Below are 209708 nucleotides of genomic sequence, written 5' to 3'. Positions count from 1 at the left end.
GGTGCATCCGGGAGGATTCGAACCTCCGACCGCTCGGTTCGTAGCCGAGTACTCTATCCAGCTGAGCTACGGATGCATAATCTAAAATGGCGGTGAGGGAGGGATTCGAACCCTCGATGCAGCTTTTGACCGCATACTCCCTTAGCAGGGGAGCGCCTTCAGCCTCTCGGCCACCTCACCATATTTTAGTTACACACGATTTGTTTTTTCAAACATCTCGTCTCTGTGTGGCGCACATATTACTTTCCTAGACTTAGAAGTCAAACAATTTTTCCAATCTTTTTGCATTCCACAGTCTGTTTGCACATTTCACAAGCAAGATGATTAGTTTAACACCGAAAAAGAACTTTTTCAGCCCTTAAATAACTTACTTTATGAATAAAAATGTGAAGAGAAAAATCACTTTTTTATCCAAAAATTATCATACTAGGACCATTGCGTGGCGAAATTATAAACAAAAACAAAAAAGAAGTTGATAGCAATGATTCATGACTTTCAGTCAAATGAGTTTAGCTAGAAAATAAATGTGTATTTAAGGGAGTGTATTATCGAAAAAGAAGGGTAAGACAAGCGTCCATTCTTGCTGTGTGGTCAATCATTGGACGCTTATTCATTATTATTGATTATCTGGTTGAGTCTTTTCGGCCTGGATCCGTTGATAAATTTCTTCACGGTGAACAGAAACTTCTTTTGGGGCATTAACACCAATACGAACTTGGTTGCCTTTAACACCCAATACAGTAACTGTTACCTCATCGCCTATCATGAGTGTTTCACCAACTCGACGAGTCAGAATAAGCATTCTTTGCTCCTTGAAATATTAAAAGAGTCGGGTCTCTAGGTATCCCCGCTATTGTCCATCACACACCGTGAAAACGTAAAGCAATGACATTCACCTAAAGCATTGATGCCATCAAGGCAAGCATTCTAATTATTTACAAGCAAAATATAGCACTACAAGCAATACATTAACAATGCCGCAACAGATTTAAAGTTGCCTTATATTTCTACAAGGCAACTTTAGTAAGTATTTACAGTCGCGATTCAACCCACTCTTCAACGCTGGCCATCGCTGCAGGTAATGCATTTACATCAGTACCACCTGCTTGAGCCATATCAGGGCGTCCACCACCTTTACCACCTACTTGCTGTGCAACATAAGAGATTAAGTCACCTGCTTTAATTTTAGCAGTCAAATCATTAGTTACACCAACGATCATACTGACTTTATCACCACTTGTTGTCGAAAGCACGATAATCGCAGATTTCAACTGGTTTTTCAGATCATCAACCATGGTTCTCAATAGCTTAGGATCAGTATCCCCTAATTGGTTCACTAACAATTTGACGCCTTTCACATCTTTTGCTTTGCTGCTTAGTGAAGCACTTTCTTGAGAAGCTTGTTGATCTTTTAGTTGCAAAATCTCTTTTTCTAACTGACGAGATTTGTCCAATGCAGATTTCACTTTCTCAACAAGGCTATTAGTATCACCTTTTAGTAGGTGAGCAATTGCCGAAAGTTGCTCTGATTGATGATGAACACTTTCAATCGCCATTGCACCTGTCGTCGCTTCAATACGACGAACGCCTGCTGCTGTTCCAGATTCACTCAGAATACGGAACAGGCCGATATCACCAGTACGGCTTGCGTGTGTACCACCACATAATTCAATAGAAAAATCGCCCATGCTCAGCACGCGAACACGCTCTTCATATTTTTCACCGAATAATGCCATAGCCCCTTTCGCTTTCGCACCCTCTAAATCCATCAACTCAGTTTCAATTTCTGAGTTTTGACGAATTTGAGCATTGACGATGTCTTCTACTTGGCGAAGTTGCGCTTGTGTCATGGCTTCAAAATGAGAGAAGTCAAAACGCAGGTACTTGTCATTAACAAGAGAGCCTTTCTGAGATACGTGCTCACCCAGAACTTGACGTAATGCAGCGTGTAATAAGTGTGTTGCAGAGTGGTTCAAGCGAATAGCATTACGCCTTGCGCTATCAACCACAGCGGTAATGCGATGGTTAACCACTAATGAACCTGATTCGACTTTACCGATATGGCCAATGGCTTGGCCATACTTTTGTGTATCTGTCACATTAAAACGCGCATTGTCATTATTTAAGAAGCCAATATCACCAACTTGGCCACCTGATTCTGCGTAAAATGCGGTTTTATCAAGGATGACTAAGCCTTCCTCACCTGCATTCAAGCTATCAACAGGTTGACCATCTTTATACAGCGCAGTTATAGTCGCTTGTTGTTCATCATATTGATAACCAGAGAACTCACTACGCTTATCAACTTTAATTAATGAATTATAGTCAGCACCGAAACCGCTAGATTCTCTCGCACGACGGCGTTGGTCTTCCATTGCGCGCTCAAAGCCTTCTTCATCAACTTTGATATTGCGCTCACGGCACACATCTGCGGTTAAGTCGATTGGGAAACCGTAAGTATCGTAAAGACGGAATGCGGCCTCACCATCAAGGGTATCCCCTTTTAAGGATGCCAGTTCTTCATCAAGTAATTGCAAACCACGTTCTAAAGTACGGGCGAATTGCTCTTCTTCAGTTTTAAGAACTTTTTCAACCATCGCTTGTTGACGCTGCAACTCTTCGGCTGCAGAGCCCATGACATTAATCAGTGGAGCCACTAATTTGTAGAAAAATGTTTCTTTTGCACCAAGCATGTAACCATGACGAACTGCACGACGAATAATACGACGCAGAACGTAACCACGGCCTTCGTTTGATGGAATAACGCCATCACTAACAAGGAAAGCACAAGAGCGAATATGGTCGGCAATAACACGTAGTGATTTATTTTCCAGATCGGTTGCCCCAGTTGCTTTCGCTGCCGCTGCAATTAATTCACGGAAAATATCGATGTCATAGTTTGAATTGACGTGTTGCAATACCGCAGAGATACGCTCTAAGCCCATTCCTGTATCAACAGAAGGCTTCGGTAGAGGCTCCATGGTACCGTCTGATTGACGGTTAAACTGCATGAAGACGAGGTTCCAGATTTCAATATAACGGTCGCCATCTTCTTCTGGGCTACCTGGAGGCCCACCCCAAATATGATCGCCATGATCATAAAAAATCTCAGTACAAGGACCGCAAGGACCTGTATCGCCCATCTGCCAGAAGTTATCTGATGCATAAGGCGCGCCTTTGTTATCACCGATACGAATGATGCGCTCCGCTGGAACTCCAATTTCTTTGTTCCAGATATCATAAGCTTCATCATCTGTAGCATAAACAGTGACCCACAACCTTTCTTTTGGCAGACTAAACCATTCTTCGCTTGTCAGTAATTCCCACGCAAAGCGAATTGCATCATGCTTAAAGTAGTCACCAAAGCTGAAGTTACCTAACATTTCAAAGAATGTGTGGTGACGAGCCGTATAACCTACGTTTTCTAAGTCGTTATGTTTACCACCTGCACGCACACAGCGCTGTGCAGTTGTCGCTCGGGAATATGCTCTCTTATCCAGACCAAGAAATACATCTTTGAACTGGTTCATCCCTGCGTTTGTGAACAATAGTGTCGGGTCATTGTTAGGCACTAGCGAACTGCTGGTGACCACCTGGTGACCTTTTGTATGAAAAAAGTCGAGAAACGCTTGGCGGATCTCAGCGGTGCTTTTACTCATATTTATCCCGATATCAAGCTGGAAACAGAATTATGAATTGTTGAGATGGCATGTAACATCACCTCTAATCAACTCTCCGATTAAAAAGTGACTGATAAGATAAAGTCTCTTTGTCTAGAAGTAAAATTATAGCTACATCCATTCGTGGCTTTCATTGTAAAGCGTCTAGATATTTTCTGAAAGTATGTTTATACCTCTGGTCAGCGTATTTTTCCACAGAAAAACTGTTGAATAAACTATTATTGTGATTGAAAAAAACAAAAAAGGCGCTACTCAATAAGAGCAGCGCCTATAATCTAATGACTAATCAATTCACTAGCTAATAATTAAAATTCTTCTGGTGTTTCTTCTTCATCAGAATCACTGATAAAGTCTGTTGCAGCGCTGCTAAATTCACCGGTGTGATTGAGTAACATTTCACGCAGTTTTGTATCAATTTCTTTCGCGACTTCAGGATGCTCTTTTAAGTAAGTTGTTGAGTTAGCTTTACCTTGGCCAATCTTATCGCCGTTATAGCTATACCAAGCACCCGCTTTTTCAATTAGCTTGTGTTTAACACCCAAGTCAATTAACTCACCAAAGGTATTAATCCCTTCACCATAAAGAATTTGGAATTCTGCTTGTTTGAATGGTGCCGCAACTTTGTTTTTTACCACTTTAACGCGTGTTTCACTACCAACGATTTCTTCACCGTTTTTCACAGCGCCAATACGACGGATATCTAAGCGAACAGATGCGTAGAATTTCAGTGCATTACCACCCGTTGTGGTTTCTGGGTTACCGAACATCACACCAATTTTCATACGAATTTGGTTGATGAAGATCAGAAGCGTATTTGAGGTTTTTAAGTTACCCGCTAATTTACGCATTGCCTGACTCATCATACGCGCAGCAAGACCCATGTGAGAATCACCAATCTCACCTTCAATTTCTGCTTTAGGGGTTAATGCAGCAACGGAGTCAACGATGATCACGTCAACAGCACCTGAGCGGGTCAGCGCGTCACAAATTTCAAGCGCTTGCTCACCCGTGTCTGGTTGAGAACACAGTAAATTATCGATATCAACGCCGAGTTTTTTCGCATAGATAGGATCAAGTGCGTGCTCAGCATCAATAAACGCACAGGTTTTGCCACTGCGTTGTGCCGCAGCAATAACTTGTAATGTTAGGGTCGTTTTACCTGAAGATTCTGGACCGTAGATTTCAACAATACGACCTAATGGCAGGCCACCAGCACCTAATGCAACGTCTAGCGATAAAGAACCTGTTGAAATGGTTTCAACATCCATTGAGCGGTCTTCACCAAGACGCATAATGGAACCTTTACCAAATTGCTTTTCAATTTGACCCAGTGCAGCAGCCAGTGCTTTTTGTTTGTTTTCATCAATAGCCATGTTTACTCCCTAAGTGCAATGGCTTTGCCACTGCGAATAAAACGATTGAATTCGATTTGTTGGAACTAAGTATACTGTATAATCATACAGTATCAAGGAAATTTTTACTTTAATATACTCAAAAGTGTTTCCAGTGCATAACCTGTTGATTGTAAACGCACTTGATTTCTATCTCCTTGAAAAACACGATGCACAGTGATAATTGACACTGTGCCATCTGCTTGTTTTTGGGCAAAACCAAACCATACTGTACCAACAGGTTTGTCGATACTACCGCCACCAGGACCTGCAATACCACTGACTGAGATCGCAAAATCGGCAGCGGCTTCTTTCAATGCCCCTGAGGCCATTTCCTCAACCACTTGCTGGCTAACCGCACCAAATTGCAGTAAAGACGCATCTGCCACACCAATCATTTGGTGTTTGGCTTCGTTGCTATAAGTGACGAAGCCACGCTGGAAGTAATCTGAGCTCCCAGAAATATCCGTCAGCACCTTTGCAATCCACCCGCCTGTGCAGGACTCCGCAGTGGTAACGGTTTTACCTTGTGCTTGAAGCTGTTGCCCAACCTGAATACTTAATGTTTCGAGTTGCTTCTCATCTACCATTACGTAATCCACCCTTTACATCATTTTTTACGAGCACGATCCCAAATCCATAAGCCAGCAATCGCAATCGTGAATACTGCACCAAAGCCAATGCCTGCATTCACTACAGATAAACCACCTTTAATTGCCAGTGAATACAAGCCTAGCATGATCAGCATCGCGCTATTTTCGCCTAAATTTTGCACTGCAATAGCGTTCCCTGCACCAACCGTTTCTTTACCCTTCTCTTGCAATAAAGCATTTAGAGGAACAACAAATAGCCCGCCAAATACCCCTAAAATAATCAAGATAAAGTAGGATGGAATAATATTAGTTTGCAAGGAAAGTAACACCACCATCACGCCAATAATAACCCCCGCAGGAATACAACGGTAAACGGTTTTCAAAGTAATAAACTTAGCCGCAAGCCCAGCCCCTGCAACAATCCCCACTGCAACCATGGCATTTAATATGGTTGGGGTTGTGTTATCTTGTAAACCTAAAGCCACAGGTACCCAAGCAACTAATAAAAAACGTAATGTAACCCCTGCTCCCCAGAACAAACTGGTTCCGACAAGGGAAAAACGGCTTTCCTGATTTGCCCATAAAATACGGCACGCTTGAAAGAAATCAGTGACCAGTAATTTGAGATTCCAGCCTTTTCCGGGTCTCGCCGCCACAAGGTGTGGAATAAAGAAGTTAGCGATTACAGCCAGCGCATATAAAATAGCACATGTCCCTAGCGCTAATAAGAGATTGATATCAGAGAGCATTCCACCAACAACAGAGCCCACTAAGATTGCCGCAATCGTTGAAGCTTCCATCACACCATTGGCTTTAACTAGGTTATCTCCCCCAGTTAATTCACCTAAAATACCGTATTTAGCAGGTGAATAAGAGGCCGCCCCAATCCCTACTAACCCATAACAAAGAAATGGGTTTAACCCAAAGCAAATCCCAAGTGCCCCAATAAATTTAAAAATATTGGAGAACAACATCACGCGGCCTTTGGAGAATCTATCAGCAATTTGCCCAACAAAAGGGGCTAAAACGATATAAGTAAACACAAATACCATTTGCAGAATAGGATGGCTCCACTCTGGATAAAATTCAGCTTTGAGTTGCGCTAATATGGCAAATAACAGTGCATTATCCGCAAATGCAGAGAGGAATTGAGACGCCAAAACAGCTTTCATCCCTCGACTCATTAGCGGTAAATTAGGGGTACTTTCTTGCATATTAGGCATCCTTTAAGGCCATTTGTTTCAGTGTGACAAAATCCGTTTTCCCGCTACCTAACACAGGTAATTCTTTTACCAAGCGAATATCGCGAGGAACTGCAAGCTCTGTTAATCCTCGGCTTTTCGCTGCTGCCGATAAGGCGCTTCTATCTAACTCTTTATCGGTAGTAAACAAGACCAAGGCTTCACCTTTACTGCTATCGGGTTTTGTCACGACGCCATGATTCGCATTTGGTGATAACATGGCGACCATCTGTTCGATACTTTCAAGGGAAACCATTTCCCCTGCCAGTTTCGCAAAGCGTTTAACACGGCCTTTGATAGTGCAGAAATTTTTATTATCTAACTCAACAATATCACCCGTGTCGTACCAGCCATCTTCTACCTCACCCTGCGCATTTTCAGCACTTGGTGTTTCGAGTACACCAGGCGCTTCAACACGTAAATATCCTTTCATGATATTAGGGCCTTTAAGTTGCAGTTTGCCGCCATTTTCGATGCCAGAAATAGGGATAATACGCGCTTCCATTTCGGGTAAAATTTGCCCTACCGTCCCTTCTTTTGCCGCCATTGGGACGTTGATAGAGACAATTGGCGCGCATTCGGTCACACCATAACCTTCAAGGATGCGAATACCGAATTTTTCAAACCAAATTTTCTTCGTTTTATCCGAAAGCTTTTCTGCCCCTGCGACCACATAGCGTAAACGGGCAAAATCATATTGATGAGCAAAACGCGCATAATTCCCCAAGAATGTTGACGTTCCGAATAACACGGTGCAGTTCTTGTCATACACGAGCTCAGGAATAATGCGGTAATGAAGTGGGCTTGGGTATAGAAAAACGCGACTCCCCGAAAATAGAGGAATAAATAACCCGACTGTTAAACCAAATGCGTGAAACAATGGCAACGAAGACATAAAACGGTCACGAGGCGTAAAGTCAGCAATTGTTTTAATTTGCTCAACGTTTGCCATCAAACTGGCATGGCTATGCACGACGCCTTTTGGTGTCCCTTCAGAACCAGAGGTAAACAAGACAATGGCTTCATCCGATGCTTTTCGTGGAACAATGGCTTTGCGCGGGTTAAATAAATGCTTAACAATCCATAGCTTATCTTGCAAAGTTACTGTGTCTTTTAAATCTTCAAGGTAAATCCAGTTCGCTTCCGGAACCTGTTCTGGAATATGCGTGAGGTTACCTTTTTCGAGAAATTGCCGTGAAGTGAATACCACTTTCGCCGCTGAAGCTTTGAGGGCATTACTAATCCCATGACTACCAGCTGTGTAATTCAACATCGCCGGGACACGCCCTCTCATCAATGCCCCAAAAATCGCTGCCGCCGTCACCGTTGCATTTGGCAGCAAAAGGCCAACACGTTCGTTTTCATGGGTATAGCGCTCAATGATACGCCCCACTCCTAACGTTTTTTTCAGTAATGTTTGGTATGAATCTTCTTTGAATGCGATGTCTTCAATACAAGGCGTACGGCGACCAAAGCGCTGCACACTGTCGATAAACTCTTCAACCAGCGTCACTTGTGGCCGACAAGCCATGCGTGCAGATTTCATAATTTGATAAAGATGTTCGCCTGCTAGCGCACGGCGCTCAACCGATTTTGGTGCTTCTGGCATCGGAATAATTTGTGCAGGTAATATATGTAACGTAATTTTTGGAAACCATTTTAGCGGGATAATCCCTTTTAAACGCCCAAAATGACTACGTTCAGCCCCTTCAATACGAATAGGGACAACCTTTGCTTCTGATTTGGCGGCGACAAATGCTGCACCTTCATAGATTTTCATCAAAGAACCATGCACCGAAATTCGCCCCTCAGGGAAAATAACGATCGGTCGCCCTTTTTCTACCTCTTTAACAAGGTGTCGAATACCTAATGGGTTAGCAGGGTCAAGCGGGACAATATCCGCATAGGGCTTAAGGCGCTTCACCATTTTAGGCGTAGCAAAGGTTGAGTAAACGGCAAATACAGGTTTTACGGGGAGAAAAAGTGCGATCAAAACACCATCGAGAAAAGAGACGTGATTAGGGGTGATCAAACATTTATCTTGATCAAACTCTTTCGCATCACCAACAACTTCAACACGAAATAAAAACGTAAGGATGGCTTTGATTATTTTCACCAACATAATGAATCCCTATATTATGATTATATTTTTGTATGCTACCAAAATATTGTTATGCCGTAATAACACTTATCTTACTGAGTAGAACGATCTCCACTAGGGGCATAATCCGAAAACACCTAATATGAAAAGTGCGCACCAATAATGAGTTTAAGATAACTTATTGAGTTGCGCGATAATTTCATCAATTGGCTGAGTCGCATCAATAATATGGTGAGCTGTTGCTCGGTAAATAGGTTCCCGTTGCTGCATAACCTCTTCAATTTCTTCGACTAAAGATTTACCTGTTAAGCTTGGGCGTTGTTCAGCCTGCGGTTCAGCGGCAAGTCGTTTAGCAAGAACATCAGGTTTAGCATTTAAATAGATAACAGTACCATTATCTCGCATTACCTGTTGATTTTCCTCAGCAAGAATAATTCCGCCCCCTGTAGAAACAATCACATCATCTTGTACAATTGATTTTAATATTTCACTTTCTAACTGGCGAAAATAATTCCAACCATGTTGCTCTACGATTTCTGCAATACTTTTTCCTGATTTTTCAAGTATTAACTTATCTGTATCAACAAATTGGTATCCCTTAGATTCGGCAAATAATTTCCCAATTGTTGTTTTACCTGAACCTCTTGGACCGATAATGTAAAACATTAATTTCCATCCCATCATCATGAATACTAATAAAATTTAGCTATTCATTTGCTTATAAATGCTGCCAAACACAGCAAACCATAAAAAAGAAAGCCACACTTCACTTGTGTGGCTTTATAACTTTCTTTCACTTCTATGGGCGATTTAAAAAATCGCCATAACCAATCCATTTGTAGGTTGTTAACGCATCCAGCCCCATAGGACCTCGCGAGTGCAATTTTTGCGTGCTCACTGCAACTTCCGCACCTAGGCCAAACTGCCCACCGTCTGTAAAGCGCGTACTCGCATTCACATAAACAGCAGCTGAATCAACACACTGCACAAAGTAATCGGCTTGGCTAATCGACTCTGTCAAAATAGCATCCGAGTGTGCAGTGCCATAATGGCGAATATGGTCGATAGCCGCGTCCACATCAGCAACAATTTCCACATTTAAATCCAAAGATAGCCACTCATCGACTAAGTTTTCGGGTTTAACATCAACCACTTTTGCAGGGCCTTGTTGTAAAAATGGCATCGCTTGCTCGCTCGCGTGCAGAGTCACTTGTTGCTCGGCCATTTTTTTGCTGAGTAATGGCAGGAATTCAGCGGCGATATTCTTGTGGACGAGCAATGTTTCAAGTGAATTGCAAGCGCTTGGACGCTGCACTTTTGCATTAATAATCACGTTGATCGCTTTGTCAAAATTGACAGACTCATCGACAAAAGTATGGCACACACCAATTCCGCCAGTGATCACGGGAATGGTTGATTGTTCACGGCATAGCTTGTGTAACCCTGCACCACCTCGCGGAATTAACATATCTACGTAACGATCTAATTTCAGTAATTGAGCCACTAACTCGCGATCAGGGTTATTAATTGCTTGTACTGCTTCTGCTGGTAACCCACTATTTTTCAAGGCTTTTTGAATAACACTAACAACTGCCAGATTCGTATTGTGGGTTTCTTTGCCCCCACGCATAATCGCCGCGTTGCCAGTTTTTAGGCATAAAGAAGCCACATCGACAGTGACATTAGGGCGTGCTTCGTAGATAACACCAACCACACCCAATGGCACGCGTCGGCGCTGGAGATCCAAGCCACTATCAAGTTTGCTACCATCAATGACTTGGCCTACAGGGTCTGCAAGTTGGCACACTTTACGCACATCATCAGCGATATTTTTTAAGCGTTCAGGCGTTAACAACAAGCGGTCTTGCAGCGCTTCAGTCATGCCACTCGCCCTTGCTTGCTCCATATCCTTTTCGTTTGCAGCCAAAATAATGGCACTTTCTTGCTCTAATAAATCCGCAATTTGCTGTAGTGCAGCATTTTTTTGTTTGGTGCTTAGCTGAGCTAATTGCCATGATGCAGCCCTTGCTGCTTTACCCATTGTTTCTAACATAATTAACTCACTATCATATCATCGCGATGAACAGCCACAGAGCCGTGTTCATAGCCAAGTATCTTGTTTATGTCTTGAGAATGTTGACCTGCAATCATTCGAAGTGCATCACTGTTATAATGAGTGACACCATGTGCAAGGTCTTTACCTGCCATGTTGCGGATTCGGATCACTGCGCCACGAGAGAAATCCCCCTCGATTTTCTTAATGCCTTTTGGCAATAATGAGCTACCTTTTTCCATAATCGCCAGTTGAGCACCATCATCAATGTACACATCACCCGCAGCTGGCGCACCGAAAATCCAGCGCTTACGGTTTTCCATTGGGTTTTTCTGCCCGTAAAAACGGGTTCCCACTGGGATATTTTCGATGACCGCGTTAATGACATCGGGTTTATTGCCTGCGGCAATCACCACATCAATACCCGCACGACCTGCAACATCCGCAGCTTGTAGCTTAGTGGCCATTCCGCCCGTTCCTAAGCCACTGACACTACCACCCGCCATTTCCCTGAGTTCATCATTGATACCATACACTTCGGGGATTAATTTTGCATCTGGGTTGCTGCGGGGATCTGCATCATACAAACCCTCAATATCTGTCAACAAGAGCAGTTTGTCTGCATCCCCGAGAATGGCGGCAAGTGCCGATAGGTTGTCATTATCACCCACTTTTATTTCCGCAGTTGCAACCGCATCATTTTCATTAATGACAGGAATAATGCCGTTATCAAGCAATGCTTGTAAGGTATCTCGCGCATTTAAAAAGCGTTCTCTGTCTTCCAAATCCGCACGGGTCAGTAACATTTGCCCAATGTGAATGCCATAAATGGAGAATAATCTTTCCCACAATTGAATCAAACGACTTTGACCGACCGCCGCGAGCAACTGTTTAGATGCAATGGTAGCCGGCAGTTCGGGGTAATTTAAGTGCTCGCAACCTGCGGCAATTGCCCCAGATGTCACGATAATAATACGGTGCCCTTTTTCATATTGCTGCGCACATTGTCTAACCAACTCAACAATATGAGCTTGGTTTAAACGGCGCGAGCCCCCTGTAAGTACACTGGTGCCTAACTTAACGACCAGCGTCTGGCTATTTTTCATCATTTTTCTGCCATTAGGATTAATAAAACAAAAGTAGGTATCATTTTTATCAGGAGAAGCGCGTTATGCCAACAGGCATAACGCAAAATTCAACAAAAGTTGGTTTAAAACAAATTTATGCGCTTAATTCCAGTTTTAATTCTGACATTAGCGGTGAAGGGAAGAGGCTTAACTCAAGGTCAGATAATTGCTTAGCGAGGTTTTGATGAAAAGAGATCAAATTCTTTTCAACAGCCTCGGTGGTTGCACCGTCTTTTAATGCTTTAACCTGCCAACTACCATGCCCATTGTATAGCCCTAAATGATAGGTAAACTCAAAGCCTGTATCAGTAGCAACTAGCTTTAACCACCACCCCCAAAATTCACGTTTCTCAGGCACTATGTTGGCATTCACACACACAACCAAGCTATCAAATATGTAGCAACCCTTTAAGCATTGTTTTTCTCTTAAATACGGACCTATCGCTGCAAATTTCTTTAAATATTTTCCATTTGTGTAATCAGTCGGTAAAGCCATGTTAAGGATCTCCTTCTTGGGAAGATCCCTTTTTAACAAATGGGAAAAAATAAGCAAGTTATTAAATTATTTTAAAGTATTTTTGCTTTTAACCAATTCGTTGTTTCACTTAACGCTTTCTCAAAATTAGCGAACACTGGATGGCTTGGTAACATAATGGCATCCGCATCCATAGAAGAACGTTTAATCAGATCCGCTTCCGCTTTTGGGCTATAAATATCGTCTTTCAAGCTGACAGCTAACATAGGAACCTTACTTCTTCTGCCTAAAAGCCCCTGATTTTTCAAAGAATAACAACTAAGTTCGTGGCGTAATGCAGATCCATCAACTTGGTAAATCCCCAGACGACTGGCGAACACATCCAAAACCATCCGAGGAATATCTCGTTGATATTTCTCTTCGTGCAATAAACTGTGCACAATTGGACCTATCACAGCGACCCCTTTGATTTTCTCAGGGCACATATAAGCTAATCTTAACGCTATGTTTGCGCCAAAACGCATTCCAACTATGCCAAAGCGTGTATGGTCAATCCATGCAATATCATCAATTTGGCGAACAATTTGCTCATGTAACGTGGTGGTTTCTTGGGTGAGCTTGTATTTGTTCGAATAACCAATAGATGGCATATCCAGCGTGAGCATAGCAATCCCCAATGGCTCAAGGTAATCACGGAAATAGCGACAAAAATCAATTTGTAAGCTATCTAACATACCGCAAATCATTACCGTTGGATAAGGGCCTTGCCCCTGAGAGGGAATATGCAAAAAGCCGCAAACCTCTTTACCGCCATCCACTTTGAAAGGAATTTTCTTTAAACGGTATTGAGAAAATTTAGCGGCGCTATCATAGGCTTTATTCGCAAGAAGAATAGCTTGATCTGCAAGTTCATCACCTTTGATAAACGGGTAAGCGGCTATGCTATATAAATTTGCTGCGCGCAGCCACGCATTACCCGCATCAACCCCCTTCTCGAACTCTAAGGCTTTTTGTTGCCAATGCATCGCTTGTTGAGACCATTCAAAACACCAATTGCCTGAACGATTACCGATGACAGTATCGAGTTGGTTCTCATTACTCCGTGGCGCATTCGAAATCGCAATACGGCTAAGCACATCTTCTATTTCTAATGCGTCAATTCCACGCCAAATCCACATCAAGCGGTTAATCATGCGATACCAGCCCGCATGGTGAGAACCACTCAGCACACTGTGCTCTTTGAGCTGAGGCAGTGTTTGGGCGGAATATGAGACCAGTGTCGATGTTTCAACCTGTCTGATTTTAGGCTTAAAGAGTTTTTCGGATAAATTTTGCTGAGTCATCCCAATTACCTGTATACCGTCGCTGAATGGAACCAAAAAATAAGGGGAATGCACATAATGCACTCCCCAAATTATATCGTGTTTGACTCAAAAATTTTAGGTATTAATGTGTTCTAGCAATCAATAAAATCCATAAGGCTTTATAATTACAGTGTTTTTACCTAACTTTAAGTGACAAACAGATTTATTTATCTTGTTCACACAGAGGCTTAACAAAGACAACGCCCATATCCCAAGGCTGTTCAATCCAAGTATCTTGAGGGATATCAACCACATAGTCATCAACTAATGGACGACCAGCTGGTTTTGCGAAGATAGTCACAAAGTGTGCTTTTGGATACATATCACGAATAGCTTGTGCAGTACCGCCAGTATCAACTAAATCATCAATGACGATAAAGCCTTCACCATCGCCTTCAGCGCGCTTGATAACAGTTAATTCGCGTTGGTTATCATGGTCATAGCTAGAGATACAAACGGTGTCAACGTGACGAATTCCCAGTTCACGTGCAAGAAGTGCACCAGGGACAAGTCCACCACGGCTAACCGCGATAATACCGGTCCATTGTTCTACTGGTAATAAACGTTGTGCGAGTTTACGGGCATGTATTTGCAACATATCCCACGTTACGACATATTTTTCGCTCATATAATTCGGGTCCCGACTGCTGAGTAAATCTGAAATGTGTCTTGCGGAAAAAAGGTTGCGCGAGATTATAGTGATTCGGCGCGCTAAAAACCAGTAAAAAGCATCATTCGCCATCAATTATTATCATTTACACTGTCCATTATTCAAAAGAAAGTGTTATCCTGAGTTTATAAAAGAGGCGGCCTTTAATTCGAAACTTCAGGCTGTTAGGTCATAATTACAGCAATGTTCCTTTTAAAAATCGAAGCTGAAACTCGCGTTGACTGTCAATCGGCTGCTGTCTAGATGATTCAGGGATTTTCCCTAAATAGTTCAAGTTATAGCTAGGCGGCAAATGAACAAATCCAAGGAGCATACATCAGTATGTGACGTAGGTTTGTGAGTGCAGACAACAACGCTATAGCTTGAAATATAACGGGAAAATCATAGGAGATACACGTGTCTGACTTAGCCAAATTATCCCCCCAACCACTGTGGGACATCTTCGCTACCATCTGCTCCATTCCACATCCTTCATATCATGAAGAAGCTTTAGCGGCACATATCGTTGATTGGTCAAAACAAAAAGGCTTCCACGTTGAGCGTGATGAAGTTGGCAACATTTTGATCCGTAAACCTGCAACTGCGGGCTACGAAAACCGTAAAGCCGTGGTGTTACAAGCCCACTTAGACATGGTGCCGCAAAAAAATAACGATACGGTGCATGACTTTAAAGTTGACCCAATCCGCCCGTATGTAAATGGCGAATGGGTGACTGCTGAAGGAACCACATTAGGCGCAGATAACGGTATTGGTTTAGCATCTGCACTGGCTGTTTTAGCTGATGACAGCGTTGAGCACGGCCCAATGGAAGTGCTGTTAACCATGACCGAAGAAGCGGGTATGGAAGGTGCGTTTGGCTTAAAAGCAGGCTGGTTACAAGCGGATATCTTAATCAACACCGACTCCGAGGAAGAAGGCGAAATCTACATGGGTTGCGCTGGTGGTGTTGATTTCACAACCACTTTTGACCTAACTCGCGAAGCATTACCAGAAGGTTATCAAACCTTTACCTTGACCTTAAAAGGTTTAAAAGGTGGCCACTCAGGTGGTGATGTTCATTTAGGTTTAGGTAATGCAAACAAGCTGTTAGCACGTTTTCTTGCAGGCCACGCAGAAGATCTCAGCCTAAAACTATTAGAGTTTAAAGGCGGTACAGTACGTAATGCTATCCCACGTGAAGCACACGCCATTATTTCTGTTCCAGCTGGTAAAGTCGCTGATCTGACGGCACTAAGAACACGCTACGAAAGCATTCTGAAAAATGAGTTAGCCGCTGTTGAACCTAACTTAGTGCTGTTGTTAGATGAAACACAAAGCGACTTAAAAGCGCTGTCTGATGACTGCCAACAACACTTTGTTTTCTTCTTAAATGCGGCACCAAATGGCGTTATCCGTATGAGTGATGTCGCAAAAGGTGTCGTGGAAACCTCACTAAATGAAGGTGTCGTACGTATGACGGAAGATAAAGCAGAGGTCATCTTCCTCGTTCGTTCACTCATCGATAGCGGTAAAAATTATGTCGTTAACATGCTGACTTCTGTTAGTAAATTAGCGAAAGCCCAATATCGTGCAGAAGGTAGCTACCCAGGTTGGCAGCCAGATGCAGACTCTGCTGTGATGCATTTGGTGAGTGAAACCTACAATAAGTTATTTGGTAAGATCCCAAATGTTATGGTGATCCACGCAGGCCTTGAGTGCGGTTTATTCAAAAAGCCATATCCAGATATGGACATGGTCTCCATTGGGCCAACCATTCGTGGCGCACACTCACCAGATGAACGCGTTCATATCGCCAGTGTTGGTGAGTATTGGAAACTGTTAACTGCGGTGCTAAAAGCGATCCCAGTTAAAGGCTAATCCACTGATATTGAATAGAATGCTCATCCTTTTGATGAGCATTTTTTTAAAGTTCAAGTAATAACTGCCGCTCTAATTGCGGGCTTTGTAACATGACATGTAACCCCACCAACCTCACCCCTCGCTTTAACCGGCGATTTTCCCAAACCTGCTGTGCGAGTTGTACTAAATCTTGTTTATTTAAAATGGGATACACATGCTCCTGTGTTGTTTGCTGAAAGTCATCAAACTTGAATTTCACCCCTTGACGGGCGATGCGCAAATCGGGTTTTACTTTTGCTAAACGTAACTGCAATTCTTCATACAACTTATCTAACAACAAAAGACAATCATCCCATTGATGAATATCTTCAGCTAATGTCCGTTCAACCCCCACGGACTTTCTCAGCCTATCGGGGTTTACAGGGCGCTCATCAATGGCATGGCAACGTTCCCAAAGTGCTTGACCAAATTTCCCCATGCTTTTGATTAACGTAACCATATCAAATTGCTGCACATCCGCACAGGTATTCAGCCCCATATCCGCCAATTTTTGAGCCGTCACTTTGCCGACTCCGGGGATCTTTTTTAATGGTAATGTGAGGACGAATTGATCCATATTTTGTGGCGTGATAACAAACTGACCATTAGGTTTATTCATATCCGAAGCGATTTTCGCTAAAAACTTGATAGGTGCGATCCCCGCTGATGCAGTTAACTGCAATTCATCAAAAATTTGCTGACGAATAGCTTCTGCAATCAAAGTTGCAGAGCCATGCAACTGCGTACAATCCGTCACATCTAAATACGCTTCATCAAGGGAAAGAGGTTCGATTAAATCGGTATAGCGCGCAAAAATCTTGCGAATATGAATAGAGGTTTCTTTATACAGTGCCATATGCCCCGGGACGACTTTTAGGTGCGGGCAAAGCCTCAAGGCAATAGCCGTCGACATCGCGCTGTGTACGCCATAGCGGCGCGCTTCATAGTTGGCTGTACTGATAACTCCCCGACGATCCGCACTTCCACCAACCGCAATAGGGACATTGCGTAGGCTTGGGTCATCGCGCATTTCTATCGCCGCATAAAAGCAGTCCATATCAATATGAATAATTTTACGCACGGGTTCACTCATAAAAAAACCAATCAACTGATTAAATATACAGTATTTTTATTAGCCATGCAATTACGAGGAAGTACGATATCAAGCTCATTTTAATCTCTTCTAACTCTCTGTTAATAAAAACCAATTCATTTTATTGTCATATTTAACTGCCACACTTTATGGGTAAAAATAAATAAAGTTAGTCTTAAAAAGAGTCCTAATGGATTACAGATTAATAAAAAAGTAATACAACAGACTGGCTTATTTCCCTCACAACTCGTTAAAAATTATTTTATGGACAATACTCATGGCAATGATATCCGCATTAAAATTTAACCCGTTAGCGATCATTGGGTTGCTACTTCTGATCACTCAAAACTCATTTGCATTCACCACTCAAATGGCTTCACCTCAAATTGTTGCGCACCGCGCTGGTACGGCAGATGCACCTGAAAATACGATTTATGCTATTGATCTTGCAAAGAAAAACAAAGCGGATGCCATTTGGTTAACCGTCCAGCTCAGCCAAGATAATCAATTAGTGTTATATCGCCCAAGTGATCTTGATTCTCTAACAGATAAAAAAGGCCCTGTTTCGGCCTATTCCGCAGAGCAACTTAGCCATATCAATGCTGCATACCAATTTAATCAAAAAAACAACCAACAATTACCCGCTGCAACCACCACAATTAGCACACTAGAAGCCATATTAAAAAAGTATCCAGACACCACCTTTTATATTGACTTAAAATCCCCTGACGCCAACCCAGCCACTCAAGCCAAAGCTACTCTAGCCTTATTGGAAAAAACAAAAGCATTCAATCAAGTACGCTTTTACTCTACCAATACCGATTTCTTAACCGCGCTAAATCAGCTATCCCCTAAAATTCAGACCTTTGAAAGCCGTGATGAAACTCGTACCATTTTGGCAAATAGCATTATGAACCATCAATGTTCAGTTCCAGACACAAAACCAATCAATAAAACGGATAAGCCAGCTTCTCGTTGGTATGGTTTTGAGCTACATCGTAAAGTTGAAGTTGTTGAAAAATATACGCTAGGTGAGGCTCGCTCCCCGGCAACACTTTCATGGGATAAATCAGCGATAGAGTGCTTTAAACGTGATGGTGACGCTTATATCATTGTTTTTGGTGTAAATAACCAAAGCGATTACCAGTTGGCGAAAGAGATAGGTGCTGATGCAGTAATGGTGGATTCACCGAAGGCTTTTAATAAATAGATATCTAAAAATAAACCTTAACTGTTAAAACAACAGTTAAGGTTATGCAAAATAAAAATTCGCTTTAGATTATACGGTTCTTTTCTAACAGTTTTTTCCGAGCTTCATCACGTGCCATACGTTTTTTACGTGCATCACAAGGTTCAGGGCACTCACACACCTTTTCAACGCCAATGCTGCTTAAGCCGCCACAGCTACCTTGGATACTCTTACGTTTAATAATATAGCCCAACGACATTCCCAAAAAAGCCAGTAAAAACAGTGCAAAAGTTGCAATAAATATGTTTAGCATACCTTTAGCCTCCCAAAGTTACTGTTTCTTCGTTAAAAAGGGTTCGAATGCCTTAGTATAACGCTCTTCAAAACCTTTATCTGTCTTAACTATCATAAAAACAGGCACATTCATTTTTTCAGCAAGTGCTAAACCGGCTTCTGGCCCTAAGACATTTAGCCCTGTAGATAAGCCATCGGCACTCATGCAATTTTCAGCAAGCACAGTGATAGAGACTAAGTTATGAGTAATTGGGCGGCCTGTTTTTGGGTCAATCGTGTGAGAAAAACGAACACCATCTTGCTCAAAATAATTACGATAATCACCTGATGTTGCTATTGAGCGATCACCTGGCTCAATAATTTCCTGTGCGGTTTGGCTCACTCCATCCGTTGATGGTTTCTCAATGGCAATGCGCCATGGTGCCTCTTTACCATTTTTACCTTTCGTACGCACTTCGCCACCAATATCGACCATATAGTCATTGATGCCTTGTGACTCGAGATACTCGGCTACAACATCTACACCATAACCTTTAGCAATAGAAGACAGGTCAACATATAGCTCTGGTATGGTTTTAATCAGGTTATTATCTTGTACTGAAAGCTTTTCGATTCCTACCCATGCACGGCGTTTAGCAAGTTCTTCATCTGAAGGTGCTTTCGTCACGCGGCCTTCTGGGCCAAACCCCCATAAATTAACTAATGGCCCAACCGTCACATCTAAAGAACCATCTGTTTGTTTATTAATTTCAATCGCTTTTTTCACTACTTTCGCGGTTGCAGCCGACACTGGGAAAGGCGTATTCACTTCCTTGAATTGATTAAAACGACTTAATTCTGAGTCTGGACGATAAGTTGACATTTGGTCATTCACTTCTTCCAAACGCTTATCAATTTCGGCTTGAATCGCTTCAGGTTTTGGTTCTGAAGAGTCAGTGACATATTTAACCGAGTAATACGTCCCCATCGTCTGCCCTTGCAGATTTTGTTGCTCTGGCCCACCACAAGCCGTCAGAAACAGCGCAGCAACAAACAGTAAGATTGGGGTATAAATTCTTTTGTTCAGCATTATTTTCTCCGCGTCAATCATGAGCGCGTATTGTTAGTTTCGCTCAGACTATTAACACACTTTACATCGTCACCCATGCAGAGAATGTTCAAGTCAAAATATCTCTTAAGCTATTAATAACCAATTAAATAATTAGCAATTAACAGTATCAACATAAATGATAAAGAGGGAAGTATTTTCCCTCTTTATTTAATTAATGCTCGTACTTTACTTGGTAAGTACGATAAATCCAATAAAATTACTTAACCACCGAAATCATCAAGTAAGATATTTTCATCTTCAACACCCAAATCTTTCAGCATTTTGATCACCGCGGCATTCATCATTGGCGGTCCACACATATAGAACTCACAATCTTCAGGTGCAGGATGGTCTTTCAAATAATTTTCATACAGAACATTATGAATAAAGCCTGTGTAACCGTTCCAGTTATCTTCTGGTAATGGGTCTGAAAGCGCCACATTCCAAGTAAAGTTTTCATGTTCTGCTGCGAGCTCGTCAAAATCTTCTGTGTAGAACATTTCGCGAACAGAGCGCGCACCATACCAGAAACTGATTTTACGTTTTGAGTCTAAACGGCGTAATTGGTCGAAAATGTGTGAACGCATCGGCGCCATACCTGCACCACCACCAATAAAGACCATTTCAGCTTCTGTTTCTTTCGCAAAAAACTCACCGAATGGACCTGAGATTGTCACCTTATCACCTGGCTTTAATGACCAAATATAAGAAGACATAATTCCCGGTGGAACGTCAGGGTTGCGCGGCGGAGGCGTCGCAATACGTACGTTCAACATAATAATACCGTGCTCTTCAGTGTAGTTAGCCATTGAATATGCACGCACCGTTGGCTCTTTAACTTCAGAAACATAACGGAACAAATTAAACTTATCCCAGTCTTCACGATATTCTTCAGGAACATCGAAATCTTCATATTTTACAACATGTTCTGGGCATTCAATTTGAATATAACCACCCGCACGGAAAGGAACGACCTCTCCTGCTGGAATTTTCAGTTTTAATTCTTTAATGAAAGTGGCTTTATTATCGTTAGAGATAACTTCACACTCCCATTTTTTCACGCCAAAAATTTCTTCTGGAAGCTCAATTTTAAGGTCTTGCTTCACATTCACTTGGCAGGCTAAACGGCAGCCTTCTTTGGCTTCACGTTTATTAATGTGCGACAGCTCGGTCGGTAAAATATCCCCACCACCGTCTTTGATTTTCACACGGCACTGACCACATGAACCACCACCACCGCAAGCTGATGAGACAAAAATACCTTGGCTAGATAACATACTTAATAATTTGTCGCCCGCAGGGGCTTCAAAGCTTTTATCTGGGTCGCCATTAACTTCAACTTTGATGTTCCCCGTATTGACTAACTTGGATTTGGCAAACAGAATTAAACCTGTCAGCACCAAGACAATCAGGGTAAACATCACTACACCTAGAATAATAATTTCCATGAATTCTTCTCGCCTTTATAGCTGCACACCGGAGAAGGACATAAAGCCCAATGCCATCAAGCCGGTCGTCACAAAGGTGATACCTAACCCTTTTAGACCCGCGGGGATATCTGAGTATTTCATCTTCTCACGGATAGCAGCCATCAATACGATAGCAAGCATCCAGCCGATCCCTGAACCGAAGCCATAAATAACGGATTCGCTAAAGTTATAATCGCGCTGAGCCATGAAAGATACGCCACCAAAAATTGCACAGTTAACGGTAATCAATGGCAAGAAGATACCTAACGCGTTATACAACGATGGAAAATAACGATCCAAAATCATTTCGAGGATCTGAACCAACGCCGCTATCACACCAATAAAGGTAATAAAATTCAGGAAGGATAAATCCACCCCTTCGGCTATCGCCCCATCACGCAGCACTAGGTTGTACACCAAGTTATTCGCAGGAACAGAAATTCCGAGGACAACAGTGACCGCAATCCCTAAACCAAACGCCGTTTTAACGTTCTTCGATACGGCAAGGAATGTACACATTCCCAAGAAGAAGGCTAATGCCATATTTTCAATAAAAATGGATTTAACAAATAGGCTTATATAATGTTCCATTTGATTAATCCTTCTCTATTTGAGCCGGTTTCAGGGTACGTAAGCCCCAAATCAGCATACCGATAATAAAGAATGCGCTTGGTGCCAGTAAGAACAGGCCATTTGGCATATACCAGCCACCGTTTTGCAGTGACTCAAATACTGTGATGCCAAACAGTTTACCGGAGCCGAAAAGCTCACGCAGGAAACCGACTAAAACAAGGATCACTCCGTAACCAAGGCCATTACCAATACCATCCATAAAACTTTCAATTGGTGGCGCTTTCATGGCATAAGCCTCTGCGCGCCCCATCACGATACAGTTAGTAATGATTAAGCCAACAAAGACAGAAAGCTGCTTTGATATCTCATAGGCATAAGCCCGCAGAATTTGGTCCACCACGATAACCAATGAGGCAATGATGGCCATTTGTACGATAATACGCACACTGCTTGGAATATAGTTTCGAATCAATGAGATAAAAAAGTTAGAGAATGCAGTAACCAGTGTCACTGCAATGGTCATCACCAACGCGGTTTCTAACTTAGTCGTGACCGCCAATGCAGAACACACACCCAAAACCTGTAAAGCAATCGGGTTATTATCAAATAGCGGCCCAAGAAGGACGCGTTTTACTTCTTTTGAATCAGCCATTATTCAGCGCTCCTTCACGTACTTTTTTCAGGAACGGACCAAAGCCGTTGTCACCTAACCAGAAATCAAACATATGTTGAATACCGTTTGATGTCAGGGTCGCACCCGAAAGACCATCAATACCGTAAGGGCTATCGGTTGCACCAGTACGCATGATTTTAATTGCTGGAATACCTTGTTCATTAAACAGTTTTTTACCCGGCCATTGTGCTTTCCACTGCGGGTTATCTACTTCACCACCCAGACCGGGTGTTTCCCCGTGTGCGTAGTAAGTGATACCACGAGATGTCACACCGTCAACATCAACAGCGATAAAGGCGTACATCACTGACCACAACCCTGAGCCATAAACGGGTAAAATGATTTGTGAAACTTTACCTGCATCATCTTTTACCAAGTAGATTTCAGCACTATTCGCACGGCGGCGAATTTTCGCGATGTCTTCCTGTGGCGAAAGCGCAATACTACTTTCATCACTACGTAGTTCATCATTAAGAACAAAACGCCCTGTGCTATCTGATAACTCGTTAGTTTTGAAGTTTAAAAGTTTTGGCTCAATACGTTCTGCATAGACTTTTTGAACTTCATCTGCGCTCATTTTAGGCGTAGAAAGCCCTGCAACACTTAAAATGTTACGTTGGGTATCTAACTGAATTTGTTCCTGTTGCTGTGGTTTTAAACCAACCGCAGCCCCAGCGACAATGATTGAACACACGAGGCACAGAATAAACACAACAAGGAATGTTCTGCCGACGCCATCGTTATTGATTGGTTTTTCATTAGCCACGAGCTTTTCTCCGCTTAATATTTGCTTGAACGACCAGATAGTCAAACAGAGGAGCAAACAGGTTGGCGAACAGGATAGCTAGCATCATCCCTTCTGGGTAAGCTGGGTTAACCACCCTGATAAGAACACACATTACGCCGATCAGAATACCGTAAGCCCATTTACCTTTATCCGTAAACGAAGCTGAAACAGGGTCTGTCGCCATAAAAATCATACCGAATGCAAAGCCACCTAATACCATATGCCACCACCATGGCATTGCAAACAGCGGGTTAGTGTCTGAACCGATAAGATTAAACACATAAGACATTGCGATCATGCCCAGCATCACACCGGCCACAATACGCCATGATGCAATGCGGAAGAACATAATCAACGCACCACCGATAAACAGCATCAATGTCGATACTTCACCGATAGAGCCAGGCATGTTTCCTAAAAATGCTTGCATCCATGTAATAGGCTCGCCGCTAACGGTATTCATTAGTGCGTGCTCGCCACCCGTTGCCCACTGAGACAAAGGCGTTGCACCAGAGAAACCATCCGCCGCAGTCCAGACTAAGTCACCCGAGATTTGTGCTGGGTAAGCAAAGAATAAAAATGCACGACCTGCTAATGCTGGGTTTAAGAAGTTACGCCCTGTTCCCCCAAAGATTTCCTTCGCAACAACCACACCAAAGGTAATCCCAAGTGCTGCCTGCCATAATGGAATCGTTGGCGGAACAATCAATGCAAACAAAATGGAGGTAATAAAGAAGCCTTCATTGATTTCATGGCCGCGGATCATGGCAAATAACACTTCCCAGAACCCACCAACTAAGAAAACAACAGCATAAATAGGAAGGAAATACACTGCACCAAGCAGCATTTTACTTCCCCATCCTGCATCCATTGACAGTGATGCGCCTAAAAACTGCGCTAAGCTATAATGCCAATCACTTGCAATAATTTGCTGTAATTCAACGCCGCTATAGAGCTGATGCAATGCAGGGATCGCTTGGTTTCCTACATTATACATCCCCCAGAACATCGCAGGGAAAACAGCGAGCCACACCAAGATCATCATACGTTTAAGATCGATAGTATCTCGAACGTGAGAGCGGCCTTTAGTGACTGTACCCGGCGTGTAGAAAACAGTCGAAACGGCTTCATACAGCGCATAATATTTCGCTAACTTTCCACCGGGCTCAAAATGGTGCTCATATTTTTCAAATAAATGTTTCAGACCCATGGAATTACCCTTCTAGCTCTATCTTGGACAGCACATCACGCAGCACAGGACCGTATTCATACTTCGCTGGACAAACGTAGGTACATAAACCTAAATCTTCTTCATCCAGCTCTAAACAGCCTAGCTCTTGTGATGTATCAGTATCCCCCGCAAGGAGATCGCGCAATAAATGCGTGATCATGATGTCCAGCGGCATAACACGTTCATAGTTACCAATCGGTACCATTGAACGCTCACCACCGTTCATCGTCGTCGTAAAGTTAAAGCGTTTATTTTTCAGGAAATGCCCAATCGTTGTGCGGGTAATGGTGAATTTATTTACCCCAGGCATAATCCATCCAAATAACTCTTTTTCACGACCTTCTGCGAGAACAGAAACTTGGTTATGAAAACGACCAAGATAGTGATGGGCTTCATCACAGGTAACCCCCCAAAGTACAGACCCTGAAATAATGCGGTTTTCACCTGATTTGAGTTGCCCTTTGGTCAATTCATATAAGTCAGCCCCAAGGCGGGTACGCAGTAAACGTGGTTTTTCAACTTGTGGACCCGCTAAGGAAATCACACGGTCAGTGTATAAGTGACCCGTAACAAATAGCTTTCCAATAGCGATAACATCTTGGTAATTCAGGCTCCACACTTTTTTCTTGATACTCACAGGTTCTAAGAAATGAATGTGAGTACTAGCTAACCCCGCTGGGTGTGGCCCGCTAAATTGGGTATAGGTGATTTGGGCTTGGCTGTTAACCTTCGGTAAATCTCCCTCTCCATGGCATACATGGATTTTACCTTCCGTTAAGCGGCTAAGAACCAATAAACCATCATTAAATGCTTGCGCATTTTCGCAAATGATTCCAATAGGATCAGCAGCTAATGGGCTGGTATCCATTGCAGTCACAAAAATAGCAATCGGCGAAGAACCCGGTTGTGGAGAACGGCTAAATGGACGCGTTCTTAAAGAGGTCCACATACCTGATTTAATTAGGTTATCTTCGACTTGTTCACGCGTTAATACGGGGAGCTCATCACGCGAATATGCAGCAAAAGTGACTTGCTCATCACCTTCGATTTCAATAACAACAGACTGCAATACACGACGCTCACCACGATGAATAGCAACAATTTTTCCGCAGGCAGGGCTCGTAAATACGACCCCAGGGTTCTTTTTGTCTTCAAAGAGAACCTGTCCTTTTATTACACTCTCACCTTCTTTAACCAGCATCGAAGGACGCATTCCGACATATTCCTCACCTAGCAGTGCTACGTGTTGAATTTTCGGGCCGTCTTCTATCACTTGGGCTGGCTCACCTGCGATGGGAAGGTTGAGGCCTTTTTTAATTTTAATCATAAGATCTGCACAAGTTTATCAGTTAAACCCTAAGCTAACGATTCAGCAATGAATGATAGCGACTCAGTCATAAAAACTACTCAAGTCACTTTCGTGACTTGAGCGAGTATTCTCACAAAATTGTTACTAAATTCTTGTCTTCTGCCAGTCGTAATTTTATCAGTTTCAGCTCACGCTGTCCGTCTAGAGAAGTGACATAGTTCAAGCAAATTGCATTATTATTTAATTTTTTCCATTAACAATTCGGTATTAACGAACATTAGACTCATGTTTATCGATGACTGTTTATTATTTAAACAATAAAGATTCATTTAAAAACTATTAACAACCTATATTAATTTTTAAACAGCTCGTCTAAAATGTGTAAAACATGTGTTATTTTTAATCAATATCACCTTCAATATTTGGCTTAAGCATGAAAACAAGTAAATTAATTTGTGTCGTATCCCCATTTGTACTCATGTATACATCGGTTACTCAGGCAGATAACGCTTCATTTTTGTTAAAGAATGAATCACGAGCGAATCTTGACTCATCGATATTTATACAAATATTTAAACAAGAAGGTGTACTTGAACTCTACCAAAAAACACCATCAGGCAAATATACCTTGTCGAAAACCTATCCAATTTGTAAGTTTTCTGGTGGGTTAGGGCCAAAGAAAATAGAGGGTGATCTTAAAAGTCCTGAGGGTTTCTATCAAATTACGACGGAGCAGCTCAACCCTAATAGTCGGTATTACCGATCTATCAATATTGGTTTCCCTAATGAGTTTGATAAAGCCCAAGGGTACAGCGGAAGTTACCTGATGATCCACGGCAGTTGTGTGTCAGTGGGTTGTTATGCGATGACGGATAAATACATGGGCGAAATCTACCAAACAGTAGAAACCGCATTGCTAAATGGCCAATCAACAATTAGCGTGAATATCTATCCGTTTAAAATGACGAAAGAAAATATGCTGCGCTATCAAAATTCAAGCCATTATACGTTTTGGAAGCAGCTACAGCCCGCTTATGAATATTTCAACCAAACAGGAAGGCTTGCACACGTTTCGGTAAACTCAGGAAAATATGCTGTCATGGGCTTACCGGATACCCCAACAAAACTGTTGGGGATGAAATCACAGTATGCGCTGACCAAGGTGGAATAACACAAAGTTGCCTGGCTCAATCTTTTGCCAGTCTTCATTGCCAGTCAAAGGTTGAGTTGCAATCACAGAGACAATATCTGTTGGTGTAGTGCACTGTGCAAAATCAATTTCAATATCCTGATCGAGCAACTTTGCCATACCAAATGGTGCTTTACGCGTGATCCAATGTAATTTCGTTGAGCTAAACGCCATCAAGTATTGCCCATCAGATAGCAACATATTGAAGACACCTTTGCGACGCAGTTGCTCTGCTAAACTAGCAATAAAACGAAAAACACTTTTCCAGTTCGATGGTTTTCGTGGGTATTTTTCACTTAATTGCTGCAAAATCCAACAAAATGCCCATTCACTATCGGTTTCCCCAATCGGCCAATAACGCCCTGTATCAAGGGAACGGTATCCTTTAAGCTGCCCATTGTGTGCATAAGTCCAATTACGCCCCCAAAGCTCTCTGGTAAAGGGGTGAGTATTCACTAACGACACATCCCCGCGATTGGCTTGGCGAATATGTGCCACAATGCTTTCAGACTTGATAGGGTATTCCTGCACGAAACGCGCAACAGGAGAGGTAAAGCTCGGTTGTGGATCTTTAAATGTGCGACACCCGAGACCTTCGTAGAACGTAATTCCCCAGCCATCTTTGTGTGGGCCTGTTTGCCCTCCACGAGAAATTAACCCACTCAAACTAAAGGTAATATCAGTTGGAACATTGGCACTCATGCCAAGTAACTCGCACATTTTAAAGCTCCTACAACGACTAAATCGTTACTTCACCATCTCTTTTTCAATTAATTGAATAAGGATATGGATAACTTTGATATGGATCTCTTGAATACGGTCTGCATAACCAAAATGAGGGACACGAATTTCAATATCCGCAGTACCTGCCATTTTCCCGCCATCTTTTCCTGTTAATGTGATGACTTTCATACCTTTTTCACGAGCAGCAGCAATGGCTTTGATAATATTTCCTGAGTTACCTGACGTTGAAATTCCCAGTAACACATCACCTTTCATACCAACTGCTTCAATAAAACGAGAAAAAACAAACTCATAACCGAAGTCATTGCTCACGCAGGATAAATGGCTAACATCTGAAATCGCAATTGCAGGATAGCCGGGGCGATTTTCACGATAACGGCCTGTGAGTTCCTCCGCAAAATGCATTGCATCACAGTGTGAACCACCGTTACCACAAGATAATACCTTACCGCCTGCTTTAAAAGAGTCCGCTAATAACACCGCCGCTTGTTGAATAGCTTCAATATTCGCTTCGTCACTTAAGAAATTCGATAACGTCTCAGCCGCTTCAGTCAATTCACCACGGATTAGATCTTGGTACATGAGGTTTCCCCTTAATTAAGAATACGTTATTGAGAATATAGCCAACTTACATCCAAAATAATTCACATAAAACAGACCACTTCGTGGCACAAATTTAGATGGATATCAGTCATTAAGCTTTAATACTCAGATTGTTACACAGGGGACGCTTTGTTTCTACTTTTGATTGTGCGGTCTTGAACCCGTCGACAAAAATAACGTTTAGTTATACTTAATAACCTTATTTTCTTTAATGGCGATTATTTTAATTTCAACTTTCCCAGCCATTATTTGGTGTTTTTGTGAACTGAGTTGTAATTAAGATGTAAATATATTGCTAATCCTTTATTACTAGGTATAGATTGAGATAACAAACAGGTCAGACCTCTTACAAGTCGACAGGAGCTTCACTATGATCCTTCTTAGCATTGTGTTATTTCTCGCCTTAATCGGCGTACTCTGTTATCACAGAACTTCCCTTGTACTTAGTACAGCGCTGCTATTAGCCTATACTGCCGTCATGGGTGTGTTAAATATTTGGAGTTACTGGATATTGCTGCCAGTGGCTCTAGTCTTATTTCCTTTTGTTTTCTCTCCTGTACGCCAATCCTTTTTCTCTGCGCGTGCCATGAAAATGTTCCAAAAAGTCATGCCACCGATGTCGAGAACTGAAAAAGAGGCTATCGACGCAGGAACCACATGGTGGGAAGGTGACCTTTTCCGTGGTGCACCAGACTGGAACAAACTGCATAACTACCCAAAACCACAGTTAACCGCAGAAGAACAAGCATTTATTGATGGCCCAGTAGAAACCGTGTGCGGCATGGTGAATGACTTTGAAGTTAGTCATGAACTTGCCGATTTAACACCTGAAGTCTGGCAATACCTGCGTGATCACCGCTTCTTCGCTATGATCATCAAAAAAGAATATGGCGGACTCGAATTTTCAGCTTATGCTCAATCCCAAGTATTACAAAAACTTGCAGGTGTATCAGGCATTTTAGCTATCACAGTCGGGGTTCCTAATTCATTAGGTCCAGGTGAATTACTGCAACATTATGGTACTGATGAGCAAAAACAACGTTATTTACCGGGTCTAGCAACAGGTGAAGAAATTCCATGCTTTGCTTTAACCAGCCCTGAAGCAGGTTCCGATGCAGGTGCGATTCCCGATTCAGGCGTTGTCTGTATGGGTGAATGGCAAGGTGAGCAAGTATTAGGTATGCGCTTATCATGGAATAAACGCTACATTACCTTAGCACCGATTGCGACTGTACTCGGCCTTGCGTTTAAATTGTCAGATCCAGACAAATTATTAGGTGGTGAGAAAAACCTCGGCATCACCTGCGCATTAATCCCAACCAACACGCCGGGCGTCGAAATTGGTCACCGTCATTTCCCACTGAATATTCCATTTATGAATGGCCCGACTCGCGGAAAAGACATTTTTGTTCCTATCGATTACATCATTGGTGGGCCAAAAATGGCCGGGCAAGGCTGGAGAATGTTAGTGGAATGTCTATCTGTTGGACGTGGTATCACCTTACCATCTAACTCAACGGGTAGCTTAAAAAGCATCGCTATCGCGACGGGCGCTTACTCTTATATTCGCCGCCAATTCAAATTACCGATTGGTAAAATGGAAGGTATCGAAGAACCCTTAGCACGCATTGCAGGTAATACTTACTTGATGGATGCCGCTGCAACCTTAATCACCTCGGGTATTATGTTAGGCGAAAAGCCCGCAGTCCTTTCGGCTATCGTTAAGTACCACTGCACCCACCGTGGCCAACGCGCCATTATTGATGCAATGGATATCACGGGTGGTAAAGGCATTTGCTTAGGGGACTCAAACTTTGTTGCGCGGGCTTACCAAGGTGCCCCGATCGCAATCACCGTTGAAGGCGCAAATATCCTCACACGCAGCATGATTATCTTTGGTCAAGGTGCAATCCGTTGCCATCCTTTCGTCTTAGAAGAGATGGCGGCAGCACAAGATAACAACCTGCACAAATTTGATAAAGCCGTATTTGGTCACATTGGTCACGTCATTAGCAACCAATTCCGTAGCTTCTGGTTAGGTTTAACTAACGGTCGTGGTAGTCATGCACCAACGAAAGATGAAACACGCCGTTATTATCAAATGTTAAATCGTCAAAGCGCCAACTTAGCTTTATTATCGGATGTCGCAATGGGTGTGCTAGGCGGTAGCTTAAAACGTCGCGAACGTATTTCAGCTCGCTTAGGGGATATTCTTAGCAACCTGTATCTTGCGTCTGCATCCTTGAAACGCTATGAAGATGAAGGTCGCCAAAAAGCGGATTTACCACTGGTAAAATGGGCTGTTGAAGATTGTTTATATCAGTCTGAAAAAGCGATTGATGATCTGCTGAAAAACTTCCCGAACAAAATGGTGGCAGCGATTATGCGAGTAACCTTGTTCCCTACAGGCCGTGCGATGTCCATGCCATCAGACAAACTTGACCATAAATTGGCACAGCTGTTGATGGAACCATCAGAAACCCGTGACAGATTAGGCCGTGGCCAATACTTAACGCCAACGGAAAACAACCCTCATGGGTTAGTGAACCAAGCGTTATATGACATCATTGCTGCTGAGCCTATTTTCGAACGCATCTGCCGTTTGAAAGAACGTAAACTGAGCTTCACCCGTTTAGACAAACTGGCAGATCAAATGCTGCCTGAAAATGTCATCACGCAAGAAGAAGCCGATATTCTACGTAAAGCAGAAGCAAGCCGGTTACGTACAATTAATGTCGATGAGTTTGAATTTGATGACTTAGGAGTGCTTCCGTCAAAAAAGTCCCCTGATGAACCGTCAAACGAAGACGCGAGTAAGAAAAAGAAAGCCGCTTAGTTTATAGATAAGTAATAAAGCTCAAGGAGCAACCTACTCCTTGAGCTTTTTGTTATTACTATTAATAGAACAAACTACACCGAAAACTTAACTTGAAAATATAAACAAAGAAAAAAAGAGTATTAACCTCATATTTAAATTATTCCAAAAATATCAATTAATCAGTAGTGGCTCCCTTATATTCACATGCGAAAAAATATTGTAAATCACCCAAAAGAGTAGTTTTTGCTTTCTTCAAAATAAAAAAAAACAGCGACCTAAGCGCTGGTTTTTTTCATCACATTCTCAGTTTTTAAAGTGATAGCTCTAACACTAATAATTCTTCTATTGTTTGGCGACGGCGAATTAATTGCGGTTTACCCTCAACAAACATCACCTCTGGTAATAATGGGCGGCTATTATAGTTTGAAGACATCGATGCGCCGTAGGCGCCTGTGTCGTGGAAAACCAAATAATCCCCTACTTTGACCTCAGGTAACGCGCGAGTCACTACAAGCCCGCCTTCAAGCTGAGTAAATACATCACCAGATTCACATAAAGGGCCTGCGATGATGGTGTCTTTTAGTTGTGACTCATCCGCTGCGCTTCCATCCGCCGGTAAAACTGAAATATGATGATAACTGCCGTACATCGCTGGGCGCATTAAATCATTAAAACCACTGTCGACTAGGACATAATGACGGCTGCCCATATCTTTAACAGCACGCACTTCCGCCAGCAAAACGCCCGATTCTGCAACTAAATAGCGACCCGGTTCGATTTCAAGTTCTATTGTGTGTCCTAGATGCTGTGCTATGCGCTGGCGCGCGTTATCCCATAAACTATAATAATGTTGCACATCAATTAATTCATCGCCTTCACGGTAAGGTGTCGATAACCCACCACCCGCTGAAATAGCATGAAGATCCACACCAGCAGTTGTGACCAGTGCCACCATTGAATCACATACATCTGCAAGGTGTTGATAATCAACGCCTGAACCAATGTGCATATGAATACCGATCAACGATAAATTGTAATGACGAATTTTCTCAAGTGCAGCTGGCAAATCTTCATGCCAAATGCCGTGTTTGCTGTTTTCACCGCCAGTATTGGTTTTTTGGCTATGACCATGACCAAAGCCTGGGTTAATACGCAGCCAAACTGGGTGCCCCGCTTTTTGCTGACCAATTTGGTCGAGCATATCAATTGAGCCTGCATTGACAGGTATATCCAGCTCCGTCACTTTAGCCAGTGTGGCTCTATCAAGCACGTCCGCAGTAAACACAATTTCTGAATTTTCACGACCCGGCTTGAACCCCGCCACCAGCGCACGTTCGATTTCCCCTAAAGAAACTGAATCGACTTTCACGCCCTGCTCTCTCATTAAGCGCAAAATGTGGATATTTGAACTGGCTTTTTGTGCAAAGCGCACCGTATCAAAGACTTGTAATTGCTTAATACGCTCAATGATGACTGCACTGTCATATACCCAAACAGGAGTACCATATTGTGCTGGTAACGCGCGTAAATATTCAGGGGTTAAATACTGGCTTGAAGTGGTTGCGAATGAAGTCATTATGTTTCTCGTTTGCAAGTTTTTATTATATTAAAGTCTATTATTCAGAGAAAAGATGGGAAAAAAAATATCCATTTTGCTAAAGTCTATTCATATTTGATATAGCTTTAATTTTGAGGTGAGAAATGCAAGCCATTTCGTGGCGACATATTGAGATATTTCGTGCTGTGATGACCGCTCCTAACTTGACGGAAGCCGCGGCATTGCTGAATACTTCACAGCCGACCATTAGCCGTGAACTGGCTCGCCTTGAGCATTTACTGCAATTTAAGCTATTTGATCGCGTCAAAGGACGCTTGCAACCCACCGCGCAAGGGCTGCGATTTTTAGAAGAAGTCGAACGTTCTTATTATGGATTAGAGCGCATCAAAAACTCGGCAGAAACAATACGCCGTTTTGAACATGCCCAAATTTCAGTGACTTGCTTACCCGCTTTTGCTCAATCCCTTTTGCCGTCAGTCTGCCAATCTTTTATGGAAAACTACCCCGATGTCAGTATCACCGTGATCCCTCAGGAATCTCCTGTCCTTGAAGAGTGGCTTTCAGCCCAGCGCTATGACTTTGGTTTAACAGAACATTTGCAAATGCCACCTGGTACTGAGCAACAAACCCTTGGAAGTTTAAATGAAGTGTGTGTGTTACCTGCGGGACACCCTCTCACACAAAAAAAGGTCTTAACCCCCAGCGATTTTCAGCATCAGCGGTTTATTAGTTTGTCTTTAACTGACAGCTACCGCCAATTAATTGACTCAACATTTGCGGAGCAGCAAATTGACCGAAAAATGGTGATGGAGACGCATTCTGCCTCGTCTATTTGTGCGATGGCTCTAAAAGGCATTGGAATTTCCATTGTTAACCCACTAACAGCGTTGGATTTCCACCAGCAATCTTCAGGTAAGCTGGCTCTGCGCCCTTTAAGCTTTTCAATCCCATTTACAGTCAGTTTAATTAGGCCTATTCACCGGCCATCATCGCAACTCACTGATATTTTCACACAACACTTAAAAAAACAATTTAACCAGATTGAACAGCATTTAGCGTTGGCCTTGCTGCATCAGTGATAACCAATGGGGCGAAGTACTAAACCAGTTAGCAAGGTAATCAATCACTGCACGTAGTGAAGTTGGCATTTTTTGTCGACTGGTATACACAGCGTAAATACCTAATGGCATTGGTGTGTAATCAGGTAATAATTGAATTAATTCACCTGAATCCAAATACTTTGCTACTGAATAATAAGGCTGCATAGAAATACCAGCCCCATTTAAGGTCGCTTCGGCGATAAAAACAGACTCATTGGCACTCAATCTTCCATCCACTAACACTGTGTGTTGTTCCCCCTCTTTTTCAAACGCCCATAAACTACGACCAAAGAAGTTATAGGTTAGGCAATCCATTAAAGCTAAATCTGCCGGTTTTGCTGGTCGCGTTTTTCCTTCCAAAAAACGGGGGGATGCACAGATCACGGAATAACAAGTTGAAAGTGGTTTGGCAATCAGGCTTGGTTCTAGCTGGTTAGTAATACGGATCGCTAAATCAATTCTTTCCTCAATAAGGTTCACCGATTTATTCGAGATTTGCATATCAATCGCCATATTGGGGTACTGTTGCATAAACTCGGTTATTGCAATAGAAAGTGCGCTTTGGGCAATAGATTGTGAACAACTAATGCGTACTAGCCCTGATAGTGCTTGGTTATCATGCTCTTGTTGCACAGGCACGGTTTGTGAAATCGCATTTAGCTGTAATGATTGTTGGTAAACTCCCTCCCCCGCCGAGGTTAAACTAAGCCGCCTTGTTGTACGGTTTAATAACCGAACCCCCGCCCATTGTTCCATCTCAGATAAATAGCGCGTCACCATCGCGCGAGACATATCTAGCTTATCTGCCGCACGACTTAGGCTGCCACTTTCCACAATAGTGATAAACACTTCTACTGCTTTTAATCTATCCATAACCCACCAATTCGATCGATTTATGCAACAAATAAAGCCTAATTATGCTGTTTTTCCCACCATTATTACAATCTAATATACACACCAAGCCAAACAACGCTTACCTACATCACTTAATTTTAGGATATAAAAATGAAACTCACCTTATTAGCAGCAACGACATTATTCGCAACTACTATGCACATGGCACAGGCTGAAAAGCTCACACTAGATGTGTATAACCCAGGCCATAACAGTGTTTTCCCTGTTTCTTCTGAAATTATTAGCGGCCCAACTGAAGTGGTTTTAATTGACGCTCAGTTTCAAAACAACGACGCACAAAAATTAGTCGATAAAATCCAAAAGCTGAATAAAAAATTAACAACCATTTATATTAGCCATTCAGACCCTGATTATTATTTTGGGTTAGAAACACTGACAAAAGCCTTCCCTGAAGCAAAAGTGGTTGCAACTGCCGAAACAGTTCAAGCCATTAATGCAACTAAAGATGGCAAACTGGCCTATTGGGGTGGAGAGTTAAAAAATGAAGCGCCAAAACATGTTATTGTTCCTGAAGTCATTAAAGGGAATAGCTTTACCGTTGATGGTGAAAAATTAGAGATTAAAGGCCTCGATGGTGCATCACCAGACAGAACGTATGTGTGGGTGCCCTCTTTAAAAGCGGTCGTGGGTGGCGTATTAGTTTACGATAACCTCCATGTATGGGTGGCAGATACCCAAACTGAAGTTTCACGCCATAACTGGCAACAAGCTTTAGAAAGTATTAAAGCACTTAAACCCGAAACTGTTGTACCAGGGCATTTTACTGGCAATTCTAAGTTTGATATTGGCACCGTTACATTTACTCAGCAATATTTAAGCGACTTTGAAACTGCGACAAAAGCAAGCAAAAAGGCAGATGAGCTGATTAAAAAAGTAGAAACGCAATACCCTAATTTAGATGAAAAATCGAGCTTAGAGCTAAGTGCCAAAGTGATTAAAGGCGAAATGCAGTGGCCTCAATAAGCCAATAAATTATCCCCTATTTCGTTTGTTTTCGTTCTTATTGTAACTTATCAATACACATTAAGAACGAAACTCTCTAGGGGGGTACATTACGATACAACCTTAAGTCTATTAAGAATATAATTCAGCGAGACATTATCATGAGCAATATTACCCTACATTATATTTATGACCCTTATTGCGGCTGGTGTTATGCAGCCGCACCATTAATTGAAGTTGCAGCAAAACACCCAAACATTGATATCGAAATGCATGGCGGTGGCATGTTAGCAGGCAGCTCCCGACTGCATTTAGATGATAATTTTCGCCAACACATTATCCAATCAGATAAACGCATAGCATCAATGACAGGGCAAGTTTTTGGTGACGATTACCTCAAAATGCTGCATGAACCTAACTTCATTATGGACTCAGCAATACCGCAAACCGCGATATTAGCAGCAACAAAGCAAGGGAAAGGCTTAGAGATGCTAAAGGTAATCCAAAAAGCTCACTATATTTCAGGTCGCCACATTAATGACACCGCTGTCCTATTAGATTTAGCGCAGAGTATTGGGTTGGATATTACCCAATACACCACCGATTATGCACAATGTGAGCAAGGTGAAACGATGTCTCACATTCAAGGGAGTAAAACACTATTAGCGCAATCGGGTGCATCTGGCTTCCCTACATTGCTGATTCAGCAACAAGAACAGTGGCTACGGGTTCCATTGCAAAATTACCTCGGCGCCCCTGAAAAATGGCAGCAATTCTTAGATACCATGGTGAATGCTGCTAAATAACCAAATGAGCAAATAACTTGGCTGTGTAATGCACCTATAACTGAATAAGTGATAAATACAGCCAAATACTCGCACTCGTCAAAATAGCAGGGCCAAAAGGAACCGTTGAACTTCCCACACTGACACTACCCCCACTAATCAAATACGATTTTCCATCAGTAACATTGAATTTAGGTAAAACCCAATACCTTACGCTGTAATGCAATAACCCTAATGTAGCAGCTAGACCTAAAAAATGCGGTAAGTTGATCATGCCAAGCCATGCAGCGCACGCAGCAATCAGTTTAAAGTCACCCCGCCCCATTTGTGGTTGTTTTTTGATTTTTTCCATCACCGTGGTCAATGCAAGGATAGCAATATAAGCCACCACAACAGCATAAATGGCCGAAACAACATTCCCCGCAGGCGAACTTATTTGATATAACAACCCGATGAACAAGGATGGAAACGTGAGTGCATCTGGTAAATACCCTGTTTTATAATCAATAATAAATAGTAAAACGGTGAAATTTAAAAACACAAAAGAAAATAGAATAATAAGTAAATGACTAAAAGAGTAAAAAACCACAAACCCTAATATTGAATAAATGAATAGCAATGAAAAATAACCAGCTTCAATTGGTGGTAATTTGAAATATTTTTCAGGAATATAAAGCAATAACTTACGACTCAATATTACCGATAATGCCACCAAGATTAAAACCAGATAAATTTTCTTATTTACCATAACATTAGATAAATTAACATAAAAGCAGCCCCACTCTGCCTTCAGTTTAAATAAAATAATCATTATTTCATTAAATATGAAAACGATTTTTTCTAAAATAGAACACCATAAGTCGAGCATATTAACCCCTTATTCCATTATGGAGAGAAAAATAAATATACTGAGAAAAATTCACAACCTAAACACTTTAATTCCGTTCAATATAATCAGTTTATTCGATCCTAAATTTTTTCTTTTGATTTATCAGCCATGTCTAATTTAGTAACGATGGCACAGACGTACTATAAAAGCCTTTTTTTTCGTTATAAACTAGGCTACAGAGCTTGAGTTTTTTGATTCAATCCCCATATTCACCAGAGTTATCATTTTAATTAATTAAGTCTGTACTAAGGAAACGTCATGCGCATTCCACGCATTTATCACCCTGAGCTAATACAAACCAATACAACCATTCCGCTTGGTGATGATGCAGCAAACCATGTGGGCAGAGTTCTTCGCATGACAGCAGGCCAAAAGCTTGAGCTTTTTGATGGTAGCAACCAAACGTTTAATGCCGAGATTACGGAAGCTTCAAAGAAACACGTTCTGGTCTATATTGAAAGTGGCAACCTTGATGACAGAGAATCCCCCCTCGACTTGCATTTAGGTCAAGTCATGTCCCGTGGGGAAAAAATGGAATTCACTATTCAAAAATCCGTTGAATTGGGCGTAAATACTATTACCCCTTTAATTTCTGAACGTTGCGGTGTGCGTTTAGACGGTGAGCGACTTGAAAAAAAATTACTGCAATGGCAAAAAATTGCGATTGCAGCTTGTGAGCAATGTGGTCGAAACCGTATCCCCGAAATTCGCCCTGTACAAAGCCTTGAAGCTTGGTGTGCAGAGGATGACGGTGCATTTAAAGTCAATCTTCACCCAAGAGCGACAGAAAGCATCAACACCTTACCGACTGAATTAAAAAAAGTAAGACTGCTGATTGGCCCAGAAGGTGGGCTTTCAGCGGATGAAATTGCCATGACAGCGAATTATCAATTTACCGATATCCTGTTAGGCCCTAGAGTACTTAGAACAGAAACGACTGCGCTAACCGCTATCACTGCACTGCAAGTGCGCTTAGGTGATCTGGGTTAAGGAGAAAAAATGATCAAGCTCGGTATAGTGATGGATCCTATTTCATCCATCAAAATTAAGAAAGACACCAGTTTTGCAATGATGTTGGAAGCTCAGCGTCGTGGTTACGAAATCCATTATATGGAAATGAATGACCTCTATTTGCACCAAGGTGAAGCTCGCGCACAAACTAAAATTGTTACGGTCGAAGAAAACCCAGCCAAATGGTACGAATTCCATGGGGAGCAAGATATTGCTCTCGGTTCCCTTGACGCCATTTTAATGCGCAAAGACCCACCGTTCGATACCGAATTTATTTACGCAACGTATATTTTAGAACGCGCTGAACAAGCGGGCTCATTGATTGTGAATAAACCGCAAAGCCTGCGTGACTGTAATGAAAAATTATTCACCGCTTGGTTCCCTGAATTAACGCCAGACACGTTAGTGACTCGTAGCCCACAAAAATTAAGAGAATTCCATCAAAAACATGGGGATGTGATTTTTAAACCCCTTGATGGGATGGGCGGCGCATCAATTTTCCGTTTGAAACAAGATGACCCTAACGTAGGCGTGATCATTGAAACACTGACAGAACACAGCTCCCGTTATTGTATGGCGCAAAACTTTTTGCCTGCCATTAAAGAGGGTGACAAACGCGTGCTCGTCGTTGATGGTGAACCTGTGCCATATTGCTTAGCTCGCATCCCTGCGCAAGGCGAAACACGGGGTAACTTAGCGGCGGGTGGCCGTGGTGAAGCACGTCCTTTAACAGAAAGTGATTGGGCGATTGCACGTGCCGTTGCGCCAACATTGAAAGAAAAAGGTTTAGTTTTCGTTGGGTTAGATATTATTGGTGATCGCCTGACTGAAATTAACGTCACCAGCCCGACCTGTGCTCGTGAAATCGAAGCTGCTTTTGATATTTCTATCACGGGTATGTTGATGGATGCCATTGAGCGTCGTTTGAAAAAATAAATCATACAATGGCTAAAAGGGCAGTTTTCGCCTTTTTAGCCACTGAATTAAGTAAAAATGAATGGAGTTTAAGTTTGAATCTACAAAACCATTTTCTTATCGCTATGCCATCCCTTACAGATCCTTATTTTGAGCAATCTGTGGTGTATGTGTGTGAGCACAACGAAAAAGGCGCAATGGGTTTAGTCATTAATAAACCCATTGATGATTTCTCAGTCGATACTATGTTGAAAAAGCTCGAAATTACGATATCGGATAAAGTGAATAAACGTAATTTGCAACGCCCTGTCATTGCAGGTGGCCCTGTCGCAGAAGAGCATGGTTTTATCTTACATACGCCAATTGGTGGCTTTTTATCGAGCCTGCATCTTAATGATGAGGTGATGGTGACCACTTCAAAAGATATCTTAGAAACCCTTGGTAGTGATCAATCGCCGGAAAACTCTTTAGTAACCTTAGGTTACTCCAGTTGGGAGCCAGGGCAATTAGAACGGGAAATCATGGAAAATAGCTGGTTGACGGTTGAGGCCACCCCGAAGCTCATTTTTGATACGCCTATTAACGAACGCTGGGCTGCCGCCGCAAATTTACTTGGCGTAAATATTCATACGATTTCCATGCAAGCGGGGCATGCATAATGTCAGGAAGAACACTATTAGCCTTTGATTTCGGGACAAAAAGTATTGGTGTTGCGATTGGACAAGAAATCACTGGCACAGCACGCCCATTAACGTCTCTCAAAGCGAGCGATGGCCGCCCTGATTGGCAACAAATTGAAAAGTTACTTAAAGAATGGCTTCCACAATTGGTTATTGTCGGCCTTCCCCTTAATATGGATGGCACGGAGCAACTGGTCACCAGCCAAGCACGTAACTTTGCTAATCGCATTCATGGCCGTTTTGGTGTCAAAGTCGAGTTGCATGATGAACGACTTTCCACTGTTGAAGCAAAAGCAGGTTTATTTGAACAAGGTGGCTACCGCGCGTTAAGCAAAGGAAAAGTGGATTCTGCCTCCGCGGTGGTGATCCTTGAAAGCTGGTTTGAGCAACATAGTTAATTTTGCCCAATTTTGCAGTTATTTTTCACGGAAACCTCATGCAGAGGTGCCGTTCTAACACGATTTGCTTTACACTATGGTCAACAGTCGCTATTCATGCATGCCATGAATAAAATAGTTTTGAATTAAACCATAATGAATAAACACATGACCATTCAAAATAATATCTCTGATGTTACCGCACGTATTCAAACTGCTGCCGAAGAATGTCATCGTTCCCCCCAAGACATTACGCTGCTGGCTGTCAGTAAAACCAAGCCTTGTGAGGCTATTTTAGAGGCCATTGAAGCAGGCCAACGCCAATTTGGTGAAAATTACGTCCAAGAAGGCGTTGAAAAAATTCAATATTTCGCAGATAGAACTGACCTTGTTTGGCATTTTATCGGCCCATTACAATCGAATAAAAGCCGTTTAGTGGCTGAACATTTTGATTGGTTCCACACGCTCGACAGAGCCAAAATTGCTCAGCGCCTGAATGACCAACGCCCTAGCGATAAAGCGCCATTAAATGTCCTCATCCAAATTAATATTAGCGATGAAAACAGCAAATCTGGCATAACGTTAAACAACGTTGCAGAGCTTGCAGCCCAAGTTGCAGTGATGCCAAACCTTGTATTGCGGGGTTTAATGACGATCCCTGCTCCTGAAACAGACTATGACCGTCAATGCGAAGCATTTCGTCAAATGGACAACGCATTTAAACAATTACAAGCGATTTACCCAACTGTCGATACGCTGTCGATGGGAATGACTGACGATATGCGTGCGGCCATTCACTGCGGTTCAACCCTTGTGCGCATAGGAACCGCGATTTTTGGCGCACGCCAATATCATCAATAATAAAGGAGAACAGAATGCAACACCGTAAAATTGCTTTCATCGGTGCCGGAAATATGGCTCATGCAATCATTGCAGGGCTGGTTGGCCACGGTTACCCCGCCTCGATGATCACCGTTTGTTCTCCAACACCAGTGCGTCGCGACAAAATAGCTGCACAATATGGCATTATTAGCAGTGATGATAACCTTGCCGCTGTTAAGCACGCCGATGTCATTGTATTAGCAGTCAAACCACAAATGATGAAAGACGTTTGTGAGCCACTGCAAAACGCCACTGATTTTGATAACAAACTGGTGTTAACCATTGCAGCCGGTATCCCTGCTGAGCGCTATAACGATTATTTTGCGCATCAATTGAATTTAGTGCGCATCATGCCAAATACCCCATCTTTGGTTGGTAAAGGTGTGAGTGGGTTATTTGCACAGGCCAAGGTGACTGAGCAAGACAAACAATTTGCACAGGAATTAATGCAAAGTGTCGGTTCAACAATTTGGTGTCAAAAAGAGCAAGAGATCAATAACATCATTGCAATTACTGGCAGCTCCCCTGCTTATTTCTTCCTGTTTATGGAAGCGATGCAACAAAAAGCGGAACAACTTGGCTATGATGCAGAACAAGCGCGTGAATTAGTGTTGAATGCCATTGAAGGTTCCGTTGAACTGGCAAAATCCCAGCACGACACCGCTTTTTCAACCTTACGTGAACAAGTCACCTCTAAAGGCGGTACCACCGCGATGGCTTTAGAGCAATTTTACAATGATAACCTTCCGCAAACTGTTGCTAACGCGATGCAAAGCGCCATCAACAGAGCAGAAGAAATGGAAAAACTTTTTTAATTAATCGCGGAATTCACCATGCAGACTTTAGTATTTGTCGTTACCACCTTGATCCAGCTCTATATTTTTGTGTTATTACTCCGCGTTTGGATGCAGTGCGTTCGTGCGGATTTCTATAACCCATTTTCCAAGTTCGTAGTCAAAGCCACACAGCCTATCGTCGCACCGCTACGCCGTGTGATCCCTGCGATTCGCTCAATCGATACCGCATCGGTTGTTGTTGCCTTTGTTTTAGCCATTGCAGCGATTATTTTTGGTATGTGGGCAACTAACTTACTGCCTATCTTAGGCGTGACTGTTCTTCCGATGGGGATCATTTTACTTCTGACATACGCAGGTAAATTGATTTTCTGGATGATATTGATCCGCGCAATTTTGAGCTGGGTAAGCCAAGGCCGTAATCCTGTTGATTATTTATTATATCAATTAACTGAACCGTTAATGGCGCCAATTCGCCGTATTATCCCAGCAATGGGTGGGTTAGATTTCTCCGCAATGATTGTGATGTTTATCTTAATCGCTCTGAATTATTTGCGTGTGGACATTTCCCTGATGATTGACCCATCATTGACCGCGATGATGTATTCTATTGGTATTATGTAAAACGAGTTTTAAACGATGCAAAAAGTTGTTTTAGCCACCGGTAACCCGGGTAAAGTGAATGAATTAGCCGACTTACTTCGCGATTTCGGTATGGATATCGTTGCACAAACGTCATTAGGCGTTGAATCTGCGGAAGAAACAGGCTTAACCTTTATTGAAAATGCCATTCTGAAAGCTCGGCACGCAGCGGCACAAACGGGTTTACCCGCCATTGCCGATGACTCAGGGATTTCGGTTGATGCCCTTGGTGGCGCACCGGGGATTTACTCAGCCCGCTACGCTGGTGAAGAAGCAACAGATGAGCAAAACCTCGTAAAACTACTGGAAGCCATGAAAAATGTGCCTGATGACCAACGTCAGGCGCAATTTAACTGCGTGTTAGTTTATTTGCGCCACGCCGAAGACCCGACACCATTAGTCTTCCATGGCCGCTGGCACGGTATCATCACCCGTGAGCGCAAAGGCCAAGGCGGCTTTGGTTACGATCCTATCTTTTACGTACCCGAGCTTGGCTGTACCTCCGCTGAATTAAGCAAAGCAGAAAAGCAAGCCGTATCCCATCGTGGTAAAGCCTTAGCAATGATGTTGGATGCCCTGAAGAATGCATAAGTTGCCACCACTGAGCTTGTATATCCATATTCCGTGGTGTGTGCAAAAGTGCCCATATTGCGATTTCAATTCGCATACTCTAAAAGGGGAGATCCCACAAAAAGAGTATGTTGAGCACTTATTAGCTGACTTAGACGTTGATGCAAAACTAATTGGCGAGCGCCTCGTTAAAACCATTTTTATTGGAGGGGGAACACCGAGTTTGCTGACGGCAGAAGCCATGCAAGCATTAATGGATGGGGTTCGCGCTCGGGTTCGATTAGACCCGAACGCAGAAGTCACGATGGAAGCCAACCCCGGAACCGTAGAAGCAGACCGATTCTCAGGCTACCAAGCAGCTGGTATCAACCGTATTTCAATCGGTGTACAAAGCTTTGGCAACGATAAACTGATCACGTTAGGGCGCATTCATGGCCCTGATGAAGCAAAACGTGCAGCAAAACTGGCCACTAACCTCAAGTTACGTAGCTTCAACCTTGATTTAATGCATGGCTTACCCGCACAAACACGAGATGAAGGTTTGTCAGATTTAAAACAAGCGATTGAACTTGCACCACCCCATTTGTCTTGGTATCAGCTGACTATTGAACCCAACACGCAATTTGGTTCAAGGCCACCGACGCTGCCTGATGACGACACCTTGTGGGATATTTACACTGAAGGTCACAAGTTATTAAGTGCAGCAGGTTATGTACAGTATGAAACCTCAGCCTATGCAAAGCCGGGGTATCAGTGTGAACACAACCTCAATTACTGGCGCTTTGGGGATTACCTCGGTATTGGTTGTGGTGCTCACGGCAAAATTACCTTTGAAGATGGGCGAATTTTACGTACGGTAAAAACCAAACACCCTCGGGGCTATATGGAAGGTCGATACATCCACCAGTCTTATGATGTTGAAGCCGAAGATAAACCATTTGAATATTTCATGAACCGCTTTCGGTTACTTGAAGCCATGCCCCGTCAAGAGTTTACCCAATACACAAGTTTGCCTGAATCAACCGTAAGGTCTGCCCTTGATGAAGCCTTAGCCAAGGGTTATATCACTGAAACCGATGATGAATGGCAAATTACAGAACATGGAAAATTATTCTTAAACTCGCTGTTGGAACTCTTTTTAGGCGAAGAATAACAGAACCAATCAGTGAAATGATGAAAGCCCGCGAGATAACTCAGCGGGCTTTTTATTAGAGATAAAAATCAAATCGACAAAAATAACAATAAGGGTATTTCATATTGCCGCCATCACAAAAATAGCGGCAGATATTCATTAAAGCGCGTTAACAACAGCATTAACTTGTTCTGTTAAGCTGACAAAACCACCACCTGATAAATACCACAGGTCAGATTGCAAGTAAGTGATTTTACCGTCTTTGTATGCTTTGGTTTCTTGGATATTGCTGTCTTCAAAGACCGTTTTTTCTAATTTACCTGCGCCGATAGCTTCACTACGGTCAACAATTAAGATGACATCTGGGTTTGCTTGCGCAATGGCCTTGGTATCGACAACACGGCGTTTTGATTTATCCGCATTTTCATCAATTTGCAACTCTGCACGCTGCGCTTTTACTACGTCATAAACCACGGCTTGGTTACTTGGAATTAATTTGCCATCGTTGTGCATTAACACTAAGACTTTCTTCTTAGAATCTGCCGCTTTTTTCTGAGCGTCAGCGATGGTTTTATCTAATTGAACGATTTGTTCATCAACAGCTTTTTGGTTACCGTATAAATCGCCAATCACCGCAAAATTCGCTTTGACTGATTCAATATAATGTTTGCTGTCAGACCCTAAATTAATCGTTGGGGCGATTTTGGATAATGCTTCGTATGACTTCCCTTGACGACCTGTGATGATGATTAAATCGGGTTTTAACTGTTCTATTTTAGCTAGGTCAGGTTGTTTCATGCCACCCGCATTTTCCATTGATGCAGGAATGCTGCCTTTCACATAAGCAGGTGCATTTGCCGTTGGTAAAGCCACCACGTTATCGCCTAAACCAAGTTTCTGCATTGAGTCGTATACACCAAAATCAAATAAAACCACTTTTTTGGGTTTTTTAACGACTTCTGTTTCACCCGAAATATGCTTAATCATCACTTTTTCAGCGCCTTGCGCAGTGACAGCATTTGGTGTGAAAGCAGCAGATTCAGCGCCAAGCGCGAAAGGAGCAGAGAATGACAATACAGAAACAAGTAAAGCAGGAATGAACTTTTTCATTTAAACGATCCCAATTAAGTCATTAAGCCAAACCCGCATTGTAAAGACCGAGACTTATATGTCAATCAAATAAGAATCAATTTCATTTTCATTCCCATTAATGGAATTGGAATCACAATTATCAATCCACATAATAACGCCCATAAATAAAAAAACAGCCATGCAGTCAATACAGGGCTGTTTTTAAGGGGTTAAATAAACGAATTAATTGGCTTTTATAGAATTCAATAAAGAAACGCGTTGTTGCTCGATACCAGTGACTTTTGAACACACTTGAACACCGAACAATTGGAAGCTTTTTTCTTGTTTTTTCCATTCAGTTTCAAGCTCTTGCTGTAAACCGCCTAGATTACCCAGCATGCCTTGCAGGGCTTTATTCGCATCACCACCCGATAATAGTTGCTTGCGACCCATTTCGTTGATGCTGTCTTGTAAAATACCGCCTAAGCTTTCATTCACCAGCTGTTTGCCTTTTGCTTCCGCATTTTTCATTGCTTCATGATGAAAGGCATAGCCATTCGGGCGGGTTTCAATAATTTGGTTGATTTGGCTATTCAGGTCTTTTTCTAACTTAGTCAAACGCTTACGCACATTACTGTCGCTGCCAATGACTTTAACAACCACTTTATCTACCGTTTCACGTGACGTTGCCAGTTTTTTCTCAGACTCTTGTTTTATCCAAGGTAAATCATTACGAATAGTCGATTGGTAGCGGATCGCCTGCTGTTTTTGCGCCTCAGTCGCCGCAATATTTTTGCCATTTAAAGTGATATCACCATTAGGTGTAATCACTAAATCACCACTGCGGCCAATCACTTGCACGCTTTCTGGCGTCATGAAAATATCATCATTCGGTGTCACTGAGCAGTTATAATCCGCAGCTTGGCTTGCTGCACTCGCTAACAGTGAAAATGCAATTAATGTACGGCGTAACATAACTTCTCCTAGAAGGCGTTGAATTAATCAGAAAACAGAACGCCCAATTCGTTTTGATAATAGCTCTAAAGCGGCACACCCGACCAAAGAGTTCCCTGCTGCATCAAGTTCAGGTGACCATACCGCCACAGTAAATTGGTTAGGGACAACGCAAACAATGCCACCACCGACGCCTGATTTTCCGGGCATTCCAATACGAAATGCAAATTCACCAGAGCCATCGTACATCCCACATGTCATCATCAACGCATTGATTTGCCTTGATTGTAGTGGAGTGATAATGGGGTCTATGGAGCAAGATGACATTCCTTGCGATGTTAAATAGGAAAAACATCTCGCTAATTCAACACAGTTCATACTTAGAGAGCAATAATGAAAATAAGTTTCGAGCACCGTCAAAACATCGTTTTCAAAGTTGCCAAATGATTTCATTAAATAAGCGATTGCTGCATTACGGCTTGCGTGCTCCATTTCAGAACGTGCAACGACAGTGTCGTAGCTAATGTCCGGCTCGCAAGCTAACTTTCGGACAAACTCTAACATACGCTGTTTTGGCGCGCTTAAACGTGACTGCAACATATCGGCAATCACAATCGCGCCAGCATTAATAAACGGGTTCCGTGGAATGCCTTTTTCCATTTCAATTTGAATTAATGAGTTAAATGGCAGCCCCGACGGCTCTTTGCCAACACGGCTCCAGATTTCATTTTCTTCATAGCGTGTCATCGCCAATGTTAGGCTCAACACTTTTGAAATGGATTGAATGGAAAAACGCTGATGGGCATCCCCTGCGGTAAAAACCTCGCCATCAAGCGTGGAAACGGCAATGCCGAGATGATGGGAAGGCACACAGCCTAAAGCAGGAATATAGTTGGCAACACAACCTTGGCCTATGAGTGGCCGAACTTGGTCTAGAATGTCGTTAAGTAGCTGGTTAGAAAACAGTGCGCTCAAAACTTTTACTCCAGAAAATAAAGGCACCCAAAACTTGGATGCCTCTTCAAACACTGAGAAACTCAGCCTATTTATTTAGCGTGATTTAATCAACCAAAAAGTGATTATTCCCACCAAACATCAAACAGTTCAGAAACAACAACGTCGTTCATCCCTTTTGATTTTAACCAATTTTCAACGATTTGGCGGTGTTCTTCGGTACATTTACCAATTTGCTGTAGGCAAACAATCCCTTCCCAGCTCAGGTAGCCGCTTGCTTCAAACGCTAAACCGTTTGGTTCGATAGCTTCAGCAATCAGTTGGTCAACGGTAGTGTCAACTTCTTCGATCGGTGTACCTTCTTTAAAACTCCATTTAACCGTAAAACCTAACTCTTGGAATTCATCCAAACGCATTTTTTTACGTAAACGACGACTACGTGGTTGTTTAGCCATTATTTGGTCCTCTCAAACATTAAATCCCATACACCGTGCCCTAACCGCTGGCCGCGCTTTTCAAATTTTGTTTCTGGTCTTGATTCTGGACGAGGAACATAATCACCCGTTGGTGATAAGTTTTTATACCCTTCGACACTCTTCATGACTTCAAGCATATGCTCTGCATACGGCTCCCAGTCGGTCGCCATATGGAAAACGCCACCGACCGCTAATTTGCTGCGAATTTTTTCAGCAAATGGCGCTTGAACAATACGGCGTTTATTGTGTTTTGCTTTATGCCATGGGTCAGGGAAAAACAATTGAACCATTGCAAGGCTCTCATTTGGCACCATGCAATCCAGCACTTCGATAGCATCATGGCACATCACACGGACATTGCTGACGTTTTCTTCTTTTGCCGATGCTAAACATGCCCCCACACCCGGAGCATGAACTTCAATGCCCAAAAAGTTTTGCTGTGGATTTTGCGATGCCATGGTCACTAATGAAGCGCCCATACCAAACCCAATTTCCAATGTTACTGGATTTGAGTTATTGAATACTTTGGTGAAATTAAAGGGTTCATTGATAAAATCAATCCCCATTTCAGCCCATTCTTTTTCTAATGCGTCTTCCTGACGTTTTGTCAGACGCCCTTGACGGCGGACAAAACTACGGACACGGCGCATAACCCGCCCTTCTTCATTATATTCGGGGGAGATAACATTATTGATCATAATAAAGGTTCTAAAAAATAGTTGCCCAATTAAGTTAATGTGCCAACGATCAAGTTGTATAAGGCTAGTAAATAGCAATTATGTTTAAATTACCCTTGATGATTCAAGCTATTAGGTTAACAACCTAATCACAAGTGATAGGGTAAGAGTAGGAGTTTAGCAAAACTTCCACAAGGATGCAGTTGATAATTGGCTAACTTTACACTAAACCACACAATAAGCGGTTTACAGCCCACCGTGTCTATGTTGCAATCCTTAGCATTATTAAAAATATCGATAAAAATAAAGTGTTCAATGGAAGCTCAACAATTTTCACGTGCAGTGCTCAACTGGTATCACAAATATGGACGCAAAACGTTGCCATGGCAGCAGGAAAAATCCTCTTACCATGTATGGCTATCCGAGGTGATGCTGCAACAAACCCAAGTCAGTACCGTTATACCGTATTTTGAGAAATTTATTTCTCGTTTTGAAGATATTACCGCCCTCGCCAATGCGCCTCTGGATGAAGTTCTACATTTATGGACAGGCCTTGGTTACTATGCCCGTGCGCGCAATTTGCACAAAGCGGCAAAAGTCGTTGCCGATCAGTACAGTGGAAAATTCCCAACCACTTTTGATGAAGTATTAGCTTTGCCGGGAGTTGGTCGCTCCACTGCGGGGGCTATTTTATCGCTGTCCCAACAGCAGCATTACCCTATTTTAGATGGCAACGTAAAACGCGTGCTGGCTCGTGCTTATGCCGTTGATGGCTGGCCGGGAAAAAAAGAGGTAGAAAACCGCCTGTGGGAAATTAGCACCGATGTTACCCCCAATGATGGCGTGGAATTTTTTAACCAAGCGATGATGGATTTAGGTGCGATGGTTTGCACCCGCAGTAAACCGAAGTGCGAGCTTTGTCCGCTCAACTTTGGCTGCGTGGCTTATGCCAACCATTCATGGCAAAACTATCCGGGGAAAAAACCGAAGCAAAAAATCCCTGAAAAAACCGCTTGGTTTTTAATTATGCAGCATGAAGACAATATATGGTTAGAGCAACGTCCTCCTTCTGGTATTTGGGGCGGGTTATTTGCTTTTCCACAGTTTGAATCTTCAGAACAATTAACAGCGTGGCTGGCGGAATCAGGCCTCTCCCATGAGACTCCTGAGCAATTAATTGCTTTTCGCCACACGTTTAGCCATTTCCATTTAGATATTATCCCTGTAAAAGTTAAGATTCAGGCATTTAATTCTGCCATGGATGAAGGCAAAGGACTCTGGTATAACTTACACCTAGGCGCAACTATCGGCCTTGCCGCCCCAGTTGAAAGTTTATTAAAACAGCTCGCCTTACTACCTGATATTTGAGGAAATTTTAATGAGTAGAACGATTTTTTGTACATTCTTACAACGTGACGCAGATGGGCAAGATTTTCAACTTTACCCAGGTGAATTAGGGAAACGTATTTTTAATGAGATTTCTAAAGAAGCATGGAGCCAGTGGATGACTAAGCAAACCATGCTAATTAATGAAAAGAAACTCAATACGATGAATCCTGACGATCGTAAAATGTTAGAACAAGAAATGGTCAACTTCCTATTTGAAGGCCATGATATTCACATTGACGGCTATACACCTGAAAAATAATCTGTCTGCCTACCTATTCTGTAGGTAGGCTTTTGCACCAATACTGTGAATCGTATGAAAAAACTATTTGCGCTGAGTTTATTGATCCCTCTAATTGTTTCGTGTTCCAGCAACCAAAAAACGGACTTTAACCCTGATTATGTCAAAGACACCAATGGGTTTGATATTTTAATGGGGCAGTTTGCCCACAATATCGAAAACATTTGGGGGATTAAAGAAGTCCTTATTGCAGGGCCAAAAGATTACGTTAAATATACGGACGAATACCGTACACGTAGTCATATTAATTTCGATGCAGGGACCATTACGGTTGAAACCATTTCAGCTGTAGAGCCATCGCAACACCTCAAAAAAGCTATTGTCACCACCTTATTGATGGGTGATGACCCCAATTCTATCGACCTCTATTCTGATATTAACGATATCCCCTACAGTAAAGAGCCATTTTTATTTGGTCAGGTGTTAGATAACACCGGGGAAGCCATTCGTTGGGAATGGCGAGCAACAAAATTTGCAGATTATCTGATTGAAAACAAAATACAGCGTCGCCAATCTGGCATGAATATCGTTTGGTCAGTCACAATGCAATTAGTGCCTAACCATCTAGACAAACGTGCCCATAAATATTTGCCGTATATTAAAAAATCGTCAGCAAAATATGGCGTTGATGAATCGTTAATTTTAGCGATCATGCAAATCGAATCCAGTTTTAACCCTTATGCGGTCAGCCGCTCAGATGCCTTGGGACTAATGCAAATTATGCCGAACACCGCTGGGAAGGATGTTTTCCGTTCCCAAGGGAAATCAGGCGTACCAAGCCGTAGCTACTTGTTTGACCCGGAAAAGAACATTGATACGGGTACGGCTTATTTAGCTATCTTGCAAAACAGCTATTTAGGCGATATTCGCAACCAAACCTCTCGTCGTTATGCTGTTATTACCGCATACAATGGCGGTGCAGGCAGTGTTCTGCGGGTGTTCCATAGCGATAAAAAACAAGCCGCTCAGCGCATAAACAATTTAGAACCGGGTGAAGTGTATGAAACCTTATCGACAAAACACCCTGCGGCTGAGTCACGCAACTATTTAATCAAAGTGAACAAAGCCCAGAAAAAATATCTGCGCTAACATGTCTGCGCAAATGAAAACACCCGTTAAATAACGGGTGTCCTTCATTATCCTGATTATTTTTAGGGGTTTTCGTTTAAAAAGTAGCTAAGGTGTTGAAAAAAAGCGCATACAGTCGAAAGTTTTTATAAAGCGCCTTGACTCAACTGATGGAATCAGGTTTAATACGTTCCGTTGCCCGGATAGCTCAGTCGGTAGAGCAGGGGATTGAAAATCCCCGTGTCCTTGGTTCGATTCCGAGTCCGGGCACCACTTTTACTCTTAAAGTGGTCCTAAAATTAGTTTTTCTTTATTCATTCAATAGCCTAGTATTTACACCTTACCGAGCAATACCAAGCCAAGATTAAGTTAAAAACTCTATAGTATTTTTACTGTGCTTGTCACCTAGTGCTCAAATATTTCTTGTACTCTTTCCAAAGAACCTATACTCATCCCCAACATTTAGAGACAAAAAAAGAAATAACATAATGTTATGTTGTTTACAGCGATGAATTAAAAAATTCAAGTTAATTGATAAAACACAGCTATCTCTATAATAATAAAAAAACAATTGCTATCGTGTTGTTTTTTATTATAAGTATAATCCCAAAATGGTAAATTAACCACCAACGTTATAATAACACTATTTGGAATGAGTCGAAAAAATAGGAATATTGTTCGGCTTTAATCATAAATCACCCAAAATAGCCCTACTCTTCCTACAAACCATTCAATTATTCAGCACTTCACCATTACTCTGTAATAGGTCTCTACTATTGCTGCTCAGCCAAAACGATGATCGAACTTTCATAGCTACCCACTTTAATTGCCTCACTTGCGCCTTCTAAGCTTCCATTAACATTCAATATCTTGATGTTTTCACCTATATTAATAGTAGGAGACTCTTCATTATTAATTTTCACCTTTACTTTAAATGGACCTAATTTTATGCTTTCCCCTTGAATAATAGAAAATTTAACATTCGCATCTCGCGAGCATGATGCATTTAATTGATAGGTGGCATTTTTACCTATATAATCCTCACTATTAACAGTTCCAAAATCCAACCCATCATTATTACCACTTAGATAACAATTTGTAGGTACAATGACTTCTCCATCTCCATTATCCGAACCTCCAGTTCCTGATTTGTTGGTTCTCACACAACTACTATTAATAACATTAGTTGGACAAATAAAAATATTATATTGAGGAGCAAAATTATAATTTGAAGTTAAATTTAAAACAGTCATATAACCATATTCCATTATAGACCAATTATTATATCTATCACCAGAGGTCCAGGAAATAGGCGTTCCCCAAGCAATATAATACTCGGGCACATCAACTGGAATTGTTAATTGACTAAGCGTAGGATCATCGCCTTTAATTTCATTACAATTTTTATTAACCATCACACTTTGCTCTGGAGCATAATAAACGCCAACTATATTAGCTGCTTTATTGGATGAATGGCTGTATAATGATGTGCTATTTTCTGTATAATAGCTTGCGTAAAATGAAGGTATAAAATAACACTTCCCAGTTGAGGATATTGAAGTTGTTAAAGCTCCAGAACCTCTCAATCTGATAATTGCTGTGGTATTATTATACCTATATAAGCTAAACCTCACTCGAGTACCAAATGGAGAGTTACCCGTATATGCAGCTCCTTTATCGATAAGGTTAGGAGTTCCGCCCCCTAACACTTCAGCAGAAAATGGTACAGTTATCGCTCCCTGCATGAACTGTGCATAATTTGAAGAAGGCCAACCTTGAGAGGAACTAGCATAGTCTATCCAATAACCTGCATACACTGATGAGGAAAAGCCGTAAGCAAAAACAGTTATTAGCGCGACTAATTTGATATGTTGGATATAGTATGTAGCAATACCGCCAACATAAGAAAGCAAACACTTTAGCATATTAAAAATAGTCCTAATCAGCTAGTAAAATAAAAATTTATTACTCATAATCAACATACAAAACTCCAGATGCATAAAATTCACCATATAAGGGTTCAGCATTTGAATTCACTACTGGCTTAACAATAATCACGGGCTTATTAGAATAGTTAAAAGAAAACGATTTATATGGCGACAATAATTCACCATTAACTTGCATCATTAACCCCAATGTATTATTAGATGTCGCTATAAGATTATCAGAAAATTTAGCTGACTCAGATTCAAAGGTTAACTTTAACTTAGGATTGTTTATATTTTCAGAACCACAATCCAGATTATAGATCACCTCTTTTTCATACCGGGGATTAGTAACATCATTATAGTTTATTGTTTTAAAATCAACTGTTATTGGAAAACCTTTTCCATCCACACCATATACATCACAGCCTTTCTCTATAACATTAACTTTCATTTTTATAGAAAACGACTCTCCAAATGCGGCAAAACTAAATAAAAAAACAAAGACTAAAACCACATTACTTAAAAAAAATTTCATCCTCATAATAAGCCCTATAATATATATATTTTCTCACGCAGAGGTAAAGTAAAATAAATCAATAATCATACATTTTCATACAATTACATATCAAAAAACAAACCACAAAACAAAATAAAATAAAATAAAATGATGTGTAGCTCAGGATATTATCGACTTTCATTCTACACATTTACACTTGTGAATTTCCCTTATCCCTCTATATTAAAGTAAATTCAATATTAGAGAATTAATCCACAATAATATAGTCGAATAAAAAACTAGCTAATATGAACATAATACTCATTTATTATTACGTACACGTTATCTCTTTTACTCATAAAACATTTCAAACGCAATAAGTGCCGAATAGGCAGCTGGTACGAACGGCCCCATTTTCACTGGTGTCACGTAATACGTTAATTGGCTTTGCCCCGATGGTAGCAATTGAGGTTCACTTTCCTCCCCCATCGGTAATAACTTCCCGCTAGGTGTGCTAACAGCCAATCCCACCCCTTTGGCCCCCATCACCTGAACAATGTTTCTATTAAACGATACTGTCGGTGCCACAAAACGAACTTTCACGGCTGGCTGCGTTGAACTCCACGCTATCATTCCAGTTTGAACATTTTCAAGTCGGGTCGCCGTTTCTAAACAATCCTCCAATTCAATTTGAAACGGAACAGAAAGACCTTTGCCATTACGCTGTAAGGTAGCTGTATCCAAGTTCCCCATATCCACAGTCTGGTAGCTCGATATCATTGCCAAACGACATGGACTTTCCGTCAATGTCCCTTTGACATAGACCACCCCGTGCTGTCCATCAACATTCCAGTTATCAGCTGAGCGATAGATATTACCATTACTATTTGCCATGCTAGGTACATTGATAATACCCCCCAGTACTACCGCTAGTAGGCCACGACAAAGTCTAAATTTTCTTTGTTGACTAGCCATCTGACACTCCTTGCTCTCTATTACGTTAAGCACCGCCAGTTAGGCGCTAAAAAACATTATTAACTTTTATTACTCTGCACAACATCACACGTCTGCGACTGGCAACGGAACGTCAAAGTTGGGCGGCCACCAAAATCATTAATGTAGGTCAGCACAGGGCTACTGCCCAATAAGCTTACGTTAACCCCCAAATTATCTTGACTAAATGGGGGAACCATCACGGGTGTAAACTCTTTGCCGTTCGTTGATTTCGTATTGGCAGTCGCGTTAATAATTGTCACGTAATACGGTGTCGGATTTTTCAAAATGTACTGTTCGCCTTGTTTTTCTAAAGTTAATTTTTCTTGCCACGGTGTGTTATTTTTTTCTGGAACTATCGCCTTAGGGCGGTAAAACAACTTCACTCGTGTCTGTAAGGCAATTTGCAAAGTATTCGGTTTATCACTTTTCGGCGGTATTTCCCTCAAATTAAAATAAAACAATGATTCACGGTCTTGTGGTAATGCATTAATTGCTGGTAGCGCCTCTATTTTTACTTGGCTTGATTTTCCTGGCTCTAAACGCTGTACAGGCGGCAACAGCACTAACGGCGACTGAATTTTTTGCCCTTCCGTATTTTCAATCCAACCTTGCGCTAAATACGGTAACTGCTTATTGTTATTGGAAATATTTAATGAAACCGATTTTTGATTCCCGTCGAAAATAACACGAGTGCGGTCCATGGATACCGCACCATTAGCGGTATTGAATAACATAGTGCAGCCGATGAGACTCAAAACAATACTCGAAGCGATTTTTAATTGCATAGTGATTTACCTTTATCAAATAGGGAAAAAACTCACATTCCCTAAAGTACAACCTGATTGAGACCCACGTCGTTCTCTGGGGGTCATTTCTTATGTGAATGGCTTACCCTTTAGGTTCAGCCAGTGCTATTGGGATACACGGTAGCAACAAGGTATTTTGTAGCGTTCCGAACTCATGAGGGAAACGTACTTCGCACGCTTTGTTCTCCCCCCACATCACAGTCATCACATCAGCAGGGTTAATACCGCTAATGTAGGCACTACCCATATCCCCAACAATACCCGTATTTTGACCTTTGCTATTTTGTACTTGCGCTCCAAAAGGTGGATGACTACCGTCAGACAAACGCAACACAGTCATCGCTTTTTGGCCTGAAACGACCGCAAAGTGCCGATAACCCACAGCGCCTTCCGTTAAGGTTGCTTGCACAACGGATTGCTGCGCATCCACGTTATCTGGCAATGTATTTAAATCAATCTGCGCCTTGCTACGGTAGTAACTGCTCACGTCACCAACCACTGCTTTACCAAACATATTTGAGGTAATTGGTGCGCCAATCCCTTTAATCGGCACGTCGGCTACGCCATCAGTATCAACCAACAGCCGCGTACCGCCTGGAGTATTGATACGATGTAAGTCCCCGCCTTCAGCCGTTAATGTCATACCACCGCTGGCCGAAACGCCAAACGCACTATATTGGTTATGCATATAACTAGCGTTTGCGGCGAAACGTGCCACATCTGACTGATGGGTTATAAATGCACTTCCCATCCCGCCTTTTTTACTGCTGCCTGCACTAAGTTGATAGGTTGTCCGGTCATCAATGCGATCGTAATAGGTAGCTCGGCTAGTAGTGTCGTAACGGCTACTATTCAGGGAGTACCCGACGTTTGCCCCGTTACTTAATGGGAACGACGCGGATAAGAAAATACTGTCATCCTTAACTCCGTTATACTCACTGCGATTAGCTGACAAATTAACACTGACATTTTTAATCGACCCGATATCCATATACTTCGATAACATAACACTGTAATAATCGTTATCCGGTTGATCCCAATAGGTTTGATGGTTGTAGTTCAGGTACAATGACATCCCAAGATCAGCAAAATTTTTATTAAGCGATACGGTGTACATCTCTTTATTGCCCCCGAAACGCTCCCCCGCTTTTAAAGCAGCCAAGAAATCCGACATGGACATAAAATCGCGTTCGGAGAAACGATAACCAGCAAACTGAATAGTACTGTCTATGGTCTCAAAGCGTTTCGAGTAGTTAATACGATAAGAACCCCCACTGACACGGCTTTCACCCGGTAAACGCGCTAACGACTGGGTCACATCAAATGATATGGCTCCAAATGCTAATAAATCACGCCCTATACCCAACGACATCGCATTATAGTTTTGGCTGTTAAGGCTCCCTCCAAACAGAGACCAACCGTTATTGACTCCCCAAGAAAACTCTCCGGTAACAAAACTGTCACCTTCACTGTGACGTTGGTAATTCGTTGGTTGCCCTAAAGCTAATTTGTATTGAATTTGGCCTGGGCGTGTCAAATACGGTAAGTTTGCCGTATCTACCTGAAACTCTTGTGTTGAGCCATCTTGTTCCTTGACAGTCACATCCAATTTACCGCTTACGGCATCACTCAAATCCTGAATGCGGAACGGCCCTGGAGCGACTTGTGTTTCATATAAGACTCGGCCTTGTTGACTCACTGTCACCGTGGCATTAGTTTTAGCAATCCCTGTCACTTCTGGGGCATAGCCACGTAAATTTGGTGGCAACATATTCAAATCGGAGCGCACACTCGCACCAATAAAACGAAACGAGTCAAATATGCTGGATACAAGGTAATCTTCACCTAGCACCAGTTTTGCTGCTAAGTTAGGTAACGCTCGATAGGCATAAAAACGGTTCCAATCAAAATCTTTACTGACGGTACTGCCAGATCCAGTTGAACGGTTTAAGCGTCCTTGCCAATCTGCACGAAAACGCCACGCACCGATATTCACACCAGCAACCCCGTTACCGTTTAAGGCATAACTGTCTCGTCCGCCGTTATAGGCATTATTTGTGTTACCATTCACGTTGTAATCAAACATTAATGCTGCAATGCCTTCGTCCCAACGAGATGGTGGATCCCAGTTCGGTGCCGTATACTCCAAATAGGCCTGTGGGATACTCACGTACAAGGAAGACGTTGCTAAATCACCACGCACTTGCATGCCGGGTACGCTATCCACTAATAAACACTGTCCCTCATGCCAAAATGTGGCCTCTTTTTGAATATTTGACTGAAGCCCTAATTGACTCGTAACTTCAGGTGAAAGACACGGAATACTCCCCTCAGAGTCATTCTCAGGGACATAAAATGGAATAGAGACTTCAGGTAGCTGTTCTTCATTCACTTTGAGTGTAAAGGAATAAGTACCTGGCATAATATAACCAGCACGGGAAAATTGGTTCAGGTCAATGTTATTTTTGTCTTCTAAATCAAGTACATCAGTATTAAACTCAAACGCCTGCGTAGCAAATACTGGTACCGAGAGTCCATACAGCGATAAAGCAATCGCGAGGCTCAGCCCCTTTTTGGGGAGAACTGAAGATTGTGTTGAAGACATAAATAACATCCCTAAAAATCAAGTAAAAAAACAAAAAAAAGCAGGACATTTTTTTAGTAATATTCAAGCTTAAATCGCAATGCACCTTGGTATTCCCCTGGCCGTAATATATGGGTGTCAGAAACGAGTCGTAACCCGTAATGCAACACAGAATTACCTGGTATGATGGATTGTTTTTGTGTGGACTGGCCGGGATAAATTGGCTTTCCGTGCACGTCTTGCAGTGATAATGCGATACCTCTTGCATCCCCCGAAACAGAAAACCATTCACCGTTCACTGGCCCATCAAAAGTAACGGAAAACATTTGCCATCTATCCCCTGCATGCGGAGTTAATGTGCAACCAATAAGCGCAATTGAAAAAGGGTGCACAGGTCCTTGTCCCTCTTGACGTATTGCGCCTATTGGCAACACCCCCATATCCACTGTTTGTTCATGCGAGCCTGTATCAATAGCACAGGCAGAATTGACGATACTGCCATTCATGCTAAAGCGACCAAAAATAGGCGAAGATTCTGCCTGCACATAAGGCAGAACCACAAGTTGACTCAAAAGTAATACAGTATTAATTGAGATAGCGTTCATTATCCCTTCCCTGTTCACTAAAAATTGCCCTTCAACAATAGTCTCAGGGCAAGACACTTTCGCTTACTGGTAAGCTAAGGTGAAATTTGTGACTGCAGAGAAATTACCTGGAACAACTGTTGCACCTTTCAAACCTTGCAGTGCAGCAGTAAATTTCAGCTCGTTATCACCCTTTATATATTTTTGACTATGCTCACTGTTTACTTTGATTTGTTCACCAGTGGTATTCATAATTTTGACTGCTGCGCCTGAAGCTTCGCCAGTAATTTGCAGCATGCCTGTATTTGTCTCTCCATCAACTAATTCAGAACCGTTAAACGTAACTTTAACGATATTATCGCCTTTCAAGTTACAGCCTTCTAATTGAATAGAAAATGGCTGAGCACTTGATGATCCCCCTGCGGTTAGAGTTACATCAGACACTTGACCTAATTCCACTTCTTGGTTTTCTTCACCTGGTGCGATAGAACACGGTGCAGAAATAATAGAACCAGTGAACGTTACATTACCGCTACCTAAATTTGCAGCTAAAGCAGAAGTACTCATTACGCCAGAAATTAAAGTTGCTAAAATAATTTTTTTCATATTACCCTCAGATATTGACATATATAACACCATACTTTTTAGTATGGTATTTTCCAAAATAGATACTATTAAATTAACTAAGTATCACACTAATAAAAATAAACAGGCTCAGACATAGATATAACTGTCTTTAAAACAGAAGCATCACTAGAATAATTACTTTTAACTTCAGATATAATACTATTAATTAAACTTTCAAAAGGAATAGCTAGTACAATTGAAACATTAAGCAGCAAATCAAGAGTCATTTTATTAACACCTCTTTCATAACGCGATATTTGCTGTTGAGAAATATTTAATCGCTTAGCTAATTCTCGTCCGCTAATTCCAAGCTCTTTTCTTTTCTTTTTAATAACAAGGCCACTATAAGCTGAAAAAAAATTATCTGGAATATTGGACCAATTAAAATCCTGGTCAAATTTATTCATAAAAAATTTCTCGAATCATACTAATAACTAACTTTTTAGTTTCAGTAATTCATATGAATTTAATTTATTAAAATACACATTCATTAAAATATACAATTATTAAAATAAATAAATTAACAAATGATTAACGATGCTCAACAACTCATACGTTACCATTAATAATTTAATTTATTTTTTAATTTAAAATCGGTTACTCAAGCTTGGATACAATTATAAGGAGTGATTATTTCAAAATCAAATTGACAAATCAGAGTTTTTTAAAAAAATCATTGTGTTTACATATTTTACAATTCATTCCTTTTATGAAAAAACAATGAATTATACTTATTTCATAATACGAATAATATCTCTTCCCATTGGTACACATAAAGCGAGTAGACAAACAAGCTACATCCCACACAAAATAAAGTATTTAAATCTAACATTCACATTTTTTCATAATTGATTATATTTTGTATTCATTTTCATAAGGTAAAGTAATGAAAACACATATAAAGAGTAATTTTTTTTAAAGAAAAAATACCAAAAACAACATAAAAAACCGTAATGCACTGAATTTATTGAATAAATAAAAAACACGCAATAAGAGTTGAAATTGAAGGTAAAATTGAATAAATAATAAGTTTTGATACAAAAGATTCCTTGTTAGTGAGAAACCTATGACGTACTCCTATGTTACCGCCCCCCTTTTTTTGCTTTGTATCTCTCCTCATAATCTCTACACTTGATACTTAGATATCACAGTGACACAGGCAAACTCGGATTTTTTGATGGAATTTAGCATCTATGATTAGACGAAAGCTAGACTCCATTACTAAGCATATCAATGAATCTCATAGATATCGTTATTTTAGAGATCACAGGGCTATATAGTTTTTTGGCGATACCGCAAGTCTAGAGGAAAAAGAAGAAAGTGTTGATTACACTATGATTTCATTCGAAAAAACTTAACTTTATGGAGGAATGTGCGGCTTTATTTAAACTCATATTCATAATACGATGGCGCACCGAAATTTTAATGATATTGAATTGACTTGATGAACAAAATCTTACCTTCATCAAATCTAACAATGCGACTTTTGCCGCATTGCTCTTACCAATCAAACAACGCCTACCCTATCGTTCCCCTTGGGTATCCACTAATAAACGCTGATTAATGTATTCAATAGTTTCCTCTATTGTCATGATCTTATTCACCACATTGGTAATACCCTGACCAATAATCACTTCAGCTTGGCGCAAATTAAACAACTTGCCGTTTGGAATGGAAGATTCACGGATCCCACCGTTAATTTCTTGATAAGCCAATGGCATCCACGGATAGCGATGGCAAATTTCTTGGTTATGGCTGAAATCTTGGTGATTGCTGTTCCCACCCAATAAAATCAGATGATCCATCACGATAGGCGAATAGAGCCAGCGATAAAACTGCTCTGCGTAATGTGATTTTTGGCTGTAACGAGAGACGCCAAGCGCCCCACCCCCGAGCTGAGGAAGCCCGCCAGGCACTGGCGCATAGCCAATTTTAGGGAAAATATCACTGTGAGCCACATCATTGAACAGATTCATATAGGCAATCAACATGGCAAGCTCACCTTGCTCAAATTGCCTAACTGACTCACTCCACCACTTTTCATGAATGTTTTCAGTGACAGAAACTTGGTGTAAGTAATCACTTAACACCTTGCCTGCCAAGGGCATTTCTAATCGAGGGATATCCCCCTCCCCAATTAACCGCCCACCTTCAGCGTAGTAGCGTAACAAATATTCACTGGCGATAAGACCTGCACTTCCCAGTGTTGTTGATGCACCAATTGGTCGGGAAAATTGCCCTTTCTCATGTAGCTCTGTAAAAAACTGCGTAACTTGGTCGTATTCATGAAAATTAGCCGGCACAGTCAATTCATTGCCTGTTTTCTCGTAATACATGCGTTTTAGAATCGGGTCTTCAAACAAGTCTTTTCGATAAAACAGCAACTGTGCACTCGCATCAAACGGCATAGCATACGCAGTATCCCCCACTAAACTAAATTTTTGTTGAGTTGGAGTCGAAAAATTACTTAATAAATCCGTCACTCCGTCCCCAATTTTATCGAGTGGCTGTAATATGCGCTCTGCAAACCAAGGAAAGCAGGCCATATCAATACGCAATAAATCATAATAAGGGTGTAGATGGAGCTGGCCTAATATTTGGTAAACTTCATCATATGGGTGTATGGCTAAATTCACCTTAATACCTGTTTGGCGATAAAAATGGGGCAATAGCTTTTTAAGCGCATTGGTTGAAGGGCTTGGCAAAATAAGGAGATTCAAGCTCGGCTCAACGGTATTAACGGTGCTCAGTGCTGGCGTTGCAGTATACAAATTACCACTTTGGTTCCGCACATAAACCGTATTTTCACCCGCGACGCCACTTTCCTGCACATCTTCTTTCATTAATTCATCGACAACTTCCAGCCCCAATTGCGCATAGTTCATTGGAAAGCAATGCAACCCTTTTAATATTGGTGGGATATTACCACTTAAGGCGAAAATGGCAGGGCAATCACTGTGGCTACCAAAAAAGCTGGCTTGAGTTAAAAAGCTCGCTTTTTCAATATCTTCAGCTACAAATAAGTCCGGTATTTGGTCTAAGGTAAAAAAATCAAAAGCCGCTTTGTACGATTCATCATTCGACGCACGGATCACAACATATTTTTTATTCGGTGCTTGTTGTTTCAGGCTTTTTTGTAACTCACTCACAAATGTTGAGTGCTCTAACTCACCGTGTTCATCACTAAAAATTCCCACTAGTTGGCTGCGGCTTGTCGCAATTTGATGGCAAATGGCATCAGCGGCTTGAGAAAAATCTAACGTGAAAAAGTGGTGGGCATTAGCTGGTTGGCGATAAATAAATACGATTTGAGAAGCGGGCAGTTTTAACGTGTCAAAATAGGTATTTGCGTCTTGCAAGCAACTCACTGCAACCACCTGTTTATACCCACCCGCCGCAATTTTTTGTAATGCATCTAGCTCTGTAGTTTCAAGATCATCCGTCAAAAATAGATCATAGGTTATCTCTGGATATAAAGAGATTGACTGCCTAAATGAATTAAAAAAGATTGCATATTTATCGGACACTAACTGCGGTAGCAGTATCGCGACTTTATGGCTCTTATTAGTTCTCAACAATTGTGCTTGTGTATTGAGCTGATACCCCATTTGTTTTGCCGCTTTATACACCGCTTCAATTTTTTCCACACTTACATTTCCACGCTTATTCAAAACGTTAGAAACCGTTCCATGAGAAACACCCGCCAATTTTGCAATGTCTTTAATTGTTGCCATTTGTCTTTTTCACCTTAGTTGCTTCTCGCAATAGCATACCTGAATTATTTATCACGACTACCGATAATTAATTTGAACGTTCCAAAATCAATCCGCTGATATAACAAGCAAATAAGCCAAAAAACATCATTTTTATATAAATTCGAATGAAAAACAAAAATAAACAAATTAATCAAATAGATAGATATTTTAATTTGAATGAGATCACTGATCTAAACATCTATTATTGGCAAAATAAGTCACTCAGATTAATATTGGAACGTTCAAATGATAAAATTGTAGATTTAACACCAGCACCAGGGATTTAATAAAATCAAATAAAACAATAATATAAAGGTAATTATCATGAAAATTCACTTTTTAGGTACTGCGGCATCAGAGGGCATCCCAAACCCTTTTTGTCGTTGTGAGCATTGCCAAAAAGCAAGGCAACTTGGCGGTAAAGATATCAGAACCCATTCATCAGCGATTGTTGACGACCTGATGTTGATCGATGTATCCCCAACATTTAGCTACCAGCTTATGCGCGATGGAATGGATGCAACTCATTTTGAAAGCCTGTTATTCACGCACACTCACCCCGACCATTTTAATGTGGGCGATCTGTTCAGTAGAATGGAAGGCTATGGCTTTGAAATTCATCATCCACTTCATATACTTGGCAATGATCGTGCGATCAACGGTTGCCTTGAAGTGTTACCGGGGTACAGTAAAGAGCGTTTCGCTTTTCATTGCTTAATCCCTTTTGTCACCGTTGAAAGAAACGGATATAAAATTACGCCATTACTGGCAAACCATGCGAAATGGGAACTTTGCTATGTTTATCATATTGAAAAAGATGGCAAAGCAATTTTCTATGGCCACGATTCAGGCTGGTTCCCAGAACTGACTTGGCAATGGCTTGAAAACAAACCTCTGGATATTGTTGTATTCGAATGCACCTATGGCCTAAATGGCAATAATCGCACCGATAACCATATGAGCTTAGAAACCGTTTTTGCAGCACAAGAAAGACTGCAACAACAAGGTTGTTTGCATTCTGATACCCAAATTGCCGTTTCTCATATTTCACACAGTGGTAAATTACTGCATGAAGAATTAGTGGCGGTTTGTGCTCCTTATAATATCCGTGTCGCATATGACGGATTAACGTTAGAAACACATTAAGAGGGAAATAAAAATGGATATGAAAATTACTTCCCGCTTACTGATTATGATGTTTGTCCAATATTTCATGCAAGGTGCATGGAATATGACTATGGGGCTGGTATTAAGCACCTATGGAATGGCACATATTATTGGTAATGCTTATGCGTTATTAGGTGTCGCGACCATTATTTCCCCGTTATTTATTGGTATGGTTGCTGACCGTTTCTTTGCATCACAAAAAGTGATGGGGATCCTTCACTTAATTAATGCCGCCGTTATTTTATGTGTGCCTCAATTTATTGAAGCACAAAACAGTGGCATGACCCTATTTTTGATCTTCATTATTGGTCTGCTGTTTTACCCAACAACCGCGCTTTCTAATAGCATTAGTTTCTCCCATATTAATGGCGTGAAATATTTCCCTATCATTCGAGTATTCGGTACGTTTGGTTTTATGGCTATCGGGTTTATTTTAGGGGAAATGGGTTTCTCTGGCAGCACAATGACATGGTATATCGCTTCTGCCGTTGCGGTCGTATTAGGTTTTTACTGCTTTACACTGCCAAATACACCACCAAAAGCCAAAGGCAAACCGTTCTCTGCACGCGATATTTTATGCCTAGATGCACTTTCATTATTTAAAGACCGCTATTTCGCCATTTTAATGTTTAGCATCTTTGTATTAATGATCCCAAAAACAGCTTATTCCGCCTACATCCCTGTGTTTATTAAAACACTCGGGTTCGACAATGCCGCATCGATTATGCAAATCGGTATTGCTTGTGAAGTCCTGTTTATGTTCTTCCTATCGTTCTTCTTAATGAAATTTGGTTTTAAAATCACCTTATTATTAGGGGCAATTAGCTGGATTATTCGCTCTACCTTATTTGCCTATGCTGCGGTTGATACCAGTTTGTACTTTATCGTGTTTGGTTTGATGCTTCAGGGATTATGTTGGGACTTCTTCTTTACTGCTGGCGATATTTATGTCGACCGTAAAGCAAAACCAGAAATCCGCGCACAAGCCCAAGGGTTACGCTTTATTGTTTCAAACGGCTTCGGTTTATTATTTGCCTCCACGATTTGCGGGCAACTATTTAACTCAACGGTTACAGAAAAAGGTAGCGAGTCCTTACCACAATGGGAAACCTTCTGGCATTACCCTGCTATCGTCGCCGCTGTCGTTAGTGTGTTCTTTATCTTCTTCTTTAAAGATGATGTATCTAAAAAGAAAAATAATGACGATAAAAAAGCACCTGAGGGCGCTGTAGCACCGTAATTTGAAATATACAGAGGTAAGCCATGGATGCTCTTATACAGTTTGTCGACACCATTGGCCCTTTGTCACTATCCAGTATCGCTAAATTACTCGCCGCCTTTATTTTAGGCGGCTTTATTGGCTTAGAGCGTGAATCAAAGGGAAAACCTGTCGGCTTTAAAACTTGTGTCATTATTGCCGTTGCCAGTTGTTTATTAACCATTGTTTCCATTCAATCTGCCGAATATTACGCCAATATTTCAGATAATATTCGCAGTGATCCAATGAGATTAGCTGCACAAATAATCAGTGGCGTGGGTTTTCTAGGCGCGGGGGTTATTTTACATCGTCGTGATGATGCGATTTCTGGATTAACAACTGCGGCTATTGTTTGGGCTTCAGCAGGGGTTGGAATTGCTTGTGGGTCAGGCTTTTATTGGCACGCATTAATTGTCACCGTTCTTTTTTTCTTAGCGATTCAACTTAGCCCGCAAGTGGCATTGTTTCAGATGAAAAATCAAAAATTAGGTAAGATTAAAGTTCGAATGTTGTTTACCCACGAGGATGGCGTTCCCTTACTCATTGAGTATTTAAAACAGCATAAAGACATTATTGAAAACCTAACAATACGCGATATTAAAAAAGAGCGAGTTGAAGTGAATTTAAAGCTGGTGGTTCGCCAAAAAACCACATTGCCTGAATTTTATTGCTCGTTAAAACAGTTATCCTATGTGCATTCTGTTTCTTTAGATCACTAATATTCAACCATTGTATGGCACAAAACCCGCGACTAAAGCGGGTTTTGTCGTTATAGGATTTCTATTAGGTTTTACAAATGCTTTAAATCCTCGGGAATATTTCTCTTCAAAATACGCCAAAAATCCTCTGCGGTTTTATTTAAGCGAGTGTCCATGCGGTAGATGTATGCTTGGATTGGAATGGTTAACTCTGGGGTATCAAGACAAACCAGCTTTTTTTCTTTCAACTCATTGACCACTGAATAAATCGGCAACCATGCGATGCCATGACCGTCCAACGCCATATTTTTCAATAATTCACTCATGGATGACATAAACAACGTTTTCGAACTGATTGTACCGAACTCACTTAACCGACGGTTAACTAATCGGCCCATATAAGAGGCATTGGTATAATTCAACAAGGGAACTTGTGGTTGGTAAATATCAAATAACGGCTTGCCAAATTCATCTGCGGCACAGATAGGGTAAAGCTCAGACTCAAAAACATTTAAACATGAAAATGGCGACTGCATTAAATCCTCATCGTAAAATGAGATAATAAAATCACTTTTTCCTTCCCTTAACGCATTCACCACCTGCACCACATCAATGGCTTCAACATGATAGACAAATTCTTCGCCATAACCAGACAACGCATGAACAAGTTTGGGTAACAATGTTAATGATAAAGAATGTGCTGCCGCAATTTTAATATTAGGCAAACTCAAAATATTATGGCCCGATAACTCATTCAAATTACACTCTAATTGCTGTAACAAGCTACGCGCTTGAGAGTGGAACACTTTGCCCTCTTCAGACAACTGCAAGGGTGAAGTGGTTCTATCGAATAGTTCCACGCCGATAGCTTCTTCTAACGCCTTAATACGCCGACTAAAAGCAGGTTGAGAAATATTTCTCTGCTCAGCAGCATGGGAAAAATGTCGGCAAGATTCCAAGGTTAAAAAATCGTATAGCCACTTTGTTTCTATATTTTTCATGTTATTAAGCCTTAAGCAGACTCGCTGTTAAAATATAAAATAATAATGAGATTCTTATTGGTATATTTAGTTAACCATCAGTTAAATTATCATGCATAGATTGTATGTCTGTTATTTGTATTATGCATAAGGCTATCGTTTTAAACATTAATAAAAATCAAAATTTATTTTTTATTCACTAGAACATTATCGTCAAACCCAATTATATTCAGGTTTTACCTTTCATTTCATTGCGCTCCTTCGAGTTAACATTAAAATCTTAATGCATATCTTGCATCATCCCATACTTACTTGCATTTCTCTTACCTAAAAAACATTGCTAAAAATTAGTCACTGATTAATTAGAACTAATCGTTAATAATTAATTAAATAATGTATTTCATGTTAAATAAGTTAAGTAACATCGCGTTTAATTTATCTTAAATCAAAAAAAGATAAAAATCGCAGGAGCGTAATAATGAAAGGTTTAATTGGTGTATTAGGTGGAATGGGTCCAGCAGCAACCGTCGATTTATTTAATAAGTTTGTAACATATACAGTTGCAAATAAAGACCAAGAACATATTCCATTAATTATTTCATCCATTCCTGATATTCCAGATCGTACAGAAGCATTGCTAAACCACGGGGTATCACCACTCCCTTTAATGACTGATTACTTAAAAAAACTTGAAGATGCAGGGGCGGAATGCATTGTAATCCCTTGTAATACAGCACATTTTTGGTTCGATGAGCTAAGAAATGCATGCCATGTCGATATGCTCAGTATTGTTGAAACCACCATGCAAGAAGTTCTATTAACTAAGAAAAAAAATATCGGTTTATTAGCTACGAATGCAACCATGTATATGGGGCTTTATCAAAAAAGTATTGAACAAAAAAAATTAAACTGCATAACACCTGATGATGAAAGTCAGAAGTTAGTGATGAAAAGTATTTACTTATTAAAATCTGGAAATAAAGATGCAGCAGAAAAAATCATGAAGTCACAAGCTGAATTATTATTTTCACGCGGAGCTGACGTCATTGTTTTAGGCTGCACTGAAGTTCCCGTTATTTTAGCTAATGAAGTCAATAAGCATCCCGATAAATATATAGATTCAACCGGTTCTTTGGTTAGAGCAGGCATTCATTGGTATGAAGGCCGAGTGGGAAAGTCACATTTAATAACAAACCAAAATTCACAATAAATATTTAACCATTATTAAAAATAATCACTTTTATAAATTCTATTACTACTGACAGTATATTGTCTATTGGAGACGATTATGGTTTGGCTAGAGATCATTGTTGTACTAGGTGCAATTTTCTTCGGTATACGCATGGGCGGAATTGGTATTGGCCTATGCGGGGGATTGGGATTAGCGGTATTAACTATTGGATTTGGTTTGCCAATAGGCTCTCCCCCTGTCGATGTTATTTTAATTATTATGACCGTTGTTGTTGCAGCATCCGCATTGCAGGCAGCTGGAGGGATGGATTATTTAGTTCGCCTAGCCAGCACATTTATGCGTAAAAATCCGAAGTACCTAAATATTATTGCGCCAATCACCACGTGGGTGATGACCATCATGGCAGGTACAGGTTTTATTGTTTTCTCAATGCTTCCTGTCATTGCTGAAATCGCCAAAGACTCGGGTATCCGTCCTTCTCGTACACTGGCAGGCTCTGTTGTTGCCTCACAGATTGCTATTTCAGGCTCGCCGATTAGTGCTGCCATGGCGGCAATGTTAACCATTATGGAAGGCAATGGTGTTACATTTATTGTTGTTATGTCAGTATGTTTACCTGCCTCCTTTGTTGCTGCGATGGTTGCTGCATTTATTGCATCACGCCAAGGTTGTGAATTGGAAGATGATGAAGTTTATTTAGATCGTTTAAAAAAAGGGTTAGTCCATAAATACGAAGAGAAAAAAGGCGAAAGCACCACCCGTGAAAAATTTTCAGTCGTGGTTTTTCTCATCGCAACCGTTGCGATTGTGATATTGGCCGCTTTTCCACAATTACGCCCAGGTTTTGATATCGGCAAACCGATGGGTACCCGCGATATCATCATCATCTGTATGCTCAGTGCAGCCTGTTTGATGGTTATTTTCTGTAAAACATCACCAAACTCTATCGTTTTAGCACCAACGTTCCGTTCAGGAATGAGCTCCCTTGCAGTCATATTGGGGATTGTGACATTAGGCACCACTTTTGTTGATGCTCATATGGATCAAATCAAAGCTATCGCAGGGGATGTGTTATCTGCCTACCCTATCTTGTTAGCTGTGGTGCTGTTTTTTACCTGTGCATTGCTGTATTCCCAAGGGGCAACCACGCCGCTAATCATTCCATTAGCAATTGCTTTGGATGTACCAACATGGGCTATTTTAGCGTCATTCGTTGCTGTCACGGGGGTGTTCGTTTTACCAACTTACCCAACGTCTTTAGCTGCCATCGAATTTGACTCCACAGGTTCAACCCGCGTCGGAAAATATATTCTTAACCACCCCTTTATGCTACCGGGGCTCGGTGGAATTATTGCAGGGGTTGCCTTTGGATTTATTATCGCGCCGATGATTGTTTAGCTTGATAAGTGAGGGTTTCATCCCTCACTTATCACTATAAATAAAACACCGATTTCCTTACAAAATGAAGTTATTAATTGGTATTTTTTGGCTTTATTCTGAGTTGAATTGATTAAATACAATGCAGGATAGAGCCCTTTTTTCTTTCAAATCGTATTTATTCATACTCAATTTTGATAAAAATTTAATTTGAAGCATCTGTTGCTTTCACATCTAACTATAAAATTATTTTTAATAAATAAAATAGTGGTTTATTTTCAATTTTAAATCACTTTATTCAATGAAAATGAAATTAATTTTCATATAAAAATGTGAGCTGAAATGTTTTTGCATGAATTATCCACTTCTGAAAACAGTTAAAATAATTATACTCGGCTTCATATTCATTTCTTAATAAAGCTAACACGAGGGATGAATTTTATTTTATTACTTATTTTTCATTGTGTTAGAAACTTGTGATTGACGTTCCCTCCCTCTTTTGAAGGTGCCCTGAAAGCAATTAAAATTAAGAGTTAAATCACAAATCTTAGTTTTTCTTCTTCGCTCTTTCAAAAATGACGACGTCGTCATATTAAAAATAAATTATTTTATCTATAACATTAAAGAACCATTTTTCTTACATTCGTATCCAAATTTATCGTTAAGCGTAAAAATTAAAGCAATTTAGAGATAAAAAAAACGCTTAATGTTGACGTCAACATTAGGGCTAACAACTAGAAAGAGGTTTTAGAACATGAGTAACCTACCTGAAAAAATGAAAGCCGTTGTTTGTCATGGTCCCCATGACTATCGCTTTGAAAATATTAAAAGACCTGCGGCTGGCTTTCGTGAAGTTGTCATTAAAGTCGATGGCTGTGGGATCTGTGCAGGTGACTGCAAAGCCAATGATGGCGCACAAATGTTCTGGGGTGATGACCCGTGGATCAAAGCCCCTGTCGTTCCAGGTCATGAATTTTATGGCCGCGTAGCCGAATTAGGCGAAGGATCCGCTGAAAAATATAAATTAAAAGTGGGTGACCGTATCCTCGCGGAACAAATCGTCCCTTGCTGGGAGTGCCGTTTCTGTAAGTCAGGTAAATATTGGATGTGCGAAACCCATGATATCTACGGTTTCCAAAAAGAAGTTGCAGATGGCGGGATGGCAGAATACATGCGTTTTTCTGAGCGCGCTATTATTCACAAAATTCCCGATGAGCTTTCCGATAAAGACGCCGCATTAATCGAACCAATGGCCTGTGCTATCCACACTGTTCGCCGTGGTGATATCGATTTAAATGACGTCGTCGTCATTGCAGGCGCAGGTCCACTTGGCCTGTGCATGATCCAAGTTGCAAAACTTAAAACCCCCAAAAAATTAGTCGTCATTGATGCTATCGACGAGCGCCTTGAATTAGCGAAAAAATTTGGTGCTGATGTGGTGATCAACCCACTGAAAGAAGACGCCATTAAGTTAGTCAAAGAGATGACGGAAGGCTACGGTTGCGATGTTTACATCGAAGCAACAGGCGCCCCTGTTGGTGTGACTCAAGGATTAGAAATGATCCGTAAACTTGGCCGTTTCGTTGAATTTAGCGTATTCGGTAAAGAAACCACGGTTGACTGGTCAATTATTGGCGACCGTAAAGAACTCGATATCCGCGGTGCGCACTTAGGCCCATACAGCTATGAGGTTGCTATCGATCTCTTTAGCCGCGGCTTAGTTAATGCTGATGATATCGTTACCCACTTCTACTCTATCGATGATTGGGAAGAAGCCTTTGTCATGGCGAAATCTGCCGACTCAATTAAAGTCGTCATCAAGCCATAGGCATAACTAACTGTTTGTAATAATTAATAATTTTAATAAACACTAAATAAGTAACACCCTACATATAATTAAATGCTCTTTAGGAGAACATCTTATGTTGAGTAAATTCAAAAAGTTAGCTGTAGCAGCAAGTGTCCTGACTCTAGGTATGGCGTTCAATGCTACGGCAAAACCCGTTTCAGTTGGTATGTCGTTTCAAGAATTAAACAACGAATATTTCGTTACGATGAAAGAAGCTCTGGAGAGCGCAACTGGTGATATGGGTGCTCAGCTGTATATTTCTGATGCGGCACATGATGTATCGAAACAAACCAGCGATATCGAAGATATGTTACAGAAAAAAATCGATATTTTGTTAATCAACCCAGCGGATAGCGTTGGCGCAGAAACAGCAGTATTGGCAGCGAAAAAAGCGGGTGTTGTGGTTATCGCTATCGATGCGCAAGCGAATGGTCCAATTGACTCTTTCGTCGGTTCTAAAAACTACGATGCAGGCTTAATGGCAGGTAAACGTTTAGGTGAAGCACTGGGTGGAAAAGGTGAAGTCGCAATTTTAGATGGTATCCCAGTTGTGCCAATCCTCGAGCGCGTTCGTGGCTTTGAAGCAGCAATGAAAGAATATCCAAACATTAAAATTGTTACCAAACTGAATGGTAAGCAAGAGCGTGATACTGCGATGAACGTCACAGAAAACATGCTGCAAGCTAACCCGACTTTGAACGGTATTTTCAGTGTTAACGATGTTGGCTCATTAGGCGCATTAGCCGCTATTGAATCTTCTGGTCGTGATGTGAAACTCGTCAGTGTTGATGGTTCACCTGAAGCCGTTGCTGAAATTGCGAAAGGCAACTCACCGTTTATCGCAACATCTGCGCAATTCCCACGTGACCAAGTTCGTATTGGCTTAGCAATGGGTCTGGCAAAATATTGGGGTGCTAACGTACCAAAAGAAGTACCGATTGATGTTAAATTAATCGACAAAACAAATGCAAAAGATTTCCACTGGTAATCGAATGTTGACTCACTAATTGTATTGCACCTGTACTTTACGTATTAGGTGCAATACCTCTACATAACAATTAATAATTAAATGCATATTGGAATCACTTTATTCCAAATGACTTTGTTACCCATTTTTAAGCGGTTAAGAAATATAGGGAAGCAATATGATGCAATTATTAGCATTACAAGATGTCAGTAAAACTTTCCCTGGGGTTAAGGCGTTAGATAATATTAATCTCTCCCTTGAAAAAGGTGAGGTTCACGCATTATTAGGTGAAAATGGCGCAGGTAAATCTACGCTAATGAAAGTTTTATGTGGAATACACAAACCTGATAGCGGAAAAATTCTGATCGAAGGTAAAGAGCATACATTCCATAACTACAGGGATGCAATTAAGGCAGGCGTTGGCATTATTTTCCAAGAATTTTCCCTGATCCCTTATTTAAATGCATTTGAAAATATCTTTTTAAATCGCGAGCTAAAAAATAAATTTGGTTTATTAGATAGAAAACTGATGCGCCAAAAGTCTCAAGCCTTATTGGCCGATCTGGGTGTTAATATCGATATTGATGAACCAATTAGCCACTTAAGTATTGCTGAGCAACAATTTATTGAAATAGCCAAAGCACTCTCTTTAGATGCCAAAATTTTAGTATTAGATGAGCCAACGGCGACACTAACACCGAATGAGGCGAACCATCTATTTGATGTAATGAGGGACTTAAAAGCCAAAGGCGTTGGCATGTTTTTCATTTCTCATCACTTAGAAGAAATTTATGAAATATGCGATACCATCAGCGTACTACGTGATGGGCAATATATTGGCTCGCGCAAAGTTGATGAAACGGACTTAGACGTCATTATTGAAATGATGGTGGGTCGTGAAGTAGAAAATATCTATCCGCATAAGCGTGAATTCACCCAACAAGAAATTATTCTTGATGCTGAAATTCAGCGGTTTGCGAATAGCCCAGTGAACCACCTGCAATTGAAAAAAGGTGAGATTTTAGGGTTAGCAGGCCTTGTTGGTTCAGGAAGAACCGAAACTATTCTCGCCATGATTGGTGCGGATAAGGCGTATAAGAAAAAAGTCGTTTTAGAAGGCAAAGAAGTCAAAATTAAATCTGCGGCAGCCGCGCTGCAATTAGGTATCGGCTTATTACCTGAAAGCCGTAAAACCCAAGGTTTAGTTTTACCGTTCTCAGTCAATGAAAATATTTGGCTGAATAACCATGCTCAAAAATTATTTTTAATTCAAAATAAAAAAGAACTGACTTTATCCATTGATTTAATTTCTCAAGTAAAAGTTAAAACACCAGAGCCTCATACTGCGGTTTCCACATTAAGTGGTGGTAATCAGCAAAAAGTTGTTATTGCTCGCTGGCTAAATAAACAAGCCAAAATTCTTATTTTCGATGAGCCCACTCGAGGTATTGATGTTGGGGCAAAATCAGAAATTTATCAGCTAATGCGCTCACTCACTGAAAAAGGGATCTCCATTATTATGATCTCTTCTGAATTACCTGAAGTTATTGGTGTGAGTGACAGAGTTTTGGTCTTTCGTGATGGTGAAATTGCCGCTGAGTTAAGTGGAGAAGATATTAACTCGACTCAGATCATGGTACATGCGGCTGGCAATATTATATAGGATAACGACTATGTCTAATCAAAGTGCAATTCCTTTAACTAAACCTAAATTTAGTTTTTCTAGATTAACAAAAATACCTGCATTTTTGCCACTTGTTGGTTTAATTCTTTTATTTACTTGTATGTCCATTTTTAATGAGCATTTTTTAACGGTAAATAACCTTTCAACGATTGCGCGCCAAGTTTCAATTAATGCCATCATCGCTATTGGGATGACCTTTGCTATTTTAACCGGTGGTATTGATTTATCTGTAGGTGCCGTTATGGCGCTGTCAGGTACTTTAATGGCTGGCCTAATGAAATATTACGGTATGGATCCCTATGCAGCCATTGCACTGGGATTATTGTCAGGGATCGCATTTGGCTTTATTAATGGGATTTTAGCCGCTTACGGTAAAATGCCGCCAATTATCGTCACATTAGGTGCGATGATTATTGCGAAAGGTTTAGCGTTAATTTATACCGGCGGCTATCCAATTTCAGGGTTACCTAAAGAATTTGCCTTCTGGGGTCGCGAAGAGTTAATGGGTATTCAAGTACCGATCTTATTAATGCTTGGCCTTTATCTTATTTTCTATGTCGTGTTAAACCACGTCTCATTTGGCCGCTATATTTATGCCATTGGCGGAAACGAAGAAGCCGCTCGCTTAAGCGGTATCCGTGTTGAACGTTATAAAATGCTGGTATACGTTATCAGTGGTTTTACCGCCGCATTTGCAGGGTTAATTTTTACATCGCGTGTCATGAGCGGGCAACCTAATGCTGGGGTCGGCTTTGAATTAGATGCGATTGCCGCAGTGGTATTGGGCGGTGCTTCCATCGCCGGTGGACGCGGCATGATCATCGGTACTCTGATTGGTGCTATGATCCTAGGAGTTCTCAATAATGGATTGAATTTACTGGGTATTTCCCCTTATGTTCAATACATTGTCAAAGGTTTAATTATCTGGGGTGCAACATTTATTAGCTCTATGAAACGCTAAGTTTTTCAGGATCCAACTTTATCGGTTAATTGCTTGTCGATTATGACAACCAATTAACCGATTTTTTAATCACTAATTAAAATGAAATATAAAACAGTAAAGGTATTACCGAGGAAAAATAATCGGATAAATAGCCCCTTTACGAGGCAATTTTTTATTATTAATAAATAACAAGCTTACCATTAACAAAAATTTGTTTGGCTTCATGGTCTTTATTAGTATCACGCTCGATTTCTGAGAATAGTAATTCTGTGGTTAATTCACCAAGATAAACGGAATCATGATGAACACCAGAAATAGACAAATGATAGGTATCTGCATAAGGCGGTAAATCGACTGAAAAATAACGACAGGACAACCCTAATTCTGCAATAATTTTATACATCCCCGCGGTAATAATTCCATTCAGCCCAACAATGTACATACCCGGTGTGTAAAGTTCTTGAACCTTTTGTCTTAAATAAGCTTCATCTTTCTTATTAAACATATAACTGCTATATAAAACATTAAGATTTTTTCTATTTTGAAAGCTTGCATATATCCCAGACAAACGAGACAAACTAATTTCCGAATTTTTAGGGCCAGAGATAATTAATGTGTTTTCGCTATTTTGTTCATTAAGAAACTTTCCTGTTAACGCCCCAATTTCAAAGTTCTTTAAAAATAACCCTGAATATTTTTTTTCGTAACCATAAATTGCACGGTCGACAAACACTAACGGCACATTATGCTGATCAATTAATGAAAGATAGCTGGGCTGATAATCTTTATCATCACGTACAGGGGATAGCAAAATACCACTTGCCTTGTAACTAACTAAGGTTTCTATTGCGGTTTTCTCTGCTTTTTCATCACTATCCGAATCAAAAATCATCACTTGGTACCCTTTCTCCTTCGCTAAACGAGAAACGGTCTGAATGAGTACCACATAGAAAGGGTTAAATGTACTGTCTGTAACCACACCAATTATACGGCTATTTTTATTTTTCAGATTTCGTGCAAAAAGATTTGGAACATAATTAAGTTCTTGAGCAATTGCTAATATTTTGTCTCTTGTTTCTTTCTTTACCATTTCAGGATGGTTAAATGCACGTGAAACGGTAATATCAGTAACATTTGCACGCTTAGCTATATCAATTATTGTTGTTGAGCTATCTTGTTTTGTCATAATTATATTAGTCAACCTTTAATGACGCCCCTGATTGATATAGTGAAATTTCTTTAAGCTATTATCAGAGAAGATGAAATGCGATTATTCATTATACCGTATTGAAGGTGAAGATAAATCGTTTTTCTTCAATAATGGCACAATAATCACTACCCCAAAGGGTGATGTGCACCATAAAATGAAAAATAATTAAATTATAAAAAGCAAATGGATTTATTCTATTTTTAATTCAAACCACATCATTCAAATTATATTTAGCTCATCAAATACTGAATAGAGCATCCCAAGAGAAACAATAACAACCAAGCTCGCAAAAATATTTTTAACTAATTTCAACGAAATATAATTGATGATGACTCTCCCTATTAACATGCCAATAATACAAGAAACGATAAATATAAGGCTAATTTCCTTAGGGTATTGAAATCCATTCAAAATATTAATTAGAATACTCACGCTGCCAATACAAAAAATGACCATTAATGAAGTGGCAATAATGCTTTTTATATTTAAGTTGGACACTTTTCGTAAAGCGGGAACGATCACAAAACCGCCGCCAACACCTAACAATCCAGTTAAAAGCCCCGCAATAATTCCTATCCCACCCAATATGGATGCCGTTTTTATATTCCAAATAAACTTGCCTGTTTCTTGATTGATTTGGCAGGGGGCATCGTTTAGTTCAGTTAATTGGCTGAAAAAAGTACGATACGCAACAAAAAGCATCACAAGACTGAAGGCTAGCGTCAACCAAATAGGCGTAATTATTTGGGCCAGATAAATACCATATTTAGCAAAAGGAATGCTAACTATGGCTATCCATATAGCTGCTTTATAACGTATTGTTTTATTAATAAGCCCTTGAATAACACCAATAAAAGCAGCCAATGTTATTGCCAAAAGCCCAACAGGGGCAGCAAGCGCCACCGTCCAATTTTGGCTAGCCATCAACGCAGGAACTGCTAAAATACCACCGCCGGCCCCTGTTACCCCTAGCAAGCACCCAATCAGTAAACCTTCAAGAATCAATAGCAGCATAACAATCAGTTTATTCGTGTTATAAAAAAGGGAAAATCACTTTAAACCGAACGCCTAATTAATACAAAATATTTGGTTTAAAGTTTCTACAGCTTTAGCGAAAGATAGTTCTCCCGCCATCACTTTTATCAATCGAGACTCTTTAAAAACAGCAATTGTTGGGACAGATTTAATACCGTATTTAGGCGCTAATATGGGGGACTGAGCAATATCAACCGTACCAAATTTAACCGAACTTTTTTCAAAGTGGCTCGCTAATTGCTCAAAAACAGGCTTCATATTTTTGCAAGGTATACACCATGATGCCGAAAAATAGACAACAACAATGGGTGAGTCTTGCTCCTGCGGGTTATATAATGTGCGTGAGAAATTTTCACTATCTAACAATAAAATATTAGACATTTTGATCACCTAGGCTGGTATTGATATCCGTTAATTTCTTGAACTGTACCATAAATAACAGCATGATTAATGGCTTAAAACGCCATTCAATTCAACCTTACTATGTTGTTCATTATTCTAATTTTTACAGATAAACTGCATACAATACATTTTAATTAGAGGGAGGAAGGCGATGCTACACCAACATTCAAACTCACAGTTTGAACTCAATCTAGATTCAAGCTGCCAAGAAGAAATTGACACACGCATTCTAGTGCCTTTCGATTACAGTTTAATCAGCGCCTACAACAATAAACTCAGTGCATTTCCTCGTAATGTAACTCACTGTAAAAACCTCAGCGTTCTCAATCTATCCTGTAACCAGATTCAATCGATTCCTGCTGAAATAGCAAAGTTAACACAGCTCAAAATGTTAGATTTAGGGCACAACCATATTGCCGAAATTTCCGATGAAATAGGTAAGCTGCATCAATTGCAATTTGTCTATTTGAGCGATAATGGCATTCGCACTCTGCCAAATTCATTATCCCAATTAAAAAATCTCGTTTATTTCAATGCAACGGATAATCTATTAACTGAGATACCCTCTTGGTTTTCTCAGTTACAAAACCTTAATGAACTGCGACTGTATAATAACCAAATAGAGAGCTTGTCCGCCTCTCTTTCTCAATTACCCAATGTGCATGAAATACACTTGATGAATAACTGTATTTCAGAACTTACGGATAATATTTCAGGCTTATCTTCTCTTCGTGTTCTGGATCTGAATCAAAATAAAATTCACACGATCTCCCCTGCAATATCTGCGCTTAAGAAATTACATACTTTAAATTTAAGATTTAATCAGTTAGCTCAACTACCAAAATCAATAGGCGAAATGGCATCTCTCCAATATTTAGATTTACGTGCCAATCAACTTCAAACATTACCCGACTGTTTAATAAATTTGACTAGCCTAATTAAGCTAGATTTACGGTGGAATAATTTTACTGAGGAACCGAAAGTGGTTGAAGCACTGAGAGATAAAGGCTGTACCGTTTTTATTTAATGATGACTTTAAGCGTGCCGCAGTCATGACACTACGGCACTGCTGAGAATTATTTTTTGAATTGATTCACAAGCTCATTCACATTACCACCCGCTTGCTCTAACTGCTTAATCACTTCTTTTATTAACCATACGTTCATGGTTGCAGTATCATTTGTGTCGCCTTGGTAACCTAGCTCTGCGGCAAGTTTTTTCCGAGCCGTTAAACTGTTATCCAAGCCTAATAATGTTAATAAATCAACAATCGACACTTTCCAATTCAGTTTTTGCGGATAACTTTTTGCCAAGCCTTCTAGCACAACTATGGCATCAATTTTATTATCTGAAATAGCATCATTACTGATATTAATATTGGCTCTAATCGCTTCTGTCATGGCAGCTACAGGGTCTGCACTATTTTCTATTTTTGCATCCGCGGGTTTAAAAACCTTAGTTAAAATCTCTTGGAAAAAGCTCATAAGTGCCCCTCTCGTATTGTGCTAAAGGATAATATTCTTCATATAAACTATAGCACCTCATAGTGAGAAATCTATTTTTCTGGTTATATGCTGGGGTGGATATCTTTAGGTTATCAAAGTTCGATGACGGTATTAACTACAGACTAAATAGATCGCTTGAAGGTTAGGATAAGTTAATTATTCTTTATAAAAATTTATAATAACGTTGCTTAATTCTTAGCATTGATGTCTCAACTGATATTTTATCTTTAGGATTATCAATGAGATAATTATCTGATAAATATTGCATAAATTCTATAAAAATAGGTATTGTCATTTCCGTACTTTCCAACCCACCAACGTAAAACTCAACAGAATCAAAGTCATTTGGGTCATCATAATCACCATCCAATGCAAAATCGAATCCTTCACCTTCACCATTGCTAATGCCATGAGATGCATCATAAAGGAATTGCCTATAGGTCATTTTTTCCCTTTTAATCAATGATTCGAGCAAATAATAGAGATCTCCCCCCTCATGACTTATTAAATAGTTTTTTGTTTTTTTCAACCAACGAATGTCCATTAACTTTCACCTCCAGAAAATATTCATTTAAAGTTTATTACTAATATACCTTTTTTAAGATTAGCTAGTATCACCGTGATATCAAAACCGCCTTTGCCTGCATTGATACCCGTTTGTTTATCCACCGATTGATAATCACTGTGCATCTCGGTTTTATTCACATTCACCGATGCCGTGGTATTTAACCCTGTGCCAATACTCCCCGACAGGCTACCGCCTTTTTGCTTCGAATCGTATTTGTCGGTGGTTTGTTCGGTGTGTTTGAGTAAAAAAAAAAGAAAAATAACAAGATAGGATTGGAATATTTGGATAGGTGACTAAATAAGAAGTAACAAAAACCAGAAAGTATACAGTGGGTTACTTAACGAATAGAGGTAAACCCAACCCTAGTCCACAACTGACACTCAGCGGTAAGTGGCTGAATGAGTTGGGATTTGAGGTGGGAACCCACTTTTCCCTCACACGCCAAGCCGGACAGTTGATTATCCGGTTGGCTAAGAGCGAATAAGACGGCTAAGGAGATCCCAGTGTGGGGCTGGGATCTTATATACTAGCTTGCAAATGTATAAAATTTATCAGAAATAAGTAATAAACCTGACCTAACCATATCATCTAATAGACACTTCAATTCAGCATCATTGTCTAATTGAAAATACTGACTTAAACGCCATAAATCAAACATATCAGGTTCGGTAATGTTGCAATGAATATCTACTACCTTTGCACTGGATGAATCACCTTGATAAAATTTGATTCCTTTCCCATGTTTTGAAAAGTTCCAAACATTATCATCAACTCGGATAGTTCCATGTTTAGGGAAATCCAATAAAAATTGATAATCCTTTACGTTAGGATACTGTTCCATAAACGATGTGACTAATTTCTTTTGGATAACAACAAAATTTCTCAATGTTGCATCACTTATTGGGATTAGCATGCTATCTCCTAGCTCTTGCTTCTGCTGCTTCACGTAATAATTGATCGCCTTGCTCTTTTGTTACTGTATTAATTCTAACAGGAATATCTTTAATGCCAGCCTTTCTTGCCGCTTCAGCTCGATGGTGACCGTCAATAATAATCATTTTTCCATTAACAACAGCAACATCAATTGGTTCATCTTTGTTGAAACCATTAACTTTCATATCTTTCACTAAGCGTTTAACTTGCGAGCCTGACATTTCAGTATTATCTTGCCTCCCAATTAAAGTGCTAGGCGAAACATTTTTATACTGTTGTTGGTTTGGCTGGTTAGTTTGTGGATCTTTGTTTGTATTCTTACTTCCACCTTTGCCACTCCCAATACCAGCGCCAATCCCTGCTGCTGCCATCGCTAAATCGCGTTCTTTCGTGGTTTCTTCTGAGCCGCCTAACTGTTCAGCACGATAGATTGCTAAATTACGAGAGCCTTCTAGGTTCGGTAATGTGCCTCTAATCTCAGCCCATTCCTTCTGCTCAGCGTCAGTGAGGGCTCCAATACCACCATTATTATGTGCTTTATCTTGTAGCTCTTTCGCTCTTTCTGAGTAGATTTTTTGCCACTCTTTGAGTTCTTTTGCGACAGCAATACATTGGTCAGGGCTATCACAGGTATTTATTTGCTCCTGAACTTTATCGTATTCCTTTCGATAAGTCTCTCTAACCTCAGCACGGCAACTACTATCACCGTTGCATTTCGCGAACTCTTCACTTCTGGCTTTCGTCTTTTCAGGGCTTAAATGGTTATTCTCAACTTAAAAGAAGAGTAAAAAGGTTATCATCACCGCAGGGTAAATAGCCTCCGGCAATTCAACATAATACAGGGGGATTATGCGCAGTTGATACAACCCAACCACGCACAATCAGCATTATGTCTTGCGCCCTTTGGTGATTCTGATGGCTCCTTTCATTAACAAATAAGTACACCAAGTGTAAAATCAGGCACTATTTAGATTAAATCTTCACCATTAAGAAGAATAACTACATTATCTTTACCAAGTTCTTCTCTTACTAATGCAGCTATTTTATCCGTTGATATTATTAAAGATTTATTATTTACAGACATATAAAAATAGGACTTTGGATCCAGACCAAATTCATTTGATATTTCAATATCTATATGGTCAGGAATGCCTGCATCAGACAAGTAATAATGCTCAGGGAATATATCAGAATATTGTTTATGCCATCCATCTAGTGATTTTTGTAAATCAATAAAAGGAAGGTTGGTAAAGCATGTTAATCCTATTGACATATTTACCTCACTTCATTCTGATCACATTGCCTGATTTATCAACAATAATGATTTTATCCAACCCCATTATTGGCCATTTTGTAAACTGCTGATTTAATTCAGGAATAGTGACTTTCGTATCTGAGATGTTGATCACTACATTTGTCGTTTGATCTCTTTCAATCTTACGTTTAACCTCACTATATATATTTCTGACACTATTTGACTTAGGAGCATAATTATCAAAAATTTCACCATTAATTCTATAATCTGGTTTTTTATCACCAACAACAGTTGGGTTTTGCTCTACGTTAAATCCTGACTCAGATAATATTTTTGCACTTTCATTTTCCCGATTAAGTGAACGGATATTTTCTTTCGTCATTTGTGGAGTGACTTTTGTAACAGCGCCTGTTAATGTCCCTTCAGACTTAGTAATTGCATTACCGATTGTACCAGTCTGCCAGACATTGTTTTCAGGAGAAACAATTCCACTATTCGGCTTACCAGTAGTAAATTTATTTCCTAGATAGCCACCTGATATAGCTGCACTACCAAGACCAACATTGATTAAGCCATCAGCAATTTTCCCATCGGCAATTTGGGCAAAACCCGTTCCTGTTTGATAAGAACCGCCTGAAATCAGCGCCAACCGCATTATTTGGCTAACTCGTCCCGGCCCAGCCAATAACGCATCAGTACCAATCATCGCTTGCCATTCCTGCCTAGCTTGGGTGCTTAATTGGCTTAATGCTCGGTTATATTGCTCATCTAAGTTAGGCACATAATGACTGGTTTCTTTCAATATCTCTACTATTTGTTTTTGTGCATCCGCTTCACTGACCCCTCTTAGCTGCAATTGCACGCCAATAGCATTCAAATATTCAGCTAAAACAGCCTGCTCTTTTTCATTCAATAATCCTTTGCCATTTCTCTCAATCAGGCTATTTGTGTATTTGTCTTTATCCATTAAATAAATAATATCTAAGGAAGCCGACTTAAGGTTTTTTCCTGCCTCTTGGTCATCAAGCGCTTTGTCTAGGATTATCCTTTCATCTTTACTTAAGTGGTTATTCTCAACCGTGGTCTTCCCGGCCTCTGCGGCATTTGCTGCACTTGACGTATCGCCGCCGACTAATCCACCCGCTATACCCGCGGCCAGACTCGCAAAAGCACTCACTGTCGCTTTTTCGTCTTCCGTCAGCTCGCCGACTTTTTTACCGTACAGTTCTACCGCCAACATACCAACCGCTTCGGCCGTCATTGCACCTAACGATTGCGCGCCTGCATTTTCACCTTTTGCCAGTGCTAATGCAACATTCGCAATACCGTGCGCCGCTATACGACCCTCTTTATTTTCAGCTGGGATATGTTGCGCTATTTGATTCGCGATATACGGCGCACTCGCATTCGCCACCGCTTTATTTACATCCCCATTCACCAATCCTTGGATTAAGGCTGTGCCCGACTCCACAATGCGGCGATTATCACCACCCACGCCCCAACCGGATTCATTCACTTTCGCCTGAATAACTTGCTCGTGAATATAGTTATCAATAGCCTCATCGCTGGCCACTTTCCCTTGTACTTCAAGCGCTTTTTTCGCAGCCTCACGCTCTTGCTGTGTCGGGATGTTCTTGCTCTCGTTCGCCTCCTTCGTGGCTTTTATGGTCGCATCCGTCACCGCAATATCTGTAATCTGCTTACCTAACTCGCCGACTAGCTGCGTTTTCTCTATCCGCTTCTGCTCTTTCTCTTTGTCAAAAATCGTGTTCAGTTTCTCGTGGGCATTGTCCGTATCACGGCTTAACGCATTGACATCCTGTTTCTGATTATCCTTATCGCGGATAACAATCTCACCCTCCGACACCGCCGCATGCGTGGTATTGCTGTCTTTCCCTTTGTTATTCACATTGGTCAATAACGAACCTGCCGCATTACCCGCTAACTGGTCTTCAAATGGTGAGCCTCCCGTGCTAAACCCGCCACTTTGGCTATCCACTTTGTACTCGGCTTTGTTTTTGATATCCCCAAAGCCCAGTGTGCCCGTGTCGAGTTTGTTTTTATCGGCCTTGGCCGTGCTGCCAATCACCGCACCATCGAGCTGCGTGTGATTGCCCACCATGATATCAAAACCGCCTTTGCCTGCATTGATACCCGTTTGTTTATCCACCGATTGATAATCACTGTGCATCTCGGTTTTATTCACATTCACCGATGCCGTGGTATTCAACCCTGTGCCAATACTCCCCGACAGGCTACCGCCTTTTTGCTTCGAGTCGTATTTGTCGGTGGTTTGCTGGCTCGATAAAGTTAAATCGCCGCCAACATTGGCTTTCACTGTCTCGCCACTGACCTGCGCACCTGTTAATGTGGTATCTTTGCCGCTGTTCAAGGTCAGTTGTTTACCTGCATCCACCTGTGTATCGGTGTAATACTCGCTATTACCTTTTTCGAAACCGCTGCCTTTATTGACGCTGGCATTGACGTTCCAACCGCCTGAGCTGATACCCGCACCAATTGAACTGCCTGAGCTTGAGTTTTTGCCATCCACTGTTTGCGTGTTACTAGCACTGGTTAGGTCGATATCATTTTTTGCCGTTAACGTGATGCTTTTATCTGCGGTTAACTGGCTGCCTTGTACTGCCAAGTTGCCTTGGCTGCCCTCTTTTTTACCTGTGGCCGTAAGGTTAATATTGTCCCCAGCGCTCAGGCTGCTACCAGATGCAGTATTTTGCTGCGTTTTTGTCGTGGATTTTGACGAGCTACTGCCATAAGACACGTTCACACCAAAGGCATCGGTGACACTACCGCCTTTTTTCAGCCCAGCCAACTCACCGGCTTGTTCTGCTTGAACACCTTGTAGACCCGCTTTCATCCCTTTAAGTGCCGCTAATTGGCCATCGTCTTCCTGTTTCGCCGATTTCGCTGTCTGCGCCATACCGTCTAACATACTGCCCGCAGCACCACCTAATGACACCGTGAGGCCGCTAGACTTACTTTCCACCGTCGTTATATCGGTTCGGCTATTTTCAGCGGCCGTAATATTCACGTCACTGCCTGTGATATTAATATCTTTCGCGGCGATCACATCACTGCCATGGATGTTCGCTGAATCACCAGCCTCCAGTGTCACATCACCTGCGGAGCTGCCGATTACGCTGCCTTTTTTCAAGTTACTGTCACTATCAGTCGTGACTTTTTGAGACGTTGACCCGACAGTTAAGCCCAAGCCACCTGTACTCATCAGCCCTGATTTTTTCGTCTTCGACATGTGCGTTTCATGTAACGCCTCATCAGATGTGGTGACATTCAGCTGATTACCCGCATTGACGGTAACATCGTTAGTTCCCAGCACATTGCTGCCCTGAATATTGACGTCATTACCTGCGGTCATTTTGACGCTATCGCCACTTAACGTACTGCTGATTGCCGTACGCTCGTTGACTTCATCATGGGTTTCTTTTGTGGTGCTCGATAGAAAACCTTTATCTGTGTGTTTGGTGTGCTTAGCATAGTCACTGCTTTCCACCCCAGAGGTCAGGTTAATGTCACGCCCCACATTCACAGCTAATTCGCCGCCACTGGACACATTCGCTGCGCGAGCGGAGAGGTCTTGCCCTGCTGACAGTGTTAAATCCCCTTTAGTTTGGATTTGGGTGCCCACTTCAGTGCTATTTTCGCCGCGGTAATAATTCGTTGAATTATGCGTGTAATCAAAAGCCGAACTCACATCCCGCGTTTCTAAGCTGATATCACGCCCAGCGATAATGGACGTTTTACCTTCTACGCCTAAATTGCCGACATCCGTTGCAATCAAGTTGATATCTTGTACGGCTTTTAAGGTCAGTTGGCCGTTATCCCCTGTAACATAAATACTGGCAGGGCGGTCAAGCCATTGAGAATTGCCTTCGCCACGCTGTGCAGTTTCACTGAGAATGTCGCGCCCAGCTGAGAGTGATACGCTATCTAAACCGCGGATTTCACCACCCACATTGTTTATATCTTTCAATGCGTTGAGTTGAACGTCCTTCCCTTGAATGCGCCCGCTGTTTTCAATGTTTTCTGCACGTAAATCCGTTAATTCGCGGCTGTTAATTTCACCACTATTGAGCAAGTCGCCCGTGATATTGGCAGACACATTGCGCCCTGCAAGTAGTGCTCCATTGCCGTTTAGATCGCCTTGGCGTGCACGAACATACACCTGCGGTACACTTACCATCTCAACACGGCCATCAGGCAAGGTGACTTCTTTATTCACCATCCATACGATATCGCTGGTCAAGTTAGCCATTTGCTCAGGCGAAAGTGCAACACCCGGTGTTAGGTTAAACTGTTGACCAAATGCCACACCGTTAGTTAGCAAGGCACGATACTGCTCTTCATCGCTACTATAGCTGCCCAGTAACCGCTGACCGGTGGTTTCAATTAGCTGGTCACGGACTAAACGCTGCTCATAATAACCGTCACCTAAGCGCTTATGCAGTTGCTCATTGGTGACGATATCAATGCTGGATAACCACTTTTTGTAGTTAGTGAACCGTGAGTCTGTTTCAATCAAGAATTGGCTGTCAGTGCCGGGTATGACGTTGAACAGGCTGTTATCTGGTAATTGGGTGTTTGGCCCAACAGTTCTGATCACGGTATCGAGGTTATCTTTACCTTGAGGCGCTTTTTCTGCCGTGATATTTTCCCCTGCACCTGCATCACCTACCCCTTGAACGTCAGTACCATCCCCCACATTGGCATCACCTGCCTGCGCTGTCGCACCAACGGTTTTATCGTCGCTCACGTCAGTTTTTGCTGAAACTGACGGTAATTGCGCTACTTCAGCCTGTTGGCCTGCTGCAAGCTCAAGAGGCGTATTTTTACCGTCTTTTAATGTGGTTTCCGCCAGCAACGCCCCTTGGTTATCCGTTATCGTTGATTCAGACACGGTATCCGCTGCGCCATCGAGTAGGTTGACTTTCACACCATCCAAGTGAGTTTTATTAATTCCCCCCGCTTGCTCTTTTACTTCCAGTAAATGCAGCGGTAAATCCTCTTCACTATTAATACCTTGGTATTTTGACGTGCTGGTACGCGTTTTCCATTTTTTGCCACCTTTGTAGCGATAAATGGTGTCACCGTCCTCAACGATACGGCGGATGCCTTGCGCTTCTTCGTTGTTCAGACCATAACCCGTTAAAATCAGGTTTTGGCCTGCTACGATACGTGAGTTCTCATTATTCAGTTGCTGCCCGTCAATGGTTAAGTGTTTACCACTGGTGATTAATGCCGCATCGCGTTTAATGACCTGTGTTTCATACACAACACGGTCATAATCGTATTCGTAAAAATCTTTTGTCCAGTTACCATTTTCAAACATCCGCCAGCGATTGGATTTTTCATAGTGAATACCCACTTCTTTGTTGAGCGTACCATCATCATTAATCGCATAACGGGTTTGGTTACCATTACGTGGCTGAATTTTATAACGCTTACCATTACCGTAATCGTACCAATCGAAGTGTTCACGGCTAACTTCAACCGGTTTTTCAGTCAGCTCTAAATGAATATCTTTATTTTCAAGTAGAGAGGTTTTGAGAGTGAGATTGCCATCCGCTTCAATATTTGCACTGTGGTTTTTCACGCTTTTAGCATGGCCCGTGGCTTGCAGCTTGTCATTGAGCACACCACCGATGGTTAAATCACCATCACTGTAAATTAAGGCGTGGTCGCGGTTCACCAGTTCAGAAACCGCTAAGTTAACTTCTTTGCGCCCTGCAATAACAGCCGATTTATCCCCTTGCTTATCATTCAATAAGGTATTGACTGCTATCGATAAGAAATCGCCATAAATACGCCCTGTACCGACGTTATCGAGTTTTTTTGCCACAATGTGGGTCAAGGTGCCATCAATTAGCCCTGTATTGAGGATGTTGCCACTGGCGTTGATTCGCGTATTGTGACCACTGATTTCCCCAGATACCTGATTAATGACCGTCGTCGTACTCAATGCAAACTCACCAAGGCTAGATATTAACCCATAGTTTGTGAAGCCTTGGGCAAAATTAGCGGTTAAGCGTTCCCCCGCCTGAATGCGCCCATGGTTTTCAAATGCTTGATTGATAGCCAATGTCAGTACTTTTTGGGCAATAAGTTTCCCTTCACCGGTGAAGGTGTTTGCAGATACACTCGCAGAACCGTTGCTAACAATCACCCCTTGCTGGTTTGTGAGCGTTAAGGCTTTCCCTTTCGCATTATCAGCAACAGTCAAATCTGACCCTGCGGATACCATGCCTTGGTTATTATTTAAGGATTGAGCGATATTTGCCTGAATAGTTTGCCCTGCACGTACTGCACCACGTTGGTTATTCAATTCCGTCGCTTTTAGCGTGACATTTTGCCCTTCAATCCCTTGCCCTGCTTGGGCGGTATTTTGGTTATCAACATTCGTTGCTGTGATATTCAGGTTATCATTGGCTTTAATCCAACCTTGTTGGTTATCAAGCTGTTGCGCTAAAACTAATTCAACGTTATTCAGCCCTTGAAGGGTACCTTTGGTGTTATTCAGGTATTGGCTGGCAACCTGTAAATCCGCCCCAGACAAAATTTGCCCTTGTTGGTTATCAATACGTTGCGTAATCATCAGGTGGCTATTTCCCTGTGATTGCAATGTTCCTTCGCGGTTATTCAGGGTGGCGCCTGTGATTTGTGCTGAAGACTGGCTTAAGAGTGTACCTTTTTGGTTATCGATATGATTAGCATCAATATTTAAACCTTGTTTACCTTGCACAAACCCTTGCTGATTCTTCAGGTCATTGGTTGTTAGGGTGAGTTGCCCTTCACTCGCCAACACGCCCTCTTGGTTCAATACATCGTTTTTCTGAGTATTGATATCCAATAAGCCACCTGAATAAATCCGCCCTTGCTGGTTATCCAAGGCCTGAGAGGTTAATGCACTTGTCCCCGCACTTTGGATTTGCCCTTGCTGGTTCGTTAATTTGCCACTGTTGAGCGTGAGGTTTCCACCACTTAACAACCCACCACTTTTTTGTGTGTTGCTATTGTTAAGAAGCTGCCCATGAGTGTCCAAAACTAACTGCTGGCCAGCTTGAATCCGCCCTTGTTGGTTATCAAGCTCGCCACTGTTTAGGCTTAACCCGAGACTGGCTAAAATTTCCCCTTGGGAGTTATCGACACGGTTTTTCAGTGTGTCTATTCTGATATCACCTGCTTGAATATGGCCGTGTTGGTTAATCAGCTCACCAACCGTTAACGCCAGTTTTTGGCTAGCAAAAATCCCTTGCTCGTCTGTTTTGGCGGTGTTAGTTAAACGTTGGCCTTGGGTATCAAGGTCGATAGATTGTCCCTTGATCGTGCCTGCAGTATTATCCAACTGCTGAGTTTTCATCGAGATAGCAGATTGGCTACCAATCAAACCTTGCTGGTTAGTTAACACTTGGCTATTAAGCGCCAATTGGCCTTTTGCCACAACACGGCCTCTTTCGTTATCGAGATCCCCCGTGGTTAACGTTAGCCCGCCCTGTGCATAAATACCTTTATTATCATCACTTTGTGTATTATGTAATTGCTCGCCATGGGTATCAATCTGCATGTCACTACCAGACTGAATGGTTCCTTGCTGGTTTTCAATTTTACCGCTGTTTAACGTGAGTTTTTGTTGCGCTAGCAATACCCCTTCGGTGTTATCAAATAACTGGTTTTGGGTATCGATATTGAGGGTATTGGCCTGAATGTACCCTTGCTGGTTTTGCAGGGCTTGGTTACGCATCTGCAATAGTTGTTCAGCTGCAATTAGCCCCGCTTGGTTATTGATATGATTCGTAATATCTAATGTGCTATTTCCATGGCGTGCGACAACCTTACCGTGTTGGTTATCCAGCTCATTCGCGGTGATTTTCAGACCATTTTCACCCACCAGGGCACCATTTTTGTTAACTAACTCATTTTTTACATCAAGGGATAGGTGCCCCTTATTTGCTGTTAAGATCTGGCCATCTTGGTTATCAAGGGAATCTGTTGTGATTGTAAAGTCACCATTACTGCCAATTTCACCTGATTGGTTGTTTAGCCGCCCTTGCAGCGTGATTTTTCCTGCTTTATCACCGGTTTGTAATAATTTACCGTTTTGGTGTTCAAGTGTGTTTGCCGTGATTAAAACCTGATCAGCCTGAATGATCCCTTGGTTTAATGACAGCGTTTCACCTTGAATATTCAAGGTATTCGCAGCCAGTAGCTCGCCCTTATCACCATCAAGCGATTGGCTATTTAAGGTAATGTCCCCCATACTCGCAATCACTTTTCCTGTGCGGTTAATCAGTGATTGGGTATCAGCAAATACTCCTTGACGCCCAGTTAAGGTACCCCCCGTGTTATCCAGTACCTGTTGAATTTGTAGGTTTAATGCCCCCATTCTTGCACTGAATATTTTACCTTGTTGGTTTCCTAACGTATTTGCCGTTATTTGCCAAGAACCATTACCACTGATGTTACCCGCTTGGTTATTTAGGTGCTGAGAAACGAGAAGTGAACCTTGTTGCTCACCGAGTTGGGTCATTGTACCTTGCTGATGATTTAGGTTTTTCGCTGTCAGCTGAATGTGATTGGCTTGTGTATTTCCTGCGCTCAAGTCAATGTCTTGCCCATGCAGTACAAGCTCCCCATCCGCAACAATTTCCCCGTGCTGGCCTTGCACTTTTTCAGCAACAATCAGCATGTCCCCTTGCTTGCTAATCACCTTACCATCCACATTAGTGAATTGTGGGGCATTCAACGTGAAATCATGCTCGGCAAAAAGTGTCCCTGCGGTATTATCTACGCTGTCTTTTGCATTAATAAACAATGCGCCCGCTTTCGCAGCAACGACGGTACCTTGTTGATTCGCCAACGCGTTCACATCCAGATGTAAAGCGCCTTGGCTACTGATATTACCCGCTTGGTTATCAAGGGTTTGAGTCAGTTTTATGTGGCCTTTTTCACTGCCCGTTTGCAGCATTTTCCCACGTTGGTGGGAAAGGTTTTTCCCGTCTATCTGAATATTGTCAGCTTGGGTAATTGCGCCATTAAGGTTGAGATCCTCTCCCGTTAAAGCCAGCTTGCCTTTGGAGAGAATTTCGCCTTTCTCGCCGTCTAGCTGCTTAAGAGTTAGCTGGTTATCGCCAAAGCTCGCAATAAGTTTGCCTGACTGATTAATCAAACGATTTGCTGCAAGTTTAATACCTTGATTACCTAACAATGTGCCTTGGGTATTATTCAATGCTTGTTGAATATTCAGGGATAATTGCCCTAATTTCGCTGCAATAATTTTGCCGTCTTGGTTATTCAACGCATTGGCTGAAATCTCAACCTGTCCATTGCTGGAGATTTCCCCACGCTGATTATCAAAATGATTTTGAATGCGTAGTTCCGTTTTCCCTTCCCCAACTTGCAGTAACGTTGCACCTTGATGAGAAAAGTTATTGGCTAAAATAGTGATTTGATTAGCTTGCGTAAACCCATGATTTAAATTGATATCCTGGCTTTCAATACGCAGTGAATTTTGTACAAAAACCGTTCCTTTATGGCCATCCATCTGGTTTGCGGTGAGTAATGCAGCACCTGATAAACTGCTGATTTTTCCTTGTGTATTCACCAGTTGGTTGGCTTTGATGGCTAAATATTTATCGGTTTGGATCACCCCCTGCGTATTATTCAATTTTGTGGTTGCGGTGATCTCTAACTGTTTGTTAGCACTGGTGAATAATTTACCATCACTGTTATCAAGGTTATCTGCCTGTATGCGCAGATCACCTTTGGATGACATGCTTCCCTCATGATTATCCAAGGTCGTCGCAACGTCCACTGTCATGGCTTTATCGCCTGTTTGTAGGAGATTTCCTTGGCGATGAGAGAGCGCATTGGCTTTTAAGGTGATTTGCTCAGCTTGAGTCGTCCCATTATCCAAATTCATGGATTGCCCTGCTAAACTTAGCCCGCCACTGGTCAGAATTTCCCCTTTTTGCCCATCCAGTTTGTCTGCATTGATGCCGAGCCCCTGCTTGCCAGAGGCTAAAATCGTGCCTTGTTGGTTGTTCAAGTTTTGGCTTTGAATATCGACCTTGCCATCACGATTTAGCAGCTGCCCTGACTGGTTATTCAACTGCTGGGTGGTGATAGAGGTATCACCCGCAAGGTTAATTTCCCCACTTTGGTTATCAAGTACTTGAGTCCGTAACGTGTTTTTCGAATTACCCGTTTGAACCAATTTACCTTGCTGATTGTGAATAAATTCAGGGGCAATTAACGACAAGTCTTTGGCAACAATTTCCCCTTTTTGGTTATCAATCCCTGTTTTTGCCGTTAATGTGGCTTTATCCTTTGCCTGCAGATGTGCTTCTTTAGTGCGAATTTCTTTTGCTGTCGATGTCAGCGTGATGTTTTGAGCTTGAGTATTTGAGAACGAAAGATCAAGTTCACTCCCTGTCGCAGTTAACGATCCTTTAGCGACAATATCACCTTGAAGTGTAACGTTTTTATCACCTTTAACCGTTAAAGAGCCCGCCGAGGTTAGTTTACCTTTACTATCAACCCCAGCTGCAAGTAAGGCGGTTTTGTCACTGTTGATTTGTGCGGCATTTAAGGTGGTGTCACGCCCTGCAACCATTTGGCCTTTATCGGTGTTAGTGATGGCCTGTTTAGCATTAAGACTCACATTTTGCTGAGCTAAAACAGTACCTTGGTTATTAATGGATTGCTGGCTGTCAATGGCTATATTTTGGCTTGCCGTGATCACCCCCGAGTTCCCCACTTTACCATCCGCTGATAAAGTGATGTCCCCAGCTTCTGCCCCAATATGCCCCGCATTTCTTACACCTACGCCATTTTCTGTTCCACGCATTTTGATGGTATTCGCATACATTCCCCCCAATGCGGCAACATCTAAAGCAAACTCAGGTTTATCGCCCGTGGTGGAATTATCTGTTTTAAGAATAGTTTTTCCATCCGCAGCAACGGTGTTTTTCCCTGTGGTAATTACTAAATCTTTAGCGTGTAATTTGGCATTAATATTGACTGACCGAGCGATTAACGCCGTATAGTTGGTGCCATTACCGTTGTACCCCTTACCAACAATATTGATACTGCCCTTATCGACTTCAAAGCCTTTGATTTTACCATTTTCAATCAAAGTTTTACCTGCCGATAGTAAAGCTTTATCCGCATTGATAAACCCACAGCCATTACAGGTGATCCCCGCAGGGTTGGCGATAATTACATCGGCTTTTTTCCCCGCGACTTCAATAAAACCATTGAGTTGGCTCGGGTCACGGCTATTGACCTCATTTAAGATGATTTTCGCTTCACCCTTTGACAACCACTCGTTGCCTTGGATCATTCCACCCAATTGTGTGTTTACATCGTGGCGACTGTTATTCAAGATTGCCCCTTTGTTATCAACATCAAATTGGCTGTATTGGTTACGTGAAACCCCATCGCGATTAGGGGCTTGAATATTCACTTGAGGTAACCCATTTTGGGTATTCACAATCGTCGGCTGCTGATTGCCTGGTGCATTACCATCCGCTTTAATATTGGATGCAGAGGCGCTCATACTCACCATACCCAACGTCAACCAAAGACTGGTAACAATGGGTTTAATTGACCAGCGGATTCGGCTATTTGCGGTTTTTTCAACACGATTTTCTGTTTGGCACGCAGGCCCTGCTTGATGGCTGCGAGTAATATCCGCAACGACCATCACCATTTGGCGCGCTGCATTAAAAATTAAGCGGTAAAATAACTTATTCATCCTGAGATACCTTAATAATTCCAGTTAACAGAAAATGCAAACGTCGCCGGATCCGTTTTAAATCCGTCAGGTTTAGAGAATGGCGTACCAATAGAGAGGTCATAGCTGAGGTTCGCGGCACTGATTGCCCCTCGTAGGCCAATTGCGCCCCCCGCAAGGTGATTGCCAAGATTACGGTATGTGCCGTGCCCACCAATTTCCCCATAGTCTGCACCAAGATAGAGCTCTTGGTTCGGAATTGGTGTTACCCATGAAAGGGTATTTCTTAACGTCCATCCTTGGTCTGCACTGAGTGTGCGTTCCCCATCAAACCCCCGAACCGTCCAGCGGTTACCGATACTGAATTGATCTTGAGGAGTTAACTGCCTGTCACTAATCTGGCGTAAATATTGGGTTTCAAAACGCAGTTGTTGCTCTGAAATTCGAAAAGGAATGCTTGCGGAGGCTGTAAATTGCATCACTTTTGCCAGTGCTGTGGCATATTCCCTTGAGTTGGGATCGTTCGTTTCTTCAAAAGCAGGCATCGCACCAAACCAACGCGTCCCATGTTGATAACTTGCGCCCGCCGTGATCGTTGACTGCCCGATATATTGGCGATGATTAAGGCCAAGTTTCCAAGAGGTGGTGCGGCGCTTTTGGTTTTCAATTTCGGTATCACGAACAAAGTTGCGTGTTTCACGTAAGTTAACATCATACGTTGCCGTTGTTTTTGCTGTTGCATCGCGATATAGCACATTGCTGAGCTGCAAGTTTAAGCTCTTACTTTTCCCACGATATTGAATATCGTCATTCATACCCGCAATTGTTTGTGTGTATTCATAATCACTTGCTGTGGTCGCAAATTGCCAATAACCAAAAGGAACAGAATAGTGTGCACTGTAGTTCGTCGTATCTTTACTGCTTGAAAAGCTCAAGTCACGGGTTGCAGTAATGTAGAAAAGATCGCTGAGTGAGGTAGGGTTATCCAAGGCAAGCATGATACCTGCTTGGTTTTTACCCGTACTTTTTGACCCAGTGTTATCTGCCCATGCGCTCGCATGCCAATAGCGTGACTGTTGTCGATTAATCACAATTTGCGTTTCACCCGGCCCATCCCCAGGGATCATTTCCATTGAGGCTTGTACCGTCGGCAAGCGTTGTAAATTTTCAAGCCCTTGTTCTATATCACGTAAATCTAATAAGTTCCCAGCATGTGCTGGCATCGCGGTATATAACGTACTGTATTGAGAAGAGCCATCAGTAAAGAGAACTTTTTGTACCTTGCCAGGTAAAACCACCAATTTAAGTGTGCCCGTGGATAAATCTTGCTCAGGTACCAACACTCGTGACGTGATCCAGCCATGGCTGATCAATCGATTCTGCACGTCTGTAATTAAGAGATTGATACCATCAATACCAATGCAATGCCCAACTGCTTGATTGGCTAAACGTTGTACAGGAACCCAATGAGGTAGCCCTTCCTGCCCTGTTATTTCAACCTGCTCAATCGTAAAACAAGGGGTTTCTTCAGGGAATTGCAGTTGTGCTTTTACAATAGGGCCAAGCAAGCTGACATCAGGTGCCTTCGCTTCAAACTGTTGTTGCTGCGCTTGCTGCTGCTGTGTCTGCCGATTAAATAGGTTATCTGTGTTATCAGGTTTCAATAATGAGGCTTTTGCGACGGTAGGGAAACAAAAGGTAAATAAAATTGATCCATAGATAAAATTACGCTTAAAAAACATTATTTTTGTTAATCACTATGATTTAAGTTAGGTCGATATACGCAACTTTACATAATTTAAGTTAAATTACAATCGGACTAGCTCCTGCATTTTTATTACTCTCTTTAGCATTTCACTTAATGAATTGATTTAAATATAAAACTAATTTGTAAAAAAGTTTTTCATTAAAAAACAATAGAAAAATCACCTTATTTAAATGGCATTAAATTGACTATTAAATCTGATAAATTCAGCACAAAAATTATTTTCACCCCAATTTTGTACTAAAAAAATAAAACATAACTAATAATCACCCAAAAAATGAGTAAGATTATCTTATTAATTTAGGTTTTGTTGTGAGCTGATACTTAGTCAGTGAAAATCACTAAAAAAGAACAATAAGGGCAATAATTTGCCCTTATTAAAAGATAAATGACGTGATTTTTAGCTATTGCTGATATTGATTTTCAACGCTGCGGCAATCGCTAAAGGGGAGAAAGTAATACTTGCAGCAAATAATGCGGCGAGAATGGCAAAATAGCCATCTAATGGCATTTTGAAGCTATGGGCTTCCATGGTACCTGTCGCATAAATCAACACTGGAATATATAAAGGCAATACCAGTAAACTGACTAATACGCCGCCTTTTTTTAATGACACCGTCAACGCTGCACCTATCGCGCCAATAAAGCTTAAAACGGGGGTACCCAGCAGTAATGTTCCTGCTAATACCATTAGTGTATCGCCATTAAATGACAACATCAGCGCCGCTATCGGTGATAATAAAATCAGCGGTAATCCCGTTACTAACCAGTGCGCGATGACTTTTGCGAAAACAGTGATAAATAGAGGATGAGGCGCCAACAACAGCTGCTCAAGGGAGCCATCAAGGTAATCATCTTTAAATAAACGCTCTAAAGAAAGCAAAGAAGACAAAATTGCAGCAACCCAAAAAACACCTACCGAAATACGCGATAATAACTGAGGCTCAGGCCCAATGCTCAGTGGAAAAAGCGTAATGACAATCAGGAAAAACCACAGTGGGTTAACGAGCTCGGAAAAGCTGCGAAAGGCAATTTTCAGCTCTCGTCTAATTAATAACCAAAACATTATTCACCTCCCCCTGTCAGCTTTAATGAGCCAAATTGCCCTGACATCGCTTGGTGAGAGGTAAACAAAATAATGCCCCCTTGCTTGGCATGTTGATGAAAACGCATCGTTAACCGTTCAACTCCCGCCACATCAATTGCCGTAAAAGGTTCGTCTAGAATCCACAATGGTGCTTCACTTAGCCACAAGCGTGCGAGGTTCACCCGGCGCTGCTGCCCCGCCGAAAGCTGGTTCACAGGGATATCTTCAAAGCCAATCAGTGAAACTTCCTCTAAAGCCTGCCATATGCTCTCGCCCTCAGGCTCTTTGTGATGCATTTGATGATAAAACTTGAGGTTTTCATATGGTGTAAGTAACGATTTAACTGCGGGTTTATGGCCTAAATAGAGCAAGTGCCGAGTAAATTCTTCTTTAAGTTTATCAATCGGTTGATTTTGCCAGCACACATCCCCTTCGTCAGGCTTAAGTAAACCCGCCATCATCCGTAAAAGCGTAGTTTTCCCTGCGCCATTAGGCCCTTCAACCTGCAAAATTTCACTGGGGTGAACAGTAAAGTCGAGCTGTTGAAATAAAATGCGATTTTGACGATGGCAACTGACTTGTTGTGCACTTAGCATGCCGCTGATTTCCTGTTTATTATTCTAAGGTTTGGCAATTTTGTTCAACAGCATATCACTGATAGAATCACTCGATATTGCTTCACCGCAAAGCACTTGCATCAAAACTTCAGAACCTAAAGTCGATAATGAAAATAACATGTCGGGTTTAAGCAAACGGATTTTATCCATATTGCTTTCTTGGTTGATCAAGACAACCGTTTTCACTGTGCTATCGCTGCCTGCTAATTCCCTAACGCCTAATAAAGCAAATGTGCTGAGTGAGTCACTGTCCGTCATGATAAGCACGCACTTTGCATGTTTGACATTCGCCGCGGCAAGTAGCTCCGAACTGGTTGGGTCACCGGTGACAATATTGTCTTTTTCAGGGTAATGGCTACGGTGATTTTCTTGGCAAATAACCGCCACAGGTAGCTCGCGTTTTTTTAACCCTTGATACACATTGACTGCCATTGGCGTGCTACCAATCACCACATAATGATTTTTCATATACGAAAACCTCTTGCGCACAATTTCTTTTGTGCCTTTTGCCAATATGCCAACAACATACACCACTGAAGTCGTAAAAATAGTGATCCCTAAAATAATCACCGTAACAGTAAAGACCCTTGCATCGAGTGTCACAGGCACAATATCGCCAAAACCAACGGTCGTCATGCACACCAATGCGAAATAAAAGGCCGTGGTGCCATCTTTTACAACCGGTAGGAATTCATTGCCGATATAGAGAGTGCCAAAAATGGAATATAACAATAACGAGATAATACAAGTAATTGCCACAAAACCAGCACTGGTTAGACTGTGGTGATGATAAAGCTTCCAAAATAGCCCTAATGCGATAAATAAGGCCAAAGAAAAATAACCTTGGTGAATATTTTCTTGCGCGAGTCGTAGGTCAACAAATGAAATTATCCCTAATAAAAACAGCGAAAAAATCCACGCGATACGTGCGCCGTTTAACATAAAGAGGGAAAGAAAAATAAGTGAAATGCCAAGTAAAAAGCGCGGAATATCCAATAATTTCATAAATCCTAATGATTTTAGCCATTCGGTAAAACCATTTTCACGCCAATCAATGTAATCCGTATAAGCGCTTAGAACAGGTTTTAAAATCATCGAACCATCAATGATGACCAAGATAGAAAGCACTATCCTAATCGTTAAGGATGATCTCAAAAAAGCCACAAACGCGTTATCTAACATGACGGACTCTCACCCTTTCTCAGCAAACCATTAAAACTTTTTATATACCATAAATATAACAAAAGATAATATCAATTCGGTTAGCCCGATAACAAACGATAATTCGTTATCTTACTATTTAGATTATGAATGATAAAACATCGTCTATAATTGAAAGTCACCCCACTAGGTGAGCGGCTAAAATGGATTGTACGCAACGCCATTTCGCTAAAAAAACACAAGATTAAGAAATACTTAAAGATTTACCTTTGATGCTCAAACTATTATTGAACTTAAGTTTGGCCAGTAAATCTAAACACCGATTTTTCGATTATTTTTCAATATTACTTCGCGATTAAAGAAAATAAGAGTTTAAAAACACTATGCTCAACACTACACGCACAGAGAAATTTAGCTGGTTATCACTGTTCTGGCTATTAATCTACTTTTGGTATTTCTCATCGTTATTGCAGCTTTATGTGGTCGTCACAGGCCAAAGTAACAGTATCGGGTTAAGAGATTCCCTGCTGTATAGCTCATTATGGTTAATCCCCGCTCTTCTTTTCCCTCGGAAAATTAAGCTTGTCGCAGGGGTTATTGGGGTTATCTTGTGGCTATCTTCTGTGGTTGCCCTGGCTTACTTTGTGGTTTATGGCCACCAGATATCACAAAGCGTGATGTTTGTGATGTTTGAAACCAATACCAATGAAGCAGGGGAATTCCTCAAACAATACTTTAGTTTTAAAGTGGTTGGCGTCATTCTTGCCTATACCTTAGTGGCTATTTTCTTGTGGTCACGCCTAAAACCGGTTTATATACCGAAAAAAGGCAATGTGGTTGTTTCCTTGCTGATATTGGTCATTTTGTTTGGTGTACCGTATTACAACAAAGGCATCAAACAAGATAGACCACTGGCAAATGTGGCTTCCTATGTGAATAGCAAACTGGCTTACGCCGCACCGTGGCAATTCGTTAGTGGTTATTTCCTTTATAAAAATCAGTTAGCCAATATGGAAGAACTGATCCGCGATAACAGCAAAATTCCACCACTTGCGAACTTTGTGGATACCAATGGTAATACACCACGTACTTTCGTCTTAGTGATTGGTGAGTCCACCAGCCGCGACAGAATGAGCCTGTACGGTTATCAGCGCCCAACGACCCCTGAGTTAGCCGAGTTGGCGAAAGACTACCCCGCTAACTTATCGGTATTTAATGATGTCGTGACTCCGCGTCCGTATACCATTGAAGCGCTCCAACAAATTCTCACGTTTGCGACCCAGACTGAGCCTGAATTGTTTAACTCCCGCCCTTCTATCATGAATATGATGAAACAAGCTGGCTTTAAAACGTTTTGGATCACCAATCAGCAAACCATGACAGAGCGAAATACTTTATTGACGGCCTTTTCTCGCCAGACCGATAAGCAGTATTACCTCAATAATGATATGGCTCAGAGCTCGCGTATCTACGATGACGTGGTGTTCGACCCTTTCAAAGAAGCCCTTGCCGACCCAGCAGAAAAGAAATTTATCGTGGTGCATCTGCTAGGGACCCATATGCGTTATGAATTCCGCTACCCTGAAGATAAAGCGGTGTTTACGCAAAGGGACAGCTTGGTACCTGCTAACCTGAAAGATGACCAAGTCAAAGACTATAACGCCTATGATAATGCACAGCATTACAATGATTATGTGGTGTCGACCTTAATTAAAGACTTTGATTCTTCTAAAGAAAATGGCTTCTTAGTCTTTTTCTCTGACCACGGGGAAGATGTCTATGATACACCACCACATGAGATGTTAGGCCGTAGTGAAGGTAAACCAAGCAAGGTTATCTACAATGTGCCCTTCCTTGTTTGGCAATCACCTGAATGGTTAAGTACCCATCAGTTTGATTTAAATGATAAAACAACCCGCCCATTCAGCACGATGGATTTTATCTACGCGTGGTCTGACTTAGCGGGCTTCAACTACACAGGTTATGAACCAGAAAAGAGCCTGTTTAGCACAGAGTTTAAACCTCAGCCTCGTTATATCGGTGACCCTGATAATAAATCCTCAATCATGCTTTATGATGATTTGAAGAAGTAATATCATTACAAGTAGATGGAGTGCATTGCATTTCATCTACTTGCCTACCTTAAGCAATGCTTTTTAGTTCATGTGTATCTTCGCGGTTTATTTTCCCATCTTGCAAAATAAAAGTAACTTCACCACGCCAGAACTCCGCTAAGAAAATATCATCGAGCGATTCAATACCTTGAAATTCAATCTGTTGCTTTAACCAAGCTTCATCCCTTTCTATCGATTCCAACTCACTGGTTCTTATCACACCATCTTTCATTAAAATAACCGAAGGCATATTTTTTTCATCACAAATGATGGTCAGTTGCCCGTCAGGCTCAATTTGTGCATAGTAAATTTCTTGAAATGAATGAATACCTTGGGCATGAATACGCGATGAGATATTGATGATATCTATTTTATTTTTTTTCTTGAGTATATTTTCCATAATGAATTGCCCCTTTTTAATAATCGGTATTGGGTTGCCAATCGCCACATTACGGAAAAAGTTCACTTTTTTTGTTAATAAATTCAAAGAGCTAATAAATAAGACACCAATCATTAAAATCGTTATATATTGATACAGCGGTATCGTATCACTATAAATCACCCCTCCGATAATTCCCCCTAAAACAAAATTACCAATAAAATCAATCGGAGTCATTTGGGAGAGCTGTGTTTTTCCAGATAAATTCATATGGGTAATAACGATAGCGAAACCAATAATGAACTTTAAAATGATAAACGAATAATAGTACGTCATATTGCTATCCTTTTATTTACCTAATTTAAAACGTTTTTTTGCTTTTTATGCCATCAGTTTAGCCTGTCTTCTGAGCTTTAGGTGCAATAACCCCCTTAACCATTAAAAACCATGAATATTCAGCATAAGGGAGAAATTAGCAATGCCAGACAACAATAAGTCACTTTTATATTTCAAAAATTCGCCTATTCATTTTATTAAAACCTTAAATTCAACTATATTAAAATATGAGCATAAGTATCAATGCTGATAAATGGTTTTAAACTCATTTAATTCTAAGGGTATGTTTATGAACAAAAAAATCATCGCTTCATTATTTTTTGCCGGTCTACTTACTGTCATAACAGGCTGTGATGATTCATCTAAACCTAGCGATACTGTTAAGCAAGCTGAAGAAAAAGCTCAACAACTCAAAGCTGATGGTGAACAAAAAGCCAATGAACTTACCGAAGCAACAAAAAATAAAGCTGAGGAGCTGAAACAAGATGCTTCTGCACTTGGTCAAGAAGTTAAAACAGATGCCATCAATAAAGCTGATGAAGTGGCAACTGACGTTAAAGAAAAAACAGAATCCATCAAAGCTGAAAATGATGCAAAAACAGAGAATAAGTAATATTTAAAAAAGTACGCTAAGCGCGCTGCAATCGCACTTAATCATTACCCCAAATGCAGGTTTTTTACCTGCATTTGCCTGTTTTATCTATTACATCCTAAAAAGCACCAAAACCTACCTGTTCCAATGGCTATCTCGTTATATAGTAAACCTTCTTTTATTTTATAACGTCAAAACTAGGACTCTCCATGGAAATCAAACACAGCCTTGGCCATGCAAACCCTGCACTGGTCGCAGATGCTTTTGACCTACGCCAGCAAGTTTTTACTCAAGAGCAGGGCTTCCCCGCTGACATTGATGTGGATGAATATGATGATACCGCGCTGCATGTGGTTTTATATTTAAACCAGCAACCTGCAGCGGTTTTGCGCTGTCTATTTATGGATGCTGGATTGATCAAAGTGGGACGTGTTGCTGTGCAAAAAACGCACCGCGGCAAAGGCTTAGGCCGCGAAATGATGAAGTTTGTCCAGCAATATGGCGCTGAAAATCAGTATCAAAAAATCGGCCTTTCTGCCCAACACACCGCCATTACCTTCTACCAAAGCCTAGGCTATAAAACTGAAGGGGAAATGTACGATGAGGATGGCATGGATCATATTTTTATGAGCTTATCTTTAAACCGTTAACCCTGCCCTTGAAATTACCGCTCTCGCCTCTATATTAATACTAGGTCAATTATTAACCAACCAGAGGTGTACCATGGCGAATGGCTGGGCAAATGAAGATGCGGTGCAGGAACAAATTGATGCCACGCTAGATGACGCGATTGCGAAAGCACGTGGCCAATTGCCTTCAGGTGAAAGTGCCAAATTTTGTGAAGAGTGCGGCGAGCCTATTCCTGAAGCACGCCGCTTGGCGGTATTAGGCGTGAAACTCTGTCTAAAGTGCCAATCTGAACTAGACAAAAAACAAGCCGCTTTTAGTGGTTACAATCGGCGTGGGAGTAAGGATAGTCAATTGAGATAATACGCTTTTATTATCAAGCAACTCGCACTTTACAACAAGTTAATAGTGACTTTCACCCATCTTCCTTAACTTATTGGTAAAACATGTAAATTTATCATTCTTAATGATTAATAAATTGATAATTAACATGATATTCCATCCCTTTAATCAATCTTATTTCCCCCTATTGTTGATCATTCATCCATATCATGGCAGTATAACCGCCTATTTTTTAACTTCCCAAGGTGGCAAAGACTCGACATTTATGATTTTTTCGGCGGTTTTCACTGCCAACAACACCACGTATAACGCGTTTTTATTGTTCTTTCTATTACGTTCCCTTAGGGAATATTTTCGCAATTATCCATTGTTTCATTAAGAAGGACAGGTCGTTGCATACCGTTCTCACTCTTGGTATGCCAAAAATAAAATAAAACAAAAGAAGGTTGTTATGAGTCAAATTGCTACTGATTCGAAAAAAGTTCGTTCTAAAATTAGTCCCCCAGTGTTTTATAGCTCTGCCATTATTATTTTGGTTATTGTAGGCTTTGCCGCACTGATGCCAAAAGTCGCAGAATCTCATCTAAGTCATCTTCAACAAAACTTGTTTAACAACGCCAGTTGGTTCTACATCCTTGCTGTAGCCATCATCCTTCTGAGTGTGACTTATCTGGGACTCTCCCGTTATGGGCAAATAAAACTGGGGCCAGACCACGCGCAGCCAAATTTTAGTTACGTGTCGTGGTTTGCCATGCTGTTTTCCGCCGGTATGGGGATTGGCTTGATGTTCTTTGGGGTCGCCGAACCCGTGATGCATTACCTCAATCCGCCTGTCGGTGAGCCACAAACTATTGAAGCGGCAAAAGAAGCCATGCGTTTGACCTTCTTCCACTGGGGGTTACACGCTTGGGCGATTTACGCCATTGTTGCCTTAATTTTGGCGTTTTTTAGTTATCGCCACGGGTTACCCCTGACACTACGCTCTGCACTGTATCCCATTATTGGCGATCGCATTTATGGCCCTATTGGCCATGCCGTTGATATCTTTGCAGTCGTTGGTACGGTGTTTGGTGTTGCCACATCATTAGGCTTCGGTGTATTGCAGGTCAATGCGGGTCTAAATCACTTGTTTGGCTGGCCGGTGAATGAAATGGTGCAAGTGGGGCTAATCGTCACATTTACCGCACTGGCAACGCTTTCTGTGGTTTCAGGGCTGGATAAAGGCATTCGTATTTTATCCGAACTTAACTTGGGTCTCGCTTTCTTGCTGCTGTTGCTGATTGTGATACTGGGGCCGACGGTTCTGTTATTAAAATCGTTTGTGGAAAATACGGGCGGTTATCTTTCTGAGATTGTGACCAAAACCTTTAATTTGTACGCCTATGAACCTAAATCAAGCGATTGGCTAGGTGGCTGGACGTTACTGTATTGGGGTTGGTGGTTATCATGGTCACCGTTTGTGGGGATGTTTATCGCGCGAATTTCCCGTGGCCGTACTATCCGTGAATTTGTCATGGGCGTGTTATTCGTGCCTGCTGGGTTCACATTGATGTGGATGACGTTCTTCGGTAACACTGCCATTGACCTTATCAAGAACCAAGGAGCGGTAAAGCTCGCCGAAACCGTGCAATCGGATGTCTCCCTTGCCTTGTTTGAGTTCTTGAATTATTTCCCATTTTCCTCTGCATTATCATTTTTCGCCATGTTAATGGTGGTGGTATTCTTTGTCACCTCGGCGGACTCAGGGGCGATGGTGGTCGATACACTGGCCTCTGGCGGTGACTCTAATACCCCAATTTGGCAGCGTATTTTCTGGGCTGGGCTGATGGGCGTCGTGGCTATTACCATGTTACTGGCGGGTGGCTTACAAGCGCTGCAAACCCTCACCATTGCCAGCGCCTTACCGTTTGCCATGGTCTTGCTTGCCTCTATTTATGGGTTATTTAAAGCGCTGCGCGTGGATGCCTATAAGCGCGATAGCCAGCAATTAGCGACGATTGCGCCGACGGCAAGCCGTAACCCAATCCCATGGCAACGCCGCTTGCGCAATATTGTCTATTTCCCTAAGCGCGCCCATGTGAAGCGTTTTATGGAAGAATCTGTTAAGCCGTCAATGGAGATGGTTTCCGAGGAATTAGCGAAGCAAGGCACGGTTTGCCATATTCATACAGACAGAGACGACAGAATCGGTTTTGAGGTAGATTTAGGCGACGATATGAACTTTTTCTACGAAGTTCGCCTCCGTTACTATGTTCAGCCATCTTTTGCCTTAGCGGGTATGGGCACGGAAACAGATGAAGAAAAGAGTGAAGAACAACGCTATTACCGCGCCGAAATTCACTTAAAAGAAGGCGGCCAAGACTACGATGTGATGGGCTGGGCAAAAGAGCAGATCATCCACGATATTCTCGACCAATATGAAAAACATATTCACTTCTTACACTTGTTGGGTAAGTAGTTCATCACCGAACTATTATCTCGAAATATGTAGATGAAAATGCACTGGCGGCTCAAAAATGGGTCGCCAATTTTTTGCTCAATATTCCCCCATCTCTCTCCATATACTAATGCTTGCCATAAAACTCACAAAGAATCATTAGCGAACAGCGTAATAAAACAGAAATTTTTTTTAATCTGCGAGTTACATTCAACAAAAATACAATAACATTTATTTATTATTGATAATTTTACTTAAGTGCAAAATAATCCCTATCTCATGATAAAAGGAATAGATTATGGCGATAGGCTTTTTTTTGCGAGTGGGTGATAGAACAACTTGCGGAGGACAAATACTCACCGGTGACCAAACATTTTCTTGGTACGGTGTAGCGGGTGCAAGGGAAGGCGATCTCGTCAGTTGCGGTAAGCATTCTGGGCGTTTTTATATTATTGGTGGGTGTAACAGCGTTTGGAATGAAGACCGAAAAGTCGCGGGAACACTAGAAAGTATCAGCTCATGTCCTTGCCGAGCACGGTTTATTCCATCAATTCAAGATTGTTATAGCGACGAAAGTGGGTCAACCGAACTAGCCTCAACAACCCCACCCGCAATACCGCCTAAAATTTGCATTAGTTGCCTTATGAAAGCGGCAGAATCGGGTCAAATGCTAGTCGTGAGAGAAGGATGACCCCATGCATAACCAACATCCTCTTTTTAACTATCTGGAACGTTACCCCGCAGCCAAACATTATTGTTTGATTTGTGGTTTACAGTATGAACGTTACTTTGATAAAGCACTGCAAAATACGCTCAGCGCAGCAAGTCCGTTATTTCGGCAACCTTCCGATAGCGAAATCGCTTGGGCGGGCCCATGGTTAATTGACGTCACCCTGCAAGGGAGTTTGCTGGCTGATTTAATGCAATTAGAAACTGAATCCGCCGCACTAACATGGCTCATTAGTGAGTTCCCCATTGATAAACTGGCTATTCATTTATCTGAACGGCTTAATGTCAGCTTACCTGATGGGAAAACCGCCTTATTTCGCTTTTACGACCCTCGCGTCACTCACAATATGCCCCAAGTGCTCACGAATGAACAATTCAATGAAATAACCGCACCACTCATTGCATGGTATTACCGTTTTGAAGGGCGATTTTATGCATTACAAGGAGGTGGTTTAAATGCAGTTTAGCGAAGAGCAATTAAAGAGAATTGCCAATATTGAGCAGAGCGATTACGTCAAGCAAGTGAGTGCGGATTTTTGTCAACACCACTTGAATAAAATTAAGAACCTCGACACGCTAAACACACGCTTAGAGTCTGCGTTTCGCTATGTGCTTTCCCTAGGGTTCACTCAAGAACCGTTAATTCGGTCATTTTTATTTTACGAGGCTTGCTGCCCCGGCTTTCATTTAAAGCCCGAAATTAGAGATATGCTTGAGGAAAAAAATCGCGTGCCAGAGCAGCAGTATCAAGATTTTTTACGGATAGCCATGAAATTGATTGAATGGAGAACTTAACATGCCAATTCCATTAATAGTTGCAGGCGCAGGCTTAATGACGCTGGGCGGGCTCGCCGCCGTAACCCAAGAAGCCTCAAAAATCGGTTTTCCCTCTTCGTCAGGTAATAGTGATGATGAGTGGGGAGATAATATAAGCTACGGTGATAAAATACGTGAATACGAAAGTATCGCCATTGGTGGTGAACTTGGCGATGAGGCTCCCAATGATAAAGGAAAAGGCGGTCAAGGGGCTGCCACTGGCGCTGTAACAGGCTCATCGATTGGCGTTGCTGCAATTGAGGCTAGCAAAGGGTGTAAAGATTGCCCTGCGGTTCCGTATATTATTCCTCATGAAAGTAATATAACCAATACACGCTCACCAAAAGCTTATGAATATCAAGCAAGGATATGTAATACACAAATCAGAACCGTTGCTACTCCTGCAGGGCAGTTTAAATATATTGATGAATGGAAGTGCACAATCCCAGTTCCAACAAGAACCAAAAATCCTTTAGTGGAGTTTGACGGCTGGGTGCCCAGTGAATATAACTTTATTGAAACTAAAGATAATTATGATTTTTTCTTCAATAGCCAAGGCGAGCCAAATATATTTATGGGTGAGCATAATAAAATCCTTAAGCAAGCCGGAGAACAAAACTGGTTATGCTTTAGCCAGTTTAAAAAAAGGTCATTTATTGATTGGCATTTTTCACATAAAAAAATGTTTGAGCTTTGTGAGGAATTATTAGAACCATTACCACAAGTACGAACACACTTTTCACCATAATTTTGAGGTAGTTATGAATTTATCGATTAAATTAGATATCGAGCTACATGAAGAAATGTCAATCCCCCTATTAATTGATATTTTTAGTCATATGATTTTAACCTGTGAGTCGATCACTCATGAAAATGAAGACGCATGGTATTTAACAGGCGATACTTTAGAAGAAGCATTACAAAAGAAAGCTTTTAACCAATATACACCAACCGATTTATTGAAGAATATTCCTTATTTTGATTGGGCAGAATCTATATGGGCTAATGAAAACAAAGCATTAGATATAAAATATACCAGTTGTGGGCTGATATATAATCTAGAGTTTAAACTACGTAATATTAATGCACTTAGCCAAACAGCTATAGTTAATGCACTAAATTATTATATTGATACATATAGAATAATTTGCATGCGAATTGATACGAATAAATATAGATACAATAAAAAAAATGTTTTCCCAGATAGGCTCCCCGTTGGCTGGATGCTTTATCTCAATAAAAAAATAAGCCAACAGCAAGTACCTATGGTTGCTGAACTTATTCATATTGAAAATGAGAAAAACAATGGCACATTGATTATCAGTACTGACCATGTATTTGATGGCTCAGATAAAGACGATATCAAAAAAGCCAATGAAATCGAAATTCAGTTAACTGGATTAGGGTTATTGCCGTTGATACGTGAGATATACAGTTAATTTAATTGACAACCTTGGCTAATCAGTTTCCCCCACCTCAGGTAGTGACGATGAGAGTGGGGAAATGCGAGCTATGACGATAGCGTTTGTGAACATCAACGTATTTTACATACCTGAAGGACTAGCTATGAAGCTCTCATTAACTATAGAAATCTATTTAAATAAGGAAAATTATTCAATTTCTGATGTGGTAAATGATTATTTGTTTTTTTCAAAGTTTACAAATGAAATTGCAGGTCAGTCTAGCTGGTACCTTACAGGAAGCTCAAAGAAAGGAGCCCTAGAGAAGAAATTCATTGAAAATGATAATATAAACAAGGAGATCGAACACAAATTCATTAATAAACTAACAAAATCTTCTCCTATTTATGGCTCCGCGATCTGGAATGGAGATAAAAATAGCCTACAAATAAGTAATTATCTAGCCAGAAGCTTTGATAATTATGATGTTAGCTTAAGCATGAAGTTGGAAAACAAGAAAAACATACAATATACGATTAAAAAATCAATATTAAACTTAATGGAAAATTATATTAAAGTAGGGAAGATATTAATTCATACAAATCAATATCACTTAAATGAAAAAAATGTATTCCCTGATAGACTCCCCGTTGGTTGGATGCTGTATTTAAATAAACATATCACGCAAGAACAAGTCCCTATGGTTGCTGAGCTTATTCATATTGAAAATGAGAAAAATAATGGCACCTTGATTATCAGTACTGACCATGTATTTGATGGCTCAGATAAAGACGATATCAAAAAAGCCAATGAAATCGAAATTCAGTTAACTGGATTAGGCCTGCTGCCGCTTTATTCTGAAATTTATAGTGAATAGTAAAAAGGTATGTGATGAATTTATCAATTAGTTTAGATATTGAGTTACATGAAGAAATGTCAATCCCCCTATTAATTGATATTTTTAGTCATATGATTTTAACATGTGAATCAATTACTAATGAAAAAGAGGACTCATGGTATTTAACAGGCGATAGTCTGGAAGAAGCATTACAGAAGAAAGCCTTTAACCAGTATACACCGACGAATTTATTAAAGGATATTCCTTTTTTTGATTGTATAGAATCTATTTGGTCTGGTGAAAAAAAAGCTCTTGTTATAAAAGGAAACAGCGTAAATTTGAAATATAATTTAGAGTTTGATTTACGCGAAATACCAAATGTAAGTATAAATAAAGTAAAGGATATCTTACACCATTACTTTGATGAATTTAATGTATTATGTGTTCGTGTAGACATTAATGACTATGAATATAAAAATCGAAATGTTTTCCCAGACAGACTCCCCGTTGGTTGGATGCTGTATTTAAATAAACATATCACGCAAGAACAAGTGCCTATGGCTGCTGAACTTATTCATATTGAAAATGAAAAAAACAATGGCACATTGATTATCAGTACTGACCACGTGTTTGATGGCTCAGATAAAGACGATATCAAAAAAGCCAATGAAATCGAAATTCAGTTAACTGGATTAGGGTTATTACCGTTGATACGTGAGATATACAGTTAATTTAATTGACAACCTTGGCTAATCAGTTTCCCCCACCTCAAGTAGTGATGATGAAAGTGGGGAAATACGAGCTATGACGATAGCGTTTTCATACACCGTAAGGAGCAACAATAGCCATCTCATTGATTATAAAGATTTACTTGAGTAAAAAAATTACACAGCGCAGGATGCAGTTGATAACATCTTATGCTTTTCAGAGTATATAAAAGAAATAACTCATACTGAAAGCTGGTTTTCATCTGGATACAGTCCAAAAGAGGCGTTAAAGCATAAAATAATTGATAGAGGCGTAATCGATCACAAGGAAGTCGAGTTACTTATAAAAAAATTATGTAAGACTCCCCCCATATTTGTAACCTCAATTTGGAATGGTAGTGGTGGTATCAGGATACAAAATTATATATGCAGCAGCACGGATAATTTTTTGATTACCTATTCTTTAGAAATTGAAAATGAAATGGGCTTGACAATAAAAATAAAAAATTTGTTGCAAAAAATATTAAACAATAAAGATAATATTGCTGTTATGTTTGTTCATACAAATCAATATCACTTAAATGAAAAAAATGTATTCCCAGATAGACTCCCCGTTGGTTGGATGCTTTATCTCAATAGAAAAATTACGCAAGAACAATTGCCTATGGCCGCTGAACTTGTTGATATTGAAAATGAGAAAAACAATGGCACATTGATTATCAGTACTGACCATGTGTTTGATGGCTCAGATAAAGACGATATCAAAAAAGCCAATGAAATCGAAATACAACTAACTGCGTTAGGGCTACTTCCACTTTATACTGAAATTTACAGCTAAGCGTAAAAGGGGAAAAGATGGATTTATCAATTAGTTTAGATATCGAGCTACATGAAGAAATGTCACCCCCCCTATTAATTGATATTTTTAGTCATATGATTTTAACATGTGAATCAATTACTAATGAAAAAGAGGACTCATGGTATTTAACAGGCGATACCCTTGAAGATGCATTAAAAAAGAAAGCCTTTAATCAAAACACACCAACCAATTTATTAAAGGATATTCCTTACTTTGATTGTATGGAATCAATATGGGCTAATGAAAACAAGGCATTGATATAAAGTATACCAGTTCTGGATTAATCTATAATCTTGAATTTGCTATTGATGATATTAACTACATCAAAAAAAATTCTGTAATAGAGGCCATAAATTATTATTTTAGTGTCTATAAAATCGTTTGTATGCGGATTGATACTAATGGGTATAGGTATAATAAAAAAAATGTTTTCCCAGACAGACTCCCCGTTGGTTGGATGCTGTATTTAAATAAACATATCACGCAAGAACAAGTCCCTATGGCTGCTGAGCTTATTCATATTGAAAATGAGAAAAACAATGGCACATTGATTATCAGTACTGACCATGTATTTGATGGCTCAGATAAAGACGATATCAAAAAAGCCAATGAAATCGAAATTCAGCTAACAGCATTAGGGTTATTGCCGTTGATACGTGAGATATATAGCTAAGTATATTTTAGTTATTCAAGTTATCTGCTTTGGATAATGATCTTCCCTCCTCATTCAGTACTGGTGATGAAGAATGAGGAGATAATACAAGCTACGGTGATAAAATACGTGAATACGAAAGTATCGCCATTGGTGGTGAACTTGGCGATGAGGCTCCCAATGATAAAGGAAAAGGTGGACAAGGGGCTGGCGCTGTAGCAGGCTCATCGATTGGCGTTGCTGCAATTGAGGCTAGCAAAGGGTGTAAAGATTGCCCTGTTATTCCGTATGTTATTCTTCATGAAAGTAATATAACCAATACACGTTCACCAAAAGCTTATGAATATCAAGCAAGGATATGTAATACACAAATTAGAACCGTTGATACTCCCGCAGGGCAGTTTAAATATACCATATATTGACTGGCATTTTTCACAAGAAAACATGTATAGGTTTTGTTCAAGGATTTTTGATTCTTATCAACAAGTACGAACCCATTTAACGCCATAAAAAGGTTACTTTAAAATGAAGCTAAAGTTAGATGTTGATATTAAACTAGGTGATGAACTAACAAGTGAGAAACTCTCCGATATTTTTCATTCCATGATAGATTTTGTAGAGAATGTTACGTTACCTAATAATAATGAATGGTTTTTTTCTGGGGAAAGCTTAGAAGATTCAATGAAAAAACCAGCATTTGAGAATGGTAGACCATCTTCTATTTTAAAAAATAAAGAGAATATAGAAATTATAGAATCTATATGGGCAGAAGGTAACTCTTTAACAATACAACACGCTACACTTAGTAATCAATACATATTAAGATTTAATATTAGAAAAGTTAAAAGCTTAAGTGTTTCAAATACATTAAAATCGCTACATAAAATTTTATCTATTTTTGATGTTATATGTTTCAAAATAGATACAAATAATTATGCATACAATCAAAAACAAGTTTTCCCAGACAGACTTCCCGTTGGCTGGATGCTGTATTTAAATAAACATATAACACAAGAACAAGCGCCTATGGCTGCTGAGCTTATTCATATTGAAAATGAAAAAAATAATGGCACCTTGATTATCAGTACTGACCATGTATTTGATGGCTCAGATAAAGACGATATCAAAAAAACCAATGAAATCGAGATTCAGTTAACTGGATTAGGGTTACTTCCTTTAATTAAAGAGATTTACAGTGCTTGAATTTAAGCTTAAAAATTGAAGCGGTGTATATCACATCACACACTCTAAAACCGAATACCCCAAGATAATCCATTAGTAAGAAATGCCCCATCGATAACTCATTTTTATAAGTATCTCAAAGAGATACCTAACTAACCAAGTTCCAGCAATAATGTCACAGTGCGAAATATGGCGACAGCAAATTAATTTTCTAGGTACAAATTAATTTTCTAAATAGTTCGTGCTGTGACTAGGCGCTAAACGAGGATATCTTGGGGAGCATACATTAGTATGTGACCCAAATAGCCGAAAGAAGCCAACACCGCTAAAGCTCGAAATATGACGACAGCAAATTAATTTTCTAGATACAAATTAATTTTCTAAATAGTTCGAACTCTAGCAAGGCGGTAATTGAGGATAGCTTGGGGAGCATACATCAGTATGTGACCTAAATATCCAAAAGAAGCCAACACCGCTAGAATTCGCAATATGACGAAGGCAAACTAATTATCTAGATACAAATTAATTTTCTAAACAGTTCGAACTCTAGCAAGGCGGCAATTGAGGATAGCTTGGGGAGCATACATCAGTATGTGACCCAAATAGCCGAAAGAAGCCAACACAGCTAGAGTGCGAAATATGACGAAAATTAGGCGCTCTTTCTCTTATCAGCAACAATATTGCTATAATCCGGGCTCTCTAACGCAATCAGCTCATCCAACAACGCCGTCAATTGCTGCATTTTCTCTGGCGAGAATGCCAGCTCAATTTTTTGATAGCCAGCTTCGACTTCTTGACGTGCTTTGTCGTACAGCTCTTGCCCTGCTGGCGTTAGCGAAACGTAGAGTTTGCGTTGGTCATTCAGTGGCTTTAAGCGGAAAATTAAACCTTCGCGCTCCATACGGGTTAAGATCCCCGTCAGGCTTGGACGGAGAATACAGGTTTGAACCGATAACTCATGAAAATCAATTGAACGGTTATCAGCTAAAACGCGAATGATACGCCATTGCTGTTCAGTCAAATTATACGACTTTAAAATTGGTCGGAAAAAACCCATTGCGGTTTCTCTCGCCTGCAATAATGCAATTGTCAATGATTCATGCATAAGCTTAAAACTCACCACTTAATTAATGTTATGTAATCCCAATTTAGGTGCTTTGAGATTGTGCTTTTAGGCTCTCTACAAAGAAAAGCCCCCTAGTTTCAACACACCTCACTCACCTCTGTTCAAGAGTAGCATGCTCAAATAACAATCTCAAAGAAAAACCCCAAAATATTAATGAGTAAATAATTTTTTAATCATTTATGAAGTTAAATATTTGTAATTAAAAAAAATTTGAAAAAATAATAAAATAATTAATAACAACAACTTACATGTTGACCATTAGATTTTGTTAATGCGATCACAATTAAAATTAACATTTACGTAAAGTTATTGCTAATTTCGAAATTATACTTTATTAATATGTTAATAATTACTCGAAAGTTGAATTCTCTTCATTAAGGAGTTGTCAATGAAAGGCACAGTATTTGCCGTTGCCCTCAATCATCAAAGCCAACTTAGCCATTGGCTCGAGGCATTCCAGCAAGCCCCTTATAAAACCCCACCAAAGACCCCTGTGTGGTTTATTAAGCCGCGCAATACGCGCATCAATTCTGGCGAACAAATTCTGCACCCTGCGGGTGAAGAAGTGCAAAGTGGTGCAACCCTCGCACTGGTAATTGGCCAAGATGCACGGAAAGTGAGCAAAGCGGATGCCATGAAATTTATCGCTGGGTTTGCGCTTGCAAATGAAGTGAGCCTACCAGAAGACACTTTCTACCGCCCTGCTATCAAAGCAAAATGCCGTGATACCTTCTGCCCAATCGGCGAGCTGGTGAAAACGTCCCTGAATGCCCCTGTTGATATCATTACTCAGGTAAATGGCAAAGAAGTTGATCGCTGGTCAACAAAAGATTTGATCCGCGACGCCAGTGATCTAGTGGCGGCCCTCAGTGATTTCGCCACCTTAAAACAAGGGGATGTGATCTTGATGGGAACCCCACAACAACGCGTGACTATCAAGCCCGGTGATGAGGTCGTGGTTCAAGCAGAAGGCTTCCCTAGCCTGAAAAATACCGTAGTCGCGGCAGGAGGAAAATAATGAAGCACGCAAAAATCCTTTTTAAAGGGACGGAATATGCCGTCACTGTCGGCGATAACGAAGCCATTACATTACCCAACGGAGACGTTGTCGCCGGTGATTCCGCAGATGTAACTTGGTTACCCCCTGCACAAGGTACCCTGTTCGCCCTTGGTTTGAACTACGCCGACCACGCCGCAGAATTAGAATTTAAGCCACCTGAAGAGCCGTTAATTTTCTTAAAAGCAGAAAGCAGCTTAACAGGGCACCGCCAAGTATCTGTTCGCCCAGATAATGTTGAATACATGCATTATGAGTCTGAGCTGGTGGTAGTGATTGGCAAAACCGCACACAAAGTATCGAAAGAAGACGCGATGGACTATGTTGCGGGTTACACCGTGTGTAATGACTACGCTATCCGCGACTATTTAGAAAATTACTATCGCCCGAACTTACGGGTAAAAAGCCGCGATACCTTAACGCCGATTGGCCCGTGGTTAGTGGATAAAGACGATGTGAAAGACCCGCATAACCTTGCGCTGTATACCTATGTGAATGGGGAGTTACGCCAAAAAGGCACCACGGCAGATTTAATTTTCGATATTCCATTTTTAATTGCTTACCTCAGTGACTTTATGACACTGCAACCGGGCGACATGATTGCGACAGGCACACCAAAAGGGCTGTCTGATGTCGTGCCAGGTGACGAAGTCATTGTTGAAGTTGAAGGTGTTGGCCGACTGGTTAATACCATTATCAGCGAAAAAGACTATGAGGAACGAGTGTAATGACTAAGATTAATCATTGGATCAACGGTAAAAACGTTGCCAGCAAAGAATATTTCCAAACCACGAACCCTGCTACTGGCGAAGTGCTCGCTGAAGTTGCTTCTGGTGGTCAAGACGAAATCAACCAAGCGGTTGCCGCCGCAAAAGAAGCGTTTCCAAAATGGGCTAACACGCCAATGAAAGAGCGCGCCCGCTTAATGCGCCGTTTGGGTGAACTGATCGACGAAAACGTCCCGCAAATCGCGGAAATGGAAACCCAAGATACCGGTTTGCCAATCCACCAAACTAAAAATGTGTTGATCCCACGCGCTTCACATAACTTTGAATTTTTTGCTGAAATTTGCCAGCAGATGAACGGTCGTACTTATCCGGTTGACGACAAAATGATGAACTACACCCTCGTTCAGCCAGTGGGTGTGTGTGGGTTAATCTCTCCGTGGAACGTGCCATTTATGACCGCGACATGGAAAACGGCACCGTGTTTAGCTCTTGGTAATACCGCGGTGTTAAAAATGTCTGAGTTATCGCCGTTATCTGCAAACCGCCTTGGTGAATTAGCCCTTGAAGCGGGGATCCCTGCGGGTGTTCTGAACGTGGTTCAAGGCTACGGCAGCACAGCAGGCGATGCATTAGTGAAGCACCATGATGTTCGCGCAGTGTCCTTTACAGGCGGCACGGCAACAGGCCGTATGATCATGCAAAACGCGGGTCTGAAAAAATACTCAATGGAACTAGGCGGTAAATCCCCTGTTCTGGTATTTGAAGATGCAGACATCGAACGCGCACTGGATGCAGCTTTATTCACCATTTTCTCTATCAATGGCGAGCGTTGCACCGCAGGTTCACGTATTTTCATTCAAGAAAGCATCTACCCAGAGTTTGTGAAACGCTTTGCTGAGCGCGCAAACCGCCTGATCGTCGGTGACCCGAACGATCCGAAAACCCAAGTGGGTGCATTGATCAGCGAACAGCACTGGAACAAAGTCTCTGGTTATATCCGCATCGGTATGGAAGAAGGCGCAACATTATTAGCCGGTGGCCCAGATAAACCAACGGACCTGCCAGCTCACCTTAAAGGCGGTAATTTCTTACGCCCAACCGTTCTGGCTGATGTCGATAACCGTATGCGTGTGGCACAAGAAGAGATCTTCGGCCCTGTAGCGTGTTTAATTCCGTTCAAATCGGAAGAAGACGGTTTACGCATGGCGAATGACATCGAATATGGCCTTGCTTCGTATATTTGGACGCAAGATGTCAGCAAAATTCTACGTTTATCGCGCAATATCGAAGCGGGTATGGTGTTTGTTAACACCCAAAACGTCCGCGACCTGCGCCAACCATTCGGCGGCGTAAAAGCCTCTGGTGTTGGCCGTGAAGGTGGCGAGTACAGCTTCGAAGTGTTCGCCGAAATGAAGAACGTGTGTATCTCCTACGGAGACCACAATATCCCACGTTGGGGTGTGTAATTTATTAAGTCATTTTTATTATCAAATAGATACCTATAAAAATTTGAACTGTAAATGATTCACAACAAATAATAGCTACAACAGATTATGGGTAAACTCGTTCCTTACCCTAAATAGTTTGAGTTGTAGCTAGGCGGCAAGCGAAATCATCCCTATGAGCATACATAAGTATGTGATTAGGGTGGTTTTGTGCAGCCAACACCGCTACAGCTCAAAATATAACGGGTAAGAGAGGATGAAATGGGTAAACTAGCTCTGGCTGCAAAAATAACACACGTCCCATCCATGTACCTATCTGAACTACCAGGTAAAAACCATGGATGCCGCCAAGCCGCTATCGATGGGCATAAAGAAATCAGCCGTCGCTGCCGTGAATTAGGCGTGGATACCATTATTGTTTTTGATACCCACTGGTTAGTGAACAGCGCGTATCACATCAACTGTGCCGATCATTTCAAAGGTATTTATACCAGTAATGAACTTCCACATTTCATTCGCGATATGGAATATGAATATGATGGTAACTCCGCATTAGGTCAGATGATTGGTGAAGAGGCTCGCAAGCTCGGTGTTCGTGCTCAAGCACATGAAATTCCAAGCTTAACTCTCGAATATGCCACCTTAGTTCCAATGCGCTATATGAATAGCGACCGCCACTTTAAAGTGATTTCAATCTCTGCATTTTGTACGTCACATAGCTTTGAAGACAGCCGCAAGTTAGGCGAAGCCGTCCTCACCGCCATTGAAAAATACGATGGTACGGTGGCGGTATTAGCCAGTGGTTCGTTATCACACCGCTTTATCGATGACCAAAAAGCGGAAGATGGCATGAATAGCTACACCCGTGAATTTGATGAGCAAATGGACAAACGTGTCGTCAAATTATGGCGTGAAGGCCGTTTCCAAGAGTTCTGCAAAATGCTGCCTGAATATGCGGACTACTGCTACGGCGAAGGCCATATGCATGACACGGTTATGTTGCTTGGCATGTTAGGTTGGGACAAATATTCAGAGAACGTAGAAATCTTAACGGATTTATTCGCAAGCTCCGGTACTGGGCAACTCAACGCTGTGTTCCCGCTACCAAGCTATATCACTGATAAGCAAACGGAAACTGCGTAAGGAGTTGTTATGCCACATTTTTATGCAGAATGTACCGAAAATATTCGTGAAGAAGCTAAGCTTCCCGAGTTATTTACCAAAGTCAATGAAGCCCTTGCTGGGACTGGTATTTTTCCATTAGGCGGTATTCGTAGCCGTGCAATTTGGTTAGATACATGGCAAATGGCGGACGGTAAACATGATTATGCTTTTGTGCATATGACGCTAAAAATTGGTGCAGGTCGCTCCCTCGAAGATCGGCAAAAAACGGGGGAAATGCTTTTCGACCTGATCAAAGCGCATTTTGCAGATTTAACGGCAAAGCGCCTATTAGCCCTGTCATTTACCATGGAAGAGCTTGATCCTGTATTGAACTACAAACAAAACAACGTTCACGCCTTATTCAAAGCGTAATCGTTGAGCGCAAAAAGCGAGGGCACGATGGTCAAAAGTTTCGATAAACGCATCCCACACTGGTTGATCCCATTATTAGGATCATTGGTGGCATTTGGGCCATTGTCTATCGATATGTACCTTCCTGCCCTGCCCCAGATGGGCATTGCTCTTCATGCAACACAAGGGCAAATGCAGTATACCCTTGGGGCATTTTTTGCGGGTTTCTGTGTGGGCATGCTGTTTTACGGCCCGCTCAGTGACCTACTGGGTCGGCGAAAAATGTTGTTGAGTGGGCTGGCTATTTTTACGGTGGCAAGCCTGTTATGTGCCCAAGCGACGGATGCCAATACCTTGATTATCTTCAGGGCATTACAAGCGTTTGGTAGCGGTGCTGCCATCGTGATGGCAAGGGCAATCGCGCGGGATGTTTACCCTGCGAATGAATTACCGAAAGTGCTGTCATTGATGACGTTAGTCACCATGATTGCGCCGTTGTTAGCGCCCTTACTGGGCGGCTTCTTATTAATTCATTTTCAGTGGCAGGCAATTTTTTATCTGTTGGCGTTAGTTGGTTTGATTTCGGTGAGCGCTATTTTCCTGCTGTTGCCCGAAACCTTAGTCCACCAGCGTACATCAGAGAATTTACTTTGTGTGGCATTTAAAAACTACACACAAGTGCTCACAGACCGAGAAGCACTGAGCATTATCGGCACCATGGCATTCTCTTTTGCCGGGATGTTTGCCTTTATCAGTGGTTCACCGTTTGTGTACATCAACTATTTTGGGGTATCTGAACAGCATTATGGCTTGTTGTTCGGCTGCAATATTTTGGGGATGATTGTGATGTTATTGCTGAACGTCAAACTGCTAAAAATTTACAGTTTAACGCGCATACTCACTATGCAAAGCGGCTTTCAATTAGCATTTGGTCTGCTTTTGCTACTTTTTTACCAACAAAGCCTCCCCATAATTGTTATTCTTGTGGTGCTGTTCCTATCGATGGTCAACGCTATCGGCACCAACAGTTTGTCACTGTTACTGCAACATCGCGGCAAAATTGCCGGCAGTGCAAGCGCACTTGCGATTTCAATTCAATTTGCGTTGGCGGCACTGGCGAGTGTTGCGGTTTCTGTCTTACAGGATGAATCCCCTTTTGCTATGGCACTTGTGATGGCGATTTGTGCTGGGTTAAGTTTTGCTAGCCAACGTTTATCGGCTAAAAATATCCGCCCGCAAATCCAATCCGTGTCTTCGGAGAAAAACGAAAAATGAGCATAAACACCAACTCTACATTATTCCGCCAACAGGCTTATATCAACGGTCAATGGGTTGATGCCCAAGACAAAAGCGTGTTTGAGGTGACTAACCCTGCGGATAACACGGTGATTGCCAAAGTCAGCAATGTGGGCGCAGTAGAAACCCAACGCGCTATCGAAGCGGCCGAAAAAGCCTTACCTGCTTGGCGAGCAAAAACCGCCAAAGAGCGTAGCCAAATCTTAAATAAATGGTTCCGTTTAATGATGGATAACCAAAAAGAGTTAGCGCAACTGCTAAGCGCAGAACAAGGCAAATCGATGACAGAATCGATGGGTGAAATTGCTTACGGTGCTAGCTTTATTGAGTGGTTTGCTGAAGAAGGTAAGCGTGTTTACGGTGAAAGCATCCCGTCACCATTACCGGGTCGCCGCCTTGTGACCATCAAACAACCTGTGGGCGTTGTCGCGGCAATCACGCCATGGAACTTCCCGAATGCGATGATCACGCGCAAAGTGGGTCCAGCCCTTGCGGCAGGCTGTACGATGGTGCTGAAACCTGCGGCCGAAACGCCACTGTCTGCTCTTGCATTAGCGGTTCTTGGTGAAGAAGCAGGCATCCCTGCTGGGGTATTTAATATTGTTCCAGGCACTGACGCACCAGCTATTGGTGGCGTGATGACTTCAAGCCCAATCGTGCGCAAGCTGACATTCACTGGCTCAACCCGTATTGGTAAATTATTGATGGAACAGTGTGCCAACACCGTGAAAAAAATGTCATTAGAACTTGGCGGTAACGCCCCGTTTATCGTGTTTGATGACGCCGATTTAGATGCGGCAGTTCAAGGCGCTTTAGCCGCAAAATTCCGTAATAGCGGCCAAACTTGCGTATGTGCAAACCGCATTTTAGTTCAAGAGGGTGTCTATGATGAGTTTGCGGCTCGCTTAGCCAAAGCGGTTAATGCATTAAAAATTGGCCCTGCAACTCAAGCCGACTCCCAACAAGGCCCATTAATTAACCAAGCGGCTATCGACAAAGTTTCCGAGCACATTGCGGATGCTGTTTCTCATGGGGCAAAAGTGATTGCTGGCGGTAAAGCAGCAAGTTTAGGTGGCTTGTTCTTTGAACCTACGGTTATCACTGGCGTGACAAAATCCATGAAAGTCGCCAAAGAAGAAACCTTTGGCCCATTAGCACCTTTATTTAAATTCCGTGATGAAGAAGAGGCTATCGCCCTTGCCAATGACACTGAATTTGGCTTGGCATCTTATTTCTATTCACGGGATATCGGCCGTATCTACCGCGTTGCTGAAGCATTAGAAAGCGGCATGGTGGGTATCAACGAAGGCATTATTTCGAATGAAGTCGCCCCATTTGGTGGCATTAAGCAGTCTGGACTGGGGCGTGAAGGTTCACGCTACGGCATTGAAGATTATCTGGAAGTGAAATACCTCTGCTTTGGTGGTCTTTCTAACTAGTTAATTAGCAGACTATTTTTCAAAAAATCGCAGATAAAACCTAAGCTCGAAGTATAACTTGAACGGATAATTTTAAATCCAAATTGTTAGCTCTAAATAATTCGAGTGAGAACAAGGCAGCTAATGCAGTTCTCACTCGAAGTATGACGAGCTGAGGTACAAAAGGAAAATAAGATGTTACAGAAAGATATAATCTTGCAAATAGCGCAGCGTCTAAATCAAGCAGAGAAAAGCCGTGAGCAGATCCGCCAGATTTCTTTAGATCACCCTGAAATGACGATCGACGATGCTTATGCCGTTCAAAAAGAATGGGTTGGGTTAAAAATCGCTGAAGGGCGTGTGCTTAAAGGCCATAAAATTGGGCTGACATCAAAAGCGATGCAGGCGAGCTCGCAAATTGATGAGCCAGATTACGGTGCGCTACTTGATGATATGTTTTTTGATGACGGCTGTGACATCCCAACTGACCGCTTTATCGTACCGCGCATTGAAGTTGAACTCGCGTTCGTTTTAGCAAAACCACTGCGTGGGCCAAACTGCACTATTTTTGATGTTTATAACGCCACTGACTATGTGATCCCCGCGCTTGAGCTGATCGATGCCCGCTGCCATAACAATGATCCTGAAACTAATCGCCCACGTAAAGTGTTCGATACTATCTCTGATAACGCCGCAAACGCCGCGGTTATTTTAGGCGGACGCCCAATTAAACCACGCGATTTAGATATGCGCTGGATCAGCGCCCTGCTTTATCGCAATGGTGTCATTGAAGAGTCAGGTGTTGCAGCAGCAGTGCTGAATCACCCTGCCAATGGGGTTGCATGGTTAGCCAATAAATTGGCGCCACATAATGTTCAACTTGAACCCGGCCAGATCATTCTTGGGGGTTCATTTACCCGCCCTGTCCCTGCACGTAAAGGCGATGTATTCCACGTCGATTACGGCAATATGGGCTCTATAAGCTGCCGTTTTGTATAAGGAAATCACGATGGACATCTTAGAAAATAAATTTAAAAAAGCGTTAAAAAACGGCCAACCTCAAATTGGTTTATGGCTGGGTTTATGCAGCCCATACAGTGCCGAATTATTAGCAGGTGCAGGCTTTGACTGGTTGTTGATCGATGGCGAACACGCGCCGAATAATGTGCAAACCACATTATCGCAATTGCAAGCGATCGCCCCTTACCCATCACAACCCGTTGTTCGTCCACCGTGGAATGATCCGGTGATCATCAAACAACTGTTGGATATTGGTGCGCAAACCCTGTTGCTGCCAATGGTGCAAAACGCCGAACAAGCGAAGCAAGCAGTACGCGCAACACGCTACCCACCTGCTGGGATCCGCGGTGTTGGCAGCGCACTGGCGCGCGCTTCTCGCTGGAATCGCGTCCCTGATTACCTCACTCGTGCCAACAATGAAATGTGCGTGATCGTGCAGGTTGAAACCCGTGAAGCAATGAATAATCTACCTGAGATCTTAAAGGTTGAAGGGGTTGATGGTGTATTTATCGGCCCTGCGGATCTTAGTGCTGACATGGGTTTTTCAGGTAATCCTAACCATCCCGAAGTCAAAGCCGCAATCGAAAAAGCGATTGTACAAATTCGTGCCGCTGGCCTTGCCCCTGGCATCTTAATGGCAGCCCCAGAGGTCGCTGAACATTATCTGAAACTCGGCGCATTGTTTGTTGCTGTCGGGGTAGATACCACGCTGTTAGCGCGTACTGCCGAAGCCCTTGCCGCAAAATTTGGCAAAACGGTCTCGGAAGTGACATCCAGTACACCGAGTGTTTACTAACTAAGCCTGCTCATTTAGATAACTTTTTACCCTACAGACAAACGGTTTATCTAAACGAGTGAAATATTAAAATCGCAATAAAGGGCAGACACCACCATGACTGCCTCATCGTCCCTTGTACCTATAATAATTTTCAGAAGAAAGAATTGAGGGCCCTACAATGAGTAATCAACAACTTGCAAGCACTAACCCTGCTGATCAACATAAAAATTTAACCGAGCCTCAGCAGCGGGTAATTAATAAATTATTCAAACGGCTGATCGTCTTTTTATTCGTGCTGTTTGTCTTCTCTTTCTTAGATAGGATCAATATCGGCTTTGCAGGTCTCACCATGGGGAAAGACATCGGTCTAACCTCAACCATGTTCGGTTTAGCCGCCACCTTGTTCTATGCCACTTACGTTATTTTTGGTATCCCAAGCAATATTATGTTGGGGATTGTTGGTGCGCGTCGCTGGATAGCCACCATCATGGTACTTTGGGGGATTGCTTCAACGGCGACCATGTTTGCCACGGGACCGACAAGCTTGTATGTCCTGCGGATGTTAGTGGGTATCGCTGAAGCCGGCTTCCTTCCGGGGATTTTGGTTTACCTCACTTACTGGTTCCCTGCCTATTTCCGTGCCCGTGCTAATGCCCTATTTATGATTGCGATGCCTGTCACAATGGCGTTCGGTTCACTGGCTTCTGGCTATATTTTAGGAATGGATGGCATTTTAGACCTAAAAGGCTGGCAGTGGTTGTTCCTGCTTGAAGGCTTCCCATCCGTCATTCTTGGTGTTTTGGTCTGGTTCTATCTGGATGATTCACCGAAAAAAGCCAAATGGTTGACGCAAGAAGACAAAGACACACTGCAAGAAATGATGGACAAAGACCAACTGGAGCTCGTGCAGCCACAAGGGTCAAAAAGCCACAGTGCCCTGCAAAATACCAGTTTATGGAAAGAGATTTTCACCCCTGTTATCTTGATGTATACCGTCGCATATTTCTGTTTAACCAATACGTTAAGTGCGATCAATATTTGGACGCCACAGATCATGCAGAGCTTCAACCAAGGCAGTAGTAATGCCATGATTGGTCTGCTTACCGCGATACCGCAATTTTGTACGATTTTGGGGATGATCTACTGGAGCCGCCGTTCAGATAGGCTGCAAGAACGGAAGATGCATACTGCCTTACCGTATTTATTCGCCGCGGCAGGTTGGGTTCTCGCCGCAATGACGAGTCATCCAATCATTCAATTGATTGGTATTATCATGGCATCGACGGGTTCCTTCACCGCGATGGCGGTATTCTGGACAACCCCAGACCAATCAATCAGTTTACGTGCTCGTGCCATCGGTATTGCGGTTATCAATGCGACAGGTAATATAGGTTCAGCCGTCAGCCCATTACTCATTGGCTGGCTGAAAGACCAAACCGGTAGCTTCAACTCTGGCTTATATTTCGTCGCAGGTTTACTGGTCGTCGGTGCGTTGTTAGTCATGGTTATTCCAATGAAAAACTCACGCCCAAGAGCAACGCCTTAATATTTTAATGATTCGAATGTTTTGAATGTCTTAATAATTTATGCTGCATAATAATTATTAAAGGGTGTCAGTAATATATTTGTATCCAAACTGCTACAAGCCGAAACATGGGGATGCCCAAAATAGTTCGGCTTGTAGCTAGGCGGCAAACGACGATATCTCGGGGAGCATACATAAGTATGTGACCCGAGTAGCGGAGTGTAGCCAACAACGCTACAGGTCGAAATATGAAGGGCATGATTACAAATATAGATATTGGAAAGGACTACGACGAAACCCAAGGCACTGACGACGTCCACTACCAAACCTTCGGCAACATGGCTGCCTTTTTTGGTCGCGACATGCAGGCACATCGCCATGATGGTTTCTTCCAGTTGCACTATTTGGTCACTGGCCACATTACCTTGCAGCTTGATGAGTTACGCTATTCTGTCCAAGCACCGCTGTTTATTTTAACGCCACCGTCTGTTGCCCATGCATTTTTTACCCAAGAAGACACGGATGGTCATGTGCTGACTGTGCGTCAAGATCTCATCATGCCGCTGCTTGAATCCCTTTACCCTGCTCATCCTGACTTGGTGGATATTCCTGCTATTTGCTTATCTGTTGCTGACAAACCTGATGATATTGATGCTTTCAATCATTATTGGGCATTAATGGCACGTGAATCAGCGAACAGCTTCGTGGGGAAAGATCAGGTTTTATCCTCTTTAGCCCAAGCGCTATTTACCTTTCTGTTAAGGTCTATCCCCTTAGATGAACACCCGACGAGTGGCGTTAGGGGCGAACATCGCTTGTTCCAGCGATTTAACCAGTTGATTGACTTGCATTATCATGAGCACCTCGCTGTGCCTGACTATGCAAAAAAACTGGGTATCACAGAATCTCGCCTCAAAGATATGTGCCGACGATTTGCAAATCGCCCGCCTAAACGGCTTATTTTTGACCGTATTTTACGTGAGGCGAAGCGGTTACTTATTTTCTCAGACAGCCCTGTTTCTGAAATTGCCTACCAGCTTGGGTTTAAAGACCCTGCTTATTTTGCTCGTTTTTTTAACCGATTAGTCGGTTCCTCTCCAAGCACTTGGCGTGAACAAAATATCCATTAACCGACTCAACTTTTTCCTTCCTCCGAAAAATTTTTATTGCCGCTGAATCGCTCAGCGGCAATGTCATTTAATTTTACATATTAAAAACATTTTTATCTCTTATTCATTTTGTTTTAATTTTCTTAATTTCGCATAACAAGAACGACAAAAAGTGAAATGATAGATCAAATTTCAACCGCATATGTTTAATTATCATTCTTTTTATTAATATATAAATAAACATTAACATCATGTTATTTAAGTAATTTCAATTAAAAATAATAATTACATTAATATTAAAACATCGGTAAGATCACATTTCTTTTATAAACATTCAATTCCAACGAAAAGTACCAGCAAACCTTTCGAAAGTCTCTTTAAAATCAACACAGAAAACGATTCAATTAAGAAACACAAAACAAACATAAAATTAACATATTTCGCTTGCACCTTTGTCCCCTATCAATGCAAGCCCTCATTGTGAGATAACGAGGTAGACATGAAACCAGAAGATTTTCGTTCAGACGCTAAACGCCCTTTTAATAGCCAAGAATACTTAAAAAGCCTACAAGATGGCCGTGAAATCTACATTTATGGCGAACGCGTAAAAGATGTCACCACTCACCCTGCTTTTCGTAATTCAGCGGCTTCCATAGGACAGTTATATGATGCGCTCCATGATAAAACGACTCATAACCAGCTTTGCTGGAACACCGACACAGGTAACGGTGGATACACGCACAAATTCTTCCGTTTCGCGAAAAGTGCAGATGAACTGCGCCAACAACGTGATGCCATCGCAGATTGGTCACGCCAAAGCTACGGATGGATGGGACGCACTCCAGACTATAAGGCGGCATTCGCCAGCTGTTTAGGTGCCAACCCTGAATATTATGGCCAGTTCGCAGATAACGCGCGCAATTGGTACAAACGCATTCAAGAAAGCGGCTTGTATTTTAACCATGCGATTGTTAACCCACCAATTGATCGCCATAAGCCTGCTGATGAAGTGAAAGACGTTTATATCAAACTCGAAAAAGAAACTGATGCAGGTATTATCGTCAGTGGCGCAAAAGTAGTTGCGACCAACTCAGCGCTAACACACTATAACTTTATCGGTTTTGGTTCTGCACAAGTGATGGGCGATAACCCTGACTTTGCCCTGATGTTTGTTGCACCAATGGATGCCGACGGTGTGAAATTAATTTCTCGCGCATCTTATGAATTAGTGGCAGGCGCAACTGGCGCACCATTTGATTACCCACTTTCCAGCCGTTTCGATGAAAATGATGCCATCTTGGTGATGGATCATGTGTTAATTCCATGGGAAAACGTCCTGATTTACCGTGACTTCGACCGCGCACGTAACTGGGCAGTACAAGGTGGATTTGCACGTTTATTCCCATTACAAGCTTGTGTCCGCTTAGCGGTTAAATTAGACTTCATTACCGGATTGTTACAAAAAAGTTTAGAATGTACAGGTGTTATTGATTTCCGTGGTGTACAGGCTGATCTGGGTGAAGTGGTTGCGTGGCGTAATCTGTTCTGGTCATTGACTGATGCAATGACTTCAGAAGCAAAAGCATGGGAAGGCGGCGCATTCCTACCAGATACTCAAGCTATCCAGACTTACCGTGTAATGGCACCAATGGCCTACACCAAAATTAAAAATATCATTGAAAGTAACGTAACGAGTGGGCTGATTTACTTACCATCCAGCGTTCGTGATATGAACAACCCAGAAATTGATAAGTACTTAGCAAAATATGTACGCGGTTCAAACGGAATGGATCACGTCGAACGGATTAAGATCCTCAAACTCATGTGGGATGCAATTGGAAGTGAGTTTGGTGGTCGCCATGAACTGTATGAAATTAACTATGCAGGTAGCCAAGATGAAATTCGTCTGCAATGTCTGCGTCATGCACAAGGTTCTGGCAACATGAAAGCCATGACAGATATGGTTGATCGCTGCTTATCAGATTACGATCAACACGGATGGAAACGTCCACACCTGTATAACAACAATGATATTAATCAGTTAGATTCGCTGCTGAAGTAATCAGTAGCAGGAGGTCAATATGTCTTTAGAAAATGAACATCGCCTGCGTTTCAGAGATGCGATGGCAAGTCTCGGTGCAGCAGTGAACATAGTCACCACGGATGGCACTGAAGGTCGCTGTGGAATTACAGCAACCGCAGTCTGTTCAGTTACAGACACGCCACCGACTTTGATGGTATGTGTCAACCGCAACAGTGCAATGAATGCGGTGTTTCAAAAGAATGGCCGCCTGTGTGTGAACGTGCTTAGCCATGACCAAGAAGAGTTAGCATGCCATTTTGCGGGGATGAAAGGTTCCACAATGGAAGAGCGTTTTAGCTGGAACGTGTGGGACAACGGTATTTTACAGCAACCTTTACTGAAAAATGCCCTTGCCAACCTCGAAGGTGAAATCACCCAAGTACAAGACATTGGTACGCACTCTGTTTACATGGTTGAAATGAAACAAATTATTGTGAACGATACCGGTCATGGGTTAGTTTACTTTAAACGTAAATTCCACCCAGTTGTGCATCAAATTCTTGAGCCTACAGCTTAACAGAGAATCTAATTCATCAGGCCCCCTAACCGGGGCTTTTTTATTTAACTAAACATAATAATTGCAATTAACCCAATTAAACTCAATTTATTTCCTCTAGCTATTTGTTCTGCACTTTCCACTTTAAATAATATAATGATTTACTCTAATTCAGTTTAATTGACATATCCCGAATTACGGGTATAAACTGACACCATACAGTTGTATTCCACCATAAATAAAAACCCATCCTAAAATGAAATATTTAATTAATCAGCATGTTACCTATGACAGTTATCAGGGGCTGTTGTATACGAGTGACGTTGACGATGCAATTAAGCTGACAACAACGTTAAATCGTTTACTTTTAGTATTAGCACAAAATAACGGGGAAGTTTTAGATAGAGAAACTTTATTGCGCCGAGTTTGGGAAGAACATAACCAAGTTGTTTCTGATAATAATTTAAATAGCAGCGTCTCTGTTTTACGCCGCCATTTAGCTTCTTTTTTCGATGAGGAAGTTATTTCAACTATTCCCAAGGTAGGAATAAAGTTTTCTGCTGATTTAACATTTATCACCCCCGAAGAACAACCTGAAGAGCAATCCGAAGAACAATTAGAAGAACAATTAGAAGAAACAATTTTAGAAACTACGCCATCACTTTCTACTTCTTTTGAGTCACCTTTAGAAAGCGCTGAAAAAGATGAAATAAAAACTGAAGTCGCTGCCAAAAAGCCCTATATTTTAAATAATCGCTACCTCGAAATAACATTGGTTGTCGTTATTATCTTTTGTTTGCTTTATCTGTTTAAAAGCTACTTTTTTGCTAGCCGTACAGAGTACCCAGAGGTTGGGCAAATTGATCAATGCTCAATTCGTTATATAAATAGTTACCATAAAGCAGATACTCGGACTATGAGCTTCGCAGTATTAAAAGAAAGGCTTGAAAACTTAGGCATTAACTGTAAAAAACCTGCCACTGTTTTTTACTACAATGTGGGAATTATCACTAAAAATAAAAATTTCAACGATGACTATCTCTTTTTATCTTACTGCCCTAAAACGGCAAAAGATGGCGCCACGATAAGCTGTGAGAATTTTTATGTCAAATAACAAACCTATACGCCTTGTTTTTTTACTTCTCACTGCCATCGCTTTAGTTTTTATTAGTTTATATTCTTACATTAAAATTAATACCCATGTTGTGCCTGACTGCCGCGCAACCTTGAAAATTGACATTTCAGACGATCGTTCTAGTTTAAGTGGCTATTATTTATTGAGTGTCATTCCAAATGCAGAGAATAATAATCAGCATTCTTTTATCATGACGGGTGAAATTAATTTTAATCATAAAAAATACATTATCTCTCGTAAGCTGCTTATTGAGTATAAACAACAAGGCAGCCATTTTTTTTCTCGTGTAAAAAATATCTACATTGACCCTAATGACCAAGCTGGCGATGATATTTATATCCGAGGCCTCCCACAGCTTAACCAAATTTACTTCACTAGAGTAAAGCGTTTAAACGATAAAAATTATATTTTTGAAGAAAACTACTCGCCAATGTTTATTTGTACGATTTAATCACCACAAGTAATCATCAAATAAAATCATAAAAATGCATCAAATATTCTAAATTTGATGCATTTTTTTTTGCATTTAAAAAAAGGCACATTAAAACACCTTAAAGACACAAAAATTAATTATTTACCTCAATATTAATAAAGCATAAAAATATTAAAGAACATTAAAAAACATTAAAGAGCAGAGTTAATGTTCATATTGACTTAAAATATAAGAATTTTATTTCAATATACACCTACTAGGGGTAATCTTTACTCCGTCGAATAGACTACGTTTCAAATATCATTTCCTGATATGACCTGATATGAAAGTACGAATGGAAACAAGTTTATAAAAGGCCCAATTTTCTTTTATATACAAATAGTTATATCCCAATGATGGGTAAGTAAATGAATTCCTATAATGCCCCTTAATTTAGGGACCTCATTATAGAAGTTGTTAATTTTTCTCTTAAGGATTTTAGTATGAAATTAAATAAATTATCTGTTGCTGTTTTATTTGCTGCGTCAACACTGTCTAGCGCTGTATTAGCAAGTGGTAACTCGGGTGAATTACATTTCAGCGGTCAAGTGGTTAATGCACCATGTAATATCGAATCTGAAAGTACTAAACAAGAAGTCCCTTTTGGTCAACTTTCTCGTGCCTCTTTAGAAGCAGGTAATGCCGCTGAAAAAGATATCGCGATTAAAATCAAAGACTGTAATTTCGATGAGTTCAGCAAAGATACTGAAGGTAAATGGGTCGCAGTTAAAGACATCAAAATTACTTTCGGTGGTAAAAACTATGTTGGTACTGACAAAGAGTTCTTAGGAACAACAGGTTCTGCAAAAAATATTGGTGTTCAAATTAAAGACTTTAAATTTGATGAAGCAAAATCTGTCATGAACCAAATTCGTAATAAACAAGGCGAAAACGTTTTAGAATTTACCGCATTAGCAAAACGCGTTGATGGTGCAACAGCCGTTACTGAAGGTGAATTTAGCTCGATTGCTGATTTTAAAATCACATACGAGTAATATTTTTAAAGGGAGGGTTATTCCTCCCTATAAAAAGGTTCATTATGAAAAAATATATTTATTTATGGACGACATTATTACTGAGTCCTCTAAATTCCTATGCAACAAATTCTAACGTGGGGCATGTACAAGACGGACTTCGAGGTGAGGCAGTCATGCAAGGTTATATTGTTGCAGCGCCTTGCTCTATTGAAACAGACAGCCAATATCAATATATCAACTATGATTACGTTTCTAATTTTAGTATTAATAAAATAGAAGACAGAAAAATAGCACGCAAACCCTTTTATATAAAATTAAATAACTGTATCAGCGAGTATGATAATAATAACCACAAAGGCATTAAAATTCGCTTCTTTGCACCTCAAGACATATATAGCAATGCCATAAAACTTTCAGGCCCTAAACCCGGTGTTGTTTTATATATTTACGATAGCAATGACAAATTATTAATGCCAAACAAACTCTATTCCATATCCGATAACTATATTTATTTCGATCATAAAAGCAAAGAAAGTTATTTGAAATATGAAACAGAACTAGGCACAAGTAATAATGAAATTACACCTGGGGATTACTTTACCACTATTAAATTCAACGTTACTTACGATTAATAAACACACTCATAATTAATTTGATGAAAAAAACATGGTTAAACTTAATATTTATTCCTACATTATTGTGACGTCTTTTTTATCGTCTATTTCGTCAATCGCTTATGCGGTCGAATTTAATACGGATATGTTAGATACCGAAGATACACAGAATATTGATTTTAGCCAGTTTTCTCAGGCCGGATTTATTATGCCTGGCACTTACCATTTAACCGTCAAAGTAAATAATGAAAGTGTGGGCAGTGCGCAAGATATTACAGTGATTGCACCGCAATCCCAAGAAAGTCACTTATTCAGCACGGTTTGTATTCCTTTCAATATTCTGGATCGTTTAGGACTAACATCAGACGCCATCAAATTAGTCCAATACCGTGATGATGGAAAATGCTTGGATTTATCCGCGCTCGAAGGTGCATCCTTAAATGTGGACTTATCCACCTTAACGCTTTCCATTTTAATTCCACAAAGCTATTTAGAATACACCGACCCAAGTTGGGTACCCCCTTCCCGTTGGGAAGAAGGGGTTAATGGCTTTTTATTGGATTACAACCTAACGGGCTCTTTAACGCGCAGAAATTCAGGCTCACGTGAGTCGTATCTTTCAGCCAACGGAACCACGGGGCTGAATATCGGTGCATGGCGCTTCCGGGGCGATTACCAAGCTAACTACCGCAAATCCACTGGGAGCTTTGAAAACCAATACAGCGATGTCGCCTTTAGTCGAGTATTTGCGTATCGCTCAATTAAATCCATCGCGTCAATTTTAACGTTGGGTGAAAACTATTTTTACTCCGCTATTTTTGACTCTTGGCAGTACACCGGTATTTCCCTTGAAACCGATGAAAATATGATGCCCCCAAAATTAACGGGGTATGCTCCTGAAATTATTGGTATTGCTCAAACCAATGCGACGGTGATAGTCAAAAGTCATAATCGTGTTGTGTTAGAAACTACCGTGCCTGCGGGGCCGTTTCGTATCCAAACACTCGATAGCTCCATTCGTGGGACGCTAGATGTCACGGTGCGTGAAGAAAACGGTGAAGAGCAACAGTTTAGTATTACCACGGCTGCGTTACCTTATTTAACGCGACCGGGACAAATCCGCTATAAATTTGCAGCAGGGAAACCGCGTTTTAACGGTCGAGAGCTTGAAGGGGATTTAACTGCGTCAGGCGAGTTATCCTATGGGTTAAATAACCTGTGGTCTATTTATGGCGGTTCGGTTTTATCGAAAAACTACCAAGCCTTTTCAGCAGGTTTTGGCCGTGACTTATTTACCTTCGGTAGTCTGTCCTTTGATGCCACCCAGTCACATGCGCAGTTAATCGATAAAACATTAACTGGGCGAAGCTACCGCCTCAGTTATTCCAAATCGTTTGACGAAGCCAGAACCGACATTACGTTCGCAGGGTATCGTTTCTCGGATGAAACCTACCGCTCCTTGCAGCAAACGTTGGATGAGCGCCGCACAGGCAATGAAGCCCAAGCACAAAAAGAAAGCTACCAAGTGAATATCAACAAATATTTTGATGATTTCTCGTTGGGGGGCAACTACCAATACAACACTTATTGGAATAGCGAAACCGAAGAACAGTACAGCTTATACCTGAGCACCCTGTTGAATTGGGCGGCTGTAGGGCTGAAAAATATTAACCTCACCGCATCGGCAACTCGTTCAAAAAGAGCCGGCTACCAAGATGATGCGGTCAGCTTATATTTTACTATTCCATTATCCCAAGGCAGTAGTTTTAGCTTTTCGGAAGGTTACACACGGGATCAAAATGGCAACCATAGCTCAACTCACAATGTGGGATACAGCGGGTATAGCGATCAGCGCAGCTATAACTTGAATGTGGGCTACCAAACAGGGAGCAACCAAGATGACCAAACCAGCTTCAGCGGCTATTTAAGCCAAAACCTGCCGTATGCCTCGATTTCAGGGAATGCCAGCTATGTGCCAAATGAATACCACAGTGTGGGTGGCTCAATTAATGGCGGGTTCACTTTAATTAAAGAAGGCATTGCCATGCACCAAGCGGCCTATGGGGGCACGCGCCTCGTCGTCGAAACGCCGGGGGCATCGAATGTGCCACTCAGTGGTGGCGTGTATCAAACAAACCACTTTGGCCTTGCCGTATTACCTAATGTGAGCAGTTACCGAAAAACCAGCGCATCGATTAATACCAGTAAGTTACCAAAGGATGTGGAAGCGTTAGAGACCGTCACGGATGCCACATTAACTCGCGGAGCCATTGGCTATCGCAGCCTGAATGTTATTCAAGGTGAAAAAACCTTTGCGCGCTTAAAACTCGCCGATAACAGCTACCCACCGTTTGGTGCCAGCGTGCGTAATAGCAGCAATATTGAGCTCGGCATTGTCGGCGAGCAAGGTATTACATGGATTGTCGGCATTCGAGCCAAAGAATTATTAAATATCTATTGGGGAAATAAACTTCAGTGCAGTGCACACGTTCCTGACGTCATTAACCCTCAGGAAGTTTACCCCACAATCATTTGCCGTTAAGAAGAGAACTAAGATGAAATTGAATCGCCCTTTTTTACAGTTGACTACAGCATTTACGCTCGCAGTAAGCGTCTTGAGTACAGCTCAAGCTGCCGTCACGCTTGATCGTACTCGTATTATTTTTGATGGTAATCAGTCCTCTATCAACATTACCATCCGCAATGACAACCCAGAATTACCTTATTTGGCACAGTCATGGTTAGAAAATGCGTCAGAGCAAAAACTCGAAACGGGCCCGATTATTGCCACACCGCCTATTCAACGTATGGAGCCAAAATCCACCAGCTTAGTGCGTTTAAGTACCGCACCTGATGTGGCGAAATTACCCCAAGACAGAGAGTCCCTGTTTTATTACAACCTGCGTGAAATTCCACCGAAATCATCTGAAGCTGGTGTGTTGCAAATTGCATTACAAAGTCGCGTCAAACTGTTTTATCGCCCAGAAAGTATTGTGGCACAAAGTAAAACAGATTGGCCAAAACACATCACTCTCACACCTTCGGCAACGGGCTACACATTAAATAACCCCACACCGTTTTATATCACGGTGATTGGTATCGGAAACAGCCAAAAGCAATCGGAAGAGAGTGATTTTGAAGCCACTATGGTGCCGCCAAAATCGAACCAAGTCATTAAATCAGCTAAATTTTCAACCCCTTACCTGACCTATATTAATGATTATGGTGGGAAGCCAACACTGGCATTCAAGTGCCAAGCATCACAGTGCAGTGTCACGGAATAATATGTCAAAAATAAAAAGGAGCAGAACAATGAGATTAGGTTACTTAGCGCTATGGCTCTTTGCAATTCCCTCGTTTGCAAAATCCACTGCGCCTGTCACTACGGGTACCGTCTATGTCAATGCGCGTATTGTCACTGCTCCTTGTCTACCTGTTATTTCATTGAAATTGAATGAAAATACGTTGCTTGCACAAACTTATCAATTGGAAATAAATTTTTCCCATTGTCGCCAAGCGACACAACAGCACGCTTGGGCGCCTTTAACCTTAAAGCTAGGCACGCAAAAGTATGCGCTCTCACAACCCCTGCGCAATAACACCTTTATGTTATCGCTTCCGGCCAATAAGGCAGCTCAACGTTTGGAAATAAATTATGACTAGATACGCAATCTTTTTATTTAGCCTTTTATTCCTAACAGCGAATAATAGTTCTGCCAACAGCCTCACGGTGTATTTTGAAGGGGTATTAGTGCCTTTGGGTTGTCGCCTCAGCGATGATGACGCACAGAAGAAAATTTACCTTTCTGGGCTACGTTTTTCATCCCTAGAAACCTTGGGGCGCTCTGAAATACAGCCTTTTAAACTTGATATCGTGGACTGTTCAACGATGGCGTTAAATAAAACCATCAAAATCACCTTAAATACCCAAAATACCGAAGTACACAATGGCATTAATTACCTAAAAACAACGGGTGAGTCCAATGTGTTATTGGCGCTGACCGACAGCAATGGCAAAGAGCTCGACCTGAATACAAAAATAGATGTCAGTAAGGTCACTGAATCAGGAAAGGGGTCAATTAACACCCTGTCATTTGGCGTGTATGCACAAAAACCCTTTAATGCACGTTTAAAAACCGGTGGGTTTGCCTCGACCGTGACGTTCAACCTTGATTATCAATAAGGAGAATGAAAATGAAACTGACACGTTTTGTATTTCCTTTCGTGGGGCTATTAATTTCCTTTGGTACGCAAGCCGATATATTACTGTCGCTGTCTGCCAAGTTGGTGCGTCCACCGTGCGTGTTAACCGCCGAAAATGGCGAAAAAGAGTTATTTATTAACTTTCGAGAAGTCGCATTAGATAGATTATCCGAAGAAAAACAATCATTTGGAATTTTAATTAAGCAATGTGAGCTACGTAAAAATTTGCAAGTTTATCTTTCACCAAAAGAAGGCAATACCCTGATCGTCAATAATGAAACGGTACTGGCGACCTCAATTAATGGGTTGGGTATTCGTTTCTCAGAAGAAAATAAAAGCACGGCGCTGAACTTGAACAAATGGGAAAGGATCGCCCCCACTATTAGTGGAGATACAGGGAAAATCGTTATTCAGTCGCAACTTGTGACTAACCAAGCCTTAGAAAACCTGAATGCAGGGCCATTTAGCGCGGCCTTATCTGTGATGGTTGATTACCTGTAATAGTGGGAAACCGTATGAAAATGTTAAGAATTTATTCGCAATTACTTTTATTATTACCGCTGTGTTTAAGCAGCCTACATGCGCAGGCAACCCGCTACGCAGCCGCTGGCGGTGGTTATAAAATGAATTTAGTTTCAAGCAATTCTGTTGTTGCAAGTACTCCAATAATTGGCACAGATAATAATGAATATTTTCTAATTGCCCCACCCAATAAAACAGGAATTGTTATCGATGACACCAGCTCACAACCTTTTGGGCAAGTTAAATGCACAGTTAACTTCCTCGAAGGAAATTACAGTGCAGGGCTCCCTTTGAATTATGCTTATCACCGTGTATTTGCTTATATGCCAGAAGCCGGGTTTTCATTGAAAGGATTAAAAGCCTATAAAATTAACGCAAATACTTTTTTCACCCTTTATTCTGATAATGGTATCACTAATGGGTGGCGAAATATTTCAGGGCGCGGATGTTCAGATGAGGAAATGGGGCCATTAGATACCTCTTTCTTTACTGTTCAATTTCCGTTTGAAGTGAGGGTTTATGTTAAAGAAATTCCTATTGATGGAAAAATTGTTATTCCTAATGCAATGATTGCAGGTTATACCCGTTTATTCCAAAACACAGGAACACCAACTCTTAACGTCCCTGCGGATAAGGCCAGTGTAAAATTAGATCTCACGACATCGGTGGTTAATTACCCCTCAAATTGCCGTTCTAGTATTGATAATCTCAATATTGACCATAAAACACTGGATGCCTATGAATTTAATAGTAAGGAAACACGTACTGTTACTTACACTTGTGAACGTGTTCAGCCCGTTAAAGTAAAATTAAAATTAGATTATGCCACTGACACTGACCCAGAAAAACGCGTTCCACTAAAATCAGGCAATAATACGATTTACTCTGATGTCACGTTGTTTGATGAGCAAACTAATCAAAGTGGTAAAACTATTGAAACAACAATAGATAAAGTCAAAAACATTCGTATTGAAAGCAAACTTTCAGGTTCAGATGCAGAACCAGGGGACTACAAGGGTAATGCTTGGTTAATTGCTACCTTTATTTAATGCAGCGGTAATGCACTATGATTATGATATCTCGCTCATTATTTATTGGCGTATTTGTTATTTGGCATTTAGCCAGCCTAATTTATATTGATAGCTTAGGAAGTTTACGCCAATCACTTCCACAAAATATCATTAGTTGGCTTGCTATTGCCATGTTGATTTCGACTATTTCATTTACGGTATTTTATCGAAAAAATAAAATTGTTATTACCGTACCTGCAATTTGCTTTTTTATTGCGTTAATTTTTTTAGCAATTGGACTTGCTTATTCAAGCGATATAAACAGTGAATTGATTTTTTGGTATTGGTCTGGCATTACCATTGGCGTATTATTTTATATTACTGGACTACAAATAAAAGACAGGTGGCGGGTACAGTCGTTTTGTATTTATTGCAATATTGTATTTTCAGCTATTCAAGCCTGTTTGACGGGTTACCAATTTTTCACTCAGCCTGATATTTTTTATTTCGCAACGGATATGCGGTCAAATGGTTTGTCGCAACAAATTAATATATTGTCAGTAAGCGTAGCTGCATCATGCTTGCTTGCGATGATGACACTTATTTTATCGCAATTTACCTTAGTAAATTCCAAGTATGAGAATATAAGGGCGATTGCGTTAGGCTGTGCAATATTTTTATTTACTTTAACACTTGTAACCTTGCAATCCGTAACAACATGGTTAAGTTTTATTGTGGCAATTTTTATATTTGTTTGCCTTTTCTACAAAAAAAATCAATTAAGGGTAATTGCAAGTTACTTTATAATGGCTGTGGCAATGTTTATTGGTATTTATCTTATCAAACTCTGCCCACAGTTTATCAGTACTGAAGTGATTAACCAGTTTCATTTAAAACAAATGTTACGGTTTTCGGTTACCCTCTTTTTAGAGCAACCTGATGATATATGGGATCCTTCGTTAATCCCTAAAAATGGCTATGGCAGAACAGCGCTCCCATTTTTAAGTTCAGAACAATATATTGTTCCACATTCACATAATGAAATTTTTCTTTGGATTATGAAAGGTAGCAATATTAATTTACTTTTTATGGCACTACTGATCACGGGGAGTATTTACATTATTTTCCAGTCTTTTATTAAATATAAAAAAAATGGTAATGGATACTCATTAGCCATGATAATTGCCATATTCCCCATTGTAATCCACAGCAATGTTGAATATCCGTTTCTTTTATCGGTATTACACTGGGGAACTATTATATTATTTTTATCTTTTTCAGACTCAGCATTTTCATTAAAAGAACAATCATTATTTTATATTAACAAAAATTTATCAAAATTATTTAGCGTTATGATATCAATTATTGGGCTTAGTGTATTTATTGTAGGGATAGCTTTATTTAATGGAGATAATAATATTTATTCCAATAATGATATCGAATTAACAAACCATGAGAGTTAATTAAATACACACCTGCTATCTCTCGCGGATTTGATTCATTATTACTTGATTAGAGTTATATTATGACAAAATATCATACAGACATCTCAAATTCTTATATTGGGCAGAAAATGCGCAAGCGTCGTTTGCAAATGGGCTTAACTGGCGACAATTTAGGTAGACAATCGGGGTTAAGCCAACAGCAAATATCCCGTTACGAGCGAGGCGTACAAAACTTCACGATCCGCCGACTTTGTATATTCGCCAATATTCTACAATGCGATTTAAACTATTTCCTTGAACAAAGCTATACCGAAATAGACGTCACTGTAGATAAGTTCTTTTAACGTTTTTTAAATATGCGGGCTAGCACCACTCGAGTTTAGGTGTTAGCCCGCATATCACCTCTCAACGTTAGTAATTTATCCCTTTTCTGATTGCATAATTTATCGCCCTCTTATACGTTTAAGCTCAAATCCTAAACTCGCACCATTTTCTGGTTAAAAGGCTCGAATATGACAATCACCCTTATCGTGGTATTTATTGCGCTATTACTTTTAGTGGGCTGGGGAATTTCTATCTATAACCGCCTAGTTAGTACACGTAACCAAGTCAGCAACCAATTTGCGAATATCGATGTCATTTTAAAGCAGCGAGCAGACCAGATCCCTCAACTTGTCACCATCACTGAAAAAGCGATGGAGCATGAAAAAACATTATTTACGTCATTAAGTGATGCGCGCCAAAGCTACTTTAATGCCAAAGGGTTAAATGAAAAAATTGCTGCATCGAATGAAATGAGCAGCGCTCTGCGCAGTATTATCGCTATCGCAGAAAATTACCCAACGCTAATTTCAGGCGAACAATTTACCCAATTACAAATCGCCTTAAGTGATGTGGAAAATAAAATAGCTCAACGCCGAGAAGGCTTTAATGACGCAACAACCGAATACAATACGGCAATCCAAATGTTCCCTGACAGCATTATTGCCAATGCATTTCGTTTTACGCAATTACCCCTATTGGAAATTGCCGAGGACGAAAAACAATACCATGGTGTTCAATTCAAATAGCCTTCACTGGGTGAACAAAAATGTATTTTTTACTAGGTGCCGCAGTCGGTGCGTTAATTTTATTTCTTGATAAGCAATTTTCGATAAATAAAAAGATCACTTGGGGCATCATTCCCTTTTTTAGTATGGCCTTTGGTATGTGGGTCTCAATCTCCCCGACTCAGGGGGATTACCCGAGCATCCTGTATTACGTTGTTGTAATGGTGATTACTTTTTTTGTTTCCCGCCATTTGGTTAGGATCACGGAATCGGGTATTCAAGCCTACCAACGGATGCAAAATGAAGGCTCATCGAAATTTGCTGCGTTCGTTAAAGTTGTGGTGGGAACATTATTAGCCACCTGTTTAATGGCAGGCTTTTTTATCGACATGCGCATCTTTTTCCTCGCGTTTGTCCTCACCTTTGTTTTTAAATTTATTGAAAACACCCCCACCAAACGTTTTTTAAAATTCCAAAAGAACTTAGCCACCTCAAAAATACGTTCCGTTGCCATGGGGTTAGTGGAAGTTGAAGGGAAGATCACGTCCGGTACAGAAATCAAAAGTGAATTGGGCAATAAAAGCTGCTATGGCTCATTTTATTTTGAATACTCCGTTTCTAAAGATAAAGATGGCAAAAAAAGTTATACGCTGCAAAACAGTAAAAAACGTATGCATCACTTTACGTTGACCGATGATACTGGCTCAATCAACGTTGAATGTGATCCTGATTATTTTGTCTATCCAGGTTTATCACCTCATGCAGATATGGAAAGTGGCAATCGCCGTTATACTGAATATATTTTAGAACCCAAAACTAATTATTTATTAATCGGTACCGCTGATTCGGATGAAAATGGTCAACCCATTATTATTCGCAAAGCTCCGCATTTATTGCTGGGTGTGTCGCCCTCAGATTTTGTGGTCAGTTGGAACAAAGCACGGCCTTTGCGCCGTAATTTAGCGCTCACCGTTATTGCTGCACTTTTACTGATTGGAACGATTATTATCACGCCAATGGATTACCAAAATGGTCAATTACGGATGCATTTCGGCCAAATTTCATGGCTAGGTGATGACTAATATGGAAAAAATCATTTTCTTTCTCATCATCGGAATCGTCGGTTTTATTTTTTTACGTTATTTGGTGAACATCTATAACAACATTATATTCTTAAGAAATAACTGCTATAAAGCGTTTGCCAATATTGATGTATTATTAAAAAAACAGGTGGAATTATTGCCTGTGCTGACCCAAGTTGCAGACCAAGCCATGGCGCACGAAAAACAGCTATTTAGTGAATTGATTCAGAGCCGACAGCGCTATTTAGACAGTAAAAAAATAGAAAGCAAAGTCGATACAGCAAATCACATTGCCCCTAAAATAAAACCATTAATTGCTATCGCGGAAAAGTACCCGCAGCTCATCAGTAAATCGGCACTATTAGAATTGCAAAAACAAGCGAAACTCGTTGAAGACCAAATAGCTGACCGCCGTGAGTTTTTTAACCAAACCGTCACGCTCTACAATACGGATATTCATGTGTTTCCAAACCTGATTTTTGCTGTGTTATTTCGCTTTAAGGATATCCCTTTGCTGTATGGTCAACAGGAGTCTACATCATGATTAGTATCCCTTTTTCTTGGCTGGGTTTTACCGATTGGTTATTAGATCAAGAGGCGGGAATTATTATCATGTTTGCCACATTTGGCACTCTGTTTGCGTCTATTGTCAGCTTAATTATTCTCAATGTATTGGGACTAAAAAAACTGTCAGGCTATGTGGCAGGTTCTTTGTTTTGTTCTGTTTTTATCAGCATGATCGTCATGATCCCATTAATGTTATTGTTTGGCCTTGAAGAAACCATTAAATTCCAACTAATCTGGCTAGTGATTGTTGGCAGTTGTTTGCTATTTTTCTTAACCAACCAAAATTATTTAAATAGCTACTTCAATAAAGCCGTAGACAAAGCTAACAATGAAATCAAAAATAAACAGAAAAAATCTAAGAGCAAATAAGGCACAAAAACAGAGCAAGACTCTCTTGCTCTGCCCAATTATTTTACAGGCTTAAGCTTGCTCTGTTTCCAAACGTTGCACATAACGGTAATGTGAAAAGGTCACAAAAAGTGCCACTAAGGCGATTGAAGCCCCTAAAATAAAACCACCTGAATAGCCAACCGCAGCCGTCAGCCCCACTAACATCATTGAACTGACTAGCTCACCAATATCCCGTGTACTCTGTACTGCCGTCATATCCGTTCCTGCTTGGTGATATTGCGATGCAAATTGCATCCCAGCGGTCATTATCGCCACCGATGTGACTCCCGCAGATAACGAGCCAAAAGTGATACACAGTGCAACCATGCTAATAGATACCCCATTAAACGATTGCAACATCCACAATAAAGAGGAAATCAGCGCAAACAATAAGCCAAATGAAAAGGCACGCCAAACGCCAATTTTGCCAATTAACCATGCCCCTCCGCCGCAACCGAACACTAAAGTGACCATCCCTCCAGCCATCCCCATCTTGCCGATTTGCGCCAACGACCACCCAGCATCGTTTAAAAACAATTTTGCCAAACCAAACCCTGACACTGCCGTCACCGCAGACAATAAGGTCAACAGTAATAAACGCGTTGCCCCACGGCGCTTAAACGTGTTGAATAAGCTCGCTTTTTCGTCCGAATTTGTGGTTACCACTGTATTTTTTAAGGGACATAATGAGATGAACAATAAGCTGAGTAACGGCACGCAGGCTAATATCCCCAATGCCATATGCTGACCTAAGCTTTCGCTCATGATCATTAAACCAGCTCCGCCAATAAAGAAACCTGCCATCACACCCGCAATCTGCACTGCATTAATTTTTGACAACATCGTGCCACTGACTTGTTCCGCAGCCATTCCGTCTGTTGCAATGTCCTGTGTTGCACTTGCCAGTGAAGCAACAAATAGTAACACCACACAAGGGAGTGCATTTTCAACGGATAAACCTAATGTACTCAGCGCAAACATCGCCAGCGTGACAATAATTTGCATGGGAATGATCCAGCTTTTTCGGCGACCAAGCTTTTTCCCCCAATGGTTGTCCACGAATGATGCCCACAAAAATTTCACCACCCATGGCAAGCCCACCAGCGGTAAAAACGCCAATACTTTCAATTCCCCGCCATCATGGCGCAAGAAGGTCGGCAATGCGTCCATTGCAATCCCCATTGGGATCCCTTGAGCAAGGTAAAGCAGGCCAAGCGTCAACACTAACTGTTTATTTTGTAAAAGATCTTTCATATTAACTCCGTGCACGTTTTGCTGTGCATGACAATGTCTGACAACCGAAAAAACCGATAAGCAGCCCCACTGCGCTATACAGCACAGTGAGGTCAATACGTGAAAATGGGGTTGAATGGGAAACCCAAGAGGTAATAAGTGCGGCAAATAATAGGCTGGCCGATAACACGCAAATCATGGCTAAACTGACGCGTACATTTTTATATAGCAAACACAGTAGCAAGCAGGCAGCCCAACACAGGAAAAAAGAAGAGGATGACAACAGCAAAAGCCACGGAGCCAGTGCAAGTAAAAGGCTACTTGCCAATAGCAACCCGCCACAACTCCCCACAATGAAGCGTGCTGATAGCGTCTCCATTCGCCGCCAACACCACATTGCCAACCCTACCGAGACTAATATCAAGGCACCGATGCCCGCCATAAAATGCAATGTGCTGGCAAGGCTTTCACCTTGAGGCCACCATTGGTATTGCCCATAATGCACAGGCTGGACGGCAATAAAGGCCCTTGTCCAGCCACTTTGCTGGGCAGAATCACGTATACCGACAAGCTGTTTTGTGGTGCTATCAAACTGGTATTGTTCAAAGTTCGCAGTGGAAAGCTGCCCTACTCGTACCCCGCCAATAATCCACTTTTCACCTTGAAACCCTACCGTTTGGGGAATAAAAGACGGCGCGATTTCCCCTAACGTCGCAATAACGGATGCCACCGTGCTTTCAGCTACAGCCATCGGGATTTCTATTGCATCAAACCCGCCCATCAGGTTTTTCATTATCATTTGAGGGGATTCAGGTGCCGCCCTTTGTGCCAATGAAACCGTGCCCAAGGCACCTAATCCAGAAAGTGCCCCAGTCAACGCAAAGAGAATCAGCCACGGGTAGCACCAAAGCCCCAGCCAGCTGTGCAAATCATGAAAAAATAACCGTAAACTTGTTCGCCTCGGCAAACGCAGCATCGTAGCGATACGCTTGCGTTGAATGAACCACCCAGTGATCAGCAAAACAGCCAGCGCAAAACCAAATAAACTGAGAAAAATACGCCCAGGAAAATCAAGAAAGAGGTTTTTATGCAGTGTGACCAACCACATCGCGGGGGTATTTTGTTCGATTGGCTCACCGTTAATGGCGCTAAAGCTGGAGTCGCACTGCCCCATGCCTTGGCAAAAGGTAATAACAGGGTTATTCCCTTGGGGCAATTGGATCATTTTTGCATCAGGCTGCAAAGCAACTAGCCTATCCATCGGTAATATTTGTCCTGATAATGGTACGCCATTCCACCATAAGCGCAGTGCATCACTACCCAAACTCCAGCAACCACTAAATAAGATAACAAATAAAAAAATGCCGAAAAATGCCCCTGCACTGCGGTGCAACGCATCTAAACGGTGAGTTAAAGAACGAGTTTGGCGAAGGCTCATAATACGCCTCCTAACATAAATACCAGCGGTAACGGCCACCAGCTATAGCTGCGTAATAACGCGCGCTGCCAAGTCGGTGCCGTCAGGTTGTACACTAATAGCCCCATCGTGACCAAAATACTAATAAAAACAGCAGCATATAGTCGGTTAATTGGGTCTAATGATGGGTAAAAGCGTGCTATCAACATCGATAGCACGGCACCGCCCATGATTGTCCCAATAACGGACAAGGCACTCGCTAATTTCATTAAAAATCAGCCTTTAAGGTGAACATCACATTCCGTGGGTCGCCATAACGGTTATTCCATTGTGGAGAGAACAGCCCAGAATAGTAACGACGGTCAAATAAGTTATTTACGTTCACCGCGGCTGACCATGTTTCATCAATTTGATAGCCTAGACGCGTATTGAAAATCGCGTAGCCACCTTGGCGTAATGTTACGTTTCCATTGCTGGTGCTATACGCACTTTGTGCCTGCATCCCGCCACCTAAGCTCCACTTACGTTCATCCCAAGGGAGGTCGTAATTTGACCAGACACGCAACATATGGCGAGGCGTCAAGGTGTTGTAAGAATCCCCTTTGCGCTGGCTATCATCACGGTATTTCGTGTCGGTATAGGTATAGCCCACGGATAAGTCCCAGAATGGCGTGATATACCCAATACCTTCAAGTTCAAAACCTTGGCTACGTACTTTTCCGCCACTAATGAAATAGTTATTAAAGCCCCCCGTTGGGTGCTCAGGGTCGATTTGTGGGTTATTTTTGATATCGATTTGGTAAACAGCGCCCGATAAATTCAAGCTGCCATTTAATAAAGAACCTTTAATCCCCGTTTCTAAAGTTTGACCTTCAACAGGCTTGAGCATTTTACCGCTCCATGTTTTCCCTGTTTGAGGTTGGTACACGGTGGAGTAGCTGTTGTACCAAGACCATTGCGGTGCAAAGTCCCAAATCACCCCACCATAAGGGGTAATGCGGCCATTTTCTGTGAAATTCGAGGTCGGTGTTTTAACATCCCACCAGCTATCACGCGCACCAACAATCACCGTGACAGGCTCCACCACTTTAATGCGGCTCATGCCGTATACACCTTTTTGGGTGGTTTTGGTGGCACCCGCTGAGCTATAGGCACCAATTTTCGGTTTCGGCACACTGTGCGGATCCCAACGATACACGTTCACAGGCACATTCAATGCTGGATCAAGATTGGCACTGTATTGTTTTTCACTGGCATGAGAATAGCTCGCGCCCACAATAACATCATGCTTTAAGCCCCAACCATCCACTTTGCCATTCACGCTGGTGTCTAAACTGGTTTGTTCATTACGGAATTTATAGGCCCCGCCCATCAACATCGCACCATCACCAGTGACTGGGTCAATGTTACCCCATGCCCCTGCGTACAAGAGACGTGCGTTAACATGTTGATATTCAGCGTTTAATTTATATTGCCAATCATCATTGATTTGGTGCTCAATACCCGCAAAGCTGCGTGAGGTGTCCCATTTGAAGCGATCCCAATCCACATCCAGATAGGTTTTGCGTGGAAGATGCAAATCACTGCCATCTTTCCCCATCGGTACACCCGCCATATTGGTCACTGAATCAATGGTTTGGAACTGAGCGCCCATACGTAATAATGTGTCTGGGGTGATATCGATATCGACCGTGCCGTACATCAAGCGAGTTTGTTGGTCAGACACATCATAGAAATAATCTTTATCTTCCCACGCCATGACAAAGCGCCCGCGCACTGAACCAGAGTCATTGAGCAAGCCGCCCACATCCACTTCACCACGGTAGCGATCCCAACTGCCTGCGCTAAGGCTCAGTTTTGCCATATTCTCTTTCGGAGCGTGTTTACGCACCATATTGACCGTTGCCGCAGGGTTTCCCATGCCATGCAATAAACCATTTGAGCCACGCAAAATTTCAACTCGCTCATACACCGCCATATCTTGAGGTGAGCTTGCCATATTCCCTAAAAGGGCAGGCACACCATCAATTTCGAATGAATCGATTTGGAAACCCCGCACATAATAAGCGGTGGTCAGTTTCACATAAGGTGCACTGGTCACCCCTGTTGCACGTTGCATAACATCATCAAGGGTTTGGAGATTCTGTTTCTCGATTTGCTCTCGGTCTATCACACTCACCGACTGCGCGACTTCTCTTGGCTTCAGTGCCATTTTGCCTAAGGTCGTAACGCCAGGCTCGATATAGTCATCATCTGAAGCCGAAGATGCCGTCACTTGAATAGCGTCGTGCTTAGGTTGCACTGCGGGCTCAGCATATGCCATCAAAGACCAACTTGCAGTGGCACACAGTAGCGCACAAGGCGTTAGACGGGAGATCCCAAATATTTTGATGTTAGACACGGACAGCATTTCCTACCCTTAAAAAGTTAAATGATAATTGTTATCAATTTAGCAATTAATGGCAGGGGATACTTTCGACCGCCGGAATTTGTCTATGGTTTTCCGGCGAGGTATTTACTATTTTTTAAGTTGATTAGGAGACATGCCAAAACGCTTGCGAAATGCGACCGAGAAATGTGCGGGGGTATAACCCACTTGATAGGCGACGGTTGAAATGTTGGCGTCATTTAAACTCAGTAATTGAAATGCGGTTTCCAACCGATACTCCTGCAACCAGCCGTAGATACTATTACCAAATAACTGGCGAAACCCTTGCGTCAATTTGCGGGTATTCAGCCCCAATCGCTTGGCTAATTCATCTAAACTAGGGGGAGACTCCATTTCCTGAATCAGTATTTCTTTTGCCATATGCAAATTATCAATATCTCTTTGTCGCAATGTGGTCAACGAGTGACTTTCTTGGTGAGATAATGAATGATGTAGGCACAATGCTGTAATTTCGGCGACTTTTGCGCCTAAATAGAGCTGACGGACAGCCGCATGGATCGGCTGGCTAAACAGTTGGTGTGTCATTGCTAACACATTGGGCGGTATCGCCAAGCGCACTAATTTGGGTTTGTGAGGGTGATAACAAGATGTTGGCAATTTGAGTTGTTGCAGCTCTAACCATTGAGGGGAAATATCAATCATGGTGTATTTCATAGGCTGCTGACTATAAAACTGGTTATTCAGCTGGTAGCTGTTTGCACTACTGGATAAAATCAGCGATGGAGAGTTCACATCCACCCGCTGCCCTGCACTGCTGTGGCATGCCATCATACCTTGATGGATAGCCACAATCTTTAGTCCTGCACTTTGTTCTTCCTCAATCCCTAAGTCGCGGTTAATGAAAAACTCCCCTCGGCGAACACGAATAAACTCCCCAACACAGTGTTCTTCATGTGTTGAGTGGGCTTGAGTGAATGCTTTCTCGATATGCTGCGACATAGTAACTCTTGTGAAGTGAACAAATATGCAGCTATCTTGGCAAAAAAACATCAAAATAACAATAATTATCATTCGCAATAAAATAAAAGAGATTTTTTATTTTATTGCGAAGATTTGGCTATATCCTTTCGGGTTTAAACGCAAATAAAGCAGCAATGTCACTACAACAAAGATAACGTGCATCCCCCACACCCAGATAAAACTTTGGCTTAATTGGTGCAACCACGCCGCTAACAATGGGCCAAATGCCGCGATAATAAACCCGCCCGCTTGCATTAATGCGGTTAATGCCCCCGCACTAACAGGGTGGGGAATATGGTCCAGTGCCGTAATAATACTCAGTGCAAAGCAGCCACCTAACCCAACACCTAATAACGCTACCCATAAAAAAGGCATTTCGCGAGCAAACAACATTAACCCGAAAAAACCAATAGCTTGGCAACTTAACGTCGCAATAAGCCAGAAACGACGGTCGATATTATGGGAGGCGAGTACAGGGATCATCAGAGCTGACAAGGCTTGAAACACGGTCAGCATGGCAACAAAAGAGCCGCTTTGAGCAGTACTCATTCCCTGTTCTTGGAAAAAAGGTGCTAGCCATGTTACCACTGTTCCATAACCCGCATTGATTAACCCAAACCCTGCTATCAATAGCCATGCCCGTGGTTTTTTAAAAAATGCCAATACCGAAACGTGACTAACACTCGTTTTATTCATAGTGCGAATATTTAGCAGGATAGCAATTAACGCGATCAGTGCAGGTAAGGCAAGCCATGCCAACGCACTTTGCCAATGGCCTGTTACACTGTCTAAAATTGGCGTTAGCTGTGCGCCTATCGCACCGCCCGCCATTAACGTCGCAGAATAAAGCCCCGTCATCATGGCCATTTTTTGTGGAAAATGCCCTTTAATAAAACCGGGGAAAACCGCTTGAATATAAGCGGCTCCCGCGCCACACAAAAATGCGGTAAACAGCAATATGTGACCATTATCGGCAAAATAACGGGAAAAAGAACCCAAAAATAGCAATAGCATCGCCAAAGCAATTCCGCTTCGCTCGCCTATTCGTTGGTTTAGTGCGGGCACAACCAATGCACCAATCCCCATCAATAACATCGGCAATAACGTGAGGAGCGAAATGCTTTGGTAGCTCATCCCTGTGGTGTGAATAATACTATCGATGACAGGGCCGGGGCCCGTCATAAAAGGCCGTAAATTCAGCCCAACTAATACAATTGTGACCACTAATGCGAGGGAGTTCGACGCTGTTTTACTCATTATCCTTGCTGTTCCCACCACATTTGATACAACGCCGAGCGCGGTGCATCATTTGGCCTTAACTGCTCAAATTTAAAACCCAACTGCTGCTCAGGTGCCACACGCAGTGCTTTAGCAATCTCTGCTGTCGATAGACCAAACGGCTCTGCATCTTGGTTTGAATAGCCATATACCACTCGAGTAATCCCCGCCATGCGCATTGCTGCTAAGCACATTGGGCAAGGTTGCCCGCTAGCATAGACAACGCAATCTTCCAGTTTAACGCGGTTCAACGCCTTCCCTGCTTGGCGTAATGCCATTAACTCCGCATGTGCGGTGGGGTCGTGTAACTCAAGCATTTGATTTACCCCTGTCGCCACCACTTTACCTTGGCTAACCACAACAGCACCAAATGGGCGACCTCCCGTCTGAACATTCTCTTCAGCGAGGGAAACGGCTTGCTGTAAAAATTGTTTATCAGACATTATTTCGCCCCCGCCTTTTCAAGGATTTCAATTAAGTTACGGTAGCCTTTGCTTTTTGCTAACGTTAAAGGCGAAATTCCTGAGCCATCCGCTAAATTCACATCAGCCCCGCCATCAATCAACAGCGTGACAATCTGCGCGTATTTGTCGCTACCATCCCCCAAAATAATCGCTTCAATCAATGCCGTCCACCCTAGGCGATTAATATGGTTTACATCTACGCCCGCACCAATCAAGGTTTTGACGGTATCGATATGGCCACGTTCTGACGCGGGGATCAGCGCAGTACCGCCATAACGGTTAGTGCTTGTTAAATCAGCCCCATTTTTCAGGGTTAACAGCAAAATATCTTGTAGCCCACGCGCCCCTGCATAGAGATACGGTGAGTCTTGCATATTGTCCTTCGCATTCACATCTGCGCCGTGCTCAATTAAATAGCGTGCCACAGCGACACGGTTTTCATGGGTGGCTGCCATTAATGGAGTACGTTGCCGCAAATCCCGTTGTTCGATGTTAGCCCCTTGCTCGATTAGCGTTTGGACTTGGCGTAGATCCCCTTGCTCAGCCGCACTAACTAGCATATCAGATTGTGATTTTGCCATGCCTTTCACCATAAATATCAATGAAATTGAAAGAATACCCAGTAAATAAACCAACCACTTAACACCTAACACTGTTGTTTTCATGATTTATCTCCTTCTCATCTCTTTAATCTACTCAAAAAGTATGCTATTTAGAAATTAAATAACCAAATGGTAGGTATTAAATAAATGAATCCGTTGCTCAATTTAGTGCTATTGAACACCTTTGTTGCCGTTGCCGAAACCGGGAATTTCACAGTGGCTTCGCAACATTTAAATTCAACGCAATCAACTTTGAGCCAGCAAATTCAGCGGTTAGAAACCTTGGTGGGGCAACCACTATTTGTTCGAGGTCACCGTATTTTAACCTTAACGGAAACAGGTGAAATCCTGCTAAGTTACGCAAAAAACATCTTAGCCTTGAACGATACCTTTTTTATGAAGATCACTGGCAGTGCGGTGATCCACACTCTACGCCTTGGTTTTCCCGAAGATTTAGCATCAGGGCAAGTCACCCCCACCCTCGCCGCATTTATGCAGGCGAATCCAAATGTACGATTAGAAGTCACCAGCGGTTTAAGCCGCCAGCTCCAGCAACGCTATCAACATGGGGAACTGGATTTAATTATCGTGAAGCAGAAAAAAGGGGAATTTAAGAGTGACTACTGTTGGCCGGAGCCACTGTGTTGGCTAACCAGCAATCAGCGCCAATTACGCAATAGCGATTCTGTTCCGCTCATTGTTTTCCCAGAGAATGGGTTATACCGCAATGATATGTTTAAGTTATTAGATAACGATCAACGCCCATGGCACATCACCTATACTTGCTCAAGCCTTGCGGGCATTCAAAGCGCCATTACCGATGGCCTAGGGATAAGTTTGCTTCCATTGCGTGCTAAATTGCCACAGCACCGTATTTTGACGGAAGACGACGGTTTCCCTGCTGCACAAGAAATGGAAATAGCCATGCATTTTCACAGTAATGCCTCAGATACCCTCACAGAACTTGCTGAAAAGCTGGCACAACAGCTGGAGCAACGCTAATCGTGGAAATGTTATTTGATACCTTGATTGAGTTAGAAAAAAAGCTGCACTTTTTCGCTAATCGGCAAAATATCGATTTTCTTCAAGATATCCTGCATCCCGACTTTTTTGAATTTGGCCGTTCAGGTGGCACAACGGATAAACTCGATACCTTGGCCTCGTTGATTGATGAAACATCCAAAACGATTTATTCAGATGGCTATCACTGCACATTATTGAGTGAGAGTACGGTATTGATAACATATATGAGTTTTGAATTACATCAGGGAGAAAAAACAAGGCAGACTAATCGCTCGTCTATTTGGTTAAAGAATTCAGCAAATCATTGGCAATTAAGGTTTCATCAGGGAACGCCAGCAGATAATTAACAAAGACATTAACACTCGTCATGCTCTCGTTGAAGTTACTAATTCCCCTATTTTTAAAACTGCCTTCACAGGCTAATGAAACCCCATAAAAAAATCCCCCTGCAAGCTGCCTCACAGGGGGATTACAATGTAAAACTTAGTCTGTATTAATTACAGAACATCAACACAGTTCAATTCTTTGAAAGCTTGTTCTAAACGAACAACCATTGAATCTTGTGCTTTACGCAGCCATACACGTGGGTCGTAGTATTTTTTGTTAGGTTTATCCGCACCTTCCGGGTTACCTAACTGACCTTGCAGATAGCCTTCGTTCTTTTTGTAGTACTGTAAAATACCATCCCAAGTTGCCCACTGAGTATCCGTGTCGATGTTCATTTTGATAACACCGTAGCCGACGGCTTCTTTGATTTCAGCAGCACTTGAGCCAGAACCACCGTGGAATACGAAGTCTAAGCTGTTGTGTGGCAGGTTATATTTTTCTGAAACGTAGTCTTGTGAGTTACGCAGAATTTTTGGCGTTAATTGAACGTTACCTGGTTTATAAACACCGTGAACGTTACCAAAAGAAGCAGCGATGGTGAAACGTGGGCTCACTGCATTCAGTTTTTCGTATGCGTATGCAACGTCTTCTGGTTGAGTGTACAGCTCAGAGCTGTCCATACCTGTGTTATCAACACCGTCTTCTTCACCACCAGTACAGCCTAATTCGATTTCCAGCGTCATATCGATTTTAGCCATACGCGCTAAATATTTAGCACAGATTTCGATGTTTTCTTCCAGTGATTCTTCTGACAGGTCAATCATGTGAGAAGAGAACAGTGGTTTGCCCGTTTTCGCGTAGTGTTTTTCACCTGCGTCTAACAGACCATCAATCCATGGCAGTAATTTTTTCGCACAGTGGTCAGTATGCAGAATAACTGGCACGCCATAGTGCTCAGCCATTTGATGCACATGATAAGCACCTGAAATAGCGCCTAAAATTGCAGCTTGTTGGCCTTCTGCTTTCAAACCTTTACCTGCGATAAATGCAGCTCCGCCGTTTGAAAACTGAACAATAACTGGCGCACGCACTTTTGCAGCCGTTTCGAGTACGGCGTTAATTGAATCCGTACCAACACAGTTCACCGCTGGCAATGCAAAGTTATTTTCTTTGGCAACTGCGAAAACTTTCTGTACATCATCACCCGTGATAACACCCGGTTTAACAAAATCAAAAATTTTAGACATGTGAAAAGGTCCTGTGGTAAACAGGCAGCCTACGCTGCCTGTTGTGTATGAACAATTAATTACGCTTTAGCACGTTCTTCTAGCATCACAACGGCAGGGAGCTTTTTGCCTTCAACGAACTCAAGGAAAGCACCGCCACCCGTAGAGATATATGAAATTTTGTCTGCAATACCGAATAAATCGATAGCGGCTAATGTGTCACCACCACCCGCGATAGAGAATGCATCACTTTCGGCGATAGCTTTTGCAACGATCTCTGTTCCTTTACGGAAGTTAGGGAATTCGAATACACCAACTGGGCCATTCCACAGAATGGTTTTGGCGTTTTTCAGGATTTCAGCCAGACGTTCCGCTGATTCATCACCTAAGTCCAGAATTTGCTCGTCGTCTTTAATTTCAGTACTTGATTTCAGAGTCGCTTCAGCGGTTTCAGAGAACTCAGTGGCAACACGGACATCTGTCGGTACTGGAATTTGGCAGTTAGCCAGTAATTTTTTCGCTTCAGGGATTAAGTCAGCTTCATATAATGAACGACCAACATTGTTGCCTTCTGCTGCGATAAAGGTATTTGCGATACCACCACCAACAATCAGTTGGTCAGCGATCTTAGACAGTGAATCTAACACAGTCAGTTTTGTGGAGACTTTAGAACCACCCACAATCGCAACCATTGGGCGCGCTGGGTTACCCAGTGCTTTGCCTAATGCTTCTAACTCATTGCTTAACAATGGACCTGCGCACGCAACTGGTGAGAATTTTGCCACGCCATGGGTCGATGCTTGAGCACGGTGAGCCGTACCAAACGCATCCATCACATACACGTCACATAATGCAGCGTATTGTTTTGACAGTGTTTCGTCGTCTTTTTTCTCGCCTTTATTAAAGCGAACGTTTTCCAGAACGACTAACTCGCCAGCAGCAATATCAACGCCATTTAAGTAGTCTTTGACTAAACGAACTGGGTAATCGATTTTATCTGTCAGGTAGTCAACAACAGGTTGCAGTGAAAACTCTTCGTTGTACTCGCCTTCAGTCGGACGACCGAGGTGAGAAGTGACCATAACTTTAGCGCCTTGCTTCAGAGCAGCTTCGATTGTTGGTAATGAAGCACGGATACGTGCATCAGAAGTAACTTTGCCATCTTTTACAGGAACGTTTAAGTCAGAACGAATAAAAACACGTTTACCCGCTAAGTCTAAATCGGTCATCTTAATTACAGACATGGTGAATCCTCTTGTTGATTCTCTATAAAGTTTCCATCAACTACTGGGCAGAGGCGAAAAGGTTATCATGCCCTGCTGTCTGTCAGTAGCTAATTAGTTTAAACCTGTTCGTCGAAACCGACAGCTGCCATCGCTAGCGTTGTATCTAGCATCCGGTTAGCAAACCCCCATTCGTTATCACACCAAACCAGGGTTTTTATTAAATGTTTTCCGCTAACTCGCGTTTGCGTACCATCTATAATAGCACTGTGTGGATCATGATTAAAATCCATCGAGACTAACGGCAATTCTGTGTAGTCCACTATACCACGAAAATGCCCCTGTGCGGCGCTTCGCAGTAGTTGGTTCACTTTTTCAACACAGACATCGTCATGTACGGTAACACTCAAATCAATCGCTGTCACATTGGTTGTCGGCACACGGACAGAGATAGCTTCAAAATGATCTTTGAATTTCGGAAAAATTCGCGTAATACCCGCCGCTAATTTGGTATCAACCGGAATAATAGATTGGCTGGCAGCACGCGTTCTTCGTAAATCTTTATGATAAGCATCGATAACGGGTTGGTCATTCATTGACGCGTGGATAGTCGTTACAGTCCCTGACTCAATCGTAAATGCTTCATCAAGTAATTTAATAATTGGGATAATACAGTTAGTGGTGCAAGAGGCGTTTGATACAATCTTGTCTTTGGCCGTTAAGTTTTCGTGATTAACGCCATAGACAACTGTGGCATCAAGGTCATCAGTGCCTGGGTGGGAGAATAGCACTTTTTTAGCGCCTGCCGCGATGTGCATTAAGCCATCATCTCGCGAGCCATAAGCACCACTGCAATCAAGGACAATATCAATACCGAGTTCTTTCCACGGTAACCCCGTGATATCGGTTTGGTGAAATAAACGAATGTTATCGTCGCCGACTTGTAAGAGTGAGCCATTCAGTCTCACATCCCACGCAAAGCGCCCATGACTGGAATCATACTTCAGCAAATGCGCGATGCCTTCCGGTTCAGCAAGTTCGTTAATTGCAACGACGACTATCTCTGCCCGACGGCTCGATTCATATAACGCTCTTAAAACGCTTCGACCTATTCGACCAAAGCCATTTATTGCCACCCTGATTGCCATTCCACACCTTGTATATGAGCAAAATCACACGGTTGCTAAGGATAACTGACTCACACTCACTCTACTGCTCATTTTAGCTGTTAAACATCAAAAGTGTGCTGTAGTCGACACTTTTTAAAAATTTTTTCATTGAATTTCATTTCACTGAAACGGTTCAGCTAATCTAGAATTAGATTAAGGGATAAAGTGATAGAACGCAATAGAAAATCATCGATGGATGCACAAAAAAACAACGCCTAACGATCTGCTAGGCGTTGTTCAGCAAAATAAGATTATGCGGGGCATTCAACACATGAATACCCCATCATTAAATCACTTATTTCAGAAGCGATTTCGCTGCTTCAACGGCTTTTTCTACCGTGATGCCGAACTCTTTGTACAGTTCTTCCGCTGGTGCAGATTCACCAAAGGTATGCATACCGATGATAGCACCGTTTAAGCCAGTGTATTTGAACCAGTAATCAGCAATACCTGCTTCGATAGCCACACGAGCGCTAACATTTGCAGGTAAAACAGCTTCGCGGTAAGCAGCGTCTTGTTTATCAAATGCATCCGTAGATGGCATAGAAACAACGCGAACTTTGCGGCCTTCGGCTGCCAGTTGGTCAGCAGCTTTAACCGCTAATTCAACTTCAGAACCTGTTGCGATGAAGATAAGCTCAGGTGTACCTGCGCAATCTTTCAGAACGTAAGCCCCTTTCTCGATATTCGCTAATTGCTCAGCGGTACGAGGTTGTTGCTCTAAATTCTGACGAGAGAAAATCAGTGCGCTTGGACCATCTTTACGCTCAACCGCATATTTCCATGCAACCGCAGACTCAACTTGGTCACACGGACGCCATGTGCTGACGTTTGGTGTCACACGCAGGCTTGCCAGTTGCTCAACCGGTTGGTGAGTTGGGCCATCTTCACCCAGACCGATAGAGTCATGAGTATAAACGAAGATGCTGCGAATTTTCATCAGCGCAGCCATACGCACAGCATTACGCGCGTATTCAACGAACATCAGGAAGGTTGCACCGTAAGGAATGAAACCGCCGTGTAATGCGATACCATTCATGATGGCTGACATACCAAATTCACGTACACCGTAATGGATGTAGTTACCCGCTGGGTCTACGTTCAGCGCTTTAGAGCCTGACCACATGGTTAAGTTACTTGGTGCTAAGTCAGCTGAACCGCCCATAAACTCAGGTAATACTTTACCGAAAGCTTCCAGTGCGTTTTGTGATGCTTTACGGCTAGCGATGTTGGCAGGGTTTTGTTGCAGGGTTTCAACGAATTTTTTCGCTTCTGCATCAAAGTTTGCTGGTAATTCACCGTTCATACGACGGGTAAACTCAGCCGCTAGCTCAGGGAATTCCGCGGTATAAGCAGCAAATTTCTCATCCCACGCTTTTTGTTTCGCTTCGCCCGCTTTACGTGCATTCCAAGCTTCATAAATATCTTGTGGAATTTCGAACGGACCAAATTTCCAGCCCAGTGCTTCACGTGTTGCTGCAATTTCAGCATCACCTAATGGTGCACCGTGAACAGATTCAGAACCCGCTTTGTTTGGTGAGCCAAAACCAATGATGGTTTTGCACATAATCAGCGTTGGTTTGTCTGCTTTTTTAGCTTCATTTACCGCAGCATTGATTTGCGATGCATCGTGACCATCGATGTCACGAATAACATGCCAGCCATAAGACTCAAAGCGTGCAGCGGTATCATCAGTAAACCAACCTTCAACTTCACCATCGATAGAGATGCCGTTGTCATCATAGAATGCGATCAGTTTATTTAATTTCAGTGTACCCGCTAAAGAACATGCTTCGTGCGAGATACCTTCCATCATACAACCATCACCCATGAAGACATAAGTGTGGTGGTCAACAACATCATGGCCAGGACGGTTGAATTGCGCCGCTAATGTGCGTTCTGCAATCGCAAAACCGACTGCGTTTGCAATACCTTGGCCTAATGGACCGGTTGTTGTTTCAACACCTGGAGTATAGCCATATTCTGGGTGGCCCGGTGTTTTAGAGTGTAATTGGCGGAAGTTTTTTAACTCTTCGATAGATAAGTCATAACCAGTGAGGTGCAGCAAGCTATAAATCAGCATTGAACCATGGCCGTTTGACAGTACAAAACGGTCACGATCTGCCCAGTGTGGGTTTGCTGGGTTATGATTCATATGGTCACGCCACAGTACTTCAGCAATATCAGCCATGCCCATTGGCGCGCCAGGATGCCCTGATTTTGCTTTTTGAACCGCATCCATACTTAGAAAGCGGATAGCATTAGCAAGGGTTTTACGAGTCGTCATCAGTATACTCCAGGTAGGATAAAAACGTACTTAAACCAATTTTTACAACGCAATACGGATAGTGCTACTTTGATTTCGCCGCAACGAAAAACGTCAATTTACCGATGTAGCGCGATTGAAAGTAACCCAATTCTATCCATACCGCAATATTTGCTATGTTCATGGCAGCAGATCGTGAATAAATTGAACTGCCGCAAAGCTGAATCCATTCCATTGCGCAAAATATCCCTTAAGGCTTACATTTTTGCGCAAGTGACTAACCTTATTAAACCTGAGTTCACTGTCTGGGATCAAGGTGATTTATGCATCTAGCACATTTAGCTGCCACATTAGTGATAATTGGCAAACTTTTAAGCAAAAAAGTGCCTCAATATGCCCGAATATTTTTGTTTTGATTTAAGTAGAAATACGCAAACCCTTCCCATCATGGAAGGCTAATGAATTAAAAAAAAACCAGTAACAATAAGCATTACTGGCTAATCATATAATATGAAATTTTAAACAGGCTAATCGCAGTTGCCTATAGAATGGTATTTATCAAAAATAACAATGTACTTACGGCTTTTTTTCTTTAAAGCCGTATTGCGAAATTCTTGTTGAGGTAAAAGGTGAAGAACTAATGGCTGCTCATCGTCGTCCACCTCGCAACTTTCGTGGACTAACACCCTAAAATAGGTATTTCCCGTATTTTTTAATACGCCCGCATTTCCATCCATGGCATATTGGAAATCAACTTTTTTCGGTCTAACCACAAAATAGGTTTCTAAACTCACCGTGGGGTAAAATAACGATTGTTGATTCGAAGCCGGATCAGTTTCAACATCCAGCGCCGTTTCACTAATCACAATTTTATAATAACGCTCTTTATCGTCTTCTTTACCGCGATAAAAAATCTTAAAATATTCTTGCTCCCTGGGTAATAAGATTTTTTTTAAGGGAGTAAAAATAATTTCCCCCTCTTCTATTGGCTTTCCTTGTTCTTTGCTCTCTGGCTTATCTATTTGATAAGCACTAAAGGTATATAAATTGACCTTTTTTGTATCATTGATATAGGACTTTGAGAAAAAGCTTTTATTTGGTTCAAGTGCTGAAATATCCGAGCTTAGATATAACGCATGCGCCTTCCCAAAGAATAACAGTATCACCCCAAATAATATGAACTCGTAAAATCGCTTATAGATGCACATCGGGCCCCGTCCAAATCGCCTTCACAACGACAGTTCCACTAGCAGACACCGTACCCAACCAATCAATGCCATCCAAAGTAAACAACGAATTAGACTCATTCATTGGAAAGCGTAAATCTAAATAAGTCCGATAAAATGACCCTAAGTCTTGGTTAGGAATATCCCACGGCGTTTCTGCCCATAAGGCATTATTCATCGATATTTCCGTACCATCACAACTTGAACGATAAGACTCTTCGGCGCCTGATGCATTTTTAAATGACAGGTAAGCTGAGAATGGCACGCGAAATTTATCATCGTCAGAACTGAACAAACAGAAGTTTTGCCCGCTGACATTAACGGTTGGGCCTTCGACCCTAGCCGTAATAGAGTCAGCCTGCCGAGGGCCACTGGTCGTCACAATATAATTAAACTCAATCGGCGGTTCTTCAGGGCCAATTTTACCTGTCTTTGACGGGTTTGGAATATAATCCGCTGGCACAATGCTGATGCTGTAATCCCGAGGCTTGATCACTAACTGGTTTGATGGTGTAAATTCATAGTACCCTGATTGTGGGGCAGCCGCAGGGTTAGTAAACGAAAAGGTAAAAAAGTCTTGGCTATTGGTAAAATCCACATTATTCGTCACGAGCTGCTTAAAAAACGTATTGGAAAAAAAGATAGAAACATATTGGTTCGAACTTTTAAAATACGTATTCGCAGCATAGGTTGAATTATAATTACGCCAAATATTCGAGCCATCATCAGGCCCAATTTTTATTGATGCCCCCGCAACCGTAAATGGGATCAGGGTTGAGTTTACTTTTAAGCTCAGTAACACGTTGGCAAAAACATCCCCTGATGTTTCATGTTTCACGACTTGGCAAATCAAACCATTCACTTTATCAACAACGCCAATTCGGCAAAATTGCTCCCCTGGCCCTAAGCTTGGGTTCCCATTACTGTCAATGTAAACCTCTTGCATTGCCCCTGTTGAGCTAAGCTTAATATGGGCGGATTTGGTGATAGTAAATTCGTGAGATGCAATAATTCGCCCGCCGACACTTTGGCAACTTTCCCCTTTCGCTGGGTCATAATCCAAGTCGGTCATGCATGCACGGTAGCTATAGGTTTCAACCGCACCAACAGCCATCTGCCTAAAGTATTGATAGGTTGATTCGCTAAAAATGCCTCGTGCGTATGCCCCTTCACCCAATGTATTGTCCTGAACGATTTTATATGCGCCATTTCGGCCGACATATTGTGCAGGCCAATACCCTGTATCACGGTTGCAATAATTACGCATACAGCGGTTGCCGATAAATGGGCCATCAATAGGCGAGTTTTCAAACCAAATATCCACATTTTGGTTTGCCCGAATCGAAGTATTGGTGTAGCCCATATAGCCTAAACTTTCTTGGCTTTTTGCTGAATAACGGGAAAATTTATTCGCGCCAGTAAAGCGAGGGTCTAACGACCTCGGCGTGACAAAATATTCATCATCCACGCCATTCTCAACAAAAACAATGGAGTTACTCAGTGCAACGGCACCCGCCGTTGAACTGAATAACATACTGAAAATAATGCTACTAAGAGAAAAAAAAGAAATCGGTTTCATCATCATAAAATTCTCATTGCCTCAATGCGACTGTGCGCTGCGGGTCACAAGTCACATCACCCAACCACAATGCGCCGCGAGCTCCCTCTAAATTTAAATCGGCCTCGCAAATGGTTTGCTCATCTTCTTGTAACAATGAAATAACCGGATAACGCACATCCACATCCATTGAAAACTCACCATTGTGGTCAGTTTTGGTTCGACCAATATGGTTACGAATAGACGCATATTTAATAAATTCACCATTAGGCGATTTTAAACGGCCAAATACCGTTACTAACTGCCTAACCTCTGGCTTATATATTGCAATATTCCCAGGGTATAAAGTGACTGACTTATTTCGCCCAGACACAATGTCAAAACTGTCTTTAGACTTCGCATCATTCATTAATTGGATGTCATAATCTGAATAAGGCGATAAAGGAATAAACGTATTTTTTCCACTAATTGGGTAACTTTGCCCATTAACTCGTGCGGTCATACTCCCTGCCCCATAAATATCCGAATTAATGATGACGCCCGACTTCCCTTGCTGCCCGCTAGGCATAATTGTGCCATCGCTATAGGCTAAAGAGCCGCGAGACGTAAAATTACCATTTAATCTCTGGTTATCAGGGCGATTAACCGTCAGCATCCCTGAGTTATATTTTGTCTCATAGGAGGCATACCCCATCGTTGAGAAATCAGACTCACCATTATTTTTATCGCGCACCAATTTAGAAACAGATCCACCAATATCGGTAATCACCGAATCTTCAAAGCGTTTATTCGCGTAAATATTGGCTTTCATATTGCCATTACTTGACGATAGGCCGGTGCTTAACCAAGTCGATAACGGCAATGAAAAATCAAGGCTAATAAATTTTTCATTGATACTTTTTTGGTCATCATAGTGGTAACGCTGGACGCCCGTTCTCAAACCAACCGTACCATAGCGGCCTGAAAATAAGGTATTGGAATACTCATAGTTAATTGAGTCACTGCCAATACGTTTATCTGTTGTACTGCTAATGGTAAATGCCCCCGAACGCTCAACAACCTTATCAAGGTTCAGCGTCGCACCATAAGAGTAACTATTTGAATCATAAACTGGCAGATCCCCTTTAATAACCGCTTTTTCTTTTGAAGCCCAAACAGAACCATAACCGTCAGGTACGCTGGTAGATACTGTAGCAATATTCCTAAAGCTCCCATGATTCTCAACCATGCCTTGCCAAGAAATAGAAATATATTGGTTTAATGAAAGGTTAATACTGCTTTCATTAATTAAAAAATTGTCATAACCGTAGTTCGACATTTGAACATTTAACCCAGATAATACAGGGAAGCTTTTTGCAACAGACGCCCCTAATAAATAACTTTTTTCTAGTGGTTGGCGATCTGCTTGTTTCCCTCTGACATAACGCTTTTTATCAAAGTCGATATATCCGCCATAAACTTCCCAGTTAAGCTTGTCAAAATCAGCGCCACTTGAGCTAAATGACTTATTAATTGTTTGCCGTTGTGAAGTCACAACCTTTCCATCTACAACAGTTTCAATCGTGACGTCATAAATACCAAACGGCAAAATACTGGTATCTACCTCATAACTTCCCATTGGAAAGTTTTGGATATTGAGTAATTTTTCATCACGGTAAATACGCACTTCACCTGGGCTATTTAAAAAAACATAAATTGGTGTCAGGGAATATTTTTTGTTAACGACAACACTTGAAGCATTATTACCAATAGATGCCGCATATATTTTGCTGCGATTTAAGGTGGTTAAACTCGCAATAGACTGCAAATTCCACGTACTCATTAACCCAATGGCAAAACGCAAGCCATCAAAGTCACGCTCATACATTGCACGGTAAAGCTCAATCTCAGAATTAGACTTACCAATACTGTATGCCGATGCATTTACGTTTATATGGTGCTCAGCAATCGCAAATAGCGTATCTAAGTTAAAATAGCTACTTGATGAGTTTTTCCCTTTTTTTACCTGACTTTCAAAAACCCCGAGATCATAATTAGCTACCGTAGAAAAGGACTCAACGGAAGAATCGCCTAATGAAAATTGCCTGACTTTTTCATTGGGTGCAATTGCCTCTTTATTAACATCAAGAGATAAGTTAAACGAAGCAATATTCAGTTGTAGAATTGCGTTCTTATCAACTTCAATATTATTAAGTTCGTTAAAGAATGCATCTTTTTTACTTTCTAAACTTTCAAGTAATAGTGGCTGTATCTTGGGGCCTTTATTGACATCAATAAAATGAATATTCGCAAGTTTAATCTTACCTTGATCTATAATAATGATTGCATCCGCAATTTTATCTTCACTCTGATTTTGCCCATTCTCCCCTTTCAAACGTAAGAAAACAGGCACAGACATTCCTTCCTCTAAAGCCATGACAAAAGCAGGTGGAATAATATATCCACCGACTTTAATTCGTTTAATTTCTTTAGCAGAAAGTGCATTTGAAAAAACAAAGCTCATGATTGATAACGCAATAATACTTTTACGCATAATTAAGACCCAATCCTAATTATTTGACAACAATAAACTCCCCTTTGTGCCAAATACCAATACTTGTTTTTTTATTGTTTATATCAACCAATTGAAGATTAACTGCTAAATTTGGCATTAGGTAATAACGCTCACGACAAATACCATCGTTTCCTAATTTTATTTTTTCAGTTAAACAAGGCCCTGATGCAACAATACGAAAAGAACTGTTTCCCAGATTTGCAACTTTATTTTTATCATATTTATATTTAAAGTTCTCAACTCGTGGAGCCACAACCAATATGGTACTAATTGTTGCTGATGTGGTCGCCGATGCTGACTTGGCACTTTTCGTCATTCCACTCTCACTAATTGGATCATCCGTCCAATTTAACCTGTAATAACGTTCCTGATCATCTTTCGGGCCTTGGTAAATAATTTTAAAGAGATCTGTCGCTTTACCCGGAAGAATAATATTCGCTGGTGTTGACAATATTTCATTAGGATCGTTAATTGGAATGGTTTTCCCATCAGCTAAAGGTGAGTCTATTCTTTCAATACTTAAATTAACCAACCTCGCCGCATCAACGGTGTTTTCAATTTCTTTTGATAATGTTTCTTCATTTGAAGAAATAATTTCCGTAATATTACCAACATTAACAGCCAAACTATTTTTTAGTGGTAGCATTGATAATAAAATGACTGCGAATGCAATTTTTTTCATTATTTTAACTCGAATAAAAACGATAAAGATTTATTTCCTTATATTATCTTTATCGTAATATAGGATTTATTATTTAATTAATGGAAAAGTTTATGGAGTAACGAAGTCACCTTCCCAGTTTGCAGTAAACTGAACTTTTACATCACCATCCCAAACACCATCATCAAGGTCTTTGAACTCTGCCGCTGCACCTGCTGCTTTAGCATTAGCAATAACGAAAGTGAACTCACCACGGTCGGTAGCGCGGTCTGAGCTATTATAAACGCCATCAGCAGCTAAGTTATCTAAGCCAGAAGTAACCCCATCTGCAACATCAATTAATGTTGTTTCAGTTGCTGTATTTAAATCAGTGCCATTCCATTTAACACCCACTTCTAATGTAGAGTCATCTGTGGTTCTTGCTAAAGTATTTGCAATAATTTTAGACGTTAATTTAAAGTCTGTAGCACCTGATTGGCCTTGAATAGCAACATCAAATGCACCATTTTGTTGGTTAAAGCTTTTTTGACCTTCAGCATAATTAAAGGTTAAGCTTTTCAGTGGGGTAACAACTAACATACTTGTCGTATCTTTAATTGCTGTTGCTTGCCACGTTGCTGTCGCTTGAGCGGTACGAGTATCAGCATTTGCAACAGTCGCAAAAGAAGCAGCAATAATCCCAGATAATAATACAGATGATATTTTTTTATTAAACATATTGTTCTCTCTAATTAATATTTAAAATATAACAAACAAAAAATTACATAGTATAAAAAACACTTAAATGTGTTTTTTATAAAATATAATCTGACCACGTATTTTAATTTTATAACGATAGTTATTTTTCTTTACTAGAAACGAAATCCATTAAATACCGACTTAATGAATAGTTTTCTTTTTTATCCATTTCATTTTTTAAATTATTCTCATTCTCTTTTTCATTTTGCACAAAGAGAATAAGGTCTACCCAACTTTTATCGAGAAAAGTTAATAGTTGATGTAATTGGTCTAGTGTTAATGGCGTTTTCCCTGTTTCATAACGAGAGATTTGTTGCTGACTTACGTGCATTAACTTTGCTAATTGCTTACCGGTTAAATTTTTTTCTCGTCTAGACTTTCGTAAGAAAAAACCAGCATAATAACTTAACTTATTTGATTCCATAAGCATTTCCAAAACTTTCCCAACGGTGAAATAAAGCGAATGACACTATAAAATGCGATTATTAATATATTTATGTTATTAACCAAATAATTCAAAATTTAATTATTCGTAACTAATTTGTTCTTAATAATATAAATGGATACAATTTCGTGTAAAAATGTTTAAAACTATCAAAATAAAACAGATCAATAGTCACAGTCTATCAATATATTTTTTTCGCAACATTTCCTCGACAAGAAACGACAAAAAACACGTAATCAGAGTATTCAATTAATAAGTAACTATGTGATTAATAGATTAATTTTAAATGTTAAAATAATGTTTTTAATATACGGAAAATAAGTTATAGATATAATTACTTATTTTTTGAAATATATTTTACGGACACCTAATCTAATAGGTATTTTCATTTTGTTACAAATTGGAATGAAGTGTATTATTTGAATGGAGATTTAACACCAAATACGAGTATTAAGGTTTTTTACCTGAAAAAAATTCGATATCTAGTGTTAAGATCGAGTACGCCAAGTTTATCCTTGGGGAAGTAAAATGTACTCTTTGCTTTTCAACTTTTCGAAGCATTATAAAAATCTGAACAACGGCTAAAATAACATTTCCAACTGAAATAGTTCATCAATGATATAAAAAAAACGCATTTTTGAACGCCACAATAACGCATAAAAAAGCATCTAATTACCGCTATTATATTAATAATGAAATAAAATGAGTTACTGTTCGAAATCAAAAATAGGCGCCTTACTAGCAGTATGCATTGCAAAATCGTCATATACAAAAATAATAAACGCATTCTATGCGTATATCACCTGTTCATTACGATATGAATCAGTGAAATAAAATGTATCAGGAAGAGAGGTGCCGATGGTAACACTGAGGAGCTAGCACAAATAAAAGTCATAAAAAAAGCCCCGAGCTAATGCTCAGGGCTTTCAATGTTTGGCGGAACGGACGGGACTCGAACCCGCGACCCCCTGCGTGACAGGCAGGTATTCTAACCAACTGAACTACCGCTCCGAATGTCCCCCTGTTGGGAACGCATGCATATTACGAACACTTCATTACGCAGTCAATACTTTTTCTTGAAAAATCGCGCAGTTGAGCAGTTTTTAGCCTTTAATTGATGTAATAACTAATGCTTTCTTTATTACGCTTATTTATCTCAAATCAATCACACTTAGTGTAAGCTATCTTCTTCCTCATTAGACTGCCGCCACAAGCAAGGTTTTCCACCTTTTTTATCAACTATATCCAGTCGTGCTTCGTGAGCAATAAGCTCTTCATCGGAAGCATACAACACCGCCAGACCACTTGATGGACGCTCAATACGCTGAATTTCATACGCTTGCTCATTATTTGCTGATTCGGCATCCATCGAAAATGATAACGATGTCTGCCCCCCCGTCATTGCAAGGTACACATCCGACAAAATTTCAGCATCGAGTAACGCGCCGTGCAACATACGTTTTGAGTTATCAATTAAATAGCGATCACATAACGCATCTAAGTTATTTCGTTTACCCGGAAAAAGCTTTCGAGCTAACACTAAGCTATCAGTGATAGTACAGAAATCGGCTGTTGGTGGGATACCTTTATTGAGTTTACGAAATTCATAATCCATAAAACCAATATCGAAGGGTGCGTTGTGAATAACGAGCTCTGCGCCACGAATAAATTCAAGAAACTCATCAGCAATGTCCGCAAATACGGGTTTATCCTGTAAAAATTCATCACTGATCCCATGAACTTCAAAAGCTTCAGGGTCGACTAAACGGTTAGGCTTAATATACACATGGAAATTACGGCCAGTTAAGCGCCGATTAATCACTTCAACTGCACCAATTTCAATAATGTTATGGCCTTCATAATGAACACCCAGTTTATTCATACCTGTGGTTTCAGTATCGAGGACAATTTGTCGGGTTATCGCCGTGCTCATAATGGTATTTTGTGTCAAACTAGTGGTGAATGAATAATATAGAGTGTACCAGAAATGACAAAGCAGGTAGAAATTTTCACGGACGGTTCCTGTTTGGGTAACCCAGGACCAGGCGGGTACGGTGTTGTCCTTCGTTATCAACAACATGAGAAAACGCTGAGTGACGGTTATTTTATGACGACGAATAATCGTATGGAGCTACTTGCCGCTATTGTTGCTCTTGAGTCCCTCAACAGGCCATGTAACATCATCCTAACAACGGATAGCCAATATGTTCGCCAAGGGATAACTCAATGGATCCATAGCTGGAAACGAAAGCAGTGGCGAAAAGCGGATAAGTCCCCCGTCGTGAATGTTGATTTATGGAAACGACTTGATGAGGCAATTCAACGTCATACAATAGATTGGCGCTGGGTTAAAGGCCATGCGGGGCATCCTGAAAATGAAAAATGTGATGAATTAGCACGCGCGGCTGCATCATCACCAACCAAAGAAGACACGGGTTATCAACCTGCGAAAGATTAAGCGCTAGGTGTTTTTGTACGCTTGCTTAGCTCTTTTGCCGCACCTAATGCCGTTCCTATTTTTACTTTTGGTTGTTTAAATTTTAGTGGCGTGGGCGTAAGCGGATATGTCCGTTTTCGCGCCACGATGACACTCAGCACACCAATTCCACCACAATTTTTGTTAACTCGCCGTTGTGGACTCATCCATGGAATGACATGGCAATTTCGATGATATAATACTTCATAATTTAATAAACTCAGCCAATCAAATACCCTAACCGATGGAAAGAAGCGACTACAATAGGGCTGTTTTTTTCGCAATACAGGAACCAATTTAGCTATCCCAGCGAGGCTAAATGGGTTAAAACCTGAAATAATCAACCAACCATCATCCATTAACACCCGATCAACTTCTCTCAATAACCAATGCGGATCATGGCTATACGCTAAACAATGAGACATTAAGCATGCATCAATTGACTTAGCAGCAAAGGGCAAAGCCTCAGGTTGTGCCATAAGGTGAAAACGAGGATCATTCTCCCCCACATTAAACTGATGGGAGATTAGACATTCTTCGGTATGGATTTCAGTGCTTAAATGCCCTAACTTAAGGAGATGAAAACCAAACATTTTCGGCCACCAAGGACGAAGTTGGTTTTCCAGCGCTTGTCGGTATTGTTCACCAAAAGGAATATCAGACCAACTAACGGGCATTTGAATTTTTTTATCAATACGCGCAGGCTTCATGAAATTCCCCTATTAAACAGTTTTCGAGGTCATTATGGAGTTAATCCGAGTCCCCGCTTTAAATGATAATTACATTTGGGTTTTAGCGGATAACCAGAAACAGTGTATCATCGTTGACCCTGCAGAGGCAGAGCCTGTACTCGAGATAATCACCCAAAAGCATTTAACCCCTGTCGCCATCTTACTTACTCATCACCATAACGACCATACTGGTGGTGTGGAAGAAATTTTAAACAAGTTTACAACCTTGCCAGTATTTGGTTCTAAGGAAACAGCCAATAAAGGTGCAACTGAGTTAGTTGAAGATGGTGACGACATCATTATCAACCAATTTAACTTTCACATTATTTCTTTACCAGGACATACGCTAGAACACATTGCTTTCTACCAAGCTCCCTACTTATTCTGTGGCGATACCTTATTTTCGGCTGGTTGTGGTCGTATCTTTGAAGGTACCCCAAAGCAAATGTACCAATCAATTCAAAAAATTGCTGCACTTCCTGATGACACACAAATTTGTTGTGCCCATGAATATACTTTATCAAATCTAAAATTTGCTCATCATATTTGGCCTGAAAATGAGGCAATTACCCAATATTTACAAAAGATAACGCAAATGCGTGACAAACATCAACCTACAGTTCCTACCACATTGAAAACTGAAAGAAAGATAAATATTTTTCTTCAATGCGATAATCAACAATTACAGAAAAAACTACAGGTTAATATACAAAACCCACCGTTGAGAGCTATTTTTACCCTGTTACGTCAATTAAAAGATCAATATTGAAGTTTATTGATTGTCATCTTGGGGTGGGATAAGTATTATTGTTCGACTTTTAAACATTAAAATGAAGAACAATAGAAAAAATGAAGATAATTGCGACACTTATCGCCATTGTTCTGCTCGCGGGATGTCAAACCGCCCCAAAAAAAGCCAAGCAGAATAAACCCCCTGTAAATCATACAATTGAAACCATTGCTTCACATAACCAAGCAGCTAGTCGACAACAATCTAAAGTTGATTATGATTTATGGGGCTATATTAGTGATGAATTAAATATGGACATCCCTGATAACCCACAAATTAGGGAAATGGCTAACAGCTATATGAATAAACAAAGTTTTGTCTACGATGTGGCATTAAGGGCTGAGCCTTATATGTACCTCATCGTAGACGAAATTAATGAGCGTAACCTTCCGATGGAATTAGCGTTAATTCCAATTATTGAAAGTTCTTTTAATCCAAAAGCGACCTCTCCTGCACAAGCCGCGGGTTTATGGCAAATTGTACCAATTACAGCCCGTTCATATGGGTTAAAACAAACGCAATGGGTTGATGAACGTAGGGATGTTCTTTCATCTACTAATGCGGCATTTGATTTACTTGAAAATTTGAATGTTATGTTTGGCCATGACTGGGAGCTGACCTTAGCGGCTTACAACTGCGGTGAAGGTTGTGTGCAAAACGCAATTAAAAAGAACGAGGCGGCTGGGCTGCCAACAGATTTTTGGTCATTATCTTTACCTAAAGAAACTAAGCAGTACGTCCCTAAAATTTTAGCGTTAAGTAAAGTACTGAAAAACCCTGAGCAATACCAAGTTAACTTGCCTAAAAGTAACAAAAATAGGGCATTAACCCAAGTTGATGTCGGCCAACAAATTACCCTATCCCAAGCCGCTGAACTAGCAGGGTTAACCGTTGAATCCGTCAAAACCTATAACTCAGGTTATACACGTGGTATTACCGCACCTGCGGGTCCACACTATATTATGTTACCCACGGCCAAAGCTGAGCAATTCAAAACCTCACTGACCGATCAGGAAGTTTTAGAAACAATTCGCCTTGCTGCAGTGCAAAATCAACAAGTTAAAGCAATAGCACAACCAACCGCTATTTCTGCGGCTCGTCAAAATCGCGCTAAGATCACCACATATAAAGTTCGTAAAGGCGAATCTATTGCCAGTATTGCCAAAAAATTCAATACGACCGCAAAAAATATTCAACAGCTAAATGGCCTTAAAACTGCCAGCGTGATAAAACCGGGTCAAACCCTCAAAGTGTCTGAGCCAGCTCCTGTTTCTAATAGCCGTAAAAGTACGATATACAAAGTTCGTAAAGGTGATTCTTATTACAGTATTGCCAAGCGCCACGGGATAAAGCTTAATGATTTAATGACCTGGAATTCCGGCGTCAAAATGGCAGATTTAAAACCTGGAGTTACGTTAAACCTTTACCTCTAAATTATTTATACCTTGAAAAGCCTTTGCTTCTTTTTGCAGGGGCTTTTTAATATCCCCTCCCCGGTCATAAACCATTTAAATACTCTAAATGGAGTAATACTTTTTATAACATGTTTTGTATAATCTTTTACCTCTAATTGTATTAAGATAAGGCATGTATGAAGAGCATTTAAATATACCCATAAATTGCGTTTAGTCAGAGTAAACAGTCAGTGCATTACCTCGCGAGTTGATCAAAGCAGAAAAAACAGTTGATATTAGATGACTTATGTAATAATAATGATATTATTACTTCGAAAAAAAAGCAGTTTTCACTACTAGTCTGTATTCGAATATCACTTATGTTAATAGTTTAAACTTTCAAAAATTTAATGAAGCTATAATAAGTTTATATTTTTCAATATATTAACAAATTATATATTCACATTAATCTTAAGTGCTTTTAATTAGTTTATATGGCAGTATTATTGATATAAAAAGATACATAGCAAAAGTCAGATTCGCCTGCGGAGGTGATTATGGATGAATATTCACCCAAAAGACATGATATAGCAGAACTTAAGTACTTGTGTAACAGCCTGAATCGAGACGCTATTTTAAGCTTACAAAAAACGAATACACACTGGATTAATGATTTAAGTTCTCTGCAAAGTGCGGCGCTTAATGAACTCATAGAGCATATTGCTGCGTTTGTCTGGCGCTTTAAAATAAAATACCCAAAAGAAAATCTTGTTATCTCATTAATCGAAGAGTATCTCGACGAGACTTATGATCTATTTGGTAGCCCAGTCATCACATTGAGTGAAATTATTGATTGGGAAACAATGAATCAAAACCTTGTCGCCGTGCTGGATGATGATCTAAAATGTCTCACCAGCAAAACATAAAGATATTATTTATCTTTAGTCTAACTATAACATTGTATATTACCGAGTTATTTTTCATAAAAGAAAGGGCGTTATGACCAAATTTGATTATCTGATGCGTTTAAGAAAATGCACAACACTTGAAACACTTGAGCGAGTCATTGAAAAAAATAAGTATGAATTATCTGATGATGAGTTAGAGTTATTTTATTCAGCAGCCGATCATCGCCTTGCTGAACTTACTATGAATAAACTCTACGATAAAATCCCAGCTTCTGTTTGGAAATTTGTTAGATAATATTTCTTTAACACGTGCAGATAGTAAATGGTTATAGCCGGTAGGTAAACTTATCGGCTAACTGAATCATTAGTTCAATAAAATATTGGCATTATTTTAATGCTAATAACTTCTTTTACAGCTTATTTTTCATTCCTAATTTAATTCACTTCTCATTTTAACAATTCATGCCATATTTTTAACGTTATTCTATTTATGAACTAGAAACTACAAAAAATAAAAGCTAACTTTACATTTATATAAAATTTAAACGTTAAATAAATTAAAAATAATTTTATTATTGAGTCGTTACGGATTTAATACATTGAAAAATTTGAAGAGTAAAACATAAGGGGAATTTTGGGTGGGAACCCTGCCAGCGACATCCCGGCACACACGACCCCTGCTATGGCTGCTTCCTTCCGGACCTGACCAAGTTAACAAGTTAGCGTTGCGGGAGAACCAACAGGGCCCCCATTGAATGCTTCTTTCAAAGCAGGGGCATTATGCTTGATAGCAGCTAAAATAGCAAGAATACAGCGGCTAAGTGCTGATTTATTACACAAAAAAACAAATTATTTTTTATGCTAGTCCGCAAAAAATTAAGTTTCAGCTTGTGGCCTTTAATTAGCAGGCACCATCAGTAATTCAACATTTTTGGTTATGCCATTATTAATTACTTCAACAACTGAATCAGTAATATAGAGTAATTTACCATCCGCACTAACCGTTGCACTCACTGTTAGTTTCCCTTCTGGCCTTACCTCATTTTTATGATAGGTTAACTCAAATGGGATAGTTGGTCGGCTATTTAGCGAGTCATAATACTTTTGCGACAAGATAAGCGCAGGCAAATCCGCAATAGAGGTATCAGCTAAAGTCACCGTCACAGTTGAGCCTGCTGGCAAAGCCGAACTTTGCACAATAACAACACGCCCTTCAATTTTTCCAGAATCGACGGCTTGGTTATTATGGCTAGCTTTACCATTAAGTGCTTTTTCACTTGGCTTTGTGCCATTCCCTTCACAGCCAATGAGTGAAAAAACGATTATTAGGCTAACAAGGTAGCGTAAAAACATCATAGTTATTACCTATAAGACAATGTTTATTAAAACATTTTTAAAAATTGAAATTAGAGAATCTTTTTTTGATGTGGGAATTGAAAAAAGTATAACCAATTTGAATAAAATAATAAAATAATATTTCAAATTGTAACTATAAGTAAGCGTCAATTTACCCATACACAATCTGTCTACCTATTTTGGTAAAATAATGGGAAAATACCGCTATCTCATTATTTTTAACTGTATTAAGGTAATTATGAGCCCAGAATTACAGAACTTAATTAGCCTCATTGAGCTAGAAAAAATTGAAGAAGGCATTTTCAGAGGGCAAAGCGAAGACCTTGGTTTACCACAAGTTTTTGGTGGCCAAGTTGTTGGTCAAGCGATGTATGCTGCCGAGCAAACACTTCCTGAAGATCGCTTCATTAACTCTTTTCACAGTTATTTTTTACGCCCCGGTGATAGCTCTCGCCCAATTGTCTATGACGTGGAAATTTTACGTGATGGTGGAAGTTTTAGTGCACGGCGTATCAGCGCCATCCAAAACGGTAAACCTATTTTCTTTATGACGGCGTCATTTCAAACCCAAGAAGACGGTTATTCGCATCAAAACTTGATGCCTGACGTTCCGCCACCTTCCCAATTAATTTCTCAAGATGATATTGTGCAAGCGCTAGCCGATAAATTGCCAGAAGCTGTCAAAAAATATGCGTTAAGGCCTAATCCTTTCGAATTTAGGCCAGTAGAATTCTACAGCCCATTCGATGCGCCACCTCAAGAGCCATTCCGTTATATTTGGTTTAAGGCTAAAGGGAAACTTCCAGATATTCCATCGTTACACCACTATTTACTGGGTTATGCTTCCGACTATAATTTCCTACCCGCAGCTTTACAGCCTCACGGCCGGGGCTTTATGGAAAGAGATCTACAAGTCGCCACCATTGACCATTCCATGTGGTTTCATCGACCTTTTAAAATTGATGATTGGTTACTTTATGCTGTCGAGAGCCCATCAGCATCTGGTGGAAGGGGTTTTGTGAAAGGTCAAATCTACAATCCTCAAGGTGAGCTTGTTGCTACAGCGGTGCAAGAAGGTGTGATACGCAAGAGGCAATCGCGCTAGACAACCTATATTGAGAAGTAAGTAATTACTCACTTATTTAACTAAAAAGGTAATGGCAGTGTCGTGCATACTGCCATTATCAATTTGAATAGAACACAGTTTTATCCTGAATTCATAGATAGATGAATGTGATTGCCTTAGTTATAAGCACTCTCACCGTGGGAAGTAATATCCAAACCTTCCCTTTCCTTTTCGACACCAATTCTTAGCCCTGATGTCTTAGCGGCAATCATAAAGGCAATAAACGCAACAATGGCAGTCCAAACAACACAGACCAAAATGCTAAACGCTTGGATGCCAACTTGTTTTAGCATTGTGATGCCTTCTGCAAAGCCACTTCCTCCTAATGCACTCGAGGTAAACACCCCAGTCAACAAGCAGCCTAAAATCCCGCAGACACCATGAACGCCAAAAACGTCACAAACATCATCAACTTTCAGCTTGCGTTTTAGTATTACCACACCCCACAAACCTGCAATCCCTGAAAGTAACCCAATCACCAATGCCCCGCCTACACCAACAGTTCCAGCCGCAGGGGTTACACCGACAAGCCCAGCTAAGCAACCTGAGCACGCCCCTAATAAGGAAGGTTTCTCTCTAAAAATCCACTCGGCCAATGTCCATGATAAAATTGCGCCAGACGCCGCAGCAACAGTGTTAACAAACGCTAAAGCCGCGATACCATCTGCGCTTCCCGCAGACCCTGCATTGAAGCCAAACCAACCAATAAATAGAATTGATGTTCCCATAAATACCATCGGTAAGTTATGAGGTTTAATCGCCTCTTTTCCTAAGCCTGTACGATGCCCCAGTAAGTAAGCACCAACTAAGCCCGCAACTGCCGCATTAATATGCACCACTGTTCCTCCCGCAAAATCCAATGCACCATCTTGCGAAAGAATACCGCCCCCCCACACCATATGCGCCATGGGCAAATAAGCAAAAGTTGTCCAAATTACCGTAAAAATTAACACGGCTGAAAACTTGATCCGCTCACCTAAAGCGCCAACCACCAGCGCCACAGTTAAACAGGCAAAAGCACCTTGGAATGCCACATGAACAAACTGAGGGATCGTGGCAGATAAGCTTTCCACTGTAATACCCTTTAACATCACAAGGCTAAAACCGCCAAAAAATGCATTCCCTTCGCTGAACGCTAAGCTGTACCCATAAATAATCCAAATGACTGAAACCAACGCGAGGATCACCGTCGTCTGCGCCATGAGTGAAAGGACGTTTTTACTTCTTAGTAACCCGCCATAAAACAATGCGATACCCGGAACAATCATGAAAATCACTAAGGCCGTCGCTATCATCATAAAAGCATTGTCTGCTTTATCTAATCCCCCTTGCGAAGCCAAAACAGTCATTGGAAAACTACTTACTGCAATTAATATGTATTGAAACCATTTACGCATCGTCGTTCTCCTAAAGTGCTTCGTCTTGTTTTTCACCAGTACGAATTCGTACTGCTTGCTCTAATGGCAAAATAAATATTTTCCCATCACCAACTTGGCCGGTATGTGCTTTTTTCTCTACAGTTTCAATCACTAACTCGACTAGCTCATCAGGAACCGCAATCTCCATTCTCACTTTAGGTAAAAAATCGACGGTATATTCTGCGCCTCGGTATAGTTCCGCATGCCCTTTTTGCCGACCAAAACCACGCACTTCAGTGATGGTCATTCCTTGAATACCAATTTCAGATAGCGCCTCACGCACTTCATCTAACTTAAATGGTTTAATAATTACGATGATATATTTCATTCTTGCTCCTATCAGTCATGCTGATGACACACTCATCCTCGATGAGCGTCATTAACTTAAGAGCAAATCCCATGCCAAAAAATATTTATCTTTAAAATTCAAATAGAAATGACAAAACAAAAAACCACTCGAGTGAGTGGTTTTATGGAATGCATCATAATCGTGCAGAATAATTAGCTAGGAACAACCTCGATTTCAGCATCACAACGGGCATTTAAGGATTCACCAACTTGTTGTAACTGGTACATTTGGTAATAGCGTCCTTTTTGTTGCAAAAGATGCGAGTGAGTACCTTTCTCAACAATTGCACCACGGTGTAGCACAATCACTTCGTCAGCATCAACAATAGTTGATAAGCGATGAGCAATCACTACCAGCGTTGTATTTTTACGAATAACACGCAGCGCCTTTTGAATCGCTTGCTCTGTACCTGAGTCGATATTTGCAGTTGCTTCGTCTAAAATAAGAATTTTAGGTGTCACCACTAACACCCTTGCCATCGCCAATAACTGCCGCTGCCCAACCGATAGCGTGTTACCTTGCTCACCAAGTACCGTATCTAAGCCATCAGGAAGCTGGCGAACTAAGCCCGCAAGCTGCACAGTTTCCAGCACTTCCCATACTTTTTCTTGGCTGACATCACGCCCTAACGCTACGTTGTCAAAAAATGAAGATGCTAATACGACAGGGTCTTGTTGGACCATAGCAATTCCATTACGTAACGCTTGATGCGATAACGTATGCAAATCACGGCCATCAAGCAATATTTCGCCCTCTTGCCACGGGTAATACCCCATAATCAAGTTAGCAATCGTGCTTTTACCGCTACCCGTATGACCAACCAACGCAATAAAATGGTTATTCGGCACATGCAGGTTAATATCATTCAAGACTAATTTGTCGTCACGGTAGGCAAAAGAGAGATGCTTAATCGTGATTGAGCCGCCTTGTAATGGTGCAATACTTTCACCATATCCTTGCTGTGGGCTATCCATTAATTCAAAAACACGCTCGCCTGAAACCACCGCCTGCTGCAACATTGATTGCTGCGAGGTTAATTCAATCAGTGGCTCATTTAATCGACCTAGATAATTGATAAAGGCGTATAACACCCCGACACCAATGGTTGTAGTCCCTTCAACCCCAAATAGAAATAGCAATCCACACAAAATAGAGGCAGAAAATAAACTCAGTAATGGCCGTAACAGTAAGCCATCCAACTTTAAGGCTTTCATTCTTGCTAGGTAGTGATTTTGGCTCACTTCCTGCATTTTTGCACCAAATCGAGCTTGCTGTAAAAATTGTTGGATAACCGTCATGCCATTAATGACTTCGTTAAAGCCGTTATTAATATCCGCAAGATACGAACGAACTCGACGAACAATCGGCGTACTTAGGCGCTGATAAGCTATCATCACAACAAGCACAGCTGGGAAAATCATGACTGCAACGGATGCCATTCGCCATTCGAGGGAAAACATTGCCACTAACATGGCACAAATCAGTGCTAAGCTACGAAATACAGTTGGAACAACCATAACAAACAGGTCTTTGATCACCTCTGTATCATTGGTGACGCGAGAAATTAACTGCCCAACTGGTTGTTTATCAAATGCACTTAATGGCTGCCTAAGCGCCGCATTCATCACGTCGGTTCGCAAGTTTTGCACCACGCCAACAGCCGCTTTATTGAATAAAATGATTTGGTAATAGTGAAGTAGTGCAGCAATTACCTGTAACAATATGAAGCCAACAGCCATGTATAAGGTCAATGGCATAATGATTTCTTTTTTAGCGACCATATTATCAATAAAATAGCTAACGAGCAGAGGACCGCTGACCTCCGCGATTGCCGCTAACCATAACATGCCAATGGCAATTCCCATCGTACCACGATAGGCTTTTCCATATGAAAGGAGCCGTTTCAGTGCAGGCCAAAGTGGTTTTTTCTGGCTCATAATTCACCATCCAAAGCCGCTTCAATCTGTTGATAATGATACATATCTTTATACCAGCCTGACTGAGCGATAAGAGAGTCATGCTCACCTTGAGCCGTAATTGTCCCTTGGGATAGCACTAAAATGTTGTCGGCTTCCACTAAAGCAGATAAACGATGCGCACTAATAATTAGCGTGCGCCCTTGCCGCCAGCGGCTTAAATTTTGCAAGATAGTAAACTCTGTCTGCCCATCCACCGCGGAAAGGGAATCATCCAACACCAATATTTCGGCATTTTGCAAAATCGCTCGCGCAATAGAAATACGTTGTTTTTGCCCACCGGAAAGCATAACGCCCCGCTCACCCACTTGTGTGTCGTAACCTTCAGGCAAACGTAAAATATCATCATGCACACAGGCGATTCGAGCTGCTTCTTCGATTTCAGCTTGCGTGGCATTCGGCCTGCCAAGGGCGATGTTTCCTGCCACAGTATCAGAAAACAAGAAAGGAGATTGGTTCACAATTGACAACCTTGCGCGCCATTCATCTAATTTAATTTCAGGTAACGGCAAACCTTGATAGCAAATACGCCCTTCAGTCACATCAAATTGGCGCTGTAATAACGTTAATAATGTCGATTTCCCTGAACCAGTCGGCCCACAAATTCCTAAAAACTGCCCTGGTTTTAAGTTGAATTGCACGTTGTGTAGCGAGTTTCTAGCTGCTTCTGGGTAGCTAAAAGTGGTAATGTTCACACTCAATTCACCTTTTTCGGGCTGTAATGAATGCGAGCCATCGTTAATCACCAGTGGCTCATTTAATAAACTTAAAATTCGACTATAAGCGGCACTACCGCGCTCAACAATATTAAACATCCAAGCCAGTGCTAACATCGGCCAAATCATTAACCCTAAATACATAATGAAGCTGGTTAGCTCACCTAAAGTGAGGGTTCCTTCTAAAACCATCCAGCTGCCACCCGCAATGGCGAGTAGATTCGCCATGCCTATAGCCATAAATATGGTTGGGTCAAAACGTGCATCAATTTTGGCGACATGCATATTGCGGCGACCAGCTTCGGTCGCGACTTGCTCAAACTGGTTAGATTGGTGATCTTCAAGGCCAAAAGCTTTGATCATACGAATGCTGGTTAGGCTTTCTTGTGCATGGTTATTTAATGATGAAAATGCACCTTGGGCATGTTTAAACCGATGATGAAGCTGATCCCCGTAGCGTTTGATAACGACCGCCATTATTGGCATTGGGATCAACGCCAGCAAGGTTAATTGCCAGCTAATTTCAACACTCATCATGATTAAAACAGCACATCCCATAACCAATGAATCAACTAACGTTAATACCCCTTCACCCGCCGCAAATACGACACGGTCAACATCATTTGTCGTTCGCGCGATAAGATCCCCTGTGCGATATTTCAAGTAAAACGCTTGATTTTGCAGGCTTAATTGACGATAAAACTTCTGGCGCAATTGAACTGCCAACTTATAAGAAGCACCAAATAGCCAAAGCCGCCAAACATATCGCAAACCGTAAACAATTAATGCAATGAATAACATCAGCAAGACATAGTTGACCAATTGGCTTCTCTGCATGGTTTCTTTACTAATCCCATCAACCACTACCCCAACAATACGAGGAGGAATGAGTTGTAAGATAGCAATGACTATCAAAAAGCAAACAGCGCCGAAGTAGCGCCGCCATTCACTTAAAAAATACCACTTGAGTTGTGAAAATAATCGCACGTATTACTGCCTTGAATAATGTTAATTAATTTATACGCTTTAAGCTGCCTTACTCCATCATTTCATGGAAAAGCTAATCAGGGATCGGTAAAACAGTTGTATATTTGATTTTTTCCATCGCAAAGCTTGAAGTGACATCAATTAAACCATGCACACCATTAACCAATTTTTTATAAAAAAGGTCATAGGATTTCATGTCATGTACCTCAACTTGCATCAGGTAATCATACTCCCCCGCCATTCGGTAGAACATGAGTACCTCTGGCATCTGACTAACAAATGACACAAATTGCTCATACCACTCACTATTATGATGCTGTGTTTTTATCGTTACGATAACAGTTAGGCCTAAACCAAGTTTTTCACCATCAAGCAGCGTGACTCGCCCGCGAATATATCCTTCATCTTCGAGGCGTTTTAGGCGCTTCCAGCACGGTGTAGAGGTTAAATTAACCGCTTCAGCGAGCGTATTGAGGGATAAGCTACTGTCATTTTGCAATAAGCAAAGCAGCTTTTTGTCTATTTTATCTAACATGAGTGGTCTCTTGGCTTAGGTGTGAGTGCTTTTGTTATGTTTTTAGTATTGGAAACCTTATTATGCAAAACACCATCATTTAAAAACAATAATAATGTCACCAATTCGCTTTATTATAGAATAATTTTATACAAATTAAACAATAATAGAATAAATAACACACCAAATGGATTAAACCTGTAAAAATAAGTCTGTTAATTGTGTTATCACCTCGCTAACATAGAAAACTGAAATCTCGTTTTCTTGAATGACATGAATTATCACCAAGGAGTGACTATGAAACGCGCCGTTGTCGTCTTTAGTGGCGGACAAGACTCAACAACTTGTCTGATCCAAGCCTTAGAAAATTATGATGAGGTGCATTGTGTCACCTTCGATTATGGGCAACGACATCGTCAAGAGATTGAAGTTGCACAGAAACTCAGTGCATTACTAGGCGCAGCCGCTCATAAAGTTTTAGATGTCACGCTACTTAATGAACTCGCGGTGAGTAGTTTGACGCGAGACAACATCCCTGTTCCTGACTTTGAAGAAAGTGAGGCAAGCGGCTTACCAAGCACCTTCGTACCTGGGCGCAATATCTTATTTCTGACTCTTGCGGCAATTTATGCTTATCAAGTCCAAGCAGAAGCGGTGATCACCGGAGTATGCGAAACAGACTTTTCGGGTTACCCAGATTGCCGAGATGAGTTTGTTAAAGCACTTAACCACGCTGTCAGTCTTGGTTTAGCAAAAGATATTCGTTTTGAAACGCCCCTTATGTGGTTAAATAAAGCCCAAACATGGGCACTGGCTGACAGCTATGGTCACCTAAGTACCATCAGAGAACAGACTCTGACTTGCTATAATGGTATTCAAGGAGATGGCTGCGGTGAATGTGCTGCCTGCCACTTAAGAAGCAATGGCTTAAGTGAATACTTAAGCCAAAAGGAAGCTGTTATGAATTCATTAAGACAGCTACAAGCCAAATAAATATACCACTCCATCTGCCTACCTAATAAACAACATGAGGTAGGCTTCATTTGCTAGCTGATAAAATCATCCACGACCGAATTAAACGCCCCCAGCTTCTCGCGTAATTCTTCATCGATCACAATGGCTTTGTTGGTTAAGTTATCAATAAACACAAAGGTGACATAAGCATCAGATACGACTTCTGATTGACCTGCTTTAGTACGAATGATTTGTTGATAACACACTGCACTTTTAGAGCCAATTTTATCCATGCGTGTCACAACGGTTAACTCATCTCCCAGTAATACGCCTTGAATATAGTTCACATTGATATTCACAGCAGCCATGGTTAAATTGCTTTGTATTGCCCAACTAATAAAGTTGCGTTTATTCATCCATTCCCAGCGGTCCGCTTCATAGAACTCTAAATAACGTGCATTATTCACATGCTGGAATACATCAATATGATAACCATGAACTTTAATTTTTGTTGCCATAACTACTCCGACCAGTTTATTTTCTGATAACATAAAAATAACAAATGTACGGAAAATATGCTGAATAAATGTCACGAATAAGACTTAGCTCGCAAATTATTTACCATCAAACAATAAATGTGATTAATAAGTAGCCATAACATAAGTGGCTCCTCAATCATTTGAATGAGGAGCCATGTTATTAAAGCATCAGTTTATTTTTGTTTTTCTCTAAAAATGCAGGGCCAATTCCTTGTACTTCCAAAATATTTTCAATGGAATTAAATGCACCGTACTTTTCCCGATACTCAACAATTGCTTTTGCTTTTTGTTTTCCTATTCCATTCAATTTTTGAGCGAGTTCTTCCGCACTGGCGTGATTAATACTCACTTTGCCCGATTGGTTAATATCGGTGCCTTTTGTGTTTTCAGTAGACTCGGTTGGTTGAGAGAGTGTTGTGGCGGGTTTTTCTGCTGTATTTTTTTTCGCCCATGTTAAAGGTGATAATCCCCCCAATAAAAATAAGCATAATGTTGTGACTAAACTACGTTGAACAATTGTTTTCCATGACATGGTATTTCTCCTTTGTGTGTAGAAACATCACAGTGCCAGAGAAAAGTTATTGGCGCATTTAGCGAAAAATAAAAATGCGAAAGGCCACCCAGAGGTGGCCTTTTAATAGCATGCTTACAACTTAAGTTGCGAAGCTACTCGCAATTATTCAAGGTTTAGTACTTCAATTTTCGCGTTTTCACGTAAATTGAGCATTAGGGCTTCATTCACGGCAGAGCTCATCGCACCTTGGTATTCACGAGATAACTGTTTCAGTTCATCTTCAGTTGGTTGACCTAAAGTAACTTTGTCCAGCTGAATAACCACATAGTTATCAGACTCATCACGCGCAAGTGAGTACGCAGGCTTACCATCAACAGGTTGAGCCATTTCCATTGCAGCGTTAATCGTCGCGCTTTGTGGTATTAAGCGAGAAACAGTTTGCACATCAGCAAATTTAACACCTGCTGTATTTAAGGCCTCTTCGCCTTTACCTGCTTTCAAGTCAGCCAATAGCTTGTCTGCGGTTGCTTTAAGTTCTGCATCTGCTTTTTGGCGCTTAACTAATGTTTCAATCGCAGGTTTAACTGTTTCAAACGGCTCAGTGCTTTCTGGTTTATATTCTGTCACACGGACAACAAATGCACGGTCACCTTCAACGTTAATTACGTCGGAGTTAATCCCTTTAGAACCGTTTTTATCAACCAGACGGTCACTAAAAACTTCATTGATAACTTTAGGGAAATTCAGAGCTGCTGGTGGATTGTTACGATCAAACCAATCTGTTGTGACGGCTTTTAAGCCTGAAACAGATTCAACTGAAACTAATGACTCCATATCACTCGTTGCAGCTTCACTGACTTTCTGTTGTAAGTCGTAGAACTGTTTGATGTTTTTATCTTGAAGCAAGCTAACTTTAATCGTTTCGGAAACGTCTTCAAACGGCTTCGTTGACTCTGGCTTGATATCATCTAAACGGAAAACAACGTAGTTATCCTGCGCTTTAACAGGAGCCGAAAGTTGGCCTTTTTCTGTTAAGTTTGCAGTGATAATTTCGCTCGGCGTTGAAGCTGCTTCCATCCAGCCAATCAGGCCTTTGTTACCTGCACTGAATTTATCCGTCGATTTTTCAGCGGCTAACGTTGCAAAGTCTGCACCCGCTTTGATTTCATTGATGATGTCGTTTGCTTCTTTTTCAGAAGCCACTTGGATCATACTGTATTGTTTTTGCTCTGCCTGAGTATAATTTTTCAGGTTTTGCTCATAATACGTTTTCACTTCTTCATCAGAAACCGTAGCTTCTGGCATAGATGCTGCATCCATTTCAACATAGCTAACCTGTACTTTTTCAGGTGAGATAAAGCTATTTTGATTAGCATCATAATACGCTTTCAGCTCTTCTTCAGAGACTGTTTGCTTCGCTTGAATGTCAGCTAAGGACAAGGTTGCAGTGCGAATTTCGCGCTCTTGCATAAATAATTCAGCGTAAGCTTTCACTTCTGATGGCAAAGCGAAGTCCGTCCCAGTGAAGGCTTTACCTAACTGAGCACGTGTTAAATCTTGGCGAATTTGCGCCGCAAAGCTGTCCGCATTGATGTTGTAACGGCTTAAGATTTCACGATATTTATCGCTATCAAACCGACCATCTGTTTGGAAGATTGGCATAGAAAAAATGGACTGCTCAATCTGCTGATCGCTTGCTGAGAGATTCAGTTCATTAGCATATTGATTAATCAATTCATTATTAATCAAATTATCAAGCGCTTGGCGACGCAGCAAATTCATGCTTTCTTCGTTGCTAGCCACTTCAGAGAATTTGTCTCCCAAGTAGTCTTGCAATGATTGGCGTTCCTGCTGAAAAGCCTGCTGTAACTGTTCCCTGCTAATTGGCTGTCCATTAACTTCTGCTGCTTTGTTGGCGCTATTGCCACCTAAGCCGCCCATCATAACGCCTGTCAGCACGAATGACAGCATAATGAGCCCTAGCAAAATTTTAATAAAAGGACTGTTCGCCTTCGTGCGTAGATTTTCCATCATAAAAAGGCTTAACTCCGCTTTGTTGAATTCAATTTCCTAATAATACGCTAATCTTAACTCAGAAAGAAAAAAAAGCGCACCATTTCCATGGTGCGCTTATATATTAGCTGATTAAAGGCATTCCGTCAGTTTGAGTTTTCGCAAAAATGCAAGAAAGACAAACTAAAATACTTAATTAGCTATTAACAGCGTCTTTAAGACCCTTGCCTGGACGGAAAGCTGGAACTTTCGCCGCAGCGATTTTAATCTCTTTACCCGTTTGTGGGTTACGGCCTGTACGTGCCGCACGCTCACGAACAGTGAAATTACCAAAGCCAACTAAAGCAACATCGTCTCCTTTACTTAAAGAACTCGTTACAGTAGCAACGAACGCGTCAACAACGCGGCCTGCCGCAGCTTTAGAAATATTCGCATCAGAAGCGATTTGATCAATCAGTTGAGCTTTATTCACTCTTATCATCCCCATTATTAGTTGGACTATAAATCACCAAATTAACTATAGCAGCTAGCTTCTATTCGTACAGTTAATTAATGATTTAGCCGTTATATCAATCCTGATTACCAATGGCAAGAGAACAGATTGCATACAAACAATTATCAGAATCATCGTTAAATTAGCGATGAAAAAAAAGGCTGACAAGCCCTAAATTAGCTGTCAGCCTTACTTTTATACAAACTTCTTGATTCAGCTCACTCTTTTCGCTTTCTTTTTAACAACCTCAGCCCCAAAAGGCGGGTTAACTAAAGCTAAAGAAAGAACTTCTTCAATGGTTTTCACTGGATGAATTTCCAAATCAGCGATCACATTTTGAGGAATTTCCTCTAAGTCACGTTCGTTTTCTTTAGGGATTAATACGGTTTTTATTCCGCCGCGGTGTGCAGCTAATAATTTTTCCTTTAACCCACCAATTGGGAAAACTAACCCTCTTAATGTGATTTCACCTGTCATTGCCACGTCTGCACGGACTGGATTACCTGTTAAACAAGAAACCAGCGCTGTTGACATCGCAATACCTGCGCTTGGGCCATCTTTTGGTGTAGCGCCTTCAGGGACGTGAACATGGATATCGCGTTTTTCATAGAAATCGCTGTTAATACCCAGTTTTTCAGCACGAGCTCTCACCACGGTTAATGCCGTTTGGATTGACTCTTGCATTACTTCACCTAAAGAACCCGTGTAAGTCAGTTTGCCTTTACCCGGTACACACGCCGTTTCAATAGTAAGTAAATCACCACCTACTTCAGTCCACGCTAAACCAGTCACTTGGCCTACACGGTTTTCGGTATCTGCTTGGCCGTAGTCAAAACGACGAACACCCAGATAATCCTTTAAGTTATCTGCGTTGATTTCGATGTGCTTAAGTTTTTTATCCATTAATAATGCTTTAACGGCTTTACGGCACAATTTCGAAATTTCACGCTCTAAACCACGCACACCCGCTTCACGTGTGTAGTAACGAATAATGCTCATTAATGCGCTATCATCGATGGTTAACTCGCCTTTTTTCAAGGCATTACGTTCAATTTGTTTCGATAATAAATGTTTTTTAGCAATATTCAGTTTTTCGTCTTCGGTATAACCAGAAAGACGAATAACTTCCATACGATCCAGCAGTGGCGCAGGGATATTCATCGAGTTTGACGTTGCAACAAACATAACGTCAGACAAGTCATAGTCCACTTCTAAATAGTGGTCGTTAAACGCAATGTTTTGTTCTGGATCAAGTACTTCCAACAATGCTGATGCAGGATCGCCACGCATGTCTGAAGACATTTTGTCTATTTCATCCAGCAGGAACAGTGGGTTTTTCACCCCAACTTTAGCCATTTTCTGGATAAGTTTACCCGGCATTGAACCAATATAGGTACGACGGTGACCACGAATTTCCGCTTCATCACGTACACCACCTAATGCCATACGGGTGTACTGCCGACCTGTTGCCTTCGCAATAGATTGACCCAGTGAAGTTTTACCAACCCCTGGAGGCCCTACCAAACAAAGAATTGGCCCTTTTATTTTGCTTACTCGGCTTTGCACTGCCAGATACTCTAAAATACGGTCTTTTACACGCTCAAGGCCGTAATGGTCGGTATCCAACACTTCTTGCGCTTTCACCAAATCTTTTTTAACTTTGCTACGTGCATGCCATGGCACTTGCACCATCCAGTCGATGTAGCTACGAACCACCGTGGCTTCAGCCGACATCGGAGACATCATTTTCAGCTTCTGCAATTCTGCTTCTGCTTTTTCTTGTGCCTCTTTTGGCATTTTCGCTTCTTCGATTTTACGTTTCAGCGATTCATATTCGTCTGGCGCATCGTCCATTTCACCCAGCTCTTTTTGAATGGCTTTCATTTGCTCATTCAAATAGTACTCACGCTGGCTTTTTTCCATCTGCTTTTTAACGCGATTACGGATACGTTTTTCCACTTGCAGCAATTCAGTTTCTGATTCCATCATCGCCATCAGGAATTCAACACGTTCAGCAATATTTGCCATTTCAAGAACGCGCTGTTTATCCGCTAATTTCAGCGGCATATGGGATGCAATGGTATCTGCAAGTTTATCAAGTTGGTCTTGTTCGATGGAGTGCAATGCTGTCAGCACTTCCGGTGGAATTTTTTTGTTAAGCTTAATATAGCTTTCAAACTGGCTCACAATCGTGCGGTACAGCACTTCATTTTCTTTTTCATCAAGAATCGATGATGGAGCCCCAGCAGTGGTTTCGTCGTAAACGGCACCTTCAGCGTGTTTATCTTGTTCAGACGCTAAATACTCAGCTTGCGCGAGGAAATACTCGCCGTTATCTGTCAAACTAGTTATACGTGCACGTCTTAGGCCTTCAACCAAGACTTTCACTGTGCCGTCTGGCAGTTTTAGCATCTGAATAACAGATGCAACCGTACCAACAGCAAATAAATCATTCACCCCAGGCTCATCAGTTGAGGCTTCTTTTTGCGCAACCAGCATCACTTGTTTGTCATGATCCATCGCTGCTTCCAGACTGTGAATGGATTTTTCACGTCCAACAAACAGTGGGATCACCATATGTGGGTATACCACTACATCACGCAGAGGCAATACTGGTATTTCAATGCGTTCGGAACGCTCTGGATTCATAAAGCTCTCTCTTCGTTTAGCTCACGCTAGTTTAAGGGTTTCTGTCTCTCGCTTGAAAAATACTCTCAAAAACAAGGAAACCACACCTCAGAATATAAACTATATGGGGACAAGATTTTAGCATTCAATGGTTAGTTGAACATAAAAAACAAAATGAGGGATATCCCTCATTTCGTTTGATTATTTCTTGAACGCTTTCTTAAAGATTAGTTATCGCCTGATGCTTGAGCATCCGGCTTGCTGTAGATCAATAAAGGTTCTGATTGTTCGTTAATCACATTTTCATCAACGACAACTTTTTCGACATCCGTCATAGAAGGGAGGTCATACATGGTATTTAACAGCGCAGCTTCAACAATTGAACGTAAACCACGGGCACCCGTTTTACGTGCCATTGCTTTTTTCGCAATTGCTTTTAATGCTTCTTCACGGAACTCAAGCTCAGTTCCCTCAAGACTAAACAATGCTTGATACTGTTTAGTTAACGCATTTTTTGGCTCTTGTAGAATTTGAATCAGCGCTTCTTCACTCAGCTCCGTCAAAGTCGCGACGACTGGCAGACGACCAATAAACTCAGGAATTAAACCGAATTTAATTAAATCTTCTGGCTCAGCTTGCGTGAGCAATTCACCTTCTGTTGCTTTATCTGACTCACCTTTGACTTCAGCAGCGAAACCAATACCTGAACGGGTATTTAGACGCTGGCCAATCACTTTATCTAAGCCAGCAAATGCACCACCACAAATAAACAGAATTTTCGAGGTATCTACCTGTAAAAATTCTTGTTGTGGATGCTTACGCCCACCTTGTGGAGGAACAGCTGCAACCGTACCTTCGATAAGTTTCAAAAGCGCTTGCTGCACACCTTCACCCGACACGTCACGGGTAATGGATGGGTTATCAGATTTACGAGAAATCTTATCAATCTCATCGATATACACGATACCACGTTGTGCTTTTTCGACATCGTAATCACATTTTTGCAGTAATTTTTGGATGATGTTTTCAACGTCTTCCCCCACATAACCTGCTTCGGTTAGTGTGGTCGCATCTGCCATCGTAAATGGCACATCCAAATAACGTGCTAAGGTTTCAGCCAGCAGGGTTTTACCGCTACCCGTTGGGCCGATTAACAGGATATTACTTTTGCCTAATTCAACACCATCGCTAGTTTTATCACCATTACGTAAACGTTTATAATGGTTATAAACCGCAACCGCCAAGACTTTTTTCGCTTTTTCTTGGCCGATGACGTAGTCATCAAGGTGCTGCCTAATTTCATGTGGCGTAGGCAATTCACTACGCTCACGATGTGGCGCAAGTTCTTTAATTTCTTCACGGATGATATCGAGACATAAGTCTACACATTCATCACAAATATAGACTGACGGACCGGCAATCAGCTTACGTACTTCATGCTGACTTTTTCCGCAGAAAGAACAGTAAAGCAGTTTGCCCGTTCCCTCTTTGCGTTTCTCTGTCATCAGTTGACCTCACTTTTATTCATATTGCCTTGTTTTGTTTAACTAAAACAGTAAACACAGCAACGATTTTCTTAAAATAGTTTATGGTATGAATTAATTATACCAAAAGTTAACCAATTAACGGCTACTATAAATTTGGTCGACTAAACCGTACTCTTTCGCTTCATTTGCCGACAAGAAACGGTCGCGCTCAGTATCACGGCTGATTTCTTCAATGGACTTCCCTGTGTGGTGAGCCATGAGTTCATTCATGCGTGTTTTCACTTTTAAAATTTCTTGTGCGTGGATTTCGATATCTGTCGCTTGGCCTTGATAGCCACCTAACGGTTGGTGGATCATCACACGAGAATTTGGCAAGCAAAAACGCTTACCTTTTGTACCAGCTGTCAACAAAAATGCACCCATAGAGCATGCTTGCCCCATACAAATGGTACTAACATCTGGCTTAATAAATTGCATGGTATCATAAATAGACATACCTGCCGTAATCACACCACCCGGTGAGTTGATATACAGCTGGATATCTTTTTCAGGGTTTTCTGCTTCAAGGAATAACATTTGAGCGACAATTAAGTTCGCCATATGATCTTCCACTTGACCCGTCAGGAAAATAATACGTTCTTTTAATAGACGTGAATAAATATCATATGAGCGCTCGCCTCGAGAGGTTTGCTCAATGACCATTGGCACAAGAGCCATTTGGGATGCTAACTGTTCCTGACCGCCAAAATGTGACATCGAAATCTCCTATTAAAAACTTTCTGGTGCTTGCGCCTAATTGCTATCTACTAACCATCATATTGAGCAAAAAGAGTGTGGCATAACAACGTGTTTTAAAAATACCTCTAGCGGCAAGCTTGCACGAACTGCTTATTTCTCTATTTTAGCCTATATTGGCTGATTACAGGTGAAATAAGAAGAAAATGCCGCAAACTGTGCTGAAATCAATAAGACTCTCTTTTAACGAGTTTAACACAAGCCTGTTTACTTACACGGTATTATCCCATTAGAAAACCATAACTGATTTTCAAAAGTGGCGAAATAACTCTTTTGGTTGAATTCGCCTATTTCTATGATATTTGCTCTTCAAAATAGTTCAAATCGCAAGCGAAACTGAATACATGCTAATTGAAGTGTTAGGGATATAATTAGGGTTTAAATGTGATTTTCAAGGTCACCCTATCTTAATTCACAAAAAAGTCGTTATTTAAAAGCTTTAATTGCAAAAAAACCCGCAGTAGAGCACCACGGGTTTTATTTTGTACAGCAAGAAATAAATTAACCAGCTTGAACTTGGTTCATCAGCTCAGTGAAATTAGTTTCTTTTTCAGTGACTTTAGCAACCGCCAGAACAGTCTCAACCGCTTGTTCTTCTAATGCTAAGTTACGAACGCTGTTCATCAGCTCTTCGTTTTTGCTGTAGTATTCGATAACTTCAGCTGGATCTTCGTATGCAGATGCCATTTCTTCGATCAGTGTTTTAACACGATCTTCGTCAGCTTTCAGTTCGTTTTTATTGATCACTTCACCTAACAGTAGACCGATAACAACGCGACGTTTAGCTTGTTCTTCAAACAGTTCACGTGGTAATTCCATCGCTTGCTGTTCGTTGCCACCAAAACGCTGTGCCGCTTGACGACGCAGAACATCGATTTCACCATCAATAACAGCAACTGGAACTTCGATGTCGTTCGCTTTGATCAGACCATCAAGAACTTGTGCTTTAACACGGTTACGAATGGCATTTTTCAGCTCACGTTCCATGTTTTTACGTACTTCAGCACGCAGGCCGTCTAAAGTACCATCAGCGATACCGAAACGCTTGATGAATTCTTCAGTAAATTCTGGCAGTTCACGTTGTTCTACTTTCTTCAGAACGATAGCGAATTTCGCTGCTTTACCTTTCAGGTTTTCAGCGTGGTAATCTTCTGGGAAGTTAACTTCGATATCGAATTCTTCACCTGCTTTGTGGCCAACAACGCCTTCTTCAAAGCCAGGGATCATGCGGCCTTCGCCCATAACCAGTGCGAAGTCTTCAGCTTTACCGCCTTCAAACTCTTCGCCGTCGATAGAACCAGTGAAGTTGATAGTGATGCGTGAATCAGCTGCTGCTGCCGCATCAACTTCTTTCCACTCTGCTTGTTGTTTACGCAGAGTATCTAGCATGTTTTCCAGGTCTTCGTCTTTAACTGAAACCGCTGGTTTTTCAACTTCGATAGTGTCTAAACCGGTTAATTCGATTTCTGGGTAAACTTCAAACTCAACCGCGTAAACGAAATCTTTACCGTCTTCGATTTGCTCTGGCTTGTAGCTAGGCGCACCTGCTGGGTTGATTTTGTTTTCAATGATTGCGTTGATGAAGTTACGTTGCATCACATCGCCCAGAACGTCTTGCATAACAGACGCGCCGTAACGCTGTTTAACGATGTTCATTGGTACTTTTCCTTTACGGAAACCATCAACACGTACTTTCTTAGCAACGCTAACCAGCTCGCTATTTATTGCTTTTTCAATATCAGTGGCAGGAACGGTGATTGTTACACGACGCCCAAGGCCTTGAGTCGTTTCAACAGAAACTTGCATCTTCTTACCTCAAAATAAATCTTAGTGATCGGTCTACTCCAGAGTTATGCCATTAAGCAATTAATGGCGTTCTCCCTTCCAGAACCGGGGGGCGTTACTTTCATAACGGTCAATCCCTGATATCAGAAGCGTCCCGAAACCTTACTGAAAATTAGACGCAGCATTATACCGATGCCAGCGCCCTGAGTCGAGAAAAGCCGAGAAAAGAAGCGATTTTTCCTCTTTATTTGTGACTTTTCTGACTAAAATTTTTATTTCTTCACCAAAATTGAAGAAAAAACACCCAGCAAACTCGTTTTGAGCTCGAAGGATAATGCCAATAATCACCCATCAAGGTCAATTGGCAGTACTAATTAGCGGTTAACGCCGCCAACACCACGACAAGCAGGTGATTTTAACGCTGTATCAGCCAGTTCGTCCCATTCTTTTGGTGTATAGGTATGCAGTGCAAGAGCATGAATGCCCCCCGCTAATTCATCCGCTAAAATAGCATAGATTTCGCGATGACGGCCAAGCATTCGTTTATTTTCAAATTTATCAGTGACTAAAATAACTTTGAAGTGGCTTTCAGAGCCCGGCAATACATTATGTTGATGGCTTTCATTAATGACATCCAAATGACTTGGCTCGAAAGCATTTTGTAATTTTTGGCTCACACGCGACTGCATACTTTGTGATGCATTGGCGACCATAAAATACTCCTTAATTTGCGGCTCACACTAGTATTGATAAGTGCAGTAAACTATATTGCACATCTCGATTATTGCTATCTTCTTATTATAGAAATATCCGATAATGACCTGACAATGTTATGATATCGACACGTTCGTGCGAATTTTTTCAAAAACTGTTGTCTAATAGTTCAGGATAATTTAGCCACTGGATTTCACATCGTGTGGCGGCTACCCGCACCATAACGAAACATTTTCAATTAGGAAAGATGAACTGGAAAAAATTATGTTAAAAAAACTGTGTTTTCCACTTTTTGCGTTGTTTCTACTTGCTGGATGTGCAACTAGCAGCAACACGCTCTCACTTGAGCCAAAAATTGCTTTACCTGCTAAAAATCCAACTCTTAATGCAACTTCAATTAGTGTGAGCAGTGTAGACAATCGCACCAATAAATCATTAGCCGAAGTCAATCGTAATGGTAGCCTAGTCGTGCTCAATCCATCCCGTGATCCGCGCTATTTAATGCAAGAAGCTGTTGAAAAACAAATGGCTGCACGTGGTTTTATGGTTACATCACCTGCCAACGTTAATTTAGTCGTTCAATTAAACAAATTAGATACGAAAGTGGCTGAGGGAAGTCTGCGCCACAATATTACCGTGAACTCTAGCGTCAGTATTACAGCAACTGCGCCAAATGGCTCAACAAAAACTCGCTCATTCACCCGCAATTTCAATACCCAAGAATTGTTAGCAGCGAATAATGCAAAAATCGAAGCGGCAATTAACAGTGCATTATCTGATTTAATTGCGGACATGGCATCCGACCAAGAAATCACCGATTTTATCAGACAAAATTCACGCTATTAAGCGGGCGAATATCCCAATTTAGTATTAAGCTGTCCAAGTTAACTCTTGGATAGCGTTGCGCGGTCAATACCTCTACAGCGCTATGTATTGCAGCAAAATCACTTTAGGCTTAGAGGGAATAATGCCTCGTTTCACACTTCCGAATAATATTACCTTAATCCTTTTAGGGTTCGTCTCAGGCTTACCTTTAGCGCTGACTGCGGGGACATTGCAAGCTTGGTTAACCGTCGAAAATGTTGATATCAAGACGATTGGCTTTTTTTCCTTAGTTGGTCAAGCTTATGTTTTGAAGTTTTTGTGGTCACCCATGATGGACCGCTATACCCCACCATTTCTCGGTCGCCGTAGAGGCTGGCTGTTAACCACACAAATCCTTCTTATTATTAGTATCGCCGCAATGGGGTTCATGAATCCTTCCGAACATTTGTGGTATCTCGCCGCATTAGCTGTCACCGTCGCCTTTTGTTCTGCATCCCAAGATATTGTATTTGATGCCTATAAAACGGATTTATTGACTGCTGAAGAAAGGGGAATTGGGGCCGCAACCTCAGTGATGGGGTACCGGATCAGTATGTTAGTTTCTGGTGGATTAGCCCTTTGGCTCGCAGATAAGTTCCTGACATGGAAACAGCTTTATCTCGTCATGGCCGGGTTAATGATTATCGGTGTAATCGCCACTTTGCTAGCAAAAGAACCTGAAGAAAACAGCGCGCCGCCTACCTCATTAAGAAAAGCGATTTATGACCCGTTAGCGGAGTTTTTCAGCCGTAACAACGCATGGCTCGTCTTATTATTATTGGTATTTTATAAATTAGGTGATGCCTTTGTGATGGCGCTCAATACCAACTTTTTACTGAATGCACTGGGCTTTAGCCTTAGTGAAGTTGGTACCGTGAATAAAACCGTCGGAATGGCTGCCACTATTATTGGTGCACTCTTAGGTGGTTATCTAATGAAAAACATGAGCTTATTTAAGGCTCTGTTTCTTTTTGGCTTACTCCAAGGTGGGTCTAATATTGGTTATTGGTTCCTCGCCGTCACGCCGCCTAATATCATGACGATGGGCTCCATTATTTTCCTTGAGAATATCTTTTCAGGAATGGGCACTGCGGCGTTTGTCGCCCTTTTAATGACGCTGTGCAATAAATCCTTATCCGCAACGCAATTTGCACTTCTTTCCGCGCTTTCAGCTGTAGGGCGGGTATATATTGGCCCAGTCGCCAGTATTTTCGTCAGTAACTATGGCTGGCCACTATTCTATTTGATCTCTATTGGTGTTGCCGTTCCTGGGATCTTACTGTTATTAGCCTGCCGAAGTTCTTTACTCTACACGCAAGCCACAGGGCTATTCCAGCGCCGAGAGCTATACGCAAATGGCTATCGTTTCGCTGTTTACGCCCTACTTGCTGCGGTAACTTGCCTTGCGATTTGGCTACTTTCTCTATTAGCATTTTCTTTTAGTGGAATGAAAGTATATCTATTCACCACACAAATTGAATTTTGGTTAGCTATCCCAAGTTATCAAAACATCCTATTTAATACTGGCATTAGCATCGGTGCTATCAGTTTAATTATCGGTGGTAGTTTAGATTTCCTCGCTGTTCGCAAAACCGTCAAGCAATAAGCAATAATTGGTTTTCCTTTCATTCTTACTTATCTATTTAGCTGATTCCCTAAGACTAACTTATTAGTTTAGGGAATCTGATCATTTCAGAAAAATAGCCCTTTCGCACAAAATACACTTAAATCACTTTTTGATCGTGACTTTGATCACCCAACCAATGAAAAATATTTCTTAATTACAATTTTCAAGCTTAATATATCACATGTTAGAGGCTAGCTAGATAACACGTTAACGAATAGTGCACTACTCAATCCCATTAATTAATTAACGAAAATAATCTATTATGAAAAAACTCCTTTGTATTGCCGCCTTAGCTTCTGTGGCAGGTACGGCATATTCTGATGATCTTTTGGGCTATCAAAATGGTTTTGCTGATATCAATATTAACTATTTAGATTGGTCGCACCGTACTGAGACCAAAACGGAGAAAACGACTCGTAAGAAAGATTTCGCGTATATTGAATTAGAAGGTGGTGCTAATTTTAATTGGGGTGAACTTTACGGCTTCTTTGATGTGGAAAACCCGCTCCATACACAACATACCGATTCAGGGCGTAATAAGCGCTATACCATCAAAACGACAGGCCGTTTTTATTTAGGTGATACAGGTTTTAATCTGTACGGCCACGTTTATGGCACATGGTCATTACCTGGAACAAAATATGGCGGTAATTTCCATGATATCAACACATTATATGGCATTGGTTACAATACCGCTTTTGGCGATTTATGGTTTAAGCCTTTTATTGCCCTAAACTATACTGATCAAACATTCTATTCAGGTAATAATGGTTATACCGCAGGGTGGGTAGCTGGATATAATTTCAGCGCATTTGAAGAAAACTTCATGATAACCAACTGGCATGAAATGGAATTTGCACGCAATAAGCGCTACAACGGCGGTAAGCGAAATGGCATTAATGGTGCCATGGCTTTTTGGTGGAATGCGACACCACATTTAGCTGCGGGTATACAATATCGCTATGCTGACAATAAATTAGGCGATACTTTTTATCAAGACGCAATCATTTATACATTAAAGTATACGTTCTAAAAGTGTTCTAATGCGTTATAGAAAATTGTATCGAGATTTAATTTTTTTCTTTTTAAATCAAATCAATAATAATTTTTCTTAACAATTCTGCCGATAAAGTGGATAAAATAGCTTTATCGGCAAGAAAAAACGTAATTTCCCTTACCGTATTGCTTATCATTCATATCAGTTTTGTCATTTTTTCAGTTCTTTTGTATATATTTTCCTTTGAAAAATTACTAAGATAATTTAGTATTAAAGGGCTTTTATCAATATATACTTATAACCCGTATCAATTTTAACTTTTTCTTTATAAGTTCTTTACATGTGATCATATTAACATAAAGAGCTAACAATTCCGTTTCTTTGCCTTACAATCATTTACACTCGCATAACCTTACCGTAAAATGCCCGCACTGATGAAACGACAATTAGAATCTTGTCATTTGGGGTCGTGGATGAGACTTATGAACTACAAAAAAAGTATCGGAGCAATCTCGCTAGTTGCAGCAGCCTTATTATTAGGCGGTTGTGATATGGTGTTGATGGATCCAAAAGGCGCCGTAGGCGTGAAACAAAAAGAGCTAATTCTTATTGCAATTGGCTTAATGCTGCTTGTTGTTATTCCTGTTATTTTTATGACGATTATCTTCGCCAGAAAATATCGTGAATCCAACACGTCTGCTACATACCGTCCAAACTGGGCTCACTCAAATAAAATTGAGTTAGTCTGCTGGACTGTTCCTATCATCATTATCATCATTCTGGGTGCTATCACTTGGAAGACGACACATGAGCTGGACCCGTATCAGCCATTAGTGAGTGATCAGGAACCTGTCACAATCGAAGTTATTTCGGCTGACTGGAAATGGATCTTTATCTATCCAGAGCAAGGCATTGCGACAGTTAACGAAATCGCATTCCCTACTGGTGTGCCAGTTAACTTCAAAATCACGTCTGATTCGGTAATGAACTCGTTCTTCATTCCATCTTTAGGTGGCCAAATCTACGCGATGGCGGGTATGCAAACTAAACTTCATTTAATCGCCAATGAACCTGGTACTTACAAAGGCTTCTCAGCAAGCTATAGTGGCCACGGCTTCTCTGATATGAAGTTCAACGCAATTGCAACCCCTGACCGCCAAGGCTTTGATGAGTGGGTACAAAAGGTAAAAGCGTCTCCTAAGACAATGGATACAATGCAGGCATTCGACGAAGTCGCTAAGCCAAGCACAAATGTTCCTGTTACCTACTTCTCTAGCGTGAAACCTAACCTTTATAACGACATCGTTCTGAAGTTTGGTCATGAGCACCATAAAGGTCACGCTCCTGTAGAAACCAAAGAAGAATCTACAGGTCATTCTATGCATATGAGCCATAACGCTCATGCAGCAGGCGCTGAGGAATAAGGGCATGTTCGGAAAATTAACACTAGATGCAGTTCCGCTCCATGAGCCGATCATCGTTGTCACACTGATTGCTATTGTCCTTGGTGGGCTTGGCTTAGTCGGTGTGATCTCCTATTTCGGTAAATGGAAATGGCTGTGGAAAGAGTGGTTAACCTCGGTTGACCATAAAAAAATTGGTGTCATGTACATCATTGTTGCGATGGTCATGTTGTTCCGTGGCTTCGCGGATGCTGTCATGATGCGTGGTCAGCAAGTTCTCGCTTCTGCTGGCCAAGAGGGCTTCTTAAACCCTCATCACTATGACCAAATCTTTACCGCGCACGGCGTTATCATGATTTTCTTCATGGCAACCCCATTTGTTGTCGGTCTGATGAACCTCGTTGTACCTCTGCAAATTGGTGCCCGCGACGTTGCCTTCCCATTCCTTAACTCATTGAGCTTCTGGTTCTTTGTAGTTGGTGTTGTCTTAATCAACATCTCTTTAGGGGTAGGTGAATTTGCGCAAACAGGTTGGTTAGCATATCCGCCATTATCAGGCTTGGAGTACAATCCGGGGGTCGGGGTCGATTACTGGCTCTGGAGTCTCCAGATATCCGGTATTGGTACGTTATTAACAGGGGTTAACTTCATCGCCACGATTATCCGTATGCGTACGCCGGGTATGTCGATGATGAAAATGCCTGTATTCAGCTGGGCTGCGTTATGTACTAACGTATTGATTGTTGCTGCTTTCCCTATTTTAACTGTTACTCTGACGCTTCTGACGTTAGACCGTTATTTAGGTACCCATTTCTTCACTAACGATATGGGCGGCAACATGATGATGTACATCAACCTGATTTGGGCATGGGGTCACCCTGAGGTGTATATCCTTGTTCTGCCAGTGTTCGGTGTATTCTCTGAAGTTGCAGCAACTTTCTCGAAAAAACGTTTATTCGGTTATACCTCATTAGTTTGGGCGACAATCGTTATCACCGTTATGTCCTTCATCGTATGGCTGCACCACTTCTTTACGATGGGTTCAGGTGCGAACGTCAACGCCTTCTTCGGTATCGCCACAATGATCATCGCAATCCCAACAGGGGTTAAGATCTTCAACTGGTTGTTTACGATGTACCAAGGTCGCATCGAGTTTAAATCACCGATGCTGTGGACTATCGGTTTCATCATCACCTTCTCTGTGGGTGGTATGACGGGTGTTCTGTTAGCCGTACCTGGTGCGAACTTCGTTCTGCACAACAGCTTGTTCCTGATTGCTCACTTCCATAACGTTATCATTGGTGGTGTGGTATTCGGATGTTTCGCAGGTATGACTTACTGGTTCCCGAAAGCTTACGGCTTTACGCTGAATGAGAAATGGGGTGTCCGTGCATTCTGGTTCTGGATCATCGGTTTCTTCTTAGCATTCATGCCATTATATATTCTAGGCTTTATGGGTATGACCCGTCGTTTAAGCCAGAATATTGACCCTGCTTATCACTCAATGTTAGTTGCGGCTGCATTCGGTGCTGCGTTAATCGCAATCGGTATTGCATGCCAAGTTATCCAAATCATTGTGAGTATTCGTGACCGCCATGAAAACCGTGATTTAACGGGAGATCCATGGGGTGGACGTACTCTTGAGTGGGCAACTTCTTCACCACCACCATTCTATAACTTTGCGATTGAACCACACGTTCAAACTCGTGATGCTTGGTGGGATCTGAAAGAAAAAGGTCTTGCTCATAAGAAACCAACTTCATATGAAGAAATTCATATGCCGAAAAATACCGGCGCTGGCGTGATCATCGCAGCATTTAGCTTGGTTTTAGGTTTCGCAATGATCTGGCACATCTGGTGGCTCGCAATCGTTGGTTTCGGTGGAATGATCGTCACTTGGATTGCAAAAAGCTTCGACGAAGATGTTGATTACTACGTACCTGTGGCTGAAATCGAAGAAATCGAGAATAAGCACTTTGAAGAATTGCGTAAGGCAGGTGTGAACGATGTCAACTAATACAATGACTAACCAAAATATCGCCCATGCTGAGCATGGGCACCACGATGCAGGTGGCACTAAAGTATTCGGTTTCTGGCTCTATATCATGAGCGACTTGATTCTGTTTGCTTGTTTGTTTGCAACCTATGTTGTTTTGGCCGATGGAACTGCTGGCGGTCCTGCTGGTAAAGATATCTTCAGTCTGAAGTTCGTATTAGGCGAAACCTTCTTACTGTTAGTGAGTAGTATCACCTACGGCTTCGCAATGATTGCGATGCATAAAGGCAAAATCGCGGCGGTTAACTTATGGCTGTTCGCGACATTCCTGCTAGGTCTTGGCTTCGTTATCATGGAAGTCTATGAGTTCCACGAACTGATCGCTGAAGGCTTTGGCCCTGATCGTAGTGGTTTCTTATCTGGCTTCTTTGCACTGGTTGCAACACACGGTCTGCACGTTTCTGCGGGTCTGATCTGGATTGTCATCATGATGATTCAAGTCACTCGTCGCGGTCTGACTGATGTTAACAAAACGCGTTTGAACTGCCTGAGTCTGTTCTGGCACTTCTTAGACGTGGTTTGGATCTGTGTATTTACCGTTGTTTATCTTCTGGGGGCTATTTAAATGAGTCATGCAAAAGATGCTCACACTGGAGCAAGCCACGGTAGCGTTAAGACATACCTGATTGGCTTTATTCTGTCAGTCATTCTAACGGTTATCCCGTTCTGGATGGTGATGGAAGGCACAGCGACGACGGCAACAATCCTTTGGACTGTTGTCGGTATGGCAGTCGTGCAAATCTTCGTTCACTTAGTATGTTTCTTACATATGAATACCTCATCTGATGAGCGTTGGAACTTGGTTGCATTTCTGTTCACCATGCTTATTGTCGGCATCGTAGTTGTCGGCTCGCTGTGGATTATGTACAACCTGAACATCAATATGATGCTCGACTAAAGAGTTGCCGATATGTTTAAGCAATACCTGCAAGTGACCAAACCAGGAATTATATTCGGAAACTTGATTTCTGTGATCGGCGGTTTTCTCTTGGCTTCAAAAGGGTCAATTGACTACCCGCTGTTCGTTGCGACTTTGCTGGGTGTATCACTGGTCGTGGCTTCTGGTTGTGTTTTTAACAACTACATCGACCGTGATATCGACCGTATCATGGAAAGAACTAAGAATCGCCCTTTAGTTAAAGGGCTGATTGACCCGAAAGTTAGCCTGATTTACGCCGCTGCATTAGGTATTGCTGGTATGGTGCTGCTACTCGTAGCAGCCAATGCCTTGGCAATGCTACTTGCAGTCATTGGTTTCATTGTTTATGTGGGCGTCTATAGCCTGTATATGAAACGTAAGTCAGTCTATGGCACGCTAATTGGCAGCCTGTCTGGCGCAGCACCACCGGTTATCGGTTACTGCGCTGTCACAAATGAATTTGATACTGGGGCTCTGATCCTGTTATTAATTTTCAGTCTGTGGCAGATGCCTCACTCGTATGCCATTGCCATTTTCCGCTTTAAGGATTACAAAGCCGCGAACATTCCTGTGTTACCGGTGATTAAAGGGATTTCTGTCGCTAAGACACACATCTTCCTGTATATCCTTGCGTTTATGGTTGCAACGTTAATGTTAGCTATCAGCGGATACGCGGGCTATAAGTATTTAGTCGTGGGTGCAGCAGTTAGCTTGTGGTGGCTGGGTATGGCGATTTCAGGTTTCAAAACCGAAAACGACGACCGAGTCTGGGCAAGAAAACTATTCATTTTCTCAATCGTAGCAATTACTGCATTGAGTGTGATGATGTCTGTTGATCCTACAGTTTCAAGCGATACTGTTATAGCTCTCGTCAGATAACCCATCTGTTCTCTGATGACAACAATGTTTAAACGGCGGGCTTTCCCCGCCGTTTTTATTTGTCTCTGATTGCTTTTACAACTCACTTTTACGCATTCTGCCTATCCTTATGAATCTATTTTATGGTTAAATAGCCGCTTGCTATTATAAGCTAGATATAAAATGCACCATTAAAAGCTATAACTCGTTGAATTTAAAAATTAAAGATAAATATCTCCCATAAAGATTCAAAATAGTTCGAGTTGTAGCAAGACGGCAAACGAAGATATTTTAGGGATGACCTAAGTAGCTAAGAGAAGCCAACACCGCTACAGCTCCAATTACTAGCAATTGGATTTAAATAATTTTGCTACAACATAAAATGAATTTATTCAAAATAGTTCGAGTTGTAGCAAGGCGGCAAAGTGAGGACATCGCAGGGAGCATACATAAGTATGTGACCTGTGTGGCCGAACGAAGCCAACACAGCTACAGCTTGAAATATGACGAATAAAAATGAACGATAACAAAATGACATCCGCAGAGCTCAGATCCACATGGGGTTTAGGCTCTGTATTCTCCTTGCGAATGCTTGGCATGTTTATGGTTTTACCCATTTTGACCAGCTACGGAATGCACTTACAAGGGGCAAATGAATTTTTAGTGGGCGTTGCCATTGGCATTTATGGTCTGAGCCAAGCACTTTTTCAGATCCCTTTTGGTTTGATGTCAGACAAAATCGGTCGTAAGCCACTCATAGTTATTGGTTTAATCATTTTTATTATAGGTAGTATCGTTGCTGCGCTCAGTGACTCCATTTGGGGCATTATTATTGGCCGCGCATTGCAAGGCGCTGGTGCGATATCCGCTGCAGTAATGGCGCTACTGTCTGATTTAACCCGTGAACAAAACCGTACCAAAGCGATGGCATTTTTAGGCATAAGCTTTGGGCTAACTTTTGCGATTGCGCTTGTTTTAGGCCCTATCATTACCCATCTAATTGGGTTAAATGGGCTATTTTGGGGAATTGCCCTGCTTGCCGTTGGCGCGATTGCACTCACTATTTTTGTTGTGCCAAACACCAACACCCATGTATTGAACCGTGAATCCGCCTTTGTGAAAGGCAATTTAAAAACCGTTTTAGCCCAGCCTCAATTATTAAAATTAAATATCGGTATTTTGTGCCTGCACACTTTGCTGATGTCGAGCTTTGTTGCCCTGCCCCTCATCATGACAAAAGCGGGTTTTCTCGCCCAAGATCATTGGAAAGCCTATTTAGTCACCATGCTAATTTCCTTTGTGGCTGTTTTGCCTTTTATTATCTACGCAGAAAAATACCGCAAAATGAAGCAAGTCTTCCTGTTCTGCATCGCGCTATTGGCAGTTGCAGAAATTACATTGTGGTTCTCTGGTAGCCAGTTATGGGTCATCATCCTTGGCTTACAGATATTTTTTATTGGCTTCAATATTATGGAAGCCATTTTGCCATCGTTGATTAGCAAGGAAGCACCCGCAGGCTATAAAGGAACCGCGATGGGGGTTTATTCCACCAGCCAATTTTTAGGTGTTGCCCTTGGGGGGATTGTCGGTGGCTGGTTATATAACTTCGAAGGGGCAGATACCGTCTTTATTGGTGGGTTGATCCTGACAATCCTTTGGTTTGTCGTTAGCTTAACCATGAAACAACCGCCATACGTCAGCAGCATTCGCATCGAATTGCCTGCACACCTAAAAAATACTCAAATGCTGGAGCAAAAGCTACGAGCTCAAAATGGCGTCATGGAAGCCTTGGTTGTCGATGAAGAACTCAGTGTCTACGTTAAAGTTGATCGAAAAATCATTAATCGCGAGCAACTGGAAGCCATTATTCAGCAGTAAAAAAATAGGCCTGCAAAATTGCAGGCCTATTTTTATTGATAACTTACTCGCCGTGATTAATCACGGAAATTATTAAATTGGAAAGGCTGGCCTAAATTTCCGCCACGAACTAACGCCATGACTGATTGTAAGTCATCACGCGCTTTGCCCGTCACACGCACTTGATCGCCCTGAATTTGCGCTTGAACTTTCAGCTTACTGTCTTTGATTAGCTTAATAATTTTTTTAGCAATCGCCGCATCGATACCCTGTTTGAACGTCACTTCAACACTATAGGTTTTCCCGCTATGAACAATATCGTCAGGGACATTTAGCACTGCGCCATCAATACCACGCTTTGCCATTTTTTCTCTCAAAATATCAACCAGTTGAAGAACTTGGAAATCCGATTCACTGGTGATTTTCACTGATTCATTTTTATCGTTCAGTTCAAAGCTCGCTTCGACATTTTTAAAGTCCCAGCGGCTCGTTAACTCGCGCTGCGCATTTTCTACCGCATTACGCACTTCATTCATTTCAACTTCAGACACAATATCAAATGATGGCATTGTTCAGACCTCTAAGGATATTTTTTGTTACGTGCATAATAACGTTTTTAGCCACTGTACTTCAAGTTATCAGGGTATAAGCCCTTCCCTACGCTATAATTACCCCACACTAAGGTATATACTGGTTAGATAGCCAATGTCAGAGATGACAAGGTGTTAGAGCACATATTTCAGAGGGACACTATGAAAATAACCCTGATCGGTTGTGGTGCTATCGGTAAGCTGTGGCTTGCTGCACTCACCTTACAAGGCCATGATACTCAAGGCTGGCTACGTGTGGCTCAGTCTGATTTGTTTGTCGATGTGAATGAGCCTGATGGACGCACTTTTCGCGAACTCATTCCCTGTAACAATATCAATCACCTACAAACCAGTGAGCTCGTGATTGTCTGCTTAAAAGCATGGCAAGTTTCCGATGCCTTATTACCTCTACTTGGCAACATTCCCGAAAAAACACCGATTTTACTACTCCATAATGGAATGGGGACAATAGAAGAATTGGCACCTTTACGACATCCCATTTTAGCCGGTGTGACAACCCATGCCGCTTGGCAAGAAAACAACCAAGTATTTCATGTTGCTCACGGAATGACACACATTGGGGCGATCAATTCACAGGCACAAACCTATTACCCTATTGCAGATGTTCTGCATGAAGCACTTCCTGATGTCGCTTGGCACAATCAAATTTTGACGACCTGTTGGCGAAAACTGATCGCTAATTGCGCCATCAACCCACTAACTGTGGAACACGATTGTAAGAATGGTGAATTAGTGCACCATACTGAACAAATTTCACGGATTATTGATGAAATCTGCCGCGTGATGGCTGCTGAAGGGTTGCACACCGATAAAACAGAGCTAACTGAGTATATTAATGGCATCATTCAAAATACCGCCAATAACTACTCATCCATGTTGCAGGATATTCGCAATAATCGCCGTACTGAAATTGATTACATAACTGGATTTTTAATTAAGCAAGCCAGAGCTCATGGCTTAAGCACTCCTGAAAATGACCGTTTATATCATTTAGTCAAAAATAGAGAACAACAATATGACGACTTCCGTTCTAATTTGCATCACCCATGGTAGTGAGGAAATTGAAACTGTCACTACCGCAGATTTATTAGTCAGAGCAGGTATTCAAGTCACTCTTGCCAGTGCAAATGAAGACGGCTCCCTGCAAATTACAGCTTCTCGCGGTATGAAACTCATCGCTGATACCTCACTTATTAAGGTTGCAGATGAGCCTTTTGATGCCATCGTCCTTCCAGGTGGCATTCAAGGTGCTGAAACATTTCGTGATAGCCCATTAGTGGTTGAAAAAGTACGCCGCATGCACCTTGATGGTAAAATTGTTGCAGCTATCTGCGCTGCCCCCGCCGTCGTTTTAGAATATCACCAGCTATTTCCACTCGGAAATATGACTGGCTACCCAACGATGAAAAATCAAATTCCAGCCGAAAAATGGGTAGATCGCCGTGTTTACTTTGATGAACGCGTCAATTTGCTGACAAGCCAAGGACCCGCTACGTCCTTTGATTTTGCCTTGAAGCTTATCGAGTTATTAGTCGGTCGAGAAACGGCAGGAATGGTTGCCGGACAGCTAGTTTTACCGAATGGAATTAACGATTATTTGGAAGATAAACTCTAGACTCATCCCCACCATGAATAAATGGTTAAGAACCAATTAACACACTGAATTAAAAGAATTTATTTTACAAATAATGACAAGAAAAGCCTTTGACACTCACGGCTTTTTGTTATGATTGCGACGGGTGCTTGGATCATTTTTGGTTCAAGCATGAGCAAGAGCCAAAAAGATAAAAGCCCCGAATTTAGATGTTAATCTTAATCCGAGGCAGTCTCAAAACCGAACAGTTTGATTCTGTCTCCTTTTAGAAAAGGAGTCAAGAGGAATGGCCAAATTTGCCCTTGTAGGGTTAATTACCGTGTGTCTTACGGTATTGAGTTTTTCAGGCATGATGCAAGAAAGGTTGTGTTCGTTAAGCATCAGTAGCGGAAACACTCTGGTTCAAGCTACTTTATTGTGCGGTAAGTAGTCTTGTGGGGGAGTTATCTCCCCCACATTTCTCTTTGATTGGTTTGGATGATACAAGCACCCTACCTTATTTATCACTCATATGGCATACCACTATCATTGGTTTTTCCCAATAGAATTAACGACTATTTGGAAGATAAACTCCAGATTCATTCCTACCATGAATAAATGGTTAAGAACCAATTAACACACTGAATTAAAAGAATTTATTTTACAAATAATGACAAGAAAAGCCTTTGACACTCACGGCTTTTTGTTATGATTGCGACGGGTGCTTGGATCATTTTTGGTTCAAGCATGAGCAAGAGCCAAAAAGATAAAAGCCCCGAATTTAGATGTTAATCTTAATCCGAGGCAGTCTCAAAACCGAACAGTTTGATTCTGTCTCCTTTTAGAAAAGGAGTCAAGAGGAATGGCCAAATTTGCCCTTGTAGGGTTAATTACCGTGTGTCTTACGGTATTGAGTTTTTCAGGCATGATGCAAGAAAGGTTGTGTTCGTTAAGCATCAGTAGCGGAAACACTCTGGTTCAAGCTACTTTATTGTGCGGTAAGTAGTCTTGTGGGGGAGTTATCTCCCCCACATTTCTCTTTGATTGGTTTGGATGATACAAGCACCCTACTTTAATTTATGGTCGATAAACCTTAATATTATCAAACCCTTGTTCTTTGAGGTATAGTGCCTGTAAACGGCTCATTACCCCACGGTCACAATATAATAGATAGGTTTTATCTTTGGGTAAGTCACCAAATTGTGTGCTGAGTTTGTAGAATGGAATATGTTTGATTTCCATACCTTCAACTTTCAAAGGCTTATCTTCGAACTCATCAATAGAGCGGATATCCACAATCACTTCATTTTCGACTGAAAGCTCACTGACCATTTCAATCTCAGGGACTTTCTCCAGACTTTCTTGTGCGATTTGGCGAATATCAATATTTTGTGCCTGCTCAACAACAGACTCTAAAATACCAAAGTCAAAGTTTTCTTCTTCCGCTTCGATGCGCGCTTTTACTGCTTTCACCGTTGGGCTTTTCGAAATTACACCACAATATTCCGGCATGGTTTTCGCAAAATCTTCGGTACCAATTTGGCGAGCCAATTTGATAATGTGTTCTTTATCATGGGATATCAGCGGCCTTAATACTAAGGTATCAGACGCATTATCAATCAAACGTAAGTTTGTTAAGGTTTGGCTAGAAACTTGCCCAAGCGCTTCACCCGTCACAATCGCTTGCACGCCATAACGCTCTGCGACTTTAGACGCTGCACGCACCATCATGCGTTTTAATACGACACCCATTTGGCCATCGTCGATTTTTTCTAAAATTTCCGCGACAACGGGTTCAAAATTAACGGCAATAAAGCGAACTTTATGAGAGCTACCAAAGCGGTTCCATAAATAGTGAGCAATTTGTTTCACACCAATTTCATGGGCTGCGCCCCCTAAATTGAAGAAACAATAATGCACACGGCAACCACGACGCATTAACATGTAGCTAGAAACGCCAGAGTCAAAACCGCCTGAAATCAATGATAAAACGTCTTCTTGAGTCCCAATAGGGAAACCACCGATCCCTTCAATGCGTGCTTTAACTAAGATGAGTTTGTCATCTTCAATTTCTAAATGCACCGTGGTATCAGGGTCTTTAAGCTTTACTTTCGCAGAAGCAATGTGTTGATTTAACCCGCCGCCAATGTAGCGCTCGGCTTCAATAGAGGAAAACTCGTGCTTACCGCGACGCTTTACACGCACACAGAACGTTTTATTTTCTAATGATGGGCCATAAGCTTCATGGGCCATTTCAAAGATATGGTGCAAACTGGTAAACGGTTTTTCTTCGACTTCAAGAATATGGTGAATACCGGGAATACGGCCCAGCATGTCACAAATTTCGTCATGCTTCGTTTCCCCTTTCACACGCACTTCTATGTTATCCCAATTACGGACAACCGAAATTTCTTCGCCAAGTGACTTAAGCACGTTACGAATATTGCTGGTCAAAATTTTAATAAAACGTAGCCTAACAGTTTGGCTTTTAATGGTAATTTCTGGGAATAACTTAATGATAAACTTCATAATAGCTGCATGTTCATGGTTGTTGGGGCAAACGAATGTATCTAACAGTGACACATCTGCACGTTACCAATTGTCAATAAAGAGGCGTATTATAACACTATCTTGCGGACTGAATCTAAAAACACCAATAATAAATTGTAACCGTAGCAAGACTGCGTTAGTCTGCTAAATATTTAAAATACCCCAAATATATTGATTTAACATTAGTGGCTAAACAACATGGCTAAAGAAAAATCTCAGCAAGTTCCAACGGTTAGTTTCGAAAATTCACTTCAAGAGCTGGAGCAAATTGTTGCTCGCCTCGAATCTGGATCTCTTCCATTAGAAGATGCGCTCAACGAATTCGAGCGTGGTGTTCAAATCGCCAAACAAGGCCAAAAAGTCCTGCAACAAGCCGAGCAGCGCGTACAAATCTTGCTTAGCGATGATGAAAATAAACCCCTTGCCGATTTTTCACCTGAAACTGAATAAATTATGTCTGAACAACTTCCAGATAGCTTCGCGCTGCAACAAAAATACGCCTACGACAGAGTTAACCAATACCTATTAGATACGCTAAATTCGCTCCCCTTTGCCGAACTGCCGCTGGCCAATGCCATGCGTTACGGCGCATTATTAGGTGGAAAGCGTTTACGCCCCTTTCTAACTTACGCAGTCGGTTCCATGCTGGGTGTCAGTGAAGAAAACCTTGATGCACCTGCATCAGCGGTTGAATGTATTCATGCTTATTCATTGATTCATGATGATTTACCCGCAATGGACGATGATGATTTGCGTCGCGGTCAGCCAACTTGTCATATTAAGTATGGTGAAGGTAATGCCATTTTAGCGGGCGATGCCTTACAAACCTTAGCATTTCAATTACTTGCATCAGCAAAAATGCCTAATGTCTCTGATAAAGACCGCATTGCGATGATAGCTGAACTCGCATATGCCAGTGGTCTTGCGGGGATGTGTGGCGGCCAAGCCCTTGATCTAGATGCTGAAGGCAAACGTGTTGACCTTGCTTCGTTAGAACGTATTCATCAACATAAAACTGGCGCGCTGATCCGTGCAGCCATTCGCCTTGGGGCATATGCCGCAGGCAATAAAGGCCATCAATTGTTACCAGCCTTAGATAAATACGCTGAATCCATTGGCCTTGCCTTTCAAGTACAAGACGATATCCTAGACGTCATTGGTGACAGCGCAGTAACGGGCAAGCGCCAAGGCGCGGATGCCGAACATGAAAAAAGTACCTATCCATCTCTACTTGGCCTAGAAGCCGCACAGAAAAAAGCGCGTGAGCTATATCATGATGCGGTAGACGCTTTAGAGACGATCCAATCCCATGGGTATAATATAGATATGCTAAGTGCTTTAGCTAATTTTATTATTGAGCGTAAAAGCTGACAATATGCTTTGCCTTTAGGCATTAAGAAGACTGATAATTACGGCATTGATTACCCGACGTAGTTTAAGCTGTAAAACGGGCTTTACCTTAAATATTTGATGTGACAGGTCAGAGGCTAATAGAACAAATCGCGAAACATCGGCTTTTATGTCTGGTTAGCGTAAGAAAATACAGCCCCTTACTGTCACTGAAAATAGGACGGGTATTTTTGATTAATTATAAGTGAGCACCTAATGAGTATTGATATCGCTAAATATCCAACGCTAGCATTGGCAGAGACGCCAGATGAGCTTCGTCTGCTGCCCAAAGAAAGCTTGCCTAAGCTTTGTGATGAACTCAGACAATTTTTACTGAGTAGCGTGGGTCGCTCTAGCGGTCATTTTGCCTCTGGCCTTGGTGCAGTAGAACTGACTGTTGCCTTGCATTATGTCTACAAAACACCGTTTGATAACCTAGTTTGGGACGTAGGCCACCAAGCGTATCCCCATAAAATATTAACGGGACGCCGTGACCGCATTGATACTATTCGCCAAAAAAATGGCTTACATCCATTCCCTTGGCGTGATGAAAGTGAGTATGACATTTTAAGCGTTGGCCATTCCTCAACATCCATTAGTGCCGGTTTAGGTATGGCCATTGCGGCAGAAAAAGAGAAACAAAACCGTAAAACTGTGTGTGTGATTGGCGATGGTGCAATCACGGCGGGTATGGCATTTGAAGCCATGAACCACGCGGGGGATGCTGCACCTGACATGTTGGTGATCCTTAACGACAATGAAATGTCGATTTCTGAAAATGTCGGCGCGCTAAATAACCATTTGGCTCACCTGCTTTCTGGCAAGCTGTACACCACATTACGCGAAAGTGGCAAGAAAGTGTTTTCTAACATGCCACCGATTAAAGAATTACTGAAAAAAACCGAAGAACACATCAAAGGTATGGTGGTTCCCGGTACAATGTTTGAAGAGCTTGGCTTCAATTATATCGGCCCTGTCGATGGTCACGATGTTGTGGCGCTCACCCAAACATTGAAAAATATGCGCGACTTAAAAGGGCCTCAATTCCTGCATATCATGACGAAAAAAGGTCGTGGTTATGAGCCTGCGGAAAAAGACCCAATTAGCTGGCACGCTGTGCCTAAATTTGACCCAAGCACCTTTACGTTACCCAAAAGCAAAGAAACGGGCCCAACATTCTCCAAAATTTTTGGGGATTGGCTGTGTGAAGAAGCAAAAGGCGATGACAAATTGATGGCTATCACGCCAGCTATGCGTGAAGGCTCTGGTATGGTGCGTTTTTCAAAAGAATTCCCAGACCAATATTTCGACGTCGCAATTGCTGAGCAACATGCAGTCACCTTTGCCGCTGGTTTAGCCATTGGGGGTTATAAGCCAATTGTGGCCATCTACTCAACATTCTTACAACGTGGTTATGACCAAGTCATTCACGATGTGGCGATTCAAAAAGTTCCCGTAATGTTTGCGATCGATCGTGCGGGGATAGTAGGTGCCGATGGGCAAACTCACCAAGGGTCTTTTGATATTTCATTCCTACGCT

At 41.4% G+C, this 209708-nt stretch carries 192 protein-coding genes, 4 tRNA genes, 1 other RNA gene and 1 pseudogene (1 of these 198 cut by a window edge); 101 read left to right on the top strand and 97 right to left on the bottom strand.

Annotation, left to right across the window (positions count from 1 at the left end; translation table 11 throughout):
• Window positions 1-2 precede the first annotated feature (2 nt).
• The 14 genes from AC4IFO_RS04030 to gpt all read right to left on the bottom strand — a co-directional run bounded on the left by AC4IFO_RS04030 (window position 3) and on the right by gpt (window position 14653).
• Window positions 3-76, bottom strand: a tRNA-Arg gene (locus AC4IFO_RS04030).
• An 11-nt stretch (window positions 77-87) separates the two neighbouring features.
• Window positions 88-180 (bottom strand) — tRNA-Ser (locus AC4IFO_RS04025).
• Between the two features lie 436 nt (window positions 181-616).
• Window positions 617-802, bottom strand: a complete 186-nt coding sequence (csrA, locus tag AC4IFO_RS04020) for a carbon storage regulator CsrA (RefSeq protein WP_004264815.1) — start codon at window positions 800-802, stop codon at window positions 617-619.
• Window positions 803-1031: 229 nt separating this feature from the next.
• Window positions 1032-3659 (bottom strand): alanine--tRNA ligase, encoded by a 2628-nt coding sequence (gene alaS / locus AC4IFO_RS04015; protein WP_490732042.1) that lies wholly within the window; start codon window positions 3657-3659, stop codon window positions 1032-1034.
• Window positions 3660-3985: 326 nt separating this feature from the next.
• Window positions 3986-5053, bottom strand: coding sequence for a recombinase RecA (gene recA / locus AC4IFO_RS04010; protein WP_490732040.1), 1068 nt, complete (start codon window positions 5051-5053; stop codon window positions 3986-3988).
• 104 nt (window positions 5054-5157) lie between these two features.
• Window positions 5158-5661 (bottom strand): nicotinamide-nucleotide amidase, encoded by a 504-nt coding sequence (gene pncC, locus AC4IFO_RS04005; protein ID WP_490732039.1) that lies wholly within the window; start codon window positions 5659-5661, stop codon window positions 5158-5160.
• A gap of 20 nt (window positions 5662-5681) precedes the next feature.
• Entirely contained in the window at window positions 5682-6878 is a 1197-nt protein-coding gene (gene lplT / locus AC4IFO_RS04000) for a lysophospholipid transporter LplT (protein ID WP_490732037.1), read from the bottom strand.
• Between the two features lies 1 nt (window position 6879).
• Entirely contained in the window at window positions 6880-9027 is a 2148-nt protein-coding gene (gene aas, locus AC4IFO_RS03995; RefSeq protein WP_490732035.1) for a bifunctional acyl-ACP--phospholipid O-acyltransferase/long-chain-fatty-acid--ACP ligase, read from the bottom strand.
• Window positions 9028-9174: 147 nt separating this feature from the next.
• Window positions 9175-9672 carry a shikimate kinase AroL gene (aroL, locus tag AC4IFO_RS03990; RefSeq protein ID WP_490732033.1) on the bottom strand — a complete coding sequence of 166 codons (498 nt, stop codon included), beginning with the start codon at window positions 9670-9672 and terminating at the stop codon, window positions 9175-9177.
• Window positions 9673-9805: 133 nt separating this feature from the next.
• Window positions 9806-11059 carry a glutamate-5-semialdehyde dehydrogenase gene (gene proA / locus AC4IFO_RS03985; RefSeq protein ID WP_490732031.1) on the bottom strand — a complete coding sequence of 418 codons (1254 nt, stop codon included), beginning with the start codon at window positions 11057-11059 and terminating at the stop codon, window positions 9806-9808.
• A gap of 2 nt (window positions 11060-11061) precedes the next feature.
• Window positions 11062-12165 carry a glutamate 5-kinase gene (gene proB, locus AC4IFO_RS03980; protein ID WP_490732056.1) on the bottom strand — a complete coding sequence of 368 codons (1104 nt, stop codon included), beginning with the start codon at window positions 12163-12165 and terminating at the stop codon, window positions 11062-11064.
• A gap of 115 nt (window positions 12166-12280) precedes the next feature.
• Window positions 12281-12682 carry a sigma factor-binding protein Crl gene (gene crl, locus AC4IFO_RS03975; protein ID WP_490732029.1) on the bottom strand — a complete coding sequence of 134 codons (402 nt, stop codon included), beginning with the start codon at window positions 12680-12682 and terminating at the stop codon, window positions 12281-12283.
• A gap of 71 nt (window positions 12683-12753) precedes the next feature.
• Window positions 12754-14004: an esterase FrsA gene (gene frsA / locus AC4IFO_RS03970; RefSeq protein ID WP_490732027.1), complete on the bottom strand. Its 1251-nt coding sequence runs from the start codon at window positions 14002-14004 to the stop codon at window positions 12754-12756.
• 184 nt (window positions 14005-14188) lie between these two features.
• A complete protein-coding gene (gpt, locus tag AC4IFO_RS03965; protein ID WP_206084762.1) occupies window positions 14189-14653 on the bottom strand; it encodes a xanthine phosphoribosyltransferase in 465 nt (154 codons plus the stop codon).
• 438 nt (window positions 14654-15091) lie between these two features.
• Between gpt and pepD the strand changes: the two genes are divergently transcribed.
• Complete coding sequence (gene pepD / locus AC4IFO_RS03960) at window positions 15092-16552, top strand: beta-Ala-His dipeptidase (RefSeq protein WP_490732024.1); 1461 nt, start codon at window positions 15092-15094, stop codon at window positions 16550-16552.
• Window positions 16553-16598: 46 nt separating this feature from the next.
• Here the strand turns inward: pepD and dinB are convergent, their stop codons facing one another.
• Window positions 16599-17654: a DNA polymerase IV gene (dinB, locus tag AC4IFO_RS03955; protein ID WP_490732054.1), complete on the bottom strand. Its 1056-nt coding sequence runs from the start codon at window positions 17652-17654 to the stop codon at window positions 16599-16601.
• A 289-nt stretch (window positions 17655-17943) separates the two neighbouring features.
• Here dinB and AC4IFO_RS03950 point away from each other — a divergent pair, with 289 nt between their 5' ends.
• Window positions 17944-18876 (top strand): glycerophosphodiester phosphodiesterase family protein, encoded by a 933-nt coding sequence (locus tag AC4IFO_RS03950; RefSeq protein WP_490732022.1) that lies wholly within the window; start codon window positions 17944-17946, stop codon window positions 18874-18876.
• Window positions 18877-18940: 64 nt separating this feature from the next.
• On the opposite strand, the gene nqrM is transcribed toward AC4IFO_RS03950, so the two are convergent.
• The 8 genes from nqrM to AC4IFO_RS03910 all read right to left on the bottom strand — a co-directional run bounded on the left by nqrM (window position 18941) and on the right by AC4IFO_RS03910 (window position 26299).
• Window positions 18941-19168, bottom strand: coding sequence for a (Na+)-NQR maturation NqrM (gene nqrM / locus AC4IFO_RS03945; protein WP_490732020.1), 228 nt, complete (start codon window positions 19166-19168; stop codon window positions 18941-18943).
• An 18-nt stretch (window positions 19169-19186) separates the two neighbouring features.
• The gene (locus tag AC4IFO_RS03940; RefSeq protein WP_490732018.1) at window positions 19187-20218 is read right to left on the bottom strand and encodes an FAD:protein FMN transferase; all 1032 of its coding nucleotides are present in this window, start codon (window positions 20216-20218) and stop codon (window positions 19187-19189) included.
• Window positions 20219-20460: 242 nt separating this feature from the next.
• Window positions 20461-21687, bottom strand: coding sequence for an NADH:ubiquinone reductase (Na(+)-transporting) subunit F (nqrF, locus tag AC4IFO_RS03935; protein WP_490732016.1), 1227 nt, complete (start codon window positions 21685-21687; stop codon window positions 20461-20463).
• 15 nt (window positions 21688-21702) lie between these two features.
• Window positions 21703-22299, bottom strand: a complete 597-nt coding sequence (gene nqrE / locus AC4IFO_RS03930; RefSeq protein ID WP_490732014.1) for an NADH:ubiquinone reductase (Na(+)-transporting) subunit E — start codon at window positions 22297-22299, stop codon at window positions 21703-21705.
• 4 nt (window positions 22300-22303) lie between these two features.
• Window positions 22304-22933 carry an NADH:ubiquinone reductase (Na(+)-transporting) subunit D gene (locus AC4IFO_RS03925; RefSeq protein ID WP_006657395.1) on the bottom strand — a complete coding sequence of 210 codons (630 nt, stop codon included), beginning with the start codon at window positions 22931-22933 and terminating at the stop codon, window positions 22304-22306.
• On the bottom strand, window positions 22926-23720 hold the full coding sequence (locus AC4IFO_RS03920) for a Na(+)-translocating NADH-quinone reductase subunit C (RefSeq protein WP_490732012.1): 795 nt from the start codon (window positions 23718-23720) through the stop codon (window positions 22926-22928). Before AC4IFO_RS03920 ends, AC4IFO_RS03925 begins: the two co-directional genes overlap by 8 nt.
• Window positions 23713-24951 (bottom strand): NADH:ubiquinone reductase (Na(+)-transporting) subunit B, encoded by a 1239-nt coding sequence (locus tag AC4IFO_RS03915; RefSeq protein WP_206084751.1) that lies wholly within the window; start codon window positions 24949-24951, stop codon window positions 23713-23715. Before AC4IFO_RS03915 ends, AC4IFO_RS03920 begins: the two co-directional genes overlap by 8 nt.
• Window positions 24952-24955: 4 nt before the next feature.
• On the bottom strand, window positions 24956-26299 hold the full coding sequence (locus AC4IFO_RS03910; protein ID WP_490732010.1) for a Na(+)-translocating NADH-quinone reductase subunit A: 1344 nt from the start codon (window positions 26297-26299) through the stop codon (window positions 24956-24958).
• 415 nt (window positions 26300-26714) lie between these two features.
• Between AC4IFO_RS03910 and AC4IFO_RS03905 the strand changes: the two genes are divergently transcribed.
• Window positions 26715-27452: a L,D-transpeptidase family protein gene (locus AC4IFO_RS03905; RefSeq protein WP_490732008.1), complete on the top strand. Its 738-nt coding sequence runs from the start codon at window positions 26715-26717 to the stop codon at window positions 27450-27452.
• Here AC4IFO_RS03905 and AC4IFO_RS03900 read toward each other — a convergent pair.
• Entirely contained in the window at window positions 27423-28190 is a 768-nt protein-coding gene (locus tag AC4IFO_RS03900; protein WP_490732006.1) for a class II glutamine amidotransferase, read from the bottom strand. The two genes, AC4IFO_RS03905 and AC4IFO_RS03900, sit on opposite strands and share 30 nt — an antisense overlap.
• A gap of 27 nt (window positions 28191-28217) precedes the next feature.
• Complete coding sequence (gene lpcA, locus AC4IFO_RS03895) at window positions 28218-28796, bottom strand: D-sedoheptulose 7-phosphate isomerase (protein ID WP_273803273.1); 579 nt, start codon at window positions 28794-28796, stop codon at window positions 28218-28220.
• 391 nt (window positions 28797-29187) lie between these two features.
• Between lpcA and fadE the strand changes: the two genes are divergently transcribed.
• Complete coding sequence (gene fadE / locus AC4IFO_RS03890) at window positions 29188-31653, top strand: acyl-CoA dehydrogenase FadE (protein ID WP_490732003.1); 2466 nt, start codon at window positions 29188-29190, stop codon at window positions 31651-31653.
• 292 nt (window positions 31654-31945) lie between these two features.
• On the opposite strand, the gene lysA is transcribed toward fadE, so the two are convergent.
• Window positions 31946-33211, bottom strand: coding sequence for a diaminopimelate decarboxylase (gene lysA, locus AC4IFO_RS03885; RefSeq protein ID WP_490732001.1), 1266 nt, complete (start codon window positions 33209-33211; stop codon window positions 31946-31948).
• Window positions 33212-33336: 125 nt separating this feature from the next.
• Between lysA and AC4IFO_RS03880 the strand changes: the two genes are divergently transcribed.
• Window positions 33337-34272: a LysR family transcriptional regulator gene (locus AC4IFO_RS03880; RefSeq protein ID WP_490731999.1), complete on the top strand. Its 936-nt coding sequence runs from the start codon at window positions 33337-33339 to the stop codon at window positions 34270-34272.
• On the opposite strand, the gene AC4IFO_RS03875 is transcribed toward AC4IFO_RS03880, so the two are convergent.
• Entirely contained in the window at window positions 34246-35166 is a 921-nt protein-coding gene (locus AC4IFO_RS03875; protein WP_490731997.1) for a LysR family transcriptional regulator, read from the bottom strand. The two genes, AC4IFO_RS03880 and AC4IFO_RS03875, sit on opposite strands and share 27 nt — an antisense overlap.
• 132 nt (window positions 35167-35298) lie before the next feature.
• Here AC4IFO_RS03875 and AC4IFO_RS03870 point away from each other — a divergent pair, with 132 nt between their 5' ends.
• Window positions 35299-36171 carry an MBL fold metallo-hydrolase gene (locus tag AC4IFO_RS03870; protein ID WP_490731995.1) on the top strand — a complete coding sequence of 291 codons (873 nt, stop codon included), beginning with the start codon at window positions 35299-35301 and terminating at the stop codon, window positions 36169-36171.
• A gap of 140 nt (window positions 36172-36311) precedes the next feature.
• Window positions 36312-36956, top strand: coding sequence for a DsbA family protein (locus tag AC4IFO_RS03865; protein ID WP_490731993.1), 645 nt, complete (start codon window positions 36312-36314; stop codon window positions 36954-36956).
• A 34-nt stretch (window positions 36957-36990) separates the two neighbouring features.
• On the opposite strand, the gene AC4IFO_RS03860 is transcribed toward AC4IFO_RS03865, so the two are convergent.
• Entirely contained in the window at window positions 36991-37803 is an 813-nt protein-coding gene (locus tag AC4IFO_RS03860; RefSeq protein WP_490731992.1) for a prepilin peptidase, read from the bottom strand.
• 279 nt (window positions 37804-38082) lie between these two features.
• Between AC4IFO_RS03860 and rsmE the strand changes: the two genes are divergently transcribed.
• The 9 genes from rsmE (at window position 38083) to hemW (ending at window position 44848) form a co-directional block, all read left to right on the top strand.
• Window positions 38083-38814, top strand: a complete 732-nt coding sequence (rsmE, locus tag AC4IFO_RS03855; protein ID WP_490731991.1) for a 16S rRNA (uracil(1498)-N(3))-methyltransferase — start codon at window positions 38083-38085, stop codon at window positions 38812-38814.
• A gap of 9 nt (window positions 38815-38823) precedes the next feature.
• Complete coding sequence (gene gshB / locus AC4IFO_RS03850) at window positions 38824-39771, top strand: glutathione synthase (protein WP_206084735.1); 948 nt, start codon at window positions 38824-38826, stop codon at window positions 39769-39771.
• 74 nt (window positions 39772-39845) lie between these two features.
• Window positions 39846-40409 (top strand): YqgE/AlgH family protein, encoded by a 564-nt coding sequence (locus AC4IFO_RS03845; protein WP_219245916.1) that lies wholly within the window; start codon window positions 39846-39848, stop codon window positions 40407-40409.
• The gene (ruvX, locus tag AC4IFO_RS03840; protein ID WP_206084733.1) at window positions 40409-40828 is read left to right on the top strand and encodes a Holliday junction resolvase RuvX; all 420 of its coding nucleotides are present in this window, start codon (window positions 40409-40411) and stop codon (window positions 40826-40828) included. The genes AC4IFO_RS03845 and ruvX overlap by 1 nt, the downstream gene beginning before the upstream one ends.
• Before the next feature lie 147 nt (window positions 40829-40975).
• The gene (locus AC4IFO_RS03835) at window positions 40976-41668 is read left to right on the top strand and encodes a YggS family pyridoxal phosphate-dependent enzyme (protein ID WP_490731988.1); all 693 of its coding nucleotides are present in this window, start codon (window positions 40976-40978) and stop codon (window positions 41666-41668) included.
• 14 nt (window positions 41669-41682) lie between these two features.
• Window positions 41683-42504, top strand: a complete 822-nt coding sequence (gene proC, locus AC4IFO_RS03830; protein ID WP_490731986.1) for a pyrroline-5-carboxylate reductase — start codon at window positions 41683-41685, stop codon at window positions 42502-42504.
• Window positions 42505-42522: 18 nt separating this feature from the next.
• The gene (locus AC4IFO_RS03825) at window positions 42523-43107 is read left to right on the top strand and encodes a YggT family protein (protein WP_490731984.1); all 585 of its coding nucleotides are present in this window, start codon (window positions 42523-42525) and stop codon (window positions 43105-43107) included.
• Between the two features lie 15 nt (window positions 43108-43122).
• Window positions 43123-43716, top strand: a complete 594-nt coding sequence (gene rdgB, locus AC4IFO_RS03820; protein ID WP_490731982.1) for an RdgB/HAM1 family non-canonical purine NTP pyrophosphatase — start codon at window positions 43123-43125, stop codon at window positions 43714-43716.
• Window positions 43709-44848 (top strand): radical SAM family heme chaperone HemW, encoded by a 1140-nt coding sequence (gene hemW, locus AC4IFO_RS03815; protein WP_490731980.1) that lies wholly within the window; start codon window positions 43709-43711, stop codon window positions 44846-44848. The genes rdgB and hemW overlap by 8 nt, the downstream gene beginning before the upstream one ends.
• 138 nt (window positions 44849-44986) lie before the next feature.
• On the opposite strand, the gene AC4IFO_RS03810 is transcribed toward hemW, so the two are convergent.
• From AC4IFO_RS03810 to trmB, 5 genes are all read right to left on the bottom strand, one after another.
• The gene (locus AC4IFO_RS03810; protein WP_490731978.1) at window positions 44987-45937 is read right to left on the bottom strand and encodes an ABC transporter substrate-binding protein; all 951 of its coding nucleotides are present in this window, start codon (window positions 45935-45937) and stop codon (window positions 44987-44989) included.
• Between the two features lie 204 nt (window positions 45938-46141).
• Window positions 46142-46873: a DUF2884 family protein gene (locus AC4IFO_RS03805; RefSeq protein ID WP_490731976.1), complete on the bottom strand. Its 732-nt coding sequence runs from the start codon at window positions 46871-46873 to the stop codon at window positions 46142-46144.
• A 27-nt stretch (window positions 46874-46900) separates the two neighbouring features.
• Window positions 46901-47827: a glutaminase B gene (gene glsB / locus AC4IFO_RS03800; RefSeq protein ID WP_490731974.1), complete on the bottom strand. Its 927-nt coding sequence runs from the start codon at window positions 47825-47827 to the stop codon at window positions 46901-46903.
• A gap of 104 nt (window positions 47828-47931) precedes the next feature.
• Entirely contained in the window at window positions 47932-48261 is a 330-nt protein-coding gene (locus AC4IFO_RS03795; RefSeq protein ID WP_219245907.1) for a YggL family protein, read from the bottom strand.
• A complete protein-coding gene (gene trmB, locus AC4IFO_RS03790) occupies window positions 48261-48980 on the bottom strand; it encodes a tRNA (guanosine(46)-N7)-methyltransferase TrmB (RefSeq protein WP_490731971.1) in 720 nt (239 codons plus the stop codon). The genes AC4IFO_RS03795 and trmB overlap by 1 nt, the downstream gene beginning before the upstream one ends.
• 294 nt (window positions 48981-49274) lie before the next feature.
• Here trmB and mutY point away from each other — a divergent pair, with 294 nt between their 5' ends.
• The 4 genes from mutY to AC4IFO_RS03770 all read left to right on the top strand — a co-directional run bounded on the left by mutY (window position 49275) and on the right by AC4IFO_RS03770 (window position 51987).
• Window positions 49275-50327, top strand: a complete 1053-nt coding sequence (mutY, locus tag AC4IFO_RS03785; protein WP_490731969.1) for an A/G-specific adenine glycosylase — start codon at window positions 49275-49277, stop codon at window positions 50325-50327.
• Window positions 50328-50337: 10 nt separating this feature from the next.
• Window positions 50338-50607, top strand: a complete 270-nt coding sequence (locus tag AC4IFO_RS03780) for an oxidative damage protection protein (protein WP_219245904.1) — start codon at window positions 50338-50340, stop codon at window positions 50605-50607.
• A 54-nt stretch (window positions 50608-50661) separates the two neighbouring features.
• Complete coding sequence (gene mltC / locus AC4IFO_RS03775) at window positions 50662-51735, top strand: membrane-bound lytic murein transglycosylase MltC (RefSeq protein ID WP_490731966.1); 1074 nt, start codon at window positions 50662-50664, stop codon at window positions 51733-51735.
• Between the two features lie 176 nt (window positions 51736-51911).
• Window positions 51912-51987 (top strand) — tRNA-Phe (locus AC4IFO_RS03770).
• 500 nt (window positions 51988-52487) lie between these two features.
• On the opposite strand, the gene AC4IFO_RS03765 is transcribed toward AC4IFO_RS03770, so the two are convergent.
• The 9 genes from AC4IFO_RS03765 to AC4IFO_RS03725 form a co-directional block, all read right to left on the bottom strand.
• Complete coding sequence (locus tag AC4IFO_RS03765) at window positions 52488-53639, bottom strand: MrpH family fimbial adhesin (RefSeq protein WP_490731964.1); 1152 nt, start codon at window positions 53637-53639, stop codon at window positions 52488-52490.
• 40 nt (window positions 53640-53679) lie between these two features.
• Complete coding sequence (locus AC4IFO_RS03760) at window positions 53680-54183, bottom strand: fimbrial protein (RefSeq protein ID WP_490731962.1); 504 nt, start codon at window positions 54181-54183, stop codon at window positions 53680-53682.
• A gap of 306 nt (window positions 54184-54489) precedes the next feature.
• Complete coding sequence (locus AC4IFO_RS03755) at window positions 54490-55113, bottom strand: fimbrial protein (protein ID WP_490731960.1); 624 nt, start codon at window positions 55111-55113, stop codon at window positions 54490-54492.
• A 59-nt stretch (window positions 55114-55172) separates the two neighbouring features.
• Complete coding sequence (locus AC4IFO_RS03750) at window positions 55173-55919, bottom strand: fimbria/pilus periplasmic chaperone (protein ID WP_490731958.1); 747 nt, start codon at window positions 55917-55919, stop codon at window positions 55173-55175.
• 103 nt (window positions 55920-56022) lie between these two features.
• Window positions 56023-58545: an outer membrane usher protein gene (locus AC4IFO_RS03745; protein ID WP_490731956.1), complete on the bottom strand. Its 2523-nt coding sequence runs from the start codon at window positions 58543-58545 to the stop codon at window positions 56023-56025.
• Window positions 58546-58598: 53 nt separating this feature from the next.
• The gene (locus AC4IFO_RS03740) at window positions 58599-59129 is read right to left on the bottom strand and encodes a fimbrial protein (RefSeq protein ID WP_490731953.1); all 531 of its coding nucleotides are present in this window, start codon (window positions 59127-59129) and stop codon (window positions 58599-58601) included.
• A gap of 63 nt (window positions 59130-59192) precedes the next feature.
• Window positions 59193-59714: a fimbrial protein gene (locus tag AC4IFO_RS03735; protein ID WP_490732052.1), complete on the bottom strand. Its 522-nt coding sequence runs from the start codon at window positions 59712-59714 to the stop codon at window positions 59193-59195.
• Window positions 59715-59803: 89 nt separating this feature from the next.
• Window positions 59804-60142, bottom strand: coding sequence for a helix-turn-helix domain-containing protein (locus tag AC4IFO_RS03730; RefSeq protein ID WP_490731951.1), 339 nt, complete (start codon window positions 60140-60142; stop codon window positions 59804-59806).
• 1116 nt (window positions 60143-61258) lie between these two features.
• Window positions 61259-63469 (bottom strand): extracellular solute-binding protein, encoded by a 2211-nt coding sequence (locus AC4IFO_RS03725; protein ID WP_490731949.1) that lies wholly within the window; start codon window positions 63467-63469, stop codon window positions 61259-61261.
• Window positions 63470-63814: 345 nt separating this feature from the next.
• On the opposite strand from AC4IFO_RS03725, the gene AC4IFO_RS03720 reads away from it, so the two are divergent.
• The 3 genes from AC4IFO_RS03720 to AC4IFO_RS03710 are packed head-to-tail and all read left to right on the top strand — an operon-like array spanning window position 63815 to window position 66634.
• A complete protein-coding gene (locus AC4IFO_RS03720; RefSeq protein WP_490731947.1) occupies window positions 63815-64636 on the top strand; it encodes an MBL fold metallo-hydrolase in 822 nt (273 codons plus the stop codon).
• A gap of 13 nt (window positions 64637-64649) precedes the next feature.
• On the top strand, window positions 64650-65897 hold the full coding sequence (locus AC4IFO_RS03715) for an MFS transporter (protein WP_490731945.1): 1248 nt from the start codon (window positions 64650-64652) through the stop codon (window positions 65895-65897).
• 23 nt (window positions 65898-65920) lie between these two features.
• Window positions 65921-66634: an MgtC/SapB family protein gene (locus AC4IFO_RS03710; RefSeq protein WP_490731943.1), complete on the top strand. Its 714-nt coding sequence runs from the start codon at window positions 65921-65923 to the stop codon at window positions 66632-66634.
• A gap of 71 nt (window positions 66635-66705) precedes the next feature.
• Here AC4IFO_RS03710 and hypT read toward each other — a convergent pair whose 3' ends face one another.
• Entirely contained in the window at window positions 66706-67614 is a 909-nt protein-coding gene (hypT, locus tag AC4IFO_RS03705; RefSeq protein WP_490731941.1) for a hypochlorite stress DNA-binding transcriptional regulator HypT, read from the bottom strand.
• A gap of 457 nt (window positions 67615-68071) precedes the next feature.
• Between hypT and cuyB the strand changes: the two genes are divergently transcribed.
• From cuyB to AC4IFO_RS03675, 6 genes are all read left to right on the top strand, one after another.
• Window positions 68072-68803, top strand: coding sequence for a cysteate racemase (cuyB, locus tag AC4IFO_RS03700; protein ID WP_490731940.1), 732 nt, complete (start codon window positions 68072-68074; stop codon window positions 68801-68803).
• A gap of 78 nt (window positions 68804-68881) precedes the next feature.
• A complete protein-coding gene (locus AC4IFO_RS03695) occupies window positions 68882-70183 on the top strand; it encodes an anaerobic C4-dicarboxylate transporter (protein WP_490731939.1) in 1302 nt (433 codons plus the stop codon).
• Between the two features lie 733 nt (window positions 70184-70916).
• A complete protein-coding gene (locus AC4IFO_RS03690) occupies window positions 70917-71990 on the top strand; it encodes a zinc-binding dehydrogenase (protein ID WP_353242824.1) in 1074 nt (357 codons plus the stop codon).
• A gap of 148 nt (window positions 71991-72138) precedes the next feature.
• Window positions 72139-72999 carry an ABC transporter substrate-binding protein gene (locus AC4IFO_RS03685; protein ID WP_370661211.1) on the top strand — a complete coding sequence of 287 codons (861 nt, stop codon included), beginning with the start codon at window positions 72139-72141 and terminating at the stop codon, window positions 72997-72999.
• Between the two features lie 157 nt (window positions 73000-73156).
• Window positions 73157-74641 (top strand): sugar ABC transporter ATP-binding protein, encoded by a 1485-nt coding sequence (locus AC4IFO_RS03680; RefSeq protein ID WP_490731937.1) that lies wholly within the window; start codon window positions 73157-73159, stop codon window positions 74639-74641.
• Between the two features lie 10 nt (window positions 74642-74651).
• Complete coding sequence (locus tag AC4IFO_RS03675) at window positions 74652-75623, top strand: ABC transporter permease (protein WP_490731935.1); 972 nt, start codon at window positions 74652-74654, stop codon at window positions 75621-75623.
• Between the two features lie 160 nt (window positions 75624-75783).
• On the opposite strand, the gene AC4IFO_RS03670 is transcribed toward AC4IFO_RS03675, so the two are convergent.
• From AC4IFO_RS03670 to AC4IFO_RS03660, 3 genes are all read right to left on the bottom strand, one after another.
• Window positions 75784-76791, bottom strand: a complete 1008-nt coding sequence (locus AC4IFO_RS03670) for a LacI family DNA-binding transcriptional regulator (protein ID WP_490731933.1) — start codon at window positions 76789-76791, stop codon at window positions 75784-75786.
• 243 nt (window positions 76792-77034) lie between these two features.
• Window positions 77035-77829 (bottom strand): sulfite exporter TauE/SafE family protein, encoded by a 795-nt coding sequence (locus tag AC4IFO_RS03665; protein ID WP_490731931.1) that lies wholly within the window; start codon window positions 77827-77829, stop codon window positions 77035-77037.
• A 54-nt stretch (window positions 77830-77883) separates the two neighbouring features.
• The gene (locus AC4IFO_RS03660) at window positions 77884-78231 is read right to left on the bottom strand and encodes a thioredoxin family protein (RefSeq protein WP_490731929.1); all 348 of its coding nucleotides are present in this window, start codon (window positions 78229-78231) and stop codon (window positions 77884-77886) included.
• A gap of 172 nt (window positions 78232-78403) precedes the next feature.
• Between AC4IFO_RS03660 and AC4IFO_RS03655 the strand changes: the two genes are divergently transcribed.
• Window positions 78404-79279 (top strand): leucine-rich repeat domain-containing protein, encoded by an 876-nt coding sequence (locus AC4IFO_RS03655; protein WP_490731927.1) that lies wholly within the window; start codon window positions 78404-78406, stop codon window positions 79277-79279.
• Window positions 79280-79328: 49 nt separating this feature from the next.
• Here the strand turns inward: AC4IFO_RS03655 and AC4IFO_RS03650 are convergent, their stop codons facing one another.
• Window positions 79329-79736, bottom strand: coding sequence for a DUF3597 domain-containing protein (locus tag AC4IFO_RS03650; protein WP_490731925.1), 408 nt, complete (start codon window positions 79734-79736; stop codon window positions 79329-79331).
• A 184-nt stretch (window positions 79737-79920) separates the two neighbouring features.
• Window positions 79921-80301 carry a hypothetical protein gene (locus AC4IFO_RS03645; protein WP_490731923.1) on the bottom strand — a complete coding sequence of 127 codons (381 nt, stop codon included), beginning with the start codon at window positions 80299-80301 and terminating at the stop codon, window positions 79921-79923.
• A gap of 349 nt (window positions 80302-80650) precedes the next feature.
• On the opposite strand from AC4IFO_RS03645, the pseudogene AC4IFO_RS03640 reads away from it, so the two are divergent.
• A pseudogene (locus tag AC4IFO_RS03640) lies at window positions 80651-80809 on the top strand (SymE family type I addiction module toxin); the annotation flags it as partial.
• 42 nt (window positions 80810-80851) lie between these two features.
• Here the strand turns inward: AC4IFO_RS03640 and AC4IFO_RS03635 are convergent.
• From AC4IFO_RS03635 to AC4IFO_RS03600, 8 genes are all read right to left on the bottom strand, one after another.
• Window positions 80852-81238 carry a DUF6896 domain-containing protein gene (locus AC4IFO_RS03635; RefSeq protein ID WP_490731921.1) on the bottom strand — a complete coding sequence of 129 codons (387 nt, stop codon included), beginning with the start codon at window positions 81236-81238 and terminating at the stop codon, window positions 80852-80854.
• A 1-nt stretch (window position 81239) separates the two neighbouring features.
• Entirely contained in the window at window positions 81240-81629 is a 390-nt protein-coding gene (locus AC4IFO_RS03630; protein ID WP_490731919.1) for a ParB/RepB/Spo0J family partition protein, read from the bottom strand.
• Window positions 81630-82225: 596 nt separating this feature from the next.
• Window positions 82226-82531, bottom strand: a complete 306-nt coding sequence (locus AC4IFO_RS03625) for a hypothetical protein (protein ID WP_490731917.1) — start codon at window positions 82529-82531, stop codon at window positions 82226-82228.
• 7 nt (window positions 82532-82538) lie between these two features.
• The gene (locus AC4IFO_RS03620) at window positions 82539-94301 is read right to left on the bottom strand and encodes a hemagglutinin repeat-containing protein (RefSeq protein ID WP_490731915.1); all 11763 of its coding nucleotides are present in this window, start codon (window positions 94299-94301) and stop codon (window positions 82539-82541) included.
• A gap of 11 nt (window positions 94302-94312) precedes the next feature.
• Window positions 94313-96022, bottom strand: coding sequence for a ShlB/FhaC/HecB family hemolysin secretion/activation protein (locus AC4IFO_RS03615; RefSeq protein ID WP_490731913.1), 1710 nt, complete (start codon window positions 96020-96022; stop codon window positions 94313-94315).
• Window positions 96023-96445: 423 nt separating this feature from the next.
• Window positions 96446-97111: a heme exporter protein CcmB gene (gene ccmB / locus AC4IFO_RS03610; RefSeq protein WP_490731911.1), complete on the bottom strand. Its 666-nt coding sequence runs from the start codon at window positions 97109-97111 to the stop codon at window positions 96446-96448.
• Window positions 97111-97728, bottom strand: coding sequence for a cytochrome c biogenesis heme-transporting ATPase CcmA (gene ccmA, locus AC4IFO_RS03605; protein ID WP_490731909.1), 618 nt, complete (start codon window positions 97726-97728; stop codon window positions 97111-97113). Before ccmA ends, ccmB begins: the two co-directional genes overlap by 1 nt.
• A gap of 24 nt (window positions 97729-97752) precedes the next feature.
• Entirely contained in the window at window positions 97753-98931 is a 1179-nt protein-coding gene (locus AC4IFO_RS03600; protein WP_490731907.1) for an NAD-binding protein, read from the bottom strand.
• A gap of 362 nt (window positions 98932-99293) precedes the next feature.
• Between AC4IFO_RS03600 and cptA the strand changes: the two genes are divergently transcribed.
• On the top strand, window positions 99294-101003 hold the full coding sequence (gene cptA, locus AC4IFO_RS03595) for a phosphoethanolamine transferase CptA (RefSeq protein WP_490731906.1): 1710 nt from the start codon (window positions 99294-99296) through the stop codon (window positions 101001-101003).
• A 49-nt stretch (window positions 101004-101052) separates the two neighbouring features.
• Here cptA and AC4IFO_RS03590 read toward each other — a convergent pair whose 3' ends face one another.
• Complete coding sequence (locus AC4IFO_RS03590; protein WP_490731905.1) at window positions 101053-101739, bottom strand: DUF421 domain-containing protein; 687 nt, start codon at window positions 101737-101739, stop codon at window positions 101053-101055.
• A gap of 289 nt (window positions 101740-102028) precedes the next feature.
• On the opposite strand from AC4IFO_RS03590, the gene AC4IFO_RS03585 reads away from it, so the two are divergent.
• From AC4IFO_RS03585 to AC4IFO_RS03515, 15 genes are all read left to right on the top strand, one after another.
• Window positions 102029-102352 (top strand): hypothetical protein, encoded by a 324-nt coding sequence (locus tag AC4IFO_RS03585; protein WP_490731904.1) that lies wholly within the window; start codon window positions 102029-102031, stop codon window positions 102350-102352.
• 188 nt (window positions 102353-102540) lie between these two features.
• Window positions 102541-102981: a GNAT family N-acetyltransferase gene (locus AC4IFO_RS03580; RefSeq protein ID WP_490731902.1), complete on the top strand. Its 441-nt coding sequence runs from the start codon at window positions 102541-102543 to the stop codon at window positions 102979-102981.
• Window positions 102982-103054: 73 nt separating this feature from the next.
• Window positions 103055-103321 carry a DksA/TraR family C4-type zinc finger protein gene (locus AC4IFO_RS03575; protein WP_273803248.1) on the top strand — a complete coding sequence of 89 codons (267 nt, stop codon included), beginning with the start codon at window positions 103055-103057 and terminating at the stop codon, window positions 103319-103321.
• Window positions 103322-103751: 430 nt separating this feature from the next.
• Complete coding sequence (locus tag AC4IFO_RS03570) at window positions 103752-105758, top strand: BCCT family transporter (protein WP_490731899.1); 2007 nt, start codon at window positions 103752-103754, stop codon at window positions 105756-105758.
• A gap of 277 nt (window positions 105759-106035) precedes the next feature.
• Window positions 106036-106428, top strand: a complete 393-nt coding sequence (locus AC4IFO_RS03565; protein ID WP_490731897.1) for a PAAR domain-containing protein — start codon at window positions 106036-106038, stop codon at window positions 106426-106428.
• Between the two features lie 4 nt (window positions 106429-106432).
• Window positions 106433-106933 carry a DUF4123 domain-containing protein gene (locus AC4IFO_RS03560; protein WP_490731895.1) on the top strand — a complete coding sequence of 167 codons (501 nt, stop codon included), beginning with the start codon at window positions 106433-106435 and terminating at the stop codon, window positions 106931-106933.
• The gene (locus tag AC4IFO_RS03555) at window positions 106923-107261 is read left to right on the top strand and encodes a hypothetical protein (protein WP_490731893.1); all 339 of its coding nucleotides are present in this window, start codon (window positions 106923-106925) and stop codon (window positions 107259-107261) included. The genes AC4IFO_RS03560 and AC4IFO_RS03555 overlap by 11 nt, the downstream gene beginning before the upstream one ends.
• Before the next feature lies 1 nt (window position 107262).
• Window positions 107263-108030 (top strand): Tox-REase-5 domain-containing protein, encoded by a 768-nt coding sequence (locus AC4IFO_RS03550; protein WP_490731891.1) that lies wholly within the window; start codon window positions 107263-107265, stop codon window positions 108028-108030.
• A gap of 13 nt (window positions 108031-108043) precedes the next feature.
• A complete protein-coding gene (locus AC4IFO_RS03545) occupies window positions 108044-108721 on the top strand; it encodes an Imm52 family immunity protein (protein ID WP_490731889.1) in 678 nt (225 codons plus the stop codon).
• 127 nt (window positions 108722-108848) lie between these two features.
• A complete protein-coding gene (locus tag AC4IFO_RS03540) occupies window positions 108849-109559 on the top strand; it encodes an Imm52 family immunity protein (RefSeq protein ID WP_490731887.1) in 711 nt (236 codons plus the stop codon).
• 14 nt (window positions 109560-109573) lie between these two features.
• Window positions 109574-110251 (top strand): Imm52 family immunity protein, encoded by a 678-nt coding sequence (locus tag AC4IFO_RS03535; RefSeq protein WP_490731885.1) that lies wholly within the window; start codon window positions 109574-109576, stop codon window positions 110249-110251.
• 526 nt (window positions 110252-110777) lie between these two features.
• Entirely contained in the window at window positions 110778-111065 is a 288-nt protein-coding gene (locus tag AC4IFO_RS03530) for an Imm52 family immunity protein (protein WP_490731883.1), read from the top strand.
• A gap of 17 nt (window positions 111066-111082) precedes the next feature.
• Window positions 111083-111349 (top strand): hypothetical protein, encoded by a 267-nt coding sequence (locus AC4IFO_RS03525; RefSeq protein ID WP_490731881.1) that lies wholly within the window; start codon window positions 111083-111085, stop codon window positions 111347-111349.
• Between the two features lie 122 nt (window positions 111350-111471).
• Window positions 111472-111759: an Imm52 family immunity protein gene (locus AC4IFO_RS03520; protein ID WP_490731879.1), complete on the top strand. Its 288-nt coding sequence runs from the start codon at window positions 111472-111474 to the stop codon at window positions 111757-111759.
• 504 nt (window positions 111760-112263) lie between these two features.
• The gene (locus tag AC4IFO_RS03515) at window positions 112264-112941 is read left to right on the top strand and encodes an Imm52 family immunity protein (RefSeq protein ID WP_490731877.1); all 678 of its coding nucleotides are present in this window, start codon (window positions 112264-112266) and stop codon (window positions 112939-112941) included.
• A 628-nt stretch (window positions 112942-113569) separates the two neighbouring features.
• Here the strand turns inward: AC4IFO_RS03515 and hpaR are convergent.
• Window positions 113570-114025, bottom strand: a complete 456-nt coding sequence (hpaR, locus tag AC4IFO_RS03510; protein WP_490731875.1) for a homoprotocatechuate degradation operon regulator HpaR — start codon at window positions 114023-114025, stop codon at window positions 113570-113572.
• Between the two features lie 409 nt (window positions 114026-114434).
• Here hpaR and AC4IFO_RS03505 point away from each other — a divergent pair, with 409 nt between their 5' ends.
• From AC4IFO_RS03505 to AC4IFO_RS03365, 29 genes are all read left to right on the top strand, one after another.
• Window positions 114435-115064, top strand: a complete 630-nt coding sequence (locus tag AC4IFO_RS03505; RefSeq protein WP_490731873.1) for a fumarylacetoacetate hydrolase family protein — start codon at window positions 114435-114437, stop codon at window positions 115062-115064.
• On the top strand, window positions 115064-115831 hold the full coding sequence (locus tag AC4IFO_RS03500) for a fumarylacetoacetate hydrolase family protein (RefSeq protein ID WP_219245821.1): 768 nt from the start codon (window positions 115064-115066) through the stop codon (window positions 115829-115831). Before AC4IFO_RS03505 ends, AC4IFO_RS03500 begins: the two co-directional genes overlap by 1 nt.
• Window positions 115831-117297: a 5-carboxymethyl-2-hydroxymuconate semialdehyde dehydrogenase gene (hpaE, locus tag AC4IFO_RS03495; RefSeq protein ID WP_490731871.1), complete on the top strand. Its 1467-nt coding sequence runs from the start codon at window positions 115831-115833 to the stop codon at window positions 117295-117297. The genes AC4IFO_RS03500 and hpaE overlap by 1 nt, the downstream gene beginning before the upstream one ends.
• A gap of 240 nt (window positions 117298-117537) precedes the next feature.
• Window positions 117538-118419: a 3,4-dihydroxyphenylacetate 2,3-dioxygenase gene (gene hpaD, locus AC4IFO_RS03490; protein WP_206084683.1), complete on the top strand. Its 882-nt coding sequence runs from the start codon at window positions 117538-117540 to the stop codon at window positions 118417-118419.
• 9 nt (window positions 118420-118428) lie between these two features.
• Complete coding sequence (locus AC4IFO_RS03485; protein WP_490731868.1) at window positions 118429-118812, top strand: 5-carboxymethyl-2-hydroxymuconate Delta-isomerase; 384 nt, start codon at window positions 118429-118431, stop codon at window positions 118810-118812.
• 27 nt (window positions 118813-118839) lie between these two features.
• On the top strand, window positions 118840-120066 hold the full coding sequence (locus tag AC4IFO_RS03480; RefSeq protein ID WP_490731866.1) for a Bcr/CflA family multidrug efflux MFS transporter: 1227 nt from the start codon (window positions 118840-118842) through the stop codon (window positions 120064-120066).
• A complete protein-coding gene (locus AC4IFO_RS03475) occupies window positions 120063-121526 on the top strand; it encodes an NAD-dependent succinate-semialdehyde dehydrogenase (RefSeq protein WP_273803240.1) in 1464 nt (487 codons plus the stop codon). The genes AC4IFO_RS03480 and AC4IFO_RS03475 overlap by 4 nt, the downstream gene beginning before the upstream one ends.
• Before the next feature lie 174 nt (window positions 121527-121700).
• A complete protein-coding gene (gene hpaH / locus AC4IFO_RS03470; protein WP_219245815.1) occupies window positions 121701-122504 on the top strand; it encodes a 2-oxo-hept-4-ene-1,7-dioate hydratase in 804 nt (267 codons plus the stop codon).
• A gap of 10 nt (window positions 122505-122514) precedes the next feature.
• Window positions 122515-123321, top strand: a complete 807-nt coding sequence (gene hpaI / locus AC4IFO_RS03465; RefSeq protein WP_490731864.1) for a 4-hydroxy-2-oxoheptanedioate aldolase — start codon at window positions 122515-122517, stop codon at window positions 123319-123321.
• A 160-nt stretch (window positions 123322-123481) separates the two neighbouring features.
• Window positions 123482-124849 carry a 4-hydroxyphenylacetate permease gene (gene hpaX / locus AC4IFO_RS03460; RefSeq protein WP_219245813.1) on the top strand — a complete coding sequence of 456 codons (1368 nt, stop codon included), beginning with the start codon at window positions 123482-123484 and terminating at the stop codon, window positions 124847-124849.
• Window positions 124850-125076: 227 nt separating this feature from the next.
• Window positions 125077-125958 (top strand): 4-hydroxyphenylacetate catabolism regulatory protein HpaA, encoded by an 882-nt coding sequence (hpaA, locus tag AC4IFO_RS03455; RefSeq protein ID WP_490731861.1) that lies wholly within the window; start codon window positions 125077-125079, stop codon window positions 125956-125958.
• A gap of 478 nt (window positions 125959-126436) precedes the next feature.
• Entirely contained in the window at window positions 126437-127999 is a 1563-nt protein-coding gene (gene hpaB / locus AC4IFO_RS03450) for a 4-hydroxyphenylacetate 3-monooxygenase, oxygenase component (RefSeq protein WP_490731859.1), read from the top strand.
• Window positions 128000-128018: 19 nt separating this feature from the next.
• Entirely contained in the window at window positions 128019-128537 is a 519-nt protein-coding gene (hpaC, locus tag AC4IFO_RS03445) for a 4-hydroxyphenylacetate 3-monooxygenase, reductase component (RefSeq protein ID WP_273839164.1), read from the top strand.
• 235 nt (window positions 128538-128772) lie between these two features.
• Complete coding sequence (locus tag AC4IFO_RS03440; RefSeq protein ID WP_490731857.1) at window positions 128773-129630, top strand: winged helix-turn-helix domain-containing protein; 858 nt, start codon at window positions 128773-128775, stop codon at window positions 129628-129630.
• Window positions 129620-130102 (top strand): FidL-like protein, encoded by a 483-nt coding sequence (locus tag AC4IFO_RS03435; protein ID WP_490731855.1) that lies wholly within the window; start codon window positions 129620-129622, stop codon window positions 130100-130102. The genes AC4IFO_RS03440 and AC4IFO_RS03435 overlap by 11 nt, the downstream gene beginning before the upstream one ends.
• 464 nt (window positions 130103-130566) lie before the next feature.
• Window positions 130567-131118: a fimbrial protein gene (locus tag AC4IFO_RS03430; RefSeq protein ID WP_490731853.1), complete on the top strand. Its 552-nt coding sequence runs from the start codon at window positions 130567-130569 to the stop codon at window positions 131116-131118.
• 44 nt (window positions 131119-131162) lie between these two features.
• Entirely contained in the window at window positions 131163-131732 is a 570-nt protein-coding gene (locus tag AC4IFO_RS03425; protein ID WP_490731851.1) for a fimbrial protein, read from the top strand.
• Window positions 131733-131766: 34 nt separating this feature from the next.
• Complete coding sequence (locus AC4IFO_RS03420) at window positions 131767-134256, top strand: fimbria/pilus outer membrane usher protein (protein ID WP_490731849.1); 2490 nt, start codon at window positions 131767-131769, stop codon at window positions 134254-134256.
• A gap of 13 nt (window positions 134257-134269) precedes the next feature.
• Entirely contained in the window at window positions 134270-134998 is a 729-nt protein-coding gene (locus AC4IFO_RS03415; RefSeq protein ID WP_219197808.1) for a fimbrial biogenesis chaperone, read from the top strand.
• Window positions 134999-135026: 28 nt separating this feature from the next.
• Complete coding sequence (locus AC4IFO_RS03410; protein ID WP_490731846.1) at window positions 135027-135377, top strand: hypothetical protein; 351 nt, start codon at window positions 135027-135029, stop codon at window positions 135375-135377.
• The gene (locus tag AC4IFO_RS03405) at window positions 135370-135897 is read left to right on the top strand and encodes a fimbrial protein (protein WP_219197806.1); all 528 of its coding nucleotides are present in this window, start codon (window positions 135370-135372) and stop codon (window positions 135895-135897) included. Before AC4IFO_RS03410 ends, AC4IFO_RS03405 begins: the two co-directional genes overlap by 8 nt.
• Before the next feature lie 11 nt (window positions 135898-135908).
• Window positions 135909-136418: a fimbrial protein gene (locus AC4IFO_RS03400; RefSeq protein ID WP_490731844.1), complete on the top strand. Its 510-nt coding sequence runs from the start codon at window positions 135909-135911 to the stop codon at window positions 136416-136418.
• 14 nt (window positions 136419-136432) lie between these two features.
• Window positions 136433-137488, top strand: a complete 1056-nt coding sequence (locus AC4IFO_RS03395; protein ID WP_490731842.1) for an MrpH family fimbial adhesin — start codon at window positions 136433-136435, stop codon at window positions 137486-137488.
• Between the two features lie 17 nt (window positions 137489-137505).
• Window positions 137506-138912, top strand: a complete 1407-nt coding sequence (locus tag AC4IFO_RS03390; protein ID WP_490731840.1) for an O-antigen ligase domain-containing protein — start codon at window positions 137506-137508, stop codon at window positions 138910-138912.
• A gap of 62 nt (window positions 138913-138974) precedes the next feature.
• Window positions 138975-139238 (top strand): helix-turn-helix domain-containing protein, encoded by a 264-nt coding sequence (locus AC4IFO_RS03385; protein WP_490731838.1) that lies wholly within the window; start codon window positions 138975-138977, stop codon window positions 139236-139238.
• 168 nt (window positions 139239-139406) lie between these two features.
• Entirely contained in the window at window positions 139407-139964 is a 558-nt protein-coding gene (locus AC4IFO_RS03380) for a LemA family protein (protein ID WP_490731836.1), read from the top strand.
• A 20-nt stretch (window positions 139965-139984) separates the two neighbouring features.
• Window positions 139985-141025, top strand: a complete 1041-nt coding sequence (locus tag AC4IFO_RS03375; RefSeq protein ID WP_490731834.1) for a hypothetical protein — start codon at window positions 139985-139987, stop codon at window positions 141023-141025.
• A gap of 1 nt (window position 141026) precedes the next feature.
• A complete protein-coding gene (locus AC4IFO_RS03370) occupies window positions 141027-141569 on the top strand; it encodes a LemA family protein (protein ID WP_490731832.1) in 543 nt (180 codons plus the stop codon).
• Window positions 141566-141961, top strand: coding sequence for a hypothetical protein (locus AC4IFO_RS03365; protein ID WP_490731830.1), 396 nt, complete (start codon window positions 141566-141568; stop codon window positions 141959-141961). Before AC4IFO_RS03370 ends, AC4IFO_RS03365 begins: the two co-directional genes overlap by 4 nt.
• A gap of 51 nt (window positions 141962-142012) precedes the next feature.
• Here AC4IFO_RS03365 and AC4IFO_RS03360 read toward each other — a convergent pair whose 3' ends face one another.
• From AC4IFO_RS03360 to AC4IFO_RS03325, 8 genes are all read right to left on the bottom strand, one after another.
• On the bottom strand, window positions 142013-143236 hold the full coding sequence (locus AC4IFO_RS03360; RefSeq protein ID WP_490731828.1) for a RhtX/FptX family siderophore transporter: 1224 nt from the start codon (window positions 143234-143236) through the stop codon (window positions 142013-142015).
• Window position 143237: 1 nt separating this feature from the next.
• Complete coding sequence (locus tag AC4IFO_RS03355) at window positions 143238-144653, bottom strand: PepSY-associated TM helix domain-containing protein (RefSeq protein ID WP_490731826.1); 1416 nt, start codon at window positions 144651-144653, stop codon at window positions 143238-143240.
• On the bottom strand, window positions 144650-144901 hold the full coding sequence (locus AC4IFO_RS03350; RefSeq protein ID WP_490731824.1) for a hypothetical protein: 252 nt from the start codon (window positions 144899-144901) through the stop codon (window positions 144650-144652). The genes AC4IFO_RS03355 and AC4IFO_RS03350 overlap by 4 nt, the downstream gene beginning before the upstream one ends.
• Entirely contained in the window at window positions 144901-147042 is a 2142-nt protein-coding gene (locus tag AC4IFO_RS03345) for a TonB-dependent siderophore receptor (protein ID WP_490731822.1), read from the bottom strand. The genes AC4IFO_RS03350 and AC4IFO_RS03345 overlap by 1 nt, the downstream gene beginning before the upstream one ends.
• 108 nt (window positions 147043-147150) lie before the next feature.
• Window positions 147151-148020, bottom strand: a complete 870-nt coding sequence (locus AC4IFO_RS03340; protein WP_490731820.1) for a helix-turn-helix transcriptional regulator — start codon at window positions 148018-148020, stop codon at window positions 147151-147153.
• Between the two features lie 96 nt (window positions 148021-148116).
• The gene (locus tag AC4IFO_RS03335) at window positions 148117-149298 is read right to left on the bottom strand and encodes a cyanate transporter (RefSeq protein WP_490731818.1); all 1182 of its coding nucleotides are present in this window, start codon (window positions 149296-149298) and stop codon (window positions 148117-148119) included.
• Window positions 149298-149762, bottom strand: a complete 465-nt coding sequence (locus tag AC4IFO_RS03330; protein WP_490731816.1) for a nucleoside deaminase — start codon at window positions 149760-149762, stop codon at window positions 149298-149300. Before AC4IFO_RS03330 ends, AC4IFO_RS03335 begins: the two co-directional genes overlap by 1 nt.
• Window positions 149762-150448, bottom strand: a complete 687-nt coding sequence (locus AC4IFO_RS03325) for an ankyrin repeat domain-containing protein (protein WP_490731814.1) — start codon at window positions 150446-150448, stop codon at window positions 149762-149764. Before AC4IFO_RS03325 ends, AC4IFO_RS03330 begins: the two co-directional genes overlap by 1 nt.
• Before the next feature lie 84 nt (window positions 150449-150532).
• Between AC4IFO_RS03325 and AC4IFO_RS03320 the strand changes: the two genes are divergently transcribed.
• Window positions 150533-151387 carry a LysR substrate-binding domain-containing protein gene (locus tag AC4IFO_RS03320; protein ID WP_490731812.1) on the top strand — a complete coding sequence of 285 codons (855 nt, stop codon included), beginning with the start codon at window positions 150533-150535 and terminating at the stop codon, window positions 151385-151387.
• An 8-nt stretch (window positions 151388-151395) separates the two neighbouring features.
• Window positions 151396-151755, top strand: coding sequence for a nuclear transport factor 2 family protein (locus tag AC4IFO_RS03315; RefSeq protein WP_490732050.1), 360 nt, complete (start codon window positions 151396-151398; stop codon window positions 151753-151755).
• Between the two features lie 150 nt (window positions 151756-151905).
• Here AC4IFO_RS03315 and fbaA read toward each other — a convergent pair whose 3' ends face one another.
• From fbaA to dnaQ, 12 genes are all read right to left on the bottom strand, one after another.
• Complete coding sequence (gene fbaA, locus AC4IFO_RS03310) at window positions 151906-152982, bottom strand: class II fructose-bisphosphate aldolase (RefSeq protein WP_219245785.1); 1077 nt, start codon at window positions 152980-152982, stop codon at window positions 151906-151908.
• Between the two features lie 59 nt (window positions 152983-153041).
• A complete protein-coding gene (gene pgk, locus AC4IFO_RS03305) occupies window positions 153042-154205 on the bottom strand; it encodes a phosphoglycerate kinase (RefSeq protein WP_219245784.1) in 1164 nt (387 codons plus the stop codon).
• A gap of 98 nt (window positions 154206-154303) precedes the next feature.
• Window positions 154304-155332 (bottom strand): erythrose-4-phosphate dehydrogenase, encoded by a 1029-nt coding sequence (gene epd / locus AC4IFO_RS03300; protein WP_490731811.1) that lies wholly within the window; start codon window positions 155330-155332, stop codon window positions 154304-154306.
• A gap of 316 nt (window positions 155333-155648) precedes the next feature.
• Entirely contained in the window at window positions 155649-157640 is a 1992-nt protein-coding gene (gene tkt / locus AC4IFO_RS03295) for a transketolase (RefSeq protein ID WP_490731809.1), read from the bottom strand.
• A 506-nt stretch (window positions 157641-158146) separates the two neighbouring features.
• Entirely contained in the window at window positions 158147-158827 is a 681-nt protein-coding gene (locus AC4IFO_RS03290; RefSeq protein ID WP_490731807.1) for a fimbria/pilus periplasmic chaperone, read from the bottom strand.
• Window positions 158814-160379, bottom strand: a complete 1566-nt coding sequence (locus tag AC4IFO_RS03285; RefSeq protein ID WP_490732048.1) for a fimbrial protein — start codon at window positions 160377-160379, stop codon at window positions 158814-158816. Before AC4IFO_RS03285 ends, AC4IFO_RS03290 begins: the two co-directional genes overlap by 14 nt.
• Before the next feature lie 58 nt (window positions 160380-160437).
• Window positions 160438-162936, bottom strand: coding sequence for a TcfC E-set like domain-containing protein (locus tag AC4IFO_RS03280; RefSeq protein ID WP_490731805.1), 2499 nt, complete (start codon window positions 162934-162936; stop codon window positions 160438-160440).
• 19 nt (window positions 162937-162955) lie between these two features.
• Window positions 162956-163639 carry an EcpB family pilus assembly chaperone gene (locus AC4IFO_RS03275; protein WP_490731803.1) on the bottom strand — a complete coding sequence of 228 codons (684 nt, stop codon included), beginning with the start codon at window positions 163637-163639 and terminating at the stop codon, window positions 162956-162958.
• Between the two features lie 90 nt (window positions 163640-163729).
• The gene (gene ecpA, locus AC4IFO_RS03270; protein ID WP_490731801.1) at window positions 163730-164335 is read right to left on the bottom strand and encodes a common pilus major fimbrillin subunit EcpA; all 606 of its coding nucleotides are present in this window, start codon (window positions 164333-164335) and stop codon (window positions 163730-163732) included.
• Between the two features lie 121 nt (window positions 164336-164456).
• On the bottom strand, window positions 164457-164780 hold the full coding sequence (locus AC4IFO_RS03265; RefSeq protein ID WP_490731799.1) for a helix-turn-helix domain-containing protein: 324 nt from the start codon (window positions 164778-164780) through the stop codon (window positions 164457-164459).
• A gap of 955 nt (window positions 164781-165735) precedes the next feature.
• Window positions 165736-165812 (bottom strand) — tRNA-Asp (locus AC4IFO_RS03260).
• A 160-nt stretch (window positions 165813-165972) separates the two neighbouring features.
• Window positions 165973-166734 (bottom strand): DNA polymerase III subunit epsilon, encoded by a 762-nt coding sequence (gene dnaQ, locus AC4IFO_RS03255; protein WP_490731797.1) that lies wholly within the window; start codon window positions 166732-166734, stop codon window positions 165973-165975.
• 54 nt (window positions 166735-166788) lie between these two features.
• Here dnaQ and rnhA point away from each other — a divergent pair, with 54 nt between their 5' ends.
• The gene (gene rnhA / locus AC4IFO_RS03250) at window positions 166789-167259 is read left to right on the top strand and encodes a ribonuclease HI (protein ID WP_490731795.1); all 471 of its coding nucleotides are present in this window, start codon (window positions 166789-166791) and stop codon (window positions 167257-167259) included.
• On the opposite strand, the gene AC4IFO_RS03245 is transcribed toward rnhA, so the two are convergent.
• Entirely contained in the window at window positions 167256-167987 is a 732-nt protein-coding gene (locus AC4IFO_RS03245; RefSeq protein WP_490731793.1) for a class I SAM-dependent methyltransferase, read from the bottom strand. The genes rnhA and AC4IFO_RS03245 overlap by 4 nt on opposite strands.
• A gap of 34 nt (window positions 167988-168021) precedes the next feature.
• Here AC4IFO_RS03245 and gloB point away from each other — a divergent pair, with 34 nt between their 5' ends.
• From gloB to AC4IFO_RS03225, 4 genes are all read left to right on the top strand, one after another.
• Window positions 168022-168777: a hydroxyacylglutathione hydrolase gene (gene gloB, locus AC4IFO_RS03240; protein WP_490731791.1), complete on the top strand. Its 756-nt coding sequence runs from the start codon at window positions 168022-168024 to the stop codon at window positions 168775-168777.
• Window positions 168778-168857: 80 nt separating this feature from the next.
• On the top strand, window positions 168858-170231 hold the full coding sequence (gene mltD / locus AC4IFO_RS03235) for a murein transglycosylase D (protein WP_490731789.1): 1374 nt from the start codon (window positions 168858-168860) through the stop codon (window positions 170229-170231).
• Between the two features lie 518 nt (window positions 170232-170749).
• The gene (gene tomB, locus AC4IFO_RS03230; protein WP_490731787.1) at window positions 170750-171118 is read left to right on the top strand and encodes an Hha toxicity modulator TomB; all 369 of its coding nucleotides are present in this window, start codon (window positions 170750-170752) and stop codon (window positions 171116-171118) included.
• Between the two features lie 73 nt (window positions 171119-171191).
• A complete protein-coding gene (locus AC4IFO_RS03225) occupies window positions 171192-171395 on the top strand; it encodes an HHA domain-containing protein (protein WP_490731785.1) in 204 nt (67 codons plus the stop codon).
• A 350-nt stretch (window positions 171396-171745) separates the two neighbouring features.
• Here AC4IFO_RS03225 and ffs read toward each other — a convergent pair.
• Together ffs and AC4IFO_RS03215 are read right to left on the bottom strand one after the other, a co-directional pair.
• Window positions 171746-171842, bottom strand: an RNA gene (ffs, locus tag AC4IFO_RS03220) — signal recognition particle sRNA small type.
• Window positions 171843-171997: 155 nt separating this feature from the next.
• Window positions 171998-172456 (bottom strand): YbaY family lipoprotein, encoded by a 459-nt coding sequence (locus AC4IFO_RS03215; protein WP_490731783.1) that lies wholly within the window; start codon window positions 172454-172456, stop codon window positions 171998-172000.
• A 238-nt stretch (window positions 172457-172694) separates the two neighbouring features.
• On the opposite strand from AC4IFO_RS03215, the gene tesB reads away from it, so the two are divergent.
• Window positions 172695-173561 (top strand): acyl-CoA thioesterase II, encoded by an 867-nt coding sequence (tesB, locus tag AC4IFO_RS03210; protein WP_490731781.1) that lies wholly within the window; start codon window positions 172695-172697, stop codon window positions 173559-173561.
• Window positions 173562-173698: 137 nt separating this feature from the next.
• On the opposite strand, the gene amtB is transcribed toward tesB, so the two are convergent.
• The 5 genes from amtB to AC4IFO_RS03185 form a co-directional block, all read right to left on the bottom strand.
• Window positions 173699-174979, bottom strand: a complete 1281-nt coding sequence (gene amtB / locus AC4IFO_RS03205; RefSeq protein ID WP_490731779.1) for an ammonium transporter AmtB — start codon at window positions 174977-174979, stop codon at window positions 173699-173701.
• A gap of 10 nt (window positions 174980-174989) precedes the next feature.
• Window positions 174990-175328 carry a P-II family nitrogen regulator gene (locus AC4IFO_RS03200; protein WP_353242905.1) on the bottom strand — a complete coding sequence of 113 codons (339 nt, stop codon included), beginning with the start codon at window positions 175326-175328 and terminating at the stop codon, window positions 174990-174992.
• A gap of 173 nt (window positions 175329-175501) precedes the next feature.
• Window positions 175502-177286 carry a SmdB family multidrug efflux ABC transporter permease/ATP-binding protein gene (locus AC4IFO_RS03195; RefSeq protein WP_490731776.1) on the bottom strand — a complete coding sequence of 595 codons (1785 nt, stop codon included), beginning with the start codon at window positions 177284-177286 and terminating at the stop codon, window positions 175502-175504.
• The gene (locus AC4IFO_RS03190; protein ID WP_490731774.1) at window positions 177283-179028 is read right to left on the bottom strand and encodes a SmdA family multidrug ABC transporter permease/ATP-binding protein; all 1746 of its coding nucleotides are present in this window, start codon (window positions 179026-179028) and stop codon (window positions 177283-177285) included. Before AC4IFO_RS03190 ends, AC4IFO_RS03195 begins: the two co-directional genes overlap by 4 nt.
• Before the next feature lie 73 nt (window positions 179029-179101).
• Window positions 179102-179563, bottom strand: coding sequence for an Lrp/AsnC family transcriptional regulator (locus tag AC4IFO_RS03185; RefSeq protein WP_219245763.1), 462 nt, complete (start codon window positions 179561-179563; stop codon window positions 179102-179104).
• 276 nt (window positions 179564-179839) lie between these two features.
• Here AC4IFO_RS03185 and queC point away from each other — a divergent pair, with 276 nt between their 5' ends.
• Entirely contained in the window at window positions 179840-180535 is a 696-nt protein-coding gene (queC, locus tag AC4IFO_RS03180) for a 7-cyano-7-deazaguanine synthase QueC (RefSeq protein WP_490731771.1), read from the top strand.
• Between the two features lie 53 nt (window positions 180536-180588).
• Here the strand turns inward: queC and AC4IFO_RS03175 are convergent, their stop codons facing one another.
• From AC4IFO_RS03175 to bolA, 9 genes are all read right to left on the bottom strand, one after another.
• The gene (locus tag AC4IFO_RS03175; protein ID WP_273803208.1) at window positions 180589-181014 is read right to left on the bottom strand and encodes an acyl-CoA thioesterase; all 426 of its coding nucleotides are present in this window, start codon (window positions 181012-181014) and stop codon (window positions 180589-180591) included.
• Window positions 181015-181195: 181 nt separating this feature from the next.
• A complete protein-coding gene (locus tag AC4IFO_RS03170) occupies window positions 181196-181567 on the bottom strand; it encodes a ComEA family DNA-binding protein (RefSeq protein WP_490731770.1) in 372 nt (123 codons plus the stop codon).
• 144 nt (window positions 181568-181711) lie between these two features.
• On the bottom strand, window positions 181712-183583 hold the full coding sequence (gene ppiD / locus AC4IFO_RS03165) for a peptidylprolyl isomerase (RefSeq protein ID WP_490731768.1): 1872 nt from the start codon (window positions 183581-183583) through the stop codon (window positions 181712-181714).
• 175 nt (window positions 183584-183758) lie between these two features.
• A complete protein-coding gene (hupB, locus tag AC4IFO_RS03160) occupies window positions 183759-184034 on the bottom strand; it encodes a nucleoid-associated protein HU-beta (RefSeq protein ID WP_206084605.1) in 276 nt (91 codons plus the stop codon).
• Between the two features lie 234 nt (window positions 184035-184268).
• Window positions 184269-186704, bottom strand: a complete 2436-nt coding sequence (gene lon / locus AC4IFO_RS03155; protein WP_490731766.1) for an endopeptidase La — start codon at window positions 186702-186704, stop codon at window positions 184269-184271.
• Between the two features lie 206 nt (window positions 186705-186910).
• The gene (clpX, locus tag AC4IFO_RS03150) at window positions 186911-188188 is read right to left on the bottom strand and encodes an ATP-dependent protease ATP-binding subunit ClpX (RefSeq protein WP_206084603.1); all 1278 of its coding nucleotides are present in this window, start codon (window positions 188186-188188) and stop codon (window positions 186911-186913) included.
• Between the two features lie 117 nt (window positions 188189-188305).
• Window positions 188306-188926, bottom strand: a complete 621-nt coding sequence (clpP, locus tag AC4IFO_RS03145) for an ATP-dependent Clp endopeptidase proteolytic subunit ClpP (protein WP_206084602.1) — start codon at window positions 188924-188926, stop codon at window positions 188306-188308.
• Window positions 188927-189466: 540 nt separating this feature from the next.
• Window positions 189467-190771: a trigger factor gene (gene tig, locus AC4IFO_RS03140; RefSeq protein WP_353242914.1), complete on the bottom strand. Its 1305-nt coding sequence runs from the start codon at window positions 190769-190771 to the stop codon at window positions 189467-189469.
• A 353-nt stretch (window positions 190772-191124) separates the two neighbouring features.
• Window positions 191125-191463, bottom strand: a complete 339-nt coding sequence (gene bolA, locus AC4IFO_RS03135; RefSeq protein ID WP_490731763.1) for a transcriptional regulator BolA — start codon at window positions 191461-191463, stop codon at window positions 191125-191127.
• 265 nt (window positions 191464-191728) lie between these two features.
• Between bolA and AC4IFO_RS03130 the strand changes: the two genes are divergently transcribed.
• The 9 genes from AC4IFO_RS03130 (at window position 191729) to AC4IFO_RS03090 (ending at window position 202066) form a co-directional block, all read left to right on the top strand.
• On the top strand, window positions 191729-192310 hold the full coding sequence (locus AC4IFO_RS03130) for a YajG family lipoprotein (RefSeq protein ID WP_490731761.1): 582 nt from the start codon (window positions 191729-191731) through the stop codon (window positions 192308-192310).
• 121 nt (window positions 192311-192431) lie between these two features.
• The gene (ampG, locus tag AC4IFO_RS03125; RefSeq protein WP_490731759.1) at window positions 192432-193934 is read left to right on the top strand and encodes a muropeptide MFS transporter AmpG; all 1503 of its coding nucleotides are present in this window, start codon (window positions 192432-192434) and stop codon (window positions 193932-193934) included.
• A 283-nt stretch (window positions 193935-194217) separates the two neighbouring features.
• Entirely contained in the window at window positions 194218-194988 is a 771-nt protein-coding gene (locus AC4IFO_RS03120) for a nucleoside-specific channel-forming Tsx family protein (protein ID WP_490731757.1), read from the top strand.
• Window positions 194989-195425: 437 nt separating this feature from the next.
• Window positions 195426-196376 (top strand): cytochrome o ubiquinol oxidase subunit II, encoded by a 951-nt coding sequence (gene cyoA / locus AC4IFO_RS03115; protein ID WP_219245752.1) that lies wholly within the window; start codon window positions 195426-195428, stop codon window positions 196374-196376.
• A 4-nt stretch (window positions 196377-196380) separates the two neighbouring features.
• Window positions 196381-198372, top strand: a complete 1992-nt coding sequence (gene cyoB, locus AC4IFO_RS03110) for a cytochrome o ubiquinol oxidase subunit I (RefSeq protein WP_219245751.1) — start codon at window positions 196381-196383, stop codon at window positions 198370-198372.
• Window positions 198362-198976 carry a cytochrome o ubiquinol oxidase subunit III gene (locus AC4IFO_RS03105; RefSeq protein WP_219245750.1) on the top strand — a complete coding sequence of 205 codons (615 nt, stop codon included), beginning with the start codon at window positions 198362-198364 and terminating at the stop codon, window positions 198974-198976. The genes cyoB and AC4IFO_RS03105 overlap by 11 nt, the downstream gene beginning before the upstream one ends.
• Window positions 198977-199309 (top strand): cytochrome o ubiquinol oxidase subunit IV, encoded by a 333-nt coding sequence (locus tag AC4IFO_RS03100; protein ID WP_219245749.1) that lies wholly within the window; start codon window positions 198977-198979, stop codon window positions 199307-199309. It begins immediately after the preceding gene.
• 12 nt (window positions 199310-199321) lie between these two features.
• Window positions 199322-200209 (top strand): heme o synthase, encoded by an 888-nt coding sequence (cyoE, locus tag AC4IFO_RS03095; protein ID WP_219245748.1) that lies wholly within the window; start codon window positions 199322-199324, stop codon window positions 200207-200209.
• Between the two features lie 495 nt (window positions 200210-200704).
• Complete coding sequence (locus AC4IFO_RS03090) at window positions 200705-202066, top strand: MFS transporter (RefSeq protein ID WP_490731753.1); 1362 nt, start codon at window positions 200705-200707, stop codon at window positions 202064-202066.
• Between the two features lie 56 nt (window positions 202067-202122).
• Here the strand turns inward: AC4IFO_RS03090 and AC4IFO_RS03085 are convergent, their stop codons facing one another.
• Window positions 202123-202614: a YajQ family cyclic di-GMP-binding protein gene (locus AC4IFO_RS03085; protein WP_042846924.1), complete on the bottom strand. Its 492-nt coding sequence runs from the start codon at window positions 202612-202614 to the stop codon at window positions 202123-202125.
• Between the two features lie 183 nt (window positions 202615-202797).
• Here AC4IFO_RS03085 and panE point away from each other — a divergent pair, with 183 nt between their 5' ends.
• The 4 genes from panE (at window position 202798) to AC4IFO_RS03065 (ending at window position 205235) form a co-directional block, all read left to right on the top strand.
• The gene (panE, locus tag AC4IFO_RS03080; protein WP_490731751.1) at window positions 202798-203709 is read left to right on the top strand and encodes a 2-dehydropantoate 2-reductase; all 912 of its coding nucleotides are present in this window, start codon (window positions 202798-202800) and stop codon (window positions 203707-203709) included.
• Complete coding sequence (gene yajL, locus AC4IFO_RS03075) at window positions 203672-204271, top strand: protein deglycase YajL (RefSeq protein ID WP_490731749.1); 600 nt, start codon at window positions 203672-203674, stop codon at window positions 204269-204271. The genes panE and yajL overlap by 38 nt, the downstream gene beginning before the upstream one ends.
• A 265-nt stretch (window positions 204272-204536) precedes the next feature.
• The gene (locus AC4IFO_RS03070) at window positions 204537-204680 is read left to right on the top strand and encodes a Hok/Gef family protein (RefSeq protein ID WP_490731747.1); all 144 of its coding nucleotides are present in this window, start codon (window positions 204537-204539) and stop codon (window positions 204678-204680) included.
• 411 nt (window positions 204681-205091) lie between these two features.
• Window positions 205092-205235: a Hok/Gef family protein gene (locus AC4IFO_RS03065; protein WP_490731747.1), complete on the top strand. Its 144-nt coding sequence runs from the start codon at window positions 205092-205094 to the stop codon at window positions 205233-205235.
• 71 nt (window positions 205236-205306) lie between these two features.
• Here AC4IFO_RS03065 and thiI read toward each other — a convergent pair whose 3' ends face one another.
• A complete protein-coding gene (gene thiI / locus AC4IFO_RS03060; RefSeq protein ID WP_490731745.1) occupies window positions 205307-206758 on the bottom strand; it encodes a tRNA uracil 4-sulfurtransferase ThiI in 1452 nt (483 codons plus the stop codon).
• Window positions 206759-206977: 219 nt separating this feature from the next.
• On the opposite strand from thiI, the gene xseB reads away from it, so the two are divergent.
• The 3 genes from xseB to dxs form a co-directional block, all read left to right on the top strand.
• Complete coding sequence (xseB, locus tag AC4IFO_RS03055) at window positions 206978-207229, top strand: exodeoxyribonuclease VII small subunit (protein WP_219245742.1); 252 nt, start codon at window positions 206978-206980, stop codon at window positions 207227-207229.
• 3 nt (window positions 207230-207232) lie between these two features.
• On the top strand, window positions 207233-208150 hold the full coding sequence (gene ispA, locus AC4IFO_RS03050; RefSeq protein ID WP_490731743.1) for a (2E,6E)-farnesyl diphosphate synthase: 918 nt from the start codon (window positions 207233-207235) through the stop codon (window positions 208148-208150).
• A 234-nt stretch (window positions 208151-208384) separates the two neighbouring features.
• Window positions 208385-209708, top strand: the 5' portion of a protein-coding gene (gene dxs / locus AC4IFO_RS03045; RefSeq protein ID WP_490731741.1) for a 1-deoxy-D-xylulose-5-phosphate synthase. 542 nt of this gene lie beyond the right edge of the window; only the first 1324 of its 1866 coding nucleotides appear in the window; it begins with the start codon at window positions 208385-208387; the stop codon falls past the right edge of the window.

It is taken from the genome of Providencia sp. UF-224 (assembly GCF_058245955.1).
This window is presented reverse-complemented; position numbering and strand designations above follow the sequence as displayed.

Excerpts from the sequence above, each read along its gene's own strand:
- AC4IFO_RS03265 (WP_490731799.1), bottom strand. The coding sequence starts at position 164,780 with ATGGAATCAAATAAGTTAAGTTATTATGCTGGTTTTTTCTTACGAAAG.
- gpt (WP_206084762.1), bottom strand. The coding sequence starts at position 14,653 with ATGAGCGAAAAATATGTCGTAACGTGGGATATGTTGCAAATACATGCC.
- AC4IFO_RS03185 (WP_219245763.1), bottom strand. The coding sequence starts at position 179,563 with ATGTTAGATAAAATAGACAAAAAGCTGCTTTGCTTATTGCAAAATGAC.
- mltD (WP_490731789.1), top strand. The coding sequence starts at position 168,858 with ATGAAGATAATTGCGACACTTATCGCCATTGTTCTGCTCGCGGGATGT.
- tesB (WP_490731781.1), top strand. The coding sequence starts at position 172,695 with ATGAGCCCAGAATTACAGAACTTAATTAGCCTCATTGAGCTAGAAAAA.
- gshB (WP_206084735.1), top strand. The coding sequence starts at position 38,824 with ATGATCAAGCTCGGTATAGTGATGGATCCTATTTCATCCATCAAAATT.
- AC4IFO_RS03730 (WP_490731951.1), bottom strand. The coding sequence starts at position 60,142 with ATGAATAAATTTGACCAGGATTTTAATTGGTCCAATATTCCAGATAAT.
- AC4IFO_RS03805 (WP_490731976.1), bottom strand. The coding sequence starts at position 46,873 with ATGTTACGCCGTACATTAATTGCATTTTCACTGTTAGCGAGTGCAGCA.
- ccmB (WP_490731911.1), bottom strand. The coding sequence starts at position 97,111 with ATGTTTTGGTTATTAATTAGACGAGAGCTGAAAATTGCCTTTCGCAGC.
- AC4IFO_RS03810 (WP_490731978.1), bottom strand. The coding sequence starts at position 45,937 with ATGAAAAAGTTCATTCCTGCTTTACTTGTTTCTGTATTGTCATTCTCT.
- hpaR (WP_490731875.1), bottom strand. The coding sequence starts at position 114,025 with ATGCATGAATCATTGACAATTGCATTATTGCAGGCGAGAGAAACCGCA.
- AC4IFO_RS03380 (WP_490731836.1), top strand. The coding sequence starts at position 139,407 with ATGACAATCACCCTTATCGTGGTATTTATTGCGCTATTACTTTTAGTG.
- AC4IFO_RS03390 (WP_490731840.1), top strand. The coding sequence starts at position 137,506 with ATGATTATGATATCTCGCTCATTATTTATTGGCGTATTTGTTATTTGG.
- AC4IFO_RS03285 (WP_490732048.1), bottom strand. The coding sequence starts at position 160,379 with ATGTTATTCAGTTCAACGGCGGGTGCCGTTGCACTGAGTAACTCCATT.
- AC4IFO_RS03520 (WP_490731879.1), top strand. The coding sequence starts at position 111,472 with ATGCGGATTGATACTAATGGGTATAGGTATAATAAAAAAAATGTTTTC.
- mltC (WP_490731966.1), top strand. The coding sequence starts at position 50,662 with ATGAAAAAACTATTTGCGCTGAGTTTATTGATCCCTCTAATTGTTTCG.
- AC4IFO_RS03330 (WP_490731816.1), bottom strand. The coding sequence starts at position 149,762 with ATGTCTGATAAACAATTTTTACAGCAAGCCGTTTCCCTCGCTGAAGAG.
- AC4IFO_RS03710 (WP_490731943.1), top strand. The coding sequence starts at position 65,921 with ATGGATGCTCTTATACAGTTTGTCGACACCATTGGCCCTTTGTCACTA.
- AC4IFO_RS03880 (WP_490731999.1), top strand. The coding sequence starts at position 33,337 with ATGCAAGCCATTTCGTGGCGACATATTGAGATATTTCGTGCTGTGATG.
- AC4IFO_RS03350 (WP_490731824.1), bottom strand. The coding sequence starts at position 144,901 with ATGAAATTAGCGAGTGCCTTGTCCGTTATTGGGACAATCATGGGCGGT.
- AC4IFO_RS03910 (WP_490732010.1), bottom strand. The coding sequence starts at position 26,299 with ATGATTAAAATTAAAAAAGGCCTCAACCTTCCCATCGCAGGTGAGCCA.
- AC4IFO_RS03320 (WP_490731812.1), top strand. The coding sequence starts at position 150,533 with ATGAATCCGTTGCTCAATTTAGTGCTATTGAACACCTTTGTTGCCGTT.
- AC4IFO_RS03615 (WP_490731913.1), bottom strand. The coding sequence starts at position 96,022 with ATGTTTTTTAAGCGTAATTTTATCTATGGATCAATTTTATTTACCTTT.
- AC4IFO_RS03105 (WP_219245750.1), top strand. The coding sequence starts at position 198,362 with ATGTCAACTAATACAATGACTAACCAAAATATCGCCCATGCTGAGCAT.
- hemW (WP_490731980.1), top strand. The coding sequence starts at position 43,709 with ATGCATAAGTTGCCACCACTGAGCTTGTATATCCATATTCCGTGGTGT.
- AC4IFO_RS03480 (WP_490731866.1), top strand. The coding sequence starts at position 118,840 with ATGGTCAAAAGTTTCGATAAACGCATCCCACACTGGTTGATCCCATTA.
- AC4IFO_RS03835 (WP_490731988.1), top strand. The coding sequence starts at position 40,976 with ATGACCATTCAAAATAATATCTCTGATGTTACCGCACGTATTCAAACT.
- gloB (WP_490731791.1), top strand. The coding sequence starts at position 168,022 with ATGGAGTTAATCCGAGTCCCCGCTTTAAATGATAATTACATTTGGGTT.
- AC4IFO_RS03735 (WP_490732052.1), bottom strand. The coding sequence starts at position 59,714 with ATGAAAAAAATTATTTTAGCAACTTTAATTTCTGGCGTAATGAGTACT.
- AC4IFO_RS03635 (WP_490731921.1), bottom strand. The coding sequence starts at position 81,238 with ATGCTAATCCCAATAAGTGATGCAACATTGAGAAATTTTGTTGTTATC.
- AC4IFO_RS03725 (WP_490731949.1), bottom strand. The coding sequence starts at position 63,469 with ATGGCAACAATTAAAGACATTGCAAAATTGGCGGGTGTTTCTCATGGA.
- AC4IFO_RS03675 (WP_490731935.1), top strand. The coding sequence starts at position 74,652 with ATGTCTAATCAAAGTGCAATTCCTTTAACTAAACCTAAATTTAGTTTT.
- AC4IFO_RS03950 (WP_490732022.1), top strand. The coding sequence starts at position 17,944 with ATGGCAATGATATCCGCATTAAAATTTAACCCGTTAGCGATCATTGGG.
- AC4IFO_RS03120 (WP_490731757.1), top strand. The coding sequence starts at position 194,218 with ATGAAAAAACTCCTTTGTATTGCCGCCTTAGCTTCTGTGGCAGGTACG.
- AC4IFO_RS03410 (WP_490731846.1), top strand. The coding sequence starts at position 135,027 with ATGAGATTAGGTTACTTAGCGCTATGGCTCTTTGCAATTCCCTCGTTT.
- AC4IFO_RS03170 (WP_490731770.1), bottom strand. The coding sequence starts at position 181,567 with ATGTCATGGAAAACAATTGTTCAACGTAGTTTAGTCACAACATTATGC.
- AC4IFO_RS03925 (WP_006657395.1), bottom strand. The coding sequence starts at position 22,933 with ATGGCTGATTCAAAAGAAGTAAAACGCGTCCTTCTTGGGCCGCTATTT.
- nqrE (WP_490732014.1), bottom strand. The coding sequence starts at position 22,299 with ATGGAACATTATATAAGCCTATTTGTTAAATCCATTTTTATTGAAAAT.
- AC4IFO_RS03755 (WP_490731960.1), bottom strand. The coding sequence starts at position 55,113 with ATGGCTAGTCAACAAAGAAAATTTAGACTTTGTCGTGGCCTACTAGCG.
- AC4IFO_RS03325 (WP_490731814.1), bottom strand. The coding sequence starts at position 150,448 with ATGAAAACAACAGTGTTAGGTGTTAAGTGGTTGGTTTATTTACTGGGT.
- AC4IFO_RS03475 (WP_273803240.1), top strand. The coding sequence starts at position 120,063 with ATGAGCATAAACACCAACTCTACATTATTCCGCCAACAGGCTTATATC.
- AC4IFO_RS03580 (WP_490731902.1), top strand. The coding sequence starts at position 102,541 with ATGGAAATCAAACACAGCCTTGGCCATGCAAACCCTGCACTGGTCGCA.
- clpP (WP_206084602.1), bottom strand. The coding sequence starts at position 188,926 with ATGTCACATTTTGGCGGTCAGGAACAGTTAGCATCCCAAATGGCTCTT.
- rnhA (WP_490731795.1), top strand. The coding sequence starts at position 166,789 with ATGACAAAGCAGGTAGAAATTTTCACGGACGGTTCCTGTTTGGGTAAC.
- AC4IFO_RS03625 (WP_490731917.1), bottom strand. The coding sequence starts at position 82,531 with ATGTCAATAGGATTAACATGCTTTACCAACCTTCCTTTTATTGATTTA.
- ampG (WP_490731759.1), top strand. The coding sequence starts at position 192,432 with ATGCCTCGTTTCACACTTCCGAATAATATTACCTTAATCCTTTTAGGG.
- AC4IFO_RS03795 (WP_219245907.1), bottom strand. The coding sequence starts at position 48,261 with ATGGCTAAACAACCACGTAGTCGTCGTTTACGTAAAAAAATGCGTTTG.
- pncC (WP_490732039.1), bottom strand. The coding sequence starts at position 5,661 with ATGGTAGATGAGAAGCAACTCGAAACATTAAGTATTCAGGTTGGGCAA.
- frsA (WP_490732027.1), bottom strand. The coding sequence starts at position 14,004 with ATGACTCAGCAAAATTTATCCGAAAAACTCTTTAAGCCTAAAATCAGA.
- hpaB (WP_490731859.1), top strand. The coding sequence starts at position 126,437 with ATGAAACCAGAAGATTTTCGTTCAGACGCTAAACGCCCTTTTAATAGC.
- AC4IFO_RS03420 (WP_490731849.1), top strand. The coding sequence starts at position 131,767 with ATGGTTAAACTTAATATTTATTCCTACATTATTGTGACGTCTTTTTTA.
- xseB (WP_219245742.1), top strand. The coding sequence starts at position 206,978 with ATGGCTAAAGAAAAATCTCAGCAAGTTCCAACGGTTAGTTTCGAAAAT.
- ecpA (WP_490731801.1), bottom strand. The coding sequence starts at position 164,335 with ATGTTTAATAAAAAAATATCATCTGTATTATTATCTGGGATTATTGCT.
- AC4IFO_RS03860 (WP_490731992.1), bottom strand. The coding sequence starts at position 37,803 with ATGCTCGACTTATGGTGTTCTATTTTAGAAAAAATCGTTTTCATATTT.
- cptA (WP_490731906.1), top strand. The coding sequence starts at position 99,294 with ATGCTCAACACTACACGCACAGAGAAATTTAGCTGGTTATCACTGTTC.
- AC4IFO_RS03875 (WP_490731997.1), bottom strand. The coding sequence starts at position 35,166 with ATGGATAGATTAAAAGCAGTAGAAGTGTTTATCACTATTGTGGAAAGT.
- AC4IFO_RS03415 (WP_219197808.1), top strand. The coding sequence starts at position 134,270 with ATGAAATTGAATCGCCCTTTTTTACAGTTGACTACAGCATTTACGCTC.
- AC4IFO_RS03400 (WP_490731844.1), top strand. The coding sequence starts at position 135,909 with ATGAAACTGACACGTTTTGTATTTCCTTTCGTGGGGCTATTAATTTCC.
- panE (WP_490731751.1), top strand. The coding sequence starts at position 202,798 with ATGAAAATAACCCTGATCGGTTGTGGTGCTATCGGTAAGCTGTGGCTT.
- AC4IFO_RS03545 (WP_490731889.1), top strand. The coding sequence starts at position 108,044 with ATGAATTTATCGATTAAATTAGATATCGAGCTACATGAAGAAATGTCA.
- AC4IFO_RS03745 (WP_490731956.1), bottom strand. The coding sequence starts at position 58,545 with ATGTCTTCAACACAATCTTCAGTTCTCCCCAAAAAGGGGCTGAGCCTC.
- AC4IFO_RS03780 (WP_219245904.1), top strand. The coding sequence starts at position 50,338 with ATGAGTAGAACGATTTTTTGTACATTCTTACAACGTGACGCAGATGGG.
- AC4IFO_RS03940 (WP_490732018.1), bottom strand. The coding sequence starts at position 20,218 with ATGCTGAACAAAAGAATTTATACCCCAATCTTACTGTTTGTTGCTGCG.
- AC4IFO_RS03535 (WP_490731885.1), top strand. The coding sequence starts at position 109,574 with ATGAATTTATCAATTAGTTTAGATATTGAGTTACATGAAGAAATGTCA.
- AC4IFO_RS03575 (WP_273803248.1), top strand. The coding sequence starts at position 103,055 with ATGGCGAATGGCTGGGCAAATGAAGATGCGGTGCAGGAACAAATTGAT.
- rsmE (WP_490731991.1), top strand. The coding sequence starts at position 38,083 with ATGCGCATTCCACGCATTTATCACCCTGAGCTAATACAAACCAATACA.
- clpX (WP_206084603.1), bottom strand. The coding sequence starts at position 188,188 with ATGACAGAGAAACGCAAAGAGGGAACGGGCAAACTGCTTTACTGTTCT.
- AC4IFO_RS03720 (WP_490731947.1), top strand. The coding sequence starts at position 63,815 with ATGAAAATTCACTTTTTAGGTACTGCGGCATCAGAGGGCATCCCAAAC.
- ppiD (WP_490731768.1), bottom strand. The coding sequence starts at position 183,583 with ATGATGGAAAATCTACGCACGAAGGCGAACAGTCCTTTTATTAAAATT.
- AC4IFO_RS03370 (WP_490731832.1), top strand. The coding sequence starts at position 141,027 with ATGGAAAAAATCATTTTCTTTCTCATCATCGGAATCGTCGGTTTTATT.
- AC4IFO_RS03215 (WP_490731783.1), bottom strand. The coding sequence starts at position 172,456 with ATGATGTTTTTACGCTACCTTGTTAGCCTAATAATCGTTTTTTCACTC.
- AC4IFO_RS03600 (WP_490731907.1), bottom strand. The coding sequence starts at position 98,931 with ATGTTAGATAACGCGTTTGTGGCTTTTTTGAGATCATCCTTAACGATT.
- AC4IFO_RS03590 (WP_490731905.1), bottom strand. The coding sequence starts at position 101,739 with ATGACGTACTATTATTCGTTTATCATTTTAAAGTTCATTATTGGTTTC.
- AC4IFO_RS03645 (WP_490731923.1), bottom strand. The coding sequence starts at position 80,301 with ATGGACATTCGTTGGTTGAAAAAAACAAAAAACTATTTAATAAGTCAT.
- AC4IFO_RS03130 (WP_490731761.1), top strand. The coding sequence starts at position 191,729 with ATGTTAAAAAAACTGTGTTTTCCACTTTTTGCGTTGTTTCTACTTGCT.
- cyoE (WP_219245748.1), top strand. The coding sequence starts at position 199,322 with ATGTTTAAGCAATACCTGCAAGTGACCAAACCAGGAATTATATTCGGA.
- amtB (WP_490731779.1), bottom strand. The coding sequence starts at position 174,979 with ATGCGTAAATGGTTTCAATACATATTAATTGCAGTAAGTAGTTTTCCA.
- tkt (WP_490731809.1), bottom strand. The coding sequence starts at position 157,640 with ATGACGACTCGTAAAACCCTTGCTAATGCTATCCGCTTTCTAAGTATG.
- aas (WP_490732035.1), bottom strand. The coding sequence starts at position 9,027 with ATGTTGGTGAAAATAATCAAAGCCATCCTTACGTTTTTATTTCGTGTT.
- hpaA (WP_490731861.1), top strand. The coding sequence starts at position 125,077 with ATGAAGGGCATGATTACAAATATAGATATTGGAAAGGACTACGACGAA.
- AC4IFO_RS03825 (WP_490731984.1), top strand. The coding sequence starts at position 42,523 with ATGCAGACTTTAGTATTTGTCGTTACCACCTTGATCCAGCTCTATATT.
- AC4IFO_RS03090 (WP_490731753.1), top strand. The coding sequence starts at position 200,705 with ATGAACGATAACAAAATGACATCCGCAGAGCTCAGATCCACATGGGGT.
- AC4IFO_RS03750 (WP_490731958.1), bottom strand. The coding sequence starts at position 55,919 with ATGCAATTAAAAATCGCTTCGAGTATTGTTTTGAGTCTCATCGGCTGC.
- AC4IFO_RS03500 (WP_219245821.1), top strand. The coding sequence starts at position 115,064 with ATGAAGCACGCAAAAATCCTTTTTAAAGGGACGGAATATGCCGTCACT.
- AC4IFO_RS03865 (WP_490731993.1), top strand. The coding sequence starts at position 36,312 with ATGAGCAATATTACCCTACATTATATTTATGACCCTTATTGCGGCTGG.
- proB (WP_490732056.1), bottom strand. The coding sequence starts at position 12,165 with ATGAAAAATAGCCAGACGCTGGTCGTTAAGTTAGGCACCAGTGTACTT.
- AC4IFO_RS03395 (WP_490731842.1), top strand. The coding sequence starts at position 136,433 with ATGAAAATGTTAAGAATTTATTCGCAATTACTTTTATTATTACCGCTG.
- AC4IFO_RS03765 (WP_490731964.1), bottom strand. The coding sequence starts at position 53,639 with ATGCTAAAGTGTTTGCTTTCTTATGTTGGCGGTATTGCTACATACTAT.
- AC4IFO_RS03485 (WP_490731868.1), top strand. The coding sequence starts at position 118,429 with ATGCCACATTTTTATGCAGAATGTACCGAAAATATTCGTGAAGAAGCT.
- cyoB (WP_219245751.1), top strand. The coding sequence starts at position 196,381 with ATGTTCGGAAAATTAACACTAGATGCAGTTCCGCTCCATGAGCCGATC.
- csrA (WP_004264815.1), bottom strand. The coding sequence starts at position 802 with ATGCTTATTCTGACTCGTCGAGTTGGTGAAACACTCATGATAGGCGAT.
- tomB (WP_490731787.1), top strand. The coding sequence starts at position 170,750 with ATGGATGAATATTCACCCAAAAGACATGATATAGCAGAACTTAAGTAC.
- recA (WP_490732040.1), bottom strand. The coding sequence starts at position 5,053 with ATGGCTATTGATGAAAACAAACAAAAAGCACTGGCTGCTGCACTGGGT.
- AC4IFO_RS03280 (WP_490731805.1), bottom strand. The coding sequence starts at position 162,936 with ATGCGTAAAAGTATTATTGCGTTATCAATCATGAGCTTTGTTTTTTCA.
- aroL (WP_490732033.1), bottom strand. The coding sequence starts at position 9,672 with ATGTTTTACATTATCGGTCCAAGAGGTTCAGGTAAAACAACAATTGGG.
- hpaE (WP_490731871.1), top strand. The coding sequence starts at position 115,831 with ATGACTAAGATTAATCATTGGATCAACGGTAAAAACGTTGCCAGCAAA.
- AC4IFO_RS03345 (WP_490731822.1), bottom strand. The coding sequence starts at position 147,042 with ATGCTGTCCGTGTCTAACATCAAAATATTTGGGATCTCCCGTCTAACG.
- bolA (WP_490731763.1), bottom strand. The coding sequence starts at position 191,463 with ATGGTCGCCAATGCATCACAAAGTATGCAGTCGCGTGTGAGCCAAAAA.
- AC4IFO_RS03915 (WP_206084751.1), bottom strand. The coding sequence starts at position 24,951 with ATGGGTCTGAAACATTTATTTGAAAAATATGAGCACCATTTTGAGCCC.
- AC4IFO_RS03290 (WP_490731807.1), bottom strand. The coding sequence starts at position 158,827 with ATGTGCATCTATAAGCGATTTTACGAGTTCATATTATTTGGGGTGATA.
- ispA (WP_490731743.1), top strand. The coding sequence starts at position 207,233 with ATGTCTGAACAACTTCCAGATAGCTTCGCGCTGCAACAAAAATACGCC.
- AC4IFO_RS03425 (WP_490731851.1), top strand. The coding sequence starts at position 131,163 with ATGAAAAAATATATTTATTTATGGACGACATTATTACTGAGTCCTCTA.
- AC4IFO_RS03530 (WP_490731883.1), top strand. The coding sequence starts at position 110,778 with ATGTTTGTTCATACAAATCAATATCACTTAAATGAAAAAAATGTATTC.
- cuyB (WP_490731940.1), top strand. The coding sequence starts at position 68,072 with ATGAAAGGTTTAATTGGTGTATTAGGTGGAATGGGTCCAGCAGCAACC.
- lplT (WP_490732037.1), bottom strand. The coding sequence starts at position 6,878 with ATGCAAGAAAGTACCCCTAATTTACCGCTAATGAGTCGAGGGATGAAA.
- AC4IFO_RS03585 (WP_490731904.1), top strand. The coding sequence starts at position 102,029 with ATGAACAAAAAAATCATCGCTTCATTATTTTTTGCCGGTCTACTTACT.
- cyoA (WP_219245752.1), top strand. The coding sequence starts at position 195,426 with ATGAGACTTATGAACTACAAAAAAAGTATCGGAGCAATCTCGCTAGTT.
- alaS (WP_490732042.1), bottom strand. The coding sequence starts at position 3,659 with ATGAGTAAAAGCACCGCTGAGATCCGCCAAGCGTTTCTCGACTTTTTT.
- lysA (WP_490732001.1), bottom strand. The coding sequence starts at position 33,211 with ATGACTTCATTCGCAACCACTTCAAGCCAGTATTTAACCCCTGAATAT.
- AC4IFO_RS03385 (WP_490731838.1), top strand. The coding sequence starts at position 138,975 with ATGACAAAATATCATACAGACATCTCAAATTCTTATATTGGGCAGAAA.
- AC4IFO_RS03550 (WP_490731891.1), top strand. The coding sequence starts at position 107,263 with ATGCCAATTCCATTAATAGTTGCAGGCGCAGGCTTAATGACGCTGGGC.
- AC4IFO_RS03690 (WP_353242824.1), top strand. The coding sequence starts at position 70,917 with ATGAGTAACCTACCTGAAAAAATGAAAGCCGTTGTTTGTCATGGTCCC.
- AC4IFO_RS03540 (WP_490731887.1), top strand. The coding sequence starts at position 108,849 with ATGAAGCTCTCATTAACTATAGAAATCTATTTAAATAAGGAAAATTAT.
- lon (WP_490731766.1), bottom strand. The coding sequence starts at position 186,704 with ATGAATCCAGAGCGTTCCGAACGCATTGAAATACCAGTATTGCCTCTG.
- AC4IFO_RS03355 (WP_490731826.1), bottom strand. The coding sequence starts at position 144,653 with ATGAGCCTTCGCCAAACTCGTTCTTTAACTCACCGTTTAGATGCGTTG.
- AC4IFO_RS03565 (WP_490731897.1), top strand. The coding sequence starts at position 106,036 with ATGGCGATAGGCTTTTTTTTGCGAGTGGGTGATAGAACAACTTGCGGA.
- AC4IFO_RS03315 (WP_490732050.1), top strand. The coding sequence starts at position 151,396 with ATGTTATTTGATACCTTGATTGAGTTAGAAAAAAAGCTGCACTTTTTC.
- hpaX (WP_219245813.1), top strand. The coding sequence starts at position 123,482 with ATGAGTAATCAACAACTTGCAAGCACTAACCCTGCTGATCAACATAAA.
- AC4IFO_RS03275 (WP_490731803.1), bottom strand. The coding sequence starts at position 163,639 with ATGAAAAAAATTGCATTCGCAGTCATTTTATTATCAATGCTACCACTA.
- hypT (WP_490731941.1), bottom strand. The coding sequence starts at position 67,614 with ATGAAAAATATAGAAACAAAGTGGCTATACGATTTTTTAACCTTGGAA.
- AC4IFO_RS03655 (WP_490731927.1), top strand. The coding sequence starts at position 78,404 with ATGCTACACCAACATTCAAACTCACAGTTTGAACTCAATCTAGATTCA.
- AC4IFO_RS03715 (WP_490731945.1), top strand. The coding sequence starts at position 64,650 with ATGGATATGAAAATTACTTCCCGCTTACTGATTATGATGTTTGTCCAA.
- AC4IFO_RS03560 (WP_490731895.1), top strand. The coding sequence starts at position 106,433 with ATGCATAACCAACATCCTCTTTTTAACTATCTGGAACGTTACCCCGCA.
- fbaA (WP_219245785.1), bottom strand. The coding sequence starts at position 152,982 with ATGTCTAAAATTTTTGATTTTGTTAAACCGGGTGTTATCACGGGTGAT.
- queC (WP_490731771.1), top strand. The coding sequence starts at position 179,840 with ATGAAACGCGCCGTTGTCGTCTTTAGTGGCGGACAAGACTCAACAACT.
- AC4IFO_RS03375 (WP_490731834.1), top strand. The coding sequence starts at position 139,985 with ATGTATTTTTTACTAGGTGCCGCAGTCGGTGCGTTAATTTTATTTCTT.
- ccmA (WP_490731909.1), bottom strand. The coding sequence starts at position 97,728 with ATGCTAAGTGCACAACAAGTCAGTTGCCATCGTCAAAATCGCATTTTA.
- nqrF (WP_490732016.1), bottom strand. The coding sequence starts at position 21,687 with ATGGAAATTATTATTCTAGGTGTAGTGATGTTTACCCTGATTGTCTTG.
- ruvX (WP_206084733.1), top strand. The coding sequence starts at position 40,409 with ATGTCAGGAAGAACACTATTAGCCTTTGATTTCGGGACAAAAAGTATT.
- yajL (WP_490731749.1), top strand. The coding sequence starts at position 203,672 with ATGACGACTTCCGTTCTAATTTGCATCACCCATGGTAGTGAGGAAATT.
- AC4IFO_RS03905 (WP_490732008.1), top strand. The coding sequence starts at position 26,715 with ATGAAAACAAGTAAATTAATTTGTGTCGTATCCCCATTTGTACTCATG.
- AC4IFO_RS03900 (WP_490732006.1), bottom strand. The coding sequence starts at position 28,190 with ATGTGCGAGTTACTTGGCATGAGTGCCAATGTTCCAACTGATATTACC.
- AC4IFO_RS03665 (WP_490731931.1), bottom strand. The coding sequence starts at position 77,829 with ATGCTGCTATTGATTCTTGAAGGTTTACTGATTGGGTGCTTGCTAGGG.
- AC4IFO_RS03065 (WP_490731747.1), top strand. The coding sequence starts at position 205,092 with ATGGCCAAATTTGCCCTTGTAGGGTTAATTACCGTGTGTCTTACGGTA.
- rdgB (WP_490731982.1), top strand. The coding sequence starts at position 43,123 with ATGCAAAAAGTTGTTTTAGCCACCGGTAACCCGGGTAAAGTGAATGAA.
- AC4IFO_RS03175 (WP_273803208.1), bottom strand. The coding sequence starts at position 181,014 with ATGGCAACAAAAATTAAAGTTCATGGTTATCATATTGATGTATTCCAG.
- hpaH (WP_219245815.1), top strand. The coding sequence starts at position 121,701 with ATGTTACAGAAAGATATAATCTTGCAAATAGCGCAGCGTCTAAATCAA.
- nqrM (WP_490732020.1), bottom strand. The coding sequence starts at position 19,168 with ATGCTAAACATATTTATTGCAACTTTTGCACTGTTTTTACTGGCTTTT.
- AC4IFO_RS03070 (WP_490731747.1), top strand. The coding sequence starts at position 204,537 with ATGGCCAAATTTGCCCTTGTAGGGTTAATTACCGTGTGTCTTACGGTA.
- AC4IFO_RS03225 (WP_490731785.1), top strand. The coding sequence starts at position 171,192 with ATGACCAAATTTGATTATCTGATGCGTTTAAGAAAATGCACAACACTT.
- AC4IFO_RS03360 (WP_490731828.1), bottom strand. The coding sequence starts at position 143,236 with ATGAAAGATCTTTTACAAAATAAACAGTTAGTGTTGACGCTTGGCCTG.
- hpaD (WP_206084683.1), top strand. The coding sequence starts at position 117,538 with ATGGGTAAACTAGCTCTGGCTGCAAAAATAACACACGTCCCATCCATG.
- proA (WP_490732031.1), bottom strand. The coding sequence starts at position 11,059 with ATGTTAGAAACAATGGGTAAAGCAGCAAGGGCTGCATCATGGCAATTA.
- AC4IFO_RS03085 (WP_042846924.1), bottom strand. The coding sequence starts at position 202,614 with ATGCCATCATTTGATATTGTGTCTGAAGTTGAAATGAATGAAGTGCGT.
- AC4IFO_RS03555 (WP_490731893.1), top strand. The coding sequence starts at position 106,923 with ATGCAGTTTAGCGAAGAGCAATTAAAGAGAATTGCCAATATTGAGCAG.
- AC4IFO_RS03440 (WP_490731857.1), top strand. The coding sequence starts at position 128,773 with ATGAAATATTTAATTAATCAGCATGTTACCTATGACAGTTATCAGGGG.
- AC4IFO_RS03740 (WP_490731953.1), bottom strand. The coding sequence starts at position 59,129 with ATGAACGCTATCTCAATTAATACTGTATTACTTTTGAGTCAACTTGTG.
- AC4IFO_RS03760 (WP_490731962.1), bottom strand. The coding sequence starts at position 54,183 with ATGAGGATGAAATTTTTTTTAAGTAATGTGGTTTTAGTCTTTGTTTTT.
- AC4IFO_RS03100 (WP_219245749.1), top strand. The coding sequence starts at position 198,977 with ATGAGTCATGCAAAAGATGCTCACACTGGAGCAAGCCACGGTAGCGTT.
- AC4IFO_RS03870 (WP_490731995.1), top strand. The coding sequence starts at position 35,299 with ATGAAACTCACCTTATTAGCAGCAACGACATTATTCGCAACTACTATG.
- fadE (WP_490732003.1), top strand. The coding sequence starts at position 29,188 with ATGATCCTTCTTAGCATTGTGTTATTTCTCGCCTTAATCGGCGTACTC.
- AC4IFO_RS03515 (WP_490731877.1), top strand. The coding sequence starts at position 112,264 with ATGAAGCTAAAGTTAGATGTTGATATTAAACTAGGTGATGAACTAACA.
- AC4IFO_RS03335 (WP_490731818.1), bottom strand. The coding sequence starts at position 149,298 with ATGAGTAAAACAGCGTCGAACTCCCTCGCATTAGTGGTCACAATTGTA.
- AC4IFO_RS03435 (WP_490731855.1), top strand. The coding sequence starts at position 129,620 with ATGTCAAATAACAAACCTATACGCCTTGTTTTTTTACTTCTCACTGCC.
- AC4IFO_RS03660 (WP_490731929.1), bottom strand. The coding sequence starts at position 78,231 with ATGTCTAATATTTTATTGTTAGATAGTGAAAATTTCTCACGCACATTA.
- pgk (WP_219245784.1), bottom strand. The coding sequence starts at position 154,205 with ATGTCTGTAATTAAGATGACCGATTTAGACTTAGCGGGTAAACGTGTT.
- AC4IFO_RS03405 (WP_219197806.1), top strand. The coding sequence starts at position 135,370 with ATGACTAGATACGCAATCTTTTTATTTAGCCTTTTATTCCTAACAGCG.
- AC4IFO_RS03680 (WP_490731937.1), top strand. The coding sequence starts at position 73,157 with ATGATGCAATTATTAGCATTACAAGATGTCAGTAAAACTTTCCCTGGG.
- AC4IFO_RS03670 (WP_490731933.1), bottom strand. The coding sequence starts at position 76,791 with ATGACAAAACAAGATAGCTCAACAACAATAATTGATATAGCTAAGCGT.
- hpaC (WP_273839164.1), top strand. The coding sequence starts at position 128,019 with ATGTCTTTAGAAAATGAACATCGCCTGCGTTTCAGAGATGCGATGGCA.
- AC4IFO_RS03695 (WP_490731939.1), top strand. The coding sequence starts at position 68,882 with ATGGTTTGGCTAGAGATCATTGTTGTACTAGGTGCAATTTTCTTCGGT.
- lpcA (WP_273803273.1), bottom strand. The coding sequence starts at position 28,796 with ATGTACCAAGATCTAATCCGTGGTGAATTGACTGAAGCGGCTGAGACG.
- AC4IFO_RS03505 (WP_490731873.1), top strand. The coding sequence starts at position 114,435 with ATGAAAGGCACAGTATTTGCCGTTGCCCTCAATCATCAAAGCCAACTT.
- epd (WP_490731811.1), bottom strand. The coding sequence starts at position 155,332 with ATGGCAATCAGGGTGGCAATAAATGGCTTTGGTCGAATAGGTCGAAGC.
- hpaI (WP_490731864.1), top strand. The coding sequence starts at position 122,515 with ATGGACATCTTAGAAAATAAATTTAAAAAAGCGTTAAAAAACGGCCAA.
- thiI (WP_490731745.1), bottom strand. The coding sequence starts at position 206,758 with ATGAAGTTTATCATTAAGTTATTCCCAGAAATTACCATTAAAAGCCAA.
- AC4IFO_RS03630 (WP_490731919.1), bottom strand. The coding sequence starts at position 81,629 with ATGGCAGCAGCAGGGATTGGCGCTGGTATTGGGAGTGGCAAAGGTGGA.
- tig (WP_353242914.1), bottom strand. The coding sequence starts at position 190,771 with ATGCAAGTTTCTGTTGAAACGACTCAAGGCCTTGGGCGTCGTGTAACA.
- dnaQ (WP_490731797.1), bottom strand. The coding sequence starts at position 166,734 with ATGAGCACGGCGATAACCCGACAAATTGTCCTCGATACTGAAACCACA.
- mutY (WP_490731969.1), top strand. The coding sequence starts at position 49,275 with ATGGAAGCTCAACAATTTTCACGTGCAGTGCTCAACTGGTATCACAAA.
- AC4IFO_RS03430 (WP_490731853.1), top strand. The coding sequence starts at position 130,567 with ATGAAATTAAATAAATTATCTGTTGCTGTTTTATTTGCTGCGTCAACA.
- AC4IFO_RS03650 (WP_490731925.1), bottom strand. The coding sequence starts at position 79,736 with ATGAGCTTTTTCCAAGAGATTTTAACTAAGGTTTTTAAACCCGCGGAT.
- crl (WP_490732029.1), bottom strand. The coding sequence starts at position 12,682 with ATGGCTTTACCGACTGATTACACAAATGGAAAATATTTAAAGAAATTT.
- AC4IFO_RS03685 (WP_370661211.1), top strand. The coding sequence starts at position 72,139 with ATGGCGTTCAATGCTACGGCAAAACCCGTTTCAGTTGGTATGTCGTTT.
- AC4IFO_RS03340 (WP_490731820.1), bottom strand. The coding sequence starts at position 148,020 with ATGTCGCAGCATATCGAGAAAGCATTCACTCAAGCCCACTCAACACAT.
- AC4IFO_RS03620 (WP_490731915.1), bottom strand. The coding sequence starts at position 94,301 with ATGAATAAGTTATTTTACCGCTTAATTTTTAATGCAGCGCGCCAAATG.
- AC4IFO_RS03195 (WP_490731776.1), bottom strand. The coding sequence starts at position 177,286 with ATGAGCCAGAAAAAACCACTTTGGCCTGCACTGAAACGGCTCCTTTCA.
- AC4IFO_RS03525 (WP_490731881.1), top strand. The coding sequence starts at position 111,083 with ATGGATTTATCAATTAGTTTAGATATCGAGCTACATGAAGAAATGTCA.
- proC (WP_490731986.1), top strand. The coding sequence starts at position 41,683 with ATGCAACACCGTAAAATTGCTTTCATCGGTGCCGGAAATATGGCTCAT.
- trmB (WP_490731971.1), bottom strand. The coding sequence starts at position 48,980 with ATGATCAATAATGTTATCTCCCCCGAATATAATGAAGAAGGGCGGGTT.
- AC4IFO_RS03365 (WP_490731830.1), top strand. The coding sequence starts at position 141,566 with ATGATTAGTATCCCTTTTTCTTGGCTGGGTTTTACCGATTGGTTATTA.
- AC4IFO_RS03200 (WP_353242905.1), bottom strand. The coding sequence starts at position 175,328 with ATGAAATATATCATCGTAATTATTAAACCATTTAAGTTAGATGAAGTG.
- AC4IFO_RS03245 (WP_490731793.1), bottom strand. The coding sequence starts at position 167,987 with ATGAAGCCTGCGCGTATTGATAAAAAAATTCAAATGCCCGTTAGTTGG.
- AC4IFO_RS03570 (WP_490731899.1), top strand. The coding sequence starts at position 103,752 with ATGAGTCAAATTGCTACTGATTCGAAAAAAGTTCGTTCTAAAATTAGT.